179 protein-coding genes and 3 tRNA genes (1 of these 182 only partly in view) are annotated in these 188,018 nt (G+C 70.0%); 93 read left to right on the forward strand and 89 right to left on the reverse strand.

Translation table 11 applies throughout. The features are described 5' to 3' along the window. The 3 genes from DDZ18_RS10945 to DDZ18_RS10955 form a co-directional block, all read right to left on the reverse strand. Positions 1-287: the beginning of a cytochrome b gene (locus DDZ18_RS10945; protein WP_109253442.1), read on the reverse strand. The gene continues 1,024 nt to the left of window position 1, outside the view; 287 of the gene's 1,311 nt are visible here — the first part of the coding sequence; it begins with the start codon at positions 285-287; the stop codon falls past the left edge of the window. An 11-nt stretch (positions 288-298) separates the two neighbouring features. Then, entirely contained in the window at positions 299-910 is a 612-nt protein-coding gene (petA, locus tag DDZ18_RS10950; protein ID WP_233245811.1) for a ubiquinol-cytochrome c reductase iron-sulfur subunit, read from the reverse strand. 211 nt (positions 911-1,121) lie between these two features. Next, positions 1,122-2,564, reverse strand: coding sequence for a tetratricopeptide repeat-containing sulfotransferase family protein (locus tag DDZ18_RS10955; RefSeq protein ID WP_158272135.1), 1,443 nt, complete (start codon positions 2,562-2,564; stop codon positions 1,122-1,124). A 151-nt stretch (positions 2,565-2,715) separates the two neighbouring features. Between DDZ18_RS10955 and hemF the strand changes: the two genes are divergently transcribed. Then, a complete protein-coding gene (gene hemF / locus DDZ18_RS10960; protein ID WP_109253444.1) occupies positions 2,716-3,624 on the forward strand; it encodes an oxygen-dependent coproporphyrinogen oxidase in 909 nt (302 codons plus the stop codon). Positions 3,625-3,997: 373 nt separating this feature from the next. Here the strand turns inward: hemF and DDZ18_RS10965 are convergent, their stop codons facing one another. The 5 genes from DDZ18_RS10965 to DDZ18_RS10985 are packed head-to-tail and all read right to left on the reverse strand — an operon-like array spanning position 3,998 to position 7,985. Next, positions 3,998-5,185: a hypothetical protein gene (locus DDZ18_RS10965; RefSeq protein WP_109253445.1), complete on the reverse strand. Its 1,188-nt coding sequence runs from the start codon at positions 5,183-5,185 to the stop codon at positions 3,998-4,000. Continuing rightward, positions 5,182-6,417 (reverse strand): CCA tRNA nucleotidyltransferase, encoded by a 1,236-nt coding sequence (locus DDZ18_RS10970; protein WP_233245812.1) that lies wholly within the window; start codon positions 6,415-6,417, stop codon positions 5,182-5,184. The genes DDZ18_RS10965 and DDZ18_RS10970 overlap by 4 nt, the downstream gene beginning before the upstream one ends. 8 nt (positions 6,418-6,425) lie before the next feature. Further along, positions 6,426-6,734, reverse strand: a complete 309-nt coding sequence (locus tag DDZ18_RS10975) for a DUF6111 family protein (protein ID WP_109253446.1) — start codon at positions 6,732-6,734, stop codon at positions 6,426-6,428. Between the two features lie 22 nt (positions 6,735-6,756). Next, the gene (locus DDZ18_RS10980; RefSeq protein ID WP_233245813.1) at positions 6,757-7,401 is read right to left on the reverse strand and encodes an NUDIX hydrolase; all 645 of its coding nucleotides are present in this window, start codon (positions 7,399-7,401) and stop codon (positions 6,757-6,759) included. Then, on the reverse strand, positions 7,398-7,985 hold the full coding sequence (locus tag DDZ18_RS10985; RefSeq protein WP_109253447.1) for a DUF1285 domain-containing protein: 588 nt from the start codon (positions 7,983-7,985) through the stop codon (positions 7,398-7,400). Before DDZ18_RS10985 ends, DDZ18_RS10980 begins: the two co-directional genes overlap by 4 nt. A 66-nt stretch (positions 7,986-8,051) precedes the next feature. Here DDZ18_RS10985 and DDZ18_RS10990 point away from each other — a divergent pair, with 66 nt between their 5' ends. From DDZ18_RS10990 to DDZ18_RS11010, 7 genes are all read left to right on the forward strand, one after another. Then, a complete protein-coding gene (locus tag DDZ18_RS10990) occupies positions 8,052-9,050 on the forward strand; it encodes an AAA family ATPase (protein WP_109253448.1) in 999 nt (332 codons plus the stop codon). Positions 9,051-9,214: 164 nt separating this feature from the next. After that, positions 9,215-10,105: a DUF58 domain-containing protein gene (locus DDZ18_RS10995; RefSeq protein ID WP_109253449.1), complete on the forward strand. Its 891-nt coding sequence runs from the start codon at positions 9,215-9,217 to the stop codon at positions 10,103-10,105. Then, the gene (locus DDZ18_RS11000; protein WP_109253450.1) at positions 10,102-12,837 is read left to right on the forward strand and encodes a DUF4159 domain-containing protein; all 2,736 of its coding nucleotides are present in this window, start codon (positions 10,102-10,104) and stop codon (positions 12,835-12,837) included. The genes DDZ18_RS10995 and DDZ18_RS11000 overlap by 4 nt, the downstream gene beginning before the upstream one ends. Then, entirely contained in the window at positions 12,837-14,888 is a 2,052-nt protein-coding gene (locus tag DDZ18_RS13920; RefSeq protein ID WP_158272136.1) for a hypothetical protein, read from the forward strand. The genes DDZ18_RS11000 and DDZ18_RS13920 overlap by 1 nt, the downstream gene beginning before the upstream one ends. A 104-nt stretch (positions 14,889-14,992) precedes the next feature. Beyond that, on the forward strand, positions 14,993-15,865 hold the full coding sequence (locus tag DDZ18_RS13785) for a hypothetical protein (RefSeq protein ID WP_146190662.1): 873 nt from the start codon (positions 14,993-14,995) through the stop codon (positions 15,863-15,865). After that, entirely contained in the window at positions 15,804-16,268 is a 465-nt protein-coding gene (locus tag DDZ18_RS13790) for a hypothetical protein (protein WP_146190663.1), read from the forward strand. Before DDZ18_RS13785 ends, DDZ18_RS13790 begins: the two co-directional genes overlap by 62 nt. Before the next feature lie 107 nt (positions 16,269-16,375). Further along, positions 16,376-17,722: a mechanosensitive ion channel family protein gene (locus DDZ18_RS11010; RefSeq protein WP_109253451.1), complete on the forward strand. Its 1,347-nt coding sequence runs from the start codon at positions 16,376-16,378 to the stop codon at positions 17,720-17,722. Between the two features lie 3 nt (positions 17,723-17,725). Here DDZ18_RS11010 and DDZ18_RS13925 read toward each other — a convergent pair whose 3' ends face one another. The 3 genes from DDZ18_RS13925 to queC all read right to left on the reverse strand — a co-directional run bounded on the left by DDZ18_RS13925 (position 17,726) and on the right by queC (position 19,458). After that, positions 17,726-17,884 (reverse strand): hypothetical protein, encoded by a 159-nt coding sequence (locus DDZ18_RS13925; RefSeq protein WP_158272137.1) that lies wholly within the window; start codon positions 17,882-17,884, stop codon positions 17,726-17,728. Positions 17,885-18,106: 222 nt separating this feature from the next. Beyond that, a complete protein-coding gene (queE, locus tag DDZ18_RS11015; RefSeq protein WP_109253452.1) occupies positions 18,107-18,736 on the reverse strand; it encodes a 7-carboxy-7-deazaguanine synthase in 630 nt (209 codons plus the stop codon). Beyond that, the gene (gene queC / locus DDZ18_RS11020; RefSeq protein ID WP_109253453.1) at positions 18,733-19,458 is read right to left on the reverse strand and encodes a 7-cyano-7-deazaguanine synthase QueC; all 726 of its coding nucleotides are present in this window, start codon (positions 19,456-19,458) and stop codon (positions 18,733-18,735) included. Before queC ends, queE begins: the two co-directional genes overlap by 4 nt. A 53-nt stretch (positions 19,459-19,511) precedes the next feature. Between queC and cutA the strand changes: the two genes are divergently transcribed. After that, positions 19,512-19,871: a divalent-cation tolerance protein CutA gene (cutA, locus tag DDZ18_RS11025; RefSeq protein WP_233245814.1), complete on the forward strand. Its 360-nt coding sequence runs from the start codon at positions 19,512-19,514 to the stop codon at positions 19,869-19,871. Positions 19,872-19,875: 4 nt separating this feature from the next. On the opposite strand, the gene DDZ18_RS11030 is transcribed toward cutA, so the two are convergent. Then, entirely contained in the window at positions 19,876-21,723 is a 1,848-nt protein-coding gene (locus DDZ18_RS11030; RefSeq protein WP_109253454.1) for an ATP-binding response regulator, read from the reverse strand. Between the two features lie 114 nt (positions 21,724-21,837). On the opposite strand from DDZ18_RS11030, the gene DDZ18_RS11035 reads away from it, so the two are divergent. Continuing rightward, complete coding sequence (locus tag DDZ18_RS11035) at positions 21,838-22,374, forward strand: DUF3299 domain-containing protein (protein WP_109253455.1); 537 nt, start codon at positions 21,838-21,840, stop codon at positions 22,372-22,374. Here DDZ18_RS11035 and DDZ18_RS13930 read toward each other — a convergent pair. Then, positions 22,371-23,282 carry a hypothetical protein gene (locus DDZ18_RS13930; protein WP_158272138.1) on the reverse strand — a complete coding sequence of 304 codons (912 nt, stop codon included), beginning with the start codon at positions 23,280-23,282 and terminating at the stop codon, positions 22,371-22,373. The genes DDZ18_RS11035 and DDZ18_RS13930 overlap by 4 nt on opposite strands. 95 nt (positions 23,283-23,377) lie before the next feature. Here DDZ18_RS13930 and DDZ18_RS11050 point away from each other — a divergent pair, with 95 nt between their 5' ends. The 8 genes from DDZ18_RS11050 to DDZ18_RS11085 all read left to right on the forward strand — a co-directional run bounded on the left by DDZ18_RS11050 (position 23,378) and on the right by DDZ18_RS11085 (position 30,874). Next, a complete protein-coding gene (locus DDZ18_RS11050) occupies positions 23,378-24,040 on the forward strand; it encodes a Fe2+-dependent dioxygenase (RefSeq protein WP_109253457.1) in 663 nt (220 codons plus the stop codon). A 153-nt stretch (positions 24,041-24,193) separates the two neighbouring features. After that, positions 24,194-24,565 carry a BufA1 family periplasmic bufferin-type metallophore gene (locus DDZ18_RS11055; RefSeq protein WP_109253458.1) on the forward strand — a complete coding sequence of 124 codons (372 nt, stop codon included), beginning with the start codon at positions 24,194-24,196 and terminating at the stop codon, positions 24,563-24,565. Positions 24,566-24,592: 27 nt separating this feature from the next. Beyond that, positions 24,593-25,450 carry an MNIO family bufferin maturase gene (gene bufB, locus DDZ18_RS11060; RefSeq protein ID WP_109253459.1) on the forward strand — a complete coding sequence of 286 codons (858 nt, stop codon included), beginning with the start codon at positions 24,593-24,595 and terminating at the stop codon, positions 25,448-25,450. Further along, on the forward strand, positions 25,443-26,210 hold the full coding sequence (locus tag DDZ18_RS11065; protein WP_109253460.1) for an HvfC/BufC N-terminal domain-containing protein: 768 nt from the start codon (positions 25,443-25,445) through the stop codon (positions 26,208-26,210). The genes bufB and DDZ18_RS11065 overlap by 8 nt, the downstream gene beginning before the upstream one ends. After that, the gene (locus DDZ18_RS11070; RefSeq protein WP_109253461.1) at positions 26,207-26,692 is read left to right on the forward strand and encodes a DoxX family protein; all 486 of its coding nucleotides are present in this window, start codon (positions 26,207-26,209) and stop codon (positions 26,690-26,692) included. Before DDZ18_RS11065 ends, DDZ18_RS11070 begins: the two co-directional genes overlap by 4 nt. Before the next feature lie 107 nt (positions 26,693-26,799). Beyond that, a complete protein-coding gene (locus DDZ18_RS11075; protein ID WP_109253462.1) occupies positions 26,800-28,920 on the forward strand; it encodes a TonB-dependent receptor in 2,121 nt (706 codons plus the stop codon). Positions 28,921-28,991: 71 nt separating this feature from the next. Continuing rightward, positions 28,992-29,480 (forward strand): nuclear transport factor 2 family protein, encoded by a 489-nt coding sequence (locus tag DDZ18_RS11080; RefSeq protein ID WP_233245815.1) that lies wholly within the window; start codon positions 28,992-28,994, stop codon positions 29,478-29,480. A 122-nt stretch (positions 29,481-29,602) separates the two neighbouring features. After that, entirely contained in the window at positions 29,603-30,874 is a 1,272-nt protein-coding gene (locus DDZ18_RS11085) for an FG-GAP-like repeat-containing protein (RefSeq protein ID WP_109253463.1), read from the forward strand. Positions 30,875-30,886: 12 nt separating this feature from the next. On the opposite strand, the gene DDZ18_RS11090 is transcribed toward DDZ18_RS11085, so the two are convergent. Then, positions 30,887-31,690: a MipA/OmpV family protein gene (locus DDZ18_RS11090; protein ID WP_158272139.1), complete on the reverse strand. Its 804-nt coding sequence runs from the start codon at positions 31,688-31,690 to the stop codon at positions 30,887-30,889. A gap of 130 nt (positions 31,691-31,820) precedes the next feature. On the opposite strand from DDZ18_RS11090, the gene DDZ18_RS11095 reads away from it, so the two are divergent. From DDZ18_RS11095 to DDZ18_RS11120, 6 genes are all read left to right on the forward strand, one after another. Beyond that, positions 31,821-32,393: a hypothetical protein gene (locus DDZ18_RS11095; protein WP_146190664.1), complete on the forward strand. Its 573-nt coding sequence runs from the start codon at positions 31,821-31,823 to the stop codon at positions 32,391-32,393. Positions 32,394-32,496: 103 nt separating this feature from the next. Continuing rightward, positions 32,497-33,057, forward strand: a complete 561-nt coding sequence (locus tag DDZ18_RS11100; protein ID WP_109253466.1) for a hypothetical protein — start codon at positions 32,497-32,499, stop codon at positions 33,055-33,057. Positions 33,058-33,135: 78 nt separating this feature from the next. Then, on the forward strand, positions 33,136-33,699 hold the full coding sequence (locus DDZ18_RS11105) for a hypothetical protein (protein WP_109253467.1): 564 nt from the start codon (positions 33,136-33,138) through the stop codon (positions 33,697-33,699). A gap of 49 nt (positions 33,700-33,748) precedes the next feature. Continuing rightward, positions 33,749-34,498 carry an SDR family NAD(P)-dependent oxidoreductase gene (locus DDZ18_RS11110; protein WP_109253468.1) on the forward strand — a complete coding sequence of 250 codons (750 nt, stop codon included), beginning with the start codon at positions 33,749-33,751 and terminating at the stop codon, positions 34,496-34,498. Between the two features lie 104 nt (positions 34,499-34,602). Next, on the forward strand, positions 34,603-35,040 hold the full coding sequence (locus DDZ18_RS11115) for an antitoxin Xre-like helix-turn-helix domain-containing protein (protein ID WP_233245816.1): 438 nt from the start codon (positions 34,603-34,605) through the stop codon (positions 35,038-35,040). Between the two features lie 8 nt (positions 35,041-35,048). Then, on the forward strand, positions 35,049-35,747 hold the full coding sequence (locus tag DDZ18_RS11120; protein WP_109253469.1) for an RES family NAD+ phosphorylase: 699 nt from the start codon (positions 35,049-35,051) through the stop codon (positions 35,745-35,747). A gap of 19 nt (positions 35,748-35,766) precedes the next feature. Here DDZ18_RS11120 and DDZ18_RS11125 read toward each other — a convergent pair whose 3' ends face one another. Both DDZ18_RS11125 and DDZ18_RS11130 read right to left on the reverse strand, forming a co-directional pair. Beyond that, positions 35,767-37,365 (reverse strand): NAD(P)/FAD-dependent oxidoreductase, encoded by a 1,599-nt coding sequence (locus DDZ18_RS11125; protein WP_109253470.1) that lies wholly within the window; start codon positions 37,363-37,365, stop codon positions 35,767-35,769. Beyond that, positions 37,362-37,802 (reverse strand): GtrA family protein, encoded by a 441-nt coding sequence (locus tag DDZ18_RS11130; RefSeq protein ID WP_109253471.1) that lies wholly within the window; start codon positions 37,800-37,802, stop codon positions 37,362-37,364. Before DDZ18_RS11130 ends, DDZ18_RS11125 begins: the two co-directional genes overlap by 4 nt. A 201-nt stretch (positions 37,803-38,003) precedes the next feature. Between DDZ18_RS11130 and DDZ18_RS13935 the strand changes: the two genes are divergently transcribed. Further along, positions 38,004-39,845 (forward strand): hypothetical protein, encoded by a 1,842-nt coding sequence (locus DDZ18_RS13935; RefSeq protein ID WP_158272140.1) that lies wholly within the window; start codon positions 38,004-38,006, stop codon positions 39,843-39,845. A gap of 16 nt (positions 39,846-39,861) precedes the next feature. Here DDZ18_RS13935 and DDZ18_RS11140 read toward each other — a convergent pair whose 3' ends face one another. The 5 genes from DDZ18_RS11140 to DDZ18_RS11160 form a co-directional block, all read right to left on the reverse strand. After that, positions 39,862-40,323, reverse strand: a complete 462-nt coding sequence (locus tag DDZ18_RS11140) for a YbhB/YbcL family Raf kinase inhibitor-like protein (RefSeq protein WP_109253472.1) — start codon at positions 40,321-40,323, stop codon at positions 39,862-39,864. Positions 40,324-40,493: 170 nt separating this feature from the next. Beyond that, positions 40,494-40,570, reverse strand: a tRNA-Met gene (locus DDZ18_RS11145). A 175-nt stretch (positions 40,571-40,745) separates the two neighbouring features. Then, positions 40,746-42,785, reverse strand: a complete 2,040-nt coding sequence (locus DDZ18_RS11150; protein WP_109253601.1) for a methyl-accepting chemotaxis protein — start codon at positions 42,783-42,785, stop codon at positions 40,746-40,748. A gap of 73 nt (positions 42,786-42,858) precedes the next feature. After that, on the reverse strand, positions 42,859-43,197 hold the full coding sequence (locus DDZ18_RS11155; RefSeq protein ID WP_109253473.1) for an energy transducer TonB: 339 nt from the start codon (positions 43,195-43,197) through the stop codon (positions 42,859-42,861). A 129-nt stretch (positions 43,198-43,326) separates the two neighbouring features. Continuing rightward, positions 43,327-44,226, reverse strand: a complete 900-nt coding sequence (locus tag DDZ18_RS11160; RefSeq protein ID WP_109253474.1) for a cation diffusion facilitator family transporter — start codon at positions 44,224-44,226, stop codon at positions 43,327-43,329. Between the two features lie 303 nt (positions 44,227-44,529). Between DDZ18_RS11160 and DDZ18_RS13795 the strand changes: the two genes are divergently transcribed. Further along, a complete protein-coding gene (locus tag DDZ18_RS13795) occupies positions 44,530-44,970 on the forward strand; it encodes a hypothetical protein (RefSeq protein ID WP_146190665.1) in 441 nt (146 codons plus the stop codon). Between the two features lie 103 nt (positions 44,971-45,073). On the opposite strand, the gene DDZ18_RS13800 is transcribed toward DDZ18_RS13795, so the two are convergent. After that, positions 45,074-45,778 carry a hypothetical protein gene (locus DDZ18_RS13800; RefSeq protein WP_146190666.1) on the reverse strand — a complete coding sequence of 235 codons (705 nt, stop codon included), beginning with the start codon at positions 45,776-45,778 and terminating at the stop codon, positions 45,074-45,076. A gap of 41 nt (positions 45,779-45,819) precedes the next feature. Next, a complete protein-coding gene (lpdA, locus tag DDZ18_RS11170) occupies positions 45,820-47,241 on the reverse strand; it encodes a dihydrolipoyl dehydrogenase (RefSeq protein ID WP_109253476.1) in 1,422 nt (473 codons plus the stop codon). A gap of 240 nt (positions 47,242-47,481) precedes the next feature. Here lpdA and DDZ18_RS11175 point away from each other — a divergent pair, with 240 nt between their 5' ends. Further along, the gene (locus DDZ18_RS11175; RefSeq protein WP_109253477.1) at positions 47,482-47,883 is read left to right on the forward strand and encodes a hypothetical protein; all 402 of its coding nucleotides are present in this window, start codon (positions 47,482-47,484) and stop codon (positions 47,881-47,883) included. Between the two features lie 81 nt (positions 47,884-47,964). Next, the gene (locus tag DDZ18_RS11180) at positions 47,965-48,657 is read left to right on the forward strand and encodes a hypothetical protein (protein ID WP_109253478.1); all 693 of its coding nucleotides are present in this window, start codon (positions 47,965-47,967) and stop codon (positions 48,655-48,657) included. An 18-nt stretch (positions 48,658-48,675) separates the two neighbouring features. Here the strand turns inward: DDZ18_RS11180 and DDZ18_RS11185 are convergent, their stop codons facing one another. Further along, complete coding sequence (locus DDZ18_RS11185; RefSeq protein ID WP_158272141.1) at positions 48,676-50,730, reverse strand: winged helix-turn-helix domain-containing tetratricopeptide repeat protein; 2,055 nt, start codon at positions 50,728-50,730, stop codon at positions 48,676-48,678. A gap of 390 nt (positions 50,731-51,120) precedes the next feature. On the opposite strand from DDZ18_RS11185, the gene DDZ18_RS11190 reads away from it, so the two are divergent. Then, positions 51,121-51,462 carry a UrcA family protein gene (locus DDZ18_RS11190; RefSeq protein ID WP_158272142.1) on the forward strand — a complete coding sequence of 114 codons (342 nt, stop codon included), beginning with the start codon at positions 51,121-51,123 and terminating at the stop codon, positions 51,460-51,462. A 120-nt stretch (positions 51,463-51,582) separates the two neighbouring features. Here the strand turns inward: DDZ18_RS11190 and DDZ18_RS11195 are convergent, their stop codons facing one another. From DDZ18_RS11195 to flgK, 8 genes are all read right to left on the reverse strand, one after another. Beyond that, positions 51,583-52,182 (reverse strand): hypothetical protein, encoded by a 600-nt coding sequence (locus DDZ18_RS11195; protein WP_109253481.1) that lies wholly within the window; start codon positions 52,180-52,182, stop codon positions 51,583-51,585. A gap of 399 nt (positions 52,183-52,581) precedes the next feature. Then, positions 52,582-53,955 carry a dihydrolipoamide acetyltransferase family protein gene (locus DDZ18_RS11200; protein WP_109253482.1) on the reverse strand — a complete coding sequence of 458 codons (1,374 nt, stop codon included), beginning with the start codon at positions 53,953-53,955 and terminating at the stop codon, positions 52,582-52,584. Positions 53,956-54,132: 177 nt separating this feature from the next. Then, positions 54,133-55,149, reverse strand: coding sequence for an alpha-ketoacid dehydrogenase subunit beta (locus tag DDZ18_RS11205; RefSeq protein WP_199241152.1), 1,017 nt, complete (start codon positions 55,147-55,149; stop codon positions 54,133-54,135). Between the two features lie 85 nt (positions 55,150-55,234). Beyond that, positions 55,235-56,467 carry a thiamine pyrophosphate-dependent enzyme gene (locus DDZ18_RS11210; RefSeq protein ID WP_109253483.1) on the reverse strand — a complete coding sequence of 411 codons (1,233 nt, stop codon included), beginning with the start codon at positions 56,465-56,467 and terminating at the stop codon, positions 55,235-55,237. Positions 56,468-56,878: 411 nt separating this feature from the next. Continuing rightward, a complete protein-coding gene (locus DDZ18_RS11215; protein WP_109253484.1) occupies positions 56,879-58,063 on the reverse strand; it encodes a thiolase family protein in 1,185 nt (394 codons plus the stop codon). 318 nt (positions 58,064-58,381) lie between these two features. Continuing rightward, complete coding sequence (gene mnmA, locus DDZ18_RS11220; RefSeq protein WP_408631538.1) at positions 58,382-59,521, reverse strand: tRNA 2-thiouridine(34) synthase MnmA; 1,140 nt, start codon at positions 59,519-59,521, stop codon at positions 58,382-58,384. A 325-nt stretch (positions 59,522-59,846) separates the two neighbouring features. After that, entirely contained in the window at positions 59,847-60,761 is a 915-nt protein-coding gene (locus DDZ18_RS11225) for a flagellin (protein ID WP_109253486.1), read from the reverse strand. 10 nt (positions 60,762-60,771) lie between these two features. Further along, positions 60,772-62,895, reverse strand: coding sequence for a flagellar hook-associated protein FlgK (gene flgK, locus DDZ18_RS11230; RefSeq protein WP_109253487.1), 2,124 nt, complete (start codon positions 62,893-62,895; stop codon positions 60,772-60,774). A gap of 442 nt (positions 62,896-63,337) precedes the next feature. Here flgK and DDZ18_RS11235 point away from each other — a divergent pair, with 442 nt between their 5' ends. From DDZ18_RS11235 to DDZ18_RS11295, 13 genes are all read left to right on the forward strand, one after another. After that, the gene (locus tag DDZ18_RS11235; RefSeq protein ID WP_109253488.1) at positions 63,338-65,467 is read left to right on the forward strand and encodes a flagellar hook-length control protein FliK; all 2,130 of its coding nucleotides are present in this window, start codon (positions 63,338-63,340) and stop codon (positions 65,465-65,467) included. Between the two features lie 19 nt (positions 65,468-65,486). Next, the gene (locus tag DDZ18_RS11240; RefSeq protein WP_109253489.1) at positions 65,487-66,170 is read left to right on the forward strand and encodes a flagellar hook assembly protein FlgD; all 684 of its coding nucleotides are present in this window, start codon (positions 65,487-65,489) and stop codon (positions 66,168-66,170) included. An 84-nt stretch (positions 66,171-66,254) separates the two neighbouring features. Next, positions 66,255-67,646 carry a flagellar hook-basal body complex protein gene (locus DDZ18_RS11245; RefSeq protein WP_109253490.1) on the forward strand — a complete coding sequence of 464 codons (1,392 nt, stop codon included), beginning with the start codon at positions 66,255-66,257 and terminating at the stop codon, positions 67,644-67,646. A 188-nt stretch (positions 67,647-67,834) separates the two neighbouring features. After that, positions 67,835-68,107 (forward strand): CtrA inhibitor SciP, encoded by a 273-nt coding sequence (gene sciP, locus DDZ18_RS11250; protein WP_109253491.1) that lies wholly within the window; start codon positions 67,835-67,837, stop codon positions 68,105-68,107. 185 nt (positions 68,108-68,292) lie between these two features. Continuing rightward, positions 68,293-69,927 (forward strand): flagellar basal-body MS-ring/collar protein FliF, encoded by a 1,635-nt coding sequence (gene fliF, locus DDZ18_RS11255; protein WP_109253492.1) that lies wholly within the window; start codon positions 68,293-68,295, stop codon positions 69,925-69,927. A 4-nt stretch (positions 69,928-69,931) separates the two neighbouring features. Then, entirely contained in the window at positions 69,932-70,963 is a 1,032-nt protein-coding gene (gene fliG / locus DDZ18_RS11260) for a flagellar motor switch protein FliG (RefSeq protein ID WP_109253493.1), read from the forward strand. Between the two features lie 10 nt (positions 70,964-70,973). Further along, positions 70,974-71,654: a FliH/SctL family protein gene (locus DDZ18_RS11265; protein WP_109253494.1), complete on the forward strand. Its 681-nt coding sequence runs from the start codon at positions 70,974-70,976 to the stop codon at positions 71,652-71,654. A gap of 9 nt (positions 71,655-71,663) precedes the next feature. Then, positions 71,664-72,047 carry a flagellar motor switch protein FliN gene (gene fliN / locus DDZ18_RS11270; protein WP_109253495.1) on the forward strand — a complete coding sequence of 128 codons (384 nt, stop codon included), beginning with the start codon at positions 71,664-71,666 and terminating at the stop codon, positions 72,045-72,047. Positions 72,048-72,082: 35 nt separating this feature from the next. Then, complete coding sequence (gene flbD, locus DDZ18_RS11275) at positions 72,083-73,444, forward strand: sigma-54-dependent transcriptional regulator FlbD (protein ID WP_109253496.1); 1,362 nt, start codon at positions 72,083-72,085, stop codon at positions 73,442-73,444. A 213-nt stretch (positions 73,445-73,657) separates the two neighbouring features. Beyond that, on the forward strand, positions 73,658-75,769 hold the full coding sequence (flhA, locus tag DDZ18_RS11280) for a flagellar biosynthesis protein FlhA (RefSeq protein ID WP_109253603.1): 2,112 nt from the start codon (positions 73,658-73,660) through the stop codon (positions 75,767-75,769). 9 nt (positions 75,770-75,778) lie between these two features. Further along, positions 75,779-76,774 carry a flagellar biosynthesis protein FlhF gene (locus DDZ18_RS11285; RefSeq protein WP_109253497.1) on the forward strand — a complete coding sequence of 332 codons (996 nt, stop codon included), beginning with the start codon at positions 75,779-75,781 and terminating at the stop codon, positions 76,772-76,774. Then, positions 76,771-77,592, forward strand: coding sequence for a nucleotide-binding protein (locus tag DDZ18_RS11290; RefSeq protein ID WP_109253498.1), 822 nt, complete (start codon positions 76,771-76,773; stop codon positions 77,590-77,592). The genes DDZ18_RS11285 and DDZ18_RS11290 overlap by 4 nt, the downstream gene beginning before the upstream one ends. A gap of 35 nt (positions 77,593-77,627) precedes the next feature. After that, a complete protein-coding gene (locus DDZ18_RS11295; protein ID WP_109253499.1) occupies positions 77,628-77,954 on the forward strand; it encodes a hypothetical protein in 327 nt (108 codons plus the stop codon). 6 nt (positions 77,955-77,960) lie between these two features. On the opposite strand, the gene DDZ18_RS13940 is transcribed toward DDZ18_RS11295, so the two are convergent. The 3 genes from DDZ18_RS13940 to fliI all read right to left on the reverse strand — a co-directional run bounded on the left by DDZ18_RS13940 (position 77,961) and on the right by fliI (position 80,505). After that, positions 77,961-78,665: a hypothetical protein gene (locus DDZ18_RS13940; RefSeq protein ID WP_158272143.1), complete on the reverse strand. Its 705-nt coding sequence runs from the start codon at positions 78,663-78,665 to the stop codon at positions 77,961-77,963. A 94-nt stretch (positions 78,666-78,759) separates the two neighbouring features. Beyond that, the gene (gene fliJ / locus DDZ18_RS11305) at positions 78,760-79,179 is read right to left on the reverse strand and encodes a flagellar export protein FliJ (protein WP_109253500.1); all 420 of its coding nucleotides are present in this window, start codon (positions 79,177-79,179) and stop codon (positions 78,760-78,762) included. 3 nt (positions 79,180-79,182) lie between these two features. Beyond that, entirely contained in the window at positions 79,183-80,505 is a 1,323-nt protein-coding gene (gene fliI / locus DDZ18_RS11310; RefSeq protein ID WP_109253501.1) for a flagellar protein export ATPase FliI, read from the reverse strand. A 441-nt stretch (positions 80,506-80,946) separates the two neighbouring features. Here fliI and ctrA point away from each other — a divergent pair, with 441 nt between their 5' ends. From ctrA to DDZ18_RS11330, 4 genes are all read left to right on the forward strand, one after another. Continuing rightward, positions 80,947-81,648 carry a response regulator transcription factor CtrA gene (ctrA, locus tag DDZ18_RS11315; RefSeq protein WP_109253502.1) on the forward strand — a complete coding sequence of 234 codons (702 nt, stop codon included), beginning with the start codon at positions 80,947-80,949 and terminating at the stop codon, positions 81,646-81,648. 166 nt (positions 81,649-81,814) lie between these two features. Continuing rightward, entirely contained in the window at positions 81,815-82,912 is a 1,098-nt protein-coding gene (locus tag DDZ18_RS11320; RefSeq protein ID WP_109253503.1) for a serine hydrolase domain-containing protein, read from the forward strand. Further along, the gene (locus DDZ18_RS11325) at positions 82,912-83,424 is read left to right on the forward strand and encodes a nuclear transport factor 2 family protein (protein WP_109253504.1); all 513 of its coding nucleotides are present in this window, start codon (positions 82,912-82,914) and stop codon (positions 83,422-83,424) included. Before DDZ18_RS11320 ends, DDZ18_RS11325 begins: the two co-directional genes overlap by 1 nt. 340 nt (positions 83,425-83,764) lie before the next feature. Beyond that, entirely contained in the window at positions 83,765-84,316 is a 552-nt protein-coding gene (locus DDZ18_RS11330; protein ID WP_109253505.1) for a tetratricopeptide repeat protein, read from the forward strand. Here the strand turns inward: DDZ18_RS11330 and DDZ18_RS11335 are convergent. From DDZ18_RS11335 to DDZ18_RS11365, 7 genes are all read right to left on the reverse strand, one after another. Further along, positions 84,313-85,131 carry a CheR family methyltransferase gene (locus DDZ18_RS11335; RefSeq protein WP_109253506.1) on the reverse strand — a complete coding sequence of 273 codons (819 nt, stop codon included), beginning with the start codon at positions 85,129-85,131 and terminating at the stop codon, positions 84,313-84,315. The two genes, DDZ18_RS11330 and DDZ18_RS11335, sit on opposite strands and share 4 nt — an antisense overlap. Positions 85,132-85,133: 2 nt before the next feature. Beyond that, entirely contained in the window at positions 85,134-86,225 is a 1,092-nt protein-coding gene (locus DDZ18_RS11340) for a protein-glutamate methylesterase/protein-glutamine glutaminase (protein ID WP_233245817.1), read from the reverse strand. A gap of 14 nt (positions 86,226-86,239) precedes the next feature. Beyond that, a complete protein-coding gene (locus DDZ18_RS11345; RefSeq protein ID WP_109253507.1) occupies positions 86,240-86,605 on the reverse strand; it encodes a response regulator in 366 nt (121 codons plus the stop codon). 12 nt (positions 86,606-86,617) lie between these two features. Beyond that, the gene (locus tag DDZ18_RS11350) at positions 86,618-87,070 is read right to left on the reverse strand and encodes a chemotaxis protein CheW (RefSeq protein ID WP_109253508.1); all 453 of its coding nucleotides are present in this window, start codon (positions 87,068-87,070) and stop codon (positions 86,618-86,620) included. 11 nt (positions 87,071-87,081) lie between these two features. Further along, the gene (locus DDZ18_RS11355; RefSeq protein ID WP_109253509.1) at positions 87,082-89,832 is read right to left on the reverse strand and encodes a chemotaxis protein CheA; all 2,751 of its coding nucleotides are present in this window, start codon (positions 89,830-89,832) and stop codon (positions 87,082-87,084) included. Positions 89,833-89,920: 88 nt separating this feature from the next. Then, positions 89,921-90,589 (reverse strand): histidine phosphotransferase ChpT, encoded by a 669-nt coding sequence (gene chpT, locus DDZ18_RS11360; protein WP_109253510.1) that lies wholly within the window; start codon positions 90,587-90,589, stop codon positions 89,921-89,923. 42 nt (positions 90,590-90,631) lie between these two features. Then, positions 90,632-90,853, reverse strand: a complete 222-nt coding sequence (locus tag DDZ18_RS11365) for a hypothetical protein (protein WP_109253511.1) — start codon at positions 90,851-90,853, stop codon at positions 90,632-90,634. A gap of 235 nt (positions 90,854-91,088) precedes the next feature. Here DDZ18_RS11365 and DDZ18_RS11370 point away from each other — a divergent pair, with 235 nt between their 5' ends. Continuing rightward, entirely contained in the window at positions 91,089-92,558 is a 1,470-nt protein-coding gene (locus DDZ18_RS11370; protein WP_109253512.1) for a M23 family metallopeptidase, read from the forward strand. A gap of 510 nt (positions 92,559-93,068) precedes the next feature. Here the strand turns inward: DDZ18_RS11370 and DDZ18_RS11375 are convergent. After that, complete coding sequence (locus tag DDZ18_RS11375; protein ID WP_109253513.1) at positions 93,069-93,875, reverse strand: dienelactone hydrolase family protein; 807 nt, start codon at positions 93,873-93,875, stop codon at positions 93,069-93,071. A 131-nt stretch (positions 93,876-94,006) separates the two neighbouring features. Between DDZ18_RS11375 and DDZ18_RS11380 the strand changes: the two genes are divergently transcribed. Further along, positions 94,007-94,999, forward strand: a complete 993-nt coding sequence (locus tag DDZ18_RS11380; protein ID WP_109253514.1) for an aldo/keto reductase — start codon at positions 94,007-94,009, stop codon at positions 94,997-94,999. Between the two features lie 43 nt (positions 95,000-95,042). On the opposite strand, the gene clpB is transcribed toward DDZ18_RS11380, so the two are convergent. The 4 genes from clpB to prfA all read right to left on the reverse strand — a co-directional run bounded on the left by clpB (position 95,043) and on the right by prfA (position 100,869). After that, positions 95,043-97,673 carry an ATP-dependent chaperone ClpB gene (gene clpB / locus DDZ18_RS11385; protein ID WP_109253515.1) on the reverse strand — a complete coding sequence of 877 codons (2,631 nt, stop codon included), beginning with the start codon at positions 97,671-97,673 and terminating at the stop codon, positions 95,043-95,045. Between the two features lie 227 nt (positions 97,674-97,900). Next, positions 97,901-98,539, reverse strand: a complete 639-nt coding sequence (locus tag DDZ18_RS11390; RefSeq protein WP_109253516.1) for a DUF4167 domain-containing protein — start codon at positions 98,537-98,539, stop codon at positions 97,901-97,903. Between the two features lie 261 nt (positions 98,540-98,800). Next, positions 98,801-99,793, reverse strand: a complete 993-nt coding sequence (locus DDZ18_RS11395) for a N5-glutamine methyltransferase family protein (protein WP_158272144.1) — start codon at positions 99,791-99,793, stop codon at positions 98,801-98,803. Then, complete coding sequence (gene prfA / locus DDZ18_RS11400) at positions 99,790-100,869, reverse strand: peptide chain release factor 1 (RefSeq protein ID WP_109253517.1); 1,080 nt, start codon at positions 100,867-100,869, stop codon at positions 99,790-99,792. Before prfA ends, DDZ18_RS11395 begins: the two co-directional genes overlap by 4 nt. A gap of 118 nt (positions 100,870-100,987) precedes the next feature. Here prfA and DDZ18_RS11405 point away from each other — a divergent pair, with 118 nt between their 5' ends. Next, positions 100,988-101,842: a tetratricopeptide repeat protein gene (locus DDZ18_RS11405; RefSeq protein WP_109253518.1), complete on the forward strand. Its 855-nt coding sequence runs from the start codon at positions 100,988-100,990 to the stop codon at positions 101,840-101,842. On the opposite strand, the gene DDZ18_RS11410 is transcribed toward DDZ18_RS11405, so the two are convergent. The 6 genes from DDZ18_RS11410 to DDZ18_RS11435 all read right to left on the reverse strand — a co-directional run bounded on the left by DDZ18_RS11410 (position 101,839) and on the right by DDZ18_RS11435 (position 108,609). After that, entirely contained in the window at positions 101,839-102,420 is a 582-nt protein-coding gene (locus tag DDZ18_RS11410) for an LOG family protein (protein WP_199241157.1), read from the reverse strand. The two genes, DDZ18_RS11405 and DDZ18_RS11410, sit on opposite strands and share 4 nt — an antisense overlap. 67 nt (positions 102,421-102,487) lie before the next feature. Beyond that, a complete protein-coding gene (locus DDZ18_RS11415) occupies positions 102,488-102,835 on the reverse strand; it encodes an ArsC/Spx/MgsR family protein (protein ID WP_199241153.1) in 348 nt (115 codons plus the stop codon). 14 nt (positions 102,836-102,849) lie between these two features. Further along, positions 102,850-103,995 carry a flavodoxin-dependent (E)-4-hydroxy-3-methylbut-2-enyl-diphosphate synthase gene (ispG, locus tag DDZ18_RS11420; protein ID WP_109253520.1) on the reverse strand — a complete coding sequence of 382 codons (1,146 nt, stop codon included), beginning with the start codon at positions 103,993-103,995 and terminating at the stop codon, positions 102,850-102,852. Positions 103,996-104,066: 71 nt separating this feature from the next. Further along, positions 104,067-104,924 (reverse strand): helix-turn-helix domain-containing protein, encoded by an 858-nt coding sequence (locus DDZ18_RS11425; protein ID WP_109253521.1) that lies wholly within the window; start codon positions 104,922-104,924, stop codon positions 104,067-104,069. A 75-nt stretch (positions 104,925-104,999) separates the two neighbouring features. Continuing rightward, the gene (gene ptsP / locus DDZ18_RS11430) at positions 105,000-107,342 is read right to left on the reverse strand and encodes a phosphoenolpyruvate--protein phosphotransferase (RefSeq protein WP_233245818.1); all 2,343 of its coding nucleotides are present in this window, start codon (positions 107,340-107,342) and stop codon (positions 105,000-105,002) included. Positions 107,343-107,394: 52 nt separating this feature from the next. Then, on the reverse strand, positions 107,395-108,609 hold the full coding sequence (locus tag DDZ18_RS11435; RefSeq protein ID WP_109253522.1) for an aspartate kinase: 1,215 nt from the start codon (positions 108,607-108,609) through the stop codon (positions 107,395-107,397). A 159-nt stretch (positions 108,610-108,768) separates the two neighbouring features. Here DDZ18_RS11435 and ubiG point away from each other — a divergent pair, with 159 nt between their 5' ends. After that, complete coding sequence (ubiG, locus tag DDZ18_RS11440) at positions 108,769-109,533, forward strand: bifunctional 2-polyprenyl-6-hydroxyphenol methylase/3-demethylubiquinol 3-O-methyltransferase UbiG (RefSeq protein ID WP_109253523.1); 765 nt, start codon at positions 108,769-108,771, stop codon at positions 109,531-109,533. Here ubiG and DDZ18_RS11445 read toward each other — a convergent pair. Genes DDZ18_RS11445 through DDZ18_RS11460 form a run of 4 tightly spaced genes read right to left on the reverse strand, consistent with a single transcriptional unit; the run spans position 109,530 to position 111,901 of the window. Continuing rightward, positions 109,530-109,970 (reverse strand): DUF1178 family protein, encoded by a 441-nt coding sequence (locus DDZ18_RS11445; RefSeq protein WP_109253524.1) that lies wholly within the window; start codon positions 109,968-109,970, stop codon positions 109,530-109,532. The two genes, ubiG and DDZ18_RS11445, sit on opposite strands and share 4 nt — an antisense overlap. Further along, entirely contained in the window at positions 109,967-110,806 is an 840-nt protein-coding gene (locus tag DDZ18_RS11450) for a carbon-nitrogen hydrolase family protein (protein WP_109253525.1), read from the reverse strand. Before DDZ18_RS11450 ends, DDZ18_RS11445 begins: the two co-directional genes overlap by 4 nt. Continuing rightward, positions 110,803-111,072, reverse strand: coding sequence for a glutaredoxin 3 (gene grxC / locus DDZ18_RS11455; RefSeq protein ID WP_109253526.1), 270 nt, complete (start codon positions 111,070-111,072; stop codon positions 110,803-110,805). Before grxC ends, DDZ18_RS11450 begins: the two co-directional genes overlap by 4 nt. Positions 111,073-111,115: 43 nt before the next feature. Next, positions 111,116-111,901, reverse strand: coding sequence for a ComF family protein (locus tag DDZ18_RS11460; RefSeq protein WP_199241154.1), 786 nt, complete (start codon positions 111,899-111,901; stop codon positions 111,116-111,118). Here DDZ18_RS11460 and DDZ18_RS11465 point away from each other — a divergent pair. Next, positions 111,883-112,824, forward strand: a complete 942-nt coding sequence (locus DDZ18_RS11465; RefSeq protein ID WP_109253528.1) for a methyltransferase domain-containing protein — start codon at positions 111,883-111,885, stop codon at positions 112,822-112,824. The genes DDZ18_RS11460 and DDZ18_RS11465 overlap by 19 nt on opposite strands. Here the strand turns inward: DDZ18_RS11465 and DDZ18_RS14310 are convergent. The 3 genes from DDZ18_RS14310 to DDZ18_RS11480 are packed head-to-tail and all read right to left on the reverse strand — an operon-like array spanning position 112,821 to position 114,490. Further along, a complete protein-coding gene (locus tag DDZ18_RS14310) occupies positions 112,821-112,973 on the reverse strand; it encodes a Flp family type IVb pilin (protein WP_109253609.1) in 153 nt (50 codons plus the stop codon). The genes DDZ18_RS11465 and DDZ18_RS14310 overlap by 4 nt on opposite strands. Next, complete coding sequence (locus DDZ18_RS11475) at positions 112,970-113,407, reverse strand: (deoxy)nucleoside triphosphate pyrophosphohydrolase (RefSeq protein ID WP_109253529.1); 438 nt, start codon at positions 113,405-113,407, stop codon at positions 112,970-112,972. Before DDZ18_RS11475 ends, DDZ18_RS14310 begins: the two co-directional genes overlap by 4 nt. 39 nt (positions 113,408-113,446) lie before the next feature. Further along, a complete protein-coding gene (locus DDZ18_RS11480; protein WP_109253530.1) occupies positions 113,447-114,490 on the reverse strand; it encodes a peptidylprolyl isomerase in 1,044 nt (347 codons plus the stop codon). 121 nt (positions 114,491-114,611) lie between these two features. On the opposite strand from DDZ18_RS11480, the gene secA reads away from it, so the two are divergent. Together secA and DDZ18_RS11490 are read left to right on the forward strand one after the other, a co-directional pair. Continuing rightward, complete coding sequence (secA, locus tag DDZ18_RS11485; RefSeq protein ID WP_109253531.1) at positions 114,612-117,389, forward strand: preprotein translocase subunit SecA; 2,778 nt, start codon at positions 114,612-114,614, stop codon at positions 117,387-117,389. Next, positions 117,367-117,849 (forward strand): GNAT family N-acetyltransferase, encoded by a 483-nt coding sequence (locus tag DDZ18_RS11490; protein WP_109253532.1) that lies wholly within the window; start codon positions 117,367-117,369, stop codon positions 117,847-117,849. Before secA ends, DDZ18_RS11490 begins: the two co-directional genes overlap by 23 nt. 7 nt (positions 117,850-117,856) lie before the next feature. Here DDZ18_RS11490 and DDZ18_RS11495 read toward each other — a convergent pair whose 3' ends face one another. The 4 genes from DDZ18_RS11495 to DDZ18_RS13945 all read right to left on the reverse strand — a co-directional run bounded on the left by DDZ18_RS11495 (position 117,857) and on the right by DDZ18_RS13945 (position 121,682). Further along, a complete protein-coding gene (locus DDZ18_RS11495; RefSeq protein WP_109253533.1) occupies positions 117,857-118,837 on the reverse strand; it encodes an acetyl-CoA carboxylase carboxyltransferase subunit alpha in 981 nt (326 codons plus the stop codon). Positions 118,838-118,967: 130 nt separating this feature from the next. After that, the gene (locus DDZ18_RS11500; protein WP_109253534.1) at positions 118,968-119,900 is read right to left on the reverse strand and encodes a tyrosine recombinase; all 933 of its coding nucleotides are present in this window, start codon (positions 119,898-119,900) and stop codon (positions 118,968-118,970) included. Beyond that, positions 119,897-121,558, reverse strand: coding sequence for a hypothetical protein (locus tag DDZ18_RS14160; RefSeq protein ID WP_109253535.1), 1,662 nt, complete (start codon positions 121,556-121,558; stop codon positions 119,897-119,899). Before DDZ18_RS14160 ends, DDZ18_RS11500 begins: the two co-directional genes overlap by 4 nt. Then, positions 121,542-121,682 carry a hypothetical protein gene (locus DDZ18_RS13945; RefSeq protein ID WP_158272145.1) on the reverse strand — a complete coding sequence of 47 codons (141 nt, stop codon included), beginning with the start codon at positions 121,680-121,682 and terminating at the stop codon, positions 121,542-121,544. Before DDZ18_RS13945 ends, DDZ18_RS14160 begins: the two co-directional genes overlap by 17 nt. A 122-nt stretch (positions 121,683-121,804) precedes the next feature. Between DDZ18_RS13945 and DDZ18_RS11510 the strand changes: the two genes are divergently transcribed. The 3 genes from DDZ18_RS11510 to DDZ18_RS11520 are packed head-to-tail and all read left to right on the forward strand — an operon-like array spanning position 121,805 to position 124,771. Continuing rightward, a complete protein-coding gene (locus DDZ18_RS11510; protein WP_109253536.1) occupies positions 121,805-122,365 on the forward strand; it encodes a shikimate kinase in 561 nt (186 codons plus the stop codon). Beyond that, positions 122,362-123,477 (forward strand): 3-dehydroquinate synthase, encoded by a 1,116-nt coding sequence (gene aroB, locus DDZ18_RS11515; RefSeq protein ID WP_109253537.1) that lies wholly within the window; start codon positions 122,362-122,364, stop codon positions 123,475-123,477. The genes DDZ18_RS11510 and aroB overlap by 4 nt, the downstream gene beginning before the upstream one ends. Further along, on the forward strand, positions 123,461-124,771 hold the full coding sequence (locus tag DDZ18_RS11520; RefSeq protein WP_199241156.1) for an HlyC/CorC family transporter: 1,311 nt from the start codon (positions 123,461-123,463) through the stop codon (positions 124,769-124,771). Before aroB ends, DDZ18_RS11520 begins: the two co-directional genes overlap by 17 nt. On the opposite strand, the gene DDZ18_RS11525 is transcribed toward DDZ18_RS11520, so the two are convergent. After that, positions 124,746-125,018: a BolA family protein gene (locus DDZ18_RS11525; protein ID WP_233245820.1), complete on the reverse strand. Its 273-nt coding sequence runs from the start codon at positions 125,016-125,018 to the stop codon at positions 124,746-124,748. The two genes, DDZ18_RS11520 and DDZ18_RS11525, sit on opposite strands and share 26 nt — an antisense overlap. A 52-nt stretch (positions 125,019-125,070) precedes the next feature. Here DDZ18_RS11525 and DDZ18_RS11530 point away from each other — a divergent pair, with 52 nt between their 5' ends. From DDZ18_RS11530 to DDZ18_RS11545, 4 genes are all read left to right on the forward strand, one after another. Next, the gene (locus DDZ18_RS11530; protein WP_109253539.1) at positions 125,071-125,697 is read left to right on the forward strand and encodes a J domain-containing protein; all 627 of its coding nucleotides are present in this window, start codon (positions 125,071-125,073) and stop codon (positions 125,695-125,697) included. Positions 125,698-125,804: 107 nt separating this feature from the next. Beyond that, complete coding sequence (gene cobS / locus DDZ18_RS11535) at positions 125,805-126,794, forward strand: cobaltochelatase subunit CobS (protein WP_109253540.1); 990 nt, start codon at positions 125,805-125,807, stop codon at positions 126,792-126,794. A 12-nt stretch (positions 126,795-126,806) separates the two neighbouring features. Further along, complete coding sequence (cobT, locus tag DDZ18_RS11540) at positions 126,807-128,747, forward strand: cobaltochelatase subunit CobT (protein ID WP_109253541.1); 1,941 nt, start codon at positions 126,807-126,809, stop codon at positions 128,745-128,747. Between the two features lie 5 nt (positions 128,748-128,752). After that, positions 128,753-129,766 carry an esterase-like activity of phytase family protein gene (locus DDZ18_RS11545; protein WP_109253542.1) on the forward strand — a complete coding sequence of 338 codons (1,014 nt, stop codon included), beginning with the start codon at positions 128,753-128,755 and terminating at the stop codon, positions 129,764-129,766. 281 nt (positions 129,767-130,047) lie between these two features. Here DDZ18_RS11545 and DDZ18_RS11550 read toward each other — a convergent pair whose 3' ends face one another. Continuing rightward, positions 130,048-131,739, reverse strand: a complete 1,692-nt coding sequence (locus tag DDZ18_RS11550) for an amidohydrolase (RefSeq protein ID WP_109253543.1) — start codon at positions 131,737-131,739, stop codon at positions 130,048-130,050. Between the two features lie 109 nt (positions 131,740-131,848). Then, complete coding sequence (gene rpmB, locus DDZ18_RS11555) at positions 131,849-132,139, reverse strand: 50S ribosomal protein L28 (protein WP_109253544.1); 291 nt, start codon at positions 132,137-132,139, stop codon at positions 131,849-131,851. Positions 132,140-132,335: 196 nt separating this feature from the next. On the opposite strand from rpmB, the gene DDZ18_RS11560 reads away from it, so the two are divergent. The 7 genes from DDZ18_RS11560 to DDZ18_RS11590 all read left to right on the forward strand — a co-directional run bounded on the left by DDZ18_RS11560 (position 132,336) and on the right by DDZ18_RS11590 (position 138,703). Beyond that, positions 132,336-133,121: a DUF3108 domain-containing protein gene (locus DDZ18_RS11560; protein WP_109253545.1), complete on the forward strand. Its 786-nt coding sequence runs from the start codon at positions 132,336-132,338 to the stop codon at positions 133,119-133,121. Between the two features lie 70 nt (positions 133,122-133,191). After that, complete coding sequence (locus DDZ18_RS11565; RefSeq protein WP_109253546.1) at positions 133,192-135,729, forward strand: helicase-related protein; 2,538 nt, start codon at positions 133,192-133,194, stop codon at positions 135,727-135,729. Beyond that, positions 135,726-136,022 (forward strand): S4 domain-containing protein, encoded by a 297-nt coding sequence (locus DDZ18_RS11570; RefSeq protein WP_109253547.1) that lies wholly within the window; start codon positions 135,726-135,728, stop codon positions 136,020-136,022. Before DDZ18_RS11565 ends, DDZ18_RS11570 begins: the two co-directional genes overlap by 4 nt. Beyond that, positions 136,023-136,469 carry a tellurite resistance TerB family protein gene (locus DDZ18_RS11575; protein ID WP_109253548.1) on the forward strand — a complete coding sequence of 149 codons (447 nt, stop codon included), beginning with the start codon at positions 136,023-136,025 and terminating at the stop codon, positions 136,467-136,469. Between the two features lie 73 nt (positions 136,470-136,542). Then, complete coding sequence (fdxA, locus tag DDZ18_RS11580) at positions 136,543-136,884, forward strand: ferredoxin FdxA (RefSeq protein WP_109253549.1); 342 nt, start codon at positions 136,543-136,545, stop codon at positions 136,882-136,884. A 265-nt stretch (positions 136,885-137,149) separates the two neighbouring features. Continuing rightward, positions 137,150-137,668, forward strand: a complete 519-nt coding sequence (locus DDZ18_RS11585) for a CarD family transcriptional regulator (RefSeq protein WP_109253550.1) — start codon at positions 137,150-137,152, stop codon at positions 137,666-137,668. A gap of 141 nt (positions 137,669-137,809) precedes the next feature. Then, complete coding sequence (locus tag DDZ18_RS11590) at positions 137,810-138,703, forward strand: RNA polymerase factor sigma-32 (protein ID WP_109253551.1); 894 nt, start codon at positions 137,810-137,812, stop codon at positions 138,701-138,703. Here the strand turns inward: DDZ18_RS11590 and DDZ18_RS11595 are convergent. After that, positions 138,700-139,518: a thermonuclease family protein gene (locus DDZ18_RS11595; protein ID WP_158272146.1), complete on the reverse strand. Its 819-nt coding sequence runs from the start codon at positions 139,516-139,518 to the stop codon at positions 138,700-138,702. The genes DDZ18_RS11590 and DDZ18_RS11595 overlap by 4 nt on opposite strands. 263 nt (positions 139,519-139,781) lie before the next feature. Here DDZ18_RS11595 and DDZ18_RS11600 point away from each other — a divergent pair, with 263 nt between their 5' ends. Then, positions 139,782-140,612 (forward strand): glycine/sarcosine N-methyltransferase, encoded by an 831-nt coding sequence (locus DDZ18_RS11600; RefSeq protein ID WP_109253553.1) that lies wholly within the window; start codon positions 139,782-139,784, stop codon positions 140,610-140,612. Next, on the forward strand, positions 140,602-141,441 hold the full coding sequence (locus tag DDZ18_RS11605; RefSeq protein ID WP_109253554.1) for an SAM-dependent methyltransferase: 840 nt from the start codon (positions 140,602-140,604) through the stop codon (positions 141,439-141,441). The genes DDZ18_RS11600 and DDZ18_RS11605 overlap by 11 nt, the downstream gene beginning before the upstream one ends. A gap of 97 nt (positions 141,442-141,538) precedes the next feature. Here DDZ18_RS11605 and DDZ18_RS14165 read toward each other — a convergent pair whose 3' ends face one another. Both DDZ18_RS14165 and DDZ18_RS11615 read right to left on the reverse strand, forming a co-directional pair. Next, a complete protein-coding gene (locus DDZ18_RS14165) occupies positions 141,539-142,435 on the reverse strand; it encodes a hypothetical protein (protein WP_233245821.1) in 897 nt (298 codons plus the stop codon). A gap of 49 nt (positions 142,436-142,484) precedes the next feature. Beyond that, a complete protein-coding gene (locus DDZ18_RS11615; protein ID WP_109253555.1) occupies positions 142,485-142,841 on the reverse strand; it encodes a hypothetical protein in 357 nt (118 codons plus the stop codon). 190 nt (positions 142,842-143,031) lie between these two features. Between DDZ18_RS11615 and DDZ18_RS11620 the strand changes: the two genes are divergently transcribed. The 3 genes from DDZ18_RS11620 to DDZ18_RS11630 all read left to right on the forward strand — a co-directional run bounded on the left by DDZ18_RS11620 (position 143,032) and on the right by DDZ18_RS11630 (position 146,170). Then, complete coding sequence (locus tag DDZ18_RS11620) at positions 143,032-144,906, forward strand: ATP-binding protein (RefSeq protein WP_109253556.1); 1,875 nt, start codon at positions 143,032-143,034, stop codon at positions 144,904-144,906. Then, complete coding sequence (locus DDZ18_RS11625) at positions 144,903-145,544, forward strand: response regulator (protein ID WP_109253557.1); 642 nt, start codon at positions 144,903-144,905, stop codon at positions 145,542-145,544. Before DDZ18_RS11620 ends, DDZ18_RS11625 begins: the two co-directional genes overlap by 4 nt. Positions 145,545-145,618: 74 nt before the next feature. Continuing rightward, positions 145,619-146,170, forward strand: coding sequence for a hypothetical protein (locus tag DDZ18_RS11630; RefSeq protein WP_146190667.1), 552 nt, complete (start codon positions 145,619-145,621; stop codon positions 146,168-146,170). A gap of 13 nt (positions 146,171-146,183) precedes the next feature. Here the strand turns inward: DDZ18_RS11630 and DDZ18_RS11635 are convergent, their stop codons facing one another. Then, the gene (locus DDZ18_RS11635; protein ID WP_109253559.1) at positions 146,184-146,882 is read right to left on the reverse strand and encodes a hypothetical protein; all 699 of its coding nucleotides are present in this window, start codon (positions 146,880-146,882) and stop codon (positions 146,184-146,186) included. An 86-nt stretch (positions 146,883-146,968) separates the two neighbouring features. Between DDZ18_RS11635 and DDZ18_RS11640 the strand changes: the two genes are divergently transcribed. Then, positions 146,969-147,045 (forward strand) — tRNA-Arg (locus DDZ18_RS11640). Between the two features lie 208 nt (positions 147,046-147,253). Next, complete coding sequence (locus DDZ18_RS11645; RefSeq protein ID WP_158272147.1) at positions 147,254-148,198, forward strand: OmpA family protein; 945 nt, start codon at positions 147,254-147,256, stop codon at positions 148,196-148,198. A 36-nt stretch (positions 148,199-148,234) separates the two neighbouring features. Here the strand turns inward: DDZ18_RS11645 and DDZ18_RS11650 are convergent, their stop codons facing one another. Beyond that, positions 148,235-149,761, reverse strand: coding sequence for a hypothetical protein (locus DDZ18_RS11650; protein WP_109253561.1), 1,527 nt, complete (start codon positions 149,759-149,761; stop codon positions 148,235-148,237). 197 nt (positions 149,762-149,958) lie between these two features. Between DDZ18_RS11650 and DDZ18_RS11655 the strand changes: the two genes are divergently transcribed. Together DDZ18_RS11655 and DDZ18_RS11660 are read left to right on the forward strand one after the other, a co-directional pair. After that, complete coding sequence (locus DDZ18_RS11655) at positions 149,959-150,906, forward strand: branched-chain amino acid transaminase (RefSeq protein WP_109253562.1); 948 nt, start codon at positions 149,959-149,961, stop codon at positions 150,904-150,906. 133 nt (positions 150,907-151,039) lie between these two features. After that, on the forward strand, positions 151,040-151,915 hold the full coding sequence (locus tag DDZ18_RS11660; protein ID WP_158272148.1) for a putative metal-binding motif-containing protein: 876 nt from the start codon (positions 151,040-151,042) through the stop codon (positions 151,913-151,915). A gap of 248 nt (positions 151,916-152,163) precedes the next feature. Here DDZ18_RS11660 and DDZ18_RS11665 read toward each other — a convergent pair whose 3' ends face one another. Next, positions 152,164-155,112 carry a TonB-dependent receptor plug domain-containing protein gene (locus tag DDZ18_RS11665; protein ID WP_109253564.1) on the reverse strand — a complete coding sequence of 983 codons (2,949 nt, stop codon included), beginning with the start codon at positions 155,110-155,112 and terminating at the stop codon, positions 152,164-152,166. 260 nt (positions 155,113-155,372) lie between these two features. On the opposite strand from DDZ18_RS11665, the gene DDZ18_RS11670 reads away from it, so the two are divergent. Beyond that, entirely contained in the window at positions 155,373-157,139 is a 1,767-nt protein-coding gene (locus DDZ18_RS11670) for a sensor histidine kinase (protein ID WP_109253565.1), read from the forward strand. A 1-nt stretch (position 157,140) separates the two neighbouring features. Further along, positions 157,141-157,911 (forward strand): LytR/AlgR family response regulator transcription factor, encoded by a 771-nt coding sequence (locus DDZ18_RS11675; RefSeq protein WP_158272149.1) that lies wholly within the window; start codon positions 157,141-157,143, stop codon positions 157,909-157,911. 203 nt (positions 157,912-158,114) lie between these two features. On the opposite strand, the gene DDZ18_RS11680 is transcribed toward DDZ18_RS11675, so the two are convergent. Continuing rightward, positions 158,115-158,747, reverse strand: coding sequence for a helix-turn-helix domain-containing protein (locus DDZ18_RS11680; protein WP_158272150.1), 633 nt, complete (start codon positions 158,745-158,747; stop codon positions 158,115-158,117). 223 nt (positions 158,748-158,970) lie between these two features. On the opposite strand from DDZ18_RS11680, the gene DDZ18_RS11685 reads away from it, so the two are divergent. Next, entirely contained in the window at positions 158,971-159,762 is a 792-nt protein-coding gene (locus DDZ18_RS11685) for an SDR family NAD(P)-dependent oxidoreductase (protein WP_109253568.1), read from the forward strand. Positions 159,763-160,425: 663 nt separating this feature from the next. Here DDZ18_RS11685 and pgeF read toward each other — a convergent pair. The 6 genes from pgeF to DDZ18_RS11715 all read right to left on the reverse strand — a co-directional run bounded on the left by pgeF (position 160,426) and on the right by DDZ18_RS11715 (position 166,457). Next, positions 160,426-161,217: a peptidoglycan editing factor PgeF gene (gene pgeF, locus DDZ18_RS11690; RefSeq protein ID WP_233245822.1), complete on the reverse strand. Its 792-nt coding sequence runs from the start codon at positions 161,215-161,217 to the stop codon at positions 160,426-160,428. A gap of 1 nt (position 161,218) precedes the next feature. Continuing rightward, positions 161,219-162,667, reverse strand: a complete 1,449-nt coding sequence (locus DDZ18_RS11695; protein WP_109253570.1) for a protein adenylyltransferase SelO family protein — start codon at positions 162,665-162,667, stop codon at positions 161,219-161,221. Between the two features lie 44 nt (positions 162,668-162,711). After that, entirely contained in the window at positions 162,712-163,644 is a 933-nt protein-coding gene (locus tag DDZ18_RS11700) for an alpha/beta hydrolase (protein WP_233245823.1), read from the reverse strand. A 65-nt stretch (positions 163,645-163,709) separates the two neighbouring features. Next, positions 163,710-163,940, reverse strand: coding sequence for a hypothetical protein (locus DDZ18_RS11705; RefSeq protein WP_109253571.1), 231 nt, complete (start codon positions 163,938-163,940; stop codon positions 163,710-163,712). A gap of 127 nt (positions 163,941-164,067) precedes the next feature. Beyond that, positions 164,068-164,649 (reverse strand): DUF924 family protein, encoded by a 582-nt coding sequence (locus tag DDZ18_RS11710; protein ID WP_109253572.1) that lies wholly within the window; start codon positions 164,647-164,649, stop codon positions 164,068-164,070. Further along, positions 164,646-166,457, reverse strand: a complete 1,812-nt coding sequence (locus DDZ18_RS11715; RefSeq protein ID WP_109253573.1) for a long-chain-acyl-CoA synthetase — start codon at positions 166,455-166,457, stop codon at positions 164,646-164,648. Before DDZ18_RS11715 ends, DDZ18_RS11710 begins: the two co-directional genes overlap by 4 nt. A gap of 229 nt (positions 166,458-166,686) precedes the next feature. Here DDZ18_RS11715 and DDZ18_RS11720 point away from each other — a divergent pair, with 229 nt between their 5' ends. The 4 genes from DDZ18_RS11720 (at position 166,687) to DDZ18_RS11735 (ending at position 170,012) form a co-directional block, all read left to right on the forward strand. Further along, the gene (locus tag DDZ18_RS11720; protein ID WP_269845077.1) at positions 166,687-167,307 is read left to right on the forward strand and encodes a helix-turn-helix domain-containing protein; all 621 of its coding nucleotides are present in this window, start codon (positions 166,687-166,689) and stop codon (positions 167,305-167,307) included. 145 nt (positions 167,308-167,452) lie between these two features. Continuing rightward, on the forward strand, positions 167,453-168,100 hold the full coding sequence (locus DDZ18_RS11725; RefSeq protein ID WP_109253575.1) for a helix-turn-helix domain-containing protein: 648 nt from the start codon (positions 167,453-167,455) through the stop codon (positions 168,098-168,100). A gap of 99 nt (positions 168,101-168,199) precedes the next feature. Next, positions 168,200-169,546, forward strand: coding sequence for a globin-coupled sensor protein (locus DDZ18_RS11730; RefSeq protein WP_109253576.1), 1,347 nt, complete (start codon positions 168,200-168,202; stop codon positions 169,544-169,546). Positions 169,547-169,562: 16 nt separating this feature from the next. Then, a complete protein-coding gene (locus DDZ18_RS11735; protein WP_109253577.1) occupies positions 169,563-170,012 on the forward strand; it encodes a BLUF domain-containing protein in 450 nt (149 codons plus the stop codon). On the opposite strand, the gene cydX is transcribed toward DDZ18_RS11735, so the two are convergent. Genes cydX through DDZ18_RS11750 form a run of 3 tightly spaced genes read right to left on the reverse strand, consistent with a single transcriptional unit; the run spans position 170,009 to position 172,892 of the window. Then, positions 170,009-170,137 carry a cytochrome bd-I oxidase subunit CydX gene (gene cydX / locus DDZ18_RS11740; RefSeq protein WP_109253578.1) on the reverse strand — a complete coding sequence of 43 codons (129 nt, stop codon included), beginning with the start codon at positions 170,135-170,137 and terminating at the stop codon, positions 170,009-170,011. The two genes, DDZ18_RS11735 and cydX, sit on opposite strands and share 4 nt — an antisense overlap. Positions 170,138-170,149: 12 nt before the next feature. Beyond that, on the reverse strand, positions 170,150-171,295 hold the full coding sequence (cydB, locus tag DDZ18_RS11745) for a cytochrome d ubiquinol oxidase subunit II (protein ID WP_109253579.1): 1,146 nt from the start codon (positions 171,293-171,295) through the stop codon (positions 170,150-170,152). A 13-nt stretch (positions 171,296-171,308) separates the two neighbouring features. Then, on the reverse strand, positions 171,309-172,892 hold the full coding sequence (locus tag DDZ18_RS11750) for a cytochrome ubiquinol oxidase subunit I (RefSeq protein WP_109253613.1): 1,584 nt from the start codon (positions 172,890-172,892) through the stop codon (positions 171,309-171,311). A gap of 159 nt (positions 172,893-173,051) precedes the next feature. On the opposite strand from DDZ18_RS11750, the gene cydD reads away from it, so the two are divergent. Together cydD and cydC are read left to right on the forward strand one after the other, a co-directional pair. After that, the gene (gene cydD / locus DDZ18_RS11755) at positions 173,052-174,725 is read left to right on the forward strand and encodes a thiol reductant ABC exporter subunit CydD (protein WP_109253580.1); all 1,674 of its coding nucleotides are present in this window, start codon (positions 173,052-173,054) and stop codon (positions 174,723-174,725) included. After that, positions 174,722-176,461 (forward strand): thiol reductant ABC exporter subunit CydC, encoded by a 1,740-nt coding sequence (cydC, locus tag DDZ18_RS11760; protein WP_109253581.1) that lies wholly within the window; start codon positions 174,722-174,724, stop codon positions 176,459-176,461. Before cydD ends, cydC begins: the two co-directional genes overlap by 4 nt. On the opposite strand, the gene DDZ18_RS11765 is transcribed toward cydC, so the two are convergent. Then, positions 176,462-176,695 (reverse strand): hypothetical protein, encoded by a 234-nt coding sequence (locus DDZ18_RS11765; RefSeq protein ID WP_146190669.1) that lies wholly within the window; start codon positions 176,693-176,695, stop codon positions 176,462-176,464. Between the two features lie 93 nt (positions 176,696-176,788). Between DDZ18_RS11765 and DDZ18_RS11770 the strand changes: the two genes are divergently transcribed. The 3 genes from DDZ18_RS11770 (at position 176,789) to DDZ18_RS11780 (ending at position 178,969) form a co-directional block, all read left to right on the forward strand. Beyond that, positions 176,789-177,145 carry a DUF488 domain-containing protein gene (locus tag DDZ18_RS11770; RefSeq protein ID WP_109253583.1) on the forward strand — a complete coding sequence of 119 codons (357 nt, stop codon included), beginning with the start codon at positions 176,789-176,791 and terminating at the stop codon, positions 177,143-177,145. Between the two features lie 52 nt (positions 177,146-177,197). Next, on the forward strand, positions 177,198-178,019 hold the full coding sequence (locus DDZ18_RS11775) for a transglutaminase-like domain-containing protein (RefSeq protein ID WP_109253584.1): 822 nt from the start codon (positions 177,198-177,200) through the stop codon (positions 178,017-178,019). A gap of 200 nt (positions 178,020-178,219) precedes the next feature. After that, positions 178,220-178,969 (forward strand): outer membrane protein, encoded by a 750-nt coding sequence (locus tag DDZ18_RS11780; RefSeq protein ID WP_109253585.1) that lies wholly within the window; start codon positions 178,220-178,222, stop codon positions 178,967-178,969. 323 nt (positions 178,970-179,292) lie between these two features. Here DDZ18_RS11780 and DDZ18_RS11785 read toward each other — a convergent pair. Then, positions 179,293-179,379, reverse strand: a tRNA-Leu gene (locus DDZ18_RS11785). 126 nt (positions 179,380-179,505) lie between these two features. Here DDZ18_RS11785 and DDZ18_RS11790 point away from each other — a divergent pair. The 3 genes from DDZ18_RS11790 to DDZ18_RS11800 are packed head-to-tail and all read left to right on the forward strand — an operon-like array spanning position 179,506 to position 181,341. Next, positions 179,506-180,183 carry an exopolysaccharide biosynthesis protein gene (locus DDZ18_RS11790; RefSeq protein ID WP_109253586.1) on the forward strand — a complete coding sequence of 226 codons (678 nt, stop codon included), beginning with the start codon at positions 179,506-179,508 and terminating at the stop codon, positions 180,181-180,183. A gap of 52 nt (positions 180,184-180,235) precedes the next feature. After that, on the forward strand, positions 180,236-180,775 hold the full coding sequence (locus DDZ18_RS11795) for a disulfide bond formation protein B (RefSeq protein ID WP_109253587.1): 540 nt from the start codon (positions 180,236-180,238) through the stop codon (positions 180,773-180,775). After that, a complete protein-coding gene (locus DDZ18_RS11800; RefSeq protein WP_109253588.1) occupies positions 180,772-181,341 on the forward strand; it encodes a demethoxyubiquinone hydroxylase family protein in 570 nt (189 codons plus the stop codon). Before DDZ18_RS11795 ends, DDZ18_RS11800 begins: the two co-directional genes overlap by 4 nt. Here DDZ18_RS11800 and DDZ18_RS11805 read toward each other — a convergent pair. From DDZ18_RS11805 to DDZ18_RS11820, 4 genes are all read right to left on the reverse strand, one after another. After that, entirely contained in the window at positions 181,319-181,735 is a 417-nt protein-coding gene (locus DDZ18_RS11805; protein WP_233245824.1) for a DUF4260 domain-containing protein, read from the reverse strand. The two genes, DDZ18_RS11800 and DDZ18_RS11805, sit on opposite strands and share 23 nt — an antisense overlap. Before the next feature lie 504 nt (positions 181,736-182,239). Next, complete coding sequence (locus DDZ18_RS11810; RefSeq protein ID WP_109253589.1) at positions 182,240-182,521, reverse strand: hypothetical protein; 282 nt, start codon at positions 182,519-182,521, stop codon at positions 182,240-182,242. 6 nt (positions 182,522-182,527) lie between these two features. After that, a complete protein-coding gene (locus DDZ18_RS11815; RefSeq protein ID WP_109253590.1) occupies positions 182,528-183,094 on the reverse strand; it encodes an HNH endonuclease in 567 nt (188 codons plus the stop codon). Positions 183,095-183,326: 232 nt separating this feature from the next. Next, complete coding sequence (locus DDZ18_RS11820; RefSeq protein ID WP_109253591.1) at positions 183,327-183,998, reverse strand: alpha/beta hydrolase; 672 nt, start codon at positions 183,996-183,998, stop codon at positions 183,327-183,329. A 110-nt stretch (positions 183,999-184,108) separates the two neighbouring features. On the opposite strand from DDZ18_RS11820, the gene gluQRS reads away from it, so the two are divergent. After that, the gene (gene gluQRS, locus DDZ18_RS11825) at positions 184,109-184,981 is read left to right on the forward strand and encodes a tRNA glutamyl-Q(34) synthetase GluQRS (RefSeq protein WP_109253592.1); all 873 of its coding nucleotides are present in this window, start codon (positions 184,109-184,111) and stop codon (positions 184,979-184,981) included. 460 nt (positions 184,982-185,441) lie between these two features. Then, the gene (locus DDZ18_RS11830) at positions 185,442-187,496 is read left to right on the forward strand and encodes an amidohydrolase family protein (protein WP_109253593.1); all 2,055 of its coding nucleotides are present in this window, start codon (positions 185,442-185,444) and stop codon (positions 187,494-187,496) included. Positions 187,497-188,018: the final 522 nt, after the last annotated feature.

The following is a 188,018-nucleotide window of genomic DNA, read 5'->3' on the forward strand; positions in this document are numbered from 1 at the left end:
TGGATGTTTCTCAAAAGCCAGCCGAAATTCACGTCGCGGTCGATGCGTTCGACGCTCGCGAACGCCATGTCGACATGCGGCACGTAGTGCATCGCCAGCACGATGCCGGTGACGATCTGCACGACGAGGCACAGCGTCAGGATGCCGCCGAAGGTGTACCAGTAGTTCAGGTTCCGCGGCGTCGGGAAATCCACGAAGGAATCGTAGCTCAGCCGGATGATGGGCATGCGCTGGTCGAGCCAGCGGGTGAAGCCCGTCTTCGGTTCGTAGGTGCTCGGTCCGCTCATCTTATGCCCCGTCAGCCGATCTGGATCGTGGTCGCCGACACGAAGGAATACGGCGGCACGTGAAGGTTCTCCGGCGCCGGGCCGCGGCGAATGCGGCCGGCCGTGTCGTAGTGCGAGCCGTGGCACGGGCAGAACCAGCCGTCATAATCGCCCGACTCGCCGACCGGCACGCAGCCCAGGTGCGTGCAGTTGGCCTTCATGATGATGAATTTCGCCCGCGTCTCCTCGTCGACCTCGACGCCCTCGTCGACGAGGGCGGCGAGCGCCGAGCGGTTCTCGTCGGTCGCCGGCGCGTTGGGCTCGTTCTCGTTGCGCGCGTCCTGGTCGGGCAGCTGGACGAGCTCGACGGCGCGGGCGGATTCGATCTCCGCGGCGGTGCGGTGGCGGATGAAGACCGGCCCGCCGCGCCACATGATCGTGACCTGCTCGCCCTCGGCGACGGTATCGATCGGCGTGCGGATCGAGGCCATCGCCAGGGTGTCGGCGGCCGGGTTCATCTGGTCGATGAACGGCCACAGCACGAACGCGCCGCCCACGGCGGCCGCGCCGCCCGCGGCGATGTAGATGAAGTCGCGCCGGGTCGGCTCTTCGCCCTGGCGCTCGGAAGCATTCACGTCGGTCACGTGCAGCCCTCTCGCATCCTCTGGCCCGTCCGGCGGGCGTGATCCGATTCGCGGCGGACGCCGCAGACGCGCCCCTGGACGGCGCGTCAAGACTTAGCGCGTACGACCCCGCGCGCCTTGCGTCCTGTCGACGCAGGCGCGCCGCGCGCGCCGGTCAGACGGCGGATTAAAACGGACCCCCCGCTTTTTCAACCTGATTATCCGGATCACCTCAGACCACGCCCGCCCGGCCAAGCGCCGCCTCGATCGGCTCGAAGCGCGAACCGGCGCGTTCGTGGACGCCGACGGGGTCGCGCTCGAACAGCGCCTTGGTGAGCCAGGCCTCGGCCAGCGCGGCTTCGGCGTCGACGCCGGTGAAGAAGGCGATGCGCCGGATCTCGTCCTCGAGATCGGTCGCGAGATCCTCGTAGCGCACGGTGAGGATCCGGTCGGGGAAGAGCTGCGCCCAGCGCCCCACCAGGCGCTCCTGGGCGGCGAGCACGCGCGCGATGTCATCGGCGTGATAGCTCCAGTGCCGGCCGCGGCGGAAGCGCCGCTTGAGGATCGCCCAGGCCAGGTCGCGCGGATCGCGAGTGATGCGCACGACGCGCGCCGCGGGCAGCGACAGCCCGATCGCGCCGCCCGATATCTCGTTGAGCGCGGCCGGGTCGATCCAGCGGCGGATCTTGCCGAACCGCTCCTCGACATACCGGGCGTAGGTCCGGCCGACCTGGGCGAGCACGTTCTCCTCGCCGCCCTGCTCCAGCGCGCGGGCGAGCGCCTCGGGGCCCTGGTCGCCCAGCGGCGCGGCCGACATCCAGAACACGCCGTTGCCGCGCTCGAGCGCGCGGACGTCGTCCTCGGCGGCGAGCACGCGCGACAGCCAGCTCGCCCCGGCCGCGGGCGGGGCGATGATGAAGACCGGCCGCGAATCGACCAGGCCCGCCTCGTCATTGGCGCCGGCGAAACGTTCGTCATAGGTCTCGAGCATGTGGTCGACGCCGGCCTCGTGGCCGACGATGTCGAACGGGGCGCTGTCGCGGTAGAAGGCCGCGGCCTCGGCGACGCGGCGCGCGGCGACCTCGTGCTCGCCGACATCCTCGTAGGCCTTGGCCAGCGCATAGGACAGCACGCCGCGATCGCGCGCGGGCGCTTCGGCGAGCTTGAGGCGCGCGTCCTCCATCACCGCGAGATCGTCGTCGCCCGGCGTGAAGGTCCTGGCCTGGGCGAGGCCCTCGCGGGAGAGCGCGTCGAAGGGCTGGATGTCGAGCGCGCGCCGAAACGACGCCTCCGCGCCGGCGAACTGGCCGAGATCGAGCTTCGCGCGACCGGCGCGCCGGTGCAGCGCGGCGTCGTTCGGGTGACGCTGCAGCTGGGCCTCGATCGCGGCCAGCGCGGCGGCGTGATCGCCGAGCGCGGCGTGGGCGCCGGCCAGCCACAGCCAGGACTGGGGATGCTCCGGCGCGGCCTCGGTGAGCTTGAGGGCGGCGTCGCGCGCGGCGATGTCGTCGCCCGCCTCCAGCGCCCGGTCGGCGACCTCCGCCCAGAGATTGCCCAGCGGCGGACCGTCGACCAGGAGCTGGCGGCACTCCGCGGAGATCTTCAGCAGGTGCTCGGTCGCCCGCGCGCGGCGCAGCGCGTCGAGCGGAGAGGTTTGCGTGGCGGCGTCGGTCATGAACGGTTTCGCGGTCAGGCCCCTGATTGAGCGCGCGAACCTAGCCGCGCGACGCGCATGGCGCCAGAGCGCGGCGCCGCGGCGCTTGCCTCGCGCGCGCCGGGCGGGTTTTCTCCGCGCGTTCCGCAGCCAGCCGCGAGTCCCGCGCACCATGTCCGACGCCGCCTCCGCCCCCGCTCCCAGCCCCGAGGCGCTCGACGCCCGCCGCCAGGCCGCCCGGGCCTGGTTCGAGAACCTGCGCGACCGCATCTGCGCGGCCTTCGAGCAGATCGAGGACGACGCCCCCGACGCGCTCTATCCCGGCGCGCCGGGCCGCTTCGAGCGCACCCCGTGGACGCGCGGCGACGGAACCGAGGACCAGGGCGGCGGCGTCATGGGACTGATGCGCGGGCGCGTCTTCGAGAAGGTCGGCGTGCACTGCTCGACCGTCCACGGGACGTTCTCCGAGGGCTTCGCCAAGCAGGTGCGCGGCGCGGCCGAGGATCCGCGCTTCTTCGCCACCGGCGTGTCGCTGATCGCCCACATGCGCAATCCCCACGTCCCCGCCGCGCACATGAACACGCGCTTCATCACCACGACGGTGAACTGGTTCGGCGGCGGCATGGACCTCAACCCGACGCAGGACTACCAGCGCTCGGAACACTTCGCCGACGCGCGCGACTTCCACGCTGCGGCGAAGGCGGCCTGCGACGCCCACGATCCCGACTACCACGCCCGCTTCAAGGCCTGGTGCGACGAGTATTTCTGGGTGAAGCACAGGAACGAGCCGCGCGGCGTCGGCGGGATTTTCTACGATCATCTCGACACCGGCGATTTCGACGCCGACTTCGCCTTCACGAAGGATGTCGGCGAGGCCTTCCTCACCATCTACCCGGAAATCGTCCGGCGGCGCCTCGACACGGCCTGGACGGAGGCCGACCGCGAAGAGCAGCTCGTCCGGCGGGGCCGCTACGCCGAGTTCAACCTGCTCTACGACCGCGGCACGAAGTTCGGCCTCGAGACCGGCGGAAACGTCGAGGCGATCCTGTCCTCCATGCCGCCCGAGGCGAGGTGGCCTTAGTCTTTCAATCTCCCGGTCCTTGGGCTTGCCTGCACCCGCGAAAGCGGGTGACCCAAGGACCGACTTGCAGAGGCCAAGCGATGTCGCCCTCCCTCCCCTTGATGGGGAGGGTCGCGAGCGCAGCGAGCGGGGTGGGGTGATTGAACTCCCGGACGCGCCGCAGGCGCGATCCGGGACCTCTTCGCGATTGGCCGCCGGGAGGCCCCGGCTCTCCCTCCGGTCGGCCGGGGTTTCATAAGCAACGCCCCCCACCCGGCCGGACCTTCGGTCCGTCCGTTCGAGCCTCGAAACGCTCCCCCGGAGCGTTTCGCGCGCGATGCGCGGCGGCTCTCACCCCCACGAGGGGGGCGCTGAAATTGCGGCGATCCGCCCCCTACCCCAGCTCGATGCTGACCGAGGGGCCCGAGGTGACCGAGGCGATCATGATGCGGTCGCGCGGGGCGAGCTGCTCGATCTGCTCGGTGGTCAGGAAGCCCAGCGCGTTCTCCGCGACCGGGCCGAGATCCTCGGCCTCGACGCGATAGCCCGTCGCCGCGGCCGGCGCCGGGCCGTCGAGCACCGAGCCGCGCACCTCGCCGCCGCCGCGATTGAGCAGGGTGTAGAAGCCGAGCTGGTGCTCCTGCAGGAAGGACGAGCCCTTGTCGGCGTCGCCCGCCCCGGCGGGGAAGAGCGCGTCGCGCTCGCCCGGGCCGAGCAGCGCCTCGACCATCTCGGCGATCTTGGCCTGGGAGAAGTCCGAGGACAGCACCAGCGTGTTCACCCCGCTGGCGGGGATGACATAGCCCCCGCGCACGCCGAAGCCGTGGCGGTGCTGGCGGATCTCGGCGGCGCGGATGATCGAGCCGCCGTCCTCGAGCCGGATCAGCAGCAGCCGGTGCTCGACATAGGCCTGCTCGGGCGGACAGACATAGACCCGGTAGATGCCCTGGGAGCGGAAGATCTTGCGCGCGTCGTCCCAGTTGAGCGGGCCGTCATTGTCGTAGGCGAAGCGGTAGAGCAGGCCGCCGGTGAGCGTGCTCAGCGCGCCGGCCTTGTGGGGATCGCGGTCGGGCGTGCCGGTTTCGCCCGTCAGCTCCGAAACCGGCTTCTCGGCCGCCTCGCCGAAGACGCGCACGGGAAAGCCGGTCTCCTCGAGCCCGGATTCGATCAGGAATTTCGCGACCAGCTTCACCTCGTCCTCGTCGTGACGCGCGATCAGGCGCTCCAGCGAGGGCGGGTTGCGCCGCGGCCCGGCGCCGCGCCGGCGCGTGTTGTGGGGCACGTGGGCGAGCACGTCGCGCAGCAGATGCGCCTCGGGCGGATTGAAGCCGCGCACCCAGCGCTCGGCGACCGACTTCTCGCGGTGCGGCCAGCCGGGGATGAGCGAGGTGAGGATCCGCCCGAGCGTGCGCAGCGGACCGTCGTGCGACTTCTCCTTCTTCTCCTTCTTCTCCTGACGCGTCAGGAAGGCGATGAAGGCGCGCTCGATCCACTCGCGATCGAGATACTCGAACGCCTTCATCGCGTCGATCGACCGCCGGAACACCTTGATCGGCTCGCGCTTCTCCTCGCGCCCGCTCATGAGTCCGGCTCCCGGGCCATCGCCAGCAGGGCCTCGCGGTCGAGACTGAAATCGGACTCGATCCAGGCGCGCTTCAGCCGGTCGAGCGCCGCGCCCATCGCCGGGCCGGGCTTGTAGCCCATGGCCTTGAGATCGGCGCCGCGCACGGGAAAGGCCGGGCGCTCCCACGTCTTCGCCGCGGCGAGATCGGCCTCGGCGCGGGCGGGATCGCCCTCGCCTTCGGCCTCGGACAGCCGGATCTGGTCGGAAAAGGTCTCGGAACCGAGCCGGTAAAGGGCGGCGCGGCGGGCGCGATCATCCAGTCCCGGGGCGACGCGCGGCGCCGTCGCGGCTCCCTCGAGCCGGGCGCGTTCGGCCTTGGAGACCTTCATCGCGGTGCAGAGCGCGTCCACCCTCTCAGCGCCTCCCCCCGCCAACGCGGCGACCCTGAGGACCGGGTCGGGCGGGCGAGACTTCTCGATATCGTTAACGATTATGCGTACGAGGCGGTCGAAGTCGAGCGGGCCCGGGACGAGTTCGTCGAGAACGTGGCCTTCCTGCATCGCCGCCAGCGCGGCGCGCGGATCGGGCGCGGCGAGCAGCTTCTTGAGCTCCTTCCACACCCGTTCGGCGGACAGCTCCGTCAGCCCGGAGCGCATCGCCACGCAGGCCGCCTGGCCCTCGGGATCGATGCCGGTTCGCCCGTACCAGGCGTTGAAGCGGTAGAAGCGCAGGATGCGCAAGAAATCCTCGGCGATGCGCTCGCGGGCCTCGCCGATGAAGACGATGCGTCCGGCCGCGGCGTCGGTCGCCCCGTCGAAGGGATCGAACAGCGTCCCGTCGGGGCGGGCGTAGATCGCGTTGAGGCGGAAATCGCGCCGGGCGGCGTCCTCGGCCCAGTCCGTGGTGTAGGCGACCACCGCGCGCCGGCCGAACGTCTCGACGTCCTTCCTGAGCGTGGTGATCTCGTAGGGCTTGCCGCCGGAGACCGCCGTGACCGTGCCGTGCTCGACGCCGGTGGGCACGGCGCGCAGCTTCGCCGCCTCGAGCGCGGCCGTGACCTCGTCGGGCGTGAGCGTGGTGGCGATGTCGACATCGTCGACTTCGATCCCCATCAGCGCGTTCCTCACGCAGCCGCCGACGAAGCGCGCCGTATCCGCGTCGTCGGGCGACAGCGCCTGCATCACCGCGACGGCGCGCAGGTCGCGCATCCAGGGCTGGCGCGCCGGATCGAGGGCGGCGGGCGGCGCCATGGCGGGCCTCAGCCAGTCGGCTCGCGCGTGGGATCGGCGTCGTCGTCCTCGGCGGGGTCGAATCCGCCGGGATCGATGCGGCCGTCCTGCAGGCTCGGCGGGCGATAGATCCCGTCGGAATCGCCGTCGCGCGCGCCGAGAAAGGCCAGTCCCAGCATGGCGATGATGGCGAGCGCCGCGCCGGCCAGCGCGAGCATCTGCACCGGCGTCTCCGGCGGCCCCTCTCCGGCCGCGCGCGGCGACACGACGCGCCAGACGCACCACGCCGCGAACGGCAGGAAGAAGACCAGCAGCATCACCAGCAGAAATCTGAGCATCGTCTCCTCCAGCGCGGTCCGGTCAGCCCGTCCGGGCCAGCCGCTCGGACAACGCCTTCAGCATGCCCGCCGTGGCGCCCCAGATATACCGCCCTTTCCAGGGCATGGCGTAATAGCGGCGCAGAACGCCGCGGAACTCGCGCTCCTCGAGCCGGTGGTTAGCGGGATTCATCAGGAAATCGAACGGGGTTTCGAACACCTCGGCGACCTCGCCGGGATCGATCGTCATCTCGAAGCCGGCCTCGGCGATCCCGACGAAGGGCGTCACGGCGAAGCCGGTCACCGTCTCGTAGGCGTCCCAGCGGCCGAGCAGGCGGACCTTCTCCGGCGCCAGGCCGATCTCCTCCTCGGTCTCCCGGAGCGCGCATTCGGCCAGCGTCTCGCGGCCGACATTCTGCCGCCCGCCGGGAAAGCTGATCTGGCCGGCATGGGCCTGCAGATGATCGGCGCGCTTCGTGAACAGCAGGGTCACCCGGTCGGGATGGCGCACCATCAGCGCCAGCACGGCGGCCGGTCTGAGCCGCCGGCCCGCCGGCGCGTCGACCTCGTCGAGATCGAAATCGCTGCGGCGCGGCCGGCGGTGATCGCCCGCGACGGGATCGAGCGCGCGCTCGACGCGGGCGACGATCGCCTCGGGCGCCTGATGGATCAGCCGCGCCGGACTCACGGCCGCGGGCCCAGCGGGAAGAAGACGCCGCGGCTCCACACGCCCATCACCGGCTGTCCGTCTTCGTCCTCGCCGGGCTCGGCGAGCTCGGCGAGATCGTAGAACGCCGCCCGCGTGATCAGCGCCTCCAGCCGTCCGCGCACGTGGACGTACGGGTCCGGCTCGCCGTCCGGGCCGAGCTCGACGCGCAGGGGATGCTCCGGCCCGGCGACGACGAGATCGTCCATATTGGTGGCGAAGGCGATGCGCCGGTCCTCGCCTTCGCCCTCGGCGTCGACGCGCACCGCCAGGAAGGGCGCGGCCTCGACGGTGATCTCGATCTTCTCGATCGGGGTGACGAGATAGGTCTTTCCGTCGTCATCTTTTCGCAATATCCGCGAAAACAGCCGGATGAGACGCTCGCGGCCGATCCGCGTCCCCTCGTGCCACCAGGAGCCGTCGCGCTTGATGACGAGATCCATCGCCCCGCACGCCTCCGGCTCCCATTTCTCCACCGGCGGGTATCCGCCCGGGCCGGCCTCGGCGGCCTCGGCGGCCTTGATCAGCGACTGCATCGCGTCGGGTCCCGACTTGTCTGCGGCCATGGACACCTTTCCGGCCTGCGGCCATCTTCGGCTGACGAACCAACGTCTCGTGAAGGACATAAGTCGATGACGGTTGAGAAGGAAGACGCCGCCGCGCTGGCCGAGCGCGCCGACAAGGCCGCGGAACGGCTGGCCGAGGCGCGCGAGTCGATCGGCAAGGCGATCATCGGGCTCGACGAGGTGGTCGAACGCAGCCTCGCCGTGCTGCTCGCCGGCGGGCACGGCCTGCTGGTCGGCGCGCCGGGCCTGGCCAAGACGCGGCTGGTGCACACGCTGGCCGTGGTCACCGGCCTCGACGACAAGCGCGTGCAGTTCACGCCCGACCTGATGCCCGCCGACATCCTCGGCTCGGAAGTGCTCGAGGAGGGCGAGGACGGCCGGCGCGCCTTCCGCTTCCTGCCCGGCCCGGTCTTCTGCCGACTGCTGATGGCCGACGAGATCAACCGCGCCAGCCCGCGCACCCAGGCCGCGCTCTTGCAGGCGATGCAGGAGCATTACGTCACCGTCGCCGGCGAGCGCCACGACCTGCCCGAACCCTTCCACGTGCTGGCGACCCAGAACCCGATCGAGCAGGAGGGCACCTATCCCCTGCCGGAAGCCCAGCTCGACCGCTTCCTGATGCAGATCGACGTGCCCTATCCCGAGCGCGACGACGAGCGCGAGATCCTGCTGGCGACCACCGGCGTCGACGAGCCCGAGGCGTACGCCGTCCTGTCCGCCGACGAGCTGATCGAACTGCAGAAGCTGGTCCGCGCCATGCCGGTCGGCGAGGAGACGCTCAACGCCATTCTCGACCTGCTCGCCCGCGCCCGGCCCGACCGCTCGCAGGACGCCGACGTGCGCGAGGGCGTCGCCTGGGGCCCCGGCCCGCGCGCCGGCCAGGCGCTGATGCTGGCGGTCCGCGCCCGGGCGCTGATCCAGGGCCGGCTGGCGCCGTCGACGGCCGACGTCGCCGCGCTCGCCGAGCCCGTGCTCAAGCACCGCATGGCGCTCACCTTCGCCGCGCGGGCCGACGGGCTGGAGATCGAGACGCTGATCGCGCGCCTGGCCGCCGAGGCGGCGTAGGAGTGAACGCCTTGCGCCGGTCCCCCCTCCGTCCGCTTCGCGGACACCTCCCCCGCGAGCGGGGGAGGAAACCAGCGCGGCGCTTTCTTTCTCCCCCCGCTTGCGGGGGGAGTGGCCCGAAGGGCCGAGGGGGGCGTCGCGAAACAAGAAGTTCAGCCTAGACCATGCCGCAGAGCTCCGCGAAACCGCCCGCCGACCGCCTCCGCCACGAGGCCGAGCGCGCCGCCGCCGCGCTGCCGCCGCTCCTGGCCGAGGCCGAGCGCATCGCGGCCAGCGTCGCCCACGGCGTGCACGGCCGGCGCAAGCCGGGGACCGGCGAGACGTTCTGGGAGTATCGCCGCTATTCTCACGAAGACCCCGCCAGCTCCATCGACTGGCGGCGCTCGGCCCGCGGCGATCATCTCTTCGTGCGCGAGACCGAGTGGGAGGCCGCCAACGCCGTCTTCCTGTGGCGCGACGGAAGCCCCGGCATGGCGCTGGGTTCGCCGGGCCTGCCGACGAAGCGCGACCGGGCGGCGGTGTGCCTGATCGCGATCGCGGCCCTGCTCTCGCGCGGCGGCGAACGCGTCGCCGCTCTGGGCGAAACCGGCCGGGCGCGCAGCGGGCGGACCGGGCTCGAGATCGCCGCCGCCGCGCTGGCGCAGGGTCCGGGCGATCCCGTCAGCGTCGAGGCGCCCGCGCTGCCGCGCCACGCTCGCGTCGTGCTGGCGAGCGATTTCCTCGACCCGCCGGAGACCTGGGCGGCGCGACTGAAGCGGCTGAGCGAGGCCGGCGCGCAGGGCGCGCTGCTGCGCATCGTCGACCCGGCCGAGGAGGACTTCCCGTTCGAGGGCCGCACGCGCTTCCTCTCGCCGGGCGGCGGCGGGGAATCGCTGCTGTTCGGGCGGGCGGAATCGGCCCGCGAGGCCTATCATGAGGTGTGGCGCCGCCACGGCGCGGCGCTTGAGGACGTCGCGCGAACGGCGGGCTGGACGCTGATCACCCATCGCACCGACCGGCCCGCGGCGTCGGCCGTCCTCGCCCTGCACCAGAGCCTCGCCGGAGAGCGCGCATGATCGCTGTCGGCCCGCTCGGCTTCGCCGCCCCGCTGGCGCTGCTGGGCCTGCTGGCCCTGCCCGTCCTGTGGCTGCTGCTGCGGGCGACCCCGCCGGTCCCGCGCGAGGTGCTGTTCGCGCCGCTGGCGCTCTTGCGCCGGCTCGCCGAGACGCCGCAGACGCCCAAGAGCGCGCCGCTCTGGCTGATCCTGTTCCGGCTGTTCATCGCGTTTCTCATCGTGATCGCGCTGGCCCGCCCGGTCTGGCGGCCCGACGATTCGGCCACCGACAGCAGCCAGCCGCTGCTCGTGGTCGTCGACGACGGCTGGGCGAGCGCCGAGCTCTGGCCGCGGCTGTCCGCCGACGCGCGCTCGCGGCTGGAGGGCGCGGCGATCGACGGGCGGCGCGCCGCGCTCGTGACCACCGCGCCGAACGGGCGGTCCGAGATCGCCTTCGACGAGGCGCGCCTCGCCCTGTCGCGGCTCGAGGCGCTGGAGCCCAAGCCCTGGGGCGTCAATCGCGGCGAGGCGGCGCAGCGTCTTCAGGCCGCCATCGAGGCGGGAACGGTCCCCGCGCGCTTCGACACGATCTGGATCAGCGACGGCCAGGCGACCGGCGGCGCCGGCGATCGGCTGCTCGCCGAGACGCTCTCCGAAGCCGGTTCGCTGCGGCTCGTCGCGCCCCAGCCCGACCGCGTCGCGCTGGGGCTCGCGCCGGTGCGCGCCGCCGCTGACGGGATCGAAACCAGCGTGCTGCGCGCCCATCGCGAGGGCGCGCGGACCGTCACGCTGTCGGCGGTCGGCCGCGACGGCCGGGCGCTGGCGGTGTTCGAGGCCGAATTCGCCGACGGCGACGCGGTCGCCGCGGCCAGCGGGCGGTTGCCGCTCGATCTCAGGAACCGGGTGAGCATGGTGCGCATCGAGGGCGCGCGCTCGGCGGGCGCGCTGCAGCTGATGGACGACAGCTTCCGCCGGCCGCGCGTCGGGCTGATCGAGCCCCCCGGCGGCGAGGATCGCCAGCCGCTGCTGTCCGACCTGCACTATGTCTCCGAAGCGCTTTCGGGATCGGCCGAGACCGTGCGCGGCCCGCTCGACGAGCTCATCGAGACCGACCCGGCCGCGCTGGTCATGGTCGACGCCGCGCGCACCGAGGACGCGGCGCTGGCCGCATTCGTCGAGGACGGCGGGCTGCTGCTGCGCTTCGCCGGACCGCGGCTGGCCGCGCGCGGCGACGATCTCCTGCCCACGCCGCTGCGCCAGGGCGGACGCCTGTTCGGCGGGGCGCTGGCCTGGGACGAGCCCCAGCGCATCGGCGCCTTCCCCGACGACAGCCCGTTCTCCGGCCTCACAGCGCCGGCCGAGGCGCGCGTCGAGCGCCAGGTTCTCGCCGAGCCCGGCCCGGCGCTCGACGCCCGCGTCTGGGCCCGCCTCGACGACGGCACGCCGCTGGTCACCGCCGACCGGCGCGGCGAGGGCTGGATCGTGCTGTTCCACGTCACCGCCGGGCCCGACTGGTCCTCGCTGCCGCTGTCGGGGCTCTATCCGTCGATGCTCCGCCGCGTGCTCGCGCTCGCCGAGGGCGGCGGTCAGGCCGCGCCGTCCGAGGGCGCCTGGACGCTGGAGCGCGCGATCGACGGTTTCGGCCGCTTCGCCGAGCCCTCCGCCGACGCCCGCCCCATCCCGGCGGGCGAATTCGCCTTCGCGACGCCGGGTCCCGACACTCCGCCCGGGCTCTACCGGCTCGGCGCGGCGAGCCAGGCGCTCAACGTCGTCGCCGCCGAGAGCATTCTCGAACCGATCGCCCGCGACCTGCCCGGCGCGGTGTACGAAACCCGCGAAGGCGGGGCGGAGCGCCGGCTCGCCGGTCCAATCCTCGCCTTCGCTCTGCTGCTGCTGGCCGGCGATGTCGTCATCGCGCTCGGGTTCGCCGGGCGGCTGCCGCGCATTCCCGGGCTGGACCGCTTCGCCGCCGTCGGCCTCGTCGCGCTCCTCGCCGGGCTGTTCGCCGATCCGGTGCGGGCGCAATCCGAGGGCCTCACCGACGCCGAGGCGCTCGACCGCGCGCTGGCGGTGCGCTTCGCCTATATCGCCACCGGCGACGCCGAGATCGACCGGATGAGCCGCGCCGGCCTGTCGGGCCTGTCCTACGAGGCCACGCGGCGCAGCGCGGTCGAGCCCGCCGAGCCGCGCGCCGTCGACATCGAGACCGATCCGATCCTGTTCTACCCGCTGGTCTACTGGCCGGTGACCGAGGACGTCGAGGCGCTCTCGGACGCCGCCTCCGAGAAGGTCGAGGCCTATCTCCAGTCCGGCGGGCTGATCGTGTTCGACACCCGCGACGCCGGCGCCTCCATCGCCCGCGAAGGCCCGCACCCGGGCCTGGCCCGCCTGCTCGAATCCGTCGACGTGCCGCCGCTGGCGCGGCTTCCCGACGATCACGTGCTGGGCCGGACCTTCTACCTGCTCGACGAGTATCCCGGCCGCTACCAGGGCGGCGAGGTCTGGGTCGAGGCCGATCCCGACGGCTCGTCGCGCGACGGGACCTCGGGCGTCGTGATCGGCGGAGCGGACTGGGCGTCGGCCTGGGCGATCGGTGAGGACGGCCGGCCGCTGGCGCCGGTCGAGGGCGGCCCCTTCCAGCGCGAGTTGGCGATCCGCTTCGGCGTCAATCTCGCCATGTACGCGCTGACCGGCAACTACAAGGCCGACCAGGTCCACGTGCCGGCCATCCTCGAGCGGCTGGGACAGGACTGATGCGCGCGACCGAGCTCGCCTTCTCCCCGCTGGTCGCCGACTGGCTGATCTGGACGCTCATCGCGATCCATGTCGCCGCGCTGGCCTTCGCCGCGGCGCGGGGGCTGCGCGGCTGGATCTGGCGCGGCCTGGCCGCCGGCGTGCTCCTGATCGCGCTCGCCAACCCGGCGCTGGTGCGCGAGGAGCGCGATCCGCTCGCCGACATCGCGCTGATGGTCGTCGACGACAGCGCCTCGATGGCGGTCGGCGGGCGCGCCGCCGCGGCCGAGGCCGCCGCGGAACGCGTGCGCGCCTTCGCCGGCCGCGAACCGGGCCTCGAACTTGTCGAGCTCGCCGGCGGCCGGGCGCCCGACGGCACGCGCCTGGTCGAGACGATCCGGACCGGGCTCGCCGAAATCCCGCGCGACCGGCTGGCCGGCGTCATCGCCATCTCCGACGGCGTCGTCCACGACCTGCCCGACGCCGTCGACGCGCTCGGCCTCGACGCGCCGCTGCACCATTTCGTCGCCGGCGACGCCGACGCCGGCGATCGCCGCCTCGTCGTCGAGCAGGCGCCGCGCTACGGCCTGGTCGGCGATCCGGTCAATTTCACCCTGCGCGTGGAGGACGAAAGCGTGCCGGCGGGCTCGGCGACGGTCTATCTCTCCGTCGACGGCGGCGAACCGGTGACCGCGCGCGTGGCCATCGGCCGCGACGTCAATGTCGAGGCGCTGGTTCAGAACCGCGGCGCCAACGTCGTCGAGATCGAGGTCGAGGCCGGGCCGAACGAGCTGTCGCTGATCAACAACCGCGCCGCGGTCAACGTCACCGGCGTGCGCGACCGGCTACGCGTGCTGCTGGTCACCGGCGAGCCGCACAACGGCGCGCGGGCCTGGCGGGACCTCCTGAAGTCGGACCCCTCGGTCGACCTCGTCCACTTCACGATCCTGCGCCCGCTCGACAAGGACAACTCGGTGCCCGCCGACGAGCTGTCGCTCATCGCGTTTCCGACCTTCGAGCTGTTCCAGCAGCGGCTGAACGAGTTCGACCTGGTCATCTTCGACCGTTATCGCCGGCGCGGCATCCTGCCCCCGCTCTACATCAACAATATCGCCCAGTACGTCGAAGGCGGCGGGGCGCTGCTGGTGACTACCGGCCCGCCCTTCGCCGGCGCCGAGAGCATCGCGCGCTCGCCGCTCGCCGCGGTGCTGCCGACCCGCCCCACGGGGACCATCATCGAGCAGCCCTTCTCGCCGGCGATCAGCGAGGCCGGCGCGCGCCATCCCGTCACCGCCCCGCTCGCCGACGACCAGGCCGACTGGGGCCCCTGGTTCCGCCAGATCGGCGGCACGGCGATCGCCGGCGAAACGCTGCTCGAAGGCCCGGACGGCGCGCCGCTGCTGGTGCTGTCGCGCGAGAACGAGGGCCGCGCGGCGATCCTGATGTCCGACCAGTCCTGGCTGTGGGCGCGCGGCTACGAGGGCGGCGGGCCGCATGACGAGCTGTTCCGCCGGGTCGCCCACTGGCTGATGGGCGAACCCGAACTCGACGAGGAGCGCCTCGCCGCGACCGTCTCCGACGGCGTGCTGGAGGCCACGCGCACCACCCTCGCCGAGGACGCCCCGCCGCTCGAGATCACCCCGCCCGGCGGCGAGACGGAGACGCTGGAGATGACCGAGGCCGCGCCGGGGCGCTTCACCGCGTCGACCGGGATCGACGCCATCGGGCTGGTGCGCCTGCGCTCGGGCGATCTCACGACGGTCGTCTCGTCGGGCCCGCTCAATCCGCGCGAATACGCCGAGCTCGTCCCCGACCCGGAGGGCCTCGCCCCGCTGGTCGAGGCCTCCGGGGGCGGCGTGTTCGAGATCGGCGCGGGCGCCGACCCCGTGACGCCCAATCTCCGGCGCACCCGGGCGGGCAATGTCCAGCGCGGCTTCGACTGGGCCGGCCTGCAGCGCAACGAAGCCTATGTCGTCGCCGACGCCGAGCGCACGCCGCTGGCGCCGGGGCTGCTGATGGTGATCCTGGCGCTCGGGCTTCTGGGCTGGGCGTGGCGGCGGGAGGGGGAGTAGGGACTCCCGATTCTCATCCACCCACTCAACTTCGAATTACCACTAAACATTGACTTGCGTACTCAGTTGGTGACGCTTCCCCCTCTAGTTGAAGGCAGGAGCCAATGGCCGAACGCAAGTTCACCCTTTTTCATCTCAATCTCGTGCCGATCCGGCAGAGAGATATCGAGACGTGGGAAGGCACACGGGAGGAATGGTTGCGCCACGCGCTAGCCCAACCATTCAATTTCGAACACAGAGCCGGCCGACGGCTATATTGGGTACCAAAAGAACCGGCCGATAGCTCTATCGTTGGTATTTTGGAAATTGAACGCGACCATGAACATCATGAACCACCCGAACGAGGGGGTGCTGAAGTCGTATCTACCGAATGGCAGGGGGCATATATTTTATTAGACCCAACCACGCACGATGAAGGGCAACGCGCTGCAGTTGAAAATGACATCGCCGGAACACCGAATGCAATATTGAAATCTCTTGTCAACTCTATTAACGCACGACACGATAAGCCATTCGAAATAGAAGTTGAACCTATTTTTGATAGCGCTAATTTTTGGGAATTTTCGAAAAAGCACAACAATATCTTAAGGCAAATTATCTTTGACTTTATTGTCCCCAATATGTGGGGAGCCGAAAGCGATTTAGAAAAAGATCTTGAAGATACAGGAAAGGAAACTGGCGCCCAGCGAGTAACAGTCGAATTTCAAAGCAAAGAGGGTGTATCGACACAGAATCAAAAGGTTCGTGATGGCGTCGAGTACGCGGAAAAAGGCGCTGGTAATTTGAAAGCTAAATCGTTAGATAATAAACCTTTCTCATCGACAGAGAAACCCAAAACGACTAAAATCCCAATGCCAGAACGCGGCGCTGATCTTGCTGAAGGAATTCGGCAGCAGAGATCTCAGGTGCTGGGACATGAAAAAACTACTTCCCTGGATAATCCTACTGATTCTGGCAGCGACACTGCTGGCGATTAGCTTTTGCGACCCATATATTTTAAGTGATGAAAATGATTTTCTTCATAATTTTGTAGGGCATCAACTTCTTTCTACATTGGGATTTATATTAGCAATAACGCTGGCGTCTGCTGCGAATATACATCTTGAGCTTAACAGATTAGAGAGCGAAGCGACTATTAAATTCGAAAGAACAAGGAAGTCTATTTCATATTCAGCGTACTCATTGATTGCAATATTCCTTATTTCTTTTGGATTAGTAATTATAAAGCCTGTAGTAGCAGATTCGCATTTTGATGAATCTATTGCAAATTTAATAGCTATATTGCTAGTTTACTTTAATTTGTCAGTACTGTATGATCTTACCCGAACAGTTCATAAGATACCGCCCGTATCAAAATTATCTGCTGATACCAGCGGATGAATTGGAGTACTGAATCAAACCGCCTACTTGGCGTTCTGGCTAGATAGGCAGACCGCCCTAATCACTATCTGCTTACACGCCGCCGCCTGCACGTCTAAGCTCGCCCCATGGCGAATCCGTCTCCGGACTTTCTCTCCGCCGAATGGGTGAGCGCGCTGCGCGAAACCGCGCTCGGCTGGATGGAGAGCGCCCGGGCGGAGGTCTTCACGCTCGAAGTGCTCCTGCAGCTCGGCGCGGCGGGGATTTGCCTCGCCGTCGGCCTGGCGCTGGGCAAGCCCGCGCGCAAGCTCGTCGACCGCATCTTCACCGCGCCGGGACTGCGCGCGGTGCGCTTCTCCGCGGCGCGGCTGGGCAAGTCGCTGACCGGCGCGGCGATCGCCTTCATCCTGCTCGCGCTCGCCCGCATCGGCTTCGAGCAGGCCGGGCTGACGAGCTTCCTCCTCGAGCTTGTCATGACGCTCGTCGGCGCCTGGGTGGTGATCCGGCTGGCCACGGCCTTCATCGCCGAGCCGTTCTGGGCGCGGCTGGCGGCCAACCTGATCTGGGCGGTCGCCGCGCTGAGCATACTGGGCCTGCTGGAGCCCTTCTCCCAGTTCCTGTCCGGGGTCGGCATGGATGTCGGCGAGGGCGGGCGCATTTCGCTTCTGACCGTGCTGCGCGCGGCCTTCATCCTGGCGGTGCTCTACTGGGTGGCGAGCCAGGTCTCGAGCGTGCTGGCCAAGCGCGTCCAGACCGCGCCCAGCCTGACGCCGTCGGCGCGCATCCTGATCACCAAGACCGTCCAGGTCGGGCTTTTCACGGTCGCCGTGCTCGCCGCGCTGTCGATCGCCGGGGTCGATCTCGCCGCGCTGGCGATCTTCTCCGGCGCGGTGGGCCTGGGCATCGGATTCGGCCTGCAGAAGATCTTCTCGAACCTGATCTCGGGCGTGATCCTGCTGCTTGACCGCTCGATCAAGCCCGGCGACGTGATCACGCTGGAGGACACGTACGGCCACGTGAACGCGCTCTCGATGCGCTTCACCTCGGTGATCACCCGCGACGGGATGGAGCATCTCATCCCGAACGAGGAGTTCATCACCACCAAGGTGATCAACTGGTCGTATTCCGACCAGGCCGTCCGCATAAAACGGCCGATCGGCGTCGCCTACGGCGCCGACGTGGAGAAGGCGATCGAGCTGGTGGTGGAGGCGGCGAACTCGGTGCCGCGCGTGCTCAGGGAGCCGGCGACGAAATGCCTGCTCCGCGGCTTCGGGGACAGTTCCGTCGATCTCGAGGTGCGCTTCTGGATCGCCGATCCCTCGAAGGGCGTGAACAACGTCTCCTCGGAGGTGCTGCTCGCGGTCTGGAAGAGCTTCCACGAGAACGGGATCGAGTTCCCCTTCCCGCAGCGCGACGTGCATCTGAAGACGGACGCTCCGGTGAACGTGCGGCTGGAGACCGGCGAAGGCGGCTGAGGCTCAGCGCCCCCCCGTTTCGATCTCCATCTCTTGACCGCCGAAGCGGAACTCGATCGTCTCGGTGCGGGTCTCGCGCCAGACGAAGAAGGCGAGCACGAGGATCACCACGACGCCGCCGGCGATCAGAAGGGTTTTCGTATCAGGTCGTCCCGAGGGCACAGGGAATCTCCGGCGCAAGCGTCCATCCGCGGACCAACGGGCGCCGGCCGATATGGTTCCCCTCAGAGCGGAAAGAACGGGCCGAAAAGCGCGGCGAGGCCCGCCTCGACCAGCCCTTTTCATCACCTCGTTTCGAGAACGCGAGACTGTGCAGGGGGCCTCGGCCGCTTGAGATTCATACTGCCATAAGCGGCCCCGCCGGTCCACGGAATCCGGACCGGTTCAGGGCGCGCCGATCCATTTGTGGGTCTGCAGGCTGAGGCGCCATTTCGGGTGGGCGAGGCAGTATTCGTAGGCCGCCTGCGCGTTCGTGTCGCGGTCGTGTCCGTCCATCGGCTGCAGGCGGAACGTCCGGAAATCGAGATGCTCGAAGGCTTCCGGCGGGGCGTCGGCCTGGGGATAGACGAGCTTCAATTCGTCGCCGGTGGTCTGCTTGAGCGGCGCCGTCGATTTCGGGCTGACGCAGATCCAGTCGAGGCCGGCCGGCGCTTCGATCGTGCCGTTGGTCTCCACGGCGATCTCGAAGCCTTCGCCATGGAGCGCGTCGATCAGCCCGGGATCGAGCTGCAGGAGCGGCTCGCCGCCGGTGCACACCACCAGCGGCTCGCCCCCGCCGGGCCATTTTTCGGCGACGGCGTTGGCCAGCGCCTCGGCGTCGACGAACTTGCCCCCGCCCGGCCCGTCGGTCCCGACGAAATCGGTGTCGCAGAAATCGCAGACCGCGCTCGCCCGATCGCGCTCGAGCCCGCTCCACAGATTGCAGCCGGCGAAACGCAGGAAGACCGCCGGCCGGCCGGCCTGGCCGCCCTCGCCCTGCACGGTGAGGAACATCTCCTTGACCGAGTAGGTCATGAGGCGGCCTCCGCGCGCCACTCGGCCCAGCCCCTGGCGCGCAGTTCGCAGGCCGGGCAGTCGCCGCAGCCGTATCCCCACTCGTGGAGCACGCCGCGCTCGCCGCGATAGCAGGTGTGGGTGTCGGCGACGATCAGCTCGACGAGGGAATCGCCGCCGAGCTCGTCAGCGAGCGCCCAGGTCTCGGCCTTGGTGAGATGCATGAGCGGCGTCTCGACGGCCATCTCCGCATCCAGCCCGAGCGAGAGCGCGCGCTGCTGCGCCGCGATCGTCTCGGCGCGGCAGTCGGGATAGCCCGAATAATCCGTCTGGCACATGCCGCCCACGAGCGTCTCGATCCCGCGCCGCCAGGCGTGCGCGGCCGCGACCGCCAGGAAGACCAGATTGCGCGCGGGCACGAAGGTCGTGGGCAGGCCCTGCGCGTCCATCTCGATGGCGCGGTCGGTCGTGAGCGCGCTGTCGGCGAGCGCGCCGTAGCCGGCGAGATCGACGACGATGTCCGGCCCCAAGCGTCCGGCCCAGTCGGGGAAGCGCCGGGCGATCTCCTCGCGCACGCTCTCGCGCGCGCCCATCTCCACGGCGTGGCGCTGGCCGTAGTCGAAGCCGATCGTCTCGACGGCGTCGTAGCGGTCGAGCGCCCACGCCAGGCAGGTCGCCGAATCCTGGCCGCCGGAGAACAGCACCAGCGCGGACCGGTTCGGGGAAGACGTCGCATCGGTCATCGTCAGCCTGTATATCCGGTCGCGACCGGTTCGCTGCAAGGAGACGAGGCGCCATGGCCGAAACGACCCCGACCGACGGCTCCGCGATGGGGCTCATCTACACGACCTGGCCCGACGCCGACAGCGCGGCGGCCGCCGCCGAGACGCTGCTCGACGAAGGGCTGATCGCCTGCGCCAACATCCTGTCGGGCTCGACCTCGATCTATCGCTGGAAAGGCGCGGTCGCGCGCGAGACCGAGATCGTCGCGCTGTTCAAGACCGCTGCGGCGCGCGCTGCGGAGGCGCGCGACCGGCTCGCCGCGCTTCATCCCTACGAGGAGCCGTGCATCCTGTCGCTCGCCGTCGACTCGCACGCGAGCGCGGCGGGCTTCCTGGACTGGCTCAGGACCGAGACGGCGAACGACCCCGCCTGACGCTTCAGCCGACCTTACGAAGCTGGCGGCTGGCGGCGGGATCGTCGGCGAGCGCCCGGGAGAGCGCCTCGCGCATGGCGTCGCCGGTGACCGGCGAGCGCATCAGCGTCTCGCCCCCGCCCGAGCGAACCGCCTCGTCCAGCTCCGCCGACAGGCGCACGACCGGCGTCAGCGAGGCCGTCGAGGCCATGGCGCGAATCTCGGCGAGCGCGTCCTCCGGCTCGCAATCGTCCAGCGACAGGCCCAGGACCACCGCATCATAGGCGGCCGCGTTGAGCGCCTCCTCGAGGCCGACGCGGTCGGCCGCGCAGGCCACCGCGCAGTTGAACGACTTGAGATAGCCGTGGAGGACGGACTGGCGCGCCTTGTCGGACTCCCCGACGAGGATGCGCAGGCGGCGCGAGCCGAAGGTCAGCCGTTCGGCGTCGCTGTAACGGTCGGCGCGCGAGGACAGGCGCGCGCGCGCTTCGAAGGTCAGCACGGCGCCCTTGCCGTCCGTGGTCCGGCGACGCTCCGCCCTCCCGTTCATCAGGCCCGCCAGGCGCGTGACCAGATGCAGGCCGAGGCCTGCGCCGGCCTCGCGATCGGCGATGTCCGGCTCGACCTCCGACGGCGCGATCGGCGCCGCCTCGGTCTCGGCCTCGCAATCGCAATACGCCGAATCGCCCACCTCGGCGCGGAGCCTCCCCTCGCCCCCGCCGTCGCGTTCGACATGAAGCCGAACGCAGACCTTGCCGGTCTCCGTGGCGGCCGCGACGTTCTCGACATAGATCCGCAGCATCTGGACAAGGCGGCCCTCGTCGGCGCGCAGGGTCAGCTCCGGCTCGCCGGCGATCTCCACTTTCAGGTCGAGGCCGCGCGCATCGACGATCGGCCGGCCGACGCGCTCGATGCGTTCGGCGAGCGCTTCGCCGGTGAGGTCGTCGAGCACCAGCTCCATCCGTCCCGCCTCGATGCGCGAGACGTCCAGAATGTCCGAAACCAGCCGGGAGAGCATCTCCCCCGACGAGCGGATGCGGCGAACCATGCGCGCCTGCTCTCCGTCGAGCCCGGATTCCTCGAGCAGCTGCGCCATGCCCAGCACGCCGTTGAGCGGCGCGCCGAACTCGTGGCTCATGTTGGCCAGCACGGCGGCGTTGGCGCGGGCCTGCTCGGCGGCGCTGCGGGCGGCCGCGTCGTGTTGTTCGGCCAGCTCGGCGAGCGCGCCGGTCTGGGCCTCCGTCTTGCGCTTGGCTTCCTCGAGATAGACGTTCGCCTCGACGGCTTCGGTCAGCATGCGGGCGTAGTTTCGCGTCAGCCGCTGCAGCACGAAGAAGTATATCGCGCAGATGCCCGCCAGCAGATAGCCGTGGAAGGAGCCCTGCATCGCGAGCCAGGCGGTGAACAGGCCGAGCGAAGGCAGCGTGTAGGCGGTCACCATGCGGCTGTCTGCGGCCGAGGTGATGGCCGCCGCGGCGCTGATGCCGGGAATGATCAGGGCGCATGCATAGAGCGCCATCGGCGGGGCGTCGGCGGCGGCCAGGAACGGCGTCGCGCCCCATAAGCCGCCGACCGTGGCCGTCAACGCGCCATAGAAGAATCGCCCGTGCGCGCTCACCGGCTTCCCGGCGCGCCGGGCGCGCCACACGATGCCGAAACGGCCGGTCGCCGCGACGCCCATCGCGGCGAACCAGCCGGCGAGCAGCTCGACCGGCGTGGTTCCGGCCAGGAACACGCACAGCACGCCTGCAACGATGATGTTCAGCGGAACGGCCATGAGCGCGCTGTCGCTCAACAGCCTCTCGCGCGCCTCCGCGGTGCGGCGGCGTGTTTCCTGCTCGTGCGCGTCCAGGCGCGTTTCCTCGGACCCCATGACCACCCTCTCCGGCCGCTTTGTCACGGCGCTTGGGCGACATAGTGCCGACAAGGTCTTAAAACGCGGTTTGCGCCGCGTTCACCGTCACGCCAGTCGAGAGAACCGAACTTGATGCCGACCCGCCTGCACGCCGTTCTCGCCGCCGTCCTCGCCGCGATCGTCCTCGGCGCGGGCGGCTGCACCGAGACCGACCCCGCCGCCGAGGCGCCGCGCGAGCTGACCTGGCCGGACCTGATCCCGCCGGAGGAGCGCGAGCAGATCGCCGCGCTGCGCGAGGGCCGCGCCGGCCCCGGGGCGACCGAGGGTTTTCCCGCGCGCGAGGATCAGCAGATCCGCATCTTCAACGTGGTCGAGGAGCTCGACGGCGAGCGGGTGCGCATGCCCGGCTTCATCCTGCCGCTCGACTACGCCGAGCGCGGCTCGGCGCGCGAATTCCTGTTCCTGCCCTATCACGGGGCGTGCGTGCACTATCCCGCGCCGCCGCCCAACCAGGTCGTCTACCTGACCTCGGAGGAGCCGATCCGCTTCGACGAATTGTGGGACCCGGTCTGGATCGAGGGCGTGCTCACGGTGAGCCGCACCGAGACCGATCTCGCCGCGGCCGCCTACGCCATGACGCCCGAAAGCGTCGAGCCCTACGAGCCCTAGCCGCCCCCCGCAGCGCCGTCGGACGCCGGGGCGGCGTCCATCGCGCCGGCCGCATCCGCCGCCGCGTTCGCCGCCTCGAGCACGACCGCCGGTTCGGGATCATACGTCTCGGGCGGCTGCGCGCCCGGATAGGCCGTCGCCAGCAGGTCGAGCGCGTCGGCGATCGCGCTCGCCCCATCCGCGTCGGCGGCGCGGACATCGTCCAGCGTCGTCTCGGCGTAGCGCGCCGCGGCGCGTTCCAGCCCGTACCCGTCGAGCCAGGCGCCCGAGGCGTCTTCCTGCTGGGCGGCGAACTCGTACTGCAGCGCGGCGCGCTCGATCAGCGAGGCGAGCACGGCGGCGTGAACCGCCGGCGCGGCGGCGGGGTCGGCTTCCGGCGCGACGTCCTGGTTGACGTCGAGCAGACGGACCACCTCGTCGACGGCGGCCCGGATCTCGTCCCCGCTCGCATCCTGGAAGTGCAGCACGGCGGCGCGGTTCATCTCGTCCATCATCGCCTGGCCGCCAAGCGACTCGATGACCGGCTCGAGATCGACATAGATCTCCGAGATCGGGTGGGAGAACATCTCCGAGGCGATCGCCCGGTCGCCATTGTCCAGCGCGGCGAGCCCCGCGATGTAGTGGGCGCGCATGACCTCGATCGCCGAGCGGTAGAGCACCGGGTCGGTCTCGGCGAGCGCGGGATCGATGCCGAACTCGCCGCCGGCCTCTCCGGCCTCCCCGGCTTCGCCGCCTTCTCCGCCTTCGCCCGCCGGGCCGGGCGCGTAGCCTGCGTCGGCGGTCGCGCCTGCATCGCCCGCTTCCCCGGCTTCTCCCGCCTCGCCGCCTTCGCCGCAGGCCGCCAGCGAGCCCGCGAGCAGCGCGGCGGCGCTGGCGCTCCAGAATTTCGGGGTCTTCGAGATGGCCATGAGCGGATCCTTGACGTTATCTGCCCAAGTCTTGCGGGCGTCGTTCCGGAAGGCTTACTGCTTCTGAGAGTTGTTCGCAAGTAGCGGAGCCGCCCATGCTTCACCGTCTTTCCGGCGTCCTCACCGAGGAGGAACTCGCCGCCGTCCGCGACCTCGCCGCCGACGAAAGCGCCTTCGTCGAGGGCGCGGCGACGGCGGGCTGGGCGGCGAAGACGGTGAAGGCGAACCTGCAGATGAAGCCCGGCGCACGCGCCGACCAGGCCCGCCGCATCGTCGAGACCGCGCTCAAGCGCCACGCCGCCTTCGAGGGCGCGGCCCTGCCCAGGCGCATCCTGCGCACGATGATCAGCCTCTACCGGCCGGGCATGACCTACGGCGTCCATGTCGACGACGCGCTGATGGGCGGCGCCCGCTCGGACCTGTCCTTCACCGTCTTCCTGTCCGACCCCGAAAGCTACGAGGGCGGCGGGCTCGTCATCCACGACTCCGACGGCGCGACCGAGGTGAAGCTCGCCGCCGGCGACGCGGTGGTCTACCCGACCGGCGCGCTGCACGAGGTCCGGCCTGTGACCGCCGGCGAACGCCTGGCCGCCGTCGGTTGGGTGCGCTCCTATGTGCGGGCCGCCGAGCGCCGCGAGATCCTGTTCGATCTCGATCTCGCCGCGCGCGCCGTCTTCGCCGAGGCGGGCAAGACCGAGACCTATGACCGGCTCGCCAAGACCCGCGCCAACCTGCTCAGGATGTGGGCCGAGGACTGACCGGAGCGCTCGCGGCGTTCACACGCCGCCGTGACCGCGGACGAGCGAATTTGTGACGTCCTTGTGTTTAGCCATCGGCCGGTCTTGCGCCCATCCTGCGCGGCGCGGGTCGGGACAGGCCCGCTTTGAGAGTCATCAAGGAGCTGAAGACCCATGACCACCCGCAAGACCATCGCCGCCGGCGCCGCCGCGGCCGCCGTCGCCGCCGCGCTTTCCCCCGCCGCGCTCGCCGGCCCCAACGCCCAGCTGACCATCTCCGAGTCGGCCCCGGCGAACGTCCAGGCCGCGTTCGAGGCCTGGAAGGCCGGCGAGACCGTCAATGTCGGCATGGAGCGCTGCTACGGCATCGCGCTGGCCGGCGAGAACGATTGCGCCGCCGGCCCGGGCACGAGCTGCCAGGGCACCTCGACGGTCGACTTCCAGGGCAACGCCTGGACGCTCGCCCCGGAAGGCGCCTGCGACTACATCGAGACGCCCGAAGGCGAGGCCTCGACCGAGTCCCTGGACCGGAACGTGCCGGCGTAACGCCCGCTCGAGCGATCACGGCCCGTCATGCTCACGCACCTTCCCCCCTCCGCCGGCGTCGGGCTCAAGCCCGACCACTTCCGCGAGACGTGGGAGACCGGCGGGTCGCATGACGGGCTGTGGCTCGAGGTCCACGCCGAGAACTACATGATCGCCGGCGGGCCGCGGCTCGCCTGGCTCGAGCTGATCGCCTCGCGCTTTCCCGTGTCGTTTCACGGCGTCGGCCTGTCGCTCGGCGGACCCGAACCGCTCGACGCCGACCACCTCGCCCGCTGGACCGCGCTGATCGAGCGCATCGAGCCGGCCGCCGTCTCCGAACACATCGCCTGGTCGGTCGCCGACGGCGAGTATTTCGCCGATCTGCTTCCCACGCCGGCCACGCGCGCCGCGCTCGAGCGGCTGTGCGAGAACATCGATCGCATGCAGACCGCGCTCGGCCGGCCGATCCTGATCGAGAACCCCGCCCACTATATCCCGCTCAAGGCCGAGATGAGCGAGCCGGACTTCCTGGCCGAAGCCTGCGCGCGCACCGGATGCGGCCTCCTGCTCGATCTCAACAATATCGCGGTGAGCGCCAACAATATCGGCCGCTCGACCGGCGCCTATCTCGCCGCGATCGACTTCGACCGCGTCGGCGAGATCCACATCGCCGGCGCCCGGCCCGATCCCAATCTCGGCCAGAAGCTGCTGATCGATTCCCACGACGCCCCGGTCGACGAGCCGGTCTGGGAGATGCTCGCCCGCGTGATCGCCGATCACGGACCCAGGCCGGTGCTGATCGAGCGCGACAGCGAGCTGCCCCCCTTCGAAGACCTCATGGCCGAGCGCGACCGGGCCCAGTCCCTGATCGCGGCGAACCGAGCCGCGCTCGCGCGCCATGACTGAGATCCGCGACTTCGCCGACGCCTTCCGCGCCGCGCTCGGCGGCGACGAGGCCGGACTCGCCGCCCATCTGGACGAGCCGGACGTGGCCGCGCGCATCGCCGTCTATCGCAATAATCGCGCGACCGCGCTGTCCGACGTGCTCGCCGGCGCCTTTCCGGGCGTCGCGGCGGTGGTCGGAACCGAATACATGACCGCGCTGGCGCGCGCCTACGCCGACGCCCGGCCGCCGGCCTCGCCGGTGCTGTCGGAGTGGGGCGCGGAGTTTCCCGACTTCCTGGCCGGCTTTCCGCCGGCGCGCTCGCTGCCCTATCTCGCCGACATCGCCCGGCTCGACCGCGCCTGGAGCGCGGTCCACTACGCCGCCGACCCGGATCCCGAGACCGCCGCCGCGCTGGCGCGCCTCGACGAGGCGGCCCTGCTGGCCACGCCGTTCCGGCTCGAGGCGAGCGCGCGGCGGGTGGCGCTCGACTGGCCCGTCCACGATTTCTGGCGGGAGCTGCGCGACGACCGGCCCGTCACGAAACGCAAGCTCGCGCCCGCGCCCGCCGCCGCGCTGGTCTGGCGCGGGGGGAACGGCGTGACCAGCGCCGCGCTCGACGACGCGACCGCGCCGCTCGTCGCCGGTTTCGCGGAGACGCGTCCGCTCGGCGCGGCGCTCAAGGCCTGCGCCGACCCGGACGCCGCGCTCCAGTTCTTTTCCACCCTGCTCGCCGACCGCGCCATTGCGCCGGCCGAGACTTCGCCAGGAGACGCCCCATGATCGCCGCCGCCCGCAACGCCTATCTCAAGCTCGCCGACGTCGGCCGGCTCGCCGAACCCGTCGCGCTTCTGGCGATCCGGCTGCTGGTCGCAAGGGTTTTCTGGAACTCCGGCCTGGCCAAGGTGCAGACCATCGACATTCTCGGCCTGCGCCTGCCGACGCCGGACGTCCAGCAGGGCACCTTCTTCCTGTTCCAGCACGAGTATTTCCCAGAGCTGCCGCAATCGGCGACCAATGTGTTCGCGGTCTTCGGCGCGCTCGGCGAACTGACGCTGCCCGTCCTGCTCGCCTTCGGCCTGCTCAGCCGGTTCGCCGCGCTCGGCCTGCTGGTGATGACGATGGTCATCCAGGTCTTCGTCTATCCCGGCGAGTGGTGGTCGGTGCACGCCTGGTGGGCGGCCTGCCTGTTCGTCTGCTTCGCCGCCGGGCCCGGCCGGTTCTCGCTCGACGCGCTGTTCGGGCTGAACGGAGACAAGCGCTGAGGCCGGCGCGACTGCATTAAATTTCGGCAAGCCGGGCGAACGGGGTTTGCCGCCGGGGACGGCAGTGTTACAGGATAACATAACGCTGCTTGTCAGAGGGGAAGTCCATGTCGCGCGTCCTGTTCGCCGTCGCCGGCCTCGCGGCCGTCGTCCCGTCGGCCCTCGCCCAGGAGGAGGCCCCGCACGAGGAGGGCGTCCTGCGCGGCGAGACCATCGTGGTGAGCGGCACGCCGCTGGCGCGCTCGCTCGGCGAGACCATCACGGGCACGACGGTGCTGGAGGACGAGGACCTCGCCCGCCGCGCCGAGGGCTCGATCGGCGAGACGCTGCGCTACGAGCCGGGCGTGAGCTCGACCTTCTTCGGACCCGCCGCGAGTCGTCCGGTGATCCGCGGCCTCGGCGGCGACCGGATCCGCGTGCTCGACGCGGGCATCGGCTCGATCGACGCCTCGGCGACCAGCCCCGACCACGCCGTCGCCGTCGAGCCGGCGCTCGCCGAGCGCATCGAGATCGTGCGCGGTTCGTCCATGCTGCTCTACGGCAGCTCCGCGGCGGGCGGCGTCGTCAACGTCTTCGACGGCCGCATTCCGTCCGAGGCCCCCGAGGACGGGCTCGAGGCCGGATTCAATCTCGGATACTCCAGCGTCGACGAGGGCTATGAGGCCGCCGGCGCGGTCAATGCGACCATCGCCGACAACGGCGCGCGCCAGGTCGTGCTGCACGCCGACGCCTTCTGGCGGGACTCCGGCGATTACGAGATCCCCGGCTTCGCTGAGGCCTTCGATCTCAGGGTCGAGGAGGCGATCGAGGCCGGCGAGACGCTGGCCGACCACCAGGCCGAGCTCGAGCGCGGCGTCGTCGAGAACAGCTTCCACGAATCCGAGGGCGGCTCGCTCGGCGGCTCGGTGATCTGGGCGAACGGCTTCATCGGCGTGAACGCCCGCGTCATCAACTCGTTCTACGGCGTGCCCGGCGGCCACGGTCACGGCCATGGCCACGAAGAGGAAGAGCACGCGGAAGGCGAGGCGGAAGAAGAGCTCGTCAGCATCGATCTCGAGCAGACGCGCTACGACCTGCGCGGCGAGATCGACACGGGCGGCTATGTCGAAACCGTCAAGCTGCGCGCGGGCTACGGCGAGTACGAGCACACCGAGCTCGAAGGCGACGAGGTCGGCACGGTCTTCACCAACGAGGCCTGGGAGGCGCGCGTCGAGCTGGTCGAGCGTCCGCACGGGCCCGACGGCGCCTTCCGCGGCGCGACGGGCGTTCAGCTGCGCGGCCGCGATTTCGAGGCGGTCGGCGCGGAAGCCTTCGTCCCGCCGGTCGAGCTCTCGCAGTTGGGCGTCTTCACCCTGCGCGAATATCGCCGCGGCGACTGGGTCTTCGACGGCGGCGTGCGCTACGAGCGCACCGAGTTCGAACCCGCCTCGGGCGCCGAGCGCAGCTTCGACGGTCTGTCGGTGTCCGCCGGCGCCGGGGTCAACGCCACCGACGAACTCTTCCTGGGCGTCACGGCCTTCCGCACCGAGCGCGCGCCGGCGACCGAGGAGCTGTACTCCAACGGCCCGCACCTCGCCACCAACGCCTTCGAGCTGGGCGATCCCGATCTCGGCGAGGAGATCGCCACGGGGATCGAGGCCTCGGCGCGCTGGGAGTCCGACCGCTTCGGGCTGACGGCGAACGTCTTCCACACGACCTACGAGGACTTCATCTACGAGGCCGCCACCGGCGCGGAGATGGACGCGCTGCCGGTCTTCGCCTTCCGGGCCGCCGACGCCGACTTCTCCGGCTTCGAGCTGCAGGGCGAGGCCGAGATCGGCCGGGCGCATATCGGCCCGCTCGGCGATGTCGACTTCCATGTGGACGGCACGGTGAGCTATGTCGACGCCAGCCTCGACGCGGTCGGCGAGGACGAGCTGCCGCGCATCCCGCCGCTCACCGCGCTCGTCGGTTTCGACGCCCGCGGCGACCGCGCCGATTTCCGCATCGAGGCCCAGCTCGCCGACGAGCAGGACGACGTCACCGCCTTCGAGACGCCGACCGAGGCCTGGGCGGCGTTCAACGCCTTCGTCACCGTCCACCCGGTCGCGGAGAACCACGACATCGCGCTGGAGTTCGCCGCGAAGAACGTCACCGACGCCGAGGCGCGGCTGCACACATCCTTCCTCAAGAACCTCGCGCCGCTGCCCGGGCGCAGCTTCGAGATCCGGCTCAGGACGCGGTTCTAGGCGTTTCGGCTTGCCGACGCCCGCGTTTGGGCGCCAACTTCCTCCCGCCAATCCTGGCTGGGAGGACAGACATGAACCGATCAATCAGCATCGCTGCGGCGACGCTCATGCTCGCGGCGTGCGGCGACAGCGGCGGCGCTGGCGAGGCGGCCAACCTGGCGCTCGTCCAGGGCGCGTATGACGCCTTCGCCGAAGGCGATGTCGAGGGCGTCACGGCGGTGATGGCCGACGACATCGTCTGGAACGAGGCGGAGAACTTCCCCTACGCCGACGGCAATCCCTATGTCGGACCGGACGCGGTCGTCGAGGGCGTGTTCGCTCGCCTCGGCTCGGAATGGGACTATTGGCGTCTCGATGTCGAAGACCTGCTCGCGAGCGGCGAAACCGTCGTGGCGAGAGGGCGCTACCAGGCCCGCCACGCCGAGACCGCTGCGGAGATCAACGCACAATTCGTCCATTTCTGGACGATCGAGGACGGCGAACTGGCCCGCTTCCAGCAATACGCCGACACCGCGCAGGTCCAGGCGGCGATGCCGGACGGAGCCGCGGGCGACGAATAGCGCCGGTCCGCTCAAGAAGCATCGGCGTCCATAGGCGTCCCCCCTAACTGGCGCCGTCCGTCCGCCCCGTGCTAGGCCTTGGGGCGGAACGGACGGACAGCCACGCCATCCGGGGGGACATCATGAACCATCGCCATCTCATCGCCGCGAGCGCGGGCGCGCTCGCGGCCGCCTGCGCTCAAATGGGCGAAGCCGGGCCCGACATTGCGCCCGACGACGGCCTGCCGGGCTTCACCGCCTGCCCGGCGGGTGCCGATCTCATGGACGTCGCCGTGCTCGACGCGAACGCCGACTCCAACGCCGACCTCGCCGTGGTGTGCGGGCCGGGCGGCGCGTCGACCTCGGGCGGCCTGGTCAGGCTCTGGACGGGCGACGGCGACGGCGGCTTCGCCCCGGCCGGCGATCTCGATCCCGGCGACAATCCCGATTTCGCCGAGGCCGGCGATCTCGACGACGACGACGATGTCGATCTCGCCGTCATCGCCCAGGGAGCCCACGAGCGCCGCATCGCGGTCTTCTTCAATGACGGCGAGGGCGGCTTCGACGCCGAGCCGCTGGTCCATCGCATGGGCGGATCCGCCGCTCACGGCCTCGTCGTCCACGATGCCAACGAGGACGGGCTGATGGACATGATCGTCACCGGCCCCGACCTGTCGGCGGGCGGCGTGCTGCTGCGCAACGAGGGCGCCGACGCCGAGCCGCGCTTCACCGAGGCGCTGCTTTATCCTCGTCAGGACGAGGCTCGGGGCCAGGTCGCCGAGATGTCCTATGACGGCTTCCGCGATCTCGCCGTGCCGTTCTATGGCCACGGCAAGATCATGCTGCGGGCGGCCAATGATGACGACGTGCTCGAAGTCCTGCTCTACAAGGATGTCCGCCAGGTCATCCGCGTGCTGGGCGGCGGCGATCTCAACGATGACTGGCTGCCCGATCTTCTCGTCGAGGGCTGGACCGACGAGCCGCCCGCGCCGACGCGCATCGCGATGAGCGTCCAGGCCGACACCGCCGGCGAGGACGATCACTGGGTGCTCAGCGATCCGCTGCCCGGCGGCGGCGATCCCCGCGCCGGCTTCGTCCGGGATTTCTCGGGCGACGGCGAGGCCGAGATCGTGCTGATGACGCAGTCGAGCCTCGACCAGGGAACGCCGGAAGCGCTGATCATCGGCCATGACGGCGAGAGTTATGTCGAGACGGGCCGCATCGCGCTGCCCGCCCATCCCCAGGTCGCCCGCGCGGTCGATCTCGACGGCGACGGCGATGTGAGCCTCGTCACCGGCCATCTCGCCGGCAATCGCATCGTGGTCCACGACTGGCCCGGCGGCCAGGAGGCGCCCAGCGCCGCGGCCGGGGGCATGATCGGAGACCGGCTCCCCGAAGCGCCCGGCGCTCAGTAACGCCGTCGACGCCTAGAAGCGCCGGCCGATCGCCAGCCCGAAGAAGGCCTGGTCCTCGGAGCCGCGGATCGAAACCAGCGGGCTGTCGGCGAAATCGCCGATCAGCCGCGAATATCCGAGCACGGCCGTCGCCGACCAGTTCCGCGTGATCGCCTGGTCGTAGATCGCGGTCACGCCGATATCGCGCACGCCGCTTTCCGCGGCGAAGACGGGCAGGCCCGAGGCCGCCGCGCCGGCGGGATCGACGGAGAAGTGCAGATCGGCGTAGTCGTCGCTCACGCCCGTGAGCGAGGCCGACAGGGCGAGGAAATTCCCCCGCGGCAGCGCCGCGCCGTAGCTCAGCGACGTCGTCCAGATCGCCCCGTCGAACGTATCGGTGACGTCGGCGCCGACGCGCACGTCCGCGCTCACCCGGTCGCGGCCGAGCACGTTCTCGGCCAGGGTGGCGCGGGCGAAACCGCCGGCCACGATGGCGTCGTCGACCGTGGGCAGCAGGCGCACGACGGCGTCGTCGATATCGTCCTCGCGCCCGCCATACCAGCGCCCGAACACGCCGAACTCGACGGGGCCGCTCTCGGCCAGCGTCGCGGCCAGGCCCGGGCCTTCGGTCTGGACGACCACATCGCCGATGACGAGGCGGGCCGCGCCGAACGGGATGACGCGATAATCGTCGGAGCCGGGATAGTCGGGCAGCATCGCCGCGCCGGCCGACAGGAAGTTTTGCGGAATGTCCGCCGGCGGCGCGTCGGTGGTCTGGGCGTGGGCGGCGCCGGCCGCGCACGCGAGCGCGGCGGCGGCGAGGCTTGAACGGAGCATGCGTGCGTCTCCCTGGCTGATTCGCAGGGATATAGAACGCCGCGGCGCGGAGACATCCCCGGGCGCGCATTTGACGCGTAAGCGGCCCTCCCCCGATGCTTCGCGGGCAGGCAAACCAAGGGAGGACGCCATGACACGCGTCATCACGCTCATCACAGCGATCGCCGGCGCCGCCGGCCTGGCGGGAACCGCCGCCGCCCAGGAGAACGAGCTGCGCCCCGAGGCGCTTCAGCAATTGCCCGGTCAGGTGCTCGACCGCGTCATCAACCCGCCGGACGCCGACGACGAAGACGACGACGCCGACGCGGAGTGGACCCGCGGCGAGCAGACCGCGCTCAGCGATTGCCGCGACCCGCGCCTGTTCGACTGGGGCGACCAGGTCTGGATCACGTGCAGCCAGGACTCGCCGCTTTACAACGGCTGGACCGGCCGCCAGGCGCACATCTTCATCAAGCGCTTCGACTACGGCATCTACGAGTGCGCCGGCGAAGAGGGCGCGCTGGAGTCCGGCGGCGACCGGCGGCCCTGGCCGTCCGATACGTGCATCGCGCTGTGGCAACAGGTCGACGCGCGCAAGGACGACTTCGTCGACGCCATGATGATGGCGATGGAGAACGGCTGGCGTATCGAACCCTGGGGCGTGACGACCGGCACGGAGGGCCGCGCCGAACTCGTCCAGCACAGGCTGTCGCCGGGCGACTGATCCGATCGCGGCGGGCCGGGCCGGCGGCCGGCCCGCCCTCGCGTTTGACGCGAACGGGGCCCCGCCTGATGCTCGCCCGGCAGGCAAGCAAAGGGAGGACGCCATGACACGCCTCATTACGCTCATCGCCGCGACCGCGAGCGCCGCCGGCCTCGCGGCGACCGCCGTTGCGCAGGAAAACGAGCTTCAACCCAACGTGCTTCAGCAGCTGCCCGCCCAGGTGCTCGACCGGGTGCTCGACATCGAGGAAGAGACCGACGAGACGGACGCCGACGCCGCCTGGCCGGAAGGCGAAAGTTCCGTCGTGCTCAACTGCGTCGACCCGAGCCTCAGCGATGTCGGCGACCAGGTCTGGATCATGTGCAACAGCGGCTCTCCGACACCGCGCGGCGTCGATCGCGCCGCCGTCATCTGGGTGAAGTTCTTCGACTATGGCGCGCTGGAGTGCGCCGGCGACGAGGGCGCGCTGGCCGACAGCGCGGCGCGCGACTGGCCTTCGGACGCGTGCATTGCGCTCTGGGAGCAGGTCGATGCGCGCAAGGCGCTGTTCATGGAGACCATGCTGCAGGCGATGCGCGACGGCTGGCGCATCGGGCTGTCGGGCCGCACGCTGCGCGACGCCGGCCACGCCGAGCTGCGGGTCTACACCGTCTCGCCGCGCTGAGGGCGCCCGCCTTGAGAATTTGACGACGCGTGCGGGGCGCGGCCAAGCTCGCCGTTCAATTTCCAAGAGGGGGACGCCATGAACAGCCTGAAGATCATCCTCGCCGCGGGGCTCGCCGCGGCGACCGGCGGCGCTGCGGCCGCGCAGAGCGGCGGCGAGCGCGCGCTGCAGCAGCTTCAGGTCCCGCAGCAGATTCTCGATGCGGTGATCGAGCAGGACGAGGAGGCGCCGCAAGAGGAGTCGCAGCAGCCCCAACGCTGGGTCGAAGGCGAGTCCGCGATCATCCCGCGCTGCGCGGACCCCTCGGTCGGCGGTCGCGCCGACCGTCTGCTGATCGCGTGCGGCGAGGACTCGGAGTTCAACGATCACCCGCAGCTGCGCTTTTTCGAGGTGAGGTTCGACTACGGAGCGGATGTCTGCCCGGGCGCGCCCGGGCAGTGGATGGACCATCGGATCGAGGCCGCGCCGTCGGCCGAATGCGCTGCGCTGTGGCGGCGGGCCGACGCCCAGAAGGCGGATTTCCGCGATCTCGTCCTGCGCGCGGCCGAGAACGGCTGGGGCCTCGAGCTCGCCGGCCGCAAGACCCGCCAGCAGGGCGTGGCCGTGCTGACGCGCTATCACATCTACTCCGACGGCGGCTGACCGCGGCGCCGGGCTTTCCCCGGGAGGGTCGAGGACTAGCTCAGGGTCCATGACCCTGACGCTCTCCTCCCTCCCCGAGGGCTATCGCGCCGCCGTGTTCGGCGCCTCAGGCGGCATCGGCGCGGCGATGCTCGAACATTTCGAGGCGGACCCGCGCTGCGGGACGGTCCACGCCGGCGCGCGCTCGGTGGTGACGCCCGGCGCGGCCAAGACCCGGCCCTTCGGCTTCGACCTGACCGACGAAGACTCGATCGCCGCAGCCGCCGAACAGATCGCCGCCGGCGGCCCGCTCCATCTCTGCCTGGTCGCGACCGGCATGCTGCACGACGAGACCGGGCTCGAGCCGGAGAAGACCTGGCGCCAGATCGACGCCCGCGCGATGGCCCGGGCCTTTCAAATCAACGCGACCGGCCCGGCGCTGATCGCCAAGCACGTCCTGCCCTTTCTGGCGAAGGACGACAAGGCCGTGTTCGCGGCGATCTCGGCGCGCGTGGGCTCGATCTCGGACAACCGGCTGGGCGGCTGGCACGCCTATCGCGCCTCCAAGGCCGCGCTCAACCAGATCCTGAAGACCTGCTCGATCGAGCTCGCCCGCAAGCGCCCCGAGGCGCTGTGCGTCGGGCTGCATCCCGGCACGGTCGACACCGCGCTGTCGGCGCCGTTCCAGCGCAACGTGCCCGAGACCAAGCTGTTCACGCCGGCCTATTCCGCCGAGCGGCTGCTCTCCGTGATCGACGGGCTCGACGCGGCGGCGACGGGGCGCGTGTTCGACTGGGCGGGAGAGGAAGTGGCGGCGTGAGGCGGTCGCTATCGCGAGCTTGATTCAACGCGGCTCGACGCATTCGCCCCCCTTATAGTCGTACACGTCATTTGATGTTATATTGCTCCTCATATGAGGAGATCATGATGGTCACGGGACTTGCAGAGAGCGGTGCCGGCTTCGAACCGAAACGACCCGAGCGGTTCAGCGATCCTGCAAGCCGCAAGCGCTTGAACGACACGGCGCTGAAGGCGTACCGGCGGGTGGCGGCCGCATGGAATTTGTCGAACGCCGAGGCCGCTGCACTGCTCGACGTCTCATCGAGCAGCTGGGATCGCATCAAGGCCGGCGGCGCCAAGCAGCTCGGTCAGGACCAGCTGACCCGGGTGTCGGCCCTGATCGGGATCTACAAGGCGTTGCACCTTCTGGTTGCGGACGATTACGCTGACCGCTGGCCCAAGCTGCCCAACAGCGGGCCTTTGTTCGATGATTTGACGCCCGTGCAAGCGATGATCGAAGGCGGCATACCCCTGATGCTCGACGTGCGCCGCTACGTCGACGCCGTGCGCGGCGGACTCTAGGCGGCCGCGTGGTCTCGACCGTTCCCGAGAGCGAGCGGCTCGCCTTCCCCCGCACCATTCGGCTGATTTCCACGGGCCGCTTGCGGGAATCCGTCCTCAAGCCGCTCGTCGACACCGAAGACGAACTCGCCGCGCTGGCCGAGATCGAAGGCGCGACAAGCGCGCGCCTGATCGCCCAGGACAGGGGCGGCGCCGACATCCACCCCAACGAATTCGTCTACGGCGTGCCGCACGCCTCGTTCATCAATGCGAGCTTCGCCTACGCCAAGCCGCGCGAACTCTGCCGGTTCAACGGCCCCGATCGCGGCGCTTGGTATGCGGCGCTCCAGGTCGAGACCTGCATCCGGGAAGTGGCTTTCCACATGACCGAATTTCTCGTGCGAAGCGGCGAGTTCGAGACCGAGGTCCATTATCACGAGCTCGTCGCAAGCCTCGCCGGGGAATATGTCGATCTCCGGAAGGCCGACCCTGACCTCGCCGCGCTGAACCCCGACCCCGCGATCGGCTATCCGGCGGGCAACGAGCTGGCGGCCGACCTGAGACGGGCGAATGTCACCGGGGTCGTCTACCCGTCCGCCCGGCACGAAGGCGGAACCTGCATCGCCGTGTTCACGCCGAGCGGCGTCCAATCCGTCGCCCAGGGCGCGATCTACCGTTTCGTCTGGAGCGGATCGCCGACGCCTGTCGTGGAGAAGCAGGACGAGTAGGCGCGCCCGCGCGCTCCCCTCACGCCGCGGACTTCTCCTCATGGTATTCCTGCTCGGCGTTGACGTCCCAGACATTCGCCTTCACCGGCTCGCCGCTCGCGATGGCGTCGACGGCGACCATGGCGGTCAGCATCGAGTGGTCCTGGTTGTTGTAGCGGTGCATGCCGTTGCGGCCGAGCAGGTAGAGATTGTCGATCGCGTCGGCGTGGGCTTGGACCTTGTCGAAATGATCGTAGGCGCCCCAGTAGGCGGGATAGGTCTTGGGCACGCGCAGCACCGTGCCGTCGATGACGTCCTGCGAACGGACCACGCCGATGCGCTCCAGCTCCTCGACGCCGAAGCGGATCATGGCCTCGTCGTCCATCGACCAGAGATCGTCGCCCTCGTCGCAGAAATACTCGAGTCCCATCCAGACCTTGGTCGGGTCGGCGACGAGATAGGGGCTCCAGTTGTTGAAGAATTGCAGCCGGCCTACGCGCACGCCCGGCTCCTGGACATAGATCCAGTTGTCCGACATGCGCTCGAACAGGTTGGTCCCGTCGCAATCGCCGAGCTCGAGCCGGTCGAGCAGGAGCCCCACCGTCATGAAGTCGCGATAGGACAGCCCGCCGGCGATGTCGGCGACGTCCTTCGGCGCGGGCGGGTCCATGATCGCGAACAGCTCCTTCACCGGCATGGTGGAGAAGAAGTACTCGCAGGCGACCTCCTCGCGCTTGCCGTCCGGGCCCTCGACGGTCGCGGAGACGACCTTGCCGTTCTCGGTCTTCAGCCCGACGACGCGCGTGTTGAGCGCGACGGTCCCGCCCCTGGCCTCGATCATTCCCTGGACGGTCTCCCACATCTGGCCGGGGCCGTGCTTGGGATAGAGGAACTGCTCGATCAGGCTGGTCTCGACGCTCTGCGGGCGCAGGAAGCCGGCGACCTTGCCGAGCGCCTGCTGCAGCGCGGCGCGCAAGCTGACGCCCTTGATGCGCTGGGCGCCCCATTCGGCGCTGATCCGGTCGCACGGCACGCCCCAGACCTTTTCGGTGTATTCCTTGAAGAAGGTCTCGTAGAGCGTCCGGCCGAAGCGGTTGATGATGAAGTCCTCCAGCGTCTCCTCCTTGCGGGGGAACATGTTGGCCTGGAGGTAGGAGGTCCCGATCTTGGCGGTGTCGACGAGGCCCAGCTTCATCAGCGTCTCGGGCGACAGCGACAGCGGATACTCGAACAGCTTGCCGCGATAGAGGATGCGCGACTTGCGCGGGCGGACCAGCATGACGTCGTCGGTCTCGTCGGGGTTCGGCCCGTTCTCGTCGATCTCGATGAGGCTGGTCTTGCGCTGATAGGTGATCTCAAGCGCCTTGTCGCCGCCGGTCATGCCCTGCAGCGGCAGGATGTCCCGCCACCAGTCCATCACCCGGTCGGACTTCGAGAAGAAGCGATGGCCGCCGATGTCGATGCGGTTGCCCTTGTAGACATGGGTCCGCGAGATGCCGCCCACCCCGTCGGAGGCCTCGAACACCAGCGGCGTGACGTCGGTGCGGCGCAGCAGCTCGAGCGCGGCGGTCAGGCCCGCCGGCCCGCCGCCGGCGATGACGGCGATCTTGCGCCCGGTCGTGTTTCCGGCAGTGCTCATCGGAACAACAGCGCCTTTCTGAGCAGGAAGTTGGAGGTGAAGCTGGCCGCCGCGGCGGCGATCTTGCCGAGCGTGTAGTGAACCCCGCCGATCTCGGCGACGAGCCACAGCGCGGCCTCGTTGACGCCGAGCCCGACGATCCCGACCGCGGCGAAGATGGCGAACTCGATATGGGGCGCCTTGAGACGCCGGGCGCCGAACACCCAGCCGATCGAGCCGAGATACACCACGATCACGCCGGCGGTGAACGAGACTGCGTTGGCGATGAGCAGCGGGGCGAGATCGAACTCGACGAGCAGGGCGAGCAGGCCGAAATCGACCGCCAGCCCGACCGCGCTGACGAGGAGATAGCGCCACGCCTCGATCGCGGTCCGGGGAATGCGGCGCTTCAGCCGCAGCATGACCGGTTCGGCGTCTGCGAGAGTGGACTTCTCCACGCCGTCTCCTTCCCATCGCCCGTCCGGCGGCGCCCGCGGGGGCGGCCGTCCGGCCCGATCCTGCTTGTCGCACGAAATGGTTTACGGAAGGTCCAGATCGCGCGCCCGCCCGCGCGATGGACCGGGCGGGCGGATCAGTCTATCAGCCGGAAGGGCGCGCGCCGATCGGCGCGGCGCGCCTCGTCGACTCAGGTTTCGCCCGTGACGGAAACCCCCTCGCCCCCCGAAAGCCCGCGCCCCGTCCTCGTCGCGGCGGCCGCGCGCGTCCCGGTCCTGGCGTGGCTGGCGCTGGCCTGGCTCGCGCTCGCAGCGCTCAGCTGGACGACGGCCGGGGTCGGACCGGGCGAACTCAAGGGGCCGGACGACTATCTTCGCGGCATGCGCGTGCTGCGCGGGCTCGCCGGGGACGGTCCTCCGACCTGGTTCGAACCGCGCATGGGCCCGCCGGGCGGCGTCGAGCTGCACTGGTCGGCCCTTCCCGGCTGGCCGATCGCGGGGCTGACCTGGTGCATCTCCCTGTTCACCGATCGCGAGACGGCGCTCATGCTGGCGTCGCGCATCCTGCCGGCGGCCTATCTCGCCGGCTTCCTCGCCGCCGCCGTGTGGGCGGCGCGGCCCTTCCTCGGCCGCCGGCATGCCCCGGTCGCGGGCGCGGCGCTGCTCGTCGCCTTCGGCCATCTCCTGCAATTCTCGCCCGGGCGCATCGATCATCACGGCCTGCAGGCGCTGATCCTGATGATCGCGGTCGGCGGGCTGGCGCGCGGCTGCGTCGATCCGCTGAAGACGCGCGCCGCGGCGATCGCCGGCGCGGCGTTCGGGCTGGGGCTCGCGATCGGCGCGGAGATCACGCCCTGGTTCGCGCTCGCCGCGGTCTTCGCCGGACTGATCTGGCTCGCCCGCGGCCGCCGCATGGAGCGGATCAATCTCGCCTTCGGCGCAAGCGCGTTCGCGACGACCGGGCTCGCCTTCCTGGTCATGGTTCCCCCGTCGCGCTGGGGGCTGGCCTATTGCGACGCCCTGTCGCCGACCTATGTCGCCATCGCCGCCGCGCTGGCGGCGATGTGGGCGGGCGTCGCGATCGCGCCCCGCGCGGCGAAGGCGACGGTGCTGCGCCGGACGCTGCTGGGCGCGGGCCTCGCCCTGCCGCTCACGGCCCTGCTCTATCTCGCCTTCCCGGCCTGCTTCGCCGATCCCTACGCCCTCGACGACCCGCTGCTGGCCGAGATCTGGCTCAAGCACGTCTCCGAGGCGCGGTCGGCCCCGGCGGCGTTCGGCGACTCGCCGGGCGTGGTGATCGTGTTCGTCGCGCCGGTCCTCGCAGGCCTGGCCGCGGCCGTCGCCGCGGCGATCGCCGAGCCGCGCCGGCGCGCGCTGTGGGCGGGCTGGGCCGTGGTCATGGCCGGCGCGCTGGCGATGGGGCTCCTGCAGCTGCGCGTCGTCCACTTCACCCACGCGCTGGCCGTCTTCCCGCTCGCCTGGCTGCTAATCCGCGCGTGGAGCGCCGCCCGGTGCGGCGCGGCGGCGTTCGCGCGCCTGCCCGGCCGGACGCGGCTGTTCGTCGAGGCGATCGCCTTCGTCGTCCTGCTGCCCGTCGCCGTGCTCTCGGTGCGGACGGCATCGGGACCGGACGGCTCCGGCGCCGAACCCGCCGCGTGCGACGTGCGCGCGGCCGCCGCCGCGCTCGCCGCCGAGCCGCCGACCACGGTCGCGGCGGCCTACTCCCACGGCTCGGAGCTGCTCTTCCGGACCGATCACCGCGTGCTCGCGGCGTCCTATCACCGCAACGAGGCCGGCCTGCTCGCCGGCCATCGCCTGTTCACCGCGACGGACCCCGGCGGCGCAGAGGCGATCGCCCGCGACAACGGCGTCGGCCTGGTGATGGTCTGCGCGGGCGATCTCGCCCGGCTGCGCCGCGTCGAGCCCGACGGCGAACCGTTCGCCGCGCAGCTCTGGGCGGGCGCGCCGCCGGCCTGGCTAGAGCCGGTCTCCGGCTCTCGGGACGAAGGCTATCGCGTCTATCGCGTGCGCCCGGCGGCGGGCTGAGCCGCCCCGCCAGTTTCTACGTTCGCTCGTACAGCCCGACGAGCTCGGCGGTCTCGATCGCGGCGTCCTCGGCGGCGTCGATGACGGCGCGGCACTCCGTTTGCGCGTGCAGGCCCAGCCGCGCGACATCGAGCGCGTAGAGCCGGAAATGATAGTGATGCGTCCCGTGTCCGGGCGGCGGGCACGGCCCGCCATAGCCGGGCTTGCGGAAATCGGTGACCGCCTCGCGCGCGCCGAGCCCGGCCGCGTCGACGCCCTCGGCGAGCCCGTCGAGATCGGCCGGCAGGTTGAAAATCGCCCAGTGATGGAACACCCCGCCGGGCGCGTCGGGATCGACGCACGCGAGCGCGAAGCTCTTCGTTCCTTCGGGAACGCCCGACCAGGAAAACGACGGCGAGACGTTCGCGCCCTCGCAGGTGAACTTCGCCGGGATCGTCTCGCCGTCGGCGAAGGCGGGGCTCGTGAGGGTCAGGGGCATGGCGGGCTCGCGCGCGTGTGGCGGATGCGCTCTGAACGCGCGAGGCGCGCATACGGTTCACGACGCGCAGCCCCGCCATCCTCACTCGCCGCGCTTGTGGGACAGTTTGTGGGACGACCGGGCGCCCGAACACCTAATCGCCGTTTTTATATAGCTGCTTAGCGAAAGAATGGTAGCGGAGGAGGGACTTGAACCCCCGACACATGGATTATGATTCCACTGCTCTAACCAGCTGAGCTACTCCGCCATCCGGTCCGCCGTCAGGCGCGATCCGGCGGGCTGGAAAGCGCGGGTCGCGCGGCCGCGCCGGACCGCGTGGATATACTGACGCGCGCGGCCTCATGCAAGCGTCCCCGAACAGGAAAAGGGCGGCCCGAAGGCCGCCCTCTCCACCCCCGCGAAGGGGCCGGACCGGAAACCGGTCAGGCCGCCCGCACGCCTTCGAGGAATTTCGACACCGCCTCGCGCAGATTGCTCGCCTCGGAATTCAGGCTCTGCGAGGAATCGTTGACCTGCGAGGCGCACTGGCCGGTCTCCGACGCCGCGGCGTCGACCTTCTGGATCGACTGGGCGACCTGGCGCGTGCCGGTCGCCGCGTCATGGGCCGAGCGCGTGATCTCGCCGGCCGCGGCGCGCTGCTCCTCCATCGCCGCGGCGATGGCCGTGGAGATCTCGTTCATCTCGGCGATGACCTGGCCGATGGAGGCGATGGCGTCGACGGCCTTGCCGGTGGCGTCCTGGATGCCGGTGATCTGTTCCGAGATCGAGCCGGTCGCCTTGCCCGTCTGCTCGGCGAGCGATTTCACCTCGCTGGCCACCACGGCGAAGCCCTTGCCGGCCTCGCCGGCGCGGGCGGCCTCGATGGTGGCGTTCAGCGCGAGCAGGTTGGTCTGCTCGGCGATGTCGGAGATGAGATTGACGATGTCGCCGATCTTTGCCGCGGCGTCGTTGAGCGCGGTGACGTCGCCATTGGTCTGCTCGACCTGCTCGGCGGCGTTCTGGGCGATCTCGCTGGAGCGCGCGATCTGCTGGGCGATCTCGGAGATCGACGAGGTCATCTCCTCGGCCGCCGAAGCGACCGTGTCGACGTTCTCCGCAGCCGTGCCGCCGGCCTGGCTGACCTCGGCGGTCACCGTCGTGGCGCTCTGCGAGCTCTCGGTGAGCGCGCCGGCGGCGGTCTCCATCTGGCTGGCGGCCGAGGCCACCGCCGACAGGGCGCGGCCGGAGACGTCCTCGAACTCGGAGATCAGCCCCTCGATCTTCTTGGCGCGCGCCTCGCGGGCCTGGCGCTCGGCGGCGGTTTCGCTCTCGAGCCGTTCGCGCTCCAGCGCGTTCTCGCGGAACACCTCGACGGCGCGGGCCATGCGGCCGATCTCGTCGCGGCCGTCGTCCTCGACCGACTCGGAGGTCTCGCCCTCGGCGAGCGCGGAGATGACGTTCGACACGCGGCTCAGGCGCCGGAGCAGGTTGTTGCTGACATAGAGCCACCCCACCGCGACGCTGGCGGCGACGGAGACGAATGCGATGGTCATGAGCAGGATCTGGCCGAAGCCGATGGCGGCGTAGCCGCTCTCGGTAGCCGCTTCCTTGGCCGCGAGCGCGGATTCGCGCACCGCGGCGGCCTGCTCGGCCAGCACGGCGTGGGCGAAGCTGGCCTCGTCGACGGCGAGATACGCCGCCTCGAGCGCCTCGATCTCGGCCAGGCGCGCGGCGAACAGCCCGTCCTCGCCCTCGGCGCGGCCGAGCATGCGCTCGGCGGTGGTGCGGATCTCTTCGCCGACGGTCTCGCCGAGAATGGCGAGGTTCACGAAGACCTCCTCGGCGGCGTAGTCGAACCGCTCGCGGACGGCCTCAATGTCTTCGGCGGTCTCCGCGGCGTCGAGCTCGGCGTACTGGGTCGCGACCAGGTTCACCGCCATGATCGCGCGCAGCAGCGTCTCGATGGCGGCGGGGTCCTCCGCCTCGTCGAGGATCGCTTCAAGCCCGGCAGCGATCTCGGCGCGCTCCTCGAGCGCGGCGCGGACATGATCGGTGCGGGTCTCGCGCGCCGCCAGCGTGGCCGTCGTGGGACCCTGGGCTTCCTCCACCTGGGCGCGCAGGTCGGCCAGCGCGGCCTCGAGCTCGTCGGCGCGGGCCGGCTCCAGGCCGGCCTCGCGCAGCCCCGCGACCGCCGCGCCGGCTTCCTCGAGCAGGCGCTCGAGGCTGGCCTGGGAGGCCGTCTTCTGGATGTCGTCGCGCGAACGCGAGAATGCGGCGAGCTCCCCGGTGATGGCCTGCGAGCTCGCCTCGAGACGCTGGGCGGCGTCGGCCAGGGGCGCGGACTCCTCGACCACGCCCTCGAGTGCCGAGCGGGCGCCGGAGAAGGCGAACAGGCCCGCCCCGCCGGCGGCCACGGTGAGCAGGGTGACCAGCGCGAAGGCGCCGAGCAGGCGCGTCTGAACCGAATGCAGGGAAAGCTTCATCTTCATCACCGGTTAGGGTTAACGATCGCGGTCAGGAAAAGAGCGGCGCGCCCGGCGCCGCTCCTTCCGGGGTTCAGTTCTCGAATTCGAAGTTGAAGGTGAACTCGTGGCCGGTGGTCGTCTCGCCCGCCGGGGCGTAGCGCCAGCCCTCGAGCGCGCGCAGCACGGAGCGCTCGAACACGCCTGCCGGGGTCGCGTCGACGACCTCGACATCGGTCACCGCGCCCTCGGGATCGACATTGTAGCGCACCGTGACATGGCCCTCGATCGAGCGCCGCTCGGCGCCGCGGGGATATTCCGGCGCCTCGACATCGACGCGCTCGCGCTCGTCCTCGGCGAACGCCGCGCCGCCCGAAACCGCGCCGGCCATCGCCAGCGCCGCACACACCACCTTGAATCCGTTCAGTTTCATCACCCAACCCTTTCGCCGCTTTCTCTGCGGCCGTTTTTCATCCCGATATCAAGCCGGCCCGAGCGCCGGTCGCGTCGAGTCATAGGGCAGGTGTCTTGCGGTTCGCTTAATGAATCCCTTCAGGGAGATTTATGACGCGGTTTCCGCGGCTTCGCCGGGTTCGACGATCTCGGTCTCGACGGTGACGTGGCTCAGCCCGTGGGCGTCGTGGAGCCGCTCGCGGATCGCGCTGACGATGCCCGGCGCTTCGGCGGGGTCGTGCATGCGCGCGTGCAGCGTCGCCATCGGGCGCTCCTGGGTGATCGACCAGACATGGATGTGGTGGACGTCGTCGAGGCCGGGGATCGCCTCGAGCAGGTCGGCGCGGATGGCGCGGGGATCGACCTCCTCGGGGGCGGCCTCGAGCAGGATGCGTCCCGAATCCCGGATGAGCCGGGCCGCCGAGATCGCGATCAGCGCGGCGATGCCCAGCGACAGGATGGAGTCGATCGGGGTGAAGCCCGTCTGCAGGATCACGCCCGCTGCGGCCAGGGCGGCGACCGAGCCCAGCAGATCGCCCATGACGTGGGCCGCCGCGCCGCGGATATTGAGATTGTCCCGGTCGGCGCCGTGCAGGATGGCGAAGGCGGCGATGTTGACCACCAGGCCGAGCGCGGCGACGACGGCCATCGGCCCGGCCAGGATCGGCTCGGGCGCGGCCAGCCGGCCCAGCGCCTCGGCGACGATCCAGGCCGTCAGCACGGCGAGCGTCACCCCGTTGGCGAAGGCGACGAGCACCTGCAGGCGGTCGAAGCCGTAGGTGCGCTTGGGATCGGCCGGCCGCCGCGAGATCCTAAACGCCGCCCAGGCCAGGCCCAGCGCGGCGAAGTCGGTGAACATGTGGGCGGCGTCCGCCAGCAGCGCCAGCGAGCCGGTGAGGATGCCGCCGATCACCTCGGCGATCATGAACGCGCCGGTCAGCCCCGCCGCCCACAGCGTGCGGGTCTCGTTGGCGTGGTGATGGTGGCCGTGTCCGTGATCGTGCGCCATGGCCCGGACTTAGCCTGCGCCGGCCGGGGCGTGAAGCGATGGAATAACGTTGCGGCCCCGCGTCGCCCGCAGGCGCGCAGCGCCGAGGACGCGCAGGATGTCAGAAACCTATAGACCGCAGTCTCAAGCAAAAAGACGGGAAGAGACGATCAAGCAATGCGCCAAAAATGGTGTTTCCACCTGTCTTCGGTCAGCCAGATTCAAAATGTATATTCTAACCTTCCCATTTATAAACATCTTATCGTATAATTTTTGGCTGAATGGCATTCACCTTATGGCAGGAACCGCTAACGGAGAAAAATTATGAGAAATAGAGCACAAATTGCAATAAATATACTTGCTATTTTTATTAGCTTTATGGCTGGCATTTTATCATTTATAAATGCATTGGATCCATATATTTTAAAATTTATTAGCAATTTGATAGAGTTGTGGATTGGTGTTTCACATGTCGCGATTCAACCAATCGCAAACTTATTTTCTGTAGAAATCGCACCCACGGTAGCATCTTGGATTACAGGTGGGATTGCACTCTTTGCACTAGCTCTCCGGAGTTTGATGTTTGCTGCGACCGAACACCTAGAAATCCCAAATCGTATTTTCCGAGCAGCTAATCGGATCGTCGCTGCGATACTCGGTATTTCTAGCGGTTTTGGACTTGCGGTGCTGGCGAGCCTAACTGCCAATTTCATTTCTCAGGGGCCTTGGTTCGATGCTGTCTCCCAGACGGTCTATGGCGGCTGACGGGAGGCGTTTGCGAACCAAGCCCACTATTCGCGCTGCGATAATGGGCCACGCGAGCGCATGGCAAATTGGCAGTCGCGTTGCTTGGAGGCAGCCAAGAAGGCTAAATTTGTCTCACCTTTAAATGCGTAGCCATCTCTTTTTCGCCGTCCACCCAGACACCGTCCCAGTGAACCTCAAAGGTTACCGGGTCTCCGTCGGCCTCTTCCGCAATCGGGAGCGCGGTCAGTCGAACCTTGAGCGAGTTAGTGTCCAGACTTTGAATCTCGCGGATCAGATTGTTCGGAACAATGAATGGCTGGACCTTGAATTCGCCCTGATCCGTCACGTGAAAGAGATCTGCGTCCCAACGGGGTCCGATCACTTTGGGCTCGTAAGGACGAGGAACAGCAATCAGGAGCTCATCGCCTAACTGCCGATCAGCGGCAGGTTCCTCGTGACGCCAGCGCAACGCGACATAGCCATTCCATACTTCATGCCACTCTCCGGCACGAAACACTTCAAAGGACTGAAGCATCAAACGGACGCCGTGAAATGGGAACGCCCGGTTCAAGTTTGTGAGCTTACAATGATAGTATCTTGCCGCTACGCGCTCACCATCTGAGCCATGTCGATTGACGACCGTAGAAACACCCGCGGCATCACTCAGTTCCGCGACCAATTTCGGCTTTGGTTTCGCCAGGTATTTTCGAATGGGCACTGCCCATATCGAAGCAAATGCGGCGACAGCCAGCAGCAACGTGCCAAATGCGACGAGCAGATCGGACCAAATCACGCAAGCGGTTTTGATTGATTCAAATTCGCTCATAGAGCGTGTCTAGCATTTCAGAGGCGCACCTGCAGTTCCCCCTACGCCGCGATATGAATCGGGTGGCCCAGCGCGGCGAGCGCGCTTTCGGCGAAGCACTCGGTCAGCGTCGGATGGACGTGGATCGTGCCGGCGATGTCCTCGAGCACCGCGCCCATCTCGACGGCGAGCGCGAACTCGCCCGACAGCTCCGAGACGTGCTTGCCCACGGCGTGGATCCCGAGAATGACGTGATCGGACTTGCGCGCGGTCACCCGCACGAAGCCGCCGTCGGCGCCGCCCTCCATCGACAGCGCCCGGCCCGAGGCCGCCATCGGGAACTTGCCGGTGATGACCTCCTCGCCGGCCTCCTTCGCCTGATCGGGCGACAGGCCGACTCCGACGATCTCGGGCTCGGTGAAGCACACCGCGGCGACCGCGTTGACGTCGAAGCGGCGCTTGTGGCCGGCGATGATCTCGGCGACCATCTCGCCCTGCCAGGTGGCCTTGTGGGCCAGCAGCGGCTCGCCAATGAGATCGCCGACCGCATACACCCCGCGCATCGGGGTGGCGCAGCGGTCGTCGACCTTGACGAAGTCGCCGTCCATGTCGAGGCCCATGTTCTCGAGCCCCCAGCCCTCGGTGACCGGCTTGCGGCCGACGGCCACCAGGATCCGGTCGGCCTCGAGGCGCTGGGTCTCGCCCTTGGAGTCCGCGAACTCGAGATAGGTCTTGCCGCCCTCCTCGACGACGCCCTTGGCCTTCGAGGACAGGTGCATGTCGACCTTGTGCTTCTTCAGCCAGGTCGTGACCGGGCGGACGAGCTCCTTGTCGTAGAGCGGCAGGGCGCGGTCGAGCGCCTCGACGAAGGCGACCTCGGAGCCGAGCTTGCGATAGGCGATGCCGAGTTCGAGGCCGATATAGCCCGCCCCGACGACGACCAGCTTGTCGGGCCGCTCGGTGAGCTCGAGGGCCTCGGTCGAACCGATCACCTTGTCGCCGAACGGCATGAAGGGCAGCTCGGTCTCCTTCGAGCCGGTCGCCAGGATCACGTTCTCGGCCTTGATCTCGAGCGTGTCGCCGTCGCCGGTCTCGACCGTGCAGGTCTTGGCGTCGGAGAACGTCGCCCAGCCGTCGACGATCTCGACATTGGCCGCCTTCAGGAGCTGGCTCACGCCCTTGGTGAGCTTGTCGACGATCCCGTCCTTCCACTTCACCAGCCCGGCCATGTCGAGCGTCGGCGCGGCCTTGAGCGCGATGCCCATCTGGGCGCTCTCGGCGTGTTTGGTCATGTCGGCGAACTTGTCGGCGGCGTGGATGAAGGCCTTGGACGGGATGCAGCCGCGATTGAGGCAGGTGCCGCCGAGCCCGCCCTTGTCGACGATGACCACGTCGAGCCCGAGCTGGCCGGCGCGGATCGCGGCGGGATAGCCGCCGGTGCCGCCGCCGACGACGAGAACCTGGCATTCGCGGGTCTTGGCCATGGGGAGCGCCTCTTCGTCTTTTCCGAAACCGGCGCCGGTTTAGACCGCTCGCGCCGCAGGGGGAAGGGGGCGGGGGTTCAGGTCACCCCGCCCTGTGCTCGTGAAACCCCGGCCGACCGGAGGGAGAGCCGGGGCCTCCCGGAGGACAGCCTCCCGGAGGTCCCGCATAGCGGCTTCGCCGCTTCCGGGAATTCAACTCCTCCCCGCCCCGTCCCGCCCGACTCGTGCTAGTCATGATTTATGTCGCGGACCATCCGCATCCCGAAGCGCTACGCCGGCTTCGCGCTGCCCGCGTTTCTCGGCGCCTGGCTCCTTTTCTCGATCGGGTTCCGCGCCGAGGGCTTCTGGCGCGATCCGGCGACCGAGCTGCGCAGCGCGCTGCTCGGCCCGCACTATTTCGCGCGCTATGACTGCGCCGGGACGCGCGCGCCGAAGCGGGGGTTCACCCTTACCAACGGCTTCGGCTTCTACGGCTTCCGCTACGCCGCCGCAGACGACGCCGACGCCATCGCGTTCGCGCGCAGCGCCCGGCCGGACTGCCGCCTCAACGCCGTCACGCGCCGCAATCGCCGCGTCTTCCTCGATTACCTGCACGAGCCGCGCTACGAGCGGGTCTACACCGTCGGCCGCGGCCGGCATTGAGCGGGACCGCCCGGCGGCGCGCTGTCGCTCCGACGGGCGCTGCGCTAGCATGGCCCCACGCCAGGCTGGGGAGCCCGCGCCATGACCGAATCCGAAACCGAACCGCCGTCGCCGCAGGGCGTGCGCACGGCCGGGGCGTGCCTGGCCGTCGCCATGCTGGCGATGGTCGCAACCATCACTGTCTACGTGACGGTCTACGGCGCGCCGGAAGGATCCGGTCCCGGCGGCGAGACGACGATCGCCGATCGCGCCGCGCACCTGACGGCGCACTGGTCGATCGCCCGGCCGGTCTGGATCGTCGAAGCCTTCGCCATGCTGCTTCTCGCCGTCGCCGGCTTCGGGCTGACCCGCCGCGAGGCGGCCTCGCCCGTCCCGGCGAACCTCGGCTGGACGGCGCTGGGCGTCGGCGCGACGGTCAACGCGGTGATGTACGCCTTCACGCTGGGCGCCTATTCCGCCGCCGCGCCGGTCGTCGACGCCCAACCGGCGCTCATGGACGCGGCGAACGAGGCCGCGATCGTGCTCTTCCTGCTCGGAAATCTCGCGATGAACGCCGGCCTCGCCGTCGCCTTCGCCGGCGAGGCGACATCGGCCCGACGCGTGATCCCCGGCTGGCTCGCCGGGCTCGGCGCCGCGCTCGCGCTGATCGTGGCGGCGCTCGCCGCAGCGGGCTTCCAGCTCGGCATGAACGCGATGAAGCTCGGCGCGCCGCTGGCGGGCCTGGTTCTGCTGATCGCGGCGATTTTCGGCTGGCGCATCGCAGCGAGGGGGTGAGGCCGCCCGAGCGTTTGGTCAGCCGCCGTCTTCGCCCGTGGCGACGCCGCCGGTCGAAGCGGCTTCGGCGAAAGCAGCGCGCGCGACCGTATCGCAGTCATAAGGAAAATCGGCGCTCAGGCAGAATTCCGGGGGCCAGAGCGGTCCGCCCGCGAACGCCGACAAACCGGCCGGCGGCGACGGAGCCTCGTGCCATTGCCGGTGAAAGGCGCGCGGATCGTAGCGCGCGGCGAACGACCAGAAGCGCGGGTCGCGCTGCAGGCGCCGAAGCCCCGGCAGGTAGCGGGAGACCGTGTAGAAGGCGACCTCCTGATAGTGGGGACCGAAGGGGTCGTCGGGATCGTACGGGGGCAGGGCCCCGAGGCGCCGCTCCCACGCCGCGAAGGCGCGATCGGCGCCGTCGAGCACGGAGATGGCCGCGAGCTGAAAGTACGCCTCCCGGGGGGACGCGCCGTCGACCGGATCGATCGCCTGAGCGAACAGGTTGTCGGCGAGCGCGCGTCGCGCCTCGGCGCCTGAGCGCTCCGTCGCGTCCAGGATCGCTTCCATTTCCGCGTACCGGTCTTCGAACAGCCGCGCCAGCCGCTCGGCGCGTTGCCCCGCGGCCGCACTGCGTTCGAAGGAATCCAGCCCCTGCGCATATGCGCGCAGCGCGGTGCGGGCCTCCGCGATCTGCCCGCGAGCCAGCCGCGCCATGATCACGGTTCGCCAGAGATGGAGTACGTCGGTCGGATGATCGCGCAATGTCTCTTCCGCCCGGTCGAACCGGCCCGCCTTGGCCGCGGCGAGCACGCAGAATGTCGTGATTTCGGACCGCAGCGGGTCGAGCAGGCGCGCCTGCCTGCAGAGATCGAGCGCGTCCTGGCCGCGACCGCTGTTCTGCAGCAGCCAGATCCGCTGGAACTGCACGCTGGCGTGATCGGCGTCGAGACGGGCCGCCCGCTCGAGCCTGCGCAGCCCTTCCTCCCGATCGAGGCTGAACCGCGCAAGCGCGACCCAGGCCTCCGGATCGTCGGGGGCCAGCTCGCTGTAGCGGCGCGCAGCCCTGCGGCCGGCGGCGTAGGCCGCATTCCTCGCCTCCGGGGTATCGACATGCCAGATCCTGGACTCGTAAAGGCGCGCAAGTCCTCGCCAGGCCCGTGCGAAGTCCGGGTCGATACTGACCGCCTGTTCCAGCGCACGAATCCGGTCGAGAAAGGGCGTCCCCTCCGACGCTCCGTAATAGAGCTCCAGGGCTCGCGGGTCGTAGGATTGCGCGGAAACCGACTGTGCGGCGCTGATCTCGAGCGCCTCCCGAACGCGTCGCACGATCCGCGCAAGCAGGATCTCCTCGTCACGGAAATCTGCGGAGAACCGGTCGCGCCAGACCTGAACGCCGGTGGCGGCGTCGATCAGCTCGACATTGGCGTCGATCCGGCCGTCGGCGCGCTCGACCGCGCCGCCGACGATATGGCTGACATCGAGTTCGGCCCGCACGACCTCCAGCCGCCGCCGCTCGCCGCTAAACCAGGAACTCGACGCCCAGCCGATCAGACGCAGGCCGGGACCCGATCGCGACAGGGCGCCGTGCAGTTCGGATGAAAACCGGTCCGCGAACGCCCCGCCGGCCGGCCCGTCTCCCGGAGCATCGAACGGCAGGACGGCGACGGTCGGCGGGCCCGAGGCGGGCGCGGCCGGCTCGTCGCGGAGCCACACGAACAGCATCGCGAGCGCGGCGAGCGCGAACACGACCCCCGCCGCAAGGGCGACGCGCCGCGGCTCGAAACGCGTCCGCGCAATCGCCGGGGCGGTCGGAGGAGGCGCCTCGGTCCCGGTCGTCGAGACCGGCGCGGTCAGCCGGTAGCCACGCTTGGGCACGGTCTCGATCGGGTCGTCGCACCCCCAGGCTCGAAAGGCCTGGCGGATCAGCGAGACAGCGCGCGTCAACGACGCGTCGGCGCCGAAGTTTCCGTCCCAGACCTCGTCGATCAGCGCGTCCCGCGACAGGACCTCGCCGGGCCGCGCCGCGAGCACGCAGAGCAGTTTCATGACCTTGTGCTCGAGGTGCGCCTCCTCGCCGTCGCGGCGCAGCACGTCGCGCGCGGGAAGAACCTCGACGTCCCAGATTCGGATGGGGACGGACGGTCGTCCGGGAGCGCTCATGCGTTCACCCTTCTCGTCCCCCGAGGCGGCGCAACCGAGCCCGCGCGGGCCAGCCGCGCGACCTCCGCGTGCAGACGGGACGCTATCTCAAGCCGGTTCCCGCCGCCACCGTCGCCCGGCGCGTCCGTTTCAGCGTCGCGACGGAGCCCCGAACGGTGATGTAAAGCTTAGGCGCGCAAATGCCGGTCATTTTATACATTTAAATACAATGGCTTGGAGCTTAAATTAGAAATCGCCTCTTCTTCAGCCGCGCCTCAGGATTCCCGCCGGCGGATGGCCCAGCCTTCCCTCGTTCGTTCCTGCAACACAGGGAGAAGGAGCATGATCCGCCAGATCACCCTCACCGCGATCCTCGCTACGGTCATGAGCGCGCCAGCGCTCGGCGAGCCCGCTCGCGCCGGGACCGTGGACATGGATTTCACGTATCAGCGCCACGAGCTCGCCACCCGCGAGGGCCGGGTCCGCCTGCTGGCCCGCCTCGACCGGGAGACGGCGCGGTTCTGCAGCGGGCGGCTGCATCGCCTGGGCGGAGTCGCCGCGGCGCGCGACTGCCAGGCAAGGCTGCTCGACCGCCTGGTCGCCGAGATCGGCGACCGGAGCCTCGCGCGGCTCCATCGGGGCGAGCCGACGCGGTTGGCGGAAGGCGCAAGGCCGGACGGCTGATCAAGCCCGCACCCCGGCGCGGCGCGCCGCCGCCCGCCCGCTCCGACGGCCGGCTCTGATCGTTCCCCGCCGGCCGGCGGGGCGGGCTCCTCGCCTTCGATCCGCGTCGACTTGGCCCGCCTACTCCGCCGCCGCACACTCTGCCGGAACGGCGTCGAGCTTGACCGACGGGACCCAGTCGCCGGTCTCCTCGTCGCGCGCCATCGAGATGCGCGCCCAGCGGCCGTCCTCGTAGGTCTCGAACCAGACATTGCGCTCCGGGGCCTCGGGCCAGACCTGCCAGAGATGCAGCTTGCCGTCCTCGCGCACCGCCTGGCGCAGCTCGCGCACCTCGGTGTTGGCGGTGGAGTGCCAGGCCGTCTTCCAGACGTCCGCTTCGGCGTCCCGCAGGCGGATATTGATCCCCGCCCCGGACGCCTCGCGATAGCCGTAGCCGGGATCGAACCATTCATCCGCGATCGCCCGGCCGCCGAAGATGTAGCGCCCGTTCCAGCGGGCGAAGTATTCCGGCTCGCCCCAGCTTTCGGTCTCGGCGTCCCAGTTGCGGACGCCGACGTCGTAATCGCCGATCAGGAAGGCGAACTGGCCGAATTCCCCGGGCATGTCGGGATGGGGCTCGCCGTAATCGCCGCACAGGCGCGTCTCCGGCCCCGTGACCTGGGCCGGGGCGGCGGCCGTCAGCGCGGCCGCGCCGAGAGCGCTGGACAGCATGCGGATCATTCACGCCTCCCCGATCAGGGCGGACGGTCAGTCTAGCCGCCCGCGCGCGATCGGGAAGTTACGGTTTGGAGAGGGGGGAGGCCGGCCATGCCGGGACACGGCGCGGCCGGCCCCCTTCGCCGTCTCGCGTCTTCCTGACCCCGGATCGAGGTCCGGGGTGAACTCCAGTCAGGACCCAGAGATCGAGGGGTGCGGCGCGTCTTTTCCGGGCCCCGGCTTTCGCTGGGGAAACGATAAGAGGGGCTGTGCGCGTGGGCGGGATGCGCGTTCTGAATCCAAAGCCAATTCGGCTCGGTCCTTGGGCTCGACCCAAGGACCCAGTCCCTCAGGCGGCGCGCCAGCCATTCTGGGCCCTTGGATCAAGTCCAAGGGCCGAGAGCGGAGTTGGCCTCCAGCCCCTCACATGAACAGCGTCGCCGGGTTCTCCAGCAGCGCCTTGACCGACTGGATCAGGCGGGCGGCGACGTCGCCGTCGACGATGCGGTGATCGAAGCTCGAGGACAGGTTCATGAGCTTGCGCGGGACCACCCGGCCGGCGTCGTCGTAGCGCGGCAGGGTCTGCATCTTGTTGACCCCGATGATCGCCGTCTCGGGATGATTGATCACTGGCGTGGTCACCAGCCCGCCGATGGCGCCCAGCGAGGTGATGGTGATGGTCGAGCCCGACAGCTCGTCCTTGGCGGCCTTGCCCGCGCGCGCGGCGTCGGCGAGACGCTTGAGCTCGTCGGCGATCTGCCAGACGTCGAGCGCCTCGGCGTGGCGGATCACCGGCACCATCAGCCCGTTGGGCGTCGCCGTGGCGATGCCGCAATGGACGCCCTCGTACTGGGTGAGGACGCCGGCATCGCTGTCGAAGTGGGCGTTGGCCTGCGGAAAGTCCGGCAGCGCGCGCGCCAGCGCGGTCACCAGGAAGGGGATGAGGGTGAGCTTGGGCTGGTCGTCGGCCTTCGTCGCATTGAGATGCGCGCGCAGGTCCTCGAGCGCGGTGAGATCGATCTCCTCGACATAGGCGATGTGCGGGATGGTCCGCTTGGCCAGCGCCATGTTCTCGGCGATCTTGCGCCTGAGCCCGATGATCTTGATCTCCTCGACGCCGGTGCGCGGGGCGCGGGACGGCCCGCCGCCCGCCGCGCCGGCCTTCGAGACCAGGCGGCCGCCCGCGGCGATGAAGTCGTCGAGGTCGTCGTGCGTGACGCGGCCGGCGGGACCGGTCCCGGGCACGTCGGCGAGATCGAGGTCGTGCTCGAGCGCGCGCTTCCTGACCGCCGGGCTGGCCAGCGGCTTGCCGCCGGAGGCGGCGGCGGCCCGCCCCTCGCGCTTCGAGACGCTCGCTGTCGCTCGCTCCTCAGCATGAGGGGCTTTTTTCGCGCTTTCGGTCTTTCCGGTTTCGCCCTCATCCTGAGGAGCCGGCGAAGCCGGCGTCTCGAAGGATCGGGCGTCGACCGTCTCGTCCTTGTCTTTCGACTCCGCCCCGGCCTTGTCTTCCTTCGGCTCCGGCGCGGCGGTCTCCTCGACGTCCTCGGGGACCTCGCCGTCGACGTCGATGAACAGGATCTCGGTGCCCACCGGGATCACGTCGCCGGGCTCGCCGACGATCTTCTTGACCGTGCCCGACACCGCGCAGGGGATTTCGACGGTCGCCTTGTCGGTCATCACGTCGAGGATGTGCTGGTCCTCCTCGACATGGTCGCCTTCCTTGACGTGCCATTCGACGATCTCGGCCTCGACGACGCCTTCGCCGACATCGGGGAGCTTGTACTTGTACTGGCTCATCGTGCGTGTTCTCCGCAGAGCGTCCTCATTTCAGCGCTCCAAAACTGAACTCCCGGGCGAGCCCCCGACCGGATCGAGGGCGAGACCCGGGACCTCGTTGCGAAAGCCGCCGGGAGGCCCCGGCTCGGCCCTGACGGGCCGGCCGGGGTTTCAAAGAGATATGGTTCCCGCCCGAGTTCAAACCGCCTCCGTCACCGTCTCCAGCGCGCGGATGAAGCGCGACTGGATCGGGAAATAGGCCCACTCGTGGGCGTGCGGGTAGGGCGTGTCCCAGCCGGTCAGGCGATAGATCGGCGCTTCCAGAGCGTAGAAGCACTCCTCCTGGATCTGGGCGGCGAGCTCGGCGCCGAAGCCCGAGGTGCGCGGCGCCTCGTGGGCGACGACGACCCGGCCGGTCTTGTTCACCGACGCCGCGATGGTCTCGATGTCGTAGGGCGTGAGCGTCCTGAGATCGATGATCTCGGCGTCGATGCTGGATTTCTCCGCGGCGGCCTCGGCGACGTGGACGAGCGTGCCGTACGTGACGACCGTGCAGGCCGAGCCTTCGCGCGTGACGTCGGCCTTGCCGAGCTCGACCGTGTAATGGCCGTCGGGCACCTCGCCCTTGGGATGCTTGGCCCAGCTCTTGAGCGGCGCGTCGGGCACGCCGTCGAACGGACCGTTATAGATCCGCTTCGGCTCGAAGAAGATGACCGGGTCGTTTCCTTCCGCCGCGGCGATCAGCATGCCCTTGGCGTCGTGCGGGTTGGACGGGATCGCCACCTTCACGCCGGGAATGTGGGTGAAGAAGGCCTCCGGGCTCATCGAGTGGGTCTGGCCGCCGCGGATGCCCCCGCCCCACGGCGCGCGCACCACGCAGCCCGTGGTGAACTGGCCCGCCGAGCGATAACGGATGCGGCTCATCTCGGAAACGATCTGGTCGAAGGCCGGGAAGATGTAGTCGGCGAACTGGATCTCGGCGATGGGCTTGAGGCCCTTGGCCGACATGCCGATCGCCATCGCCGCGATGGCGCCCTCGTTGATCGGCGTGTCGAACACCCGGTCGACGCCGTACTTCTTCTGCAGCCCGTCGGTGGTGCGGAAGACGCCGCCGAAATAGCCGGTGTCCTCGCCGAAGATGACGATGTCCGGATTCTTGTCGAGCAGGACGTCCATCGCCGAGTTGAGCGCCTGGATCATGTTCATCGCGGCCATGATCAGACCTCCCCGTTCCGGCGGCGGTTCGCGTTCCCTCCCCTCGAGGGGAGGGCCGGGGTGGGGTGAAGATCAAACATCACAGCTACACCCCCAGGTCCTGGCGCTGGCGGCGCAGCCGCCAGTCGTCCGTCTCGTAGACGTCCTCGAAGATGGTGTGCGTCGGCGAGAGCGGCCCGTCATGCAGCGTGCCGTGGCTCTCGGCCTCCTTGTAGGCGCGCACGACGAGATGGGTCATCTCTTCTTCCAGCTTGGCGTGGCGGTCCTCGTCCCACTCGCCCAGCCCGATCAGGTGCTGCTTCAGCCGTTCGATCGGATCGCCCAGCGGCCAGGCGGCGTATTCCTGCTTCGGGCGGTACTTGGTCGGATCGTCCGAGGTCGAATGCGCGTCGCCGCGATAGGCGAACATCTCGATCAGCGTCGCCCCGCCGCCCTTGCGGGCGCGCTGGGCGGCCCATTGCGTGGCGGCGTGGACGGCCAGGAAGTCCATGCCGTCGACGCGGATCGAGGCCAGCCCGTAGCCCAGCCCCTTGGCGGCGAAGCTCGGCGCGTCGCCCACCGCGATCCCCTGCCAGGTCGAGATCGCCCACTGATTGTTGACGACGTTGAGGATGACCGGCGCGCGATAGGTCGAGGCCAGCGTGAGCGCCGAATGGAAGTCACCCTCAGCCGTCGTGCCGTCGCCGATCCAGCTCGCCGCGATCGTGTCCTCGCCCTTGTAGGCGCAGCCCATGGCGTAGCCCACGGCCTGCGGGAACTGGGTGCCGAGATTGCCGGAGATGGTGAAGAAATTCCCCTCCGCCCAGGTGTAGTGCACCGGCAGCTGGCGGCCCTTGAGATTGTCCCGGCTGTTGGAGATGCAGTGGCACATCATGTCGACGATGTTGCGCCCGCGCGCGAACAGGACGCCCTGCTGGCGATAGCTCGGGAACACCATGTCGTCCTTGCGGAGCGCCATGGCGCCGGCGACGGCGACGGCCTCCTCGCCGGTCGACTTCATGTAGAAGCTCATCTTGCCCTGGCGCTGGAGCTTCAGCATGCGCTCGTCATAGATGCGCGTGAGCACCATGTGCGACAGGCCCTCGCGCAGCACTTCCGGGCTGAGCTTGGGGTTCCATTCGCCGACGGCCTGGTGATTGTGATCGAGCACGCCGACCAGACCGAGCGCCAGCTCCTGCGTGTCCCAGCCCTTCACCAGCGGATCCGGGCGCTTGGCCTCGCCGGCCTTGGGCAGGTCCAGAACGGAGGAGAAATCGGGTTCGTCGCCCGGCCGGAAGGGCGGGGCGGGCACGTGGAAGCGGGATTGTCCGGTCGACATCGCGGGCAGCCTCGAGCGTCAGCGCGGCGCGGCCGTGCGCGCGCGGAGGCGAGGTAGCCGCGCGCGCGGCTTTTGTCCACCGCGCGGGCGGGTGCGAACACCATGCTGCAGATGCGAAAACCCCGGCCGCGCGGGGCCGGGGGTGATTGAATTCCCGGACGCGCCGGAGGCGCGATCCGGGACCTCTTCGCGGGTAAACGCCGGGAGGCCCCGGCTCTCCCCCGGATCAAGTCCGGGGTCGGCCGGGGTTTCATGGTTCAGCCGCAGACACCCTCCCTCCCCTCGATGGGGAGGGAAGACCGCGAAGCGGTCAGGGTGGGGTGACAGCCGAAAGGCGCTCTACGCTCGCCCCCCACCCGGCCGGACCTTCGGTCCGTCCACCCTCCCCACGAGGGGGAGGGAGGGACGCGATTACATCCGCTCCAGCGCCACGGCGGTGGCTTCGCCGCCGCCGATGCACAGCGAGGCGACGCCCTTCTTGACGTCGTGGTTCTCCATCGCGGCGAGCAGCGTGACCATGATGCGCGCGCCGGACGCGCCGATCGGGTGGCCCAGCGCGCAGGCGCCGCCGTTGACGTTGATGGTCTCGTGGGAGAGCCCGAGCTCCTTGATGGCGATCATCGGCACCACGGCGAAGGCCTCGTTGATCTCCCAGAGATCGACGTCGGACGTGCTCCAGCCGGCGCGCTCGAGCACCTTGCGCATGGCCGGCACCGGGGCGGTGGTGAAATAGGCCGGCTCGTGGGCGTGGGCCGCCGTCGAGACGATCTTGGCGATCGGGTTGAGCCCGCGGCGCTCGGCCTCGGACAGGCGCATCAGCACGAGCGCGGCCGCGCCGTCGGAGATCGCCGAGGCGTTGGCCGCCGTCACCGTGCCGTCCTTGGAGAACGCGGGACGCAGGTCCGGGATCTTCTCCGGCTTGGCCTTGCGGGGCAGCTCGTCGGTGTCGATCGTGACCTCGCCCTTGCGCGTCTTGTAGGTGACCGGCGTGATCTCGCGCTTGAAGTCGCCCTTTTCGGTGGCGCGCTGGGAGCGCTTGAGCGTCTCGATCGCGTAGGCGTCCTGGTCCTCGCGGGTGAACTGGTGTTCCTGGGCGATCATGTCGGCGAACACGCCCATCGCCTTGTTCTCGTAGGCGTCCTCGAGCCCGTCCTGGGCCATGTGGTCCTTCACCGCGTCATGGCCGTACTTGAAGCCCGCGCGGTGGTTGGGCAGCAGGTGCGGCGCGTTCGTCATCGATTCCATGCCGCCGGCGACGATCACCGAGGCGTCGCCGGAGACCAGCGACGCGCGGCCCATGATGGCCGCCTGCATGCCGGAACCGCACATCTTATTGAGCGTCGTGGCCTCGACCGACTTGGGCAGGCCGCCCTTGATCGCGGCCTGGCGCGCCGGCGCCTGGCCCTGACCGGCGCCGAGCACGTTGCCCATGTAGATCATGTCGACGTCGTCGCCGGCCACGCCGGCCTCGGCGAGCGCGGCCTTGACCGCCTCGGCGCCCATCTCGTTGGCCGACAGCGGGGCCATCTCGCCGAGCAGGCCGCCCATCGGGGTGCGGGCCATGCCGACGATGACAATCGGATCGTCTGCGCTCATTGTCGTCTCCTCGGGACTGGTCGGGGGCGCGTTCGTCGCGCCCTCTCGGATTTCGGGCGCAAGAGGAGACCTTTCCGCCGCACTGCGTCAAGGGCGTTCGCAGGTGCGGGATGGGCGGGCGGACGGCGCGGGGCCCGCAAGGCTATAGGCGGCGCGGGATTCCCCCGGCTGTCATTCCGGGAGATCGGTCCTGACGGGATCGTCATTCCCGCGAAGGCGGGAACCCAGAGAGGGCGCGCCGCGCCATTCGACCTCCGGGATCCCGACAGCCTTCGGCTTCGGGAATGACGACGCGCAAGGCGCGATCGACGGGCGCGCCTACCCCGTCGCCGCGATCCAGCCGCCGCCGAGCACGCGATCGTGGTCGGGGCCTTCGTAGAAGACGCAGGCCTGGCCGGGCGCGACGCCCTCCTCGCCCTCGGCGAGCAGCACCGAGACCGATCCGTCGTCGGCGACCTCCAGCGCGGCGGGCTTCGGCGGCCGGGTCGAGCGCACCTTCACCCCCACGCTCAGCCCGTCGGCCTCGGCGAGATCGCCGTCGCCGAGCCAATTCACGTCGGCGAGCCGGATGCGGCTGACCTCGAGGGCCTCGCGCGGGCCGACGACGACGCGGGCGTTGTCCGCATCGAGCCTGACCACGTAGAGCGGCTCGCCGACGGAGACGCCGAGCCCGCGGCGCTGGCCGACCGTGTAGCGGATGACGCCGTCATGGGTCCCGAGCACCCGGCCGTCGAGATGGACGATCTCGCCGGGGACGCTCGTTCCCGGGCGCAGCTTTTCGACCACCGCGGCGTAATCGCCCTCGGGCACGAAGCAGATGTCCTGGCTGTCGGGCTTGGCCGCGACGGCCAGGCCGAAAGCCTCGGCGAGCCGGCGCGTCTGGTCCTTCTCCAGATGGCCCAGCGGGAAGCGCAGGAAGTCGAGCTGCTCGGGCGTGGTGGCGAACAGGAAGTAGGACTGGTCCTTTCCCCCGTCGGCGGCCCGGCGCAGCTCGGCGCGATTGCCGTTCATCGCCCGGCGGATGTAGTGGCCCGTCGCCAGCGCGTCGGCGCCGAGCTGCTTCGAGGTCGCGAGCAGGTCGGCGAACTTGACGGTCTGGTTGCATCGCACGCAGGGGATCGGCGTCGCGCCGGCCAGGTACGTATCGGCGAAATCCTCCATCACCGCTTCCCGGAAGCGGGACTCGTAGTCGAGCACGTAATGGGGAAAACCGAGCGCCTCGGCGACGCGGCGGGCGTCGTGGATGTCCTGACCGGCGCAGCACGCGCCCTTCCTGTGGATCGCCTCGCCGTGATCGTAGAGCTGCAGCGTCATGCCGACGACGTCGTAGCCGGCGCGATGCAGCACCGCGGCGGTGACCGAGGAATCCACCCCGCCCGACATCGCCGCCACCACGCGATGGCTGGCGGGATCGCCGCCGAGCTCCAGGAAATCGCCGGCGAGGCCGTATTCGGCCATCAGCGCGTCGACGCGCGCGGCGTCCATCTTGCCCGGCGCGGCGGGAACGGAGCACGCGCCCTCGGCGCGCGCCGGGGCGTTGTTGATCAGCGTAGCCATCATCCTCTCCCCCGCCGGTTCAAGGCCGGCGGTGAACAGTGAAATTCGAGCCGCGTATATAGGGGATGGACGAGCGGGACGCCAGCCGCCCTTCCCTTCGCCAAGTCAGTGAACTCCCGGACGCGCCGCAGGCGCGATCCGGGACCTCTCGGCGATCACTCTCCCGGAGGCCCCGGCTCTCCCTCCGGTCGGCCGGGGTTTCATGAAAATAGATGCTACCCGCCCCCTACCTCAGGAACGGCAGCAGCGAGACCTGGGTGAGGGAAGCGAAGGTCCGCGCCGAGACGTCGACGGCGGTCTGGGCCTGGCTCAGCCGGGTGGCGGCCTCGGCCATGTCGACGTCCTCGATGTCGGAGATCATCGTCGTGAGGAAGTCTGCGCGCTTCTGGTGGGTGTCGACCGCGGTCTCGACGCGCCGATAAAGCGAGCCGTTCTCGCCCATCTTCTGGTTGATGGTGTCGAAGGCGGCGATGACGTTCTGGATCTCGGTCTGCAGGAAGTTCTGCTGGGCGGGCGTCGCCCGGCCGTCGAACGGGCCGTCCGGACCGGCGTCGAAGTCGGCGACGCGCTCGATCACCGCGAACAGCTCCTCGCCGACATCCTGGGCCAGGAAGCCGATCTCGGCGTTGACGCCCTCGTCGATGAGCTGGGTCTGGGCGCGGTCGGCATTCTCGAACACCGCGCCGACATCGGGCGCGGCGGCCTGCAGGTCGGCGATCGAATCCGCGTTGACCGGCGGCGTGTCGATCCGCGTCCCGGCGAACAGGAAGGAGCCCTGGAAGCGCGTGTTGAGCGCGTTCTTGGCGCGCTCGAAGACGTCCTTGACCTCGTTCATCAGCATCGAGGTGTCGTCGGTCGTCAGCGCCACGCGCAGCTGATCGGCCGCGTCGGACAGTTCGCGGAAGGCGAGGTCCTGGATGTCGAGCCGGCTGAGCAGACGCTCGTTGGCCTTGACGAAGCTGTCGGCGCGGGTCTGGGCCGACCGCGCCGCGGTGATCGTCTCCGAGGCGTGACCGTAGCCCTTGAGATCGGGCGCGGCCTTGCCGGTGGTCACCTGCTGGCGCGCCTCGAAGGATTCGCGCTGGGCGCGCATCAGGTCGAGCAGCGCGGACTGGTTGGCGGCCTGTGTGGAGATGCGCATGACTTCCTCCCTAGACCAGGTTCAGCAGCGTGTCGGTCATCTCGCGCGCCGCCTGGAGCATGCGCGCGGACGCGTTGTAGGCCTGCTGGTAGAGCGTCATCTGGGCGAGCTCCTCGTCGAGATTGACGCCCTCGACGTCGGCGCGCTTCTGGTCGGCGGCGGCCCTGACCGACTGGGCGGCGTCGCTGGCGCGCTCGGCGCGCGCGGCCCGGGCGCCGACATCGCCGGCCAGGCGGGCGGCGTATTCCTCGAGCGAGGACAGCCCGCCCGACAGTCCGCCGGCGGCGGAGAAGTCGCGCCGCGTGGTGAGCGCCTCCTGCAGCGCCTGGCCGCCCCGGGCGTCGCCCTTGGCGAGCACGAGATCGCCGACGGCGGTCGTCCCGTCGATGTCGAGCTTGGCCAGCGCCATCTTGCTCGGATCGGCGCGCAGCTCGGGCGAGACGGCGAAGCTTTCGGCGCGCACCAGCCGGGCGGCGTCGCCCAGTCCGAAGATCTGCGAGAAGGCGAGCCCCGTGCTTCCGCGCTCGGTGGTGTCGCTGGCGAGCGAGACCTCGAAATCGGCGTAGGCGCCCGACGGCGTGAAGGACAGCGCGCCGTCCCCGTCGAGCGCGAAGCTGCCGTACTGGCCGAGCCCCGTCGTCGGATCGTTGAGCGCGTCGATCTGGTCCTGCAGCGTCGCGCCGGCGACGCCCACCGTGATGTCGGCGACCTGGCGGCCGTCCGGGGCGGTCACCTTGAAGCCGAGTTCGCCGCCCGGCGCCAGGCCGTGGGCGCTGGTGGCGGTGAGCGCGGTCTCGAAGAAGCCCGGCCGTGCGCTGTCGACGACGTCGTTGAGGCCGAAGAAGTGCGCGAAGCCGCGCCCGCCCAGCGAGGACGGATCGGCGGGATCGTTCAACGCGGCGACGCCGTTTCCGCCCGCCGCGGCGATCGTCAGCCGTCCGTCGGTGAAACTCGCGGTCGCGTCGCCGCCGAAGGCGTTGTTGAGCTCGGTGACGAGATCGCCGATCGAGGTCCCGGCGTTTCCGTTGACCGTGAAGCCCGCGCCCGTGAACGCGATGTCGACGCGATTGACCAGCGTCCCGTCGGGCGCGGTCACCGCCAGCGTCGCCTGGCCCGAGCCGTTGAGCACGTCGGTGGCCAGAAGGCCGGTATTGCGGCCCTCGAGCGTGGCCGGGGCGGGCACGGCCGAGGAATCGTTGTGCGCGGCGTTCAATGCGTCGGCGGCGCCGGCGGCCAGCTCGGAAAGCTGGGCGGCGAGCGTGGGCAATTCTTTGTCGCGCAGGTCCATGAGGCCGCGCAGCTCGCCGGATCGGACATTCGAGGTGACGTCGATGGTTGCGCCCGAGGAGGAGACCTCGGCGGTGATGCGGCCGTAATCGACGCCGTAGGCGCCGGTCCCGGACGGCGTGTACTCGAGCTCGAGACGCGAATTGTCGAGCAGCGCCACGCCGTCGCCCGTGCGCACGAAGACCCGGCCGTCGCCCTGTTTCTCGACGCGCACGTCGATCAGGCCGGACAGCTCGTCGAGCAGCACGGACTGCCGGTTGGCCGCCCCCGTCGTGTCCGACGCGTTGGCCGACAGCGTCTGGACCTGGCCGTTGAGGCTCTCCAGCTCGGCGAGGATCTCGTTGATGCGGGTGACCCCGTCGCCGATGCGCTGGTCGGCCTCGTCGCGCATGCCGCGGATCTCCGTCGACAGGCGCTGCCCCTCGGAGAAGAAGAGCTCGAGATCCGACAGAGCGGACTGGCGCGAGACCTGCTCGTTGGGATCCAGCGCCGCCGAGGCGATGGATGAGAACGCCTGGTTCAGCCGCCCGAACAGCGAACCCGCGTCGTCGGTGCTTCCGAACTGCGACTGCAGCCGGTCGAGCAGGGAAAACATGGCGTCGGCGCGCTCGGCGTCGGAGGCCGCGCGCAGGGATGCGGCCTGCAGGAACGTATCGGCGACCCGGCGCACGCCGGTGACCTCGACGCCCATGCCCTGGCCGGCGGAGCTGCGCGGCGCCTGCATGATCTCGGTGCGCGCATAGCCGGGCGTGTTGGCGTTCGAGACGTTGCTCGACGTCGTGCGCATGCCGATCTGGCTGGCCTGCAGGCCGGTGAGCGCGTTGTTGACGATTCCATTGAGCGACATCGCCGGACCTCCTTACTCGCGCCCGCGCGCGGGCCGAATCTGCCGGGCGCCGGGCAATTCCTGCCCACCTGCGCGCGCCGCGACGGGCACGCCCCTCCGGCGATCCGATCTTGCAAGCATCTGTTTCAACATCGGTTTCAGCATCTTCGTCTCGTTCGGCCGCGCCGACGCGCGACGCACGGTCCCGAACAGAAGCGCAAGCCCCGGGCCAATCGTCGAAGCCGGCACTTTCCGCCCCTCGGAGCGGACAGAAATTGCCGCCCGGCGGAATCCGCCGCACAAACAGTTTTTCACAAAGCACTGTTTTTATTGACTTTGTTTCCGAGGCAGCGCTGGCACGCCTCTTGAAGACGGTTTCTGCAAGGACCGGCGTGAACCGCCCGGTCGCGCCTTCAGACGCGGCAGAAAGCCCCGTTCCGGCCTTTTTGGATGGTTTGCTTTCATGTCGCCGAACGACATCGCCGCCATTGCATCTCCGCCCGGACGGGCGGCCTCCGCCCCCGCCCGCGGCGCACGCGCCGAGTCCGGCGAGCGTTTCGATGCGCTCGTCTCCGTCCCGGCGAACGCGCGCAGCGGCAAGGGCGCCGAGCCGGCGCGCGCCGCACGCGGCGACGCCCCCGAAGCGCCCGCCCTCCCCGACCAGGCCAAGGGCGACGAGCGCGCCGCGCAAGCGTCCGTGCACAAGCGCGCCGACGCCGAGACCGAACCGACGCCCGGCGAGGCCGCGCCCGAAGCGGACGGCGCGAAAACCGGCGAAAGCCCCGCGGTCCCGGACGGCGGCGAGACGAACGCGCCGGCCGGAGACGAGACGGTCGAGGCCGACGACGGCGAGGCCCCGGCGTCCTCCGGGGAAGCCGACGACGCCCCGGGCGCCGGCGCCGCCGTCACCACCACGCCGACGCCCCCGGCCGACGGCGAAACGGCGGCGACGACCGAGGCCGTCGCGAAGACCGCGGCCGTCGCCAAGACGGCTGACGCCTCGAAGACCGCCGGCGACGCCGGAACGACCGTTTCGACCGGCGCGGCCGCCGCATCCGGAGAGGGCGCGGAAACCCCGACCGCTCCGAAAGCCGGTTCCGCCGAAGACGACGCGCCCGCCCCCGCCGCGCCACGGGCGACGCCCAAGCGCGGCCAGGCCTCGCAGACGCCGCTGGACCATGCCAATGAGCGCGCGCTCGAGCGCGCGCCGGGCCTGCTGAAGCGGATCGACCCGGCCGCGCAACCCGCCGGTGACGAGACCGAGGACGGCGCCGCCGCCGCGAAGTCCGGCGATGCCGCGCCGGCGGGCGACAAGCCCGCGTCCGGCGACGCCAAGGCGGCCGCGGACCCGGCGACGACAGGCCAGGCGAAGCCCGCCCCAGCGACCGCGGCGCCGAGCGAAACCGGCCCGACGCCGACCGTCGGGGCGGACGGCTCAGCCGTTTCCGCGGGCGCGACCAGTGAACCGACGCCGGCGCCGGGCCAGGCGAACGCCGGCGCCTCCGCCGAAGACGCCGCACAGCCCTCCGCCGCCCAGGCCGCTCCGACGACTGCGGCCACGACCGAGAAGACGGACCTCTCGACGACCGCGCCGGCGCCCCCCTCGCCGGCCGGAGAGAAGGCCGAACTCGCCGCCCAGGCCAAAGCCGACGCGGCCGAGGCCGACGCGCAGCGCAGGACCGACGCGGCGCCCGCCGCAGACGCCCGCCCCGAGGCGAAGGCCGATCGCCCGACCCCGCCCCCGCAGGCGTCCGACGCGGCGCGCGCCGCCGTCGAGCAAGCCGGATCGAAACCCGCGGCCACGCCCGCCGCCGAAGCCATCGCCGAGGCGATCCGCAAGGGCGACTCGGCGCGGGCCGGAGACGCGAAGCCGTCCGAGCCGGGCGCGAAGTCCGCCGAGGCCGGCGCGGCCGCCCGCGAAACCCCGGCCGCCGACAAGGCTGCGATCGCCGCCGGCGCGCGGCCGTCGAGCGCCGCCCCGCAGGCCGCCAAGGCCCCGATCACGCTTCCGCCCGCCGCGCAGGCGCCGCTCGTCGAGCCCGCGCCCGCGGGCGAGGCCGCCGCCGAGAGCGGCGACGAGATCCTGCGCGCCGACGGCGGCGCCCGCGCCGACGCCGGCCGATCCGCCAGCCAGGCCGCCGCGTCTGTCCAGGCTCGCGTCAGCCCCGGCCAGGTCCACGCCGTCGCCGCCCATATCGCGCGCCGCTTCAACGAGGGCGCGCGGGTGTTCGATATCCGCCTCGATCCGCCCGAGCTGGGCCGCGTCGAGGTCCGCCTCGAGGTGAGTTCCGACAACCGCGTCCAGGCCGTCCTGTCGGCCGAACGCGCCGAGACGCTGGCCGAGCTCCAGCGCTCGGCGCGCGATCTCGAGCGCGCGCTGGCCGACGCCGGGCTGGAGCTGGCCGATGACGGCCTGTCGTTCGAGCTCGCCGATGGCGGCGACGCCGAGGCCGGCTCCGGCGGCGACGACGCGCCGGCCGGCGCGCCCATCCTGTTCGAAACCGACGCCCGCGACGGAACGCCCGTCGAACCCGCCCGACGCATGTACGGCTTCGCGCTGCGCGCGCACGCCGGCGTCGATGTGAGAATCTAGCCGCGACCGGAGATCGCCGATGGTCGAATTCAATCCTCTCGCCCAGGCGCTGCCCCAGTCGGGCGCCGCGGGTCAGGCCGGCAACGCCTCGGCCGAGCTCGCCGACAATTTCGACACCTTCCTGACCCTGCTCACCGAGCAGCTCAAGAACCAGGACCCGCTGAGCCCCATGGATTCCAAGGAGTTCGTCGGCCAGCTGGTGCAGTTCTCCTCGGTCGAGCAGCAGATCAACTCCAACGAGTCGCTGGAATCGCTGCTGGCGCTGCAGTCGGCGACCGCGCGCATGTCGGCGGTCGACTATATCGGCAAGACCGCCACCGTCTCCGGCGCGGACGCCCGGCTGAGCCAGGGCGAGGCGCAGTGGGAGTACGGCCTGCCGCGCGAGGCGAACCGCACCCAGCTGCTGATCAAGAACCCGCAGGGCCGCCTGGTCGCCACGCTCGAGGGCGAGACCGGCGCGGGGCCGCACACGCTGAGCTGGGACGGCCGGGACAACGCCGGCAACGTCCAGCCCGACGGGGTCTATACCCTCGAGGTCGTCGCCAAGGATTCCGAAGACGCCCTGATGGAGACGCCGATCCGCATCAGCGACCGGGTCACCGGCGTCGACATGTCCGGCGAGGACGTCATGGTCGAGATGGGCGCGCTGCGCGTGCCCGCCACGCAGATCATCGCCGTGCGGCAGGACGATCCCGCCGCGTGACGAGACCTTCGCGGCGCGAGAAGCGCGCCGCGCACCAACCAAGCAGAACGCTCCTTCTGAGGAACCGAAAGGAGCCATGGACCGATGAGCATCAACTCAGCGCTGGCGGCGGGGACGGCGGGCCTTCTGGCCAATTCGTCCGCGCTCGCCGGCATCTCCGACAATATCGCGAACGTGAACACGATCGGCTACAAGCGCGTCGATACGGTCTTCACGCCCAACTACAAGATCAAGGGCGGCGGCGAGCCGCGCTACGCCTCGAGCGGCGTGACCTCGAACTCGCGGCTCGACGTCTCCACCGAAGGCCTGCTCAACCCGGCCTCGTCGGAGACCGACCTGGCCGTCGACGGGAACGGCTTCTTCCTCGTGCGCCCGAACGCGACCAACGTGACCGGCGCCGATCCGGTGCTGTTCACCCGCTCGGGCAGCTTCGAGACCGACGACGCGGGCTTCCTGCGCAACGACGCCGGTCAGTATCTCTACGGCTGGCCGGTCGCGTCCGACGGCAGCGTCGTGCAGAACCCGTCCAACGTGGATCTGCTGGAAGCGATCAACCTGTCGAATATCGGCGGCGCCGCCGAGGCCACCAGCTCGGTCCGGGTCAACGCCAACCTTCAGGCGAGCCAGGCCGTCTCGCCGGACGCGGCGACGTATGACCCGACCGTGCCGGCCAACAACATGGCGTCCGGAAACGTCACGCCGGACTTCCAGCGCACGATCCAGATCTTCGACACCCAGGGCGGCGTGCGCTCGGTGACGATGTCGCTGCTCAAGAGCCCGACGGCGAACCAGTGGCACGCCGAGCTGCATGTCGAGCCCCAGTCCGACATCACGACGGGGGGCGGCCTCAATAACGGCCAGATCGCCACCGGCGTGCTGGCGTTCGACACCAACGGCCAGATCGACACCGCCAACACCACCCTGCCGAACACGCTGAACTTCCTCGGCTCGGACAACACCGCCCCGCTGGGCGCCAACGAGTTCCAGTGGGCGGCCTCGACGGGCATCGGCTCCCAGTCAATCAGCCTCGATCTCGGTTCGGCGGGCAATCCCGGCGGCATCACCCAGTTCGACAGCCCGTCGGTGCTGAACTCCTCGGTCGTCAACGGCGCGGTGTTCGGCGACTTCGCCGGCGTCGAGGTGAGCGACGACGGCTTCGTCTCGGCGCGCTTCACCAACGGCGTGGTCCGGCAGGTCTTCCAGATCCCGGTGGCCACCGTGGTCAATCCCAACGGCCTGGCCTCGGTCGGCGGCGGCTCCTACCAGGTGACCGACGAATCCGGCGCCTTCACGCTGAACGCCCCCGGCGTCGGCGGATCGGGCAACATCTCGTCGAAGACGCTGGAGAACTCCAATGTCGACATCGCCACCGAGTTCTCGAACCTGATCTCGACGCAGCGGGCCTATTCGGCGGCCTCGAAAATCATCACCACGGCCGACGAGATGTTCACCACGGCGATCCAGATGATCCGCTGATCCGAACGGCTCATCGGCCAGATCCTTGTCACCCCGGCGTTTTCAGCGCCGGGGTGAATTTTTTCTAAACTGCTGATTTACCACGCATAAACCTTGGCGTTTAGGCCAGCGTTAAAAGCATCCGGCGTATAACTCGGTTCATCAAAGGCGCGCGCGCGACGCGCCGGACAAGAACGAGGATGGGTCGGATGGTACGTCGAGCGAAACGGGAGAATTACGTGATCGGGCCGGACGGCAGCCCGCTGACCGCGGCCGATCTCCCCTCTCCCGAGACCAAGCGCTGGGTGATCCGCCGCAAGGCCGAAGTGGTCGCGGCCGTGCGCGGCGGACTGATCAGCCTCGACGAGGCGTGCGATCGCTATCGCCTGACGGTCGAGGAGTTTCTCGGCTGGCAGCGCGCGATCGAGCAGCACGGCCTCGCCGGGCTCAGGACGACGCGAATCCAGGAATACCGCCAGTAAGGCGGCGACGGGCGCCGCCGCCCTCCCCGGCGGCGCGGACACCTGCAGGCGGCGGTCGACCGAGGGGTCGACCGCCGCCTTTGTTTTCAGCGCGTTAAAGTCTCGTTTACGCGATCAGTGGGAAAAAACTGCCTACCGGACGCTCCATGAGGGGCGGAGCGCCAGCATGGCGGGGGGTTTCGACCGTGAACGCGTTGCTCGAACAATTGTCCAGGTTCGGCGTCGGCCGACTGATCGCCATTTTCGGCCTCACCGCCGGCGCCGCCGCCGCGCTGGTGGTGTTCACGATGAGCATGAACGGCTCGGGCGAGGCGCTGCTGTTCTCCGGCCTCGAACCCGACGATGCGGCCGCGGCCACCGAGCGCCTCGATCAGGCCGGCATTTCCTACACGCTCCGCGAAGGCGGCTCATCGATCTATGTCGACTCCTCCGAGGTCGACGCCGCGCGCATGCGCGTCGCCGCCGACGGGGCGCTGAGCTTCGGCTCGGTCGGCTACGAGATCTTCGACGAGACCGACGCGCTGGGCACGACGAGCTTCGTGCAGAACGTCAATGCGCGCCGGGCGCTCGAGGGCGAGCTCGCGCGGTCGATCAACACGATCGCAGCGATCGCCTCGTCGCGCGTCCACCTGGTTCTGCCGGAACGGCGCCTGTTCAGCCGGGAGACCGAGGAGCCGTCGGCCTCCGTCGTGTTGTCGGTGCGCGGCGATCTGGATTCCGGGCAGGTCGAGACCGTCCGCAATCTGGTCGCCACCGCCGTGCCGGGCCTGTCGGCGAACCGGATCACCGTGGCCGACGACACAGGCCGCCTGCTGGCGAGCCCCGGCGGCGGCGACACCGCGACCGTCGCCGCGCTGGAGGGTCAGCGCGCCGATTTCGAATCGCGGCTGAGCGCCAAGATCCGCGACGTCGTCGAGGGCGTCGTCGGTCCCGGCGGCGCACGCGTCGTCGTCACCGCCGAGATCAATCGGGAGAATCTCACCGAGAGCCGGCAGGAATACGATCCCGACGCCCAGGTCCTGGTGAGCCGCGAGACCAGCGAGGAGTTCAGCCGCGAACCGGCCGACCGGCTGAGCGGCGGCGTGTCTGTGTCCGAAAACCAGCCCGAGGCCGAGGGTGGCGCGACCAGCGAACGCCAGATGGCCGAAACGGGCCGCGAAAGCGATATCCGCAATTTCCAGAATTCGTCGGTGACCTCCACCCGCGTGGTCGAGGCCGGCGGGGTGGAGCGGCTGTCGGTCGCCGTGGTCGTCGACGGCGAGACGACGGTCGCCGAGGGCGGCGCGGTCGAATACGCCCCGCGCACCCCCGAGGAGATGGAGCAGATCCGCGCGCTGGTGCGCTCGGCGATGGGCTTCGACGAAGAGCGCGGCGACCAGCTCGAAGTGACCAACATGCGCTTCTCGCGGCCGGATATCGCCCAAGGCTCGCCGGCCCCGGAAGGCTTTTCGCTGTCGCGCGAGGACATGATGCGCATCGCCGAGATCGCGGTGCTCTTCATCACCGCGCTCTTGATCGTGCTGCTGGTCGCCCGTCCTCTGGTGAAGGGCGTCGTGGCCGGACCGCAGCCCGCGCTGGCCGGCGCCGGCGGGGGCGCGAGACTGCCCGAGAGCGGACAGGGCCAGGCCGCGGTCGCCGCCGGCGACGAGCACCTCTCGCTACCCGAAGGCGACGGCGGCGGCGACGCCGACGAGCGCATCGACGTCGACCAGATCGAGGGGCAGGTGAAGAAATCGTCAGTGCGCAAGGTCTCCAGCCTGATCGAACAGCACCCGGAGGAGACCATGTCGATCCTCCGCAACTGGATGCACGAGAGCTGACCGGATGGCGCGCGCTCCCGCAAAGACCCGTCAGATAGACGACCCCTCCTCGCTCTCCGGCTCCGAGAAGGCGGCCGTCATCCTGCTGGCGCTCGGCGACGAGCAGGCCAAGCTCTGGGAGATGATGGACGACGAGGAGATCCGGATGGTCTCCCAGGCGATGGTCAATATCGGCAATGTCAGCTCCGACGCCGTCGAGAAGCTGATCGTCGACTTCGCCACCTCCATGTCCTCGACCGGCTCGATCATGGGCTCGGTCGACCAGGCCCAGCGCCTTCTGTCCTCCTTCCTGCCGGAGGAGAAGGTCGAGAACATCATGGAGGAGCTGCGCGGCCCGGCCGGCCGCACGATGTGGGACAAGCTGGCGAACGTGAACGAGGTCGTTCTCGCCAACTATCTCAAGAACGAATACCCGCAGACCGTCGCCGTGGTGCTGTCCAAGGTGAAGTCCGAGCATTCCGCGCGCGTGCTCGGCGCCCTGCCCGAGGAGTTCGCCCTCGAGGTGGTGATGCGCATGCTGCGCATGGAGCCGGTCCAGCGCGAGATCCTCGACAAGATCGAGCAGACCCTGCGCACCGAGTTCATGTCCAATCTCGCGCGTACGTCCAAGCAGGACAGCCACGAGATGATGGCCGACATCTTCAACAATTTCGATCGTCAGACCGAAAACCGCTTCCTCGCCGCACTCGAGGAGCGCAACCGCGATTCCGCGGAGAAGATCCGCTCGCTGATGTTCGTGTTCGAGGATCTCAGCCAGCTCGACCCGCAGGGCATCCAGACGCTGCTGCGCGCCGTCGACAAGGACGAGCTCGGCCTGGCGCTCAAGGGCGCGTCGGACAATCTGCGCGACCTGTTCTTCTCCAACATGTCCGAACGCGCCGCGAAGATCCTGCGCGAGGACATGGCCAGCATGGGGCCGGTCCGGCTCAAGGACGTCGACGCCGCCCAGACCTCGATGGTCAATCTCGCCAAAGACCTCGCCGCCAAGGGAGAAATCATGATCTCCGACGGCGGCGAGGACGAGCTGATCTACTAGGAGGCGCGCGATGACGACCGCCCACAAGCGCTACGCCTTCGACCGGGTCTTCGACCACGACGGCACGGTTCTGCGCGACGGCGACCGGGTGAAGCGCATGCTCACCGAGGCCGAGGCCGAGGAGCGCGCCGCCGCGGCGGCGAAGGCGGCGCTCGAATCCGAGGAGGCGAAGTCCTCGGCGGCCGCCGCCGAGGCGCTCCGGACGATCGCCGGGCGGGCCCAGGCCGTGCTCCAGCGCATGGACGCCGAATCCGAGCGCATGCGCGAGGAAGCGGCCCGGCTGGCCGTGGCGGCCGCGCGAGTCATCGCCGGCCGGGCGCTCGACCGCTACGCCGCCGACACCGTCGAGGCCTGCGCGCGCGAGGCGCTGGCCGACCTGCGCGGCGAGCCGCGGCTGGCGCTTCGGGTGACCCCCTCGCTGGTCGACGAGCTCTCGCAACGCCTGCAGGACGAGGCCGACCTGGCCGGCTTCGAGGGTGCGGTCATCGTGCGCGGCGACGAGGAAGTCGCGCTGGGCGACTGCGTACTCGAATGGCGCTCCGGCGCCATCGAGCGCACGAGCGCGGAGATCGAGGCCCGCATCGGCGAGGCCGTCGAGCGCTGGCTCGCCCGGCCTCGCGCGGACGCCGCATCCAAAGAAGACGCCCCCGACGACGGCGACGCCGCGACAGACGACGGCGCGGCCGCATAGGAGACGAAGATGAGCGACGAGAGCGATCTGAATCTGCCCGACCTGGATGGGGACGCCGACGCCGCATCCCCCGACGCCGAGGCCCCGCAGACCGAGACGTCCGGGGAGATCGGCCAGGCGCTGATCGAGGACGAGGCGCGCAACGCCGCCGACCTCGCCCCGGTCTTCGAGGTCCCCGTCAACATCTCGGCCGTGCTGGGCAAGGCCCATATCGACGTGAACTCGCTGCTCAAGCTGTCCTCGGGCTCGGTGCTCGAGCTCGACCGCAAGGTCGGCGAGGCCATCGACATCTACGTGAACAACCGCCTCGTGGCGCGAGGCGAAGTCGTGGTCGTGGAGGATCGCCTCGGCGTGACCATGACCGAAATCATCAAGGACGGCGACGTCAGCTGAACGCGGACCGTCGTGCGACATAGGGAGATCGACCCATGCGCGTGCTCATCGTCGGCAGCCTCGGCGGCCAGCTTTCCGCGGCCACCAAGATCGCCATGGATCGCGGCGCGAAGGTCGCTCATGTGGACACCATCGAGCAGGCCACCGGCTATCTGCGGGCCGGCCGCGGCGCCGACCTGCTCATGGTCGACGTCGATCTCGACATCGCCGCCCTGATCGCGGCCAACGAGGCCGAGCGCATCACCGTGCCGCTGGTCGCCTGCGGGGTGAACGTCAAGCCCGAGGCCGCCGCCGGCGCGATCCGGTCCGGCGCCAAGGAATTCATCCACCTGCCGCCGGAGCCCGATCTGATCGCGGCGGTGCTGGCGGCGGTCTCCGACGACGAGCGCCCACTGATCGTGCGCGATCCGGCGATGAAGGAGGTGATCGCGCTGGCCGAACGCGTCGCGCCGTCCGAGGCCTCGGTGCTGATCACCGGCGAGAGCGGCGTCGGCAAGGAGGTGATGGCGCGCTATCTGCACAAGAAGTCGAAGCGCGCCGACAAGGCCTTCGTCTCGGTCAATTGCGCGGCGATCCCCGAGAACCTGCTCGAATCCGAATTGTTCGGCCACGAGAAGGGCGCCTTTACCGGCGCCGTGGCGCGGCGCGTGGGCAAGTTCGAGGAGGCCGACGGCGGCACGCTGCTGCTCGACGAGATCTCCGAGATGGACGCCCGGCTGCAGGCCAAGCTGCTGCGCGCCCTGCAGGAGCGCGAGATCGACCGCGTCGGCGGCAACAAGCCGGTCAAGGTCGACATCCGCGTGATCGCCACCTCGAACCGCGATCTCCACAAGGCGGTGCGCGAGGGCGAGTTCCGCGAGGACCTGCTGTTCCGGCTGAACGTCGTCAATCTCGCCGTGCCGCCGCTGCGCGAGCGTCCCGAGGACGCCGTCGCGCTGGCCGAGCACTTCGTGAAGAAATACGCCAAGGCCAACGGCCTGCCCGAGCGCACGCTGGGCGACGCGGCGAAGACGCTCGTCACCTCGCGCGAATGGCGCGGCAATGTGCGCGAGCTGGAGAACGCCATGCATCGCGCCGTGCTGCTGGCCGGCGGCGAGGAGATCACGCCCGAGGCCATCCGCATGCCCGACGGTTCGAATTTCGCCGCCGGCGGCGGGGGCGTGGCGCGTCAGGCCGCCGAGGCCGCCGAGGAAGCCGTCAATCTCGTCGGCAAGACCGTCGCCGAGGTCGAGCAGGACCTCATCCTCGACACGCTCGATCACTGCCTCGGCAACCGCACGCACGCAGCGACCATTCTCGGCATCTCGATCCGCACGCTCAGGAACAAGCTCAAGCTCTATTCCGACCAGGGCGTCCACGTGCCCGGTCCCGGCGAGACCCGCGCCGGGGCGGCGTGACGGGGATGGCGGTTCACAGCATCCCTGCTCCCCCCTCGTGGGGGAGCTGTCCGCCCCCGGGTCCGGCCATCGGCCGGCCCGAGGACAGGCTCCGCCGACTGAGGGGGGGCGCCGCTCTCCGATCCCACCCCCTCCGTCTGACGCTCCGCGTCAGCCACCTCCCCCATCGAGGGGGAGGAGGGCGTGCAATCGCGCAGCCAGGCGATCGTCACCATGGCTGACGCTTCCGCCTCATCCGGCTCGGGCGGCCTGAACTGGGCCGCGATCGGACGGCGCCTCGCCCGCGGCGACGTGGCGATGGCCATCGGCGTGCTCGCCATCCTGGTGATGCTCATCCTGCCGATGCCGCGGGTGCTGCTGGACTTCTCGCTGGCGATCTCCATCTGCTTCTCGGTGCTCGTCCTGATGACGGCGCTGTTCATCCGCTCGCCGCTGGAGTTCACCGCCTTCCCGGCGGTGCTGCTCATCGCGACCATGCTGCGGCTGGGGCTCAACGTCGCCTCGACGCGGCTGATCCTGTCGCAGGGCTCGGAGGGCACGAACGCGGCCGGCGAGATCATCGAGGCGTTCGGCGCCTTCGTGATGCAGGGCAATTTCGTCATCGGGATCATCGTCTTCATCATCCTGGTGATCGTGAACTTCGTGGTGATCACCAAGGGCTCGGGACGCATCGCCGAGGTCGCCGCCCGCTTCACGCTGGACGCCATGCCCGGCAAGCAGATGGCCATCGACGCCGACCTGTCCTCCGGACTGATCACCGAGGACGAGGCGCGCGCCCGCCGCAAGGAGCTCGAGGACCAGTCGAACTTCTTCGGCGCCATGGACGGCGCGTCGAAATTCGTCCGCGGCGACGCCGTTGCCGGCATCCTGATCACCTCGATCAACCTGATCGGCGGCATGATCATCGGCGTCGCCCAGTCCGGCATGGACTTCTCCGACGCGGCCAACACCTACTCCACGCTGACCATCGGCGACGGGCTGGTTTCGCAGATCCCCGCGCTGATCGTGTCGCTCGCCGCGGGTCTGCTGGTGTCCAAGGCGGGCGTCGAGGGCGAGGCCGACAAGGCGGTGTTCGGCCAGCTCTCGGCCAATCCCGCCGGACTCGGCATGGTCGGCGCCGCAGCGGTCGCCATCGGCGCCCTGCCCGGCATGCCGTTCATCCCGTTCGCGCTGATGGGCGGAGGGGCCGCCTCGCTGGCCTGGTTCACGACGCGGCGCCTCCAGGCCCGGGAAGCCGAGGCCGAGGTCGCCGCGGCCCACGAGGCCGAGACCCAGCAGGCCGAGGCCGCCGAGCCGCCGATCGAGGAGACGCTGCAGATCGACGAGCTCAAGATCGAGCTCGGCTACTCGCTGCTGCCCCTGATCAACGACGTCGAAGGCCGCCGGCTCACCGACCAGATCAAGGCGCTCAGACGCAACATCGCCCAGGAGACCGGCTTCGTGGTCCCCTCGGTGCGCATCGTCGACAACATGCAGCTGGCCGGCGACCACTACGTCATCCGCGTCAAGGAGATGGAGGCCGGCGCAGGCGTGCTGAAGATGCGCCAGCTGCTGGTCATGGATCCCAGCGGCGCCCAGGTCGACCTGCCGGGAACCCACGTCAAGGAGCCCGCCTTCGGCCTGCCGGCGACCTGGATCGACGAGAATCTCCGCGAGGAGGCGACCTTCCGCGGCTACACCATCGTCGATCCGGCGGCCGTGCTGGTCACGCATCTCACCGAGATCCTGCGCGACAACATGGCCGACCTGCTCAACTACGCGGCCGTCGAGAAGCTGCTCGAGGGGCTGTCGAAGGAGCACAAGAAGCTGCTCGACGAGATCACGCCCTCGCAGATCACGCACGCGGGCATCCAGCGCGTGCTTCAGAACCTGCTCAAGGAGCGCGTCTCGATCCGCGACCTCTCCGGCATCGTCGAGGGAATCGCCGAGGCGAGCGCGGCGACGCAGAATCTCGACGCCGTCACCGAGCACGTGCGCACCCGGCTGTCGCGCCAGATCTGCCAGGCCAATGTCGGGCCCGACGGGGCCCTGCCGGTGATCTCGATCTCGCCGCAATGGGAGCAGGCCTTCGCCGAGGCGATGGTCGGCGACGGCGACCGGCGTCAGCTGGCGCTGGCGCCGTCGAAGCTGCGCGACTTCGTCGCCGCGGTGCGCGACGCCTTCGACCGCGCCGGAGCGGCCGGCGAGGCGCCGGTGCTTCTCACCAGCCCGGGAATCCGTCCATACGTGCGGTCGCTCACCGAGCGCTTCCGCCCGCAGACGACCGTGATCAGCCAGAACGAGATCCATCCCAGCGCGCGGCTGAAGACGGTGGGCGAAGTCTAGGAGACGGCGATGCGGCTGCGCACCTTCACCGGGGCCAACATGACCGAGGCGATGGCCGCGGTCCGCCGCGAGCTGGGCGCCGACGCGGTGATCATCCACACCGCGACCGCCGCCGACGGCGGCGTCGAGATCCGCGCCGCCGCCGAGCGCGCCGAGGTCGCCGCCTCGACCGAGACCGCCGAGGCCGCCGTCGCCCGCCGCGACAAGGAGCGCGCCCGGGCCCGCGGCGACGCCGCCGACGGGCTTACGCGCATCGCCCGCGCCCTGTCCTGGCACAACCCGCCCGAGCGCGCCGCCGAGGCGCTGATGGACGCCGCGGTCAATCTCGAGGACGGCGAGGCCACGGCCACGCTCGCCCGGGCCATCGACGCGCGCTACGCCGTCCACCCGGTCGAACCCGATCCCGGCCGGCCGCTGCTGTTCGCCGGACCGCCCGGGGCGGGCAAGTCCTCGGTCGTGGGCAAGCTCGCCGCCAGATGCGTCGCCCAGGGTCTCGCGCCGGTCATCGTCGGCGCCGACCGCGGCGCCGGGGCGCGCGAGCAGCTGTCGGCCTACGCCGCGGCGATGGAGGTCCGCTTCGAGGACGCCGACGGGCCGCGCGAACTCGAAGCGCTGGTGCGCGACCTGCCCGCCGGGCCGGTGCTCATCGACGCGCCGGGCATCAATCCCTTCGAACTCGACGATCTCGACGACCTGCAGGCGCTGGCCGCCTCCGCCGACGCCGAGATCGTCGCGGTGATGGACGCCGGCCAGGCGCCCGGCGACGCCGAGGACGCCGCCGCCCTGCTGGCCTCGATCGGGGCCGGCCGGGTGATCGCCACGAAGCTCGACTCGGCGCGCCGACTCGGCGCCCTGCTGGGTTTCGGCGAAGCGGGACTGGCCTACGCCCAGATCGCCGCCTCGCCCTATATCGGCGGCGGCCTCGCCCCGGCGACGCCGCTGAGACTCGCCCGCGCCCTGCTCGACGACTTCGCCATGGACCCTGATCAGGAGACCCGCCAATGAGCGCCCTGCCCGCCGGCTCGGACAACGTCGCGGCCGCGCAGCCCCGCGCCGCCGGCCCCATCCTCGCGGTCGCCTCCGGCAAGGGCGGCGTCGGCAAGACCGTCGTCGCCTCGGCGCTGGCGCGGGCCTTTTCCCGCCGCGGCGAGAGCGTGCTGCTCGTCGACGCCGATCTTGGCATGGCCAATATCGACGTCCAGCTGGGCCTGAACCCGCCGGGCGATCTCGCCGCCATCGTCGCCGGCCGCGTCGGCCTGCGCGAAGCGATCGCGCCGGCCTGCGGCGGATCGGGCAAGCGCGGCGGGTTCGACGTGCTCTCGGGCCGGTCGGGCTCGGCCGCCCTGGCCAGTCTTGACCCGGAGGCGGTGGGCCGCCTCGCAGCGGGGCTCACGGCCGCCTCGATGTCCTACGACCGCACCATCCTCGATCTCGCCGCCGGCGCCGACCGCGCCACGGTGCGTCTCGGCGCGGCGGCCGACGACGTGCTCGTGGTCGTCAACGACGAGCCCACCGCGCTCACCGACGCCTACGCCTTCGTCAAGGCGCTCAGGCTGCGCGACGAGGGCGCCGCGCCGTTCATCGTCGTCAACAACGCGCCCGACCGGCGCGCCGCCGACGGCGCCTATGCGACCTTCGCCAAGACCTGCGAGAGCTTTCTCGGCTTCCGGCCGCCGCTGGCCGGCGTCGTCCGGCGGGATTCCCATGTCGGGCTGGCGATCCGGGCGCAGAGCGCGCTCGGCCTGCGCTATCCCGACTGCGAGGCGTCGACCGATCTCGACGGTCTCACCGCCGCGCTCGCCGAGGGCGTCGAGTCCGGCTAGACTGCGGGAGCGACGCGCCGAAGGGGGGAGCGGCCATGATCGTGGAGATCTTCCAGCGACTTTCAGCCGGGTTCACCCCGACCGAGTGGATCTTCCTCGTCCTGGCCTCGATCGTCGCCGCGCTGGTGATGCGCCACTGGACCCATCTCACCGCGGCGGCGCTGATCGTCTACACCATCGACGCGGCGATCCGCTTCGTCATGGCGTGGATGTCGGCGGGCGACGTGCCGGCGAACTACGCGCTGAGCATCGCGGTCGCGCGCTTCGACCAGCACGGCTTCGCCGCGACGCTGCGGCCCTTCCTCTATTTCGGCCTGATCGCGCTGATCTATCTCACCAAGCGGCGCTACGGCGCGCGGTGAACCCGCCTACCAGCGGGCGTGGAAGGTGACGCCGACGAATTCGTCGGTCTCCTCCCAGTTCTGCGTGCCGAGCTCGAAGCGGCGCTCCTCGCGGACATAGCCGAGGCTCGCCCAGCGCCCCTCGCCGAGCTCGAGGGCGAGGCCGGCGTGGGCGTCGCCCACCGAGGCGACCGATCCGACGGGCAGGAGCTCCATGTCGCGCAGCTCGCCGCGCGACGCCGCGGCGAGATTGCGCAGCCCGTCGCCGGGCGCCATCGCGTAGGTCTCGCTGTCGACGCCCCCGACGAGCCAGACGCGGGGCCGATCGCCCGCCGGCTGCGTCGTCGCCGCGACCTCGAGACGGAAACGCCGTTCGGCGGCGTGCGAATCCTCGGCGTAGCTCAGCGACGCGCCCGGGCGCACCGCGAGATGCAGGTCGCCCGCCGGCGCGGCGGCGACGAACTCGACGGCGCGGTTCCCGGCGACGGCGAATTCGGCCGGCGGCTCCGGGGCCAGGCGCGGCGTGGGCGCGGCGAACTCCGCCGCCGTCGCCGGCGGACCCGGGTCGACGGAAGACGACGCAGTCGACTCGGCGGCCGCCGCGGCGATGCGCTCGAGCAGGTTCAGCTGGGAGAGATCGGAATTGGCGGTGGGGATGAGCACGAAAAAGGCGCCGGCCAGGGCCACCGCCCCGGCGAACCGCTTGTCTGTTCCTGCCCGGCGCTTGTTCACCGACCAGCCTCCCGACCACCAAGGTCAGGATTCCAGCGATCGCGCCCCCCGGCAAGGTTGACGGCGTATTAAGTTATCCACGGATCGGGACCGCCTACTGGGCGCGGCGACGCGCCTGGCCCGCGATTTCGTCCATCTCGGCCTGCTCGGCGGCGCGCGCGGCGTCCTGGATGCGGGCCAGCCGGCGCTCCTCGAGCAGCTCGAACTTCTTGAGTTCGGCGAAGGCCGTCTCGAGACGCTCGCGCAGCGCGTCGGCCTGGGCCTCGACCTCGGCCTGGGAAGCGCGGAGGTTCTCCTTGCGCTTGATCACCGACCGGGCGTAGCTGCCATAGGCGAGATAGCCGTCCTTGTTCTCCTGGGCGACCCCCTGCTCCTCGGGGACGCTCTCCTCGAGACGCTGGATCTGTTCGTCGATCGACGCGCGCGCGCGATCGATCTCGGCCATCTGCTTCTGCAACTCCTCCACCTTGAACCGGGCCAGCCGGATCAGGGGTGCGTGGGAACGCGTCGTCATCGCCTAGCCCTCTCCATCCACCGCCAGTATCCCGGACAGGGCCGCGAAGCTCTCCTCGATCGAGGCGGCTTCGTCTTTTCCCTGCGCGAGAAACGCTTCGAGCGGTCCGTTGACCGCGATCGCCCGGTCCACTTCCGGGTTCGAGCCCGCCGCATAGGCGCCGAGCCGGATCAGCTCCTCCATGTCGGCGTAGGCCGACAGCACCTTGCGCGCCTCGGCGGCCACCGGCGCCTCCTCGGGCGCATAGACCTCCGGCGCGGTGCGCGAGATCGAGCGCAGCACGTCGATCGCCGGGAAGCGGCCGCGCTCTGCGATGGCGCGGCTCATCACGATGTGGCCGTCGAGAATGCCGCGCACGGCGTCGGAGATCGGTTCGTTGTGGTCGTCGCCGTCGACGAGAACGGTGAACAGGCCCGTGATCGAGCCCGAGCCGCGCGGGCCGGGGCCGGCGCGCTCCAGAAGCCGCGGCAGCTCGGCGAACACGGACGGCGTGTAGCCGCGCGTGGTCGGCGGCTCGCCGGCGGCCAGCCCGATCTCGCGCTGGGCGAGCGCGAAGCGGGTCACCGAATCCATCAGGCAGAGCACGTTGAGACCCTGGTCGCGGAAATACTCCGCCGTCGCCATCGTGAGATAGGCCGCCTGCCGGCGCGCCAGCGCCGGGCTGTCGGAGGTCTCGGTGACCACGACCGAGCGCGCCCGGCCATCCTCGCCGAGCACGTCCTCGACGAACTCGCGCGCCTCGCGGCCGCGCTCGCCGATCAGCCCGATGACGATGACGTCGGCGCCGGAACCGCGGGCGAGCATCGACATCAGCACCGACTTGCCGACGCCGGAGCCGGCGAAGACGCCGAGGCGCTGGCCGATCCGCATGGGCGTGAAGACATTGAGCGCGCGCACGCCGAGATCGAGGCGCTCGCCGAGCCGGTCGCGGCCGTGGGCGCAGGGCGGGCGGCCCTTCAGCGGGTAGGCCTCGTCGCCCTCGGCGAGCGGACCCTTGTCGTCGAGCGGTTCGGCGAAGCTGTTCACCACGCGGCCGAGCCAGCTCGCATGCGGGCGCACCGTCGCGCCGGACGGCTCGAGCCGCGCCGGCGCCCCGGCGCGCACGCCGACGAGATCGCCGAAGCACATCATCAGGGCGGTGTCGCCGCGGAAGCCGACGACCTCGCAGGTGGAGCCGCCTTCGCCGTGATCGATCTGCGCGCGGGCGCCGAGCGTCAGGCCGGCCTTCGGCCCCTCGGCCTCGACCAGCAGGCCGTTCACGGCCGACACCCGGCCCCGGAAGGTCCGCGTCTCAAGGCTCGATACGCGTTCGATCAGACTTTCCACTGGCGGTCCCGATCCTCCGGCGCGCGCAGACGCCGCTTCGCCAAATTGATAGCGCGAACGCAGTTTCAGCGGCGTAAACGCGTTCGGCGCCGAAGTCAGCCCGATGCAGCGTCCGGCCCGCCGTCGGGACCGGCGGCCGGGCGCGCCGGCGGGCGCTCGTTAACGCCCCGCGAGTTTTCCACAATTTCCGGAATCGCCCGTCACGGGCGGAATTCGGCGGAGGGCGGGCCGGTTTGCGGCTGTCGTGAATCCCGTCATGGTCCGCAATGTCTCGGGGGGAGGCGGAAGTCCCGGGAATCGCTGGACGGACTCGATTCCATCCCCCGAGTCAAACCGTCGTTAACTTCGCCTAAGGATTTGTCGCCGCAGAGTGCGAATAACGTTAACCACGGAGTAGATAGCGCGGGGCTGGTGATTCGCGCGCGGCTCGGAGAGGGATCGATGCGGATTCTGCTGATCGAGGACGATCGCGCCACGGCGCAGGGCATCGAACTGATGCTCAAATCGGACGGTTTCAACGTCTACACGACCGATCTCGGCGAAGAGGGCGTCGATCTCGGCAAGCTGTACGACTACGACCTCATTCTTCTGGACCTCAATCTGCCGGACATGCCCGGCTTCGATGTCCTGAAGACCTTGCGGGTCGCGAAGATCGACACGCCCATCCTGATTCTGACGGGCAACGCCGACATCGACAACAAGGTGCGCGGCCTGGGCTGCGGCGCCGACGACTACATGACCAAGCCCTTCCACAAGGAAGAGCTGATCGCGCGCATCCACGCCATCGTGCGCCGCTCGAAGGGGCACGCCCAGTCGGTGATCAAGACCGGCGAGATCGCGGTCAATCTCGACGCCAAGACCGTCGAGGTGAACAATCAGCGCGTTCACCTGACCGGCAAGGAATACCAGATGCTGGAGCTGCTCTCGCTCAGGAAGGGCACGACGCTGACCAAGGAGATGTTCCTCAACCATCTCTATGGCGGCATGGACGAGCCGGAGCTGAAGATCATCGACGTCTTCATCTGCAAGCTGAGAAAAAAGCTCGCCGCGGCGACCGGCGGCGACCACCATATCGAGACGGTCTGGGGCCGCGGCTACGTGCTGCGCGATCCGGCCGAGGAAAAGACCGCCGGCGCGGCCTGACCGCCCGGCCATAGCGGGAAGTCCTGTCCCGACCACGTGAAGCCCCGGCGCTCTCCCGCCGGGGCTTTTCATTGCGCGACGGGCGCCGACCACAGCCGGGGCCGAAAACTCGCCCTATTTGGACGCTCTAACCCCGCGTGATCAGCAGGGAGTCCTTTTTCAGATCATGTTTTTGACAATTCTCGCTTCGATCTCCGTCGCCGGCGCGCCGGCAAGTTCCGCCGATCCGCGCGCCGAGCTCGAAGCCGCCCTGCCCGGCTGGCTCGCCGCCTACGACGTGCCCGGAGCGGCCGTGGCCTACATCGAGGACGGTGACATCGTCTGGACGCTGACGGCCGGCGAACGGTCGCAAGGCGCGCCGGTCGGACCTGACACGGTGTGGAACGTCGCCTCGCTGACCAAGCCGGTGACCGCCGAAGTGGTTCTGCGCCTGGCGGCAGGGGGCGATATCGACCTCGACCGGGCGATGGCCGATCACTATGTCGATCCGGACCTCGCCGGCGATCCCCATCTCGAGGCGCTGACGCCGCGCATCGCGCTGGTCCACCAGACAGGGTTCGCCAACTGGCGCAGCCAGACCGGCGGCACGCTCAGCTTTCAGTCAGCGCCGGGAACGGCCACAGGCTATTCGGGCGAGGGCTACACCTATCTTGGGCGCTTCGCCGAGGCGGCGATGCACACGCCCTTTCCGGAGCTTGCCGATCAAACCGTGCTCACCCCGCTGGGCATGGATGACAGTTCCTATACCCCGCGCGCCGAAGACGCGTCCCGGCTCGCTCATCCCCATGACGAGGCCGGTGATCGGCTCGATCCGACGCCAATGCCCGGCTGGAGCGGCGCGGACAATCTGACCACCACGCTGGAAGACTATGCCGGCTTCGTCACGGCCGTGATGACCGGCGAGGGGCTGAGCGACGAGCTGTTCGAACAGCGCTTCGCCATCGCGCAGAACGTGATCGAAGACGGCTGCCCCCTTCCCGACGCTCACTGCCCCACGGCCGTCGGCTTCGGCCTGGGCTGGGAGATCTTCGAATATCCCGGCCATCGCGTCGTCCAGCATGGCGGCGCCGATGCCGGCGAGCGGGCGCTAGCCTGGTTCGATGAGGCAAGCGGAACCGGGGCGGTGATCCTCACCAACGGGGCCAATGGCGGCAAGGTGATCGCGCGTGTGACCGAGGTGCTCTACCCGTCCAACGCCGCCTATCACGCCCTTCTGCGCATGCAGGCGGGCATGGAGGCGACGGCCGCGAGCGAGCAGGACTGATGGGAAGGCTTCTGGCAGGCCTGCTGGCCCTGATGATCATGCCGCTCGCGCCGGCCGGCGCCCAGGTCCATGAGTCGAACCATGCCGAGATCGAGCGGCAAATCCTTGCGCATGACCGGATCCTGTTCGAGGACGGCTTCAATCATTGCCGCCTCGCCCCGCTCGCCGCGATCCTGGCCGAGGACCTGGAATTCTATCACGACCTGGCCGGTCCGAGTTTCGGCCCCGAGCCTTTCCTCGAGGCCATGCGCCGCAATATCTGCAGCGCCAGCGGTGACGAGAAACCCATCCGCCGTCTCGATCAAGCCAGCGTGGAGGTCCACCCCCTCTACCGGAATGGCGAGCTCTATGGAGCAATCCAGACCGGCGAGCATGCGTTTTATCTCGGCCGCAGTGAGGACGCCCCGCTGACCAGTACGGCGCGCTTCACCCATCTCTGGCTCCTCGACGGCGAAGGATGGCTGCTGGCCCGCGTGCTGAGCTATGATCACGAGACGCCCGGCTCTGAGTAGCGCTTCCCGTCTTCGCATCGCAGCAAGCCTCACGCCCGATCGATTGTCTCTGCAATCCCGGCGAAGGACGCTCGAAGCTCCGCGATCATATGCGGGAGCCCCCTATGAAATCAGGCGTGCATCAGCGCCGGGGGAGCGATGGCTTCGCCCTGGCTGCGTGCTGCGCGACCCGGCCGAGGCAAAGACCGCCGGCGCGGCCTGACCGCCCGGCCATAGCGGGAAGTCCTGTCCCGACCACGCGAAGCCCCGGCGCTCTCCCGCCGGGGCTTTTCGCGTTCGGGGGCCGAGCGCGGTAGAGTGTCCCGGCTCGGGGGACGCGTGGCCGCAACGGAGCGCCGCCATGACCCAGCTGATCGCGCTTGTCGCCCTCGTCCTCGCCGCCCAGGCGGAGTCGCGCACCGTCCTGGGCTCCAGCGAGGCGCAGGCCTGTTTCGAGCTCGCCGAGACCGACATGGACGGGCGGGCGAGCTCCGTGCGCACCTGCCGCGAGGCGCTGTCGGGCGGCGGGTTGAGCATGCGCGACCGCGCCGCGACGCAGGTCAATCTGGGGATCCTGCTGCGCCGGGCCGGCCGGCTGGACGCGGCCCTGGCCGCTCACGACCGGGCCGCCGAACTCGCGCCCGACCTGGCCGAGGTCTACGCCAATCGCGGCGTGGTTCATCTCGCCGCCCGCCGGCCGCACGCGGCGGTCGCGGATTTCAACCGGGCGCTGGCGCTCGAGCCGGCCGAGCCGCATCTCGTCCGTTACAACCGGGCGCGCGCCCATGAATGGCTGGAGGATTATCCCGCCGCCTACGCCGACTACCGGCGCGCCGCAGCGCTGGCGCCGGACTGGGACCTGCCGCGGATTGCGCTGGAGCGTTTCGAGGTGAGTCGCGAACCGGAGGGTTAGGCCGCGGCGACCTTCACCGCCTCCGGCTTGGCGTAGAGGCCGCGCTGGCCCGGCACCGGCTTGAGCGTGTCGGTCAGACCCACGACGGTCTCGGCGGCGCCGAGGATGAGATAGCCGTCGTCGGCGAGCTGGTTCGACAGCCGCTCGAGAATCTCGGCCTTGGTCTTGATGTCGAAATAGATCAGCACGTTGCGGCAGAAGATGACGTCCTGGCGGCCGTAGCGGCTGAAATCGTCGAGCAGATTGCCGACCTCGAAGCGGATCTTCTGGCGCAGCTCCGGGCTGATGCGCCAGCTCTCCCCGGCCTGCTCGAAATGCTTCACCAGGCGCTGGACCGACAGGCCGCGCTGGACCTCGAACTGGCTGTACAGCCCCGCCTTGGCCTTCTCGAGCACGGACGGGCAGAGATCGGTGGCGAGGATCTCGGCGTCGATCCCGGCGAGCTCGTCGATCAGCATGGCCAGCGAGTAGGGCTCCTGGCCGGTCGAGGCCGCCGCGCACCAGATGCGCAGCCGCTTGCCCGCCCGGGCGGTCTTGAGCGCCGGCGCGATGACCTGTTCGAACGTGTCGAACGGCGTCTTGTCGCGGAAGAAGAAGGTCTCGTGAGTGGCCAGCGCCTCGGCCACGGCCGCGGCGATGCGCTCGTCGCCGCGCATCATCGAGTCGACGAGCGCCTCGACGCCGGGCGCGCCTTCCTGGCGGGCCAGCGGCGAGAGCCGGCTCTCGACGAGATAGCCCTTCTCGGGACCGAGGATCAGCCCCGATCGCTTCTTCACGTCTTCGGCGAGGAAGTCGAATTTCGCCTCGGGCAACATGGTCACGCCTCTCCTTTCATGCGCCGGGCGATTTCCGGGCCGATGTCCGCGATGGGCAGGATCGCGTCGGCGAGGCCGGCCTCGGCGATCGCGCCGGGCATGCCCCACACGACGCTTGTCGCGCGGTCCTGGGCGATGACGACCCCTCCGGCCTCGCGCACCTGGCGCGCGCCGTCGCGGCCGTCATGGCCCATGCCGGTGAGCACGGCGGCGACCAGCCCGCGGCCGGCGGCCTTGGCGCAGCTCGCGAACAGCGGATCGACGGCCGGCCGGCAGAAATTCACCGGCGGCGACTGGTCGAGCCGGGCGATGAAGGCGCCCGGCCCGCCGCTGATCGTCATGTGATAGTCCCCCGGCGCGATATAGACGCGCCCGCTCTGCAGGGCCTCGCCGTCGGCGGCCTCCGAGGCCGGCAGGCCGGCCTTGGTGAGGTGCTCGGCCAGGATCGCGGTGAACAGCTTGGGCATGTGCTGGGCGATCACGACCGGCGCGCGGGCGTCCTTTGGCAGGGCGACGACCAGCTCGCGCAGCGCCTGCGGCCCGCCGGTCGACGAGCCGATCGCGACGAGCTCGGCGCGGCCCGGCCGCGGCGCGGCGGCGGGGCGCGGCGCAGGCGCGGCCGCCGCCGGGGACGGCCGCGCGGCTTCGGCCTGCGGACTGAGCGCGGCGAGCTTGGCGAGCAATTCCTCGCGATACGCCTCGGCGCCGGAGACCCGGCCGGCCTCGGGCTTGGGCGCGTAGTCGGCCGCGCCCAGCGACAGCGCGCGCAGCGTGATCTCCGCCCCGTTGCGCGTGAGCGTCGAGGCCATGACGACCCGGGCGTGCGGGGCCGCCTTGAGGATGAGCGGCAGCGCGGTGAGCCCGTCCATCCGGGGCATCTCGATATCGAGCACGACGAGGTCGGGCTGCAGCTCGCCGGCCTTGCGCACGCCGATCTCGCCGTCGGCGCAGGTGGCGGCGAGGTCGAGGCGATGATCGGCCTCGATCCAGCGCGCGACCAGGCCGCGCACCACTGCGGAATCGTCGACCACCAGAACCCGGGGCTTGCGGCCGCCGGCCCGGGCCGCGTCGCGGGAAGACAGGGCTGCGCTCACGTGCGTTCCGCCTTTCAGACCAGGCCCACTTCGGCGAATTTCGACTCGATGATGTCGCTGTCGAACGGCTTCATCACGTACTCGTCCGCGCCGGCGCGCAGCGCCTGCGTGATGTGGGAGATGTCGTTCTCCGTCGTGCAGAACACGACGACCGGCTTGTTCCCGTTTTCCTCGCCGCGAAGCGTGATCAGGAAGTCGAGCCCGTTCATCACCGGCATGTTCCAGTCGAGCAGGATGGCGTCGGGCATGGCCTTGCGGCACTGATCCAGCGCCTCCTGGCCGTCGGCGGCCTCTTCGCAGGCGAAGCCCAGATCCTCCATGATCTTGCGCGCGACCTTCCGGATCACGCGGCTGTCGTCGACCACGAGACAGGTTTTCATCGCGCCGTTCTCCTAGGCCGCCGTCGCGGCGACATTGCCCGCGATCAACGCATTCAGGTCGAGGATGGCGAGCAGCTCGCCCTCCAGCCGGTGGACGCCCGTCACCAGCGCCCGCCAGTCCGCGTCGAGATGGGCCGGCGTGGGCTCCATGCTTTCCGGCTTGAGTCGCATCACCTCGCCGACCTCGTCGACGAGCACCCCGTAGAGCTCCGAGCCGAGCTCGAGACCGAGCGCCATGCAGGACGCGTCGGGCTCGCGCGGCGGCAGGCCGAGGCGGCGGCGCGCGTCGATTGCGGTCACGATGCGGCCCCGGAGGTTGAGCAGGCCGGCGATTTCCGCCGGCGCGCGGGGCACCTCCGTGACGCCCTGCGGCGAGAACACCTCCCGGATCTCGGCGACGGCCGCGCCGAAGAGCTGGTCGCCGATGCGGACGGTGACGTACTCGAATGTAGAGTCGTTGCTCATCGTCGTCTCCTTCACGCCGCGTCGCGTCCGGCGGTTTCGGCGGCCTTGTCGAGCGCGGCGATCAGGGCGCCCCGGTCGCCGGGCCGCAGCACGGCGGCGAGCCCCCCGACGCCGGCGCCGTAGCCGGCCTGTTCGCTGACGCCGAGGCGCGGCACGTCGGTCCAGAAGCCGTCCTCGGCGAGCTTGGCGAGGGCGGCCGGGTCGCCCACGATCGCGCCGTATTGCGCGCCCATCCGGGCGGCGTCCTTGGCTTCGTGCAGGCCGCTGGCGACGGTGACGTCATAGCCCGCCGCGGCCAGCAGCGGGGCCATCATGCGCCGGGCGAAAGCGTCGGCCTCGACCAGCAGCACGGCGCGGCGATCGGCGCTGGCGGCGGCGCTGCGCTGCGGCGTCCCCGCCCAGGCGCGCTCCATGTGCCAGGCGACGTCGATCACCTCGGTGGCCTTCTCCTTGACGATGGCCGAGCCGATCACGCCCGGCCGCTCGGAGCCCATCTCCAGGTCCAGGCTCTCCTCGACCACGTCGAGGATCTCGTCGACGGCGACGCCGGCCGACTTGCCGTCCTCGACGAAGACCAGGACCGGCTGGCGGCCCTCCGTCTTGAACGCGCCCGCCTCGGCGGCGTGGGCCAGCGGCAGCAGCCGGTCGCGGTACTGGACGACATGGCGGCCGTCGGCGATCTCGATGGTCGAGGCGTCGAACTCCTCCAGCCGCGTGATCAGGCTGACGGGCACCGCCTTGGGCTCCTCGCCGCCGGCGCGGACCAGCAGCAAGCGCTGGCGCGACGGATCGCTGCTCGCAGCGGTCTCGGCGACCGCCTCGTCGGAGGCTTCCTCGTCGGTGTGGGCGATCTCCTGGGCGATGCCGTTGGGATCGAGGATCATGATCACCGAGCCGTCGCCGAGCAGGGTCGCCCCGGAATAGGCGTTGATGTCGCGCAGCGCGCCCGAGAGCGGCTTGACCACGATCTCCTCGGTGTCGAGGACGTCGTCGACGACGAGGCCGATCTTGCGGCCCGCCGCTTCGAGCACGATCACGTAGCCCGAGACGCCGGACTCGTCTTCTCCCTCGGCCGCGGCCTCGGACAGGCCGAGCACCTCGTTGAGCGTGACCACGGGCAGGAGGCGGTCGCGCGAGCGGATCATGCGCGCGCCGTTGAGCGTCTCGACGGCCGTCTCGGAGCCGGCGCCGACGCGAATGAGCTCGCGCACCGCCAGCTGCGGCGCGGCGAAGCGCGCGTCGCCCACCTTGACGATGAGCGCCGACACGATCGCCAGCGTCAGCGGAATCTTGATCGAGAAGGTCGTGCCCTTGCCCTTCTCGGACTGCAGATCGATCGAACCGCCGATCTGCTCGATATTGGTGCGCACGACGTCCATGCCGACGCCGCGGCCCGAGAAGTTCGTCACCTGGGAGGCGGTGGAGAAGCCCGGCGCGAAGATGAAGCGCTGGATCTGCGCCTCGCTCATCGTGGCCAGCTCGGCCTCGCCGGCGATGCCCTTCTCGATCACCTTCGTGCGGATCTTGTCGGTGTCCAGCCCGGCGCCGTCGTCGGCGATCTTGATGATGATCGCCCCGCCCTCGTGATAGGCCGACAGCCGGATCGTGCCGGTCTCGCGCTTGCCCGCCTCCTTTCGCCGGTCCGACGACTCCAGGCCGTGGTCGGCGGAATTGCGCACCATGTGGGTGAGCGGATCCTTGATCAGCTCGAGCACCTGGCGGTCGAGCTCGGTGTCCTCGCCTTCCATGACGAGGTCGATCTTCTTGTCGAGATCCTGGGCGATGTCGCGGACGATGCGCGGCAGCTTGCGCCAGGCGTCGCCGACGGGCTGCATGCGCGTCTTCATGACGCTGTCCTGCAGCTCGCTGGTCACCGAGGACAGCCGCTGGAGCGGCGTCTTCAGGCTCGAGTCCTCGGTGTCGCGCACGATCTGGTGCATCTGGTTGCGCGCCAGAACGAGCTCGGAGACCGTCGTCATCAGGCTCTCGAGCACGTCGACATTGACCCGGATCGTGGACTGGACGCGCGCCGGCTCCCCGCCCGCCTCGGGCTTCGCCGGTTCGGCCTCGGACGCATTCGCCGCAGCGGCGGTCGCGGGCTCGGCCGGCGCCGCCGCGGCCGGCGCGGGTTCGGCCTCGGGCCCCTCATCGTCTTCCACGGCCGCCTCGCCGGTCTCGATCTCCGGGCCCTCGGCGGCGGCGAAGGCCGCTTCGAGATCGGCGAGCGAGACTTCGCCCGGCCGCAGCTCGCGTCCGAGATCGGAGTCATAGCCTTCGGCCTCGGCGCCGTCGTCGGCGGCCGCTTCAGGCGCGGGATCTTCGGACGCTTCGTCAGCGGGCGCGGCGGTTTCAGAAGGGGGCGTTTCGGCCGGCGCGGCCGGGGCCTCGCCGGCGGCGCGCTGCTCGAGCTGGTCGATCAGATCGCGATCCGCGCCTTCGGGCTCCTGCCCGGTCGACTCCAGCGCGTTCATGATCTCCTTGGTGCGGTCGAGCGACTGCAGCACCAGCGTCACCGCCGCGCTGTCGGCGACCAGCTCGCCGTCGCGGAACTTGCCGAGCAGCGTCTCGCCGGCGTGGGCGAGCGCCTCCAGCCGCGTCAGGCCGAGGAATCCGCACGTTCCCTTGATGGTGTGCAGAAGCCGGAAAATGTTGTCGAGCGTGGCGCGGTCGGTCGGGTCGGACTCGAACTTCACGAGTTCGGAGTCGATTGTGTCGAGACTTTCCGACGTCTCCGCGATGAATTCGCCGATCAACTCGTCCATGAGTCGTCCCCCGAGCGCAGCATGCAGCGGTCGGATTCAGACTTTCACGCGGACAGTTAACGGAAGGTTGGGCAGGCCTGTTATTTACTTATGCCGCCTGCGCGGCGCCCGGAGCCAGCAGCGCGGTGAACTCGACGCGCTCCTCGTCGGCGTGGGCGCTGGCGCGACCGCCGAACTCGCGGGCGATCAGACCGGCGTAGTAGGGCTGGATCGAGCGGCCGTCATAGCCGTTCTCCGGCGCGCGGCCCTCGAGCGCCTCGCCATAGGCCGGGTCGAGACGCACTTTCGGGCCCGCGGCGACCAGGCGCAGCCGCGCGCCGCCGTCGGACTGGGTCTTCGCCTCGATCGTCACCGTGCCGCCGCGCGGCGCGGCGTCGACGCCGAGCCAGATCAGGTTGAGCAGGACGCGCGCGGCCGGCTTGTCGAGTCCGTCGGCCTCGTCCTTCCAGACCAGCTCGGGCTTGTGGTCGCCGAACATCGCATCGGCGAGGCGCCGGATTTCGGCCATCTCGATGACGCCGGGTTTCGATCCCGCAGCACCGAACGCCAGCCGGGCGTACTCCAGCTTGGCCTGCGCCTGCCGGGCGCCGGTGCGCATGAGTTCGACGGCGTCGTCGCGCATGTCGACGGCGTTTTCGTCGTCGAAAACGCTCAGCGCCGCGCCGAGCGCGCTCACCGGGCTGACGAGATCGTGGCACAGACGCGCGCACAGAAGTGCGGCGAGATCGGCGGCGGTGGGAGTGTTCGTGTCGCTCATGCCCGACTCTCTAGCCGATTCTCGACGGTGAAAACGTTAACGTCAGAGATCGCGGTCGATGTCGTCCCAGCCCCGGCGGCTGGAGAAGAACACCAGCGCCATCAGCCCGCCGCCGACGAGCAGGCTGAGCACGGCGCCGATCACGAGCGCGACCCAGCCATGCCCGCTCATCTGGGTGTCGACGCCGACCCAGGCGCGCGCGGCGAACAGGATCGATACGACAAGGAAAGCGCCGAGGACGGCGATGAGAAGCGCGGTCTTCAAGAGACTACTCCGGGCCCGGATTCGGGCCGAGGCTGGACCTTTCGGCCGAACACCTCATATTCACGAGAGATTAACGGCCCTTGGCAAGGGTGGTGGCGCAGGTCAACATGACGCATGCAGCGCTGCGCGGCCTTGCGGACTCGCCCGTCGCGGCCTGCTAGTTGCTTCGACAGGCCCGGCGCGTAATTCGGGGGCGAGCCCGCCGGCGCGAAGCGAGAAGGGAATCGCTCTCATCATGTCCGGTTTCGACGTCCGCCTGGCAGACGCCCGTCGCTCCCGCGCCCTGACCTTTTTCGGCACGCTCGGTCTCGCCCTGCTGGTTCTGACGGGTCTGCTGATCTCGCGCGTGCCGCGCTCGAGCAGCGACGCCGAGGCCGCCGCGCCCGACCCGGCCGCCGAGCGCGTCGTCGCCGAGACCGAACGCAGCGCGCCCGAGCCCGAGCCCCTGCTGTCGGGCCGCGCGCTCGTGCGCGCCGAGCACGAGGTCTTCACCGGCTGCGCCGACTGCCGGCCCGCCGTCGATCAGCGATCCGTCACCGTGCGCCGGGGCCAGACCTTCGCCAGCGTACTCGATAACGCGGGCGCCGGACGGGTCGAGGCCGCCCGCGCCATCGCCGCGCTCGATCCGCTGTTTCCCGCCCGCGACCTGCGCGCCGGCCAGGACCTGACGCTGTATTTCGAGCCCGGCGAGGAGGACGGAACGCGGCTGGCCGGCCTGTCCTTCCGTCCCGACGCCGACCGCACGCTGACCGTGGCGCGCCACGGCGACGCGTTCCGCGCCCGCGAGGCGATCGTCAGCTTCGAACGCGAGCTGGTCCGCGCCGACGGCGAGGTCGATTCGAGCCTCTATCTCTCCGCGATCGACGCCGGCGCGACCGACCGCATCGTCGTCGAGGCCGCCAAGGTGCTCGGCTTCGCGGTGGATTTCCGCGCCATCTATCCCGGCGACACGTTCGATGTCGTCTTCGAGCGCTTCGTCGATCCCCAGGGCGAGGTCGCGCGCACCGGCGACATCCTCTATCTGGCCTTCGACGGCCGCGGCGAGCCGCTGGAGTATTTCCGCTACGAGACGCCCGACGGCGAGATCGGCTACTACACCGCCGAGGGCGAGAGCGCCCGGCGCATGCTGATGATGACGCCGATCAACGGCGCCCGCCTGTCGTCGCATTTCGGCATGCGCTTCCACCCGGTCCTGCAGACCAATCGTCGCCATAACGGCACCGACTTCGCCGCGCCGCGCGGCACGCCGATCATGGCCGCCGGCCACGGCGTGGTGGAGCGCGCCAACCGCTACGGCTCGTTCGGCAACTATGTCCGGATCCGCCACTCGAACGGCTACAAGACCGCGTACGCCCACATGCAGGGCTTCGCGCGCGGCGTTCGCTCGGGCGCGCGGGTCCAGCAGGGCCAGACCATCGGCTATGTCGGCACGACCGGGCGCTCGACCGGTCCGCACCTGCATTACGAGGTCCATCTCAACGGCGATCCGGTCAATCCCATGCAGCTCGACCTGCCGACCGGGCGCACGCTCGAGGACGAGGAACTGCCGCTGTTCGAGGCCGAGCGCGACCGCATCCTCGCCATCCGCGACGCCGCGCCGGACGCGACGTCCGAGCCCTCGCCCGAGGACGGCCTGCCGCCGCTTCTCGTGGCCGAGCGGCGCGACCCGCCCGCGACCCGCCGCGGCGGCGACGCGAGCGAGTAGGCGGCGGAACGCTTCCCGATCGATGGCTGATTGAATTCCCGGAAGCCGCGCAGCGGCTATCCGGGACCTCCCGGCGATTGCTCTCCCGGAGGCCCCGGCTCTCCCCCGGACCAAGTCCGGGGATCGGCCGGGTTTCAGGCAAGAAAGCCCCCACCCGGCCGGACCTTCGGTCCGTCCACCCTCCCCACGGAGGGGGAGGGAGGGCGCGCTCGCATCCGTTCGTCCGCAGACACCGGCGCCCGCCGCAACCTGACTCCCTCCCCTCGACGGGAGGGATGGGGTGGGGTGGTTGACTTGTCGGGCGCGCCCGAGGACCGAGCCGATATCGCAAGGTTTCCGATTCTTCAGTGCGGGCGCCGGAGAAGGGACACCGGGCCCCGGAGGCGATGGAACAAGCGGCCCTCATCCTGAGGGCCCCGATCCCCGTCCTTCGAGACGCTCGCTTTGCTCGCTCCTCAGGATGAGGGGATCGGGGCGTCTCGAAGGACGAGGGTCGTCTTACGAACTTCCTTACTTCAGCCGCTCGGTGAGAAATCCCAGCACGTCGCGGGCGGCCTCGAAGGTCGGCTCGCCGTCGGCGGCGATGAGGTCCTTGGTGAGCACGGCGTGGGGAAACGGATTGCCGTGAGGGTTCTGCGCGCTGTCGGGGAGCACCCGGGTCTCCAGCCGGTCGCCGAGCAGGTCTTTCAGGGCGGCGAAGCGCTCCGCCTTGCAGGACGGATCGCCGTCGAAGCGCAGCGCCATCACCTTCAGGTCCTCGCGCTTCGACAGCGCCTCGGCCTCCTCGGGCTGGAGATGGATGGAGCCGGCTTCGTTGAACGGCAGCGCCGGTTCGCCGGCGACGGCGGCCCGGACGCTCGGATCGACGGCGACCGACCAGGCGAAATTGCCCGTCAGGCACAGCCCCACCGCGGCGACGCCCGGTCCGCCGCGCTCGGCGTGGACATGCCGGGCGAGCGCGCGCAGCCAGTCGGAGACCGGACTGCCGCCGGATTTGGCGAACAGGCGGATCTCGCGGCTGACGCAGGCGCGCGCCATCCCGCCGACGCGGCCGTGCAGCTGGTGGAGCTCCTCGAGCGGCGTGCCCGGCCCGTCATAGAGCGCGGGCGCGTAGACGCGGAAGCCGGCGGCCTCGATCCAGCGGGCCAGCCGCCAGAACTCGGGCACGAAGCCCGGCAGCTCGTGCATCAGGATGACCCCCGGCCCCGCCCCGGAGACGAGCACGGGATGCGTCGCCCCGCCGGCCTCGAACTCGAAGACCTCCTCGAACGGCGTGCGGTCGTCTTTCGCGAGGACGTCCGAGAAGGGGGCGGGCATGAGCGGCTCCGGCGGTTGGCTGGACCGGCGAGGCTAATGCGGGGACGCGACGCCGGACAGACCCTGATTGTCGATGCGGACGCCGCCGGCGCCATGCTAGGAGTCGCGTCCCCCAGCGAACGGAGCTCGCCATGAAGCATCTCCAGATGACGGGCGTCGACCGCCCGGTCTCGCGCCTCGGCCTCGGCTGCATGGGCATGTCGGAATTCTACGGCCCGCCGTCGGACGACGCGGATTCGTTCGCGGTGATGGCGCGCGCGCTCGAACTCGGCGTGAATTTCTTCGACACCGCCGACATGTACGGCCAGGGCGAGAACGAGCGGCTGGTCGGACGCTTCGCCGCCGATCGCCGCGACGACATCGTGATCGCATCGAAGTGCGGGATACGGCGCGACGGAAACGGCGCGCTGGCCGGGGTCGACACATCGCCGAGCTATATCAAGCAGGCCTGCGAGGCGTCGCTGGCCCGGCTCGGCGTCGAGACCATCGATCTCTACTATCTGCACCGCCTCGACGGCGTGACGCCGGTCGAGGACTCGATGGGCGCGCTCGCCGACCTCGCCCGCGAGGGCAAGATCCGCGCAGCGGGGCTGAGCGAGGTGAGCCCGGAAACGCTGAAGCGCGCCTGCGCCGTGTTCCCCGTCAGCGCGGTGCAGAGCGAGTACTCGCTGACCACCCGGGACCCGGAGGACGGCATGCTCGCCGCCTGCGAGGAGACCGGCTCGGCCTTCGTCGCCTATTCGCCGCTGGGCCGGGGCCTGCTGACCGGGGCGATCCGTTCGGCGGAGGACCTGGCCGAGACCGACCTGCGCCGCACCGGCAACTTCCCGCGTTTCTCCGGCGACGCGCTCGCTCACAATGTCGCGCTCGCCGACCAGGTCGCGGCGATCGCCGGCGAGAAAAACGTCACGCCCGCCCAGATCGCGCTGGCCTGGCTGCTGCGCCGCGACAATGTCGTCCCGATCCCGGGCACGCGGAAGATCGCCCGGCTTGAGGAGAATGTCGGCGCGCTGGACGTGGCGCTGAGCGACGCCGACGCCGCCCGGCTCGAGGCCGCCGTGCCGCCCGAAGCGGTCGAAGGCGAACGCTACAGCGAAGCGAGCATGCGCGCGGTCGGCCGCTAGATAGCGAAACGCCCCGGCCGAAGCCGGGGCGTCGCAGGGATCGCTACTGGATCACGGCCTCGAGCGGCGGCCGGGAGTCGCGTCCCACCGGCTTGCCGTTGACGGTGAGCAGGCCGGCCTCGGTCGAGACCCTGATCTTGTCGCCGTCCTCGAGATCGCCCTCCAGGATGAGCCGCGCGATCGGGTCCTGCAGCTCCTTCTGGATCACGCGCTTGAGCGGCCGCGCGCCGTAGGCCGGATCGTAGCCCTTCTTGGCCAGCCACTCGCGGGCGGCGGCGTCGAGCTCGATCGTCATGCGCCGATCCTCCAGCAGCTCGGCGAGCCGGGCGACCTGGATGTCGACAATCGCCGTCATCTGGTCCTCCTCGAGGCGGCGGAACAGGATGGTCTCGTCGATCCGGTTGAGGAATTCCGGCCGGAAGGCGCCGCGCACGGCGTCCATCACCTGGTCGCGCGCATTCTCGACATCGCCCGACAGCAGGAATTCCGAGCCCAGGTTCGACGTCATGATGATCAGCGTGTTGCGGAAATCGACCGTGCGGCCCTGACCGTCGGTCAGCCGGCCGTCGTCGAGCACCTGCAGCAGCACGTTGAAGACGTCGTGGTGGGCCTTCTCGACCTCGTCGAACAGGATCACCTGGTAGGGCCGGCGCCGCACGCTCTCGGTGAGCGCGCCGCCCTCCTCGTAGCCGACATAGCCCGGCGGCGCGCCGATCATGCGGCTGACGGCGTGCTTCTCCATGTACTCGGACATGTCGAGCCGGGTGATGGCGGTTTCATCGTCGAACAGGAACTCGGCCAGCGCCTTGGTGAGCTCGGTCTTGCCCACGCCCGTCGGGCCGAGAAACAGGAAGGAGCCCATCGGCCGGTTCGGATCCTTCAGCCCGGCGCGGGACCGGCGCACGGCGTCGGAGACGGCGGCGAGCGCCTCCTCCTGGCCGACGACGCGCGCGCGCAGGCCGTCCTCCATCTTGAGCAGCTTCTCGCGCTCGCCCTCGAGCATCTTCTCCACGGGAATGCCGGTCCAGCGCGAGACCACCGAGGCGATCTGCTCGTCGTCGACGCGCTCCTTGACCATGTGGGCCTTGCCGTCGCCGTCGGCGGCCGCGTCGTCGGCGGCCTCGGCCGCGGCGATGCGCTGCTCCAGGTCGGGGATCTGGCCGTACTTGATCTCGGAGGCCTTGGCGAGATCGCCCCGGCGCTCGGCGTCGGCGAGCTCGGCGCGCAGCCGGTCGAGCTGCTCCTTGATCTCGGTGGCCGAAGCGAGCTTGTCCTTCTCGGCGCGCCAGGCCGCGGTCAGTTCGGCCGAGCGGCTCTCGAGCTCCGAGAGCTCCTTGTTGAGCGTCTCCAGCCGCGCCTTCGAGGCGTCGTCCTTCTCCTTCTTGAGCGCCTCGGCCTCGATCTTGAGCTGGATGATGCGCCGGTCGAGCTCGTCGAGCTCCTCGGGCTTGGAATCGACCTGCATGCGCAGCCGCGCGGCGGCCTCGTCCATCAGGTCGATCGCCTTGTCCGGCAGGAAGCGGTCGGTGATGTAGCGGTTGGACAGCGTCGCGGCGGCCACGATCGCGCTGTCGGAGATGCGCACCCCGTGGTGGACCTCGTACTTCTCCTTGAGCCCGCGCAGGATGGACACGGTGTCCTCCACGCTCGGCTCGTCGACGAAGACGGGCTGGAAGCGCCGCGCCAGCGCGGCGTCCTTCTCCACGTGCTTGCGGTACTCGTCGAGCGTCGTCGCGCCGATGCAGTGCAGCTCGCCGCGCGCGAGCGCCGGCTTGAGCAGGTTCGAGGCGTCCATCGCCCCGTCCGTCTTGCCGGCGCCGACGAGCGTGTGCATCTCGTCGATGAACAGGATGACCTTGCCCTCGGCGGCCTCGATTTCGGACAGCACCGCCTTCAGGCGCTCCTCGAACTCGCCGCGATATTTCGCCCCCGCGATCAGCGCGCCCATGTCGAGGGCGAGCAGGCGCTTGTCGGCCAGGCTTTCGGGCACGTCGCCGTCGACGATACGAAGCGCCAGGCCCTCGGTGATGGCGGTCTTGCCCACGCCGGGCTCGCCGATCAGCACGGGATTGTTCTTGGTGCGCCGCGACAGCACCTGGACGGTGCGGCGGATCTCCTCGTCGCGGCCGATGACCGGGTCGAGCTTGCCCGCGCGGGCGGCCTCGGTGAGGTCCGTCGCGTACTTCTTGAGCGCGTCATAGCCTTCCTCGGCCGACTGGCTGTCCGCGGTGCGGCCCTGCCGGAGAGCGTTGATCGCCTCGTTGAGCGCCTGGGGCGTGAGGCCGGCCTGCTTGAAGATCTCGGCGGGCTTCGTCCCGGTGGTGATCGACAACGCCTGCAGCAGGCGCTCGGCGGCGACATACTCGTCGCCGGCCTTCTTCGCGGCCTCTTCGGCGGTGGAGAACACCTCGGCGGTCTTCGGCGCGAGATAGAGCTGGCCGGAGCCGCCCTCGACCTGGGGCAGCGCCTCGACGGCCCGTTTCGTCAGGTCGGCGACCTGGTCGGGCCGCGCGCCGGCGGCCTGGATCAGGTTGGCGGCCAGACCGGTCTCGTCGTCGAGCAGCGCCTTGAGCATGTGCTCGGGCGTGAACTGCTGGTGCTTATTCTTGAGCGCCGCGTTCTGCGCGGCCTGGATGACCGACCGCGCGCGGTCGGTGAACTTCTCGAAATCCATCTATGCGCCCCCTGGGAGCTTCAGCGAGACGTGTGCCGGGCGGGCGCCTTGCTCGAAGCGCGCCGCGCCCGGCGGTTCAGCCTCGATGTAGGTGTGGCGCAACTGTCACACAAGTGACCACGCCCGGCGTCGGGGCATTTTCGGGTGCGACATCGCGTCCGCGCAAACAAAAACCGCCGGCTCGCGCGGAGCCGGCGGTTCAGGAATCGCTCGGTTCGTGCAGGCGATCAGGCCGCGGCGGTGTCCTTGTCGCCGGAGTCCTTGTCGTCGTCGGAGCCGGAAGCCTTCTTGAGCGCCTCCTCGGCGGCGGCGTCGGTGCGCGGCTTGCGCGCGCGGCGCTTGGGCTTCTCCGACTCCGCCCCGGCGGACTGGCCCTCGCCGTCCTCGTCGTCGGAGCCTTCCGGGGTGACGACCTGGAGCGGATCACCGCCCTCGCCGCCATTGGCGCGCTTGGAGCGTCCGCCGCGACGCGAGCGGCCGTCGGCCTTGCCGTCGCCGGACTGGGCCGCCTCGGCCTTGCCGTCGCCGCGGCCCCGGCCGCGATCGTCGCGCCCGCCGCCGTTCGGCTGGTCTTGCTGGCCCTGCTGCTTCTGCTGGCCGCCGCGCTGATCGGCGCCGTCCTCGGCGCTGTTTTCGTCGCGCTTGGGCTGATTGGCCTGCATCACGCGGAGGTAATGCTCGGCGTGCTGATAGTAGTTCTCGGCCATCACCCGGTCGCCCGACGACATCGCGTCGCGCGCCAGCTGCAGATACTTGTCGTGGATATGCGAGGCGTTGCCCCGAACCTTCACGTCCGGGCCGTTGCTCTCGAACGAGCGATTGCCCTGATTTCCGGACTTCCGTCCGCGGCCGCGTTGGCGCTTCATGGTATGAACCTGACCTCTCTCGGCGTTCATGTTCGGTCCTTCGCCGCGTCGCCCTGAAATGAGGGCCTTTCGCATGCACGAGCCGCAGTCGCCTGCGAGCCCAAAGTGCAAATCGTGAGGACCGATCCGTCAGCAGCGGCGTCCGCCTGAATGCTGCGACAGCCCCCTGTGGCGCGCCGCGGCTGCTGAGTTCGTTTCGCAACCTAGCCTTATCCGCCGGGCGATTCCAACCCTTTTTCTGCAGACGAACGCAAGACTTGGTTAGAGAAAGCTCAAGACAAGCGCCCGGTCGCGGCCGGCGAGATCGCGTTGAAGGCGTATATGGGCGGCGCCGGCGGCCTCCGCAAGCGCGGCGGCTTGCGCGCCCTGGTCCCAGCCGATCTCGAACACCGCCGCCCCGCCCGGCGCGAGCAGCGCCCGCGCCGCGTCGAACAGGCCGGGATAGGCCGCGAGCCCGTCCGGCCCGCCGTCGAGGGCGGCGCGCGGCTCGTGATCGCGCACCTCGGGCTCGAGCGCGTCGATGACGGCGGTCGCGATATAAGGCGGATTGGAGACGACGAGGTCGAACGGGCCCTCCACGCCGTCGGCCCAGTCGGTCTCGATGAGTTCCGCGCGGGCGGCGAGCCCGCAAGCTTCGGCGTTTTCGCGGGCGACGGCGAGCGCTTCCGGCGAGGAATCCGTCCCGATCCCGGTCGCGTTCGGCAGCTCGCTCAGCAGCGCCAGAAGGATCGCGCCCGATCCGGTCCCGATATCGAGGATGCGGACCGGGGCGTTCTTCCACCCCACCCCACCCCGTCCCTCCCCTCGAGGGGAGGGGGAACGCTCCGCCGGCCGATCGGCGTCAGGTGTTTGCGCCGCACGCCGCAAGGCTCCCTCCCCCCTGGGGGAGGGTCGGGGTGGGGGGATATTGGCGAAGCGCGATGCGAGCTCGCTCAGCGCCGCCTCGACAACCGTCTCGGTGTCGGCCCGCGGGGTGAGCACGTCGGGCGTGACGGCGAGGTCGAGGGTCCAGAACGCCTTCGTCCCCAGGATCTGCGACATCGGCTCGCGGGCGAGCCGGCGGGCGAGAAGCGCTTCGAAAGCGGCCGCCTCGTCTTCGCTCAGGACCCGGCCGTCGTCGGCGATCAGGCCGGCCCGGTCGAGCCCGGTCGCCTGCTGCAGGAGACGCCGGGCGTCGTCGACGGCGTCCCCGATCCCGGCGGCGGCGAGCCGCACGCTCGCCGAATCGACGGCGTCACGCAGGGTCCGGCTCACGCGCCTTCTTCCTCCATCGCCGCCAGCTTGGCGGCCTGATCCTCGGCGATCAGCGCGTCGATCACCTCGTCGAGCGCCTCGCCGGAGACGATCTGGTCGAGCTTGTAGAGGGTGAGATTGATGCGGTGGTCGGTCACCCGGCCCTGCGGGAAGTTGTAGGTACGGATGCGCTCGGAGCGGTCGCCCGAGCCGACCTGGCCCTTGCGCTCGGCCGCGCGGGCGGCGTCCATCTCGGCGCGCTCCTTCTCGTAGAGCCGGGCCTTGAGCACCTGCAGGGCGCGCGCCCGGTTCTGGTGCTGCGACTTCTCCTGCGAGAGCACGACGATGCCGGTCGGGATGTGCGTCATGCGCACCGCCGAATCGGTCTTGTTGACGTGCTGGCCGCCGGCGCCGGAGGCGCGCATCGTGTCGACGCGGATGTCCTCGTCGCGAACCTCGATGTCGACGTCCTCGGGTTCGGGCAGGACGGCCACCGTCGCCGCGCTGGTGTGGATGCGCCCGCCGGACTCGGTCTCGGGCACGCGCTGGACGCGATGAACGCCGGACTCGTATTTCAGCCGGCCGAACACGCCCGTCCCCGAGACGCTGGCGATGATCTCCTTGTAGCCGCCCGCTTCGGATTCCGACGCCGAGACCACCTCGACCGTCCAGCCGTGATCGGCCGCATAGCGCTCGTACATGCGGAACAGGTCGCCGGCGAACAGCGCGGCCTCGTCGCCGCCCGTGCCGGCGCGGATCTCGAGCATGACGCTGGCGTCATCGTCCTTGTCCTTGGGCAGGAGCAGCAGCTGCAGCTCCTCCTCGAGCTGCGGGATACGCTCGCGAATCTCTTCGCGCTCCTCGCGGGCGAGCGCGGTCATGTCGGCGTCCGAGCCGTCCTCGATGATCGCCTCGGCCTCGGCGAGATCGGACCGCGCGGCTTTCAGCGCCTTCGCCTTGTCGGCGACCTTCTTCAGCTCGGCGTGCTCCTTCGACAGGCGCACGATCTCGTCGGCGTCGGCGGTGGCGCCGAGCCGGGCCTCGATCTCGTCGAAGCGGTCGATGACCTGGTCGAGTCGGGAGTCCTGGATATGCATGGGGGTGAGATAAGCCGGAGCGGGCGTTTATGGAAGGCGCAGCGTCGGCCGCCCCGCCCCGGGCTTGCCTGATCGGCGAAGACGAACGAGGATTTCGCCACTTGGGGTGGAGGGGATCATGTCGCTGTTCAAGTGGCTGCTGACCGCAGCTCTGGTCGCCGTCGCCGGGGTGGGCGCGGCCCATGTCATCGCCTTGCTGGAACCGACGACCGCCGAGACCGCCGCCGACGGCGCCAAGGTCCCGGCCGACGGCGCCGAGGCGCCGGAGGAAGCAGTTGAGATGGATCCGGTGATGGAGGAGCTCGTCGAGCTGGTCAAAGCCGCGAACAACACTGAGCCGCCGCCGACATTCTTCGAAGTCCCGGCCGAAGCCGAGCCCGCATTTGACCCAAGCCTCGCCCCGCTTCTGGAAAGCGCAGGCCAATGCACGGTGGCGGACTACGAACACACTCACAGCTTTGTTCCCGCCGAGTCGCTCGAGGAACGCTGGGACGCGGAAAACGGGCCGTCGGAGCACCTCATCGCGCAGGCGGAGGCGGGCAATCCGCGCGCCCAGTTCAATCTCGGCTACTCGATCGCAGCCTTCGGGGAAGTGGAGGATGAAGGTGAAGCCTTCGAGTGGATTCAGCGCGCCGCCGAAGGCGGTTACCCGCCGGCCATGACCGAGGTCGGCGCCGCCCTCACGTACGGATATTTGGACCAGGAGCAGGACCTTGAGCGCGCGCGCCCTTGGCTGGAGCAGGCGGCGGAGAACGGCGAGGCGTTGTCAATGTTCACTCTTTCGCGCCTGCCGCCGGCAGAGGGCGAGTCGGTCGAAACATACGCCGTGCGCCGGCTGCGGCTGGAACTGGAGAGCGCCGCGCTTTGCCACCGCGAAGCGGGGCTGGCCATAGCCGACAGGCTGGACACGGGACGCGGGCTGCCGGAACAACCCTGGCTGGCCAATCACCTTCGCGCGAACGCCCGCGGCTAGGTCTGCTCGCGCGTCAGATGGTCGATCGCGCCGGGGTGCTCGTACGCCTCAAGCCGGTCGAGCAGGGCGTCGATCCCGTCGCCCACGAGCAGCATGTCGCGGTGCTTCTCGGCGATGAAGCCCTCGGACCGCATGGTGTCGAGGAAGGTCAGCAGCCCGTCGAAATAACCGCCGACATTGAGCAGGCCGACCGGCTTGGCGTGCCGGCCGAGCTGCGACCAGGTCCAGGCCTCGAACAGCTCCTCCATCGTGCCGATGCCGCCGGGCAGCGCGAGGAAGCCGCCGGCGAGATCGGACATGATCTGCTTGCGCTCGTGCATCGAGGTGACGATGCGCATGTCGGGCACGCGCGGATGGGCGATCTCCTTCCTGTGGAGGAAGTCGGGGATCACCCCGATCACATGCCCGCCGGCGTCGAGGCAGGCGTCGGCGGCCAGCCCCATCAGCCCGACCTGGCCGCCGCCATAGACCAGCGCGATCCCGCGTTCGGCGAGCGCGCGGCCGATCGCCTCGGCGGCCTCGGCGAAAAGGGCGGACTCGCCCGTGTGCGAGCCGCAATAGACGCACAGCGGCTTCATCATGGGAGTCTGCTTATCCGGGATTGCGGAACGCGCCAACGCCCATCGCCGCGGCGTCGAGAAACGCTCACGCGCCGAGGCGTTCACGGACGGCGTCCGTCCAGCCGACGCTCACCGTTCCGTCGGCCTCGATCACCGGCCGCTTGACCAGGGTCGGGTGCTCGGCCAGCAGGCCGGCGGGGTCGGATTGCGCCCGGGCGCGCTCGGCCTCGTCGAGCCCGCGCCAGGTCGTCGAGCGCGTGTTGATCAGCGTGTTCGCATCGACGGCCTCGAGCCAGGCCGGGACCCGCGCGGCGAGGTCGGCCTCGGCGCGGATATCGACGAAGTCGCAGGCGCGGCCGGCCGCATCGAGCGCCTTCATCGCCTTCTTGCACGTATCGCAGTTCTTCAGGCCGTAGAGGGTGATCTTCGTCATGCCGCCCTTGTCCCCTACTCCGCCGCCGACTTCTCGGCGGCCTCGCGCTCGGCCTTCATCTTCGCGGCCTTGTCCTCGACGGCGTCGACGATGCGCTCGATCATCTCCTCGTTGGAGACCTTCTCGTCGGCGGCGCCGGCGAAGTAGAGCATGCCCGCGCCCTTGCCCCCGCCGGTGAAGCCGAGATCGGTGTAGGCGGCCTCGCCCGGACCGTTGACCACGCAGCCGATGATCGACAGCGAGATCGGCTCGGAGACGTGCTCGAGGCGCTGTTCGAGGATCTCGACGGTCTTGATGACGTCAAAGCCCTGCCGGGCGCAGGAGGGACACGCGATGATGTTCACGCCCCGCGTGCGCAGCCCCAGCGATTTGAGGATGTCGTAGCCGACCTTCACCTCCTCGACCGGGTCGGCCGAGAGCGAGACGCGGATCGTGTCGCCGATGCCCGCCCACAGGAGATTGCCGAGCCCGAGGGCCGACTTCACGCCGCCGGTCCTCAGGCCTCCGGCCTCGGTGACGCCCAGATGCAGCGGCGCGTCGGTCGCCTCGGCGAGCGCCTGGTAGGCGGCCACGGTGAGGAAGACATCGGAGGCCTTCACCGAGATCTTGTACTCGCGGAAATCGAGATCATCGAGGATGCGCGCATGGTTGAGCGCGCTCTCGACCATCGCCTCGGGGCACGGCTCGCCGTACTTCTCGAGCAGGTCGCGCTCGAGCGAGCCCGCGTTGACGCCGATGCGGATCGAGCAACCATTGTTGCGCGCCGCGGAGACGACCTCGCGGACGCGGTCCATCGAGCCGATATTGCCCGGATTGATCCTGAGGCACGCCGCGCCGGCCTCGGCGGCCTCGATCCCGCGCTTGTAGTGGAAGTGGATGTCGGCGACGAGCGGGACCGGCGAGGCCTTCGCGATCTCGGAAAACGCCGCCGTCGAGTCCGTGTCGGGACAGGACACGCGCACGATGTCCGCGCCGGCGTCGGCGAGGCGCGTGATCTGTTCGATCGTCGCAGCCGCATCCGCCGTCGGCGTGTTGGTCATGGACTGGACGGAGATCGGCGCATCGCCGCCCACGGCGACCGGCCCGACATGGATCCGGCGGCTCCTGCGCCGGTCGATGGCCCGCCAGGGCCGGACTTTCGTGTGTTCCTCGATCGCCATGAAAGACCTGCAGACGCCGGTTGTCGTTCACGCCGGATATAGGCCCGAACGCGCCGCGGCGCGACCCCGGCTCAGCCGTCGCGCTCGACTTCGGACAGCGCGGTGATGACGAAATCCGACGCGGAGATGTTCTCCACCGTCTCGCCCGGCTCGCCGATCGCGCCGAGCAGGCTGGCGCCGGCGCGCACCGAGATCGCCCCGGCGTCGTCGGTCGACACCGTCAGGCCGGGCTCGTCGGGCGCGCGGTAGCGTTCGCCGGGAGTCATCTCGCGCGAGAACAGGATCCGGCCGGAGGCGTCGCGCACCTCGAGCAGGGCCGGCGCGGTCGCTTCCAGCACGAAGGCGCCGCCGTCAGGCTCGGGCAGCGCCGACCAGATCCGCGCCGGCTCCGGCGCGGCGGACGCCTCCACCATCGGGCGCGGCTCGGACAGCATGGCGTCGACGGGGTCGGGCGCGCCGGCGAACGCCTCGGTGCGCGTGACGTGGGAGCCGTACCAGCTCGCCGCGCCGATGACGCCGCCGAGTATAAGCACCGCGCCGATCAGGCCGCGCGGCAGCTTGATCTCGCGTCTCTGCTTCGGCGAGGTCGGCTGGGCGCGGCCGGACTCGCATTCGACTTCCTGCTTGAACTGGTCGACGATCGCGGCGGTGTCGAGCCCGAGAAAGGCCGCGTACGTCCTGAGATAGCCGATGGCGTAGGCGCGCGAGGGCAGACCGCGCGGATCCATCGTCTCGAGCGCTTCGAGATAGTCCCGCTTGATGCGCGTGCGCGCGGCCGCCGAATCCAGGGTGAGGTCGGATTTCAGACGCGCCTGTCTGAGGCGCTCGCCGAGGCTGGCCGCGACCGAATCCGGCGGCGGGGCGTCAGCGAACGCCGCGTCGACCGGCACGTAACCCATTTCCGTAGACCCGCTCAAAGCGTTGGTCATCTCCGCGCTCGTACCGCGCCCCCCGGTCCCTCGACGCTGCGTGTGACATTTTCGCCGCAGCGCAAGCTCATCCAATCAGACTCGCACGGTTTTATCAATAATCTCCAAAGGCAAACCCGCAGTTTCAGCAGCCTCCAGCAGGCGAGCCCGCAGGCCGGGACCGCGGACGTCCTCGGGCTCGGCGATGGCCGATTCAAGCCAGGCGCCGAGACGGCCGGCGTCGAGCCCGGCCAGCGCGCGCTTGATCGGCCCGATGCTGGCCGCGGCCATCGAGTAATTGCGGTAGCCCAGCGCGGTCAGCACGCAGGCCTCGAGCGGACGGCCGGCGATCTCGCCGCACACCGAGACGGGCGTGTCGTGGCGGGCGCAGGCCTCGCGCACGGACTTCAGCAGCGAGAGCGGCGCCGGCGCCAGGACGTCGTAGCGATTCGAGACGCGCGGGTTCTGCCGGTCGGCGGCGAAGAAGTACTGCATGAGATCGTTGGCGCCGACCGCGACGAAGTCGGCGATCTCGAGACAGGCGTCCGGGGCGAACGCGATCGCCGGCGTCTCGAGCATCATGCCCGCCTGCACGCTGGCGGGCGGCTCGTGGCCGTGGCGCGCGGCGAAGTCGAGCTCCTCGTCGAGCATGTCGCGGGCGGCGGCGAGCTCGCTCGTCGCGGCGATCATCGGAAACAGCACGCGCAGATCCCGCCCCGCCGAGGCGCGCACCAGCGCGCGCAGCTGGTATCGGGTCAGCCCCGGCCGATCGAGGCCCATGCGCAGGGCCCGCCAGCCGAGCGCCGGGTTGGGCTCGCGCATCGACGGCGTGTAGGGCGTGACCTTGTCGCCGCCGAGATCGAGCGTGCGGAACACGACGGGCTTGCCCTCGGCGGCGTCGTAGACCGACCGGTAGAGATCCATCTGGGCCTGCAGCCGCGGCAGCGTGTCGGAGACCATGAACTGGAACTCGGTCCGGAACAGGCCGATGCCGTCGGCGCCGGTCTCGGCCAGCCGGGTCAGCTCGACGAGCAGGCCGGCGTTCATGTGCAGCTCGAGGCGGGCGCCGTCCTTCGTCGTCGCCGGTTCGCCGCGCACCTGGGCGTAGGCGCGCCGGCGCTCGGCGAGGCTGGCGACGCGCTCGTCATAGACCTCCGAAACCTCCGCGGACGGGCGGGCGTGCAGGAGTCCGAACTCGCCGTCGACGATGACCGGGTCGCCTTCCTCGATGCGGTCGAGCGCACCCTCGACCTGGCCGACCATGGGAATGTTGAGCGCTTTGGCGACGATGGCGGCGTGGCTCGTCGGCGAGCCCTCCTCCAGCGCCACGGCGAGCAGCTTCGTCCGGTCGAACTCGAGCAGCTCGGCGGGCCCTACCGAGCGCGCGATCAGGACGGCGTCGTCGGGCAGCGCCAGCGGCCCGCCGTTATGCTCCTCCTCGAGATGGCGCAGCAGCCGGTTGGCGAGGTCCTCGAGATCGTGCAGGCGCTCGCGGAAATGCTGGTCGCGCGCCTTCATCAGGCGGGCGCGGTGCTCGTTGCGCACGCGCTCGACGGCGGCCTCGGCGGTCAGGCCCGAGCGCACCGCTTCATGCAGCTGGGCCAGCCAGCCGCGGTCCTGGGCGAACATCCGGTAGGCCTCGAGCACCTCCCGGCTCGGCGTGCCGATCGGCACGCGGCCCGAATTGAGCAGCGCGTCGACGGACTGGCGCAGCCGCGCGATGGCGAGGTCGAGCCGGGCCTCCTCGGCCTCGGCGTCCTCGGCGACCATGCGCGCGCTCATCACGTGGGGCTCGTGCATCACCGCCCGGCCGACGGCGACGCCCGGCGACAGGGCCATGCCCTGGAAGCGCTCCGGCCGCGACGGCTTGAGCTCGAGGCCCGAGAAGGCCTCGGCGGAGACGAGATCGCCGGAGACGACGATCTCGGCGAGCAGCATGGCGACCGTCTGGAGGGTCTCGATCTCCTCCTCGGTGGTCGGCCGCTTGGCGCGAGTCTGGGTGGTCAGAACGCCCACCAGGCGGCCGCCGCGCAGGATCGGCACGCCGACGAAGCTGCGGAAGGGCTCCTCGCCGGTCTCGGCCTTGTAGGAGAAGCTCGGATGGGCCGGCGCGTCCTCGACGGGCAGCGGCCGCGCCGAACGGGCGACCAGACCGACGAGGCCCTCGTCGGGGCGCAGGCGCACGGAGTGCACCGCCTCGGGCTTCAGGCCGTGCGTGGCCGACAGCTCGAGCGCCCCCGAAGGCCGGACCAGATAGATCGAGCACACCGCCGAGCCGGTCTCCTCGGCGATGATGTCCGTGAGCCGGTCGAGGCGCTTCTGCGCGTCCTCCTGGGCGGCCATGAGGTCGCGAATCCGGCTCAGGAGCCGGCGCGGACCGCGGATCGCCGCGGGGACGGATTCGGGCGTCGTGGGCGTCATGTCGTCCTGAACGCTCATCCTGAACGGCCGGGCTGCGGGCGGGCAATCAGGGCCGCCGCAGGCGAGGCCGTCAAGCCTCCTCCAGCTTGTAGGCCGCATGCAGGGCGCGCACGGCCTTCTCCAGAAGATCGGCCTCGACCAGCGCGGAGATCTTGATCTCCGAGGTCGCGACCATGCGCACGGCGATCCCCTCGCCGCCCAGCACGGCGTAGAGCGTGCGGGCGATGTCGGCGCGGCCGCGCAGGCCCACGCCGACGACGGAGACCTTGGCGAGATCGGTCTCGTGGCTGATCTCCGCGCCGGCGAGATCCAGCGCGTCCGCGGCGGCGAGCGCGCGATCGAGATCGCGCCGCTCGACGGAGAATTCCAGATTGACCCCGCCGGCGCGGGCGCGCGCCTGCACGATCATGTCGACATGAACGTCGGCCTCGGCCAGCGCGGCGAACAGGGCCGCAGCGCCCTCCCCGCTCTCGGGCAGGCCCATGACGGCGAGACGCGCCTGATCGCGCGCATAGGCCACGCCGGAGACGACGCGGCGCTCGGCGACGCCCTCGGCCGCGACGACCGTCGTGCCTTCGCTGGCGCCCGGCTCGAGGAAGCTCGAGCGCACGCGCAGCGCCACGTTCCTGGCCTTGGCGTACTCGACCGAACGGCTCTGCAGCACCTTCGCGCCCATCGCGGCGAGTTCGAGCATCTCGTCGTGGGAGATGCGCTCGACGCGGCGCGCCTCGGGCGCGATGCGCGGATCGGTCGTGTAAACGCCGTCGACATCGGTGTAGATGTCGCAATCCCCGCCGATCGCCGCGGCGACGGCGGCGGCGGTGAGATCGGTGCCGCCGCGGCCCAGCGTCGCCAGCCTCCCGTCCTCGGCGATCCCCTGGTAGCCGGCGACGACCGGAACGACGCCGGCCTCGATCAGCGCGCGCAGCGGACCAGGATCGACGCCGGTGATGCGCGCCCCGCCGGGCGGCCCCTCCACCGCGATCGGCAGCTGCCAGGCGAGCAGGCTGCGCGCGGCGAGGCCGGCCTCCTTCAACGCCAGCGCTGTCAGCGCGGCCGACGTCTGTTCGCCGGAGGCCAGCGCGACATCGGTCTCGGCCTCGCCGATCTCGCCGCCGAGATCCCGCGCCAGGCCGAGCAGGCGGTCGGTCTCGCCAGCCATCGCCGAGACGACGACCGCGACGGGCCGGCGCGCGCGCTCGGCGGCGACGATCGCCGCGGCCTGGCGCAGACGCTCCGGGCTCGCCACGGAGGTGCCGCCGAATTTCAGCACGAGCGGGGTCATGAGAGGGGTCGGTTCGCCTCGACGCGCAAACGGGCTCGATATCGCCGCCGGCCCGGACCATATTCCCCGGCGGGAGCGGGACGGCCCCGTTCCCTACAGCCTCGCCCGCGGCCGCGCAAACGCGCGCCGCGCCGATCCGCCGCCCGTGAAGGTGTCATCATGGCCCAGGCCGCCGCGCCCGAAACCCTCGAAACCCCCTCGATCGACCCGCACGAGATCGAGAAGTTCTCGGCCATGGCCGAGGAATGGTGGGACCCGAAAAGCAAGTTCGCCCCGCTGCACAAGTTCAATCCCGCGCGCCTGACCTATATCCGCGAGGTGCTCTGCGATCATTTCGACCGAGAGGGCGCCGAGCCGCTCACCGGCCTGAAACTGCTCGACATCGGCTGCGGCGGCGGGCTCGTCTCCGAGCCGATGGCGCGGCTGGGCGCGACGGTCACCGCCGTCGACGCCGCGACCGCGAACATCAAGACGGCGATGGTCCACGCCGAGGAGGCCGGGCTCGACATCGACTATCGCCACGGGACCGCCGAGCAGCTGCTCGACGCCGACGGGCCGGACCAGTTCGACGTCGTGCTCAATCTCGAGGTGGTCGAGCACGTCGCCGACCCCGACGCCTTCCTTGCCGACTGCGCCAAGCTGGTGAAGCCCGGCGGGGTGATGATCGTGGGCACGATCAACCGCACCGCGCGCGCCTTCGCCACCGCGATCTTCGGCGCCGAGTACGTCATGGGCTGGCTGCCCAGGGGCACGCACCGCTTCGAAAAGCTCGTAAAGCCCGAGGAGGTGAAGGCCGCGCTGACCGCCCAGGGCTTCGTGCCGCGCGAGCCGGTCGGGGTGAGCTACAATCCGCTCAAGGACCGCTTCTTCATCTCCGGCGACGCCGGGGTGAACTACCTGCTCGCGGCGGTGAAGCCGGGTTAGTTCGCCTTCTTCGGCGGGGTCGGGGCGAGCGCGTCGGGCAGCGGCGCGCAGGGCACGCCCTCCTCCTTGAGCGTCTCGCGCTCTTCGGGCGTCGTCTCGCCGTAGATCAGCCGCTCGGGCTTGTCGCCGCGGTGCATGGCGCGGGCCTCGTCGGCGAAACGCTCGCCGACATGGTCGTAATGGGTGCGGATATGGGCGCGCACCTTGCGCGCGACGTCGGCGAGGTCGGGCGCGGAGTCCGGCCCGCCGCCGGTCATGGTCTCGCGCTTGCGCGACGTCGCCACCGCCGGCGCCATGATCTGCTTGCCGACGTCGGTCGCGCCGCATTCGGGGCATTCGACCAGGCCGGCCGCGGCTTGGCGATCGTACTCGGCCGAAGACGAGAACCACGCCTCGAAGCGGTGGTCGTGGCCGCAGACGAGCGCGTAGCGGATCATCGCTTCAGCGGATCCGGGCCGGCGAAGTCGCGATCGCCGGCGAGCGCGGGAATGCGCTCGCGGGCCTTCGTCGCGGCGTCGGCGTCGATCTCGGCGAGGAGCACGCCCGGCTCGTCGTGGTCCAGCGCGGCGACGATCTCGCCCCACGGGCCGACGACCATTGACCGGCCCCAGGTCTTGCGCCCGTCCTCGTGGGCGCCGCCCTGGGCGGGGGCGAGGATGAAGGAACCCGTCTCGATGGCGCGGGCGCGCAAGAGCACCTCCCAGTGGGCGCGGCCGGTCGGCCGGGTGAAGGCCGACGGCACGGCGAGCATCGTCGCGCCCGCTTGGGCGAGGCGGCGGTAGAGATAGGCGAAGCGCAGGTCGTAGCAGATCGTCAGGCCGAGGACGTCGCCGCCGACGTCGGCGAGCACGGCGCGGTCGCCGGGCTTGTAATTGGTCGATTCCGACCAGGTCTCGTCGGGTCCGATCTTGACGTCGAACATGTGGATCTTGTCGTAGACGGCCTTCAGCGACCCGTCCGGTCCGAACAGGTGCGAGCGGTTGACCGCGCGGCCGTCGGGACCGGCGAGCGCCAGCGACCCCGCCAGCAAATCGATCTCGAGCTCGCGGGCCAGCGCGGAGAAGCGCGGGATCGCCGGATCGGCCTCGGGAGTCCTGACGACGTCGAACAGCGTGTCGCCGTCGCGCTGCATCAGGTGCGTCGTCTCGGGCGTCATCACCAGGGACGCGCCTTCGCCGGCCGCCTCGCGGATCAGCGCCTCGGCGTCGTCGAGATTGCGCGCCGGATCGACGCCCGTGCGCATCTGGACGAGGCCGATAGTGCGTTTGGTCATGCCGCGCCTTCACGCTTGAGAAGCGGATCGAGTTCGCCGGCGCGCTCGAGCGCGACGAGCTCATCGCAGCCGCCGACATGCGTCTCGCCGACGAAGATCTGCGGGAAGGTCCGACGTCCGCCGGCCCGGCGCATCATCTCGTCCTTCTTCTCGCGATTGAAGCCCGCGTCGATCTCGTCGAACGCGACGCCCTTGTCCTTGAGCAGCGCGACGGCGCGCACGCAGTAAGGGCAGAGGGGGCGGGTGTAGATCGTCACGGCGGGCATGGGCGGCGGTCTCCGGGCGTTGCGGTCGGACTGGTAACACCCCCTATTTAAGCGGGTCCACCGGCCTTACAACGCGCGAGAGCGTTATCGCCATCACATCCGCGGCGCCGCCGCGCGCGAGCGCGCGGGCGCACGCCTCCAGCGTCGCGCCGGTCGTGTAGACATCGTCGATCAGCACCAGCCGCGCCCCGCGGACTCGCCCCGGGTCCCGCGCCGCGAACGCGCCCGAGACATTGCGCATGCGCGCCTTGGCGCTGCGCCCGCCCTGGCTCGGCGTGGGCTTCACGCGCGCCAGCGCATGGGCGTCGACCGGAAGCCCCGTGACGCGCGACACCGCCCGCGCCAGCAGCAGCGACTGATTGAAGCGCCGCGCCCGCAGCCGCCGGCGATGCAGCGGCACGGGCACGAGCGCATCGGCGTCGGCGAGCAGGTCGCCGCCGGCCCGCGCCATCCAGCGGCCGAAGGCGGCGAGTCCGTCCGTGCGCCCGGCGTGCTTGAGCTGCAGCGCCAGCGCGCGGCTCGCCGCGTCGTAGACCAGCGCCGAGCGCGCCCGGGACACCCTCGGCGGCCGCGCCGCGCAGGCGCCGCACACCGCGCCTTCCCCGGCGGGATAGGGAAAGGGAACCCCGCACGCCGCGCACCAGGGCGGCTCGAGGAAGGCGATCTGCGACCAGTCGGCCGGCGTCAGCCGGCCGGGCGCGTCGACCTCGGCGTTCGACAGGGGCGAGAGCGGCGGCCAGACGAGGTCGGCCAGCGCCGCGAGCGCGGCGCGGGCTTTTCTTCGCGCCGCCGCCGGTCCATATCGCGGCCATGGATCCGGACGCGCCATCGCCCGCCTCCTCCGGACCGCCCGTCCTGTTCGACCGGGCGCTCGTCCGCGTGCGCCGGAATCGCGCCGCACGCGAATTCTCACGTTACGACTTTCTCCACGCCCGTGTCGCGGACGATCTGCTCGACCGCGTCGAATCGGTCAGCCGGGATTTCGACACCTGCCTGATTCTGGGCGGCGGCGGAGCCGTGGGGCGCGCACTCGCGGAGCGGCCGCACGCCGCGGAGAAGATTGGAACGCTGATCGAGGCGGACCTGTCCGAACCAATGGCGCGCCGCGCCGCCGGCCCGGCGCTGTGCCTCGACGAGGAGCGCCTGCCGATCGCGGATGCAAGCGTCGATCTCGTGCTGTCCTGCCTGTCGCTGCACTGGACCAACGATCTCGTCGGCGCGCTGGTCCAGATCAATCTGGCGCTCAGGCCCGACGGTTTCTTCGCCGGGGCGATGCTGGGCGGCGCGACGCTCACCGAGCTGCGCCAGGCGATGCTCGCCGCCGAAAGCGAGGTCAGCGGCGGCGCGGCGGCGCGGGTCTCGCCGTTCGCGGACACGATCGATCTGGCGGGGCTGCTCGGCCGGGCCGGCTTCGCCATGCCGGTCTCCGACGTCGACCGGCTGAAGGCGCGCTACCCCGACGCCGGGGCGCTTATGCGCGATCTCAGGGGCATGGGCGAGACGAGCGCGCTTGCCGGCCGGCCCCGCACGCCGGCGGGGCGGGCGCTGTTCGAGCGCATGGAGGCGGTCTACGCAGAGCGCTTCGCCGAAGACGACGGCCGCGTTCCGGCGAGCTTCGAGATCCTGCATGCGGCGGGCTGGGCGCCGCATCCCGACCAGCCGCGGCCCAAGCGGCCCGGTTCGGCGCAGGCGCGCCTGGCCGATGCGCTCGGCGCAAAGGAGGTTTCAGCGGGCGAGAAAGCCGGCGGTTAGCTGAAGCCGTTGACCACGTCCCAGGCCCAGCCCGTCAGCGTGCCGCCGATCGAGGTGGTGGCGCTGATGATGACGATGGAGATGATCCCCGCGATGAGGCCGTACTCGATCGCCGTCGCCCCGCTCTCGTCGGCGAGGAAGGCGCTCAGTCCAGAACGCGCGCGCCGCTGAGACGGTCGCGCAGCTCCGCGGCCAGCGGCACGTCCGGCGCCGGCATGTCGAAGCGATCCAGCTCGGTCGGCCGCGCCCAGGCGATCTTCTGGCCTTCCTTCGGGTCGGGGAACCCGTCCCAGCGCCGACACACGTACAGCGGCATCAGGATCTGCCGCCCGTCGCTCATCGGCTGCGACGCGAAGGCGAATGGTTGAAGACATCGCTCGCACGGTTCCACTCCCAGCTCTTCCCTCAGCTCGCGGACGACGGCCTGTTCCGGCGTCTCCGCGGGCTCGACCTTGCCGCCGGGAAACTCCCAGAGACCGGCCTGCGGTTTGCCCTGAGGACGACGCGAGAGCAGGACCCGGCCGTCCGCGTCGAGCAGGGCGCAAGCCGCCACCAGCAAGAGCGAGCCGTTGGACGATGTCATGGATCGGCGCTCCGTTCGAGCTTTCCCGCCCGGCATGGTTTATCCCGGGTTACCTTGAGAGGCGGTCCCGTCATCCCCCTCTGCGCCGTCGGATTCCGACGTCGGCGCGCGCAGGCCGGGCGGCGCCGGCGAGGCGACGCGTGTGACGGGATAGGTCTCGCGGATCTCGTCGAGCAGGACGCGGATCCCCTCGAGCGTGAGGAAGCGCACGATACGCGCGCGCATCTCCTCGAGCCCCGGCCGCGGGCGATTGCGCCGGTCGGTCACCTCCAGGACATGCCATCCGTACTCGGTCTGGAAGGGCTCGGACACGCCGCCCACCGGCAGCGAAAAGGCGATCCTGGCGAATTCCGGCAGAATCCCGTCGCGGGTGAACCAGCCCAGGTCGCCGCCCTCGAGCCGGGTGTTCGGATCCTGGCTGACCTGGCGGGCGAGCTGGGCGAAGTCCCGGCCCTCGCTCAGCAGCCGCGCGATCTCGCGGGCCTCTTCGCGGGTGTCCACCAGGATGTGGCGGGCGCGCAGCTCGCGCTCCGCCGGGGCGAGATCCATCTGCTCCTCGTAGACGCGTTCGATCGCATCCTCGGTGACCGCGTCGGACACCGCCGTCTCGACGAGGACATTGCCGATGATGCGCTCCTCGGCGGCCGCGAGGCGCCGCCGCGCCTCGGGCGAGTCCGCCAGGCCCCGCCGGCGCGCCTCCAGCGCGAGCAGGCGCTGCTCGATCAGCTCGTCGAGCACTTCCTGGAATGCGGCGTCGGAAGGGTCGAGCGCGGCGGGATCCTCCACGATCTCCTGGGCGGCCGCCTCGCGGCGGACATCGGACTCGTAGATGACCGTCTCGCCGACGCGGGCGGCGACGGCGTCGTCGGCGTCCTGCGGGGGCAGGTCGAGGAAACGGAATGCGACGTCCCCGCCGCGCGTCTCCGCCTCGTCAACCAGCGGCTCGGTGTCGACGTCCGGCTCGGCCGAGCACGCCGCGGCGGCGAACGCGCAGACCGCCGCCAGCACCGCGGCGATGCGGCCGCGAGGCGTCGCTCCGGCGGGGATGCGGCGCCGCCCGGGCGCGGGGGGTTCGATTGACACTTTTCCGCGGCCTCCTTAAGTCACCGGGAACTTCGGCCCGGACCGACGCCCGGCGCCCGCGCCCGTTCGGCGCGGCCGGGCGATCCTGTTTCGACACCGCCTCCTCGAAGGCTGATACGTCATGCTCAACCTCGCCCGCAAGTTCTTCGGCTCAGCCAACGATCGCACGCTCAAGCGTCTCGAAAGCCAGGTCGAACGGATCAACGCGCTGGAGCCGGACTTCGAGGCGCTCGACGACGCCGCGCTCAAGGCCAAGACCGCGGAGTTCCGCGAACGCCTCGACAACGGCGCCAAGCTCGACGACCTGATGCCGGAGGCCTTCGCCGCGGTGCGCGAGGCCGCCAAGCGCAGCCTCGGGCAGCGCCATTTCGACGTCCAGCTGATGGGCGGCATCGTGCTGCATCGCGGCGACATCGCCGAAATGAAGACCGGCGAAGGCAAGACGCTGGTCTCGACCCTGGCGGCCTATCTCAACGCCCTGCCGGGCAAGGGCGTCCACATCGTCACCGTCAACGACTATCTCGCCGCCCGCGACTCCGAGTGGATGGGCCAGGTCTATTCCCGCCTGGGCCTGACGACCGGCGTGATCGTTCACGGCATGATGGACGAGGAGCGCCGCCAGGCCTACGCCTGCGACATCACATACGGCACCAATAACGAATTCGGCTTCGACTATCTGCGCGACAACATGAAGTACTCGTTGCGCGAGATGGTGCAGTTCGGCGGCCGGCCGAAGGAGAAGGCCACGCACGCCTACGCCATCGTCGACGAGGTCGACTCCATCCTGATCGACGAGGCGCGCACGCCGCTCATCATCTCCGGGCGCACCGACGACCGGACGGATTTCTACAAGACGATCGACACGATCATCCCGCTGCTCGACGAGGACGACTACGTCATCGACGAGAAGGCGCGCTCGGTGACCTTCACCGAGGACGGCAACGAGCATGTCGAGGAGGTCCTGCGCGAGAACGGCCTGCTCGAGAGCGGCGACCTCTACGACATCGAGAACATCTCCGTGGTCCACCACGTCAACCAGGCGCTGAAGGCCCACAAGATCTTCCAGAAGGACAAGGACTATATCGTCCGCGAGGACAAGGTCGTCCTGATCGACGAGTTCACCGGCCGGATGACGCCGGGCCGCCGGCTCTCCGACGGCCTGCACCAGGCCATCGAGGCCAAGGAGGGCGTCGAGGTCCAGCCCGAGAACCAGACGCTCGCCTCGATCACCTTCCAGAACTATTTCCGGCTCTACGACAAGCTCGCCGGCATGACGGGCACCGCGGCCACCGAGGCCGAGGAGTTCGAGGGCATATACGGTCTGCAGGTCGTCGAGATTCCGACCAACGTGCCGGTGGCGCGCCTGGACGAGGACGACGAGCTCTACCGCACCGCCGCCGAGAAGAACGCGGCCATTCTCGACTGCATCGAGGAGGCCCACGCCAAGGATCAGCCCATTCTCGTCGGCACGGTCTCGATCGAGAAGTCGGAGAGCCTTTCGGCGCTGCTGAAGAAGCGCAAGATCAAGCACCAGGTGCTCAACGCGCGCTATCACGAGCAGGAAGCCGGCATCATCGCCCAGGCCGGCGTGCCCGGCGCGGTGACCATCGCCACCAACATGGCCGGCCGCGGCACCGACATCCAGCTCGGCGGCAATGTCGATTTCCGGATCGCCGACTGGATCGAGGCGCAGAAGTCCAAGGACAAGGAGCCGACCGAGGCCGAGATCGCCGCCGAGCGCGAGAAGATCGCCGCCGACGTCGCCGAGAAGAAGCGCAAGGCCATCGAGGCCGGCGGCCTGTTCGTCATCGGCACGGAGCGCCACGAATCCCGGCGCATCGACAACCAGCTGCGCGGCCGCTCCGGGCGGCAGGGCGACCCGGGCCGCTCGCGCTTCTTCATCTCGGTCGAGGACGATCTCTTGCGCATCTTCGCGCCCGAACGCCTCGACGGGATCATGCGCGGGCTCGGCATGAAGGAGGGCGAGGCCATCCAGCACCCCTGGATGTCCAAGGCCGTCGAGACCTCCCAGAAGAAGGTCGAGCAGCGCAATTTCGACATCAGGAAGAACATCCTGAAGTTCGACGACGTCATGAACGACCAGCGCAAGGCGATCTTCGAGCAGCGCATCGAGTTCATGACCGCCGACGACGTCACCGACGTGGTTCGCGACATGCGCCACCAGGTCGCCGAGGATCTCGTCGCCCGCCACATCCCGCCGAAGGCCTTCGCCGACCAGTGGGACGTCGAGGGCCTGCACGAAGCCGTCGAGAAGTATTTCGGCCTTGAGCTGCCCATCAAGGACTGGGCGGCCGAGGAAGGCATCGCCGACGAGGAGATCACCGAGCGCCTGATCAAGGCCGCCGACGAGGCCTACGCCGAGAAGGCCGCCGACACCGGTCCGGAGCTGATGCGCCGGGTCGAGAAGCAGATGCTGCTGCAGACCATCGACCTGAAATGGCGCGAGCATCTCCAGCATCTCGACGCGCTGCGCTCGGTCATCGGCCTGCGCGGCTACGCCCAGCGCGATCCGCTCAACGAGTTCAAGACCGAGGCGTTCTCGCTGTTCGAGCACCTGCTCGACGATCTGCGCTTCGAGACGACGCGCATCCTCTCCAACGTGCGCATCGAGGCCGCCGCCCCGCCGCAGCGGCCGCAGCCGCCGGAGGACATCCAGGCCCGCCACGCCGATCCGCTCACCGGCCGCAACGAGATGGCCGACGGACCGGACAGCCCGCGCGAGACTGCGCCGGCGAGCCCGATCGCGAGCCGCCGCGCCGCGCCGGAAGTCAATCCCGGCGATCCCTCGACCTGGGGCCGCGTGCCGCGCAACGCGCCCTGCCCCTGCGGCTCGGGCAAGAAGTACAAGCATTGCCATGGCGTCGTCGGCGCGCGCTGACGCGCCGGTCCTGCGACCCGCCCGGTCCGACGAACGCGACGCGCTCGACGCGCTGATCCTGCGATCGAAGGCGTGGTGGGGTTATGACGCCGCGATGATGGCCGTCATGGCGCGCTGGCTGCGCGCCGACCCCGACGCGATCGAAGATGGCCGCTGCCGCGTCGCCGAAGCCGGCGAGCAGCGCCTCGGCGTCGCCCAGCTCGGCCGGCTCGAGAACGGCGCGGTCGAGCTCGAGCTTCTCTTCATCGATCCCGCCGCCATCGGAAGCGGCGTCGGCCGCGCGCTCTACGACTGGGCGCGCGAAGCCGCCCGGCGCGCCGGCGCGACGCGCATGACGATCCTCGCCGACCCGCAATCGCGCGGCTTCTACGAGGCGATGGGGGCGCGTTTCGTGGAGGACCGGCCGTCGCAGGCCGTGCCGGGACGGACCCTGCCCTGGCTGGAGCATCCGCTCGGCTGAGGCCGCGCTACTCTTCCAGCAGGCTGCGCCCGATCGCAAGGAAGCGCTCGCGGCGGCGGCGTTTGAGTTCGGCGGCGTCGAGGCCGTCGAGGCTCGACAGCGAGGCCTCGATCGCGTCGCCCACGCGCGTCATGGCGAGCGCGCGATCGCGATGGGCGCCGCCGACGGGTTCGTTGATGATCTCGTCGATGATCTTCAGCCCGATCAGGTCCTGGGCCGTGATCTTCATCGCCACGGCGGCGTCCTTGGCCCGGGCCCCGTCGCGCCACAGGATCGAGGCGCAGCCCTCCGGCGAGATCACCGAATAGATCGAGTGCTCGAGCATGAGGACGGTGTTGGCCGAGGCGACGGCGACCGCGCCGCCCGAACCGCCCTCGCCGGTGATCACCGAGACCAGCGGCGTGCCGAGCGTCAGGCAGCGCTCGGTCGAGCGCGCGATCGCCTCGGACTGGCCGCGCTCCTCCGCGCCGACGCCGGGATAGGCCCCGGCGGTGTCGACGAAGGTGACGACCGGCAGGTCGAAGCGCTCGGCGAGATCCATCAGGCGGACCGCCTTGCGATAGCCCTCCGGCCGGGCCATGCCGAAATTGTGGTGCAGCCGGCTCTGGGTGTCGTGACCCTTCTCGTGGCCCATGACCAGGACCGGGCGGCCGCGGAACCGGCCGAGCCCGCCGACGATGGCGTGGTCCTCGCCGAAGCGGCGGTCGCCGCACAGCGCCTCGAAATCGGTGATGAGATGCTTGAGATAGTCGCGCAGGTGCGGCCGCTCGGGATGGCGCGCGACCAGCGTCTTCCGCCACGGATCGAGCTTGGAATACAGCGACTTCAGCTGGTCGGCGGATTTCTGGCGCAGCTTGGCGATCTCGTCGGCGAGATCGGGCGCGTCATCGCCGTTGTTCGCGGCGACCGACTCCAGCTCCTCGATCTTGGCGTCCAGTTCGGCGACGGGACGTTCGAAGTCGAGATAGGTGCGGGTCGGGTCGGACATCCGGAAACCTGAATTCTGCGGAGTTCGGCGGCGGCCGCGGGCCCGGTCCGCCGAGGACGGCGGGGAACCTAGCCGCAGCCCCCGGCGAGGGCAATCGTGCGGCCGTCCCTGCAAGGCGCGGGCCGCAGTTTCATTCCTCGGGCTCGCGCGCGAGCGGGTGGGCGTCGTGGACGAGCGCCTTCAGGCGCGCCTCGAGCACATGGGTGTAGATCTCCGTCGTCGACACGTCGGCGTGGCCCAGCAGGGTCTGAACGCTTCGGAGGTCGGCTCCGTTCGCCAGCAGGTGCGTGGCGAAGGCATGGCGCAGCACGTGCGGGCTCACGCGGGCCGGGTCGAGACCGGCCGCGACGGCGAGCTCGGAGAGGATCTGGGCGAAGCGCTCGCGGGTGAGATGGCCCCGCCGCGCAGTGGCGGACGGGAAGAGATAGCGCTCGGCCTTGCGCCGCCGCGGCGAGCCCTCGCCCGGCAGGTGGCGCGCGCGGACCGCCTTGTAGGCGGCGACGGCGTCGAGCGCGCTGTCGGTGAGCGGGACCAGGCGCTCGCGCCCGCCCTTGCCGGTGACGACGATGCAGCGCTCGGCGCGCGCCAGCGCGGCCAGCGGCAGGGCGACCAGCTCGGAGACGCGCAGCCCGCCGGCGTAGAGCAGCTCGAGCAGCGCGCGGGCGCGCACCCCGGCGTCGCCCTCCAGGGTCTCGGCGGCGTCGAACAGCGCCTCGACCTCGGCCTCGGAGAGCACCTTCGGCAGCGGCCGCTGCTTCTTCGGGCCCGTCAGCCCGGCGGCGGGATCGTCTGCGCGCATGCCCTCGCGCAACAGGAAGCGGTAGTAGCGCCGCGCGGCCGACAGCCGCCGCGCCGCCGTCGCCGCCGACAGCCCGTCGGCGGCCATGCCCGAGAGGACGGCTTCGAGATCCGGCTCCCTCGCCGACTCGAGGGCGACGCCGTCGGCGGCGAGCCGGCCGGCGATGTCGGCGAGATCGCGCCGATAGGCGTCCAGCGTGTGAGGCGAGGCACCGCGTTCGGCGGCCATCATGTCGAGGAAGAGCGCGACAGTGCGCTCGCTCACCCGGCCTCCTCCTCGGCGACGGCTTCCAGGATGAAGCGCCGCGCCTCGGCCTCCAGCCCAACGCCGCGCAACGCGGCCGCCGCGGCGGCGTAGGCCTCGGGATCCTCGGGATGGGCCTCGATCAGGCGCGCGGCGTGGAGCTGCGTCTCGCCGAGCGCGCCGGCCGCCGCCGACAAGAGCGCCGGCGCGGCGATGACCATGCCGGCCTCCTCGGGCCGGTCGCCGCCGGTCATGGCGGCGCGCAGCTCGCCCGACGCCGGCGCGCCCAGCGCGGCCAGCGCGGCGGCCTGCGACAGGCGCGGCAAGCTGGCGGTCTCGATGCGCGCGGCGAGCAGCGCCTCGAAAGCGCCCGAGGCGATGTCGCCCTCGGCGATGGAGAGCGCATAGTCGAGCCCGACGAGCACGCGTGCTTCCGGCGGCGTCCATTCCGGCTCGACGGTCTCCGGCTCGAAGGTCTCCGGCGGGGTCAGCCCGGACGGGCCGTCAGCGGGATAATAAGCGCCGGAGGCCGGCTTCGGCGCGGTCTGCTCGATCACCTCCGGCGGCGGGCCCTCCGAGAGCGCCTCGCGCCACTCGCGGGCGGTGTCGAGATCGCCGGCGAGGACGGCTGCGAGCACGTAGACTGGCCCGTGGGCGAGGGTGTCGGCGGTGATAGGCAGGCTCGCGATCTCCGGGCCATAGCCGCGCGCGACCTCGACGAAGCGATCCGCCGCCGCGGCGTCGTCGAGCCGCATGCCCAGCGCTTCGGCGGCGATGGTGCGGTCGAGATCCTGGTGCACGAGCGCGCCCAGCGCGGCGTCGCGCTCGGCGCCCTCCATCACGGCGGCGGCCTCCAGCGCCTCGGTCAGCGTCTCGGGCAGTTCGATCGGCGGGCCCGTCCGTTCGGCGGCGCGATGCAGCCAGCCCGGCGCGTCCTCGGCTGGAATGATGGCGCGATCCGGCGAGGCGGCGTGGGCGAGCGCCAGCTCGAGCCCGGTGTCCGGCCGGACGTCTTCGGGCGCGGGCCGGTCGAGGGTGTAGGCGTCGAACAGCGCGTCGAAGCCCGCGTCGGCTTCGCTCGCCCGGGCGAGCTCGGCGGTGAGCTCGGCGGCGCGGACATTGTCGTCGAAGGCCAGGCACGCCGCCCGGGCGCGCAGCCAGTACGGCGCCTCGCGGCCCTCCAGCAGGGCGTCGGCGGCCCGGCAGGCGGCGTCGAGCCGACCCAGCGCGAAGCCGGTTTCGGCGAGCAGGCGCGACAGCGCCGGCGATTCGTTCACCCGCGGCGTGCGCTCGAGCAGGTTGAAAACGGGCTCTGCGCGGCCGGCCGCCAGCGCCCGGTCGGCGCGCAGCGCGGCGAGCGCGAAGGCGTCCCGGCCGTTCTCCGGCGGCTGTCCCGACGACAGCAACGCGCGCTCGGCCAGCCGGGCGGCGACCGGCGAGGTCCAGCCCGCGCCCTCGGAGTCCGGCAGCGCCTCGAGCACCGCGCGCAGGGCGATCGCCTCGCCGCTCGACCAGACGTCGTCGTCCAGCACGTCGAGCACGCCGACCTCGAACGGATCGACGTCGCCCAGCTCGGCGACCTGGATGTCGGCCGGCTCGCGGCCGCCGCCCTGGGCGAACGCAGGCGCGGAAACCGCCGCGGCGAGCGCTGCGGCGGCGAGACTATTCCACCAGGTCATCGGTCACCTCGATCCGAATCTCTTCGGTCTCCGGCGCCAGCCCCTCGGCCATCACCAGCAGCGCGACGAAGCCCGCCGCCAGCAGCACCCCGATGACCAGCACGCCGATGAGAAATCCGCGCATGACGCGCCCTCCGTTTCGCGATCACGCCTCGGCCGCACTCTAATCGAGCGAATGCGGCCATTTCCAGACAGGACGGGCCCGCGATTGCCCGCCGCAGCATGCGTGCTTATACCCGATCGGTGATGAACGCGACGGACCCGCTGGACGCGCTGGAGCGCACGATCGTGCTCGTCGGGCTGATGGGAGCCGGAAAGACCACGGTCGGACGCCGCCTGGCGCGCCGGCTCGGACGGCCGTTCAAGGACGCCGACGCCGAGATCGAACGCGCCGCCGGCCGCTCCGTGCCCGACATCTTCGCCGATTTCGGCGAGAGCGCTTTCCGCGACGGAGAGCGCAAGGTGATCGCGCGCCTGCTGGAAGAGGAACCGCCCATGGTTCTGGCCGTCGGCGGCGGCGCCTTCGTCGATCCCGACACCCGGCGCCTCGTCAAGGACGAGGCCGTCTCGGTCTGGCTTCGCGCAGAGCTGCCCGTGCTCATGGAGCGCGTCTCGCGGCGCGACACGCGCCCGCTGCTGCACAACGAGGATCCCGAGGCGGTGATGGCGCGGCTGATGGAGGAGCGCGCGCCGGCCTATGGCGAGGCCGACCTGGCCGTGGACTCCGCATCCGGCTCGCACGAGAAAACCGTCGAGGCGATCGTCGCCGCGCTGCGCGACCATCTCGCCGGAACGGCCCCGTCATGACCGGCCCGTTGCGTGTTCCCGTCGAGCTCGGCGACCGCCGCTACGAGGTGCTGATCGGGCCGAACGCGCTCGAGGCCGGCGCCGACGCGTTGCGGGCGCTCTGCCCGCGCGGCCGCGCGCTCATTGTCGCCGACCGGACCGCGTTTGACCGTCACGGCGCGCGGCTGAACGCGGCGCTGGACGAGGTGTCGCTCGAACCGGTCGTGTTCGAGATCGACGGCGGCGAGGCGGCCAAGAGCTGGGACCAGCTGGAATCGCTGGTGGATTCGCTGCTGGACGCCGGGATCGACCGCACCGAGACGGTCATCGCGTTCGGCGGCGGAACGATCGGCGATCTCGCCGGCTTCGCCGCCTCCATCGTCAAGCGCGGCGTCGGCTTCGCCCAGATCCCCACGACGCTGCTGGCCCAGGTCGATTCCTCGGTCGGCGGCAAGACCGGGATCAATGTCCGCCAGGGCAAGAACCTGGTCGGCGCCTTTCATCAGCCCGCCCTGGTGCTCGCCGACACGGGGCTGCTCGCCACCCTGCCCGGCCGCGAGGTGCGGGCGGGCTACGCGGAGATCGTCAAGGCCGCGCTGATCGGCGACGCCGCGCTGTTCGACCGGCTCGAGGCCGCCGGCGCGGACGCCCTCGACGGCGGGGCGCTGGCCGAGGCGGTCGCCGACGCGGTGGCCTTCAAGGCGCGCATCGTCGCCGAGGACGAGCGCGAGCGCGGGCCCCGCGCCCTGCTCAATCTCGGCCACACCTTCGCCCACGCCTTCGAAGCCGAGGCCGCTCCCGGCGCGCTCGTTCACGGCGAAGCGGTCGCCTGCGGGCTGGCGCTCGCCTTCCGTTATTCCGCCCGTCTCGGCGCCTGTCCGAAGGCCGACGCCGAGCAGATCGCAGCCCATCTCGAGGCGGTCGGCCTGCCCGCGCGCATCGGCGATCTCGCCGGCGGGCCGTTCGAGGCCGAACGCCTGCTCGCGCGCATGGCCGGCGACAAGAAAACCGTCGGCGGGGCGATCACGCTGATACTCGCGCGCGGGATCGGCGAGGCCTATATCGCGCCGAGAGCGGACGCGCGCGATCTCGCCGCGTTCCTGGAAAGGGAAATCGATGACCATTCAGTTTGAGCCGTGGATGCTCTGGTCGGCCTTGTCGATCCTCGCCCTGCTGCTGATGTCGGGCTTCTTCTCGGGATCGGAGACTGCGCTGACGGCGACGTCGAAGGCGCGCATGCTGTCTCTGGAGAAGGACGACGACCTCCGCGCCGCGCGCGTCAATCGCCTCATCGCCGACCGCGAGAGCCTGATCGGCGCCATCCTGCTGGGCAACAACCTGGTCAACATCCTCGCCTCGTCGATCGCCGCGGCGATGTTCCTGGTGATGTTCGGCGAGGCCGGCGTGCCCATCGCCACGCTGGTGATGACACTGCTGGTGCTGATCTTCGCCGAGGTGATGCCCAAGACCTACGCGCTGTCCAATCCCGACCGGATGGCGCTGGCGGTCTCGCTGCCGCTGCAGTTCTTCGTCCGCGTGTTCGCGCCGATCGTCGCCGCCGTGCAGGCGCTGGTTCGCGCCGTGCTGCGGCTGGCCGGCGCCGATGTCGAGGGGCCCGTCCTGTCGGCGCGCGAGGAGATCCGCGGCCAGATCGACATGCACCACCAGGAAGGCGGCGTGGTGAAGCATGACCGCGACATGCTCGGCGGCGTGCTCGACCTGCGCGAGCTGACCGTCGACGACGTCATGGTCCACCGCAAGAACCTGATCATGCTCGATTTCGATCAGCCCGCCGCCGAGCTGGTCGACGCCGCGCTGACGAGCCCGCACACCCGGCTTCCGCTCTATCGCGACGACCCGGAGAACATCGTCGGCGTGCTCCATGTGCGCGACCTCGCCCGAGCGCTGCACGAAGCCGACGGCGACGCGGCGAAGGTCGACATCGAGGCGATCAAGCGCGAGCCCTGGTTCATTCCCGAGACGACCGAGCTGTTCGACCAGCTCAACATGTTCCGCTCCAAGCGCGAGCACTTCGCCCTCGTCGTCGACGAGTACGGCGCGCTGATGGGCGTGGTCACGCTGGAAGACATCCTCGAGGAGATCGTCGGCGAGATCGAGGACGAGCACGACATCGCCATGGCCGGCCTCACCCCGCAGCCCGACGGCAGCGTCATCGTCGACGGCGGGGCGGGCATCCGCGACGTCAACCGCGCGCTCGACTGGGACCTGCCCGACGACGAGGCGGTGACCATCGCCGGGCTGGTCATCCACGAGGCCCAGACCATTCCCGAGCCCGGCCAGGTGTTCAGCTTCCACGGCGTGCGCTTCGAGATCCTCGAACGCCGCCGCAACCAGATCACCCGGATGCGCCTGAAGCCCGAAGCGCCGCTCGAGGGGGAGGCTACTCCCCCGGCGCTTTCGCCGTGACGCTGAGCGCGTGAAGCCCGGCCTCGAATTCGTCGGCCAGCGCGGCGTTGACCAGGCGGTGACGCTCGACGCGCGACTTGCCCGCGAAGGCGTCGGCTACGATCTCGACGACGAAATGCGTGCCGCCGCGCCCATGAGGATTGCCCGCATGACCGGCGTGGCGCGCGCTGTCGTCGACGACCGACAGCGCCTCCGGCGCGAAGGCCGCCTTGAGCGCCTGCTCGATCCTGTGTGTCGTTTCCGTCAAGAACCGCTCCCGTTTATTGCCCGCTAACAGCGCGGACCCCATACTTTGCGCGATGGCCGATACGTTCCAATACAAGCCGCGGTTCAAGGATATCCGCATCAAGCCGCCGCGCGACGAGCCGCGGATGGACGAGCGCGAGTGCGAATATCCCCGGTGCCGGCGCAAGGCCGAGGCGCGCGCGCCCAAGGCGCCGGACCGCCTGAACGAGCACTACTGGTTCTGCGCCCGCCACGCCGGGGAATACAACAAGTCCTGGAACTTCTTCGAGGGCATGAGCGAATCGGCGGTGCGCGCCTACCAGGAGAGCCTCGCCTACGGCCATCGCCCGACCTGGAGCTTCAAGGCCGGCGCCTCGACGCGCAAGAAGGCGGAGCACGCCTCCGTCGACTGGCAGCGCGCCTTCTTCGACCCGTTCTCGCTGTTCGGCGAGCGCCCGCCGCCGGGTCACGACCGCGCGCACAGCGAACCGGAAAAGCGCCGCCACGGCCGGCTGGTCGAAAAGGCGCTCGATACGCTCGGGCTCGAATACGAGGCCGAGAAGGCGAGCGTGCGCAAGCGCTACGCCGAACTCGTGCGATCCTACCATCCCGATTCGAACGGCGGCGACCGGTCCTTCGAGGACCAGCTGCAGAAGGTCGTGGCCGCCTACCAGATCCTGCGCAATTCCGGCCTGGCCTGAGGCGATCGGGCCTGTTTCACCGGCGGTGGTGGCGCCGGGGCCTTGCGCACGCTAACTAGAGAGCGGCGGGCGCGGCCCGCGCGATCCTCGAGACACACGCGAGCTACATGACCGATACGGACCTGATTTCCTCCACGCCCGACACGACGGCCGACTGCCGGAAGCTGTTCGGCTTCGACCCCGGCTTCAAGGTTCCCGCCTTCTCCGGGCGCGACGAACACGTTCCGCAGATCGACGACACCTATGTCTTCGACGCGCCGACGACGCGGGCGATCCTGGCCGGCTTCGCCTTCAACCGGCGGGTGATGATCCAGGGCTATCACGGCACCGGCAAGTCGACCCATGTCGAGCAGGTCGCCGCGCGGCTGAACTGGCCGATGGTCCGGGTGAATCTCGACAGCCATGTCAGCCGCATCGACATGGTCGGCAAGGACGCCATCGTCGTGCGCGACGGCCAGCAGGTCACCGAGTTCCAGGAAGGCATCCTGCCCTGGGCGGTGCAGCGCCCGGTCGCGATCCTGTTCGACGAGTACGACGCCGGCCGGCCCGACGTGATGTTCGTGATCCAGCGCGTGCTGGAGGCCTCGGGCTCGCTCACCCTGCTCGACCAGACCAAGGTGATCCGCCCCAACCCGTTCTTCCGCCTGTTCGCGACGACGAACACCGTCGGGCTGGGCGACACGACGGGCCTCTATCACGGCACCCAGCAGATCAACCAGGGCCAGATGGACCGCTGGTCGATCGTCTCGACGCTCAACTACCTGCCCTTCGAGACCGAGCGCGACATCGTGCTCGCCAAGCTCGGCGAATTTGGCAAGTCCGAGGCCGGCGACAAGCAGGTCTCCGACATGGTCAAGGTCGCCGACCTCACCCGCGAGGCCTTCATCAACGGCGACCTGTCGACGGTGATGAGCCCGCGCACCGTGCTGACCTGGGCGGAGAACACGCAGATCTTCGGCGATACGGGCCAGGCGTTCCGGCTGACCTTCCTCAACAAGTGCGACGAGCTCGAGCGCCCGATCGTGGCGGAGTTCTACCAGCGCGTCTTCGGCGAGAACCTGCCCGAAGGCGCGGTGAAGCCCGGCGAGGCGGCGTAAGACGCGAGGCGCATGACCGAGCACTCCCCGTCCGACGACTTCAAGCGCGCGCTCACCGCGGCGACGCGATCGATCGCGAAGGACCGCGAACTCGAGGTGAAGTTCGGCGGCGAGGCGGCGCGGTCCGTCGAGGGCCGGATCGTCCTGCCCAACCCGCCCGACGACATCTCCGAGGAGAAGGCCGCTTCGCTGCGCGGCAAGGCCGACGCCGCCGCGCTGCGCGCGGCGCTGCACGACCAGGCCGCCCACGCCAAGGCGATGCCGCCCGGCGCGCGCGCGCGCGGCATCTTCGAGGCCGCCGAGCAGGCCCGCTGCGAGGCGCTCGGCGCGCGCGCCATGAAGGGCGTCGGCGACAATCTCGACGCCGCGCTCGTCGAGAAATCCCTGCGCGAGGGCTGGAACCGCGTCGAGGACCGCCAGTCCGCGCCGATGTCCGAAGCCGTCTCGATGCTGGTGCGCGAGCGCATCTCCGGCCGGCCTGCGCCCGAGGAGGCCAAGGGGCTGATGGAAGTCTGGCGCGACGATCTCGAGGCCGCCGCCGGCGAGGCGCTCGACGCGCTCGCCGAAGAGGCCGGCGACCAGGACGAGTTCGCCCGGGCGCTGCGCCGCGTGATCCGCGATCTCGATCTCTCCGACGAGCTCGGCGAGGACGCCGAGGACGACAGCCAGGACGACGCGCAGGACGACGCCGGTGTGGAGAACCAGCCCCAGTCGGGCGACGAGGACGGCGACGCCAAGCCCGAGGGCGGCGACGACGAGGAGACCCAGGACGCCAAGGGCACGGCGGCCGACTCCGAGGACATCCACTTCTCCGAGGACAGCGGCACCAAGATCGAGGCCGACGACGAGCCCGGCGACCAGTTCCAGGCCGCGCGGCCCAACTGGGTCCGGCCCGAGGGCGAGGACCCCAACGCCTACAAGGTGTTCACGACGAAATACGACGAGGTCATCACCGCCCAGGACCTGTGCGACGTGGAGGAGCTGACCCGCCTCAGGCGCAATCTCGATCATCACCTGAAGGGGCTGGAGGCCGCCGTCGGCCGGCTCGCCAACCGCATGCAGCGCCGGCTCATGGCCAAGCAGCAGCGCTCCTGGCAGTTCGATCTCGAGGAGGGCGTTCTCGATCCGGCCCGTCTGCCGCGGGTGATCATGGATCCCATGCAGCCGCTCTCCTACAAGCAGGAGAAGGACACCGAGTTCCGCGACACCGTCGTCACGCTGCTGATCGACAATTCGGGCTCGATGCGTGGCCGGCCGATCCTGGTCGCGGCCGCCTGCGCGGATATCCTCGCGCGCACGCTCGAGCGCTGCGGGGTGAAGTGCGAGATTCTCGGCTTCACCACCCGCGCCTGGAAGGGCGGCCGCTCGAAGGAGGACTGGCTCGCCGCGGGCAAGCCCCCGAACCCGGGCCGGCTCAACGATCTCAGGCACATCGTCTACAAGGCCGCCGACGCGCCCTGGCGGCGCTCGCGGGTCAATCTCGGCCTGATGCTGCGCGACGGGCTGCTGAAGGAGAACATCGACGGCGAGGCCCTGCTGTGGGCGCACCAGCGCCTGCTCGGCCGGCCCGAGCAGCGCCGCATCATGATGGTCATCTCCGACGGCGCGCCGGTCGATGACGGCACCCAGTCGGCCAACTCGCCGGCCTATCTGGAGAAGCATCTGCGCGAGGTCATCGACCTGATCGAGACCAAGTCCGACGTCGAGCTTCTCGCCATCGGCATCGGCCACGATGTCACGCGATATTATCGCAGGGCTGTTACGCTGCTCGACGTCGAGCAGCTCGCCGGCGCGATGACCGACCAGCTCGCCGCGCTGTTCGACAAGGACCCGCGCCGCGCCGCGCGCGGGCGTCGACGCGCGCCCTCGCCGGAGCGTTCGGAAGCGCGGGCGCGGTCCGGCCGCGATCTGTCGGCGCTCAAGCGCGCGGTGACGTCCGACCTCGGGAGGTAAGCGCCATGATCCGTCTCGCCGCCGTCTTCGCCCCGGGCCTTCTGTTCGCCGCGGCGTGCGAGGCGGGCGAGGCGGAGATCGCGGTGAGCGCCGCGCCGGTTCCGCTCTTCCCCGACGCCCCCGAGGAGCGCGCCCTCGACGGGCTGCGCTACGCCGGCGGGCTGGAGCTCGCCTCCGACCACGATCTGTTCGGCGGCTGGTCGGCGATCGAGATCAGTCCCGATGGGAACCGCCTGCTGGCGGCGTCCGATCGCGGCGCCTGGCTCACCGCGCGGCTGGACTACGACGCCCGCGGCGATCTCGCCGGCGTTTCCGATGTCGAGATCGCGCCCATGCTCGGCCCGGACGGAACGGCCCTGTCGGGAAACGCCGCCGACGCCGAAGGGCTCGCGGCATTGGGCGAGGGCCGCGTGGCGGTCAGCTTCGAGCGCGATCACCGGCTCGCCGTCTACGATCCGGGCGCGGACTGGAGCGGGATCGCCGAGGCGGTCCCCGAGCCCCTGCCCGCCCCGCCGGGCGCCGACAGGCTCAGATCGAACGGCGGCCTCGAGGCGCTCGCGGTCGCGGGCGGCGGCCTCTGGGCGGGCGTCGAATACCCGATCATAGACGGCCAGACGCACACGGTCTGGCGCTACGATCTCGCCGATCTATCCGTCGAGCCGGTCGGCCACTCGCTCAGGCTGGCGCTCGGCTTCGGACTGACGGGCATGGCGGAGGCCGGCGACGGCGATCTCGTCATCGTCGAGCGCTTCTGGGCGCGCGAGACCGGCGCCCGGATCCTGATCAATCGGGCGCCGACATCGCTGATCCGCGAAGACGGCGCCAATTTCAGCGACGACGGGCCGACGCGGCTCGCCCGGCTTGACCCGGAAATGACCGTCGACAATTTCGAGGGTGCCGCGATCGCCCGGATCGACGGCCGCGAGCGGCTCTTCCTGATTTCCGACGACAATTTCAGCGCCGATCAGCGCACGCTGCTTATGAGCTTCGAATTCGCCGAGGCGCCGGCGGCGGAGTGACAGGCGCTTGGAGAGGCTTTCTCTTTCCCGGCGAAAGCCGGGACCCAGCCATATTTGATCATGCAACGCCGCCTCCCTGGGCCCCGGATCAAGTCCGGGGAAGAGACGCGGAGGGCTGCGGTACAGCCGCGCTTGAGCCTGAAGGTGAATCCGCCTTGCAGTTGGTCGATGCGCGGCGGCCTCCCTCCCCTCGAGGGGAGGGTCGGGGTGGGGTGAAGGACAGCCCCCGCCCTCGCTAGTTCGCGGATTCCCTCTCCCCTGAGAGAGGGTGGGGGGAGAAACTACTCCGCCCGCCAGACGATCTCGCCCTCGACGACCGTCATCACCGGCCGCGCCTCGCGCAGCTGATCCTCCGGGACCGTCATCAGGTCGCGATCGAAGACGGAGAAGTCGGCGCGCTTGCCGATCTCGATCGTGCCCAGCTCGTCCTCGCGAAACGAGGCGTAAGCCGGCCAGATGGTGAAGAGCTTGAGCGCGGCGGCGCGGTCGAGCGCCTGCTCGGGATGCCAGCCCTCGCCGGAATAGCCCTCGAGATCGCGCCGGGTGACCGCGGCGTGGAACTCGATGCGCGCCTCGCCGCGCTCGACCGGGGCGTCGGAGCCGCCGGCCACGACGGCGCCGGACTCCACGAGATCGCGCCAGGCGTAGGCGCCCTCCAGGCGCTCGTCGCCAAGCCGGTCCGGCGCGAAATGCAGGTCCCCGATGGCGTGGGAGGGCTGCATCGAGGCGATGATCCCGAGCTCGGCGAAACGGTCGAGGTCTTCGGGATCGAGGATCTGGGCGTGCTCGACGCGCCAGCGCGGATCGGCGACGGCGCGCTCGTCGACGGGCACCGCGTCGAGGGCGGCCTCCATCCAGTCGAGCACGAGCCGGTTGCCGCGATCGCCGATGGCGTGAACGGCGAGCTGCACCCCGTCGCGGAGAGCCTGCTCCATGAAGGCGATGGTGTCGGCTTCCTCGAGCATCACCAGCCCGCGCGAGCCCGGCGCGTCCGAGTACGGCTCCAGAAGCGCCGCGCCGCGCGAACCGAGCGCGCCGTCGACATAGAGCTTCACGGTGCGCGCGACGACGCGTCCGTCGGCCTCGACGCGCGGAGCGGCTTCCGCGATCGCGGAATAGGCGTCGGGATTGGCCGCCACGTAATTGCGGATCGCGAAGCGGTCTTCCTCGGCGAGCCGCGCCATGACGTCGACGTCGGCGTAGGGCACGGACATGTCGTGGGCGCCCGTCCAGCCGGATTCGGCGAGCACCTGCGCGCCGAGCTCGAGCAGCGCGGCGCGCTCCTCGCCTTCGGGCGCGCCGACGAGATCGGCGAAGGGCGCCATCGCCGTGTCGATGATCATGCCCGTGGCCGCCCCGGCCTCGTCGCGCAGGATCTCGCCGCCATCCGGGTCGGGCGTGTCGGCGTCGATCCCGACGGCTTCCAGCGCGGCGGTGTTGGCGACCAGGGCGTGGCCGTCGGCGCGCGTCAGCACCACCGGGCGCTCAGCCTCGACTTCGTCGAGATCGGCCGCGGTCGGGAAGCGGTCCTCCGGCCAGTGCGTCTCGATCCAGCCGCGTCCGGCGATCACCGTCGCCGTCTCGTCGGCGGCGGCGTCGGCGACAGCGGCCTGCAATTCCGTGATCGAGCCGACATCCTCCAGGTTCAGCATGCGCTCGCGCTGGCCCACGCCGAGCACGTGGACATGGGCGTCGGTGAAGCCGGGGAACATCGCCGCGCCGGCGAGATCGACCTCTTCGGTGGCTTCGCCGACATACTCCGCCCCGCCTTCGGCGTCGCCGACATAGACGATGCGGCCTTCGTTGACGGCGACGAATTCGGCGGTCGGGCGGGCCTCGACGCCGGTGTGGATCGGCCCGCCGGAGAAGACCCGGTCGGCGGGCTCGACCGCGGCGGAATCCTCCGGTCCGGGGGCGGGTTCGCCGCAGGCGGCGACGGCGAGCAATGCGAGGGCGGAGACGGTCAGGCGCATGGCGAAAGTCCTCTTCAAACCCGGGCGGACGCTAGACGAGCCCGCCCGAAACGCAAAACGCCCGCCGGAGACCGGCGGGCGTTCGAAAACGGTTGTCCCGGCGCAGGCCTCAGGCGGCGGCTTCGCCGGCCTTCTTCAGCTCGCGCTTGATCTTGAGAGCGTTGGCCGAGAGGTCCTCGTCGCGCGCCTTCATCAGGAAGGCGTCGAGGCCGCCGGCGTGATCGACGCTGCGCAGCGCCTTGGCGGCGACGCGGAACTTGAACGCCCGGCCGAGCGATTCCGAGGCCAGCGTCACGTCGCACAGATTGGGACGGAAGCGGCGCTTCGTCTTGTTGTTGGCGTGGGACACGTTGTTCCCGGTAAGCGGACCCGTGCCCGTAAGTTCGCAGCGACGCGACATGGCTTGCACCCAGACCTTCGAATAAACGTCATCGCCGCCGCACAGGGGCGCGGCGCGAGAGCGGGCGTGTTACCGGACGCCCGCCGGGGCGTCAAGCACGCCGCGGCGCCGCAGTCACCCTCTTGCGGCCATAGTTTGCCAACATGATCTATAATGCGTTGTGATCGTCCCTGATCGAAACGGAGCCCGACCCGCCATGATCCGGATCGCCATCGCCGCTGCGCTTATGCTGGCCGCGCCCGCCGCGGCCGACGACGAGGCTGCGTCGACGACGCCGCCCGAGCAGCTCTATGTCGAGTACACCGGATCGCTGTTCTTCATCCCGGTCGCCGACATCTCGGTGAACGCCGGGTTCGGCGCCGACGGCTATTCCGCCGACGCCCGGTTTCAGAGCGCGGGCCTGCTGCGCTGGTTCGACGACACCGACATCGTGGCCAGCACCGGAGGCTATCGCGAGGGGCTGCAGCTGCAGCCGCAGCGCTACGAGCACATCAACCGGGCGAGCAACAAGGGCCGCGTGGTCGGCATCGATTTCGCCGAGGGCACGGCGATCCCGGACGTCCAGCCGCCCTTCGGCTCGATGGGCGAACCGCCCGCGAGCGAATCCGAGCGCGCCGGCGCGGTCGACCCGATCTCGGCGATGCTCGACCTCACCCTCAATCACGTCTCGCAGGAGGGCGAGCCCTGCAACGGCCGGGTCCCCGTCTTCGACGGCAAGGCGCGCTACGATCTCCGCCTCGAGTCCGGCGGATCGGAATCCGTTCGCACGCGCGCCTGGCGCGGCGACGCCGTCATCTGCCGGGCCTATCTCGAGCCGATCAGCGGCTATGATCCCGAGGACCGCCCGAGCGAGGAGGAGACGGCCCGCCCGGTGACGATCTGGCTGGCGCGCGTCAACGACGTCCACGTGCCCATCCGGTTCCGCGCGAACACCCAGATCGGCGAGATGACGATCCAGGCCCGCCGCCTCGTCGTGCGCTAGGCGAACCGCCGATTCTTTCGCAGTACAAGTCTTATAACGCCCCGCTGCGGCCTCTATCTTCGGGCTGCGCATGACGAGCGAATCCCGGATCACGGCGGTCCTCGGACCCACCAATACGGGCAAGACCCATCTTGCCCTGACCCGCATGCTGGGCCGGTCGTCGGGCGTGATCGGACTGCCGCTCCGGCTGCTCGCCCGCGAGATCTACGACAAGGTCGTCGCCGCCAAGGGTCCGCGCGCCGCCGCGCTGGTGACCGGCGAGGAAAAGATCGTCCCGCCGAACGCGCGCTATTTCGTCTGCACCGTCGAGGCGATGCCGCTCGATCTCAGGCCCGCCTTCCTCGCCGTCGACGAGGTCCAGCTCTGCGCCGACCCCGATCGCGGCCACATCTTCACCGACCGGCTGCTGCATGCGCGCGGGACGGAGGAGACCATGTTCATGGGCGCGGCCACGATGGGCCCGATGCTGCGCCGGCTGGTGCCCGACGCGGTGCGCGACCAGCGCGAGCGCTTCTCCGATCTCGGCTATGTCGGGCCGAAGAAGCTCTCCAAGCTGCCGCGACGCTCGGCGATCGTCGCCTTCTCCGCCGACGACGTCTACTCGATCGCCGAACTGATCCGCCGCCAGCGCGGCGGCGCGGCCGTCGTGATGGGCGCGCTCAGCCCGCGCACGCGCAACGCCCAGGTCGAGCTCTACCAGTCCGGCGAGGTCGACTACCTGATCGCCACCGACGCCATCGGCATGGGGCTGAACATGGATGTCGACCATGTCGCCTTCGCCGGGCTGAGCAAGTTCGACGGCCGGCGCCGGCGCCGCCTGCGCGCCGACGAGATCGGCCAGATCGCCGGCCGGGCCGGCCGCTTCCGCTCCGACGGCACGTTCGGCGAGACCGCCGACGCCCGCCCGCTCGATCCCGACGTGGTCCACAAGGTCGAGAACCACGAATTCGACCCGGTCGGCCGGCTGAGCTGGCGCAACACCGAGCTGGACTTCTTCAATCTCGAGGCGCTGCGCAATTCGCTGAACGCCCCCTCGCCCGACCGCAGCCTCGAGCGCGTGCGCACCGCAAGCGACGAGCAGGTCCTCGAAATCCTCGCCCGCGACCCCGAGATCCGCGACCTCACGCGCTCGACCGCGGCCGTCGAGCGGCTGTGGGACGTCTGCCGGACGCCGGATTTCCGCAAGACCACGATCGACGAGCACGCCCGGCTGGTGAAGCGCGTCTTCACCTATCTGATGATCGAGGGCCGCCTGCCCGACGCCTGGCTCGACGGCCAGCTCAGGCGCGTGGCGAAGACCCACGGCGACGTCGACGCGCTGTCGCAGCGGCTCGCCCATGTGCGCACCTGGGCCTATGCGGCCAACCGCGCCGACTGGACGCGCGATCCCGACCACTGGCGCGAACGCACCCGCGAGGTCGAGGACCAGCTCTCAGACGCGCTGCACGAGCAGCTCATGGGCCGCTTCATCGACAAGCGGACCTCGGCGCTGATCCGCGGCCTGCGCGAGAAGACCGATCTCGCCGCCGGCGTCGATCACACCGGCGAGGTCACCGTCGAGGGCCATTTCGTGGGCCGGCTTTCGGGCCTGCATTTCCGGCCCGACGCCTCGCGCGGCCGGCTCGCCGAGCGCGCGGTGGCCAACGCCGCGATGAAGGCCGTTCGCCCGGAGGTCAATCGCCGGCTGGGCGCGCTCACCAAGGCGCCGGATTCCGACCTCGCGCTGGCCGACGACGGCGGTCTCGACTGGAAAGGCGAGACCATCGCCCGGCTCGCCCCGTCGGCCAATCCGCTGGCCCCGGCGGTAACGCTGGCGGGCGGCGAACTCGGCGCCGAAGAAGCCGTCGCGCGCGCCGAGCGCCGGCTCGAGCGCTATTGCGCGGAACGGGCCGCGAAGACGCTCGCCCCGCTCGCCGGGCTGCGCGAACAGGTCGACGGCGCGCGCGGGCTCGACGGGCTGGCGCGCGGAGTGGCCTTCCGGCTGGTGGAGAATTTCGGCGCCGCGCCGCGCCGGAGGCTGGCCAACGACCTCGACCAGCTCTCCAAGGCCGAGCGCCGCCAGCTGCGCGCCGCCGGCGTGCGCATCGGCGAGCACGCCGTCTTCCTGCCCGCCCTGCTCAAACCGAAGGCGGCGCGTCTCAACGCCCTGCTCAAGGCCGTCTGGGAAGGCCGCGCCGAGCACGCGTTCGACGCCCCGCCCGGACGCACCAGCCTGCCCGTCGAAGCCGGGCGCAGCGAGTCCGACTACGCCGCGGCGGGCTATCAGCGCTGCGGACCGCTGGCGGTGCGCCTCGACATCCTCGAACGGCTGGCCGACCTCATCCGCGCCGGCCGGGCGGCGGGCGAAGGCAAGGCGTTCGCGCTCACCGCGGAGATGACCGCCCTGCTCGGCTGCACGACCGACGAGCTGCGCGGCGTGCTCAAGGCCCTGGGCTACACGCGAACCGCGCTCGCCGGCGAGGATTCGCCGGAGATGTGGAAGGCGCGGCGCAAGCCCGCCCGCCGCCGCAAGGCGGAAACCACCGCCTCGCCGCCCGCCGACACGCCCTTCGCCAAGCTCGCCGAGCTCGATATCGGACCGGGACACAAGAAAGGGGGCCGGCGATGAGCGCGCTCGACGCCGGCCAGCGCATCGATGTCTGGCTGTTCCGCGCGCGCCTGTTCAAGTCGCGTTCGGGCGCGGGCCGGTTCGTCGCCGACGGCGGCGTGCGGCTCGAACGCGACGGCCGGGTCGTTCGCGTCCGGCGCGCCAGCGCGGAGGTGCGCCCGGGCGACGTTCTCGTCTATCATCGCGGCGGCCGGCTGTTCCGCGTGACGGTGCGCGGCCTCGGCGAGCGCCGCGGTCCCGCGCCCGAGGCGCGCACGCTCTACGCCCTGGCCGATGCTGAAGAGGACGCGTGAATGCTCGATTTCCTGAAGAAGCTGTTCGGCGGCGGCGAGGCGGACGGATCGTCGGGCGGCGAGATCCGGCCGGAAACCGCGGCCGCCGCGCTGATGGTCGAAGCCGCGCTCGCCGACGGCGTCTACGCCAATGTCGAGGAGACCCGCATCGCGGGCATCCTGGAAAAGGCGTTCGAGCTGAGCGCCGACGAGGCGCGCACGGTGCTCGACGAGGCCGAGGACATGGCCGAGCGCGCGGTCGATCATCACAAGTTCACGCGCGTGGTGAAGCATCTGCCCCGGGAGAAGCGCGTCGCGCTGATGGAGCATCTCTGGGCGGTGGCGCTGGCCGACGGCGAGCGCGATCACGCCGAGGATTCGCTGCTGCGCCGGCTCGGCCCGCTGCTGGCGATCACCGATCGCGAGCGCGCCGAGGCGCGACAACGCGCCGAGGCCCGCGAACATTGACAAACCGTCCGCCGGGCCTCATGTCCGGCGCGCCGCCTGAAACCGCCGCATCATCCGGGACCTCTCGAGCGCGATGACCTACATCGTCACCGACGCCTGCATCCGCTGCAAATACACCGACTGCGTCGAAGTCTGCCCCGTGGACTGCTTCTACGAGGGCGAGAACATGCTGGTCATCCATCCCGACGAGTGCATCGATTGCGGGGTGTGCGAGCCGGAGTGCCCGGTCGAGGCGATCAAGCCCGACACCGAGGACGATCCCGACGGCAAGTGGCTGGCGCTGAACTCGAAATACGCCGAGAGCTGGCCCAACATCACTGTGCGCAAGGACCCGCCGGCCGACGCGGAGAAGTATGACGACGAGACCGGCAAGCTCGACAAGTATTTCTCGGACAAGCCGGGAACAGGCGATTAGCGCCTGTCGGTCGCGCGCCGTTTACGGCGTCTTCACGATTGCGCGAGAACGCCGCGGCCTTCGCGCCTGCAGCATTTGAATTTTTGTCGCTTTTGTGATAGTTTATCAAACTTCGTAAACGGCGAGTGGGTTCAACCCGCGTCGGTTCTGGTTCTGATTCGACTTTCTCGCGCATCTCGACTTTCCCCAGCCGGGGAGCGTGGGGGAGAGCTTTGTGCGATCCCGTCAGGCGATGAACCTACGCGCAACGACCAAGAGAGTGTCGATGAGCAAAAAAAGCGCGAATGACAACCGGACTTTCAAGAAGGGCGACTACATCGTCTACCCCGCGCACGGCGTCGGACGGGTGATCGGCGTCGAAAAGGAGACGGTGGCCGGGTTCGATATCGAGGTCTACGTGGTCTCGTTCGAACAGGACAAGATGACGCTGCGGGTGCCGACCGCGAAAGCGACCGCGTCGGGCATGCGGCCTCTGGCCAACGAGACGGTTCTCAAGGACGCGCTGAAGACGCTGAAGGGCAAGGCGAAGGTCAAGCGTACCATGTGGAGCCGCCGGGCCCAGGAATACGAGGCCAAGATCAATTCCGGCGACCTGATCTCGATCGCCGAGGTGGTCCGCGACCTGCACCGTCACGAGGACCAGCCCGAGCCGTCCTACTCCGAGCGGCAGCTCTACGAGTCGGCGCTCGACCGCATGGTCCGCGAAGTCGCCGCGGTCGAGAAGGTCGACCGCGAGAAGGCGATGGAGATGCTTTCGGAGACGCTGTCGGCGAAGGCCGCCTGACCTGAAGCGCTTCACAGGGACCGATCGACCAGACGCCCCGCCGGACCCGGCGGGGCGTTTTTCTTGGCGGAATGATGATCCGCCGCCGGGGGCGGTGCGTAGATACGAGGGAAACAGGCAGTCACACCCCTGGAGGCGACCTTGACGACCGCCGCTGCGCCCGCCCGTTACGCCGACCCCGATCGCCGCTTTCTGAAGACGGCCATGAACGCGCCGCTTCTCGAGCGCGAGGAAGAGCTGGCGCTCGCCCAGGCCTGGCGCGACGAGGGCGATGAAGCCGCCCTGCACAAGCTCACCACCGCGTATATGCGGCTAGTCATCGCCGTGGCGGCCAAGTTCCGCCAGTACGGCCTCCCCTTCGCCGATCTCGTCTCGGAGGGCAATATCGGCCTGATGCAGGCGGCCGCCCGCTTCGAGCCCGAGCGCGGCGTGCGCTTCTCCACCTACGCCAGCTGGTGGATCCGCTCGTCGATCCAGGACTACGTGCTGCGCAACTGGTCGATCGTGCGCACCGGCACGACGGCGGCGCAGAAATCCCTCTTCTTCAATCTCCGCCGGCTGCGTGCGCTGATCAACGATGTCAGCTCCGGCGCGCTGACCCCGGAGAACCGGGCCTATGTCGCCCACGCGCTGAAGGTCGGCGAGGACGATGTCGAGGCGATGGCCTCGCGCCTGGCCGCCGTCGATCGCTCGCTCAACGCGCCCTATACCGAGGACGGCGACGGGGAATGGCAGGACCTGCTGGCCTCCGAGACGCCCGATCCGGAAGCCGAGGTGATGGACGCGCGCGACACCGGCAAGCGATCGGAATGGCTCGCCCAGGCGCTGGCCACGCTGAGCGATCGCGAACAGCTGATCATCCGCAAGCGCCGCCTGGTCGAGGAGGCGGTGACGCTGGAGACGCTGGGCGACGAGCTGGGCATCTCCAAGGAGCGCGTCCGCCAGATCGAGCACCAGGCGCTGGGCCGCCTGCGCAAGGCGCTCACCGAGATGGTCGGCGATCCCGACGAAGCGGGCCTGGTTCCGCTCGATTAGCCCGGAGGCGGGGCGGCTTCCGGAGCGTCGAGCACCTCGAGCGCCTCGGGGTGATCGATGGCGATCATCGGGCCGTTCTCGCGATACAGCCATCCGCGCACCCGCACGCGCGCACCGGCCAGCGACAGGGGATCGAGGCCGGCCTCGTCGAACCGTGCGCGATCGTCGTCGCGGATCGAGACGGTGAAGTCGGTGCGCCATTCCAGCCCGAAATTGAGATAGATGCGTCCCGAGCGCGCCTCGGCGGCGTCGATCACCCGGCCCTCGACGATCTGGAAGCTGTCGAGATGCTGGGCCAGTCCGTTCGGGTCGGGATCGCGCACCACGAATACGCCCTCGCCCCAGCCGCCGCGGCCGGCTTCGCGCGCGCTGCGCTCCAGCGCCAGCAGGTCGCGCGCCCGGGCGCGGTTGTCGGCGTAGCTGCTCACCACCGCGAGCCCGTCGCGAACCAGCTCGGCCTGGATCCACACCGTCTCGCCGTCGCGGTCGAACTCGGCGTGGGCCACCGTCCGGCCGTAGCGATCGCGCGCCGCGCCCGTGGTCGCCAGCCGCAGTCCGGCGCCCGCCTCGGCGAGGAGCGATTCGATTCGCCGCCGCGCTTCGCGCCCGGCCGCGCCCGCGCGAGCGGCGCGGATCTCGGCGAGCCGGACGGCCTGCGTCTCGCCGTCCGGTCCCGCCGCGACGATCTCCTCGGCGGTCCGCGCCGGGTCCGGCGCGGCGGCGACCGCACGCCGGGAGGGCGCGTCATCGCACGCGGTCGGAGTGAAAATGGTCGCGATGACGAAAATCGCGAGCCGCAAGAGACGAACCAGCATTTGAGCAGTCCCCGCTCTTCGCGACTGCATTCCTAATAGGCGATCGCGCGCATGTCGATTTTCAATCTCCTCCGGCTCGACATTTCAGCTGCGTCATCGATCCGTCATTTTACCTAGGAGGCTTTCAACGCTTCCGGCTTTGCCCTATGGTCCGCCTCATTCGGAACGTTCAACGCCGGTCGCGCGACCCTAGGGCCGCGCCGCCCGGTCGCGCGTTCATACGCAGGATGAGACACAGCGATTTGAGAAGGCTTTCCGACACCATGACTCAGACCACCACGCCGCCGAAGGCGCCCGCCGCCAAGTCGGAGCAGGACTACGGCGACGATCCCACGGCGGTCCGCGACACCGACCACTACCAGGCCGAATACGTCCAGGGCTTCGTCGAGAAGTGGGACGAGCTGATCGACTGGGACGGCCGCGCCGCCAGCGAGGGGCAGTTCTTCATCGACCTGCTGCGCGAGCGCGGCAAGGAGACCGTCCTCGACGCCGCGGCGGGCACGGGCTTCCACTCGGTCCAGCTGATGAAGGCCGGCTTCAACGTCACCACCGTCGACGGCTCGGCGGAAATGCTCGCCAAGGCGTTCGAGAACGGCCGCAAGCGCGGGCTGATCCTCAACACGGTTCTGGCCGACTGGCGCTGGCTCAACCGCAATCTCGTCGGCAAGTTCGACGCGATCGTGTGCCTGGGCAACTCGTTCACCCACCTGCACGACGAGCGCGACCGTCGCCGGACGCTGGCGGAGTTCTACGCCGCGCTGAAGCATGACGGCATCCTGATCCTGGACCAGCGCAATTACGACTCGATCCTGGATCACGGCTTCGACAGCAAGCACAAGTACTATTACTGCGGCGACCAGGTCACCGCTGCGCCGGAGTATGTCGACGACAGCCTGGCGCGGTTCAAGTACGAGTTCCCGGACGGCTCGGCCTACTACCTCAACATGTTCCCGCTGAGGAAGAAGTACACGACCGACCTGATGAAGCAGGTCGGCTTCTCCAACGTGAAGACCTACGGGGACTTCCAGGAGAACTACGACGACCACGAACCGGACTTCTTCATCCACGTCGCGGAGAAATCCTATGACGGCTGATTATCAGGAAGCGGTGAAGACCGCCGAGGACTACTACGACAGCGCCGACGCCGACGCCTTCTACGCCGCCATCTGGGGCGGCGAGGACATCCATGTCGGCCTCTATGAAGGCGAGGGCGAGGCGATCAAGACCGCCTCGGCCCGCACGGTGCGCCGCATGGCCGAAAAGCTCGCCGGCCTGAAACCGGGCGCGAAAGTGCTCGACATCGGCGCGGGCTATGGCGGCGCGGCGCGCTATCTCGCGCGCGAGTTCGGCGTCCACGTCACCTGCCTGAACCTGTCGGAGAAGGAGAACGAGCGGAACCGCCAGCTCAACGCCGAGCAGGGCCTCGCCGACAAGATCGAGGTCGTCCACGGCTCGTTCGAGGACATCCCCTCCCCGGCCGACAGCTTCGACATCGTGTGGAGCCAGGACGCCATCCTGCACTCGGGCGCGCGCCGGCGCGTGCTCGAGGAGGTCGACCGCGTGCTGAAATCGGGCGGCGAGTTCATCATGACCGACCCGATGCAGGCCGACGGCATCAAGGACACGACCGCGCTGCAGCCGATCTATGACCGCATCCATCTGCCGGATCTGGGCTCGATCGGGTTTTATCGCGAGACGCTGGAGGGCCTCGGCTTCGAGACCGTCGAGATCGAGAACCTGACCCACCAGCTGCGCAATCACTATGCGCGGGTGCGCGAGGAGCTGCAGGCCAAGCGCGACGGGCTCAAGGACCAGATCTCGCCGGAATACGCCGAGCGCATGCTCAAGGGTCTCCAGCACTGGGTCGACGGCGCCGACGCCGGCCGGCTCGCTTGGGGAATCCTGCACTTCCGCAAGGCCTGATCGACGCGGCCACGGTCGTTTGAAGGAAAGCCCCGGAGCCTCGGCTCCGGGGCTTTTTGCGTCGGCCGGGGAGGGAGCCGGACGCCGACGTGCGGGATCACTCGCTGTAGAGCTCGGAGATCGACAGCGTGGCCTGGGCGTTCTCGCCCTGGCGATAGGAGCCGATCCAGATGTCGTAGACGCCCGACAGCGGCTCGGAGAATGTCAGCGCCGGATTGAGCCCGTCATTCCCCCCGTCGTCGTCGCAATGCCAGCGCCCGTTCGGGTCGTTGACGAGCAGCGTCGTGTCTGAGGTCGAATCCACCGAAAGGATGAGCGGCAGCACCGATCCGGCCTGATAGGTCAGCTGCACGTCCGGCGCGGTGGCGACCCAGCCGCGGCAGCCGGAGGCGGTGTCGCTCGCGCGGTTCCGCCCGCCTGAGACGACCGAGACGCGACGCGGGTCGGATCTGAACCCGGACGACAGCGAGATGTCGCCGTACCGCGCCGGCCGCGACCAGTCGGGCCCGGACTGCGCTGCGGCGGTCGATCCGCCCGCCGTGCGCCCGATCTCGGAGATCGCCAGCGTCGCGTCGGCGTACCGGTCCTGTTGATAGCCGCCGACCCAGACGAGATAGGCGCCCGACGCCGGGTTCCGGATCGTGAGCCGGGGGTTCAGCCCCGGACCGCTGTCGTCGTCGCAGAGGCCGATCCCGTTCGGTCCGGCGACGGAGAGAGTCAGATCCGCCGTCGCGCTGGCCGAAATCGTGAGATCGAACGAGCCGGCGTCGTAATCGATGACGTAGTCCGGGACGATGCCGGCATAGCCGGCACAGCCCGGGCGCCCGGAGAGCTCGCTCAACGCGGCCGAGCCGCCGGCCTCCACGACCGCCGTATGCGGGTCGGGCGTGAAGCCGGCCCGGAGAGTCGCTCCGCCGTGTGCGCCCGTGACGCCTCCCTGAGCGGCGGCGGGGGCGGTGAATCCGGCGGCGAGTAGCATGGCGATGAGTCGCATTGGCGGCTCCTTTCGGCGGGATCGGCGGTCTGCCGGAGGGTTCGGACTGTCAATCGGGGTCGACGACGACATGGCGGGTGAGGCGCCCGGGATAGACCTGGGTGCGGAAGCGCGCCTCCTGGTAGGCCAGCCCGGCGTCGACGTCCCAGCAGCCCGCCGAAACCCGGAAGCGGTAGCTCGAGCCGGGCGGCACGCGCACGCCGTCGGGCAGGCGGTTGAAGCCGTAGGTGAAGTTGTCGCAGTCCGAGATCAGGATGGCCGAAAATGTTCGGCTCGATCCGTTGGCGACCTCGAGCACCCCGGTGGGTTCGCCGGGGCGAATGAGCGGACCGCCGTCGATGCTCCCGCAAGCCGAGACGATCGCGGCGGCGAGCGCGGCCGCAGCATGGCGGATGGCGTGTTTCATGTGAGCTGTCCCCGTGCTCCACTGGACCGGCCCGAAGCGGCGCCGGCGTCTGCATTCGTCTGGACTTGAATAGGATCGGCGCGCCGCAGGCCCCATCCCCCGAACGGGGGAACGAGCCCGTATGCGGCGGGCGGCTATATGGTCGCCGACCGCGGACGACGATGACGGTGGAGACGAGCGCGCTTTGCGAATGGGCCTCAACACGCCGAGCCGACGGCTCGCCCTGACGACACTCGTCGCCGTCATTGCGACCGGCCTTGTCCTCATCGTCGCGCTTCAGCCGGCGGGGCGCGGCGCGCTCGGTCTCGACGGACTCCGACCGCTCGCCGCGTTGAGCCTGCGCTTCTGGGTGCAGATCGCCGTCGGGCTCGGAGCCTTCCTAATTGCAGCCTGGATCTGGGCGTTGCGCCCGCGTGATCCGGCCGTCCTGCTGTTCGCGCTCTCCGGCGCGGCGACCATGCTGTTCACCTACTCCGCCGCGGCGGGCGGCGCTGCGGTCATGGCGCTTGAGCCGTGGGCTGCGGGCCTGCTGTTCAACGCCAACGTGCTCGGCGCGTCGCTGTTCGGCGTCGTGATGATCGCCCTGTTTCTCATCTACCCGGTGCGGCCGCCGGGATGGCGGACGGCGATCGTGGTCGCGACCGGGGTCTTCGCGGCGTGGACCGGGCTCGAGCTGGTCGGCGCGACGCCGTCCTGGTCCTCGGTCCATCTGATCACGCTCGTCGAGATGATCGGCATCTTCGCCGCGGTCGGCGCGCAATACCTGGCCACCCGCGACGATCCCAGGGGACGCGCGGTCACCATCTGGCTGGGACTGTCGGTGCTCGTCGGATCGGGCGCGTTCATCACGCTGGTCGCGCTGCCGCGTTCGCTCGGCTTCGCCGGGGTCGTCGACCCGCGCTACGCCTTCTCCTCGTTCCTGCTCATCTACGCCGGCGTCGCGGTCGGGCTGCAGCGCTACCGGCTGTTCGAACTGGGCGAGTGGGCGTTCCTGATCCTGTTCTACCTGGGCGGCGCGGCGCTGCTGGTCGCGGTCGACGCGATGCTGGTCTACGCCGCCTCGCTGGCGCCGGCCTCCGCCTTCGGCGTCGCGCTGCTGGCCGTCGCCTTTCTCTATCTGCCGCTCCGGGACACCCTGGCCCGGCGGCTGCTCCATCGCAGTCGGCTGGACGAGCAGCAGATCTTCCACAGCGTGGTCGACGTGGTCTTCGAGCCGTCCAACCGGGCGCGCGCCGATCGATGGCGCCGGCTGCTGTCGCGCGTATTCGCCCCGCTCGAAATCGCACCGGCGAAATGGCCGGTTCAGGCGCCGCAGATCCGCGCCGACGGGCTCGAACTCGCCCTGCCCGGCGTCGCCGACATCCCCGATCTCGTCCTTCGCTATCCCTGGCGCGGACGCGGCCTGTTCGGTTCGCGCCACCGCCGCACGGCGGAACACCTGATCACGCTGATGAGCCACGCCGAGGCCGGACGCGCCGCCTATGACCGCGGCGTCGCCGAGGAGCGCAGCCGGATCGCCCGCGACATGCACGACAATATCGGTGCGCAGCTTCTCGGCGCGCTGCACAGCCGGCAGGCCGATCGCAAGGACATGATGATCCGGGAGACGCTCACCGACCTCCGGGACGTGATCAACAACGCCGCGAGCCCCGGCCTTACTTTCGACGAGACGCTGGCCGAGCTGCGCGCCGAGACCGCCGAGCGCCTCGCCATGGTCGATATCGGGCTCGACTGGAGTGTCGAGGCCGACGATCCGCCGGATCTCACGCCCGGCGCGGCTCACGCGCTGCGCTCCATCATCCGCGAGGCGGTCAGCAACGTGATCAAGCACGCTGGCGCGTCGCAGGTCCGCATGCGCCTCGTCCACAGCGGCGGCCGGGCCGAGCTGACGGTCGAGGACGACGGCGCGGGCTTCGATGCCACGGCTGCGAGCGCCGGCGACGGTCTGGCCAATATCCGCGCCCGCGTGCGGGCGCTGCGCGGCTCGCTCGATCTCGCTGCCATCGATCCCGGCGTACGCCTGACCGCTCGGTTCCCCCTCGAACATGACCGGAGAGGCTCATGACGCGCGTTCTGATCGTGGAAGACATCTCCGAGACGCGCCGCTGGCTGGGAGACATCGTGCGGTCGGCCTTCGCCGAGTGTGAGATCGAGGAGGCCGCCGACATGCGCGCCGGGCTCGCCGCCGCCGCCGCGCGGGACTTCGACCTGGCGCTGATCGATCTCGGCCTGCCCGACGGCTCCGGCCTGGAAGTGTTGCGCAGCCTGAAGCTCGTCCGCCCGGAAACGATCTCGATCGTCACGACCGTGATGGGCGACGACAGCCACATCGTCGCGGCGCTATCCGCCGGCGCACAGGGTTATCTGCTCAAGGAGACGCCGCCCGACGTGCTGGCGCGCCAGCTGGTGCAGCACGCCCAGGGCCTGCCGGCGCTGTCGCCCTCGATCGCGCGGCGGATCATGGAGCATTTCCGCCTGACCGGACCGGCCGCCGACCCGGAGGAGGAGCTGACCGCGCGCGAGCGCGAGGTGCTCGCGCTGATCAGCCGCGGCCTGCGCAACAGCGACGTCGCCGCCAGCCTGGAGCTCGCCGAGAGCACGGTGGCCAGCCACATCAAGTCGATCTATCGCAAGCTGGGCATCTCCTCGCGCGCCGAGGCGGCCTGGCACGCCGCGCGGATGGGGCTCTCGCCCGGCGCCTGACCCCGGAACGGGGGATGGCGGGGCGCCCCCGGGCCGGTCACGATCGCGCCCGCAATGATCCGGAGAACGCTTCGATGGACCTCGCAAGCCTGCTTTTCGCCGCCATGGCCCTGCTCGCCCAGGAGCCGTGGGAGAGCACCGACGACGGTCTCTGGACGTTTCCCGACGGACGCTATGTCGAACGTCAGCCCGACGGTTCGCCGGGCTGCGGCGTCGACGGCGCGCGCGCCTTTCGCTGGCGGGTGCGCGTCGAGGAGTCCCTGTCCGACGGCGCGACCGGAAACGGCGGCGCGTTCATCCTCGAATTCGACGACGAACCGGTGCGCTACGAGCTGCGCGAGGTCATCTCCATGGCCGATCCCTCGGTGGCGTTCGACGGCCGTTCGATGACGGTCGCCAAGGGCGGCCTGCTGATCGAGGGCGGGCTCGATTCTCACGTCTCGGGCGATCTCGACCTGATCTTCCTTATCCGAGACGACGACGCCGTCGAACTGGTCAGCGCCTATTTCCGCGGCGGGTCGGGCCGTGGAAACGCGACCATCGTCGACCAGCATAACGAGCCGCGGGTCGCCGGTTTCCTGCCCGATGGGACGCCGCTCAGACCCTTCACCCGCTGCGGCGAGTGATCATGGCGCCGGCTCAGTAATGCGGCGGCAGCGGCCCGCCGGCGGGCGGGGCGTTGAGCACGGCGGCGCCATGCAGCGCGACATGGGCGAGGATGGCCGAGGCCGGGCTGCGGCTCGCGACATAGGCCAGCGCGATCACGCCATTGCCGACCAGCGGGGCGAGCATCGCCGCGCCGCGGAACTCGGGAAAGCCGGCGTGATAGGCGGCGGTGACGGCGAGGCTGGCGAGCAGGGCGAGCCCGCTGCCGAGGATCTCGCCGCCGGGACCCGAAAGGCCCGCCCGAGCCGCGGTCGCGGCGAACACGGCCGAGACGGGAACGACGGTGAGCAGCATCGCGTCGAGCACGGCGTAGATCCCGCCGAGCCAGGCGAGATCGCCTGCGAGCGCCGCACCGGCGGAGATCGGCGCGCCCGGCTGCGACAGCACATGGCCGGCCGAGAAGCCCGCCGCGGCGGCCGCGGCGACGAGCCCGAGGCGCCAGCGATGAAGAAGGGCCCCGAAGCCGAACCCCGTCCGCACGACCCAGACCGCGAGAAATCCGCCGGTCGCGGCGAGATGCCAGGCGACGAACCCGCGCCGCGGCAACTCCAGCACACCCGCGCCGAGCCACGAAACGAGGAAGCCGACGGCGGCGGCCGCGACGATCCAGAGACCGGCCTTCGGCGTGAAAGGAGCGCCGTCGCCCGGAGCGCGGGCTCGCCAGGGCTGCATGCGGCGTCTCCCTTCGGTTCAGACGCACATTGACGCATTGGCGGCCTCGCCGCCGTCAACCCATCTCTGCTATATGCGGATCAGGAGTCCCCGTAGCTCAGTCGGATAGAGCATCAGATTCCTAATCTGAGGGCCGCAGGTTCGAATCCTGCCGGGGACGCCATTTCCGCCATCGCCGCTATTTCGCCCAGCCATCGCCCCGCCGCGCGTCGTCCGCCGCTTGCTTCGACATCTCTTCCCTTGACCGGCGCGGAAACCGGTCGTCGCGCAATCGCGACCGCATGAAACATCCGACGGGTTGCGGCGCGCGGACGCATCGCGCAAAGCTCCGCCGGGATCACGCACAGCCCGCCGCTCCCGGAGACACGCCCATGCCGCTCAGGCTCGCCGCCGTCATCGCCGCGCTCGTCGCCGCGCCCGCCGCCGCCCAGGACCCGACGCCGACGGTCTATGACGACGGCCGCGGCGGCGAGGTCCGCCTGCCCCAGGGCGACATCTCCTTCGCCGACGCCGTGACAAGCTACGAGATGGGCGAACCCGCCCCGATCGAAGCCTCGCGCGACCCCGCCGCGACGCTCGGCCCGCCCGACTGGGAATCGCTCGACACCGCCGATCGCATCGTGACGCTGGGCTGCGGCGGCGCGCTGACCCTGCAATTCACCGACAACGCGCTGATCGACGTGGCCGGCCCCGACCTGTTCGTCTTCGAGGTCGGCCCCGACGTCGAGCCGAGCGCGCTGGCGATCTCGGCCGACGGCGAGGCATGGATCGAGGTCGGCGCCATCTCCGGCGGCCGGGCCGAGATCGACATCGCCCCGCATATCGAGGAGGGCGCGAGCTTTCGCTTCGTCCGGCTGACCGATGACGGCGAGGACTGCCGCGGGCGCTGGCCCGGCGCCGACATCGACGCCGTCGCCGCGATCGGCGCGGCCGAGCGCGTGGTCTTCGACGGCGCCATCCTGTTCGATGTCGACAGCGCCGCGCTCAAGCCCGGCGCCGAGGCCGCCCTGTCGGAATTCGCCGCGGGCCTGGCCGAACGCGATGTCGCGCTGCGCGTCGAGGGCCATTCGGACTCGCAGGGGCCGGCCGAGTACAACGCCGCGCTCTCCCGCGAACGCGCCGCGTCGGTGCGTTCCTTCCTGCTTGGGCAGGCCGCGACCGAAGACATGTCCATCGCGGTGCGCGGCGTCGGCGAGGCCGAACCCGTCGCCGACAACGCGACCGAGGCCGGCCGCGCGCAGAACCGCCGCGTCGAGATCATCGTGCGCGCCGCGGCCGGTTCGGAGCCGGAAGACGCGGACGCCGAGGGCGAGTGAGCGGGCGCGGCGCGACAGCCGCGCCGCGTCATCCGCCTACTGGGTTTCGACCGCCCGGCAGATCAGCCGCATGCCGTTGATCCATTCATTGTTCCGGCGCTCGCGGATCGTGATCACGACCCCCGTCGCGACCTCGGGATAGGGACACGCCGCAGACGTCCAGTGACTGCAATTGGGCTGCTCGCCGCGATCCGTCGCCCGGAGCGCGTTTCTCGTCTCCTCGTCGACATCGGGATCGAGGTACTCGTCGAGCCGCCAACTGCTCAGGCCGAGCCCCTTCACGCGCGCATTCGGCCGGTGATTGTTCACGCAGACCTCCAGGCCCGCGACAACGTGATCGTCCGGCGCGAGCGGCCACTCGCCTCCGCCCCAGCCAAACAGGCCGAGCGGTCGGCCGTCACAGAGATCCTCGTAAAGTTCTTCGTCCTCGCGCTCGCCGAGGCCGTCGCCTTCGATCGGCGCGCCCTGCAGCGCGATGGCGCAGGGCCGGTCCCACATCTCCGAAAGCCGGATACCGGTGAGCGCGCGGTCCTCGAAATCGAGCCGGCGCGTATCGTCGACCGCGCCGTGACCGGCGCGGTCGGTGACCGTCGAAATCGCATCGGCCAGGCGGTAGCCGCCCCCGGAGGATGCGGTCGCTTCATCGCCTCCGTCTCCTTCCGACGCCGCCTGCACCTGCTCGCCGTCGATGAAGACGTCGGCTGCGCCGGCGCGCGCCAGCTCGACGTCGGGTCGACCGCCATAGACGCGATAGGCGTCGACGCCGCCGCCGCCGACATAGCCCGACGCCGCGCCGCCATCGACGGAGTCGTTATCCTGGATGCTCGCCTCGAAGCCGGCGAAATCGCCGGCGACGGCCTCCAGCCGTCCATCGATAGAGACCGAATAGCCGACGGTGTCGCCGGTCCCCCGGATCGCCAGCGTGTGGAAGGGCGCGCCGTCGACGAAGACCTCGGCGGCGCCGGCCCGCGCGAATTCGAGGTTCGCGATCGCGCCGAAGGCCTGGAAGCCGTCGACGCCGCCGCCGCCGACATAGCCGGTGGCGCGCCCGCCATTGATCGCGTCATTGCCCTGGATCGAGGCGTCGTAGCCGTCGAGATCGCCGGAGACCGCCTGCAGATGGCCGTCGACCTTCAGCGTGTAGCCGACGGTCTCGCCGGTCCCCCGGATGACGACGTGATGATAGGGCGCGCCGTCGACCGTGATCCGGGCCGCGCCGGGCCGGGCCAGCGTGATCGACTCGATGGAGCCGTCGACGCGGAAGCCGTCGGCGCCGCCGTGGCCGACATAGCCCGTCGCGGTCCCGCCGGAGATCTCGTCATTGTCCTGGCGGGTGATTTCCACGCCGTCGAAATCGCCTTCGAGCTGCTGGAGCGTCCCGTCGACCTCGATGGTGTAGGCCACCGTCTCGCCGGGCCCCACGAGCACGATCGTGTGCTCGCCGGCCTCGGCGACCGCCTGTTCCAGACTCTGGATCACCGCGTCGGGCGTCTGCGCCGATGTCGCGGCGCCGGTCGCGACGAGCGCCAGTCCCGCCGCGAGGCCTGTCGTTGCGTGGTTCATGCCTGTCCCCATTGTCGCCTGCCATGCGAAGACCGCCGGCGGCGAGCCGGGACGGCCTCGACCGCACAACCCTACACAAGCCGCGACACGACTCAAAAGGCGAGGGACGCACGCGCGCCCCGCCGCGACGCGCCGTCGCGCTTTCCCCGCTCGCCGGTCTCGGCTCAAATGCGCGGCGAAGCCGACGGAGACATTCCATGCCCATCGCGACCGTGGAGACGATCTGGCGCAACGGCGCGCTCATCCCCTGGGCCGACGCGCAGGTCCACGTGCTCAGCCACGCCCTGCATTACGGCACGTCGGTGTTCGAGGGGATCCGCGTCTACGAGACGCCCGCGGGCCCGCGAAGCTTCCGGCTTCGCGACCATATCCGGCGGCTGATCGATTCGGCGCGCATCTACGACCTCGTCATTCCCTTCGACGAGGACGCGCTCGTGGCGGGTTGCGACGCCGTCGTGGCGGCGAACGGCCTGCGCTCGGCCTATATCCGCCCGATCGCCATGGTCGGCTATGGCGAGATCGGCGTGGCGCCGCTGAAGCCGGAGCCCGTCGAGACGTTCATCGCCGCCTTTCCCTGGGGTGCCTATCTCGGCGAAACCGCGCGCGAGCAGGGCGTCGATGTCTGCGTCTCGTCGTGGAACCGACTGGCGCCCAACACCGCGCCGACCGGCGCCAAGGCGGCCGGCAACTACCTCACCAGCTTCCTGATATCGCGCGAGGCGAAGAAGCGCGGCTACGCCGAGGGGATCGGGCTCGACATCCACGGCCGGTTGTCAGAGGGGGCGGGCGAGAACCTCTTCCTGTTCAAGGACGGCCGGCTGATGACGCCGCCGGCGGCCTCGTCGATCCTGCAGGGCATCACGCGCGACGCCGTGATCGAACTCGCCCGCCGCGAAGGCATCGAGGTCGTCGAGCAGTCCCTGCCGCGCGAGGCGCTGTATCTGTGCGACGAGGCCTTCCTGACCGGCACGGCCGCCGAGATCACGCCGATCCGATCCGTCGACGACAAGCCCACGCGCGCGGCCGGACCGGGCGAGATCACGCGACTCCTGCAGGACCGCTTCTTCGGCCTGTTCGAGGGCGGGACCGAGGACGAATGGGGCTGGCTGCAGCCGGTTTCGGGACTCGCCGACGCGACGGTCTGACCGCGCCGCCCGGCGCGCCCGGTTCGACGCGCGGCCTGCGCGCATGTTTTAATCAGACTGGAGCCGGCGGGCGGCGATGCGCCCGCCGGACAGGGGCGGCGCGGCCCGGCCCTGCTGCAAGGGGAGGCCGGTCATGCCGAAATGGTTCATCACCCTCTTCGCGAGCCTTGCGTTCGCGCTTGCGAGCGCCGCGCCGGCGCCCGCCCAGATCGACGCCGACGGGGACGGCTCGCCGCGCGGCGCCGATTGCGACGATTCCGATGCGAGCCGCTATCCGGGCAATGACGAAATCGCCGATCGCGACGGCCATGACGAGGATTGCGACCCGGAGACCTTCGGAACGCGCGACGACGACGGCGACGGCTTCGTTCCCGACTGGGCGTGCAATGTCGACGCCGGCGGACGGCGGTATTGCGGGCGCGACTGCGACGACGCCGTACGCGCGATCCATCCGCTGCAGATCGACATCTGCAATCGGCGCGACGACAACTGCAACGGCGAGATCGACGAGGACCAGCCCTGCGACACCTTGCGCGCGGTGATGGACGAGGCCGAGGCCGACGCCGCCGAGGCGCGCAGCGAGGCCCGCATCGACGACATGACGGATTCCGGCGACATCATCGAGAACGGCACGCAGATCGACCCCCGCGTCGTCCTCGGCTCCGCCGCCCAAGCGATCGCGGGCGGCGGCGGACAGGGCGCCTGCGCCGACGCCGTCCAGGGCCGGGTCGCCTGGAACTACCAGGGTCAGACGCAATGGGCGGCGAACAATGTCGCGTCGCTGTGCGAAGGCGCCGAGGCCTCGACCGAGCCGGCGGCGTGCTTCGAACAGGCCATGCACGGCGGCGTCGCGCGCGCCGACGGCTCCGACAGGTGGAGCTGGGGGGAAGCCCTTGAATTGTGCCGGGGAACCGGCTCGGCGGCGGACTCGATCGCGTGCTTCGAGGCTGAGATCGCCGGGGGCGCGGCGACGGCGGCGGCGATCGACCGCTGCGACGGCCGCTTCTAGCCGGCCGGCCTACCCGTCGATCTGCAGCCGCGGGGCCTCGAGGCGCACCTCGTCGCCGCCCTCGTACGCCTCGCCGAGGCGACGATGATACTCGGCCTCGTCGATCGGCCGGAAGGCGGACCCGCTGGACTGGCTGCGGCCGGCGGCCGGACTTCCTCAGCCAGCGGATGAACGCGCGACCGTCGAAGAAAAAAAGGGGCGGCGGACCCGGGGAGGCCGCCGCCCATGTCCGGTCTCTCGGGGAACCGCTAGAACCGGACGTTCACACCGACGGAGAAGACCCGTCCGAGCACGTCGTACATGCTGGGGAAGGTGTTCCCGGAGTTGAACGCGGTCGTGCCCGTGGCGTTGCCGATGATCGGCGGGCCTTCGTCGAACACGTTGTCAACGCCGCCGGTGAACCGGATGTTCTCGTTGACGTTATAGACCCCGGTCAGATCGACATAGTTGTAGGCGTCGATCGACTGGAAGGCGGGGAAGATGTTCGCCGCCTCGCCCGTCTGGATGTCCATCGAGTCGATGTAGCGCCACAGATAGGACAGCTCGACATCTCCGATCGACCAGGTGGTGCGCTGGACGAAGCGAAGCTGGGGAACCGGGTCGCAGGTGGTGCCGTAGAACCCGTTGCAGTCAACCACGGGCGAGGTGGAAGCCGATTGCAGCTCGTTGGTCAGGTAGTAGTTGCCGTTGAGCGTCGCATTCAGCTCGCCCCAGTCGCCGAGGTCGTAGCCCACGCTGGCGCTGAGCTCGATCCCCTCGGCCCGCACGAATTCCAGATTGCGGGTGAAGCCGGGCACGCCCGCTCCGGAAGTCGCCAGGGAGCCGTTGATGCGCACGATGCTACCGCACGCCGTCGGATCACCGAGCACGTAGCAGGCGTCGAGCGCCTCCTGGCCGCTGAACGCGCCGATGAAGTCCTCGATCTCGATATCGTAGTAATCGAGCGAGACGACAGGATCGATCAGGTTGCCGACCGACAGGGTGGGCGTCCACACCACGCCGATGGTCAGGGTTTCGGCGGTTTCGGGATCCGGCAGATTGGCCGGGTTCGTCCCGAAGAACTGATTGACCTGGCCGGAGACGATGTCGCCGACGACGCCAACCAGCGAGGGCGGCACGCCGGTCGCCTCGCAGAGCGCGCGCAGCTCCGGGCCGATCGGATTCGGATTTCCGTTCGAACACGGATCGAAGGTCGCGTTCGACAGGCCCGTCGTTACGGGGCGGAACAGCTCGTTGACGTTGGGCGCCCGGTTGGCCTCCTGGAACATGGCGCGGAAGCGGATCGAGTCCACGGGCGTCCAGTTGACGCCGGCCTTCCAGGTGTCTGACTGGCCCGTCACCGAGTAGTCGGACAGGCGATAGCCGAGTTCGACATTGAGGTCCTCGAAGAACTCCCGGCCCTCGATCAAGGGAATGTAGAGTTCGCCGAACGCCTCGTAGACGTCGAAAGCCCCCTCGACCGGCAGCAGATTGCCCCCGGCGCCGCCCTGGCAGCTCGTCGGCGGCGTCTGCAGGCAATCGTCCGGAAGCGAGGACGCGGTCTCCTGACGGTACTCCAGGCCGAAGGCGGCGTCGACCGGGTTGTTCGCCAGCGGGCTGCCCCAGGCCGAGATCGGACCGTTGACCGTGAACGTGGCGATGTCCTGGGTCGTCTTCTCCTTCAGAAGCGCCGTGACAGACGCGAACTGCGCCATCGCCGGCGTGATCGAGCCGAACCCGCCGGAGAAGATGTCCAGCGGCACGCACGTCGACGGACCGACGGCGCCTTCCGGCGTGATGCAGGTATTCGGATCGACGGTGTCCAGCGCGATGGCGATGTTGGACACATTGGTGTAGCCGGCCCGCACGCGGGTCCGGTCGGATTCGCCGTGCTGATAGGACAGGTCGTAGTTCCAGTCGCCGAACAGCCGACCCCGCGCGCCGAACACGAAGTGGAATTGGTTGGCGTCGTACTGCTCCGAGCGCGTGCCCAACTCCAGCGTGCGCCGCCGGATCGGCGTGGTGATGGAGTCGCCGAGGTCGAACACGCCGTTCCCGTTGTCGTCCTGGGCGCCGGTGACCGGGTCGAAAACGCCGACGCCGGAATCCGCCGCGAACGTGTTGACCTGGTCCAGGATCGCCTGCCGCGCCTGTCCGGACAGAAACGGGTTCATCAGCGGGAAGGTGAAGACGTTGCCGAACACGCCGGACGGCGCGACCTGCTGCTCCACATTGGTCGCGGTGAAGTTCCCGCGAGCATACAGCTCGAGGCGGTCATTGATCTCGTAGTGGGCGAAGCCGTCGAAATTGAACCGCTCCTGAGGCGTCTGGTAGTAGTTGAACGGGTTGAAGTTGAACACCGAGCAACGCGGCCCCAGCGTTCCGTCATTGCGGAACTGCAGCGTCTGTCCGGGCAGGTCCAGCGCGGCGGGAATGGCCGTCGTGGACCCCGACGCGGTTTGGTCGACATTCTCCGGGTTCTGGCAGTTCGCCTCTTCCGGCAGCACCGGCGCGCCGCCGAGCCCGGACCCGTTGGTGGACGAGACCCCGACGCGGCCGAACGGACGATCGCCGAACTGCACGCCAACGCGATCCGTATAGCCGATGCTCGTCACGACGTTGCCGCGGCCGCCGTCGAGATTGGCGCCGAGGATGACCGAGGCGCTCTGGGTCTCACCGTCCGACTGCTCCGACAACGAGGCGTCGTAGTTGAACTCGAACCCCTCGAAGTCGTCCTTCAGGATGAAGTTGACCGCGCCGGACATGGCGTCCGAGCCGTACACCGCCGAGGCGCCGCCGGTGACGATGTCGATCCGCTCGACGAGATGAGTCGGAATGGTCTGTACGTCGACGACCCCGGTTTGCGAGTAGGGGGTCAGCCGCTTGCCGTTGACGAGCACGAGGCTCCGGTTCGTCCCGAGCCCGCGCAGGTCGATCGACGCCGCGCCGGCCGTGCCGTTATTCACGTTCTGCCCGTCGCCCGGGATGGTCGAGGGCAGGTTGCGGAAGATCCGCTCGATATTTGGTTCCTGCTGATACTCGAGCTCGACCTCGCTGACGGTCTGGACCGGGCTCGACGAAACCACGTTCGGCGACTGGATGCGGGTGCCGGTGACGACCAGGACCTCTCCCGATTCCGCGTCCTCGCCGTTCATGTCGGCGTCCTGGGCGAGCGCGGACTCGGCCACGACGAACGCGCCGATCGCCGCGGCGCTCATCAATATGCGGCGAAACTCGCCGCGCCTGCGTGCATTCCGATACATTGTTTCCCCCTATCGAGGCTTTCGCGATTGACGGAACGGCCGTCCCCTCAAGTGGCCGCAGGCGCGAAGCTGCCGATCAGGACTGCTCACGCCCGTCGCGGACCGTGTCACGCCGTCGTCGCGAACCGCATCGGCTAAGCGGCGAGGGCGGCGCGTCGTGCGACGAACCGCGCGCAGCGCGACGAAACAGGCGAGCAAATGAGACGAATGGCGCGATGAACGAGATGAACGACGCCGGGCGCGTTCGGCGATCCGGATCGGGCGGGATAGACTGCACGGCGATGCTGCAATCCGCACTACAGAGCGCGCGGGCTGGTTTCCGCTCAACGCCGTCGGAAGCACTAGGCTTTCGCCCGATCCTGATTCTGACCGCCGTCTTCTGGGGCGGATTCGCCCTGCTCTCGATCGCCTACGCTTGGCCGGAAATCGTCGAGCGCCCAAGCCTGGCCTGGCGGCCGCTCGCCGGCGACGCTGTCGGCGCGGCCCTCTCGCTCGGCGTAGCGCTGAGCCTGCGCGAGACTCGGCGCTGGGATCTCGCAGCGCGTCTCGTCCTCGCCGCCGCGCTCTGCCTGGTGGCGGTGACGATCTACAGCGCCCTCAGCGCCGCGCTGATCGCACCCTACCTCGCAGCAGTCGAGGACCAGGCCGTCGCCGCAGCGCGCGTGCTGCGTTTGATGGCCGTGCACTACTGGGTGTTTGCGGTGCACGCCGGGTTGTTCCTGCTCCTCGATCAACGCGAGGCGCCAGACTCGCGCCGCAGCGAAGAGGCCAGCAGGCTGCAAGCGCTCAGACGCTCGGTGCTCGGCGCGCCGGCCGCCTACGCGGGCCTCGACGCGCGCTGGTTCTGGACGTTTCAGGCGGCGTTCTGGTCGGGAATGTTCATTTTCTCCACCGCCAACCTGGTCAACCAGGGCGACGACGCAATCAACGCTTGGCGAATCGGCCTCGCCGAGGGCGCCGGGCTGGTCGCTTCCTCGCTGACGCACTTCCTGGCGCTGCGGCCGAGCCGCCTGTGGCCGCTCTATCAGCGCGCCGCGCTGGCGCTCGCCGCGGCGATCATGATGACCGCGATCTATGCCGTCGCCATCTGGGCGGCCTTTTTCGTCGTCCTGCCCGTTCCGCGGTTCAGCCCCGAGGGTGAGGCGCTCGACACAGGCGCGCGCTTCCTGATGGCGGCGTTTCCGCGCTGGATGTTCCTCAACTTTCCGGTGTTCGTCGGTTGGTCTGGATTCTATCTCGCCCTCGACTCGGCGCGACGCCTGCGCGAGCAGGAGCGTCAGCTTTATAAGTCGATCGTGTTGGCGCAGGAAGCTCAGCTCAAGATGCTCCGCTTCCAGCTCAATCCGCATTTCCTCTTCAACACGCTCAACGCCGTCTCGACTCTGGTGCTCGACGGCCGCGCGGAGGAGGCGGAGTCCATGCTCTCGCGGCTTTCGCGCTTCCTGCGATTCACGCTCGATGCGACGCCGCGGGACCAATGCCCGCTCGAGCGCGAGATCGCCGCGCAAGAGCTATATCTGGAAATTGAAAAATCGCGCTTCGGCGACCGGCTCGTGGTCTCCATCGAGGTCGATGACGAGGTCGCCGACGCAATGGTTCCGACGCTGATCCTGCAGCCTTTGACGGAAAACGCCGTCAAGTACGCGGTGGCGCGATCGAGCGAGCCCGTACGCATCGAGATCCGCGCGCAGCGGGAGGGGGACGCCCGCCTGCGCCTCGAGGTGACCGACGAGGGCGCGACGACGGCGAGCGGTGCGATAGCGGGCGGCGCGACGGTGAGCAGCGCCGGAGTCGGTCTGAGCAATATCCGGGCGCGGCTGAACGCTCTCTACGGTGATGACGCCGAGCTGGTCGCAGGCCCTCGCCCCGAGGGCGGCTTCGCGGCGCGGATCATTATGCCGCTGAAGGTGGATGAGACCGGATCGGACACGGGGGTCGATGGCGGCGCCGAGATTGGCCGCAGCGCGACGATGGAGTCCTGACATGATGGGCGTACTGGTTGTAGATGACGAACCGCTGGCCTTGAGGCGCCTCGAGATATTGCTCTCCCGGCGGCCCTACGTAGAGCTCGTCGGCGCGGCGCGCGACGGTCAGCAGGCCGTGCGATCGGTTCGGGAGCTCAAACCCGACATCGTGCTGCTGGATATTCAGATGCCCGGACTCGACGGCTTCGAGGTGGCCGAACTCATCCGCCGCGAGGCCTCGCCGGAGGTGATCTTCGTGACCGCCTACGACACCTACGCGGTGCGCGCCTTCGAAGCCGCGGCGGTCGACTATCTGCTCAAGCCGGTCGAGATGGAACGGCTCGACGCCGCGCTTGGACGCGCCCGCGCCCAACTGGCGACGCGCGACGCCGAAGCGCGCGCCGACGAACTCGAGGCGCTGGTCCGCACGCTGCGCGGCGACGAAAGCCAGGAGGGCGGCGATCTCTGGATCCGGGAGCGCAAAGGCCAGGTGCGCATTGAAAAGAGCCGCATCGACTGGGTGGAGGCGGAAGGCGACTATGTTCGACTGCACATAGGCGAGCGATCCTGGCTGATGCGCGCGACGATGGCGGCGATGGAGAAGGCGCTCGATCCGCGTTTGTTCGTGCGCGTCCACCGATCCGCCATCGTCAATGCGCGCCGGGTCGCCTTCGCCGGCGGCGCCTCGACGGGCGGCAAGTATCTCAGGCTCGATACGGGCGTCGAGATTCGCATCGGCCGCGCCTACGAGCCGCGCGTCCGTGAGTTCATGGCCAGGCCGGTGAGCTGATCGGCCGCGCCCCGGCCGACAAGGAAAGGCGGCGACGCTTGAATCCGCAAACGCGCCGCCGCCTAGATGATCGCTGGACTGTCTCGCTTAGCGGGGAGACAACAGCAGGCCGCATTGTGCCGCCCTGCGCCACCGACTCCACCGCGGTGCGGCGAACCGACGTCGAGGCGCGGTGAATGGCGTCGGGCGCGAACTCCCCGGGCCTACCCGTCGATGTGCAGGCGAGGCGCCTCGAGCCGCACCTCGGCGCCGCCGTCATATTCACCGTCGAGACGGCGATACTCCGCCTCCTCGATCCGCCGGAACGCGGCGTGGACCGCCCAGTCGCGCTGCTCGGTCTGCAACGGCACCATGTTGGAGAACCAGAAGGCGCGACGCCCGTTCGCCTCGACCGCCCAGATCGCGTCGACGCTGAGCACCTCGCCGCTGAACAGGCCCAGGCGGGAAAGCCGCCGGGCGCGCTCCGGGCAATCCCCGCCGAGACGCCGACCCAGCCGGTCGCCCGGCTGCAACGGCTCCGCGCCGTCATCGGCCTTGCGGAACCGCTCGCTCATGGCGAGCACCGCCAGGTCCTGGTCGGCCTCGGCGAGCAATGCGACGACGTACGGGCTGTGCTCGACGAGAACGCGCACGCGCTCGAACGGCGCGACGTGGCGCGGATTGGCGAGCAGGGCCTCAAGGCGGCGCCGGTTGCTGCGACTCGGCCGGATTTCGCCGTTTTCCCAACGGGATACGAGAGCCTGGCTCACGCCAAGCTCGGCGGCCAGCGCCTCCTGGGTGACGCCGAGCCGGCGGCGTAATTGCCTCAGCTGATCTGACCAGTTCGGGAGAGACAACGGGAGCCTGGAATTGGTGAACAGAATTTACTCATTACGCGAGGAGCGGCATTGATAGCCGTTTACAACCGCCACGAAAGCAGCATGGGCCGCTGATTCATCGCTTTATTAAACCTCTACGAATGCGCGCCGCCGCGGGTTCCACGTCCGGGTGCAATCTTGCGGCCGGACGCCGAAGCGATAGGCTCCCGGGTTCGGGCGCCGGAATCATGACGGAGCAGACATGGATCTTTCAGGCAAGACCGCCGTCGTCACCGGCGGCGCCAGCGGCATCGGCGCGGCGATCGCGAGAGCCCTGCATGAAGCGGGCGCGAAAGTCGCCGTCGCCGACCTCAACGCCGAGCAGGCCGCCGCCGTCGGCGAGGCCTGCGGCGGGTTCGGCGGGCGCGTCGATGTCGGCGACGAGGACGACCTCGTGCGCTTCATCAACCGCGTCGAGCGCGCGCTGGGCCCGATCGACGTCTATGTGTCCAACGCCGGGCTCGGCGTCACCGACGGACCAGGCTGGGGCGCCGGCGACGCGGCCAACGCCAGTTGGGAGAAGTGCTGGTCCGTCAATGTCATGGCGAGCGTCTACGCCGCCCGGCACCTGGCGAAGCCTATGGCCGAACGCGGCGGCCGCTTCCTGATCACGGCCTCGGCGGCGGGCCTGCTCGCCCAGATCGGGGACGCGGCCTACTCGGCGACCAAGGCCGCGGCGGTCTCCTTCGCCGAGAGCCTCGCCATCACCCACGGCGATGACGGGCTCAAGGTCCATGTGCTGTGTCCGGAGGGCGTGCGCACGCCGCTGGTCGAGGGCATCGAGGGCGGCGCACAGGGGCTCGGCGGCTACAAGGAGCCCGAGGACGTCGCCGCCGCCGTGATGAAAGCGTTCGAAGACGAGCGCTTCCTCATCATGACCCACGAGAACACGCCCGAATACGTCGCCATGAAGGGCGCCGACCGCGACCGCTGGGTCGGCGGGATGCGCAAGCTCCGCCGCATGCTGTTGGAGAAAATGGGAAGGCCGATGTAGGGGAACCCGATCGACGGACATCGTTTTCCTGACGAATGTCAGGATCCAGAGATCGAAGGGTGCGGCGCGTCCTCTCTGGGCCCCAGCTTTCGCTGTGGAAACGCGATCGGAGGCGCTCCGGCCGGGTTGGCGCGGCGAGACGCGCGGAAGGGCCGATCCTGGGTTGGAGCGCCCCTCCCTCCTACCGCGCGACGTCCTCATCCTGAGGCGCCCGATCCCCTGCCCCTTCGAGGCTCGCTGCGCTCGCACCTCAGGGTGAGGGGATCGGGCCTCGAAGGATGGGAGGACGCACGCCCTCCGCTTGATAGGGAGGGTCGCGAGCGCAGCGAGCGGGATGGGGTGATTGAAGTCCCGGACGCGCCAAAGGCGCGATCCGCGACCTCTTCGCGACTGGCCGCCGGGAGGCCCCGGCCCTCCCTCCGGTCGGCCGGGGGTTCACGAGCTGCTCGCCCCCCGCCCGGCCGGACCTTCGGTCCGTCCACCCTCCCCACGGAGGGGGAGGGAGGGCGTTGATTTCCGGGTTTCCCGCTGAAGCTGGATTTCGGCGAATGCGCCCCCAATCGTCTCGGTCCTTGGGCTTGACCCAAGGACCCAGTCTCAGGCGCCGCGCTCTCCAGCCTGGGCCCTTGGATCAAGTCCAAGGGCCGAGCGCGAATAGGTTGATCACCCCCTCAGCCCGATGAGGCCGCACTGGCCGCCGAACTTTCCGGCGTGGCCGTCGCGGGCGGCGCGGCGCGAGGAGAAGAAGCGGGCCTCGTCGGCGAAGGTGCAGCCGGGAAGGCGCGAGACGGCGGCTTCCGGAATCCCCGCGGCGACGAGCTGACGGCGCGCCGCCTCGCCGACATCGAGCCCGGCGCCGCCCTGGCCGTCGCGCGGGCCGACGAGCGCGTCGTCGAGATCGCCGAACACGGCCTCGAACTGTTCCAGCACCTCCGGGCCGACGCGATAATTCTCTTTCGAGATCGCCGGGCCGATCGCGGCGCGCAACCTTGCAGGAGCCGTCCCGTAGGCCTCGCCCATCGCGGAGATCGCGGCGGGAATGATCTCCGCGACGATCCCGCGCCAGCCGGCATGGACGGCCGCCACGGCGGGGCGCTCGGGATCGAACAGCAGCACCGGCACGCAGTCGGCGGTCTGGGCGCACAGGCCGAGCCCGGGGCGGTCGGTGATGAGCGCGTCTCCCTCGCCCGCCGACCAGGCCGTGCGCGGCGCGGCGTCGACCTTGAGCACGTTGCGGCCATGCACCTGGTTGGCGAACACGAGCCGATCGAGCCCCAGCGCCTCGGTCACGCGGCGGCGGTTTTCGGCGACCGCCTCCTTGGCGTCGCCGCGCGACCAGGTGAGATTGAGGCTCTCATAGGGGCCCGCGCTCACGCCGCCCGTGCGCGTGGTGAAGGCGTGGACGATCCCGTCGGCGTCGAGCGTCGGGGCGCGCAGGAAATCGAGTTCGCTCACCTCACCCCTCCAGGAAGCCGACGCGGTCCCGGCCGAGATCGTAGGCGCGCCGCATCTCGGCGATGTCGGCCAGCACCTCATCGTACACCGACCAGTCGTCGGCCTCCGCGACCGGCGCCCACAGGCCTTCGACGACCTCGATCGTCATGTGCGCGGGCTCGGCCAGGCCGAAGCGGGGATGTTCGAGCCGCTCGGGCCGCACCGGCGCGCGCGCCTCGAGGCCTTCGCGGACCGGCTTGAACGCCTCGGTCTCGTAGGCGTCGGCGCGCGGGCTCTTGAGCGCCCGGCCCTGCGAGGCGCGCCCGCAGAACCAGTCGAAGAACACGCCCTCCCAGGCGATCTCCGACTCCTTCATGAAATCCAGGAGCGTCGTGACGAAGGCGGCGTCGTCCTCCTCGCCCAGCCCCGCGATCCCGAGCCGGCGCAGGAAGGCCTTCGGGACCTCGGCCTTGTAGAACTCGGGATAGGCCGACAGCGCCTCGATCAGCGAGTCGCGCTCGCCGATGGGCGCGAGCGCGCCGGCGAGCTGCTGCAGCGCCCAGAACACGCTCTCGGGCTGGCGCGCGTAGGCGTAGAGCCCGGTCTCGTCGAAATAGGCCGCGGTGAAGCCGGGCTCGAAATGCGGCAGGAAGCGCCACGGGCCGTAATCGAAGCTCTCGCCGGTGACCAGCAGGTTGTCGGTGTTCAGAACCCCGTGGACGAAGCCCGCCGCCATCCACTGCGCCGCCAGCCGCGCCGAGCGTTGTCCCACCGCGCGCAGGAAGTCCGCCGCGCGTCGAGGCCCCTCGGGCGCGGCCTCGACCTCGGGCAGGAGGCGCTCCAGCGAATAGTCCATCAGCTGTTCGACCAAGTCAGGCCGATCGAAATAGGCGTGGCGCTGGAACATGCCGAGCCGCACGTGGGAGTGCTGGAGCCGGGTGAGCACCGCCGAGCGCGTCGGCGAGGGCTCGTCGCCGCGATACAGCGCTTCCCCGGTCTCGTAGACGGAAAGGATCTTGGACGTGTAGACGCCCAGCGCCTCAAGCATTTCGGCGGCGAGGATCTCGCGCACCGCGCCCTTGAGCGTGAGCCGCCCGTCGCCGGTGCGCGAATACGGCGTCTGGCCCGAACCCTTGGTGCCCAGGTCGAGCAGCCGGCCCGCGGAGTCCCTGAGCTGGGCGAACAGGAATCCGCGACCGTCGCCGATCTGGGGGTTGTAGGTGCGGAACTGGTGGCCGTGATAGCGCAGCGCCAGCGGCTCGGCCTGGTTGTGGGGCAGCGGCTCGAAGCGGTGGAAATGGGCTTCGCGCTCGGCGGGCTTGAGCGCGTCGAGCCCCACCTCGGCGGCCCAGCGATCGTTCCAGAAGCGCGGCTCCGCCTCAGGGAAATCGGCCGGATCGACCCTGTCGCCGTAGTCCGGACCCAGCGCGGCGAAGGCCGGCTCGGGCCGGTATGCGGACGAGAACGTCATGGTGAGGAGCTAGACACCGAGAGCCGTCCGCGCAAGGCGGCGCCTCATCGCTCGCCGAGCGCCTTGGCCAGCGCCCGGCCCGCCTCGCCGATCGTCGGGACGCACTGCTTGACCAGCTTCGACATGTTGAGAAAGCCGTGCGGCACGCCCGCGACCTCGATGCGCCGCACCGGCACGCCGAAGGCGGCGAGCTTGTCGGCGTAGGCCTTGCCCTCGGCCAGGAGCGGATCGAGTTCGGCCGACACCATGAAGGCCGGCGGCAGTCCGTGGAGGTCGGAGGCGAGCAGCGGCGAGACCCGCGGGTCGGAGGCCAGACCGGGTTCGGGAAGATAGGCCTCGCGGATCTGGGCGAGCATCTCCGTCGACAAGAGCGGGCCTTCCTGCCAGCGCATCTTCTTCTTCCGGATCTCGACGAGCTGCAGCAGCGGGTAGAGCAGGAGCTGGAAAGCCGCCTCGCTCCGCCGGGCCTGGGTGATCACCGCGGCGAGATTTCCGCCCGCCGAATCGCCGCCGACGGCGAGCCGGTCGGGATTGAAGCCGTAGCCCTCGAGCCGGCCGGCCTTCACCGTGTCCCAGGCCGCCAGCGCGTCGTCGACGGCGGCGGGAAAGCGATGCTCCGGCGCCAGGCGGTAATCCACCGAGACGACGCGCACGCCCGATACGGCGGCGAGCCTCTGGCACAGCGGATGGTGGGTCTCGATCGAGCCGACCATGAAACCGCCGCCGTGAAAAAAGACGAGCCCGGCGCCGTTCTCCTCGGCGTCCCAGGGCACGTAGACGCGCGCGGCGCGCGGCCCGGCGCCGCCGGCGATGTGGATGTCCTCGACGGTCTCGACCGCGGGCGGCTCGACGTCCATGAACGGCGCAGCCTTGGCCAGCACGTCGCGCATGCCCGGCGCGGTCTTCGCCGCGCCGAACACGCCGTCGAGCCCCATGTCGGTCAGGAGCTTGTTTATGGCGGACTGATCTTCACCCATGACAGGCGTGAAATTCGCCCGAGCCGCGCCCGCGCGGCAAGCGAAGAAACCATGACCGCGCGCGTCTAGTTCAGGCGGATCGCCGCGCCGCGTTCGATCCGGCCGTCCAGCGCATCGGCGATCTCGGAGCGCAGCGCCTTCCACGCGTCGGCGCGGAACCGCTCGCCCTGCTCTTCCAGCTCCTCGACGGCGAGGTCGGCGTAGCCCAGCGCCCGCGCGCCGTGGCGGTCGACCAGCGTCCAGGCGATATGGCGGATGTCATCCGGGGTGATGCGGGAGGCGGGCGCGGCGGTCATGGAAGGCTCCGGTGATCGAACGGTCGCGGAGCCCCGAGCAAGGCGCAGGCCGCTCTCGCGTCCTTATAATTCAGTAACTTGAGCGCCCGCCATCGTGAATTCGGGATTCACAAACTGCCGGTCCGGATCATTTTGCCGGGCGTTTCGCGCCGGGCTGGTAGCCGCCGCCCTCGAGGAAGGCCCGCTCCTCGGGAGTCGACTCGCGGTCGAGCGCGGCGTTGCGGTGCGGGAAGCGGCCGAAGCGCACGATCAGATCGCGATGGGCGCGGGCGTGACGGGCCGTCGATCCCGCCGGATCGAGCCGCTCCTCGCACAGGGTCACGCAGAAATCCTGATCGGCCAGCGATTCCGAGTGCATGAAGGGCATGTAGAAGAAAGCCCGCCGCTCGACCGGGACCGCCCGGTCATAGCCCTTAGCGAGCGCGATGTGCGCGGCGGCGAGCGCGTCGCTGTCGAAGGCGAAGGCCTTCGCCGTTCCCCGCCAGACATTGCGCGGGAACTGGTCGAGCCCGAGGACGAGCGCGAGCGCGTCGTCGGGATCGTCGAGCCAGGCGCAGTCCTCGACCGAGCCGGTCCGTTCGAACTCGAACAGGGCGGCGGCGTAGCGCCGGCGCACCTCCGCGTCGAAGGCCGCGTCGACGGCGAACCAGCGCGCCGGGCCGGCGCGTTCGAACCAGAAGGCGAGGATGTCGTCCGGCGCCGGGCTCATACGCGCTTCGCGCCTTCCTGGATGCGCGCCTTGAGCGCCTCGTCCAGCTCGACATAGCTCCCTGCGTCGGGATCGTCGAACCAGATCGGCTCGGACGCCGCGGAGGGCTCCCAGCCCTCGCGGACGAGGTCGGTCTTCTTGAGCTTGAAGGTGCCGGTCGTGTGCTCCTCGGGCGTCTCCTGGTGGATGCGGATGAAGAGCGGGCGGGCGTAGTGAGGCAGCTCGGCGTGGACATGGGCGTGGAGCGCCGACAGGTCGAAATCGTCATTGACGATGAGCGCGGCCATGCCGGCCTTGCCGGAATAGTCGGCCACCTCGACGCCGTAGACATTGGCCTGGACGACGCCGGGGACCATGCCCAAGACCTCGGCGACCTCGGCGGTGGAGACGTTCTCCGACTTCCAGCGGAAGGTGTCGCCGATCCGGTCGACGAAATAGTAGTAGCCGAGCGCGTCGCGCTTCATCAGGTCGCCGGTGCGGAAATACAGGTCGCCTTCCTCGAATACGTCGCGCAGCAGCTTCTTCTCGGTGGCTTCCCGGTCCTCGTAGCCGTCGAAGCGGTAGCGCGCGTCATCGGGGCGGATCTCGCCGATCGCCTCGCCGATCTCGTCGGGCCCGCACTCGATGCACCGGCCGGTCTCGTCGCGCACCGGCGACTCGGCCTCGATGTCGAAGCGCACGAGCTTGATGTTGAAACGCCAGGCGAGATACGGGGGCACGCGGCCGATCGCGCCGGGCTTCGAATCCAGATTGATCAGGCCGACATTGCCTTCCGTCGCGCCGTAGAACTCCATGATCCGCGAAATGCCGGTGCGCTCGACGAAGCGCGGCCAGACGTCCGGCCTCAGCCCGTTGCCGATGGCGACGCGGATCTTGTGGTTCTTCTCCTCGGGCGTCGGCTCGGCGGCCACGAGAAAGCGGCACAGCTCGCCGACATACATGAACATGGTCGCGCCGTGTGCGACCGCCTCGGCCCAGAAGCGCGACGCGGAGAAGCGCCGCCGCACGATCAGCGCCCCGCCCTGCGAAAGCGCGCATCCCACGCCGCACAGCCCGCCGGTGGCGTGATAGAGCGGCAGCACCATCATCATCCGGTCGTCGGCCGTCGCGTGGGCCGAAACCGCGAAGACGCGGAGATAGTAGAGCGCGCGGGTGTGGGCGACGATCGCGGCCTTGGGCAGGCCGGTCGTGCCCGAGGTGTACATCTTCAGGCAGGGGTCCTCGGCGCGCAGATGGGCCCGCCGCGCGCGGTCCGGACGGGCGTCGGAGACGGCGGCGAGCCCGGCGTCGAAATCCTTCCCGTCGGCGAGGCCGCCCGTTTCGCCGTCCGCGACCCAGGCGGTGAGCTGCGTCTCCATGCAGGGCGCGGCGCTGGCGTAGGCCTCGGCGAGCGCGCCCTCGACGATCGCGTGCCGCGCCTCGGCGATGTCGAGGCCGTGGGCGAGCGCCTTGCCGGTGACCTGGTTGTTCAGCAGCGCGGCGATCACGCCGACCTTGGACAGGCCGTACCAGATGGCGATGTATTCCCAGCGATTGCCCATGTAGAGGGCGACGGTGTCGCCGGGCTCGATCCCCTGCGCGACGGCCCAGTTCGCCACCCGGTTGGCGTAGGCGTCGAAGGCGGCGTAGCTGATCTCGCCGTCGTCGGTGATGAAGGCCGGGCGCGACGCATGGGCGTCGACGCTCTCCTCGAGATGGTCGGGGGTCAGCCGCTCGGAATCGGGCGTGATGTCCTTGAGCTTTCCCAGCAGGCGCAAGAGCTCGGTGACATAGAACCACTCGCGCCGGACCGCCTTGAACACACCCATCATCAACTCCTGCGGCGCGACGCGCCCTTGCCGTCGCGGAAGGTACGAAGCCCGTCATGTGCGTCAAGCTGACGTGGTGACTGGTCGCATGCCGGCGCCGGCCTACTTCTGCTCTGGTGATCGAAGATTTCCCCGCTTTCCGGCGTCGCGCCGACGGCGGGGAACTTCGTGTGGGACATTCGCGCCGGCGACCCCGACAGGCGGCGGCGCCCGAGACCGGGGACGAAGCATGGACTGGAGCGGCACGCTCCGCGCGTTCAGAGCGCGCGCCAAGATGAAGCAGGAGGTCGCGGCGTCGAAGCTCGGCGTCAGTCAGGCCTATATCTCGCGGGTCGAGGCGGGGATCACCCAGCCGTCCGCCGAGGTGGCCGATCGCATCATGCAATTGCTGACCACGCCGGAGCACCGCCCGCGATTCGATCTCTGGGTGATGACCGTCGTGCATTCGCCGCATCCGATCGCGCTGCTGCGCCATCAGGACGGCGAGCTGAGGCTCCAGGCCGTCTCGCGCGGCCTGCAGGAGCTCGGACCGCCCTTCGACCGCCTCGAGCCGGGCACGCGGCTGGACGAAGCCGTCGGCATGGACGCCGAGCACGACGTCAAGATGGTTCTGGATTCCGGCCTCCTCGATGGCCGCACCGCCTGCATGGAGCTGGCGTTCACGGTCGACTGGGAGGGCCGCCGCCGTTTCTTCTCGGCGGTCTGCGTGCCGGTGCGCGACGATGTCGGCGGCTGGTACGTCCACGCCACGCCTCGCGAGATCACCGAGCGCGAGTTCGAAGCCTGGTCGCAGTCGGCCCCGGACAATATCCGCGTCCACAAGTTTCCCGAACGCGCGGCGTCGGATTAGATCCCCCGCGGTCGTCGGCCGCGCGCCGGCGCCCCCGCCAGTGCGCGGTCCGCGTCCGGGCTCCTGAAATAACTTTATGACCCGCCCTTCGGATCGCAGCCCCATACGTTGCATCCCAAATCCATTACTGGAATAAGGGTTATTCATGGATTGGGGGGAGAGACTTCGCGCCTTCCGGCGACGCACCGGAATGAAGCAGGAAGTGGTGGCCGGCCACCTCATGGTCAGTCAGGCCTACATCTCGCGGCTGGAGGCGGGCCGCGCCAAGCCGTCGCAGCAGATGCGGGACCGAATCGTGGCGCTGCTCTCGACGCCCGAGCACCGGCCCCACTTCGAGCATTGCTGCGCGACGGTTCGCTACTGTCCCGGATTCGTCGCCCTGCTCAAGGCAAGCGATTCCGAGATCCAGATCGTCGAGATCAGCCAGGGCTTCCGCCAGCTCGGCGCGCCGTTCGCATACTATCAGCCCGGCGACGTCGTCGGCCCCGAGATCGGAACCTCCGATCGGGCGCTCGAACGCCTCCGGGAGGTTGGCCTGTTCTCCGGCGAGGTCGACTGCGTGCGCACGACCTGGAGAAGCGACGGCCGAGACGGCTCGGCGTACTGGCTGGGCACCAACGTCCCGATCCGCGACGATTCGGGCGAATGGTACGTGCACAATCACAATGTCCCGATGTCGAAATCCGAGCACGACGCGTGGATCGCCGAGCACGGCGACACCATCCTGATCGTCTCTCCCGCCAACGACGAGCGCCCCTTCGAGGAAGGGCTCGGCGCAACCTCCCGAATATAAATATTTAATAACCAACTGCGCCGGGCGGAATTAACACTCGTTTACCATGAACGCCGCGACGGTCCCCCGGTCTGAAATCAGGTCTGGGGAGACCAAACAATGTCTGATGTCGCGATGAACGAGCGTCTCTCGTTCCTCGGGGTCGACGAGCGAGTCCGTGGTTCGCTCGTCAACGCCAAACCGGTCGTGTCCGCCGAACTCGCAGCCATCCTCGACCGCTTCTACGCGATCGTGCGGCGAACGCCGGAAGTGCGGAAATTCTTCAACGACGACAGCCATATCGAGTCCGCGAAATCCCGGCAGGTCACGCACTGGGAAACGATCCTCACCGGCAAGTTCGACGAGACGTACTTCAACTCGGTCCGGAAGATCGGCGTCGTCCACGCCAAGCTCGGACTGGAGCCGCGCTACTACGTCGCCGGCTACGCCCATATCGCGGCGGACATCATCAAGACGGCCGTCAATGACGCGCTGAAGGGCGGTCGGTTCAACAATCCGCAGGGCAAGGCCGACGACGTCATCGACGCGCTCGTGCGCGCGATCTTCCTCGACATGGAGCTCGCGATCTCGATCTATCTGGAAGAGAGCGAGGCCGAGGCGTCGCGCACCCGCCAGGAGCTCGCCGACACGCTGGAATCCGGCGTCGGGGAAGTCGTCAAGGCGCTGGGCGAGGCCAGCGAGTCCCTCGACCGGTCCGCGCAGAGCATGACCGCCGCCGTCGAGGACACGATCGCCCAGGCCGCCAACGCCGCGGCCGGGGCCGAGGAGGCCACCGCCAACGTCAAGTCGGTCGCCAGCGCGTCAAGCCAGATGGGCTCGGCCTCCCAGGAGATCGCCTCGCAGGCGGCCTCCCAGAGCGACACCGCCAAGGCGGCGGTCGAGCGCGCCGCGGACGCGTCGGAGAAGATCGGCGCCCTCGACGAGGCGGCCAAGCAGATCGGCGGCGTCATCAGCCTGATCCAGGACATCGCCGAGCAGACCAATCTGCTGGCGCTCAACGCGACCATCGAGTCGGCGCGCGCCGGCGAGGCCGGCAAGGGCTTCGCCGTCGTCGCCCAGGAGGTGAAGACGCTGGCCAACCAGACCGCCAAGGCGACCGAGGAGATCGGCGGCCAGATCAGCGCCATGCAGGGCGCGACCAAGGAGGCCGTCGACGCCGTCGAGGCGATCCGCGGCACGATCAACACGATCAGCGAGGCCGCCGTCGCGATCAACGCCGCCGTCGAGGAGCAGTCCGTCGCCACCCAGGAGATCGCGCGCAATTCCGAAGAGGCCGCGGCGGGCAACCAGAACTCCGCCGAAGCCGCGAGCGCGATGGAGAAGAAGGCGCGCGAAACCGGCGACGTCGCCGGCGAGGTCGGGCGCGTGTCCACCGAGGTGCGCGACCGCACGTCGGATCTCGAAACCCGCGTCGGCGAGTTCCTCAAGTCGGTCCGCGCGGCCTGAGGCCGGGAGGCCCGTCATGTTTCTCACGCGGATGATCTATCACAGCGCGCCCCGGTTCGAGACGGATTCGCTCGCGCTCGAGCAGGCGCTTGCGGAGATCATGGCGGCGGGATTGCGCAACAATCCCGCCGCCGGCATCTCCGGCGTGCTCGCCGTCGACGGCCAGCGCTTCATTCAGGTGATGGAAGGGCCGCGGGACCGCCTGTCGGAGACCTTCGCGCGCATCGGCTCCGACACGCGTCACCGCGATCTCGTCATCGCCTTCTTCGGCGAAGTCGATTCACGGGTCTTCCCGGACTGGTCGGTCGCGATGATGAACCCGATCACGCTGCCCGAGTGCGAACCGCGATGCGTCGACTATGACGCCATCACCGCCGAAGGCCTGCTCGAACGCGCCCGTCGGATCCGCGAGACGGGCGCCATCGCCGGACGCGAGACGCGTTCGGACGGGGAAAGCGCCGCTTAGCGGGCGGCTTCCTCGGAGCTGCCGTCATCGCCCTCGTCGGCGACGTGCATCTCGTGCCACATCGCGTTCAGGATCGCGAACGCGCACGCCAGGCCGAGCCCGAGCACCCAGGTGAAATACCACATTGCGCGTCTCCTTCAGTAATGATCGCCCGCGGTCACCTCTTCGGTGGTGACGCGGCCCCACATGATCCGGAACGCCCAGGCGGTGTAGGCGAGCACGATCGGCAGCAGCACCACCGTGACGATGAGCATCACGAACAGGGTGAGATGGCTGGACGAGGCGTTCCAGACCGTCAGGCTCGAATTCGGATCGATGTTCGACGGCAGGATGAAGGGGAACATCGACACGCCCACCGTCGAGATGATCCCGAACACCGACAGGTTCGAGCCGGCGAAGGCGATCGTCTCGGAGTCCATCCGCACCCCGGCGATGGCGAGCGCGGCGCCGCCGAAGCCGAGCACGGGCGCGATCAGCGTCCAGGGATGGGCGGCGTAGTTGCGCATCCAGGCGCCGCCCTCCGCGGCGGTCTGCGTCAGCAGCGGATTGGACGGCCCGTTCGGGTCGACGGCGGCGACCTGGACGTAGCCGGCGTCGCCGAACGCCATCCAGAGCCCGCCGATCGCGAACAGGGCGATCGACAGCCCGCCGAACAGCGGCGCCAGCGCGCGCGCCCGGTCTCGGACCGGGCCGTGCTCGGTCTTCAGCGACAGCCACACCGCCCCGTGCAGGAAGATCATCGACACCGACAGGAGGCCGCACAGCAGCGCGAACGGATTGAGCAGGCCGAAGAAGCCGCCCTCCCAGAAGGCGCGCAGCTCGTCGTCGAACCGGAAGGGCACGCCCTGCAGCACGTTGCCGACGGCGACGCCGAAGATGAGCGGCGGGACCACGCCGCCGACGAACAGGCCCCAGTCCCACAGCCGCCGCCAGCGCGGATCGGCGCGGTCATTGCGGAACTTGAACGCGACCGGCCGTATGATCAGCGCGGCCAGCACCACGAACATGGCGAGATAGAAGGCTGAGAACGAGACCGCGTAGACCAGCGGCCAGGCCGCGAAGATCGCCCCGCCGCCGAGGATGAACCAGACCTGGTTGCCTTCCCAGACCGGCGCGATCGAGTTGATGGCGATCATCCGCTCGGTGTTCGTCCGGGACACGACGGGCAGCAGGCCGGCGACGCCGAAATCGAACCCGTCGGTCAGCGCGAAGCCGATCAGCAGCACGCCCAGCAGCCCCCACCAGACGAGCCGCAGGATTTCGTAGGAAACCGGGATCTCCATGACGGGGTCCTCCCTATTCCGCCGGAACCGGACGCGGTCCGGTCGGCTCTGTCTGCACGCCCGCGCGGGCTCGCGCCTCTCCGCCCGGATAGGGTCCGCGCCGGATCAGGTGGATCATCAGCATCACCTCGACCACGGCGAGCACGCCGTAGAGCAGGGTGAAGCCGACGATGGTCAGCCAGACCTGGCCGGCGGCGAGGCTGGAGACGCCGAGGAAGGTCGGCAGCACGCCCTCGATGATCCAGGGCTGGCGGCCGTACTCGGCGAGCAGCCAGCCCGCCTCCGCGGCGATCCACGGCAGCGGCAGCGAGACCAGGGCGAGCTTGAGATACCAGCGCGTCTCGTGGCGGCGCATGGTCGACAGCACGAAGCCGACGCCGAACAGCGCGATGAAGTAGAAGCCGATGCCGACCATGAAGCGGAAGGACCAGAACATCACCGCCACATTAGGCACCGTGTCGAACGCGGCCTGGCGGATCAGCTCCGGCGTGACCTGGTCGGGGCTCTCGACATAGCGCCTGAGCAGCATGCCGTAGCCGAGATCGAACTTGTGCTCCTCGAATCGTTCGCGGGCGCCGAGATCGTCGGGGTTCTCCCGCAGCGTCTCGACGGCGCGCCAGGCGACCAGCCCGTTCTCGATGCGGTCCTCGGCGACGGCCACCAGAGGCAGGATGCCCTCGACCTCCTGGTCGAGCGAGCGCGTGGCGATCAGGCCGAGCACCCAGGGAATCTCGACGGCGTAGTGGGTTTCCTGCGCCTCGCGGTCGGGAAAGCCCACGAGCGTCAGCGGCGCCGGCGCCTCCTCGGTCTCCCACATGGCCTCCAGCGAGGCGAGCTTCATGCGCTGGTTGTCGGTGAGCACGTAGCCGCTCTCGTCACCGAGCACGACAACCGACAGCGCGCCGGCCAGGCCGAAGGCCGAAGCCACCGTCATCGAGCGCCGGGCGAAGCCGCGATGGCGCCGCGCCAGCAGGTAGAAAGCCGAGATCGCGAGCACGAAGATCGAGCCCGTCACGTAGCCTGCGGCGACGGTGTGGACGAATTTCGCCTGCGCGACGGGGTTGAACAGGACCGCGCCGAAATCGACGACCTCCATGCGCATCGTGTCGAGATTGAACTCGGCGCCGACCGGGTTCTGCATCCAGCCGTTGGCGACCAGGATCCACAGCGCCGACAGGTTGGCGCCGAGCGCCATCAGCCAGGTCACGGCCAGATGGGCGCGCTTGCTCATCCGGTCCCAGCCGAAGAAGAACAGGCCGACCAGCGTGGCCTCGAGGAAGAAGGCCATCAGGCCCTCGATGGCCAGCGGCGCGCCGAAGATGTCGCCGACATACTGGGAGTAGTAGGCCCAGTTCATGCCGAACTCGAATTCCATGGTGATGCCGGTGGCCACGCCCATGGCGAAATTGACGCCGAAGAGCAGGCCCCAGAACTTCACCATGTCCTTCCAGACCTGGCGGCCCGTCATGACGTAGACGCTCTCCATCACCGCAAGGATGAAGGACAGCCCCAGCGTCAGCGGCACGAACAGGAAGTGGTACATCGCTGTGAGCGCGAACTGCCAGCGCGACAGCTCGACGACCGACATGTCGACCATGACCGGCTCCATTGTCTCGCGCGCCGTGATCCTGAACCTGACTCCGGCGCGTTTCCCGGACTATATGATGCGTGAACCGGGCGCCGTCGCCCCTGCAGCTTGTCGCATGAGACGCTGCGTCGCAGTCGCGCCAAGCCCGAGCCGTGCCATCCGGAGCCGATGACGCCTGAATCGCCACCCCAGTCCGACAAGCGCGCGCTCGCGCGGCGTCTCGCCGAATGGGGCCGCGCCGGCGCGGCCATGTCCCACGCCGCCAGCGCCCTCGGGATCGCCCAGTACGCGCTGTTCATCGGCTTCGCCTGGGGGGCGGCGAACGCGCTGGCGAACCTCGCCGGCGGCGGACCGGTCGGCCCCTGGCTCGCCGCCGCGGCGGGTTTCGCGCTCGTTCGCGCGGCCGCCCAGGCCGGCGAGACGCGTCTGGGCGTCGAGGCGTCGGCCCGGGTGCGCGCCGACGTCCGTCGACGCGCCGCCGCCGGGCTCTCCCGCCGCGGCCCGGCCTGGGCCGAGCGCGCCGAGACCGGCGAGACCGCCTCGGCGCTGGTCGACGCCGTGGAGAAGCTCGACGGGTATTTCGGCCGCTACCGGCCGCTGATGCCGGTGGTCGCGATCGCGCCCTTCGTCATCCTCGCCGCGGCCTTTCCCGCCAGCCGCATCGTCGCGGCGATCTTCCTCGTCACCGCGCCGTTCCTGATCCTCTTCATGGCGCTCGTCGGCGCCGGCGCGGCGGCGGCCTCGCGCGATCAGCTGACGGTGCTCTCCCGGCTGGCCGGCCGCTTCAACGACCGGCTCCAGGCGCTGGAGACGCTCAACGCCTTCAACGCCGCCGAGCGCGAGGCGAAAGGCCTCGCCGCGGCGGCCGACGATTTCCGCCGGCGCACGATGAAGGTGCTGAGGCTGGCCTTCCTGTCCTCGGGAATCCTCGAATTCTTCGCCGCGCTCGCCGTCGCGGCGACGGCGGTCTATGTCGGCTTCTCGCTGCTCGGCGAGCTGCCTTTCAACGCCGGAGAGACGGTGACGCTGCGGACCGGCGTGTTCGTGCTGATCCTGGCGCCGGAGTTCTACATGCCTCTGCGCCGGCTCTCGGCGGCCTATCACGACCGCGCCGACGCCGAGGCCGCCGCCGAGGCGCTCGCTCCGCTGTTCGAAGACGTGGACGAAACCCCCGCCGCGCCGCCGCGACTGACTGCGGCGCCGGCGGTCGTCTTCGAGCAGGCCGGCTCGGTCTACGCCGACGGCCGGCGCGGGCTCGCCCCGCTGAGCTTCACCGCCGAGGCGGGTGCGATCACCGCGCTGTGGGGCGCGTCGGGCGCGGGCAAGTCGACCGCGCTCAAGCTCATGATGGGCTATGCGCCCTTGAGTGAGGGCCGCATCCTGATCGACGGCGAAGCCCTCGCCGCCCCGCTCATCGGCGAGGCCGCCTGGATCGCCCAGCGCCCGCGCGTCTTCCACGGCGGCCTTGCCGACAACATCACCCTGTTCGATCCGGACATCCCCGTCGCGCGCGTCCGCGCCGCCGCCGAGGCGGCCGGCGTGACCGATTTCGCGGACTCGCTGCCCGACGGGCTCGAGACACGCGTCGGCGATCGCGGCTACGGGCTGTCGGGCGGCCAGGCCCAGCGCGTCGCACTCGCCCGGGCGCTCGCCGCCGACATGAAGCTCCTGCTGCTCGACGAGCCCACAGCCCATCTCGACGGAGAGGCCGAGGCGCGCTTTCTCGACGCGCTCAGGCGCGCCGCCTCCGGGCGCACGGTGATCATCGCCACGCACAGCCCGGCCGTGCGCGCGGTCTGCGACGCCGTCATCGATCTCGAAGCGCGAAAGGCGGCGGCGTGAGGGATCTGCGCTTCTTCCTGTCGCTGGCCCGCCCCGATCGCTGGTGGCTGAGGCTCGGCGCGGCGCTCGCCGCGCTGACGCTCGTCGCCGGCGTCGGACTGCTGAGCCTGTCGGGCTGGTTCATCACCGCCGCCGCGCTGGCGGGCGCGGCCGGGACGGGCGCGGCGTTCAACTATCTCTTCGCCTCGGGCGGAGTGCGCGGCTTCGCTCTGACGCGCACGCTGGGGCGCTACGCCGAGCGGCTGGCCACCCACGAGGCGACCTTCCGGATTCTCGCCCGGCTCAGGCTCTGGGTGTTCCGCACCGCCGCCCCGCTGGCGCCGGCGAAGCTCGGACGGCTCAGGGGCGGCGATCTGCTCTCGCGCGTCACCCAGGACGTCGACGCCCTCGACAATCTCTATCTCCGGCTCGTCACCCCGCTTTTCGCCGCGATCGTCGGCGCGCTCGCGACGGCGGCGATCCTCTTCGCGTTCGCGCCCGCCGCCCTGCCCGGCGTGCTCGGCCTGTTCCTGCTCGCCGGTCTCGGCCTGCCCCTGATCGCCGCGCGCGCCGGCCAGGGGCCAGGGACCGACATGACCGAGGCCGCCTCCGACGCCCGCGCCGAGGCCGGCGATCTCGCCGCCGGGCTCGCCGAACTCAAGGCCTATGGCGCCGACGCGCGCATCGCCGCCCGCCTCGACGCCGCGTCCGAGCGCTGGATCGGCGCCCAGCGCCGGCTCGCCCGGGTTTCGCTGATCAACGGCGCGGCGCTCGCCTTCGCCGGACCGGCGGCGTTCGTCGCCGGCTTCGGCCTGGCCGCCGCCGGCGGCGCGACCGCGCCCATCGCCGCGCTGGCCGGCTTCGTCGCCTTCGGCCTGTTCGAGGCCGCCGCGCCGCTGGTCCAGGCCGCCGAACTCTACGCCGGGACGACCGCCTCGGCGCGGCGGCTGCGCGCACTGTCCGAGATCGACCCCGCGGTCGCCGAACCGGCCGAGCCCGCCGCGCTTCCCGACCGCTGGGACGTGGCGGTGCGGAACCTTGCCTTCACCTATCCCGGCGCGGACGCCCCGGCGCTCGACGGCGTCGATCTCGATCTGCCCGAGGGCGGGCGCGTCGCGCTGGTCGGCGCCTCGGGTTCGGGCAAGTCCTCGCTGATCCGCCTCCTGATGCGCTTCTACACGCCCGACTCGGGAACGATCAGGCTGGGCGGAACGTCGCTGGAAGCGCTCGCCCCGGCCGAAGTCCGAACGCGCTTCGCGCTGGTCGACCAGCGCGCCGAACTGCTCTCGACGACGGTGCGCGCCAATCTGCGCCTCGCCGACGCGGACGCGAGCGAGGACGCGCTGTGGGCCGCGCTCGAGCGCGCCCGGGCCGCCGACTTCGTCCACGCCATGCCCGACGGGCTCGAGACCTGGATCGGCGAGCAGGGCGGGCTGGTGTCGGGCGGGCAGGCGCGCCGCATTGCGTTGGCGCGCGCCTTCGTCTCCGGCGCGCCGGTGCTCTTGCTCGACGAGCCGACCGAGGGCCTCGACACGGAGACGGAAGGCGAATTCCTCGACGCGCTCGACGCCTGGCTCGACGAGGACGCCCGGCGCTCGGCGCTGATCGTGACCCATCGCGCCGCGCTGCTCGGGCGCGCGGAAACCGCGGTCGTGCTGGAGGACGGACGGGTCGCGCAGACGGGCGCGCCGGACGGGCTCGCCGGCGCGGGCGGCGCGTTCGACCGGCTGTTTCCGGCCTTCAAGGCGTCCGGCTGATCAGTCCCAGAACTGCCACCAGGGCGGGTCTTCCTCCTCCTGGTGGATGCCGAGCCAGCCCCGCACCGTCTCGATCGCCGGATCGGCGTGGCGCCACGCCGGCACCGTGTTCTCGAGCCAGTTGTCGGCGCGCGGCGAGAACACCGCGACCACGAAGGCGGCGAGCAGGACCGTCACCAGCATGGTGATGATCGGTTTGAGGACGTCGCCGATGAATTTGAACAACCCCGTCATGGCGTTCAGCTTAACCCAGAAATCGGGGCCGGGCGACAGATTCCCGTCTGGCGGGGCTTGCATCGCGCCCGGCTTCGGGCGCCTGATCGAGCCATGAGCGATATCCGAACCAAGCGCATCTACGCCCCGGCCGACGCCTCCGACGGAACCCGCGTGCTCGTCGACCGGCTGTGGCCGCGCGGGATCTCCAAGGCGAAGGCGGGCGTCGATCACTGGCTGCGCGACGTCGCGCCCAGCGACGATCTGCGCAAACGCGTTCACGCCGGCGAGATGTCCTTCGAGGACTTCGTCGCGGCCTATGCGCGCGAACTCGAATCCGAGCCGGCCAGAGGCGCGCTCGCCGAGCTGCGCGACCTCGCCCAGGACGGGACGGTCACGCTGCTCTTCGCCGCGCGCGACGAGGAACGGAACAACGCTGCGGCGCTCAAGCGTTTGCTTGAAGACGGCTGACGCGCGCGCTTGCGCGACCGACTTCCTCCAAGCCCCCGAAAGGTCCGGCGACATGCTGATCCGCTATGGCTGCAAATTCACCATCTCCTGCATCGAGCCGACGCCGATGGTCTGTTTTCTCGATGCACGCGAGGACGCGCCGCAATGCGGCCCGCCTCGGCAGCGCTTCGAAACCTCGCCCGCCGTCGCGGCCAGGACCTATCGCGACGGCTACGGCAATACCGGACGGCGTTTCGTGATCCCTCCGGGCGAAACGTCGATCGCGATCGACGGGACGATCGCGCATGACGGCCGGCCCGACCCCGTCGCGCCCGAAGCCCGGGAGGTCCCGGTCGAGGCGCTGCCGGACGAGTGCATGCCGTTCCTGCTCGGCAGCCGCTATTGCGACACCGACCGGCTGAGCCAGACCGCCTGGGACCTGTTCGACTCGACCGAGCCGGGCTGGGCGCGCGTCCAGGCGATCTGCGCGTTCACGCACAACCGGCTCGCATTCGACTACATGCAGGCCAGCGAAACGCGCACCGCCTGCGACGCCTTCGAGCAGCAGGTCGGCGTGTGCCGCGACTACGCCCATCTCGCCGTCGCGCTGTGCCGCTGCATGAACATCCCGGCGCGCTATGTCAGCGGATATCTCGGCAATTTCAGCCAGATGGTCCACGATCCGCTGGACATGAACGCCTGGATCGAGGTCTATCTCGACCAGGGCTGGCTCACCTTCGACCCCCGCCACAACACGCCGCTGGTCGGCCGCATCGCGGCGGCGCGCGGGCGCGATGCGGCCGATGTCCCGCTGATCCACTCCTTCGGCCCGCACGTGCTGACCGGCTTCGAGGTCTGGACCGAGGAGGCCGGCGGCCCGGGCGCGGCGGCGTGATCCGCCGCGCGGCGAAGCGCCGACGGCGCTCGGCCGCCGCACCGGACTGACGGCGTGGCGGCCCGCGTCGACGAGACCGCGGCGACCGGGCCCGCACGCTCGGGCGACCTCATGATTGCACACAAATTGGCGCCCGAAGTGGAGTATGGTAAATTTTTTATTAAGCCGAAGTAGCTTAACAAGATGGCTGGGGAATTCAAATGCTTAAGACTTCTGCACTGATAGCTGCGTTCGCGTTGACTACGGGAACCGCTTCCGCTCAGGACTGGAGCGGCTTTTACCTCGGCGGCAATGTCTCGACGAGCTCCGGCGAGTCGGAAGCCGACGTCGTCACCGGCGGCCAGTGGTCGATCGAGGGCGCGCTGCGTCCCGCCTTCGAGGACCTGATGTCCACCACGCTCGATCCGGAGGGCACGGGATTCGGGGTCCAGGGCGGATACCTCCATGAGTATCCGAGCCAGGTCGTGATCGGCGCCGAGCTCGGCTACTCCTATCTCGATGTCGACGACGCCCGAATGTTGCCGCAGACCGCGACGAGCTTCGGACCGTCGCCGACCTACGCCCCCGTCAACACGATCGAGGCGGAAGGACAGTTCAATATTCGCGGCTCGCTCGGCTACGACTTCAATCCGCTGCTGGCCTATCTGACGCTCGGTTATTCGACGGCCGACGCGACGGCGACCACGGAGGTCCTCAGCAGCGGCGGCTACAGCAAGGCGGGCGAGGAATCCGGCTGGGTCCACGGCCTCAGCTACGGCGCCGGGGCGGCCATCCGCCTCGGGAACGCGTGGTCGATCCGGCTCGAGTACGCGCGCACCGAGTACGAGGACATGGTTTACGACACCGAGTACCGGGCGGGCAGCACCTTCACCTCTCCCGAGTACACGGAGACCATCACGCAGACGCTGGAGCTCGACACGTTCCAGCTCGGCGTGAACTTCCATTTCTAGGCTGCCGACGGTTCCGTAATCGGGACGACGAAGCGCGGCGCGCGGGCGATCCAGGAGGACGCCTTCGCGCCGCGTTTCACGAGATCGGAAGCCTGCAGCGATTTCGCCGAACGCCGTCGATCGTGCGGTCCGCCTTCGCCTTGCGGCTTCGGCGAGACAGCCTTCGCTCGCAGCTTATCCGTTGGCTTGCCTAGCCGAAGCTCGCGCAAGCGAGCGTCCAGTGATTGGTCAGTCCGCCTCCGCCTGACGGCTTCGGCGAGACAGCCTTCGTTCGAATTCAACTTCCTGGCTTGCCTAGCCGAAGTTGCGCAGCGAACGAAGGCTGGTGCGGGCGGTCGGACTCGAACCGACAAGGCCTTGCGGCCGGGGGATTTTGAGTCCCCTGCGTCTACCAATTCCGCCACGCCCGCGAACCGGCAGGCGCTCTCTATCTCACGGCCCCGCGCCGGGGAAAAGACCTGCAGCGCCGCCAGCTGGACGCCCTGCGCGACGCGGCCTACCGTCCGCCGCAATTGCTCACAGGCGACCCACCGGCGATGCGCGACGACGATCCGGCAGACCCCATCGACGAAGAACTCGTCCCCGGCCGGGGCCTGGTCGCCGCGCTCGAGGCCGTGCGCGACGCCGCGCCCGAAGAGGGGCTCAGGCTCGAGGACTTCATCGAGGGGCTCGGCGAGCGCGTGTTCGGCGTCGTCCTGTTCGCGCTCGCCATCCCGGTCTGCATCCCCTTCCTCTACGGCGTGCCTCAGGTCGTCGCCCTGCCGATGATGGCGCTCGCCGCCCAGATGGCGCTCGGCCGGCCCGAACCCTGGCTGCCCAGGCGCTTCCGCGACCGGGTGATCGGCCGGCCGGGGCTGGAGCGCATGGCGGCCGGCGCGCGCAAATGGTTCGGCTGGGTCGAGCGGCTGGCGCGGCCCCGCCTGACAGTGCTGTCGAACTCGCACGCCGAGCGCGTCGTCGGCGCGATCTTCATCCTCTTCTGCGCCTCGATCCTGGTGCCGCTGCCCGCGACCAACACCACGCCGGGCATCGCCATCGCGCTGGCCTCGATCGGACTGATCACGCGCGACGGGCTGCTCGTGCTCGCCGGCCTCGTCCTCGGGACGGCCTGGGTCACCCTGCTCGTCGTCGGCTTCGCCGTGCTGGGCCCGGCCTTCATCGACGTGATGAAGGACTTCGTCTCCGGCCTGATCGGCGCGATGACATCTTCGTAGGCGCGGCGCTTCGTCCCTCGCCCGCGCGTCCTTGAACGTTATAGTCCCGCCCATGACCGACGCCGCCGCCTTCCTCCGCACGCAGTCCGCCCCGACCCGCTGGCCGCTCTGGGGCGCGTTCGCCTCGATCGCGCTTCTGCTCGGCGCGCTCGGCTTCGAGTTCATCGGCGGCTATCCGCCGTGTCCGATGTGCTACGTCCAGCGCTGGATCCATGTCGCCGCGGCGGTTCTCGGCCTCGGTCTCGTCGGCGCCTACGCGTTCGCGCCCGAGACCCGCCGCTACGCCCGCTGGGGCGCGGCCGCGCTCGGGCTCGTCTTCGTCGGCAGCGCGCTCTACGCCGCCCGCCACGCCGGCATCGAGTACGGGCTCATCGAGGGCCCGGCCTCCTGCACGGCCTCGGGCGGCTCGCCGAATTTCAGCCTCGACGATCTCAACGCCGCCCTCGGCGCCGGTCAGCGCGTGGTGCTGTGCGACGAGATCGCCTGGTCGCTGTTCGGGATCTCGATGGCGGGCTGGAACGCGCTGATCAGCGCGGGGCTCGCCGCCGTGTCGTTCGTCGCCGCCAGCCGCCGCGAGGAGGCGCCCGCATGAGCTTCGAAAGAAAGACCGTCCGCCGCCCCGGAAACGTCCGCAGCGCCGACCGGACCGGCGAGATGATCCGCGTCGACCACGCCGGCGAATACGGCGCGGTGCAGATCTACAAGGGCCAGCGCGCCGTCTTCGCGCGCCTGCCCGAGAAGGCGCGCATCGCCGGGCAACTCAAGCGCATGGAGGCCGACGAGCAGCACCATCTCGACGCCTTCGACAAGCTGCTCATGGAGCGCAAGGTCCGACCGACCGCGCTGGGGCCGATCTGGAACGTCGCCGGCTACGGGCTCGGCGTCGTCACCGCGCTGATGGGCGAGAAGGCCGCCCACGCCTGCACCGAGGCCGTCGAAAGCGTCATCGAGGGCCATTACGACGCCCAGGTCGAAGAGCTCGAGGCCGCCGGCGAGACCGAGCTGGCGGCGACCTTCGCCCGCTTCCGCGACGAGGAGACCGAGCACAAGGACCTCGCCGTCGGGGAGGGGGCCAAGGAGGCGATCGGCTATCCGCTGCTCTCGGCGGCGATCAAGGCGGGCTGCCGGCTGGCGATCAGGGTGAGCGAGAAGGTTTAGGGATTGGCGACACCCGGCCGATCCGGCCGAGATGGGTGGACTTGAAGCCGGCGGCGTATTTCAGGCCGTATCCCAGAAACCGGTCGAACCCGACATGGCCTGCCCAGATCAGCGCGAAGGGAATCAGCGCCGGCTCGACGACCAGTCCGGCCGCGCCCAGCGCGACCGGTCCGGCGTAACTGTGGGCGGCGTTATAGACCGCCGCGCCGACGCGCGGACCGGCGAGATAGGCGGCCATCGACAGGTCGGGCGCCAGGAACAGCACGCCGGCCAGCCACCACGGCGCGCCGGCGGCCGCGTAAAGCAGCCCGGACAGCACCAGCATGGCGGCTCCCTCGGTCCGCAGGAGCGCGCCGGGCCAGCCGGCCGCGCAACCGGTCTCCATCGTCTTCATCCATGCCCTCCTGAGATTCATCGGGTGCGACCCGGCCATTATGCGCGGAGGCGACGCGACGGGGATACCGGGTGGAGCGACGCGCTCAATGCTCGGTCCTCGGGCTTGACCCAAGGACCCAGTCATCATTCGTCGAGCGCTCCGACTTGGGCCCTTGGATCACCCGCCTTCGCGGGCGCAGGCAAGTCCAAGGGCCGAGAGGAGTAGCGCGCAAGGCGCGCCGAGCCCGGCGCAGTCACCTTTCCCTCCCCTTGAGGGCAGTCGCCTTTCCCTCCCCTTTAGGGGAGGGTCGGGGTGGGGTGATCTCTCCGGCCGCGCCGCAGACCCCCACCCCTGCCCTCCCCCGCAAGCGGGGGAGGGAAAGGCGCTCAGCGCCCGAAACTCCGGAACATCATCATCCCGGCCGGAGCGCTTAACGGGCGAAGAGCCGCACTCGCCGGCCATGGCGGCCCGCCCGGTAAGACCCCGCCAGCGCCGCAATAACCGGGCGAACCGGACCCAGTTCTAGGAGCTCAGGAGAAGCGCTCCGCCTGCAAGACCGGCGATCGCCATGATCGCACCCAGCCATCTCGCGATCACTTTCCATCGATCCCACGACCCAGGCATGAAGACGCCCCAAGGCTTGGCCTTGTCGAATGAGCCGATCACGACCGCAACGCCCATCATCGAGAAAGCGGTCAAGCCCGTCGCATTCAGATCGGACGTTTCGAGCAAGACGAGCATCGTTACAGGATAGCCAATCCCGAAAAAGAAGAGCCCTGAGATCACGTGGTGGAGCCCGGGCATCGCCCCCTACGCCTCCAGCTCGACGTCCCAGTAGAGATAGTCGAGCCAGCTCTCGTGGAGATATTTCGGCGGGAAGCGCCGGCCCTGCGCCTGCAGCTGGTGCATGCTCGGCCGGTCGATCCGCGAGCGCAGCGGCATGGCCGCCTCGCGCGGGCTCTTGCCGCCCTTCCTGAGATTGCACGGCGCGCAGGCGGTGACGATGTTGTCCCAGGTCGTCCGCCCGCCGCGCGAGCGCGGCACGATATGGTCGAAGGTCAGCATGTCGAGCTTCGACGAGCCGCAATACTGGCAGGCGAAGCCGTCGCGCAGGAAGACGTTGAACCGGGTGAAGGCCGGCGGCCGGTCCTGCTTGATGTAGTCGCGCAGCGCCACGACCGAAGGCGCGGGCATGGCGAAGGAGGGCGAGCGGATCAGCGTCTCGTATTCCGACACGATCGAGACGCGGTCGAGGAAGACGGCCTTGATCGCCTCCTGCCAGGGCCAGGTCGACAGCGGATAGTAGGACAGGGGCTGGTAGTCCGCGTTCAGGACGAGACAGCGAAGGTCGTCCGGCGCATCCCTAGAGATCCGCATGTCGACCTCCCGAAAACCGCGCAGCCCGGAAGGTCCGTGCGGACCGTCGGCCGGGGATCCGGACTCGAGCGAGCGTCCTGAAAACGCGCCTCCTTCTGACGAAGCACCTGATTCGACGAAACGAATCAGAGCTGTCCACGTCCATCGAGCGCACTTTAACCGAAAGCGCGTGACAGGCCTATGACACGCCGCACAAGGCCCGCTGACAACCCCTCCGGGTGTGGTCCGGCGGTTACGCCGACGCCGTCGCGTATTTCCCCGACAGCGCGGCCTTGAGGAAGCGCCCGCCCAGCTCCAGCCCGTCCGGGCCGATGGAGTGCGGGATCCCGCGCGAGATGTGGAACTCCGCCCCGGCGCCGGCCGCGGCGAGCCCCTGGGCGGCGGCGAGCGTCAGGCCCGGCGGCAGCACGTCGTCGCTGTCGCCGTGGACGAGCAGGACGGGCGGCTTCGCCGTCATCTCGTCCTTCAATCGCTCGGGCCCGGCCAGCGCGCCCGAATAGCCGAGAATCCCCGCCGGGCCGCGCTCGCGCCTGAGCCCGACATGCAGCGCCATCATGGTTCCCTGCGAGAAACCGACCAGCGCCAGATCCTCGGGCTGGAGCTCCCAGCGCCGCAGTTCGGAGTCGATGAAGTGCGCCGCCGCCGGCGCGGCCGCGCGCGCGCCGCTCTCCATCAGGTCCGGGTCGAGCCGGGAGATCGGGAACCACTGATAGCCGTTGGGGACGCCGGGGACCGGCTCGGGCGCGTTGGGGCTGGCCCAGGCGACGTCGGGAAACGCCTCGGCCCAGTGCTGGGCCAGGCCGGCGAGATCGGCGCCGTTCGAGCCGTAGCCGTGGAACAGCACCACCAGCTTCTTCGCCGTCCCGCCCTTGGGCGGGATGCGCGGTCCGTCGATGAGGATCATGGAAGGGTTCGATCGGTTGTCGCTGCGTTCGGAGGCCGGATCATAACGGCGCGGGCCGCGCGGAAAAGAGCCCGCTTCGCCCGGCGCGCAGGCGGTGCTAGGCGTGGGTCATGAGCGCCTTCACCACCCGCTTCGCGCCGAGCCCGACGGGGCTTCTCCATCTCGGCCACGCCTTCTCGGCGCTGACCGCGTGGGACGCCGCGCGCGAAGCCGGCGGGCGCTTCATCCTGCGCATCGAGGACATCGACACCGCCCGCTGCCGGCCGGAGTACGAAGACGCGATCTCCGAGGACCTGGCCTGGCTCGGGCTGGAATGGGAGCGGCCGGTGCGCCGGCAGAGCGCGCACTTTCCCGAATACGCCGCCGCGCTGGAGAGCCTCGCCGATCGCGGGCTGGTCTATCGCTGCTTCAAGACCCGCAAGGAGATCGCCGACGAGATCGCCCGCGCCCCGCACCATCCCGGCGAGGGCCCGGAGGGCGTGATCTATCCCGGGCCGCTGGAGCCGATGAGTCCGGACGAGGAGGCCGAACGCATCGAGAAGGGCGAGGCCTTCGCTTGGCGGCTGTCGATCGCGGCCTGCCGCGAGGCGCTCGGCGAGCGGTTCGAGACGCTGACCTTCACCGAGCAGGGCGAAGGCCCAGACGGCGAGACCGGAACGGTGCGCGCCCGGCCCGAGACGCTCGGCGACGTCATCCTGGGGCGGAAGGATGTCGGCACGAGCTACCACCTGGCCTGCGCCCATGACGACGCGCTGCAGGGCGTCACCCACGTCATTCGCGGACAGGACCTGTTCTTCGCCACGCATCTCCACCGGCTCCTCCAGGAACTGATGGGCTGGCCCGTCCCGGTCTTTCGCCATCACCGCCTGCTGCTCGACGATCGCGGCAAGCGCTTCGCCAAGCGCGACCGCTCGGTGACGATAAGGGCGCTCCGGGAGGCCGGGGAGACGCCGGAAAGTCTTCGCGCGCGGATGGAGTTGTGAGCCGCCGCCCTTCAGGGCGCCGAACCGCCCCCTTACCGGCTCGGTCCTTGGGCTTGACCCAAGGACCCAAGGCGCCGCCCGCATCGCGCTCCATGCTGGGCCCTTGGATCGAGTCCAAGGGCCGAGAGGAATGGTGGACACGCGCAACCCCCGGCCCTCCCCCCGCAAGCGGGGGCGGGGGAAGCGCGCCCCGCCAACGCAGGCGCGTCTCCCTCCCCTTCAAGGGGAGGGTCAGGGTGGGGTGATTTTTTCGGCCGCGCCGCAAGCCCGCCTGAACCCCCGGCCGACCGGAGGGAGAGCCGGGGCCTCCAGGAGAACCGTCGTCGAGAGGTCCCGGATCGCGCCTTCGGCGCGTTCGGGATTTCAATCCGCCCCGTACGCATCCGGGCGCCCTCCGGCGAGACGCCGGCCGATTATGCTGCTAAACGCGAATCAGACGGGACAAGACGGGGAGACCTCCATGCTGCAATTCCACCGATCGCTGCCGGCGCTGGCCGGCGTTCTCATGCTGGCCGCCTGCGGCGAGCCCGCCGCGGAGACCGGCGCCGAGACCGCCGCCGACGAAGCCGGCGTGTTCACCATCCTGCTCGGGGGAACCGCGATCGGCGCGATGGAGGTCGAGACGCTCGCCGACGGATACGACGTCCATTTCGAGTATTCGAACAACGGCCGCGGCCCGACGCTCGACGAGGCGATTCGCCTCGCCGCCGACGGCACGCCGGTCAGCTGGACGATCGAAGGCGCGGAGACCTTCGGCAACCAGGTCGACGAAAGCTACGCGCTCGACGGCGGCGAGGCCCGCTGGCGCGACGCCACCGGCGAGGGATCGGCCGAGATCGACGCGCCGACGCTCTACGCCCCGCAGAACGGCTCGCCCTACTTCCTCGCCGTCGCCGCCCGCGCGCTGATGGCCGACGATGACGGCGTCATGCCCGTCCTGCCCGGCGGCGAACTGCGCCTGACCGAGATGCAGGACGTCACGCTGGCGACCGAGCAGGCGATGCGCGAGGCGACGGTCTACGCCCTGTCGGGGACGAGCTACGACCCGACCTATTTCATCATGGACGGGGCGGCCTTCCTCGGCCTGATCACGCCGCGCTTCGCCGTGCTCGCCGAGGGCTTCGAATCCGAGGGTCCGCGCCTGCGCGAGCTCGCCGCCGATCTCGGCGCGGCGCGCTACGCCGACATCGCCGAACGCGTCGCCCATGATTACGCGGGCCCGGTCCGCGTCACGAACGTGCGCGTCTTCGATCCGGAAACGCAGAGCCTCGGGGAGCCCGCCTCGGTCGTGTTCGAGGACGGCGCGATCGTCGCGGTCGAGGCCGCCGACGCGGCCGGCGACGGCGAGACGGTGATCGACGGCGACGGCGGGACGCTGGTTCCGGGCCTGTTCGAGATGCACGGCCATCTCGGCGAGTCCGGCGCGCTTCTGAACATCGCCGCCGGCGTCACGAGCGTGCGCGACATGGGCAATGACAACGAGGTCCTCGCCGCGCTGATCGAGCGCATCGAGTCCGGCGAGATGGTCGGCCCGCGCGTCTTCCGCAGCGGCTTCATCGAGGGCCGCAGCGAGTTCAACTCCAATAACGGCCGGGTCGTCGAGAGCGAGGAAGAAGCTGTCGCCGCCGTGCACGCCTACGCCGACGAGGGCTTCGAGCGCATCAAGATCTACAACTCGATGAACCCCGACTGGATCCCCGCCGTCATCGACGCCGCCGATGAACGCGGGCTCTACGTCATGGGCCACGTGCCGGCCTTCACCAACGCCGACGCCATGATCGCGGCGGGCTATGACGAGATGACCCACATCAACCAGGTCATGCTCGGCTGGGTGCTCGAAGACGGCGAAGACACGCGCACGCTGCTCAGGCTCACCGCGCTCAAGCGCCTGCCCGATCTCGACCTCGAGAGCGAGGCGGTGCAGTCTACCCTCGACGCCATGGTCGAAAACGACGTCGCCATCGACCCGACCTTCGCTATCCACGAGGCGCTGCTTCTGTCGCGCAACGGCGAGCTGTCGCCCGGCGCGGTCGACTATGTCGATCACCTGCCCGTCGACGCCCAGCGCCAGGCGCGTTCCGCCTGGGCCGACATCGCGAGCCCCGAGGACGACGCGGCCTATCGCGGCGCCTTCGACCAGATCAACGAGACCCTGCGCATGATGCGCGAGCGCGGGATCCGGCTCGTGCCGGGCACCGATCTGGGCGGCTCGTTCGCGTACCATCGCGAGCTCGAGCTCTACCAGACGATCGGCATGACCGCTCCGGAGATCCTGGCTTGGGCGACGCTCGGCATGGCCGAGCATCTCGACGCGGCCGACGAACTCGGCTCGATCGAGCCGGGCAAGCGGGCCGACTTCTTCCTGGTTCCGGGCGACCCGACGGCCGACCTCAAGGCGATCAAGACCATCCGCATGGTCGTCGCCGACGGCCGGGTCGTCTTCCCCGAGGAGGTCTATCCCGAGTTCGGGATCCGGCCCTTCGCCGAGGCGCCCGCGGTGACCGCCGCGGAGTAGGCGGGCGCAATTCCCCACCGTCTCGGTCACTGGGCCTCCGGATCACCCGCCTTCGCGGGCGCAGGCAAGTCCGAAGGCCGAGAGGAGGGACGGATAAGCGCCGACCCCGGCGCAATCGCCCCTCCCCCCCCTTGATGGCTCGACGGTTCCGAAGGGTTCCTTCGTCATCCCCGAGGCCGAAGGCCGTCGGGGACCCAGAGATGCCGAGAGCCCTTCGATCTCTGGGTTCCCGCTTGCGCGGGAATGACGATCGAGGAGGCTTTTGAGGACTTATCCTTCGCCGTCATCCCGGACGAGCCGGCCTCAATCGTCTCGGTCCTTGGGCTTGACCCAAGGACCCAGATCGCCAACCGCCGCGTCCGCCAGCCTTGGCCCTTGGATCGAGTCCAAGGGCCAAGAGGACGGGCGGATAAGCGCCGACCCCGGCGCCGGAGCTCGCTCCGCGCTCGCATGAAGAGAAGAAGAGGGTCGCGCGGGCGGTCCGGCGGGCCTCTCGGATGTGTTAGCGGCGGCCCTTCGGAC

It is taken from the genome of Marinicauda salina (assembly GCF_003122085.1).
GTDB lineage: Bacteria > Pseudomonadota > Alphaproteobacteria > Caulobacterales > Maricaulaceae > Maricicauda_A > Maricicauda_A salina.

What these genes read in the sequence shown, in the direction of transcription:
- DDZ18_RS11330 (WP_109253505.1), top strand. Translation starts at nt 83,765, where the DNA reads ATGACCCAGCTGATCGCGCTTGTCGCCCTCGTCCTCGCCGCCCAGGCG.
- DDZ18_RS11725 (WP_109253575.1), top strand. Translation starts at nt 167,453, where the DNA reads ATGGATTGGGGGGAGAGACTTCGCGCCTTCCGGCGACGCACCGGAATG.
- DDZ18_RS11645 (WP_158272147.1), top strand. Translation starts at nt 147,254, where the DNA reads ATGCCGCTCAGGCTCGCCGCCGTCATCGCCGCGCTCGTCGCCGCGCCC.
- DDZ18_RS11095 (WP_146190664.1), top strand. Translation starts at nt 31,821, where the DNA reads ATGACACGCGTCATCACGCTCATCACAGCGATCGCCGGCGCCGCCGGC.
- DDZ18_RS11700 (WP_233245823.1), bottom strand. Translation starts at nt 163,644, where the DNA reads ATGGGTGAAGATCAGTCCGCCATAAACAAGCTCCTGACCGACATGGGG.
- DDZ18_RS11240 (WP_109253489.1), top strand. Translation starts at nt 65,487, where the DNA reads ATGGTCGAATTCAATCCTCTCGCCCAGGCGCTGCCCCAGTCGGGCGCC.
- DDZ18_RS11635 (WP_109253559.1), bottom strand. Translation starts at nt 146,882, where the DNA reads ATGCAGCCCTGGCGAGCCCGCGCTCCGGGCGACGGCGCTCCTTTCACG.
- DDZ18_RS11160 (WP_109253474.1), bottom strand. Translation starts at nt 44,226, where the DNA reads ATGGCGCACGATCACGGACACGGCCACCATCACCACGCCAACGAGACC.
- DDZ18_RS11200 (WP_109253482.1), bottom strand. Translation starts at nt 53,955, where the DNA reads ATGAGCCAGTACAAGTACAAGCTCCCCGATGTCGGCGAAGGCGTCGTC.
- DDZ18_RS11030 (WP_109253454.1), bottom strand. Translation starts at nt 21,723, where the DNA reads ATGGGGTCCGAGGAAACGCGCCTGGACGCGCACGAGCAGGAAACACGC.
- ubiG (WP_109253523.1), top strand. Translation starts at nt 108,769, where the DNA reads ATGGCCCAGGCCGCCGCGCCCGAAACCCTCGAAACCCCCTCGATCGAC.
- DDZ18_RS11830 (WP_109253593.1), top strand. Translation starts at nt 185,442, where the DNA reads ATGCTGCAATTCCACCGATCGCTGCCGGCGCTGGCCGGCGTTCTCATG.
- DDZ18_RS11520 (WP_199241156.1), top strand. Translation starts at nt 123,461, where the DNA reads ATGACCATTCAGTTTGAGCCGTGGATGCTCTGGTCGGCCTTGTCGATC.
- DDZ18_RS11090 (WP_158272139.1), bottom strand. Translation starts at nt 31,690, where the DNA reads ATGCTCCGTTCAAGCCTCGCCGCCGCCGCGCTCGCGTGCGCGGCCGGC.
- DDZ18_RS11175 (WP_109253477.1), top strand. Translation starts at nt 47,482, where the DNA reads ATGTCGCGGACCATCCGCATCCCGAAGCGCTACGCCGGCTTCGCGCTG.
- DDZ18_RS11695 (WP_109253570.1), bottom strand. Translation starts at nt 162,667, where the DNA reads ATGACGTTCTCGTCCGCATACCGGCCCGAGCCGGCCTTCGCCGCGCTG.
- DDZ18_RS11545 (WP_109253542.1), top strand. Translation starts at nt 128,753, where the DNA reads ATGATCCGTCTCGCCGCCGTCTTCGCCCCGGGCCTTCTGTTCGCCGCG.
- DDZ18_RS11560 (WP_109253545.1), top strand. Translation starts at nt 132,336, where the DNA reads ATGATCCGGATCGCCATCGCCGCTGCGCTTATGCTGGCCGCGCCCGCC.
- DDZ18_RS11425 (WP_109253521.1), bottom strand. Translation starts at nt 104,924, where the DNA reads ATGACCAACGCTTTGAGCGGGTCTACGGAAATGGGTTACGTGCCGGTC.
- DDZ18_RS13790 (WP_146190663.1), top strand. Translation starts at nt 15,804, where the DNA reads ATGAAAAAACTACTTCCCTGGATAATCCTACTGATTCTGGCAGCGACA.
- DDZ18_RS11465 (WP_109253528.1), top strand. Translation starts at nt 111,883, where the DNA reads ATGGATCCGGACGCGCCATCGCCCGCCTCCTCCGGACCGCCCGTCCTG.
- DDZ18_RS11605 (WP_109253554.1), top strand. Translation starts at nt 140,602, where the DNA reads ATGACGGCTGATTATCAGGAAGCGGTGAAGACCGCCGAGGACTACTAC.
- DDZ18_RS11720 (WP_269845077.1), top strand. Translation starts at nt 166,687, where the DNA reads ATGGACTGGAGCGGCACGCTCCGCGCGTTCAGAGCGCGCGCCAAGATG.
- DDZ18_RS11630 (WP_146190667.1), top strand. Translation starts at nt 145,619, where the DNA reads ATGGACCTCGCAAGCCTGCTTTTCGCCGCCATGGCCCTGCTCGCCCAG.
- DDZ18_RS11350 (WP_109253508.1), bottom strand. Translation starts at nt 87,070, where the DNA reads ATGAGCAACGACTCTACATTCGAGTACGTCACCGTCCGCATCGGCGAC.
- DDZ18_RS13920 (WP_158272136.1), top strand. Translation starts at nt 12,837, where the DNA reads ATGCGCGCGACCGAGCTCGCCTTCTCCCCGCTGGTCGCCGACTGGCTG.
- DDZ18_RS11205 (WP_199241152.1), bottom strand. Translation starts at nt 55,149, where the DNA reads ATGGCCGCGATGAACATGATCCAGGCGCTCAACTCGGCGATGGACGTC.
- chpT (WP_109253510.1), bottom strand. Translation starts at nt 90,589, where the DNA reads ATGAGCGACACGAACACTCCCACCGCCGCCGATCTCGCCGCACTTCTG.
- DDZ18_RS11780 (WP_109253585.1), top strand. Translation starts at nt 178,220, where the DNA reads ATGCTTAAGACTTCTGCACTGATAGCTGCGTTCGCGTTGACTACGGGA.
- DDZ18_RS11810 (WP_109253589.1), bottom strand. Translation starts at nt 182,521, where the DNA reads ATGCCCGGGCTCCACCACGTGATCTCAGGGCTCTTCTTTTTCGGGATT.
- DDZ18_RS11750 (WP_109253613.1), bottom strand. Translation starts at nt 172,892, where the DNA reads ATGGTCGACATGTCGGTCGTCGAGCTGTCGCGCTGGCAGTTCGCGCTC.
- DDZ18_RS11550 (WP_109253543.1), bottom strand. Translation starts at nt 131,739, where the DNA reads ATGCGCCTGACCGTCTCCGCCCTCGCATTGCTCGCCGTCGCCGCCTGC.
- DDZ18_RS11775 (WP_109253584.1), top strand. Translation starts at nt 177,198, where the DNA reads ATGCTGATCCGCTATGGCTGCAAATTCACCATCTCCTGCATCGAGCCG.
- cydD (WP_109253580.1), top strand. Translation starts at nt 173,052, where the DNA reads ATGACGCCTGAATCGCCACCCCAGTCCGACAAGCGCGCGCTCGCGCGG.
- mnmA (WP_408631538.1), bottom strand. Translation starts at nt 59,521, where the DNA reads ATGGCCGAATACGGCCTCGCCGGCGATTTCCTGGAGCTCGGCGGCGAT.
- DDZ18_RS11100 (WP_109253466.1), top strand. Translation starts at nt 32,497, where the DNA reads ATGACACGCCTCATTACGCTCATCGCCGCGACCGCGAGCGCCGCCGGC.
- flbD (WP_109253496.1), top strand. Translation starts at nt 72,083, where the DNA reads ATGCGCGTGCTCATCGTCGGCAGCCTCGGCGGCCAGCTTTCCGCGGCC.
- DDZ18_RS11510 (WP_109253536.1), top strand. Translation starts at nt 121,805, where the DNA reads ATGAACGCGACGGACCCGCTGGACGCGCTGGAGCGCACGATCGTGCTC.
- DDZ18_RS11065 (WP_109253460.1), top strand. Translation starts at nt 25,443, where the DNA reads ATGACTGAGATCCGCGACTTCGCCGACGCCTTCCGCGCCGCGCTCGGC.
- DDZ18_RS11705 (WP_109253571.1), bottom strand. Translation starts at nt 163,940, where the DNA reads ATGACCGCCGCGCCCGCCTCCCGCATCACCCCGGATGACATCCGCCAT.
- DDZ18_RS11620 (WP_109253556.1), top strand. Translation starts at nt 143,032, where the DNA reads ATGGGCCTCAACACGCCGAGCCGACGGCTCGCCCTGACGACACTCGTC.
- DDZ18_RS10995 (WP_109253449.1), top strand. Translation starts at nt 9,215, where the DNA reads ATGCCGCAGAGCTCCGCGAAACCGCCCGCCGACCGCCTCCGCCACGAG.
- hemF (WP_109253444.1), top strand. Translation starts at nt 2,716, where the DNA reads ATGTCCGACGCCGCCTCCGCCCCCGCTCCCAGCCCCGAGGCGCTCGAC.
- DDZ18_RS11370 (WP_109253512.1), top strand. Translation starts at nt 91,089, where the DNA reads ATGTCCGGTTTCGACGTCCGCCTGGCAGACGCCCGTCGCTCCCGCGCC.
- DDZ18_RS11715 (WP_109253573.1), bottom strand. Translation starts at nt 166,457, where the DNA reads ATGGGTGTGTTCAAGGCGGTCCGGCGCGAGTGGTTCTATGTCACCGAG.
- DDZ18_RS11290 (WP_109253498.1), top strand. Translation starts at nt 76,771, where the DNA reads ATGAGCGCCCTGCCCGCCGGCTCGGACAACGTCGCGGCCGCGCAGCCC.
- DDZ18_RS11195 (WP_109253481.1), bottom strand. Translation starts at nt 52,182, where the DNA reads ATGATCCGCATGCTGTCCAGCGCTCTCGGCGCGGCCGCGCTGACGGCC.
- sciP (WP_109253491.1), top strand. Translation starts at nt 67,835, where the DNA reads ATGGTACGTCGAGCGAAACGGGAGAATTACGTGATCGGGCCGGACGGC.
- queE (WP_109253452.1), bottom strand. Translation starts at nt 18,736, where the DNA reads ATGACCTACTCGGTCAAGGAGATGTTCCTCACCGTGCAGGGCGAGGGC.
- secA (WP_109253531.1), top strand. Translation starts at nt 114,612, where the DNA reads ATGCTCAACCTCGCCCGCAAGTTCTTCGGCTCAGCCAACGATCGCACG.
- DDZ18_RS11660 (WP_158272148.1), top strand. Translation starts at nt 151,040, where the DNA reads ATGCCGAAATGGTTCATCACCCTCTTCGCGAGCCTTGCGTTCGCGCTT.
- DDZ18_RS11795 (WP_109253587.1), top strand. Translation starts at nt 180,236, where the DNA reads ATGACCGACGCCGCCGCCTTCCTCCGCACGCAGTCCGCCCCGACCCGC.
- DDZ18_RS11070 (WP_109253461.1), top strand. Translation starts at nt 26,207, where the DNA reads ATGATCGCCGCCGCCCGCAACGCCTATCTCAAGCTCGCCGACGTCGGC.
- cydX (WP_109253578.1), bottom strand. Translation starts at nt 170,137, where the DNA reads ATGTGGTATTTCACCTGGGTGCTCGGGCTCGGCCTGGCGTGCGCGTTC.
- DDZ18_RS11410 (WP_199241157.1), bottom strand. Translation starts at nt 102,420, where the DNA reads ATGAAGCCGCTGTGCGTCTATTGCGGCTCGCACACGGGCGAGTCCGCC.
- DDZ18_RS10985 (WP_109253447.1), bottom strand. Translation starts at nt 7,985, where the DNA reads ATGGCCGCAGACAAGTCGGGACCCGACGCGATGCAGTCGCTGATCAAG.
- DDZ18_RS11655 (WP_109253562.1), top strand. Translation starts at nt 149,959, where the DNA reads ATGCCCATCGCGACCGTGGAGACGATCTGGCGCAACGGCGCGCTCATC.
- DDZ18_RS11105 (WP_109253467.1), top strand. Translation starts at nt 33,136, where the DNA reads ATGAACAGCCTGAAGATCATCCTCGCCGCGGGGCTCGCCGCGGCGACC.
- DDZ18_RS11375 (WP_109253513.1), bottom strand. Translation starts at nt 93,875, where the DNA reads ATGCCCGCCCCCTTCTCGGACGTCCTCGCGAAAGACGACCGCACGCCG.
- fliN (WP_109253495.1), top strand. Translation starts at nt 71,664, where the DNA reads ATGAGCGACGAGAGCGATCTGAATCTGCCCGACCTGGATGGGGACGCC.
- DDZ18_RS14160 (WP_109253535.1), bottom strand. Translation starts at nt 121,558, where the DNA reads ATGACCTGGTGGAATAGTCTCGCCGCCGCAGCGCTCGCCGCGGCGGTT.
- DDZ18_RS11075 (WP_109253462.1), top strand. Translation starts at nt 26,800, where the DNA reads ATGTCGCGCGTCCTGTTCGCCGTCGCCGGCCTCGCGGCCGTCGTCCCG.
- DDZ18_RS11710 (WP_109253572.1), bottom strand. Translation starts at nt 164,649, where the DNA reads ATGAGCCCGGCGCCGGACGACATCCTCGCCTTCTGGTTCGAACGCGCC.
- DDZ18_RS11190 (WP_158272142.1), top strand. Translation starts at nt 51,121, where the DNA reads ATGATCCGCCAGATCACCCTCACCGCGATCCTCGCTACGGTCATGAGC.
- DDZ18_RS13785 (WP_146190662.1), top strand. Translation starts at nt 14,993, where the DNA reads ATGGCCGAACGCAAGTTCACCCTTTTTCATCTCAATCTCGTGCCGATC.
- prfA (WP_109253517.1), bottom strand. Translation starts at nt 100,869, where the DNA reads ATGCATATCCAGGACTCCCGACTCGACCAGGTCATCGACCGCTTCGAC.
- cobS (WP_109253540.1), top strand. Translation starts at nt 125,805, where the DNA reads ATGACCGATACGGACCTGATTTCCTCCACGCCCGACACGACGGCCGAC.
- rpmB (WP_109253544.1), bottom strand. Translation starts at nt 132,139, where the DNA reads ATGTCGCGTCGCTGCGAACTTACGGGCACGGGTCCGCTTACCGGGAAC.
- DDZ18_RS11010 (WP_109253451.1), top strand. Translation starts at nt 16,376, where the DNA reads ATGGCGAATCCGTCTCCGGACTTTCTCTCCGCCGAATGGGTGAGCGCG.
- DDZ18_RS10975 (WP_109253446.1), bottom strand. Translation starts at nt 6,734, where the DNA reads ATGCTCAGATTTCTGCTGGTGATGCTGCTGGTCTTCTTCCTGCCGTTC.
- DDZ18_RS11180 (WP_109253478.1), top strand. Translation starts at nt 47,965, where the DNA reads ATGACCGAATCCGAAACCGAACCGCCGTCGCCGCAGGGCGTGCGCACG.
- DDZ18_RS11245 (WP_109253490.1), top strand. Translation starts at nt 66,255, where the DNA reads ATGAGCATCAACTCAGCGCTGGCGGCGGGGACGGCGGGCCTTCTGGCC.
- DDZ18_RS11345 (WP_109253507.1), bottom strand. Translation starts at nt 86,605, where the DNA reads ATGAAAACCTGTCTCGTGGTCGACGACAGCCGCGTGATCCGGAAGGTC.
- DDZ18_RS10965 (WP_109253445.1), bottom strand. Translation starts at nt 5,185, where the DNA reads ATGAGCGGGCGCGAGGAGAAGCGCGAGCCGATCAAGGTGTTCCGGCGG.
- DDZ18_RS11765 (WP_146190669.1), bottom strand. Translation starts at nt 176,695, where the DNA reads ATGACGGGGTTGTTCAAATTCATCGGCGACGTCCTCAAACCGATCATC.
- DDZ18_RS11390 (WP_109253516.1), bottom strand. Translation starts at nt 98,539, where the DNA reads ATGAAGCGCCAACGCGGCCGCGGACGGAAGTCCGGAAATCAGGGCAAT.
- DDZ18_RS11325 (WP_109253504.1), top strand. Translation starts at nt 82,912, where the DNA reads ATGGGAAGGCTTCTGGCAGGCCTGCTGGCCCTGATGATCATGCCGCTC.
- DDZ18_RS11210 (WP_109253483.1), bottom strand. Translation starts at nt 56,467, where the DNA reads ATGTCGACCGGACAATCCCGCTTCCACGTGCCCGCCCCGCCCTTCCGG.
- DDZ18_RS11675 (WP_158272149.1), top strand. Translation starts at nt 157,141, where the DNA reads ATGATGGGCGTACTGGTTGTAGATGACGAACCGCTGGCCTTGAGGCGC.
- DDZ18_RS10990 (WP_109253448.1), top strand. Translation starts at nt 8,052, where the DNA reads ATGACGGTTGAGAAGGAAGACGCCGCCGCGCTGGCCGAGCGCGCCGAC.
- lpdA (WP_109253476.1), bottom strand. Translation starts at nt 47,241, where the DNA reads ATGGCCAAGACCCGCGAATGCCAGGTTCTCGTCGTCGGCGGCGGCACC.
- cydB (WP_109253579.1), bottom strand. Translation starts at nt 171,295, where the DNA reads ATGGAGATCCCGGTTTCCTACGAAATCCTGCGGCTCGTCTGGTGGGGG.
- DDZ18_RS11570 (WP_109253547.1), top strand. Translation starts at nt 135,726, where the DNA reads ATGAGCGCGCTCGACGCCGGCCAGCGCATCGATGTCTGGCTGTTCCGC.
- DDZ18_RS11800 (WP_109253588.1), top strand. Translation starts at nt 180,772, where the DNA reads ATGAGCTTCGAAAGAAAGACCGTCCGCCGCCCCGGAAACGTCCGCAGC.
- clpB (WP_109253515.1), bottom strand. Translation starts at nt 97,673, where the DNA reads ATGGATTTCGAGAAGTTCACCGACCGCGCGCGGTCGGTCATCCAGGCC.
- DDZ18_RS10970 (WP_233245812.1), bottom strand. Translation starts at nt 6,417, where the DNA reads ATGGCGCCGCCCGCCGCCCTCGATCCGGCGCGCCAGCCCTGGATGCGC.
- DDZ18_RS11790 (WP_109253586.1), top strand. Translation starts at nt 179,506, where the DNA reads ATGCGCGACGACGATCCGGCAGACCCCATCGACGAAGAACTCGTCCCC.
- DDZ18_RS11600 (WP_109253553.1), top strand. Translation starts at nt 139,782, where the DNA reads ATGACTCAGACCACCACGCCGCCGAAGGCGCCCGCCGCCAAGTCGGAG.
- DDZ18_RS11530 (WP_109253539.1), top strand. Translation starts at nt 125,071, where the DNA reads ATGGCCGATACGTTCCAATACAAGCCGCGGTTCAAGGATATCCGCATC.
- DDZ18_RS11475 (WP_109253529.1), bottom strand. Translation starts at nt 113,407, where the DNA reads ATGACATCGTCCAACGGCTCGCTCTTGCTGGTGGCGGCTTGCGCCCTG.
- DDZ18_RS11495 (WP_109253533.1), bottom strand. Translation starts at nt 118,837, where the DNA reads ATGTCCGACCCGACCCGCACCTATCTCGACTTCGAACGTCCCGTCGCC.
- DDZ18_RS11035 (WP_109253455.1), top strand. Translation starts at nt 21,838, where the DNA reads ATGCCGACCCGCCTGCACGCCGTTCTCGCCGCCGTCCTCGCCGCGATC.
- grxC (WP_109253526.1), bottom strand. Translation starts at nt 111,072, where the DNA reads ATGCCCGCCGTGACGATCTACACCCGCCCCCTCTGCCCTTACTGCGTG.
- DDZ18_RS11585 (WP_109253550.1), top strand. Translation starts at nt 137,150, where the DNA reads ATGAGCAAAAAAAGCGCGAATGACAACCGGACTTTCAAGAAGGGCGAC.
- DDZ18_RS11085 (WP_109253463.1), top strand. Translation starts at nt 29,603, where the DNA reads ATGAACCATCGCCATCTCATCGCCGCGAGCGCGGGCGCGCTCGCGGCC.
- DDZ18_RS11355 (WP_109253509.1), bottom strand. Translation starts at nt 89,832, where the DNA reads ATGGACGAGTTGATCGGCGAATTCATCGCGGAGACGTCGGAAAGTCTC.
- DDZ18_RS11820 (WP_109253591.1), bottom strand. Translation starts at nt 183,998, where the DNA reads ATGATCCTCATCGACGGACCGCGCATCCCGCCCAAGGGCGGGACGGCG.
- cutA (WP_233245814.1), top strand. Translation starts at nt 19,512, where the DNA reads ATGGCCGAAACGACCCCGACCGACGGCTCCGCGATGGGGCTCATCTAC.
- DDZ18_RS13795 (WP_146190665.1), top strand. Translation starts at nt 44,530, where the DNA reads ATGAGAAATAGAGCACAAATTGCAATAAATATACTTGCTATTTTTATT.
- aroB (WP_109253537.1), top strand. Translation starts at nt 122,362, where the DNA reads ATGACCGGCCCGTTGCGTGTTCCCGTCGAGCTCGGCGACCGCCGCTAC.
- DDZ18_RS11405 (WP_109253518.1), top strand. Translation starts at nt 100,988, where the DNA reads ATGTCGCTGTTCAAGTGGCTGCTGACCGCAGCTCTGGTCGCCGTCGCC.
- DDZ18_RS10955 (WP_158272135.1), bottom strand. Translation starts at nt 2,564, where the DNA reads ATGACCGACGCCGCCACGCAAACCTCTCCGCTCGACGCGCTGCGCCGC.
- flgK (WP_109253487.1), bottom strand. Translation starts at nt 62,895, where the DNA reads ATGTCGCTCAATGGAATCGTCAACAACGCGCTCACCGGCCTGCAGGCC.
- DDZ18_RS11490 (WP_109253532.1), top strand. Translation starts at nt 117,367, where the DNA reads ATGGCGTCGTCGGCGCGCGCTGACGCGCCGGTCCTGCGACCCGCCCGG.
- DDZ18_RS11225 (WP_109253486.1), bottom strand. Translation starts at nt 60,761, where the DNA reads ATGCGCATCTCCACACAGGCCGCCAACCAGTCCGCGCTGCTCGACCTG.
- DDZ18_RS11445 (WP_109253524.1), bottom strand. Translation starts at nt 109,970, where the DNA reads ATGATCCGCTACGCGCTCGTCTGCGGCCACGACCACCGCTTCGAGGCG.
- DDZ18_RS11055 (WP_109253458.1), top strand. Translation starts at nt 24,194, where the DNA reads ATGACCACCCGCAAGACCATCGCCGCCGGCGCCGCCGCGGCCGCCGTC.
- DDZ18_RS11460 (WP_199241154.1), bottom strand. Translation starts at nt 111,901, where the DNA reads ATGGCGCGTCCGGATCCATGGCCGCGATATGGACCGGCGGCGGCGCGA.
- flhA (WP_109253603.1), top strand. Translation starts at nt 73,658, where the DNA reads ATGGCTGACGCTTCCGCCTCATCCGGCTCGGGCGGCCTGAACTGGGCC.
- DDZ18_RS11235 (WP_109253488.1), top strand. Translation starts at nt 63,338, where the DNA reads ATGTCGCCGAACGACATCGCCGCCATTGCATCTCCGCCCGGACGGGCG.
- DDZ18_RS11110 (WP_109253468.1), top strand. Translation starts at nt 33,749, where the DNA reads ATGACCCTGACGCTCTCCTCCCTCCCCGAGGGCTATCGCGCCGCCGTG.
- DDZ18_RS11080 (WP_233245815.1), top strand. Translation starts at nt 28,992, where the DNA reads ATGAACCGATCAATCAGCATCGCTGCGGCGACGCTCATGCTCGCGGCG.
- DDZ18_RS13930 (WP_158272138.1), bottom strand. Translation starts at nt 23,282, where the DNA reads ATGGCCATCTCGAAGACCCCGAAATTCTGGAGCGCCAGCGCCGCCGCG.
- DDZ18_RS11650 (WP_109253561.1), bottom strand. Translation starts at nt 149,761, where the DNA reads ATGAACCACGCAACGACAGGCCTCGCGGCGGGACTGGCGCTCGTCGCG.
- DDZ18_RS11565 (WP_109253546.1), top strand. Translation starts at nt 133,192, where the DNA reads ATGACGAGCGAATCCCGGATCACGGCGGTCCTCGGACCCACCAATACG.
- DDZ18_RS11320 (WP_109253503.1), top strand. Translation starts at nt 81,815, where the DNA reads ATGTTTTTGACAATTCTCGCTTCGATCTCCGTCGCCGGCGCGCCGGCA.
- DDZ18_RS11380 (WP_109253514.1), top strand. Translation starts at nt 94,007, where the DNA reads ATGAAGCATCTCCAGATGACGGGCGTCGACCGCCCGGTCTCGCGCCTC.
- DDZ18_RS11285 (WP_109253497.1), top strand. Translation starts at nt 75,779, where the DNA reads ATGCGGCTGCGCACCTTCACCGGGGCCAACATGACCGAGGCGATGGCC.
- DDZ18_RS11595 (WP_158272146.1), bottom strand. Translation starts at nt 139,518, where the DNA reads ATGCTGGTTCGTCTCTTGCGGCTCGCGATTTTCGTCATCGCGACCATT.
- DDZ18_RS11295 (WP_109253499.1), top strand. Translation starts at nt 77,628, where the DNA reads ATGATCGTGGAGATCTTCCAGCGACTTTCAGCCGGGTTCACCCCGACC.
- DDZ18_RS11450 (WP_109253525.1), bottom strand. Translation starts at nt 110,806, where the DNA reads ATGACCAAACGCACTATCGGCCTCGTCCAGATGCGCACGGGCGTCGAT.
- ptsP (WP_233245818.1), bottom strand. Translation starts at nt 107,342, where the DNA reads ATGAGCGTTCAGGACGACATGACGCCCACGACGCCCGAATCCGTCCCC.
- DDZ18_RS11140 (WP_109253472.1), bottom strand. Translation starts at nt 40,323, where the DNA reads ATGCCCCTGACCCTCACGAGCCCCGCCTTCGCCGACGGCGAGACGATC.
- ctrA (WP_109253502.1), top strand. Translation starts at nt 80,947, where the DNA reads ATGCGGATTCTGCTGATCGAGGACGATCGCGCCACGGCGCAGGGCATC.
- DDZ18_RS11735 (WP_109253577.1), top strand. Translation starts at nt 169,563, where the DNA reads ATGTTTCTCACGCGGATGATCTATCACAGCGCGCCCCGGTTCGAGACG.
- DDZ18_RS11435 (WP_109253522.1), bottom strand. Translation starts at nt 108,609, where the DNA reads ATGACCCCGCTCGTGCTGAAATTCGGCGGCACCTCCGTGGCGAGCCCG.
- cobT (WP_109253541.1), top strand. Translation starts at nt 126,807, where the DNA reads ATGACCGAGCACTCCCCGTCCGACGACTTCAAGCGCGCGCTCACCGCG.
- DDZ18_RS11625 (WP_109253557.1), top strand. Translation starts at nt 144,903, where the DNA reads ATGACGCGCGTTCTGATCGTGGAAGACATCTCCGAGACGCGCCGCTGG.
- fliJ (WP_109253500.1), bottom strand. Translation starts at nt 79,179, where the DNA reads ATGACGACGCGTTCCCACGCACCCCTGATCCGGCTGGCCCGGTTCAAG.
- DDZ18_RS13800 (WP_146190666.1), bottom strand. Translation starts at nt 45,778, where the DNA reads ATGAGCGAATTTGAATCAATCAAAACCGCTTGCGTGATTTGGTCCGAT.
- queC (WP_109253453.1), bottom strand. Translation starts at nt 19,458, where the DNA reads ATGACCGATGCGACGTCTTCCCCGAACCGGTCCGCGCTGGTGCTGTTC.
- DDZ18_RS11415 (WP_199241153.1), bottom strand. Translation starts at nt 102,835, where the DNA reads ATGACGAAGATCACCCTCTACGGCCTGAAGAACTGCGATACGTGCAAG.
- DDZ18_RS14165 (WP_233245821.1), bottom strand. Translation starts at nt 142,435, where the DNA reads ATGCGACTCATCGCCATGCTACTCGCCGCCGGATTCACCGCCCCCGCC.
- DDZ18_RS11150 (WP_109253601.1), bottom strand. Translation starts at nt 42,785, where the DNA reads ATGAAGCTTTCCCTGCATTCGGTTCAGACGCGCCTGCTCGGCGCCTTC.
- DDZ18_RS13945 (WP_158272145.1), bottom strand. Translation starts at nt 121,682, where the DNA reads ATGCGCGGATTTCTCATCGGCGTGCTGGTCATCGGGGTGCTGCTGGCG.
- DDZ18_RS11685 (WP_109253568.1), top strand. Translation starts at nt 158,971, where the DNA reads ATGGATCTTTCAGGCAAGACCGCCGTCGTCACCGGCGGCGCCAGCGGC.
- DDZ18_RS11615 (WP_109253555.1), bottom strand. Translation starts at nt 142,841, where the DNA reads ATGAAACACGCCATCCGCCATGCTGCGGCCGCGCTCGCCGCCGCGATC.
- DDZ18_RS11815 (WP_109253590.1), bottom strand. Translation starts at nt 183,094, where the DNA reads ATGCGGATCTCTAGGGATGCGCCGGACGACCTTCGCTGTCTCGTCCTG.
- DDZ18_RS11665 (WP_109253564.1), bottom strand. Translation starts at nt 155,112, where the DNA reads ATGAGCGCCGCGGCGATCGGCGCGTTCGTCGTGGCCGAGTCCGCGCTC.
- DDZ18_RS11730 (WP_109253576.1), top strand. Translation starts at nt 168,200, where the DNA reads ATGTCTGATGTCGCGATGAACGAGCGTCTCTCGTTCCTCGGGGTCGAC.
- DDZ18_RS11335 (WP_109253506.1), bottom strand. Translation starts at nt 85,131, where the DNA reads ATGTTGCCCGAGGCGAAATTCGACTTCCTCGCCGAAGACGTGAAGAAG.
- ispG (WP_109253520.1), bottom strand. Translation starts at nt 103,995, where the DNA reads ATGGCGATCGAGGAACACACGAAAGTCCGGCCCTGGCGGGCCATCGAC.
- DDZ18_RS11805 (WP_233245824.1), bottom strand. Translation starts at nt 181,735, where the DNA reads ATGAAGACGATGGAGACCGGTTGCGCGGCCGGCTGGCCCGGCGCGCTC.
- DDZ18_RS11770 (WP_109253583.1), top strand. Translation starts at nt 176,789, where the DNA reads ATGAGCGATATCCGAACCAAGCGCATCTACGCCCCGGCCGACGCCTCC.
- DDZ18_RS11000 (WP_109253450.1), top strand. Translation starts at nt 10,102, where the DNA reads ATGATCGCTGTCGGCCCGCTCGGCTTCGCCGCCCCGCTGGCGCTGCTG.
- fdxA (WP_109253549.1), top strand. Translation starts at nt 136,543, where the DNA reads ATGACCTACATCGTCACCGACGCCTGCATCCGCTGCAAATACACCGAC.
- DDZ18_RS11125 (WP_109253470.1), bottom strand. Translation starts at nt 37,365, where the DNA reads ATGAGCACTGCCGGAAACACGACCGGGCGCAAGATCGCCGTCATCGCC.
- DDZ18_RS11575 (WP_109253548.1), top strand. Translation starts at nt 136,023, where the DNA reads ATGCTCGATTTCCTGAAGAAGCTGTTCGGCGGCGGCGAGGCGGACGGA.
- bufB (WP_109253459.1), top strand. Translation starts at nt 24,593, where the DNA reads ATGCTCACGCACCTTCCCCCCTCCGCCGGCGTCGGGCTCAAGCCCGAC.
- fliG (WP_109253493.1), top strand. Translation starts at nt 69,932, where the DNA reads ATGGCGCGCGCTCCCGCAAAGACCCGTCAGATAGACGACCCCTCCTCG.
- DDZ18_RS11155 (WP_109253473.1), bottom strand. Translation starts at nt 43,197, where the DNA reads ATGAAACTGAACGGATTCAAGGTGGTGTGTGCGGCGCTGGCGATGGCC.
- DDZ18_RS11215 (WP_109253484.1), bottom strand. Translation starts at nt 58,063, where the DNA reads ATGAGCGCAGACGATCCGATTGTCATCGTCGGCATGGCCCGCACCCCG.
- DDZ18_RS11265 (WP_109253494.1), top strand. Translation starts at nt 70,974, where the DNA reads ATGACGACCGCCCACAAGCGCTACGCCTTCGACCGGGTCTTCGACCAC.
- DDZ18_RS11050 (WP_109253457.1), top strand. Translation starts at nt 23,378, where the DNA reads ATGCTTCACCGTCTTTCCGGCGTCCTCACCGAGGAGGAACTCGCCGCC.
- DDZ18_RS11115 (WP_233245816.1), top strand. Translation starts at nt 34,603, where the DNA reads ATGATGGTCACGGGACTTGCAGAGAGCGGTGCCGGCTTCGAACCGAAA.
- DDZ18_RS11670 (WP_109253565.1), top strand. Translation starts at nt 155,373, where the DNA reads ATGAACGAGATGAACGACGCCGGGCGCGTTCGGCGATCCGGATCGGGC.
- gluQRS (WP_109253592.1), top strand. Translation starts at nt 184,109, where the DNA reads ATGAGCGCCTTCACCACCCGCTTCGCGCCGAGCCCGACGGGGCTTCTC.